Annotated in this window: 167 protein-coding genes, 1 rRNA gene and 5 pseudogenes; 74 read left to right on the top strand and 99 right to left on the bottom strand. The window is 74.7% G+C overall.

The window, feature by feature from the left end; translation table 11 throughout:
* Window positions 1-79 precede the first annotated feature (79 nt).
* Complete coding sequence (locus ABZ573_RS20830) at window positions 80-1,354, bottom strand: SGNH/GDSL hydrolase family protein (protein ID WP_327031228.1); 1,275 nt, start codon at window positions 1,352-1,354, stop codon at window positions 80-82.
* A 299-nt stretch (window positions 1,355-1,653) separates the two neighbouring features.
* Here ABZ573_RS20830 and ABZ573_RS20825 point away from each other — a divergent pair, with 299 nt between their 5' ends.
* Together ABZ573_RS20825 and ABZ573_RS20820 are read left to right on the top strand one after the other, a co-directional pair.
* The gene (locus ABZ573_RS20825; RefSeq protein WP_327028634.1) at window positions 1,654-3,249 is read left to right on the top strand and encodes an AMP-binding protein; all 1,596 of its coding nucleotides are present in this window, start codon (window positions 1,654-1,656) and stop codon (window positions 3,247-3,249) included.
* A complete protein-coding gene (locus ABZ573_RS20820; RefSeq protein ID WP_327028635.1) occupies window positions 3,246-4,481 on the top strand; it encodes an MFS transporter in 1,236 nt (411 codons plus the stop codon). The genes ABZ573_RS20825 and ABZ573_RS20820 overlap by 4 nt, the downstream gene beginning before the upstream one ends.
* A 73-nt stretch (window positions 4,482-4,554) precedes the next feature.
* On the opposite strand, the gene ABZ573_RS20815 is transcribed toward ABZ573_RS20820, so the two are convergent.
* Together ABZ573_RS20815 and ABZ573_RS20810 are read right to left on the bottom strand one after the other, a co-directional pair.
* Window positions 4,555-5,778, bottom strand: coding sequence for an MFS transporter (locus ABZ573_RS20815; RefSeq protein ID WP_327028636.1), 1,224 nt, complete (start codon window positions 5,776-5,778; stop codon window positions 4,555-4,557).
* Between the two features lie 76 nt (window positions 5,779-5,854).
* Entirely contained in the window at window positions 5,855-6,346 is a 492-nt protein-coding gene (locus ABZ573_RS20810) for a hypothetical protein (protein ID WP_327028637.1), read from the bottom strand.
* Window positions 6,347-6,478: 132 nt separating this feature from the next.
* Here ABZ573_RS20810 and ABZ573_RS20805 point away from each other — a divergent pair, with 132 nt between their 5' ends.
* Complete coding sequence (locus ABZ573_RS20805; protein WP_151455049.1) at window positions 6,479-7,156, top strand: SGNH/GDSL hydrolase family protein; 678 nt, start codon at window positions 6,479-6,481, stop codon at window positions 7,154-7,156.
* A gap of 28 nt (window positions 7,157-7,184) precedes the next feature.
* Here the strand turns inward: ABZ573_RS20805 and ABZ573_RS20800 are convergent, their stop codons facing one another.
* The 3 genes from ABZ573_RS20800 to ABZ573_RS20790 form a co-directional block, all read right to left on the bottom strand.
* Window positions 7,185-7,922 (bottom strand): hypothetical protein, encoded by a 738-nt coding sequence (locus ABZ573_RS20800; protein WP_327028638.1) that lies wholly within the window; start codon window positions 7,920-7,922, stop codon window positions 7,185-7,187.
* 107 nt (window positions 7,923-8,029) lie between these two features.
* The gene (locus ABZ573_RS20795) at window positions 8,030-8,623 is read right to left on the bottom strand and encodes a TetR family transcriptional regulator (protein WP_327028639.1); all 594 of its coding nucleotides are present in this window, start codon (window positions 8,621-8,623) and stop codon (window positions 8,030-8,032) included.
* A gap of 36 nt (window positions 8,624-8,659) precedes the next feature.
* Window positions 8,660-10,162, bottom strand: a complete 1,503-nt coding sequence (locus tag ABZ573_RS20790; protein ID WP_327028640.1) for an MFS transporter — start codon at window positions 10,160-10,162, stop codon at window positions 8,660-8,662.
* A gap of 79 nt (window positions 10,163-10,241) precedes the next feature.
* Between ABZ573_RS20790 and ABZ573_RS20785 the strand changes: the two genes are divergently transcribed.
* Window positions 10,242-10,400, top strand: a complete 159-nt coding sequence (locus ABZ573_RS20785; RefSeq protein ID WP_327028641.1) for a hypothetical protein — start codon at window positions 10,242-10,244, stop codon at window positions 10,398-10,400.
* Between the two features lie 90 nt (window positions 10,401-10,490).
* On the opposite strand, the gene ABZ573_RS20780 is transcribed toward ABZ573_RS20785, so the two are convergent.
* Complete coding sequence (locus ABZ573_RS20780; protein ID WP_151455052.1) at window positions 10,491-11,234, bottom strand: ABC transporter permease; 744 nt, start codon at window positions 11,232-11,234, stop codon at window positions 10,491-10,493.
* Complete coding sequence (locus ABZ573_RS20775) at window positions 11,234-11,965, bottom strand: ABC transporter ATP-binding protein (protein WP_151455053.1); 732 nt, start codon at window positions 11,963-11,965, stop codon at window positions 11,234-11,236. The genes ABZ573_RS20780 and ABZ573_RS20775 overlap by 1 nt, the downstream gene beginning before the upstream one ends.
* Before the next feature lie 131 nt (window positions 11,966-12,096).
* On the opposite strand from ABZ573_RS20775, the gene ABZ573_RS20770 reads away from it, so the two are divergent.
* From ABZ573_RS20770 to ABZ573_RS20755, 4 genes are all read left to right on the top strand, one after another.
* Window positions 12,097-14,022 (top strand): histidine kinase, encoded by a 1,926-nt coding sequence (locus tag ABZ573_RS20770; RefSeq protein WP_327028642.1) that lies wholly within the window; start codon window positions 12,097-12,099, stop codon window positions 14,020-14,022.
* Window positions 13,986-14,633 (top strand): response regulator transcription factor, encoded by a 648-nt coding sequence (locus ABZ573_RS20765; protein ID WP_151455055.1) that lies wholly within the window; start codon window positions 13,986-13,988, stop codon window positions 14,631-14,633. Before ABZ573_RS20770 ends, ABZ573_RS20765 begins: the two co-directional genes overlap by 37 nt.
* Window positions 14,634-14,791: 158 nt before the next feature.
* Window positions 14,792-16,267, top strand: coding sequence for an NB-ARC domain-containing protein (locus ABZ573_RS20760; RefSeq protein WP_358120015.1), 1,476 nt, complete (start codon window positions 14,792-14,794; stop codon window positions 16,265-16,267).
* Complete coding sequence (locus ABZ573_RS20755; protein ID WP_358120042.1) at window positions 16,207-17,427, top strand: tetratricopeptide repeat protein; 1,221 nt, start codon at window positions 16,207-16,209, stop codon at window positions 17,425-17,427. The genes ABZ573_RS20760 and ABZ573_RS20755 overlap by 61 nt, the downstream gene beginning before the upstream one ends.
* A gap of 94 nt (window positions 17,428-17,521) precedes the next feature.
* Here ABZ573_RS20755 and ABZ573_RS20750 read toward each other — a convergent pair whose 3' ends face one another.
* The 14 genes from ABZ573_RS20750 to ABZ573_RS20685 all read right to left on the bottom strand — a co-directional run bounded on the left by ABZ573_RS20750 (window position 17,522) and on the right by ABZ573_RS20685 (window position 31,181).
* Window positions 17,522-18,496 (bottom strand): phosphotransferase, encoded by a 975-nt coding sequence (locus tag ABZ573_RS20750; protein ID WP_358120012.1) that lies wholly within the window; start codon window positions 18,494-18,496, stop codon window positions 17,522-17,524.
* A 37-nt stretch (window positions 18,497-18,533) separates the two neighbouring features.
* Complete coding sequence (locus ABZ573_RS20745; RefSeq protein WP_358120009.1) at window positions 18,534-19,790, bottom strand: hypothetical protein; 1,257 nt, start codon at window positions 19,788-19,790, stop codon at window positions 18,534-18,536.
* Between the two features lie 164 nt (window positions 19,791-19,954).
* Window positions 19,955-21,313, bottom strand: coding sequence for a hypothetical protein (locus tag ABZ573_RS20740; RefSeq protein WP_358120006.1), 1,359 nt, complete (start codon window positions 21,311-21,313; stop codon window positions 19,955-19,957).
* Window positions 21,314-22,285 carry a transketolase C-terminal domain-containing protein gene (locus ABZ573_RS20735; protein ID WP_151455916.1) on the bottom strand — a complete coding sequence of 324 codons (972 nt, stop codon included), beginning with the start codon at window positions 22,283-22,285 and terminating at the stop codon, window positions 21,314-21,316.
* Window positions 22,286-23,257, bottom strand: a complete 972-nt coding sequence (locus ABZ573_RS20730; RefSeq protein WP_327028648.1) for a thiamine pyrophosphate-dependent dehydrogenase E1 component subunit alpha — start codon at window positions 23,255-23,257, stop codon at window positions 22,286-22,288. It abuts the gene before it with no gap.
* On the bottom strand, window positions 23,254-24,051 hold the full coding sequence (locus ABZ573_RS20725; protein WP_358120002.1) for a DUF3050 domain-containing protein: 798 nt from the start codon (window positions 24,049-24,051) through the stop codon (window positions 23,254-23,256). The genes ABZ573_RS20730 and ABZ573_RS20725 overlap by 4 nt, the downstream gene beginning before the upstream one ends.
* A gap of 1 nt (window position 24,052) precedes the next feature.
* The gene (locus tag ABZ573_RS20720; protein WP_358119999.1) at window positions 24,053-24,982 is read right to left on the bottom strand and encodes a phytanoyl-CoA dioxygenase family protein; all 930 of its coding nucleotides are present in this window, start codon (window positions 24,980-24,982) and stop codon (window positions 24,053-24,055) included.
* The gene (gene hppD, locus ABZ573_RS20715; RefSeq protein WP_358119996.1) at window positions 24,979-26,082 is read right to left on the bottom strand and encodes a 4-hydroxyphenylpyruvate dioxygenase; all 1,104 of its coding nucleotides are present in this window, start codon (window positions 26,080-26,082) and stop codon (window positions 24,979-24,981) included. Before hppD ends, ABZ573_RS20720 begins: the two co-directional genes overlap by 4 nt.
* 71 nt (window positions 26,083-26,153) lie before the next feature.
* A complete protein-coding gene (locus ABZ573_RS20710) occupies window positions 26,154-27,392 on the bottom strand; it encodes a beta-ketoacyl-[acyl-carrier-protein] synthase family protein (RefSeq protein WP_327028652.1) in 1,239 nt (412 codons plus the stop codon).
* On the bottom strand, window positions 27,389-29,005 hold the full coding sequence (locus tag ABZ573_RS20705; protein WP_358119993.1) for a class I adenylate-forming enzyme family protein: 1,617 nt from the start codon (window positions 29,003-29,005) through the stop codon (window positions 27,389-27,391). The genes ABZ573_RS20710 and ABZ573_RS20705 overlap by 4 nt, the downstream gene beginning before the upstream one ends.
* A complete protein-coding gene (locus ABZ573_RS20700; RefSeq protein ID WP_151455924.1) occupies window positions 29,002-29,559 on the bottom strand; it encodes a beta-ketoacyl synthase chain length factor in 558 nt (185 codons plus the stop codon). Before ABZ573_RS20700 ends, ABZ573_RS20705 begins: the two co-directional genes overlap by 4 nt.
* On the bottom strand, window positions 29,556-30,638 hold the full coding sequence (locus ABZ573_RS20695; RefSeq protein WP_358119989.1) for a beta-ketoacyl synthase N-terminal-like domain-containing protein: 1,083 nt from the start codon (window positions 30,636-30,638) through the stop codon (window positions 29,556-29,558). Before ABZ573_RS20695 ends, ABZ573_RS20700 begins: the two co-directional genes overlap by 4 nt.
* The gene (locus ABZ573_RS20690) at window positions 30,631-30,915 is read right to left on the bottom strand and encodes an acyl carrier protein (protein WP_358119986.1); all 285 of its coding nucleotides are present in this window, start codon (window positions 30,913-30,915) and stop codon (window positions 30,631-30,633) included. Before ABZ573_RS20690 ends, ABZ573_RS20695 begins: the two co-directional genes overlap by 8 nt.
* On the bottom strand, window positions 30,915-31,181 hold the full coding sequence (locus ABZ573_RS20685) for an acyl carrier protein (RefSeq protein ID WP_132234722.1): 267 nt from the start codon (window positions 31,179-31,181) through the stop codon (window positions 30,915-30,917). Before ABZ573_RS20685 ends, ABZ573_RS20690 begins: the two co-directional genes overlap by 1 nt.
* Window positions 31,182-31,196: 15 nt before the next feature.
* Between ABZ573_RS20685 and ABZ573_RS20680 the strand changes: the two genes are divergently transcribed.
* The gene (locus ABZ573_RS20680) at window positions 31,197-31,982 is read left to right on the top strand and encodes a 4'-phosphopantetheinyl transferase superfamily protein (RefSeq protein ID WP_358119983.1); all 786 of its coding nucleotides are present in this window, start codon (window positions 31,197-31,199) and stop codon (window positions 31,980-31,982) included.
* Here the strand turns inward: ABZ573_RS20680 and ABZ573_RS20675 are convergent.
* The 10 genes and pseudogenes from ABZ573_RS20675 to ABZ573_RS20630 form a co-directional block, all read right to left on the bottom strand.
* Complete coding sequence (locus tag ABZ573_RS20675; RefSeq protein WP_358119980.1) at window positions 31,913-33,298, bottom strand: class I adenylate-forming enzyme family protein; 1,386 nt, start codon at window positions 33,296-33,298, stop codon at window positions 31,913-31,915. The genes ABZ573_RS20680 and ABZ573_RS20675 overlap by 70 nt on opposite strands.
* A gap of 677 nt (window positions 33,299-33,975) precedes the next feature.
* Window positions 33,976-34,278 carry an antibiotic biosynthesis monooxygenase family protein gene (locus tag ABZ573_RS20670; protein ID WP_151456463.1) on the bottom strand — a complete coding sequence of 101 codons (303 nt, stop codon included), beginning with the start codon at window positions 34,276-34,278 and terminating at the stop codon, window positions 33,976-33,978.
* An 83-nt stretch (window positions 34,279-34,361) separates the two neighbouring features.
* Window positions 34,362-35,609 (bottom strand): beta-ketoacyl synthase N-terminal-like domain-containing protein, encoded by a 1,248-nt coding sequence (locus ABZ573_RS20665; protein ID WP_151456461.1) that lies wholly within the window; start codon window positions 35,607-35,609, stop codon window positions 34,362-34,364.
* Complete coding sequence (locus ABZ573_RS20660) at window positions 35,606-36,880, bottom strand: beta-ketoacyl-[acyl-carrier-protein] synthase family protein (RefSeq protein WP_327028661.1); 1,275 nt, start codon at window positions 36,878-36,880, stop codon at window positions 35,606-35,608. The genes ABZ573_RS20665 and ABZ573_RS20660 overlap by 4 nt, the downstream gene beginning before the upstream one ends.
* Before the next feature lie 55 nt (window positions 36,881-36,935).
* Window positions 36,936-37,340 (bottom strand): cupin domain-containing protein, encoded by a 405-nt coding sequence (locus ABZ573_RS20655; protein WP_151456459.1) that lies wholly within the window; start codon window positions 37,338-37,340, stop codon window positions 36,936-36,938.
* Window positions 37,333-38,058 carry an SRPBCC family protein gene (locus ABZ573_RS20650; protein ID WP_358119975.1) on the bottom strand — a complete coding sequence of 242 codons (726 nt, stop codon included), beginning with the start codon at window positions 38,056-38,058 and terminating at the stop codon, window positions 37,333-37,335. The genes ABZ573_RS20655 and ABZ573_RS20650 overlap by 8 nt, the downstream gene beginning before the upstream one ends.
* Window positions 38,055-39,434 (bottom strand): acetyl-CoA carboxylase biotin carboxylase subunit, encoded by a 1,380-nt coding sequence (locus ABZ573_RS20645; RefSeq protein ID WP_358119972.1) that lies wholly within the window; start codon window positions 39,432-39,434, stop codon window positions 38,055-38,057. The genes ABZ573_RS20650 and ABZ573_RS20645 overlap by 4 nt, the downstream gene beginning before the upstream one ends.
* A gap of 13 nt (window positions 39,435-39,447) precedes the next feature.
* Window positions 39,448-39,870: pseudogene (accB, locus tag ABZ573_RS20640) on the bottom strand (acetyl-CoA carboxylase biotin carboxyl carrier protein); the annotation flags it as partial.
* Between the two features lie 374 nt (window positions 39,871-40,244).
* Window positions 40,245-41,966 carry an acetyl-CoA carboxylase carboxyltransferase subunit alpha gene (locus ABZ573_RS20635; RefSeq protein ID WP_327028664.1) on the bottom strand — a complete coding sequence of 574 codons (1,722 nt, stop codon included), beginning with the start codon at window positions 41,964-41,966 and terminating at the stop codon, window positions 40,245-40,247.
* A complete protein-coding gene (locus tag ABZ573_RS20630; RefSeq protein WP_151456455.1) occupies window positions 41,963-42,301 on the bottom strand; it encodes a TcmI family type II polyketide cyclase in 339 nt (112 codons plus the stop codon). Before ABZ573_RS20630 ends, ABZ573_RS20635 begins: the two co-directional genes overlap by 4 nt.
* A 413-nt stretch (window positions 42,302-42,714) precedes the next feature.
* Between ABZ573_RS20630 and ABZ573_RS20625 the strand changes: the two genes are divergently transcribed.
* From ABZ573_RS20625 to ABZ573_RS20600, 6 genes are all read left to right on the top strand, one after another.
* Entirely contained in the window at window positions 42,715-43,524 is an 810-nt protein-coding gene (locus ABZ573_RS20625; protein WP_151456454.1) for a BTAD domain-containing putative transcriptional regulator, read from the top strand.
* A gap of 123 nt (window positions 43,525-43,647) precedes the next feature.
* Complete coding sequence (locus ABZ573_RS20620) at window positions 43,648-43,998, top strand: TcmI family type II polyketide cyclase (RefSeq protein ID WP_151456453.1); 351 nt, start codon at window positions 43,648-43,650, stop codon at window positions 43,996-43,998.
* 15 nt (window positions 43,999-44,013) lie between these two features.
* On the top strand, window positions 44,014-45,363 hold the full coding sequence (locus ABZ573_RS20615; protein WP_327028665.1) for an NAD(P)/FAD-dependent oxidoreductase: 1,350 nt from the start codon (window positions 44,014-44,016) through the stop codon (window positions 45,361-45,363).
* 268 nt (window positions 45,364-45,631) lie between these two features.
* Window positions 45,632-46,819 carry a helix-hairpin-helix domain-containing protein gene (locus ABZ573_RS20610; RefSeq protein ID WP_358119966.1) on the top strand — a complete coding sequence of 396 codons (1,188 nt, stop codon included), beginning with the start codon at window positions 45,632-45,634 and terminating at the stop codon, window positions 46,817-46,819.
* 349 nt (window positions 46,820-47,168) lie between these two features.
* Window positions 47,169-47,375 (top strand): hypothetical protein, encoded by a 207-nt coding sequence (locus ABZ573_RS20605; RefSeq protein WP_091630565.1) that lies wholly within the window; start codon window positions 47,169-47,171, stop codon window positions 47,373-47,375.
* Between the two features lie 459 nt (window positions 47,376-47,834).
* Window positions 47,835-48,794, top strand: a complete 960-nt coding sequence (locus tag ABZ573_RS20600; protein ID WP_357576306.1) for a TIGR03557 family F420-dependent LLM class oxidoreductase — start codon at window positions 47,835-47,837, stop codon at window positions 48,792-48,794.
* 117 nt (window positions 48,795-48,911) lie between these two features.
* Here ABZ573_RS20600 and ABZ573_RS20595 read toward each other — a convergent pair whose 3' ends face one another.
* The 5 genes from ABZ573_RS20595 to ABZ573_RS20575 form a co-directional block, all read right to left on the bottom strand.
* Complete coding sequence (locus ABZ573_RS20595) at window positions 48,912-50,468, bottom strand: hypothetical protein (RefSeq protein WP_358119961.1); 1,557 nt, start codon at window positions 50,466-50,468, stop codon at window positions 48,912-48,914.
* A 172-nt stretch (window positions 50,469-50,640) separates the two neighbouring features.
* The gene (locus ABZ573_RS20590; RefSeq protein WP_327028668.1) at window positions 50,641-52,734 is read right to left on the bottom strand and encodes an amino acid transporter; all 2,094 of its coding nucleotides are present in this window, start codon (window positions 52,732-52,734) and stop codon (window positions 50,641-50,643) included.
* Between the two features lie 85 nt (window positions 52,735-52,819).
* The gene (locus ABZ573_RS20585) at window positions 52,820-53,221 is read right to left on the bottom strand and encodes a hypothetical protein (RefSeq protein ID WP_151457883.1); all 402 of its coding nucleotides are present in this window, start codon (window positions 53,219-53,221) and stop codon (window positions 52,820-52,822) included.
* 327 nt (window positions 53,222-53,548) lie between these two features.
* The gene (locus tag ABZ573_RS20580) at window positions 53,549-54,319 is read right to left on the bottom strand and encodes a DUF5995 family protein (RefSeq protein ID WP_358119957.1); all 771 of its coding nucleotides are present in this window, start codon (window positions 54,317-54,319) and stop codon (window positions 53,549-53,551) included.
* Window positions 54,320-54,430: 111 nt separating this feature from the next.
* The gene (locus tag ABZ573_RS20575) at window positions 54,431-57,325 is read right to left on the bottom strand and encodes an AAA family ATPase (RefSeq protein ID WP_327028669.1); all 2,895 of its coding nucleotides are present in this window, start codon (window positions 57,323-57,325) and stop codon (window positions 54,431-54,433) included.
* 183 nt (window positions 57,326-57,508) lie between these two features.
* Here ABZ573_RS20575 and ABZ573_RS20570 point away from each other — a divergent pair, with 183 nt between their 5' ends.
* The gene (locus ABZ573_RS20570) at window positions 57,509-59,788 is read left to right on the top strand and encodes an AAA family ATPase (RefSeq protein ID WP_358119953.1); all 2,280 of its coding nucleotides are present in this window, start codon (window positions 57,509-57,511) and stop codon (window positions 59,786-59,788) included.
* Between the two features lie 140 nt (window positions 59,789-59,928).
* Window positions 59,929-60,822, top strand: a complete 894-nt coding sequence (locus ABZ573_RS20565) for an aldo/keto reductase (protein ID WP_151457122.1) — start codon at window positions 59,929-59,931, stop codon at window positions 60,820-60,822.
* Between the two features lie 35 nt (window positions 60,823-60,857).
* Here the strand turns inward: ABZ573_RS20565 and ABZ573_RS20560 are convergent, their stop codons facing one another.
* The 4 genes from ABZ573_RS20560 to ABZ573_RS20545 all read right to left on the bottom strand — a co-directional run bounded on the left by ABZ573_RS20560 (window position 60,858) and on the right by ABZ573_RS20545 (window position 63,643).
* Complete coding sequence (locus tag ABZ573_RS20560) at window positions 60,858-61,424, bottom strand: dienelactone hydrolase family protein (protein ID WP_151457123.1); 567 nt, start codon at window positions 61,422-61,424, stop codon at window positions 60,858-60,860.
* A 71-nt stretch (window positions 61,425-61,495) separates the two neighbouring features.
* The gene (locus ABZ573_RS20555; protein WP_358119948.1) at window positions 61,496-62,602 is read right to left on the bottom strand and encodes a nucleotide disphospho-sugar-binding domain-containing protein; all 1,107 of its coding nucleotides are present in this window, start codon (window positions 62,600-62,602) and stop codon (window positions 61,496-61,498) included.
* Window positions 62,603-62,671: 69 nt separating this feature from the next.
* A complete protein-coding gene (paaI, locus tag ABZ573_RS20550) occupies window positions 62,672-63,124 on the bottom strand; it encodes a hydroxyphenylacetyl-CoA thioesterase PaaI (RefSeq protein ID WP_358119945.1) in 453 nt (150 codons plus the stop codon).
* Between the two features lie 90 nt (window positions 63,125-63,214).
* A complete protein-coding gene (locus ABZ573_RS20545) occupies window positions 63,215-63,643 on the bottom strand; it encodes a DUF6766 family protein (RefSeq protein WP_225852477.1) in 429 nt (142 codons plus the stop codon).
* Window positions 63,644-63,950: 307 nt separating this feature from the next.
* Between ABZ573_RS20545 and ABZ573_RS20540 the strand changes: the two genes are divergently transcribed.
* Window positions 63,951-64,448 (top strand): CrcB family protein, encoded by a 498-nt coding sequence (locus ABZ573_RS20540; protein ID WP_151457126.1) that lies wholly within the window; start codon window positions 63,951-63,953, stop codon window positions 64,446-64,448.
* On the top strand, window positions 64,445-64,807 hold the full coding sequence (gene crcB / locus ABZ573_RS20535) for a fluoride efflux transporter CrcB (RefSeq protein ID WP_151457127.1): 363 nt from the start codon (window positions 64,445-64,447) through the stop codon (window positions 64,805-64,807). Before ABZ573_RS20540 ends, crcB begins: the two co-directional genes overlap by 4 nt.
* Before the next feature lie 174 nt (window positions 64,808-64,981).
* Here the strand turns inward: crcB and ABZ573_RS20530 are convergent, their stop codons facing one another.
* The 3 genes from ABZ573_RS20530 to ABZ573_RS20520 all read right to left on the bottom strand — a co-directional run bounded on the left by ABZ573_RS20530 (window position 64,982) and on the right by ABZ573_RS20520 (window position 68,118).
* Window positions 64,982-66,235, bottom strand: coding sequence for an MFS transporter (locus ABZ573_RS20530; RefSeq protein WP_358119940.1), 1,254 nt, complete (start codon window positions 66,233-66,235; stop codon window positions 64,982-64,984).
* A 142-nt stretch (window positions 66,236-66,377) separates the two neighbouring features.
* Entirely contained in the window at window positions 66,378-66,713 is a 336-nt protein-coding gene (locus ABZ573_RS20525; protein ID WP_358119938.1) for a hypothetical protein, read from the bottom strand.
* A gap of 184 nt (window positions 66,714-66,897) precedes the next feature.
* A complete protein-coding gene (locus ABZ573_RS20520; RefSeq protein ID WP_327028676.1) occupies window positions 66,898-68,118 on the bottom strand; it encodes an MFS transporter in 1,221 nt (406 codons plus the stop codon).
* Window positions 68,119-68,275: 157 nt separating this feature from the next.
* Here ABZ573_RS20520 and ABZ573_RS20515 point away from each other — a divergent pair, with 157 nt between their 5' ends.
* From ABZ573_RS20515 to ABZ573_RS20500, 4 genes are all read left to right on the top strand, one after another.
* Window positions 68,276-69,262: a LacI family DNA-binding transcriptional regulator gene (locus tag ABZ573_RS20515; RefSeq protein ID WP_327028677.1), complete on the top strand. Its 987-nt coding sequence runs from the start codon at window positions 68,276-68,278 to the stop codon at window positions 69,260-69,262.
* 220 nt (window positions 69,263-69,482) lie between these two features.
* Entirely contained in the window at window positions 69,483-70,184 is a 702-nt protein-coding gene (locus ABZ573_RS20510) for a phospholipase (RefSeq protein WP_358119934.1), read from the top strand.
* Between the two features lie 419 nt (window positions 70,185-70,603).
* Complete coding sequence (locus tag ABZ573_RS20505; protein WP_358119931.1) at window positions 70,604-74,767, top strand: SpoIIE family protein phosphatase; 4,164 nt, start codon at window positions 70,604-70,606, stop codon at window positions 74,765-74,767.
* A 110-nt stretch (window positions 74,768-74,877) separates the two neighbouring features.
* On the top strand, window positions 74,878-75,630 hold the full coding sequence (locus ABZ573_RS20500) for an HD domain-containing protein (RefSeq protein ID WP_358119928.1): 753 nt from the start codon (window positions 74,878-74,880) through the stop codon (window positions 75,628-75,630).
* Window positions 75,631-75,672: 42 nt separating this feature from the next.
* Here the strand turns inward: ABZ573_RS20500 and ABZ573_RS20495 are convergent, their stop codons facing one another.
* Together ABZ573_RS20495 and ABZ573_RS20490 are read right to left on the bottom strand one after the other, a co-directional pair.
* A complete protein-coding gene (locus ABZ573_RS20495) occupies window positions 75,673-76,605 on the bottom strand; it encodes an HNH endonuclease (protein ID WP_358119925.1) in 933 nt (310 codons plus the stop codon).
* A gap of 212 nt (window positions 76,606-76,817) precedes the next feature.
* Window positions 76,818-77,453 carry a DUF559 domain-containing protein gene (locus ABZ573_RS20490; RefSeq protein WP_358119922.1) on the bottom strand — a complete coding sequence of 212 codons (636 nt, stop codon included), beginning with the start codon at window positions 77,451-77,453 and terminating at the stop codon, window positions 76,818-76,820.
* 883 nt (window positions 77,454-78,336) lie between these two features.
* On the opposite strand from ABZ573_RS20490, the gene ABZ573_RS20485 reads away from it, so the two are divergent.
* The gene (locus tag ABZ573_RS20485) at window positions 78,337-78,798 is read left to right on the top strand and encodes a hypothetical protein (protein ID WP_358120038.1); all 462 of its coding nucleotides are present in this window, start codon (window positions 78,337-78,339) and stop codon (window positions 78,796-78,798) included.
* A 247-nt stretch (window positions 78,799-79,045) separates the two neighbouring features.
* Here ABZ573_RS20485 and ABZ573_RS20480 read toward each other — a convergent pair whose 3' ends face one another.
* Entirely contained in the window at window positions 79,046-79,492 is a 447-nt protein-coding gene (locus ABZ573_RS20480) for a hypothetical protein (protein WP_327028682.1), read from the bottom strand.
* Window positions 79,493-79,563: 71 nt separating this feature from the next.
* Window positions 79,564-79,803, bottom strand: a complete 240-nt coding sequence (locus ABZ573_RS20475; protein WP_151452952.1) for a winged helix-turn-helix domain-containing protein — start codon at window positions 79,801-79,803, stop codon at window positions 79,564-79,566.
* A 320-nt stretch (window positions 79,804-80,123) separates the two neighbouring features.
* On the opposite strand from ABZ573_RS20475, the gene ABZ573_RS20470 reads away from it, so the two are divergent.
* Both ABZ573_RS20470 and ABZ573_RS20465 read left to right on the top strand, forming a co-directional pair.
* Window positions 80,124-80,417: a DivIVA domain-containing protein gene (locus ABZ573_RS20470; RefSeq protein ID WP_358119919.1), complete on the top strand. Its 294-nt coding sequence runs from the start codon at window positions 80,124-80,126 to the stop codon at window positions 80,415-80,417.
* Window positions 80,414-80,758 carry a hypothetical protein gene (locus tag ABZ573_RS20465; RefSeq protein WP_358119916.1) on the top strand — a complete coding sequence of 115 codons (345 nt, stop codon included), beginning with the start codon at window positions 80,414-80,416 and terminating at the stop codon, window positions 80,756-80,758. The genes ABZ573_RS20470 and ABZ573_RS20465 overlap by 4 nt, the downstream gene beginning before the upstream one ends.
* A 36-nt stretch (window positions 80,759-80,794) precedes the next feature.
* Here the strand turns inward: ABZ573_RS20465 and ABZ573_RS20460 are convergent, their stop codons facing one another.
* Complete coding sequence (locus ABZ573_RS20460) at window positions 80,795-80,974, bottom strand: hypothetical protein (protein ID WP_358119913.1); 180 nt, start codon at window positions 80,972-80,974, stop codon at window positions 80,795-80,797.
* Between the two features lie 137 nt (window positions 80,975-81,111).
* On the opposite strand from ABZ573_RS20460, the gene ABZ573_RS20455 reads away from it, so the two are divergent.
* From ABZ573_RS20455 to ABZ573_RS20430, 6 genes are all read left to right on the top strand, one after another.
* Entirely contained in the window at window positions 81,112-81,639 is a 528-nt protein-coding gene (locus ABZ573_RS20455; protein WP_358119910.1) for a hypothetical protein, read from the top strand.
* 288 nt (window positions 81,640-81,927) lie between these two features.
* Window positions 81,928-82,356: a hypothetical protein gene (locus ABZ573_RS20450; protein WP_358119907.1), complete on the top strand. Its 429-nt coding sequence runs from the start codon at window positions 81,928-81,930 to the stop codon at window positions 82,354-82,356.
* A 7-nt stretch (window positions 82,357-82,363) separates the two neighbouring features.
* Complete coding sequence (locus ABZ573_RS20445) at window positions 82,364-83,536, top strand: hypothetical protein (protein WP_358119904.1); 1,173 nt, start codon at window positions 82,364-82,366, stop codon at window positions 83,534-83,536.
* Entirely contained in the window at window positions 83,533-84,138 is a 606-nt protein-coding gene (locus ABZ573_RS20440; protein WP_358119901.1) for a hypothetical protein, read from the top strand. Before ABZ573_RS20445 ends, ABZ573_RS20440 begins: the two co-directional genes overlap by 4 nt.
* Window positions 84,135-85,151 carry a hypothetical protein gene (locus ABZ573_RS20435; protein WP_358119898.1) on the top strand — a complete coding sequence of 339 codons (1,017 nt, stop codon included), beginning with the start codon at window positions 84,135-84,137 and terminating at the stop codon, window positions 85,149-85,151. Before ABZ573_RS20440 ends, ABZ573_RS20435 begins: the two co-directional genes overlap by 4 nt.
* A gap of 267 nt (window positions 85,152-85,418) precedes the next feature.
* Entirely contained in the window at window positions 85,419-86,735 is a 1,317-nt protein-coding gene (locus tag ABZ573_RS20430; RefSeq protein ID WP_358119895.1) for a hypothetical protein, read from the top strand.
* Between the two features lie 98 nt (window positions 86,736-86,833).
* On the opposite strand, the gene ABZ573_RS20425 is transcribed toward ABZ573_RS20430, so the two are convergent.
* Complete coding sequence (locus ABZ573_RS20425; protein ID WP_358119892.1) at window positions 86,834-88,459, bottom strand: anibiotic ABC transporter; 1,626 nt, start codon at window positions 88,457-88,459, stop codon at window positions 86,834-86,836.
* On the bottom strand, window positions 88,456-89,427 hold the full coding sequence (locus tag ABZ573_RS20420; protein ID WP_358119889.1) for an ABC transporter ATP-binding protein: 972 nt from the start codon (window positions 89,425-89,427) through the stop codon (window positions 88,456-88,458). The genes ABZ573_RS20425 and ABZ573_RS20420 overlap by 4 nt, the downstream gene beginning before the upstream one ends.
* 107 nt (window positions 89,428-89,534) lie before the next feature.
* Between ABZ573_RS20420 and ABZ573_RS20415 the strand changes: the two genes are divergently transcribed.
* Complete coding sequence (locus ABZ573_RS20415) at window positions 89,535-90,416, top strand: TetR family transcriptional regulator (protein WP_358119886.1); 882 nt, start codon at window positions 89,535-89,537, stop codon at window positions 90,414-90,416.
* 238 nt (window positions 90,417-90,654) lie between these two features.
* Here the strand turns inward: ABZ573_RS20415 and ABZ573_RS20410 are convergent, their stop codons facing one another.
* Window positions 90,655-92,208, bottom strand: coding sequence for an aminotransferase class I/II-fold pyridoxal phosphate-dependent enzyme (locus tag ABZ573_RS20410; RefSeq protein WP_225851953.1), 1,554 nt, complete (start codon window positions 92,206-92,208; stop codon window positions 90,655-90,657).
* 23 nt (window positions 92,209-92,231) lie between these two features.
* Entirely contained in the window at window positions 92,232-93,560 is a 1,329-nt protein-coding gene (locus tag ABZ573_RS20405) for an NAD(P)/FAD-dependent oxidoreductase (RefSeq protein ID WP_151452923.1), read from the bottom strand.
* 393 nt (window positions 93,561-93,953) lie between these two features.
* Here ABZ573_RS20405 and ABZ573_RS20400 point away from each other — a divergent pair, with 393 nt between their 5' ends.
* Window positions 93,954-94,940, top strand: a complete 987-nt coding sequence (locus ABZ573_RS20400) for a serine hydrolase (protein WP_358119883.1) — start codon at window positions 93,954-93,956, stop codon at window positions 94,938-94,940.
* A 73-nt stretch (window positions 94,941-95,013) separates the two neighbouring features.
* Here ABZ573_RS20400 and ABZ573_RS20395 read toward each other — a convergent pair whose 3' ends face one another.
* On the bottom strand, window positions 95,014-96,807 hold the full coding sequence (locus tag ABZ573_RS20395) for an ABC transporter ATP-binding protein (protein WP_151452954.1): 1,794 nt from the start codon (window positions 96,805-96,807) through the stop codon (window positions 95,014-95,016).
* Window positions 96,808-96,886: 79 nt separating this feature from the next.
* On the opposite strand from ABZ573_RS20395, the gene ABZ573_RS20390 reads away from it, so the two are divergent.
* Window positions 96,887-97,312, top strand: a complete 426-nt coding sequence (locus tag ABZ573_RS20390; protein ID WP_358119880.1) for a MarR family winged helix-turn-helix transcriptional regulator — start codon at window positions 96,887-96,889, stop codon at window positions 97,310-97,312.
* Window positions 97,313-97,558: 246 nt separating this feature from the next.
* Window positions 97,559-99,343 carry an N-acetylglutaminylglutamine amidotransferase gene (locus ABZ573_RS20385; protein ID WP_358119877.1) on the top strand — a complete coding sequence of 595 codons (1,785 nt, stop codon included), beginning with the start codon at window positions 97,559-97,561 and terminating at the stop codon, window positions 99,341-99,343.
* Window positions 99,344-99,603: 260 nt separating this feature from the next.
* On the opposite strand, the gene ABZ573_RS20380 is transcribed toward ABZ573_RS20385, so the two are convergent.
* The 9 genes and pseudogenes from ABZ573_RS20380 to ABZ573_RS20340 form a co-directional block, all read right to left on the bottom strand.
* Window positions 99,604-100,737, bottom strand: coding sequence for a glutamate--cysteine ligase (locus tag ABZ573_RS20380; RefSeq protein ID WP_151452927.1), 1,134 nt, complete (start codon window positions 100,735-100,737; stop codon window positions 99,604-99,606).
* 101 nt (window positions 100,738-100,838) lie between these two features.
* On the bottom strand, window positions 100,839-102,050 hold the full coding sequence (locus ABZ573_RS20375; protein WP_358119874.1) for a sigma-70 family RNA polymerase sigma factor: 1,212 nt from the start codon (window positions 102,048-102,050) through the stop codon (window positions 100,839-100,841).
* A gap of 2 nt (window positions 102,051-102,052) precedes the next feature.
* Complete coding sequence (locus ABZ573_RS20370; RefSeq protein WP_151452929.1) at window positions 102,053-102,403, bottom strand: YciI family protein; 351 nt, start codon at window positions 102,401-102,403, stop codon at window positions 102,053-102,055.
* A 116-nt stretch (window positions 102,404-102,519) separates the two neighbouring features.
* Entirely contained in the window at window positions 102,520-105,357 is a 2,838-nt protein-coding gene (locus tag ABZ573_RS20365) for a DUF5682 family protein (protein WP_151452930.1), read from the bottom strand.
* Window positions 105,354-106,463, bottom strand: coding sequence for an AAA family ATPase (locus tag ABZ573_RS20360; protein ID WP_151452931.1), 1,110 nt, complete (start codon window positions 106,461-106,463; stop codon window positions 105,354-105,356). Before ABZ573_RS20360 ends, ABZ573_RS20365 begins: the two co-directional genes overlap by 4 nt.
* Window positions 106,464-106,477: 14 nt before the next feature.
* Window positions 106,478-107,548, bottom strand: a pseudogene (locus tag ABZ573_RS20355) (VWA domain-containing protein); the annotation flags it as partial.
* A 234-nt stretch (window positions 107,549-107,782) separates the two neighbouring features.
* Window positions 107,783-108,016, bottom strand: a pseudogene (locus tag ABZ573_RS20350) (VWA containing CoxE family protein); the annotation flags it as partial.
* Window positions 108,013-109,419 (bottom strand): hypothetical protein, encoded by a 1,407-nt coding sequence (locus ABZ573_RS20345; RefSeq protein ID WP_358119869.1) that lies wholly within the window; start codon window positions 109,417-109,419, stop codon window positions 108,013-108,015. The pseudogene ABZ573_RS20350 and the gene ABZ573_RS20345, both read right to left, overlap by 4 nt.
* On the bottom strand, window positions 109,419-109,925 hold the full coding sequence (locus ABZ573_RS20340) for a hypothetical protein (RefSeq protein ID WP_358119866.1): 507 nt from the start codon (window positions 109,923-109,925) through the stop codon (window positions 109,419-109,421). The genes ABZ573_RS20345 and ABZ573_RS20340 overlap by 1 nt, the downstream gene beginning before the upstream one ends.
* Window positions 109,926-110,375: 450 nt before the next feature.
* Here ABZ573_RS20340 and fxsA point away from each other — a divergent pair, with 450 nt between their 5' ends.
* The 3 genes from fxsA to ABZ573_RS20325 all read left to right on the top strand — a co-directional run bounded on the left by fxsA (window position 110,376) and on the right by ABZ573_RS20325 (window position 113,647).
* Window positions 110,376-110,567, top strand: a complete 192-nt coding sequence (gene fxsA / locus ABZ573_RS20335) for an FxSxx-COOH cyclophane-containing RiPP peptide (RefSeq protein WP_358119863.1) — start codon at window positions 110,376-110,378, stop codon at window positions 110,565-110,567.
* A gap of 112 nt (window positions 110,568-110,679) precedes the next feature.
* Window positions 110,680-111,888 carry an FxsB family cyclophane-forming radical SAM/SPASM peptide maturase gene (locus tag ABZ573_RS20330; protein WP_358119860.1) on the top strand — a complete coding sequence of 403 codons (1,209 nt, stop codon included), beginning with the start codon at window positions 110,680-110,682 and terminating at the stop codon, window positions 111,886-111,888.
* Between the two features lie 4 nt (window positions 111,889-111,892).
* A complete protein-coding gene (locus tag ABZ573_RS20325; RefSeq protein ID WP_358119857.1) occupies window positions 111,893-113,647 on the top strand; it encodes an HEXXH motif-containing putative peptide modification protein in 1,755 nt (584 codons plus the stop codon).
* 107 nt (window positions 113,648-113,754) lie between these two features.
* Here ABZ573_RS20325 and fxsT read toward each other — a convergent pair whose 3' ends face one another.
* Together fxsT and ABZ573_RS20315 are read right to left on the bottom strand one after the other, a co-directional pair.
* Window positions 113,755-117,666 (bottom strand): FxSxx-COOH system tetratricopeptide repeat protein, encoded by a 3,912-nt coding sequence (gene fxsT, locus ABZ573_RS20320; protein WP_358119854.1) that lies wholly within the window; start codon window positions 117,664-117,666, stop codon window positions 113,755-113,757.
* Window positions 117,667-117,682: 16 nt separating this feature from the next.
* Window positions 117,683-118,915, bottom strand: a complete 1,233-nt coding sequence (locus ABZ573_RS20315; RefSeq protein WP_358119851.1) for a TIR-like protein FxsC — start codon at window positions 118,913-118,915, stop codon at window positions 117,683-117,685.
* Window positions 118,916-119,103: 188 nt separating this feature from the next.
* Between ABZ573_RS20315 and ABZ573_RS20310 the strand changes: the two genes are divergently transcribed.
* The 4 genes from ABZ573_RS20310 to ABZ573_RS20295 all read left to right on the top strand — a co-directional run bounded on the left by ABZ573_RS20310 (window position 119,104) and on the right by ABZ573_RS20295 (window position 121,438).
* Entirely contained in the window at window positions 119,104-119,484 is a 381-nt protein-coding gene (locus tag ABZ573_RS20310) for a metalloregulator ArsR/SmtB family transcription factor (RefSeq protein WP_132234872.1), read from the top strand.
* On the top strand, window positions 119,481-120,122 hold the full coding sequence (locus ABZ573_RS20305) for an SRPBCC family protein (RefSeq protein ID WP_358119848.1): 642 nt from the start codon (window positions 119,481-119,483) through the stop codon (window positions 120,120-120,122). Before ABZ573_RS20310 ends, ABZ573_RS20305 begins: the two co-directional genes overlap by 4 nt.
* A gap of 166 nt (window positions 120,123-120,288) precedes the next feature.
* Window positions 120,289-120,849, top strand: coding sequence for an NADAR family protein (locus ABZ573_RS20300; RefSeq protein WP_358119845.1), 561 nt, complete (start codon window positions 120,289-120,291; stop codon window positions 120,847-120,849).
* A 76-nt stretch (window positions 120,850-120,925) separates the two neighbouring features.
* Window positions 120,926-121,438 carry an NUDIX domain-containing protein gene (locus tag ABZ573_RS20295; RefSeq protein ID WP_311412605.1) on the top strand — a complete coding sequence of 171 codons (513 nt, stop codon included), beginning with the start codon at window positions 120,926-120,928 and terminating at the stop codon, window positions 121,436-121,438.
* A 7-nt stretch (window positions 121,439-121,445) separates the two neighbouring features.
* Here ABZ573_RS20295 and ABZ573_RS20290 read toward each other — a convergent pair whose 3' ends face one another.
* Window positions 121,446-121,985 carry an RNA 2'-phosphotransferase gene (locus tag ABZ573_RS20290; protein ID WP_358119841.1) on the bottom strand — a complete coding sequence of 180 codons (540 nt, stop codon included), beginning with the start codon at window positions 121,983-121,985 and terminating at the stop codon, window positions 121,446-121,448.
* Window positions 121,986-122,098: 113 nt separating this feature from the next.
* Here ABZ573_RS20290 and smpB point away from each other — a divergent pair, with 113 nt between their 5' ends.
* Both smpB and ABZ573_RS20280 read left to right on the top strand, forming a co-directional pair.
* Window positions 122,099-122,593, top strand: coding sequence for an SsrA-binding protein SmpB (gene smpB / locus ABZ573_RS20285; protein ID WP_132234882.1), 495 nt, complete (start codon window positions 122,099-122,101; stop codon window positions 122,591-122,593).
* A 234-nt stretch (window positions 122,594-122,827) separates the two neighbouring features.
* Window positions 122,828-123,220, top strand: coding sequence for an SCO5389 family protein (locus ABZ573_RS20280; RefSeq protein ID WP_151452943.1), 393 nt, complete (start codon window positions 122,828-122,830; stop codon window positions 123,218-123,220).
* A gap of 61 nt (window positions 123,221-123,281) precedes the next feature.
* On the opposite strand, the gene ABZ573_RS20275 is transcribed toward ABZ573_RS20280, so the two are convergent.
* Window positions 123,282-124,406 carry a hypothetical protein gene (locus ABZ573_RS20275; protein WP_358120034.1) on the bottom strand — a complete coding sequence of 375 codons (1,125 nt, stop codon included), beginning with the start codon at window positions 124,404-124,406 and terminating at the stop codon, window positions 123,282-123,284.
* On the bottom strand, window positions 124,313-125,497 hold the full coding sequence (locus ABZ573_RS20270) for a transporter substrate-binding domain-containing protein (RefSeq protein WP_151452944.1): 1,185 nt from the start codon (window positions 125,495-125,497) through the stop codon (window positions 124,313-124,315). Before ABZ573_RS20270 ends, ABZ573_RS20275 begins: the two co-directional genes overlap by 94 nt.
* A gap of 146 nt (window positions 125,498-125,643) precedes the next feature.
* Between ABZ573_RS20270 and ABZ573_RS20265 the strand changes: the two genes are divergently transcribed.
* The 4 genes from ABZ573_RS20265 to ABZ573_RS20250 are packed head-to-tail and all read left to right on the top strand — an operon-like array spanning window position 125,644 to window position 128,724.
* Window positions 125,644-126,069, top strand: a complete 426-nt coding sequence (locus tag ABZ573_RS20265) for a TOBE domain-containing protein (protein ID WP_151452945.1) — start codon at window positions 125,644-125,646, stop codon at window positions 126,067-126,069.
* Complete coding sequence (modA, locus tag ABZ573_RS20260; RefSeq protein WP_358119835.1) at window positions 126,066-126,851, top strand: molybdate ABC transporter substrate-binding protein; 786 nt, start codon at window positions 126,066-126,068, stop codon at window positions 126,849-126,851. Before ABZ573_RS20265 ends, modA begins: the two co-directional genes overlap by 4 nt.
* On the top strand, window positions 126,848-127,663 hold the full coding sequence (locus ABZ573_RS20255) for an ABC transporter permease (protein WP_151452947.1): 816 nt from the start codon (window positions 126,848-126,850) through the stop codon (window positions 127,661-127,663). The genes modA and ABZ573_RS20255 overlap by 4 nt, the downstream gene beginning before the upstream one ends.
* Complete coding sequence (locus ABZ573_RS20250) at window positions 127,660-128,724, top strand: ABC transporter ATP-binding protein (RefSeq protein WP_358119831.1); 1,065 nt, start codon at window positions 127,660-127,662, stop codon at window positions 128,722-128,724. The genes ABZ573_RS20255 and ABZ573_RS20250 overlap by 4 nt, the downstream gene beginning before the upstream one ends.
* A gap of 210 nt (window positions 128,725-128,934) precedes the next feature.
* Here the strand turns inward: ABZ573_RS20250 and ABZ573_RS20245 are convergent, their stop codons facing one another.
* The gene (locus ABZ573_RS20245) at window positions 128,935-129,360 is read right to left on the bottom strand and encodes a type II toxin-antitoxin system Phd/YefM family antitoxin (protein ID WP_151452949.1); all 426 of its coding nucleotides are present in this window, start codon (window positions 129,358-129,360) and stop codon (window positions 128,935-128,937) included.
* Window positions 129,361-129,526: 166 nt separating this feature from the next.
* Between ABZ573_RS20245 and ABZ573_RS20240 the strand changes: the two genes are divergently transcribed.
* The 3 genes from ABZ573_RS20240 (at window position 129,527) to ABZ573_RS20230 (ending at window position 132,992) form a co-directional block, all read left to right on the top strand.
* The gene (locus ABZ573_RS20240) at window positions 129,527-130,312 is read left to right on the top strand and encodes an RNA ligase family protein (RefSeq protein WP_358119827.1); all 786 of its coding nucleotides are present in this window, start codon (window positions 129,527-129,529) and stop codon (window positions 130,310-130,312) included.
* A 286-nt stretch (window positions 130,313-130,598) separates the two neighbouring features.
* Complete coding sequence (locus ABZ573_RS20235) at window positions 130,599-132,161, top strand: cellulose binding domain-containing protein (RefSeq protein WP_327028705.1); 1,563 nt, start codon at window positions 130,599-130,601, stop codon at window positions 132,159-132,161.
* A gap of 243 nt (window positions 132,162-132,404) precedes the next feature.
* Window positions 132,405-132,992, top strand: a complete 588-nt coding sequence (locus tag ABZ573_RS20230; RefSeq protein ID WP_151453155.1) for a TOPRIM nucleotidyl transferase/hydrolase domain-containing protein — start codon at window positions 132,405-132,407, stop codon at window positions 132,990-132,992.
* On the opposite strand, the gene ABZ573_RS20225 is transcribed toward ABZ573_RS20230, so the two are convergent.
* The gene (locus ABZ573_RS20225) at window positions 132,963-133,538 is read right to left on the bottom strand and encodes a GNAT family protein (protein WP_327028706.1); all 576 of its coding nucleotides are present in this window, start codon (window positions 133,536-133,538) and stop codon (window positions 132,963-132,965) included. The genes ABZ573_RS20230 and ABZ573_RS20225 overlap by 30 nt on opposite strands.
* 80 nt (window positions 133,539-133,618) lie before the next feature.
* On the opposite strand from ABZ573_RS20225, the gene ABZ573_RS20220 reads away from it, so the two are divergent.
* From ABZ573_RS20220 to ABZ573_RS20210, 3 genes are read left to right on the top strand one after another with little or no spacing between them, the layout of a single operon-like run.
* The gene (locus ABZ573_RS20220; protein WP_151453153.1) at window positions 133,619-134,143 is read left to right on the top strand and encodes a PadR family transcriptional regulator; all 525 of its coding nucleotides are present in this window, start codon (window positions 133,619-133,621) and stop codon (window positions 134,141-134,143) included.
* Entirely contained in the window at window positions 134,140-134,820 is a 681-nt protein-coding gene (locus tag ABZ573_RS20215) for an ABC transporter ATP-binding protein (protein WP_358119822.1), read from the top strand. The genes ABZ573_RS20220 and ABZ573_RS20215 overlap by 4 nt, the downstream gene beginning before the upstream one ends.
* Window positions 134,817-137,093, top strand: a complete 2,277-nt coding sequence (locus tag ABZ573_RS20210; protein ID WP_358119819.1) for an ABC transporter permease — start codon at window positions 134,817-134,819, stop codon at window positions 137,091-137,093. Before ABZ573_RS20215 ends, ABZ573_RS20210 begins: the two co-directional genes overlap by 4 nt.
* Before the next feature lie 51 nt (window positions 137,094-137,144).
* On the opposite strand, the gene ABZ573_RS20205 is transcribed toward ABZ573_RS20210, so the two are convergent.
* The 6 genes from ABZ573_RS20205 to ABZ573_RS20180 form a co-directional block, all read right to left on the bottom strand.
* On the bottom strand, window positions 137,145-138,305 hold the full coding sequence (locus ABZ573_RS20205; protein ID WP_358119816.1) for a (Fe-S)-binding protein: 1,161 nt from the start codon (window positions 138,303-138,305) through the stop codon (window positions 137,145-137,147).
* Complete coding sequence (locus tag ABZ573_RS20200; RefSeq protein ID WP_358119813.1) at window positions 138,302-139,687, bottom strand: FAD-linked oxidase C-terminal domain-containing protein; 1,386 nt, start codon at window positions 139,685-139,687, stop codon at window positions 138,302-138,304. The genes ABZ573_RS20205 and ABZ573_RS20200 overlap by 4 nt, the downstream gene beginning before the upstream one ends.
* Before the next feature lie 205 nt (window positions 139,688-139,892).
* Window positions 139,893-140,336, bottom strand: coding sequence for a hypothetical protein (locus tag ABZ573_RS20195; RefSeq protein ID WP_151453150.1), 444 nt, complete (start codon window positions 140,334-140,336; stop codon window positions 139,893-139,895).
* A 54-nt stretch (window positions 140,337-140,390) separates the two neighbouring features.
* Window positions 140,391-141,188: a sugar phosphate isomerase/epimerase family protein gene (locus tag ABZ573_RS20190; RefSeq protein ID WP_151453159.1), complete on the bottom strand. Its 798-nt coding sequence runs from the start codon at window positions 141,186-141,188 to the stop codon at window positions 140,391-140,393.
* A 123-nt stretch (window positions 141,189-141,311) separates the two neighbouring features.
* A complete protein-coding gene (locus ABZ573_RS20185) occupies window positions 141,312-142,466 on the bottom strand; it encodes a dihydrodipicolinate synthase family protein (RefSeq protein WP_151453149.1) in 1,155 nt (384 codons plus the stop codon).
* 55 nt (window positions 142,467-142,521) lie between these two features.
* Complete coding sequence (locus ABZ573_RS20180) at window positions 142,522-143,673, bottom strand: Gfo/Idh/MocA family oxidoreductase (protein WP_151453148.1); 1,152 nt, start codon at window positions 143,671-143,673, stop codon at window positions 142,522-142,524.
* A 294-nt stretch (window positions 143,674-143,967) separates the two neighbouring features.
* Between ABZ573_RS20180 and ABZ573_RS20175 the strand changes: the two genes are divergently transcribed.
* Both ABZ573_RS20175 and ABZ573_RS20170 read left to right on the top strand, forming a co-directional pair.
* Window positions 143,968-145,032, top strand: a complete 1,065-nt coding sequence (locus tag ABZ573_RS20175; RefSeq protein ID WP_151453147.1) for a LacI family DNA-binding transcriptional regulator — start codon at window positions 143,968-143,970, stop codon at window positions 145,030-145,032.
* 440 nt (window positions 145,033-145,472) lie between these two features.
* The gene (locus ABZ573_RS20170) at window positions 145,473-145,877 is read left to right on the top strand and encodes a helix-turn-helix domain-containing protein (RefSeq protein ID WP_327028712.1); all 405 of its coding nucleotides are present in this window, start codon (window positions 145,473-145,475) and stop codon (window positions 145,875-145,877) included.
* An 18-nt stretch (window positions 145,878-145,895) separates the two neighbouring features.
* On the opposite strand, the gene ABZ573_RS20165 is transcribed toward ABZ573_RS20170, so the two are convergent.
* A complete protein-coding gene (locus ABZ573_RS20165; RefSeq protein WP_151453145.1) occupies window positions 145,896-146,504 on the bottom strand; it encodes a phosphoesterase PA-phosphatase in 609 nt (202 codons plus the stop codon).
* 258 nt (window positions 146,505-146,762) lie between these two features.
* On the opposite strand from ABZ573_RS20165, the gene ABZ573_RS20160 reads away from it, so the two are divergent.
* A complete protein-coding gene (locus tag ABZ573_RS20160; RefSeq protein ID WP_358119806.1) occupies window positions 146,763-147,236 on the top strand; it encodes a hypothetical protein in 474 nt (157 codons plus the stop codon).
* A 12-nt stretch (window positions 147,237-147,248) separates the two neighbouring features.
* Entirely contained in the window at window positions 147,249-148,481 is a 1,233-nt protein-coding gene (locus ABZ573_RS20155; protein ID WP_358119803.1) for an MAB_1171c family putative transporter, read from the top strand.
* Between the two features lie 6 nt (window positions 148,482-148,487).
* Here the strand turns inward: ABZ573_RS20155 and ABZ573_RS20150 are convergent, their stop codons facing one another.
* Window positions 148,488-149,741 carry a hypothetical protein gene (locus ABZ573_RS20150; protein ID WP_327028714.1) on the bottom strand — a complete coding sequence of 418 codons (1,254 nt, stop codon included), beginning with the start codon at window positions 149,739-149,741 and terminating at the stop codon, window positions 148,488-148,490.
* Window positions 149,742-149,968: 227 nt separating this feature from the next.
* Between ABZ573_RS20150 and ABZ573_RS20145 the strand changes: the two genes are divergently transcribed.
* Window positions 149,969-151,558 carry an NAD(P)/FAD-dependent oxidoreductase gene (locus tag ABZ573_RS20145; RefSeq protein WP_358119799.1) on the top strand — a complete coding sequence of 530 codons (1,590 nt, stop codon included), beginning with the start codon at window positions 149,969-149,971 and terminating at the stop codon, window positions 151,556-151,558.
* 141 nt (window positions 151,559-151,699) lie between these two features.
* Here the strand turns inward: ABZ573_RS20145 and ABZ573_RS20140 are convergent, their stop codons facing one another.
* The 4 genes from ABZ573_RS20140 to ABZ573_RS20125 all read right to left on the bottom strand — a co-directional run bounded on the left by ABZ573_RS20140 (window position 151,700) and on the right by ABZ573_RS20125 (window position 154,534).
* Window positions 151,700-152,398 carry a class I SAM-dependent methyltransferase gene (locus ABZ573_RS20140; RefSeq protein WP_151453140.1) on the bottom strand — a complete coding sequence of 233 codons (699 nt, stop codon included), beginning with the start codon at window positions 152,396-152,398 and terminating at the stop codon, window positions 151,700-151,702.
* A 121-nt stretch (window positions 152,399-152,519) separates the two neighbouring features.
* Window positions 152,520-153,764 (bottom strand): sigma-70 family RNA polymerase sigma factor, encoded by a 1,245-nt coding sequence (locus tag ABZ573_RS20135; RefSeq protein WP_151453139.1) that lies wholly within the window; start codon window positions 153,762-153,764, stop codon window positions 152,520-152,522.
* Window positions 153,761-154,156, bottom strand: a complete 396-nt coding sequence (locus tag ABZ573_RS20130; RefSeq protein WP_358119794.1) for a YciI family protein — start codon at window positions 154,154-154,156, stop codon at window positions 153,761-153,763. Before ABZ573_RS20130 ends, ABZ573_RS20135 begins: the two co-directional genes overlap by 4 nt.
* Before the next feature lie 15 nt (window positions 154,157-154,171).
* Window positions 154,172-154,534 (bottom strand): YciI family protein, encoded by a 363-nt coding sequence (locus tag ABZ573_RS20125; RefSeq protein ID WP_151453137.1) that lies wholly within the window; start codon window positions 154,532-154,534, stop codon window positions 154,172-154,174.
* Between the two features lie 243 nt (window positions 154,535-154,777).
* Between ABZ573_RS20125 and ABZ573_RS20120 the strand changes: the two genes are divergently transcribed.
* Window positions 154,778-155,065 carry a hypothetical protein gene (locus ABZ573_RS20120; RefSeq protein WP_225851988.1) on the top strand — a complete coding sequence of 96 codons (288 nt, stop codon included), beginning with the start codon at window positions 154,778-154,780 and terminating at the stop codon, window positions 155,063-155,065.
* 145 nt (window positions 155,066-155,210) lie between these two features.
* Here the strand turns inward: ABZ573_RS20120 and ABZ573_RS20115 are convergent, their stop codons facing one another.
* On the bottom strand, window positions 155,211-155,651 hold the full coding sequence (locus ABZ573_RS20115; protein WP_151453136.1) for a hypothetical protein: 441 nt from the start codon (window positions 155,649-155,651) through the stop codon (window positions 155,211-155,213).
* Between the two features lie 121 nt (window positions 155,652-155,772).
* Between ABZ573_RS20115 and ABZ573_RS20110 the strand changes: the two genes are divergently transcribed.
* Together ABZ573_RS20110 and ABZ573_RS20105 are read left to right on the top strand one after the other, a co-directional pair.
* On the top strand, window positions 155,773-156,270 hold the full coding sequence (locus ABZ573_RS20110; protein WP_358119789.1) for a DinB family protein: 498 nt from the start codon (window positions 155,773-155,775) through the stop codon (window positions 156,268-156,270).
* A gap of 92 nt (window positions 156,271-156,362) precedes the next feature.
* A complete protein-coding gene (locus ABZ573_RS20105) occupies window positions 156,363-156,848 on the top strand; it encodes a GNAT family N-acetyltransferase (RefSeq protein ID WP_327028717.1) in 486 nt (161 codons plus the stop codon).
* Between the two features lie 64 nt (window positions 156,849-156,912).
* Here ABZ573_RS20105 and ABZ573_RS20100 read toward each other — a convergent pair whose 3' ends face one another.
* Window positions 156,913-157,758 (bottom strand): siderophore-interacting protein, encoded by an 846-nt coding sequence (locus ABZ573_RS20100; RefSeq protein WP_327028718.1) that lies wholly within the window; start codon window positions 157,756-157,758, stop codon window positions 156,913-156,915.
* On the bottom strand, window positions 157,755-158,792 hold the full coding sequence (locus ABZ573_RS20095; protein WP_327028719.1) for an ABC transporter substrate-binding protein: 1,038 nt from the start codon (window positions 158,790-158,792) through the stop codon (window positions 157,755-157,757). Before ABZ573_RS20095 ends, ABZ573_RS20100 begins: the two co-directional genes overlap by 4 nt.
* Before the next feature lie 189 nt (window positions 158,793-158,981).
* On the opposite strand from ABZ573_RS20095, the gene ABZ573_RS20090 reads away from it, so the two are divergent.
* The 4 genes from ABZ573_RS20090 (at window position 158,982) to ABZ573_RS20075 (ending at window position 162,535) form a co-directional block, all read left to right on the top strand.
* A complete protein-coding gene (locus ABZ573_RS20090; protein ID WP_327031234.1) occupies window positions 158,982-159,959 on the top strand; it encodes an iron chelate uptake ABC transporter family permease subunit in 978 nt (325 codons plus the stop codon).
* Window positions 159,956-160,981, top strand: coding sequence for an iron chelate uptake ABC transporter family permease subunit (locus ABZ573_RS20085; RefSeq protein ID WP_327028720.1), 1,026 nt, complete (start codon window positions 159,956-159,958; stop codon window positions 160,979-160,981). The genes ABZ573_RS20090 and ABZ573_RS20085 overlap by 4 nt, the downstream gene beginning before the upstream one ends.
* Before the next feature lie 47 nt (window positions 160,982-161,028).
* Window positions 161,029-161,868 carry an ABC transporter ATP-binding protein gene (locus tag ABZ573_RS20080; RefSeq protein ID WP_358119784.1) on the top strand — a complete coding sequence of 280 codons (840 nt, stop codon included), beginning with the start codon at window positions 161,029-161,031 and terminating at the stop codon, window positions 161,866-161,868.
* A gap of 100 nt (window positions 161,869-161,968) precedes the next feature.
* The gene (locus ABZ573_RS20075) at window positions 161,969-162,535 is read left to right on the top strand and encodes a GNAT family N-acetyltransferase (protein ID WP_327028722.1); all 567 of its coding nucleotides are present in this window, start codon (window positions 161,969-161,971) and stop codon (window positions 162,533-162,535) included.
* Between the two features lie 49 nt (window positions 162,536-162,584).
* On the opposite strand, the gene ABZ573_RS20070 is transcribed toward ABZ573_RS20075, so the two are convergent.
* Together ABZ573_RS20070 and ABZ573_RS20065 are read right to left on the bottom strand one after the other, a co-directional pair.
* Window positions 162,585-164,195, bottom strand: coding sequence for a hypothetical protein (locus tag ABZ573_RS20070; protein WP_358119780.1), 1,611 nt, complete (start codon window positions 164,193-164,195; stop codon window positions 162,585-162,587).
* A 221-nt stretch (window positions 164,196-164,416) separates the two neighbouring features.
* Complete coding sequence (locus ABZ573_RS20065) at window positions 164,417-168,946, bottom strand: HAMP domain-containing protein (RefSeq protein ID WP_358120030.1); 4,530 nt, start codon at window positions 168,944-168,946, stop codon at window positions 164,417-164,419.
* Window positions 168,947-169,281: 335 nt separating this feature from the next.
* Between ABZ573_RS20065 and ABZ573_RS20060 the strand changes: the two genes are divergently transcribed.
* Window positions 169,282-170,418 carry an FUSC family protein gene (locus ABZ573_RS20060; RefSeq protein WP_358119777.1) on the top strand — a complete coding sequence of 379 codons (1,137 nt, stop codon included), beginning with the start codon at window positions 169,282-169,284 and terminating at the stop codon, window positions 170,416-170,418.
* Here ABZ573_RS20060 and ABZ573_RS20055 read toward each other — a convergent pair.
* From ABZ573_RS20055 to ABZ573_RS20025, 7 genes are read right to left on the bottom strand one after another with little or no spacing between them, the layout of a single operon-like run.
* Window positions 170,385-171,077, bottom strand: coding sequence for a dihydrofolate reductase family protein (locus tag ABZ573_RS20055; RefSeq protein ID WP_151453125.1), 693 nt, complete (start codon window positions 171,075-171,077; stop codon window positions 170,385-170,387). The two genes, ABZ573_RS20060 and ABZ573_RS20055, sit on opposite strands and share 34 nt — an antisense overlap.
* Window positions 171,070-171,726 (bottom strand): GTP cyclohydrolase II, encoded by a 657-nt coding sequence (gene ribA, locus ABZ573_RS20050; protein ID WP_327028726.1) that lies wholly within the window; start codon window positions 171,724-171,726, stop codon window positions 171,070-171,072. The genes ABZ573_RS20055 and ribA overlap by 8 nt, the downstream gene beginning before the upstream one ends.
* A gap of 11 nt (window positions 171,727-171,737) precedes the next feature.
* Window positions 171,738-172,664 carry a lysylphosphatidylglycerol synthase domain-containing protein gene (locus ABZ573_RS20045; RefSeq protein WP_358120027.1) on the bottom strand — a complete coding sequence of 309 codons (927 nt, stop codon included), beginning with the start codon at window positions 172,662-172,664 and terminating at the stop codon, window positions 171,738-171,740.
* Window positions 172,665-172,722: 58 nt separating this feature from the next.
* Window positions 172,723-173,544 (bottom strand): methyltransferase domain-containing protein, encoded by an 822-nt coding sequence (locus tag ABZ573_RS20040; protein ID WP_358119773.1) that lies wholly within the window; start codon window positions 173,542-173,544, stop codon window positions 172,723-172,725.
* Entirely contained in the window at window positions 173,541-174,578 is a 1,038-nt protein-coding gene (locus ABZ573_RS20035; RefSeq protein WP_358119770.1) for a glycosyltransferase family 4 protein, read from the bottom strand. Before ABZ573_RS20035 ends, ABZ573_RS20040 begins: the two co-directional genes overlap by 4 nt.
* The gene (locus ABZ573_RS20030; RefSeq protein WP_151453121.1) at window positions 174,579-174,977 is read right to left on the bottom strand and encodes a 6-carboxytetrahydropterin synthase; all 399 of its coding nucleotides are present in this window, start codon (window positions 174,975-174,977) and stop codon (window positions 174,579-174,581) included.
* Between the two features lie 3 nt (window positions 174,978-174,980).
* A complete protein-coding gene (locus ABZ573_RS20025; RefSeq protein ID WP_358119767.1) occupies window positions 174,981-175,961 on the bottom strand; it encodes a zinc-binding alcohol dehydrogenase in 981 nt (326 codons plus the stop codon).
* Between the two features lie 92 nt (window positions 175,962-176,053).
* Here ABZ573_RS20025 and ABZ573_RS20020 point away from each other — a divergent pair.
* Window positions 176,054-176,767, top strand: a pseudogene (locus ABZ573_RS20020) (CDP-alcohol phosphatidyltransferase family protein); the annotation flags it as partial.
* Window positions 176,768-176,966: 199 nt separating this feature from the next.
* Window positions 176,967-178,535 (top strand): annotated as a pseudogene (locus ABZ573_RS20015) (sulfatase-like hydrolase/transferase); the annotation flags it as partial.
* Window positions 178,536-178,767: 232 nt separating this feature from the next.
* Here ABZ573_RS20015 and ABZ573_RS20010 read toward each other — a convergent pair.
* The 3 genes from ABZ573_RS20010 to ABZ573_RS20000 form a co-directional block, all read right to left on the bottom strand.
* Window positions 178,768-179,313: a GerMN domain-containing protein gene (locus ABZ573_RS20010; protein WP_327031236.1), complete on the bottom strand. Its 546-nt coding sequence runs from the start codon at window positions 179,311-179,313 to the stop codon at window positions 178,768-178,770.
* Window positions 179,314-179,510: 197 nt separating this feature from the next.
* Window positions 179,511-180,866 (bottom strand): HAMP domain-containing sensor histidine kinase, encoded by a 1,356-nt coding sequence (locus tag ABZ573_RS20005; protein WP_327028730.1) that lies wholly within the window; start codon window positions 180,864-180,866, stop codon window positions 179,511-179,513.
* Complete coding sequence (locus ABZ573_RS20000) at window positions 180,863-181,537, bottom strand: response regulator transcription factor (RefSeq protein ID WP_151457378.1); 675 nt, start codon at window positions 181,535-181,537, stop codon at window positions 180,863-180,865. Before ABZ573_RS20000 ends, ABZ573_RS20005 begins: the two co-directional genes overlap by 4 nt.
* A gap of 173 nt (window positions 181,538-181,710) precedes the next feature.
* Here ABZ573_RS20000 and ABZ573_RS19995 point away from each other — a divergent pair, with 173 nt between their 5' ends.
* Genes ABZ573_RS19995 through ABZ573_RS19985 form a run of 3 tightly spaced genes read left to right on the top strand, consistent with a single transcriptional unit; the run spans window position 181,711 to window position 183,093 of the window.
* Entirely contained in the window at window positions 181,711-182,082 is a 372-nt protein-coding gene (locus ABZ573_RS19995) for a GlsB/YeaQ/YmgE family stress response membrane protein (RefSeq protein ID WP_192581595.1), read from the top strand.
* Entirely contained in the window at window positions 182,079-182,738 is a 660-nt protein-coding gene (locus ABZ573_RS19990) for an STAS domain-containing protein (protein ID WP_358119763.1), read from the top strand. Before ABZ573_RS19995 ends, ABZ573_RS19990 begins: the two co-directional genes overlap by 4 nt.
* Window positions 182,739-182,793: 55 nt before the next feature.
* On the top strand, window positions 182,794-183,093 hold the full coding sequence (locus ABZ573_RS19985) for a BON domain-containing protein (protein WP_358119760.1): 300 nt from the start codon (window positions 182,794-182,796) through the stop codon (window positions 183,091-183,093).
* Window positions 183,094-183,216: 123 nt separating this feature from the next.
* Here the strand turns inward: ABZ573_RS19985 and ABZ573_RS19980 are convergent, their stop codons facing one another.
* Window positions 183,217-183,966, bottom strand: coding sequence for a DNA-formamidopyrimidine glycosylase family protein (locus ABZ573_RS19980; RefSeq protein ID WP_358119757.1), 750 nt, complete (start codon window positions 183,964-183,966; stop codon window positions 183,217-183,219).
* A gap of 86 nt (window positions 183,967-184,052) precedes the next feature.
* On the opposite strand from ABZ573_RS19980, the gene ABZ573_RS19975 reads away from it, so the two are divergent.
* Window positions 184,053-185,129, top strand: coding sequence for a spore photoproduct lyase family protein (locus ABZ573_RS19975; RefSeq protein WP_358119754.1), 1,077 nt, complete (start codon window positions 184,053-184,055; stop codon window positions 185,127-185,129).
* A 67-nt stretch (window positions 185,130-185,196) separates the two neighbouring features.
* Here ABZ573_RS19975 and rrf read toward each other — a convergent pair.
* Window positions 185,197-185,289 (bottom strand): 5S ribosomal RNA (gene rrf, locus ABZ573_RS19970); the annotation flags it as partial.

The following is a 185,289-nucleotide window of genomic DNA, read 5'->3' as shown; positions in this document are numbered from 1 at the left end:
GGGCGGATGGCCGCACGCGCGGCCCCCCCTGGTGTCCGGGGGGGGGGGGGGGGGGGGGCCCCCGCCCCCCGCGCCGGTGTCACAGGCCGAGCAGTCGCAGCGGTACGGCGTTCGCCAGCGCCTGGTTGCCGGCGTCGTTCGGGTGGATGTGGTCGCCCGAGTCGTACGCGGGCAGCAGCCGGCCCGGCTGCGCCGGATCGCGCAGCACCCGGTCGAAGTCGAGCAGCCCGTCGAACTCGCTGCTGCCGCGCAGCCACGCGTTCACCGCCTGCCGGGTGGCCTCCTTCTCCGGCGTCCACACCCCCGGGTTGCCGTGCCCCTCGTACGGGGTGAGCGTGGCGACGAGGCTGCGTAGGCCGCGCGCCTTCACCTGCTGGTTGACCTGCCGCAGCGAGGCGATGATCTGCTCGGCGGAGTCGCCCGACATCCAGACGTCGTTGATGCCCAGGTGGGTGATCACGGTCCGGGCGTCGGTCTGTGCGAAGACGTCCTCGTCGAGCCGGGCCAGGGCGTTGGGGCCGAGTTCGTGGTAGCCGGGGAAGCCGCCCGCCCCGGGCTCGGGGCCCTCGTGGTTGAGCCGGTTGCCGGCGAGGCTGAGGTTGAGCACCCCCGGGGTGCGTACGTCCGGGCGGGCGTCGATGAGCCGGTCGGCGAGCAGGTCGGGCCAGCGCTTGTTGGCGTTGACGGTGCTGCCGTTGCCGTCGGCGATGGAGTCGCCGAAGACCACCACCGAGCCGGGGCTGTGCCGGCGCTGCACGTCGATGCCCGACAGGAAGAACCAGCAGCAGTTCGGTCGGATCGTGAACCCGGCCCCGCCGGCGGCGGAGGTCAGATCGCTGGCGCCGATGAAGTTGGTCTGCCGGGACTGGCCGTGGAAGGTCACCGGCCCGGTGGGGGTCGGGAAGTGCACCGTCAGCACGAGGTCCTGCTGGTCGCCGACGGGCAGCGCGACGGGGTCGCTGACCAGCTCGGCGCCCCGGTTCATGGTGGCCGAGGTGGCGCCGCCGAAGGTCAGCGTCCGCAAGGTCGAGGGATCTATGTCGGACAGGTCGTCGGGGGTCGCGGTGTTCGGCTTCGCGACGGTGGCGCGGCCGACCCGGACGGCCTGCTCGCCGTAGGAGTTGCTGAGCCGGACCCGGAACCGCTCTCCGCCGACGGTGGCGTGCACGACCATCCGTACGCTCTGGTCGTTGAGGCCCGTGTTGGTCAGGCCGGTCGCGTTTCCCCTGGTGACCGCAGCGGCCCAGCTGCCCGCCCAGACCGTGCGCCGGTGGGACGCCCCGGTGTCCGCCGGACCGGCGCTGGCCACCATCGCCGGGGCGCCGGCGACGAGCAGGGTGGCCGCGGCCGTGATGACATGCCATCTCTTCGGAGTCGACATTGAACCTCCATCGTTGGCAGCCCAGGGCCGTCCGCTGACGGCACCGCCTGGACGATGGTCCAGAAACCTAGCCGTCCCGTTTCACGACCGTCAATCAACCTGATCGACGCGATCAAATGTCCTCCGGTCCGCCCGGAGCGCCGTTCAGGCTCTGTCCGGTGACAGTCGGTGGTACCTACGCTCACGGACGGCGGCGGTGCGCCCGCCCGGCCGCCGCGCCGTGCCGGGCCGCCCGGCACACGGCCACACTTCTGCGGCGAGGGGGCTGTCGGATGACCGACCGAGCGGAACGACGGGCCGGCTACGTGCACCGGGCGCTGGAGCTCTTCGCGGGCTTCGGCGACCGGGAGGCGCTGATCGGAAACGGACACCGGCTCAGCTACGCCGAGGTCGCCGCGCAGGTGCGTGGGCTGGCCGCGACGCTGCTCGGGCACGGCGTACGGCCGGGGCAGGCGGTGCTGCTCGCGCTCGGCAACCCCGTGGAGGGGCCGCTGGTGCAGCTCGCCCTGCACCTGCTGGGCTGCCGGACGATGTGGGTCGCCCCGGTGACGTCCCGCCGGGAGGTCGACGAGTTCGTCCGGCTGGCCCGTCCCGACGCGTTCGTCTTCGACGCCCGGGACCCGGCCGGGCAGGGCCCGGAGCTGGCCGCCGGGCTGTCCGGCGTACCCGTGCTCTGCCTCGGCCCGGGCGGCGCGGGCCCGGACCTCCTCGCCGCGGCGGAGCGCGCCGGGGCGGTCGAGCTGCCGGCCGACGTGCCGGCGCCGGAGTCGTTCCTGCAGACCAGCGGCACCACCGGCACGCCGAAGCTGGTGCACCACCGGGAGAGCTTCTACGCGCAGATCCTCGCCCTGGCCGCCGACTTCCGCGCCGCCGGGCACCGGCCGCTGCGACACCTGTCGCACTCGCCGATGTGGCTCGCCAGCGGCCAGATCACCACGCTGTTCAACCTCTTCACCGGCGGGGTGCTGTTCCCGCGCGACGGCTGGGACCCGGCGCGGTTCATCGGGACCGTCGACCGGGAGCGGATCAACTCGACCTTCGTCACGCCGCCGATGCTCTACGAGGTGCTCGACCACCCGGCCCTCGACGGCGCGGACTTCTCCGCCATGTCCATGTTCAACGTGGGCGCCGGGCCCGCCGCGCCCGCCCGGCTGCGCCAGGCGATCGCGCGCTTCGGCCCGGTGCTGCGGATCGTGTACGGCCTCAGCGAGGCCGTCGTCGTCACCGCCCTGCCGGGGCTGACCGACGACCCGGCGCGCCCGCAGCGGCTGCGCTCCTGCGGGCGCCCCTACGGCGACGTGCGCGTCGATATCCGCGCCGAGGACGGCACGGTGCTGCCGCCCGGTGAGAACGGCGAGGTGTGGGTGCACACCGGCCTGCGCTTCGCCGGCTACCACGGCCAGCCCGAACTGACCGCCGAGACGCTTGTCGACGGCTGGGTCCGCACCCGCGACGTCGGGCACCTCGACGCCGACGGCTACCTCTACCTCGTCGACCGGTTGCAGGACCGGATCCTCACCCGGCGGCGCAGCTGGCCGATCCACTGCCGCCCGATCGAGGACGTCCTGGCGGGACACCCGCAGGTGCGGGCGGCGGCGGTGATCGGCGTACCGGACGAGGCGGCCGGCGAACTGCCGTATGCCTACGTGGTGCCGGCGCCCGGCGCGACGGTGACCGCCGGGGAGCTGATCGACCTGGTGACCGCCGAACTCAGCGACACCTGGGCGCCGGGCGGGGTGGAGTTCGTCGACCGGCTGCCGCTCAACCGCTCGGCCAAGGTGGACAAGCGCGCGCTGCGGACCCGGTACGCCGCGGGCCACCCGTCGTCGGTCGAGCACCCGGAGGCGTCGATCGGCAGCCTGGCGTGACCCCCCGGCGGGAACTGACCGTCCTGGTCGCCGCCGACCTGATCTCCAACCTGGGCAGCCGGATATCGGTGGTGGCCCTGCCCTGGCTGGTGCTGGAGACCACCGGCAGCCCGGCGAAGATGGGCGCGGTGGCCGCCGCCGAGACGCTGCCCTACCTGCTCTCCAGCGCCCTCGGCACGCCCTGGGCGGACCGGATCGGCCTGCGCCGGACCGCCATCCTGGCCGACGCCGGCAGCGCGGGGCTGATGGTGGCGGTGGCCCTCACCCCGCGGCTCGGCTTCGGCGCGCTGCTCGCGCTGGTCGCCCTGGTGGGCGCGCTGCGCGGCGTCGGCGACCGGGTCAAGCAGGCGATGTTCCGCCCGGTCGCCGAGGCCGCCGGGGTGCGGCTGATCCGGCTGACCTCCGTCTACGACGGGCTGGGCCGGCTGGTCACCCTGCTCGGCGCGGGGCTTGGCGGCCTGCTCGTCTGGTGGTTCGGGGTGACGCAGGCGCTGCTCATCGACGCCGCCAGCTTCGCCGCCTGCGCCCTGCTGGTCGGCCTGCTGGTCCGGCCGCCGGCCGCTGCGACGGGACCGGCGGCGCCGGAGGGCTACCTGCGCGCGCTCGCGGGCGGGTTCCGCCACCTGGGCCGCGACCGGATGCTGCTGACCATGCTGCTGGTGATCTCGGCGCTGAACATGGCGGTCAACGCGAGCATCGCGGTCTACATCCCGCTCTGGGTGGCCGACGTGCTGCGCGGCCCCGCCGGGCTGGGCCTGCTGCTCGGGGCGTTCTCGGCCGGCGCGCTGCTGGGCAACCTGCTGTTCACGGCGTACGCTCCCCGGCTGCCCCGGTACCTGACCTTCGTGGTCGGCGCGGCGCTCGGCGGCGCCCCGCGCCTGCTGGTCCTGGCGCTGAGCGAGGAGCTGGCGGTGGTGCTGGCGGTGACGTTCGCCTCCGGCATCGGCATCGCGGCGGTGAACCCGCTGCTCGGGGTGGCGATCTACGAGCGGGTGCCGGCCGCCTTGCAGACCCGGGTGATCGGGCTGGCCGGGTCGCTGGCGTTCGCGGGCCTGCCGCTGGGCGCGCTGCTGGGCGGCTGGTCGGCCACCGCGCTCGGCCTCGCCCCCGCCCTGCTGGTCATGGCGGCGTTCTCCCTCGTGGTCACCCTGCTGCCGCTGGTGCCCGGCCTGCGGCCACGGTCGACGGCGGCGCCGGCCGAGCGGGCGCCGGGTGTCGTGGGCCGGGCGTAGGGTCGGGCCACGGCCACCTGGGAGGACGTACGCCGGAACGCGTGGGTCTGCCGGAGACGGGCGAGCACCCGGCCTACCAGGGGGCGCCGGCGTGGAGGCGGTCACTCCGCCGGGGAGGCACCGCCGAGGCCCGCTCGGCCTGTCGCCACGTCCGGTGCCGGTGGCCCGCGCCGGCTACGCAAGCCAGGCAGATCGCGGCGGCTGCGACGAGCGTGAGGCGTTCGCCGAAGTGGACGATGGCGGAGCCGAGCGGGATCGCCAGCGCGACGGGGCCGAACATCGCGGTGTTGGCAGTGCCGGACACCCGGCCGAGCATCGCTGTCGGCGTGTGCGTCTGCACCGCGGTCACCGCGGCGACGAGGGCCCAGGGCAGGCCGATGCCGGCGACGACGGAGGCGGTAACCGTGCCGGGCCACCAGGGCAGGCAGCGCACCAGGCAACTCACGGCGAAGAGCGTCGTGCCGGCCACGCCCACGGTGACCGGGCTCGACCGCGCGAGGAGCCGGCCGACGACGAGGCCGCCGACGACGGACCCGGCCCCCTGCGCGCTGAGCAGCACGCCGAGGAACGTCGTCGGTAGGCCCAACCCGGTGGTGACGATCGCGTAGTTGGCAGCGGTGGTGAAGCCGGACATGGCGATCGACACGGCGGCGAGCACGACGGTGACACGCAGCGCCCGATGCGCGAAGAGGACGGCGAGTCCCGCGCGTACGCCGCGAGGCCGGTCGGCCGGCCGGACGGGTGGCAGCCGCTTCAGCCGTACGGCCGCGTACAGGACGGCGACCAGGACCGGCGCCGCCGCGCTGAGCAGGACGACGGCGTGGCCCCCGCGCCACGCGTAGAGGCCCGCGCCGACCAGGGGCGCCACGAGCTTCATGCCCTCCTGGGCGCTCGAACGCCAGCCGTTGACGTTTCCGAGTTCCGTGGGCGACAGCGCGGAGGGCAGCAGCGCCGACTCGCCCGCGTCGATCAGCACATAGCTGAGGCCGTAGGCGCAGGACACCAGGAAGATGAGCCACGTCTGGTCCGGCCCTCGTACCGCGAGGAGACTGAGCAGTACGGCGGACAACGCGAGGTTGACGGCCATGACCAGCGGTCGCCTCGGCGCCCGGTCGAGCAGAGCTCCCAGCCAGGGGCCGCCGAGGACCGGGGCGTACACGCAGAGGCCGGCGAGGGCCGCGAGACTGACGGAGCCTGTGAGGTCCAGGATCCAGATCCCGGCGACCAGTGACATGGCGCTGCTGCCGAAGCCCGACAGCAGCGAGATCGCGATGAACAGCGTGGCGTTGCGGCGCACGGGTCCTCCAAGGTTGAGTCATGTCGGCTCAAATCCTCAACCTTGAGTGAGACCCAGGCAATACTGCCGCAACTCGTCAATATGTCGTTGACAGCAGGTCGTCCAGAGTCGACGCGGCGGCCCGCACCGGTGCCGGCAACCGTCCACCTTCCATGTCGGGCAGGTCGGCCAGGTCGGCCGCGAGGAGCGACGCCAGCGCGTACAGCGAGCCCGGACCGGCGTCCAGGGCCGCCTCGGCGGTCCTCCTCACGAGAGCCGCGCGCCGGAACCGCGCATCCCACCGCCGGTCCGCGTCGATCCAGCGCTGGAGGTCGAAGACCGCGCCCCGGATCGCCGCGATCCGGGCCGAGTATCCGAGATCCCGTTCCTGCCGCCGCGACCGCCGCGCGGCCACCAGGCGCTGCCGGCGCTGCTCCGCGGCCTGCCGACTGCCCAAGCCGAGCGCGGCGGCGATCTGAGCCCACGTCGCACCCAGGTGACGCGCGCGGTCGATCAGCTCCAGCTCCCGCTCGTCCAGCCGCGCGCGGTCGGCCGTGACGGTGGACAGCTCGCTCAGCTCGGGGGTCACATGTCAACGCTACATTGACACGCGGACCGCGCGTCGTCCGTGGCAGCCGGGCACCGGAAGCCGACCGACTGTAGCGTCGCATCAGTCCGCCCGGCCCTTCTCCGGCTCCTGGACGTCGGCTAGCGTGCCGGCATGCCATCGACGTTGGCCGAGGCGACGGATCCGTGGTGCCTGCGCGACGGGGAGAGCGCGGCGCTGCTGCGCGACCACCCGTGGCGGCGCTTCGCGGTGCTGGGCGACAGCGTGGCCGAGGGGCTCTGCGAGCCCGTCGACGGCTATCCCGACGTGCAGTGGGCGGACCGGATCGCCGCCGAGCTGCGCGCCGTCCGGCCGGAGCTGGCGTACCTCAATCTGGGCCTGCGGGGGTTGCGGGCGCACGAGGTGCGCGCCGCCCAGCTCGCCCCGGCGCTGGCGTTCCGCCCCGACCTGGCGCTGGTGGTCTGCGGCGGCAACGACGCCTTCACGCGGGGGTACGACGCCGACGCGGTCGACGCCGAACTGACCGCCATGATCGAGGCGCTACAGGCCGCCGGGGCGGACGTGATCACCGTCGGGATGTTCGACGTCTCGCTCAGCCCCGCCGTGCCCGAGCGGCACCGCGCCGGCCTCGGCGAGCGGATGCGGCGGCTCTCGGCGCACACCGGGGCCCTCGCGGAACGGCACGGCACCCTGCACGTGCGGCTCACCGACCACCCGCTCACCGCCGACCCGACGATGTACAGCAGCGACGGCCGGCACGGCAGCGCCCGCAGCGACGCGGTCGCCGCCGCCGAGACCGTCCGCCGCCTCGGCGCCCACCTCGCGCCCTGACCCGGCGTCGACCAGCCGGTGACGCGGCTCAGCGGTGCTGGACCCACACGTTCGGCTCGATGTAGGTGCCCTGGTCGCGGTCGAGGTCCACGCGCAGCAGGCTGAGACCGTCGGGGATGACGTAGTCCCCGCTGTCGGGGAAGACCAGGCCGGTCCACTGCTGCCACTCGGCGACGGTGCCGGTCATCGTCTGCGACCGGGGCGCCATGGCGATCAGCCCGGCCCCGAGCCGCCAGTGGGTGCGCAGCCAGGGATCGAGCGGGGAGCCGTCCTCCCGGGTCCAGGTGGCGAACCGCTCGATCGGGGTCAGCGGGTAACGCGCCTTGAGGGTGGGCCGCACCGGGGCGATCACCCGCGACCAACCGCGCTGCTCGGCCACCGACCGCAGCGCCGTGAGCAGGTCGCCGGCCAGGCCCTGGCCACGCAGGTCGGAACGCACCTGGGCGGCCATCACCACGAGGGTGTCGGGGGCCTCGTCGCGGTCGTGGCCGGTGACCGCGCGGCGCAGGGAGTCGGTGTAGCCCTCGGGCAGGTGCGCCGGGTCGCCGTCCCAGCGGAGCGGCACCGCCCACCCTGCGGCGACGAGGTCGCCGTCGCCGTCGAGCAGCACGAGTTCCAGGTCGGCGAACACCTCCCGCACCCGGCCGAGGTACCGGCCGACCTGCCGGTCGGCCGTGATGAACGCCGGCCAGCCGCCCGCGAACAGCCGGTCCATCTGGTCACCCGGGCGCGGCCGTGCCCGCAGCGGCTCCACGACGGTACGCATGGACGCCTTCCTACCAGGACGGTCTCCGGTCGCACCACGTCAATAAGTCGGCGCGGCGATCGGCAGCCCGACGCTGCCGGCATCGACGCGGAACCGTCGGCGGGCCATCAGATGTCGGTCTTCCGCGAGCCGACCTGGACGTAGTCGCGGTAGGTGAGGGCGATCAGGTCCGCTTCCAGGTGGTCGCGGTCGGCGTCGTCGAGGATGGCGCCCCACAGGGGTGCGCTGTTGCTGCCGTCGGCGGCGGCGATGACCATGCGGACGATCGTGGGTTCGAGGCCGTCGTCGAGGAGAGCCTCCCGCCACTGTTGCGCGTCCTGCTGTGCGAGCGCATCCAGGCCGGGTTCGAACATGAGATGCGCGGCGAGGGCGATGTGGTCACGTAGCCCGGTGAGGTCGCCGGCGTGGGCGAAGCTCACGCGGATGTACGCCCTCGTGAGCCTGCCCGGCATTCCTTCCTCCTCCTCGGTCGCGGCCTGTTCGACGTCGTGTCGGAACTGGCCCATCAGATGGTTGGCCAGACCGCTGAGGAGTTCTTCCTTGTTCGGGAAGTGGTAGAGCAGACCGCCCTTGGACACGCCGGCTGCCTCGGCGATGTCCGAGACGGGCACCGCGGTGCCATGCCTGCTGATGAGACGCGCGGCAGCGTCCAGGATGAGCCGTCTTGTCTCGGCTGCGCTACGCCCAGCGGTCCGTGCCACGATGACGTCCTTCCTCCCCGGTACGAACCCGGGGTGTCAGTGCTCCGCTGGCGCAGCGTCCCTGTCGTTCGGGATGAGCGTGAAGGCCACGATCGCGGCGATCACCATGACCGCGCTCGCGATCAGGGTAGTTGCCTGCATGGCGGACACGAACGCCTCCTGCGCGGCCTCCAGCGCCGCGCTGCCGGGCTCCAGGACCGTGTCGGCCGCCGCCAACGAGTCCTCGGCCCGGATCGCAACCCCGTCGGCGACACCTGCGGGGAGGGTGAGGTGGAAGCGGTAGAGCACGGTGATGACGGAGCCCAGGATGGCGATGCCGAGGGCGACGCCGAGCTCGTAGGCGGTCTCCGCGACCGACGCCGCCGCGCCGGCCTTGGCCGGGCGGACCGCGGACACCACGGCGTCGACGCTGAGGGTCTCGGCCACGCCGATCCCCAGGCCCAGCGGGACCACGGCGAGCAGCACCCAGCCCAGTTGCTCACTGCCTTCCAGCGCGGCCAGGATCGCCAGTCCGACAGCCCCGGTCAGCAGGGCGACGGCGATGGCTCGTCCCCGCCCGAGCCTGGTGAGAAGGAACCCGACGGCCGCGACCGCAGCCATCGCCGCTACCGCCGCGGGCAGTTGCGCCAGTCCCGCCCGCAGGGGACTGAGTTCGCGGGCGAGTTGGAGGTACTGGGAGAAGAAGAACAGGACGCCGCTGAGGGCGAACACGGAGATGAAGTTCACCAGCACCGCCCCGCTGAACGCCGGATTGCGGAACAGGTCCACCTCGATCATCGGCGAGTCGACCCGCCGCTGACGGCGCAGAAACAGCACCCCGCCGACCACGCTCGCCACGATCGCGACGGCGGCGGTGACGCCGAACGTGCCTCCGGTGAGCTTCTTGACCGTGTACACGAACGGGATGATCGTCAGCATCGACAACCCGCTGGAGATCAGGTCGAACCGGCCGGGGGCAGGGTTGCGGGACTCGGGCAGGAGCCATCCGCCGACGATCAGCACGAGCAGCATCACCGGGAGGTTGATCAGGAACACCGAGCCCCACCAGAAGTGCTCCAGCAGCGCCCCGCCCACCAGCGGGCCGAGCGCGATGCCACTCGCCGCCGCGGCCGACCAGATCGCGATCGCCCGCGTCCGCTCGATCTGATCGGTGAAGATGTTCCGGATCAACGACAGCGTCGAGGGCATGATCGTCGCACCCGCCACGCCCAACAGCAGACGAGCCGCGATCAACGCCTCCGCCGAGGGAGCGAACGCCGCCAGCGCCGAGGCGAGTCCGAAAGCGGCCGCACCGACGAGCAACAACCGCTTCCGCCCGATCCGGTCGGCCAGGTTCCCCATCGTCACCAGCAGACCGGCCAGGGCCAGGGAGTAGATGTCCCCGATCCACAGCACCTGCGTCGCCGTCGGCGACAACTCCGCGGTCAGCGACGGCACCGCCAGGTAGAGCACCGTGGCATCGATCGCCAGCAACGACACGGCGCCAACCAGCACGGCCAGCGACGCCCAGCGACGCGTGGGGCTCAACGCCGCACTCATCCGCATCTCCCTAGAACTAAACCGTCCCGCCGGTACAGTTTTACCAGGGAGGAGACCGGAACGACGAACCGCCCGGCTGGTGCAGGCGTACCGGATCACCGCGTCGGTGCTGGTGAGACTCGCCGAGTCCGACGTGGCGCGGCTGGCCGCCGACCGGGCCGTGGCGGTGACTCCGAGGTGGCGCGCGGCGGCCCGGCGCCGGCCGGCGTGGCGCACCTGGCCGCCCTGGCGGGCCTGACCCGGTGACCGCGCCGACCGGGACCGTCCGACGACGCCGTCCCCCGTTGCGTCGACGTCGTCGACGGGCGGTGCCGCTCGCGACGGCGGATCACTCCCAGCGGAAGTAGCGGGCCGCGAACCCGCCAAGCACCACGGTGAACGCCGCCATCACGGCCAGGTGCAGCAGCGTGGGCCAGGAGCCCGCCCAGGCGTCCTGCACGGCCTGGGACGCGGCGCCCAGCGGGGTGAAGTCGGCGATCTTCCGCACCAGGTCGGGCATCAGCGGCCCCGGCGTCCACACCCCGGCGAAGAACATCATCGGGAAGTAGATCAGCTGGCCGACCCCCGACGAGGCCCGGGCGCTCGGCGTGACCGCCGCCACGAGCAGCGCGACGGCGCACATCGCGCTCGACCCGAGCGTGAACGCCAGCACGAAGCCGACCACGTTGCCGGGCGGGGAGACGTCGAAGACGGTCGCCGCCACCAGCCAGGCCAGGCCGCAGGCGACGAGCAGTGCGGCGACGTTCACGGCCACCTGCGCGACGAGCAACGCCATCGGCGAGACCGGGGTGGTCGACAGCCGGCGCAGGACGCCCCGCTCGCGGTAGCTGGCCACCACGGCCACCAGCGTCACCATCGTCACCGTCGCGATGGCCAACGTCATGGTGATCGGCAGGTAGATCTCCACGGGACGCCGGCCGCCCAGTTCCTCCGACGGGTCGCGGGTCCCCGGCATGGCCAGGCCGAGCACCAGGATCAGCAGGGCCGGGAACGCGATGGCGAAGAACGTACCGACCGGATCCCGGAGGAACAGCTTCGCCTCGACGCGGACGATCTTGGCAAGGGCGGTCATCAGAGGCTCCTGGCAGAGGTGAGGGAGAGGATCGCGTCCTCGAGGGTGGGCCGTTCGACGCCGGGCACCTGGGCACCCGCGATCAGGTTGCGGGGAGTGTCGACGGCGACGACCCGGCCGGCCACGACCACCGCCAACCGGTCACAGAGGCGCTCCGCCTCGTCCATGAAGTGGGTCACCAGCACGACCGTGACGCCACGGTCCCGGACCTGCCGGACCAGCTCCCACGTGTCCCGCCGCGCCTGCGGGTCCAGGCCCGTGGTCAGCTCGTCCAGGATCGCCACCGACGGGTTGCCGACCAGGGCGAGCGCGATCGACAGCCGCTGCTTCTGGCCGCCGGAGAGCTTCGCGAACACCGTGTTCCGTTTGGCGGCCAGGCCCAGCTCGTCCATCAGCTCCCGCCAGTCGGCCGGGTGCGGATAGAACGAGCTGTAGAGGTCGAGCGCCTCCCACACCTTGATCCGGTCCGGCAGCTGGCTCTCCTGGAGTTGGATGCCCAGCTTCCGCCGCACCGCCGCGCGGTCCCGGTACGGGTCCAGCCCCAGCACCCGTACCGTCCCCGAATCCGGGGTCCGGAGCCCCTCGACGCACTCCACGGTGGTGGTCTTACCGGCGCCGTTCGGGCCGACCAGCCCGAAGATCTCACCCTCCTCCACGCTCAACGACACGTCGGCGACGGCCACCTGGTCGCCGTACTGCTTGCGGAGGTTGCGCACCTCGATGACTGACATGCCGGCAACGCTAGGAATCTCCTCGGCCGCGGATAATGGGTCCAGCCGCCCGATGGGGGTGTACCCAGCCCCACCCCTGGTCGGTAGCCTGCCCCGATGCGGTGGCGGTCGGTGCGGCGAAGACTCGACCCGTGACCCGCTTCGTGCTCGCCGTACCGCGCTGCGTCGCCCTGGTCGTCCTGGTCGCGGCCGGGTTCGCCTACGGGTACCTCCTCGTGGTCGCCGCCACCCTGGTGATCCCCTACCCGCTCGTCCTCTCCGGCCAGTTCCGGCTGACCGCGCTGGCCCGCCGGCTCGCCCGCGCCTGGGCCGGAGCGGACCTCCCCGAGCCCGTACGGTCGCCACCACCCGCACCGCACCGGCGCGCGGACGGCTGGTACGTCCACGGGGACACGGTGTTCAGGTCGCCCCGGGTGCCGGCGTTCCTGCTCACGCTGGACCACCACGCGAAGGACCCGACGCTCGGCCGGGAATGGGCGTGGCTGATGCTCACCCCGGTCACCGGCGCGGTCCCGATCCTGGTGCCACCCGCGCTGATCGCGGCCGGCGGGTTCCTGCTCGCGTCGCCCCCCTGGCCGCCCGCGTGGTCGGTGCCGGTGGCCGCCGTGGCCGTCGTGGCCGCGTTCCTGCTCGCGCCGGGCGCGCTGCGGGCGTACGGGCTGTGGGCCGGCGTGCTGCTGGGGAGCGGCGAGCCGCCGCGGACGGCGGTCGGACGCTGGGTCACCCGGGCGTCGGCCGCGACCTGGCGGACGGCCGGCCTGGCCGGGCTGTCCCTCGCCGCGTTCGGCGGCCTGCTGCTCAACCTGCTCACCGCCGCCGTGTCGTGGGGTGGGCTGCTGCCGTACACCCTGCCGGCCACACGGTCGGTGGTGGAGCTCTACCGACGCCACGTCCGCCGGTGGACGGGCGCCGACCTACCCGCGCCGTACCGGCCGTACCCGCCGCCGCCCAGCCCCGGCGAGGACGGCAACTACCGGGTCGGGCGGGTCCTCTACACCGATGTCGTGGCGGCCGTCCAGGGTCAGCGGCCGGGGTGGCTGCTCGGCGACCCGGCCACCTGGCGGGACCAGCTGTGGGCACTGGGCTCGCTCGTCCTGGCCCCGCTCTCGTTCGTTCCGGCGGTCCTGGTCGGCTTCGGGTTCTACGCCCTGTTCTGCCAGCCGCTGACCTGGGCGAGCTGGGCGGTGCCGATCGGCCTGTCCACCGGCTACTGGGTCACCCCGTTCTACCTGTGGTTCGGCTTCGAGCACGTCGGCCTCGTCGGGTCGTGGTTACCGGACTGGGCGAGCATGCCCCTCGGGCTGGCCATGGCGTTGCTCGGGCTCGGCCTGGCCGGGCCGCTGATGAGGCTGCGACTGGCGTGGGACCGGCTCCTGCTCACCCCCACGGCGGCCGCTGTGCTCGCCTCGCGGGTCGCGCACCTCGCCACCACCCGGGCCGACGCCGTCGACGTGCAGGCGGCCGAGCTGCGCCGCATCGAACGCGACCTGCACGACGGCGCCCAGGCTCGGCTCATCGCCGTCGGGCTCGGCCTGGCCGCCGTCGCGCGGCTCATGGAGACCGACCCGGCGCGGGCGCGGCTGGTGCTGGCGCAGGCGCAGGAGACGTCCGCCGCCGCGCTGGCAGAGCTGCGCGACCTGGTACGCGGCATCCATCCGCCGGTGCTGGCCGAACGCGGACTCGGTGACGCGATCCGGGCGATCGCGCTCGACACCCCGCTGCCGGTGGACGTGGACGTCGACCTGCCCGGCCGGCTCGACGCGCCGGTCGAGTCGGCGGCCTACTTCGTCACCTGCGAGGCCCTCACCAACGCGGCCCGCTGCGCGGCCCACATCTCCGTCTCGCTGTCGTACCGCGACGGGGTGCTCCGGGTGGTGGTGGCCGACGACGGTCCCGGCGGGGCCGACCCGGCCGCGGGGACCGGGCTGCGCGGCGTCCGACGGCGGCTCGCTACATTCGACGGAACCCTGACCCTGCACAGTCCGCCCGGCGGACCCACCGTCGTCACCATGGAGATCCCGTGCGCGTCGTCCTCGCCGAAGACCTCCACATCCTGAGAGACGGGCTGGTCCTGCTCCTCGAGAGCCACGGCTTCACCATCGCCGAGGCCGTCGGCGACGGGCCGTCCCTACGCACCGCCCTGGCCCGGCACCGGCCCGACGTGGCCATCGTCGACGTGCGGCTGCCGCCGACCTTCACCGACGAGGGCCTCCAGGCGGCGCTGGCCGCCCGGCGGGACGTCCCCGGCCTGCCGGTGCTGGTGCTGTCCCAGCACGTCGAGCAGCTCTACGCCCGGGAGCTGCTGGCCGACGGGGCCGGCGCGGTCGGCTACCTGCTCAAGGACCGCGTCCTGAACGCCGACCAGTTCATCGACGCCGTGCGCCGCGTCGCGGCGGGCGGCACCGCGATGGACCCCGAGGTGATCGCCAAGCTGCTGGCGGCCAGCGGCACCGCCTCGCCCCTGGCCCGCCTCACGCCGCGCGAGCGGGACGTCCTCGAACTCATGGCCCAGGGGCGTTCCAACGCCGCCATCTCGCAACGGCTGTTCCTCAGCGAGAGCGCCGTGGGCAAGCACACCGCGAGCATCTTCGGCAAGCTGCGCCTCCCCCCGTCGTCCGACGACAACCGCCGCGTCCTCGCCGTCCTCGCGTACCTCAACGACGCCTGACCTCCGCGCTCCCCGGCGTGGAGCCGCCACCGAGACAGTCGCGGCCGGCGCCACCGCACGCCCGCGCGGCCCGCGCCACCGCCGACGCTGGCGGCACGGCTCCGGCGGGCCGACCATGCGGATGGCCCGGCATGACAGGCGTCGATAGGATGCTCTCCGTGACGACGCCGCTACCTCGCCCCGGCACGGCACGGACGGCAGCAGAGTTCGTCGCCCGGCTGCGCGGCGTCAAGGCGTGGTCCCGGCTCTCCTACCGGGCGCTGGAGCGGCGGGCGCGCAGGACCGGGGACCAGCTGCCGGCGAGCACCGTCGCGACCTCGCTCAACCGGGTCTCGCTGCCGTCGGAGGAGGTGGTCGCCGCCCTGGTGCGGGCCTGCGGCGGCGATCCGGCGGCGGTACGGGAGTGGGTGGAAGCCCGCCGCGCGTTGACCCTGCCCGACCACTTCGTGTCGGCCGTGGGCACACCGGGACAGAATCCCGACCCGTCCGCCGAGCCGGGAGCCGCGTCCCCGGCGGCACCCGCCGGGGACGAGCCGGACAGGCACGCCGGCCTCCGCCCGGACGGGCCGGCCGCGCGGCAGGTGGCCCCCTGTCTCCTGCCACCGGACCTGCCGTTGTTCGTCGGTCGGGACAGCGAGCTGTCCGAGACGCGTCGGCTGCTGGACCTGGCCGCCTCCGGGCCGGTGACCATGCTGGTCAGCGGGCCGGCCGGCGTCGGCAAGACCGCCTTCGCGGTACGCCTCGGGCACCTGCTCGCCGCGCAGTTTCCGGACGGCCAGCTCTACATCGACCTGGGCGGGTTCGGCGACGAGCCGCTGGAGCCGAGCACGGTCCTCGGCGCCTTCCTGCGCGCGCTCGGCGTGCGCGGAGGCACGGTGCCGTCGGACCTGATGAGCCGGATCCACCTCTACCGCACCCTGCTTGCACAGCGGCGGATGCTCATCATCCTGGACAACGCGGCGAGCACCCGGCAGGTCACCGACCTGCTGCCGAACGGCGGTCGGTGCGCCGCCATCGTCACCAGCCGCACCACGCTGGCGGACCTCGGCAGCCGCCGGCTGTCCCTGGGCACCCTCGACCAGGCCGCAGGGCTTGCGCTGCTGGGTGAGATGTTGGGTCGCGAGCGGGCCGCCGCGGAGCCCGCCGCGGCCCGGTTCATCGTGCAGACCTGCGGCGGTCTGCCCCTCGCGGTGTGGGTGGCCGGGGCGCGCCTGGCCGCCCGACCGCATTGGCCGCTGACCAGGGTCGCCCAGGCGCTCGCCGACGAGCAGCGCAGGCTCGACGAACTGGCCGTCGGTGACGTCGCCGTACGGGCCAGCCTCGAACTCACCTACCGGGGAATGACCCCGACGGCGCAGCGGGCCCTGCTGATGCTCAGCCTGTCGCCCGGGCCGGACTTCGCCACGTGGACGCTGGCCGCACTGCTCGACACCACCCTCTCCGACGCGGAAGCCATCCTCGACGACTGGTGGAGGTGCACCTGGTCGAGATCGGGGCGGTCGGTGCCAGCGGATTCCGCTACCGCCTGCACGACCTCGTACGCCTGCTCGGCCGGGAACTGCTGGAGCGGGAGGTGCCACGGCAGAGCCGGACGGAGGCGCTCACCCGGCTGCTCAGCGCGAGCCTGCAGCTGACCGACCTGACCGCGGACGCCCTGAAGGCGGACTTCCAGGGCAGTCCACCGGCCCACCTGGTGTCCTGGCGGCTCCCGGCGGCGGACACCGACCAGTTCGTCGCCGATCCGGTGGCCTGGTTCGACGACGAGCGCCGCTTCCTCACCGCCCTGGTCGACCAGGCGCTCGACGACGCCGGGAGCGGACCGGCCGCCGGGCCAACCGCCGGACTCGCCGCCGGGCTGGCCGCCGGGCTGACCACGTTCTTCCAGGTCCGCAGCCACTTCGACGAGTGGGAACGGCTCCAGGGCCGGGCGCTCAAGGTCGCGCTGCACGCCGCGGACCAGCGCAGCGCCGCCGCGCTCCACCGCTGCCTCGGCGAGCTCACCACCGTCCTGGACCGGTACCCGGAGGCGCTGGGCCACTTCGAACAGGCCCTGCTGCTCGCCCACGGTGAGGACCCCGCCTTCCTGGCCAGCGCCACCGCCGGCCTGGCGTACGTGCACCGGCTGCTCGGCCAGTACGACCCGGCGGTGCGTCACTTCGAGGAGGCCGTCGAGCTGGCTCGGGCCACCGGGAACGTGAACTGCCTCGTCTACGCCACCAACGGCATCGGCGTCATCGACCTGGAACAGGGACGGGTCGACGCCGCCCGGCAACGGTTCGAGGAGTGTCTGGGGGTGAGCCGGGCCGCCGGCTACCGGCCCGGTGAGGCCCAGGCGTTGCGGTGCCTGGGGCAGAGCCACCGCGCCCTCGGCGCGTACCCGGTCGCCGCCGACTGCTTCCGACGGGCCGCCGCGATCAGCGAGGACCTCGGCGACCGGCTCTCCGCGACCCACGCCAACTGCTGGCTCGGCGACGTCCTCGTCCGCCAGGGCGAGCACGGCGAGGGACGTCGACTGCTGGCGCGGAGCCTGTGGACCTACCGCGAGTTCGGCAACCTGTGGGGCGAGGCGGCGGCGGCGTACGCGCTGGCGGAGGCGCAGCTCGCCGCCGGCCGCCCGGTGCAGGCCCGCCGGCGAGCGGAGGCCGCCGTGGACCTGTGGCGGCGGGTGGGCTCGCGGAGTTGGCTGGCCATCGGCCTCGACACCCTTGCCGAGGCGCACCGCCTGGCGGGGGACCCGGCCGCCTCGTCCCGGATCCGCGCCGAGGCGTCGGCCGTCCGGGCCGCCCGGACGTAGCCGGGACGGCTCGGCCCGGACGGCTCAGACGTAGCCCGGCCGGCTCGGCCCGGACCGGCTCAGACGTAGCCCGGTCGGCTCGGACCAGGACGGCTCAGGCGAGCTGGTCCAGCGCCCGGGTGGTGTTGTGCGCGACGATGTCGAGCATGCCGGCCCGGTCGGGGAAGTCGCCGTCGAGCAGGCGCAGCGGGCCCGCCACCAACGAGAGGTAGGTCGCGAGCCGGTAGAGGCGCAGCCGGTCCTCGTCGAGACCGGGCACGGCCAGCGCCGGATAGTCGTCGCCGAAGCGCAGCTCGAGGAAGGCGTGCTCCCACTCGACGTCGAAAAACATGGTGCCCTCGATGTCGACGAGCACCGGGCGGTCCCGGTCGTCGACCAGCACGTGGTCCGGGCCCAGTTCGCCGTGGATCAGTCCATGGCGGGAGCGGGGCGCCACGGCGGCGTACCGCTCGGCCAGGGCGTCGGCGAGGCGGTCCCGCACGGCCGCGACCCGCTCGACCCGGGCGGCGGCCTCGGTCAGGTCGCGCAGCGCCCGGTCGAGGACGAGCCGCTCCACCGGCCGCCCCGCCGTCGGAGCGTCGAACCCCGGGCGGCCGTACCGGTCGCGATGCCGGGCGTGCATGTTCCGGACGGCGTCGCCCAGCCGAGCCAGCACCGACCCGGCGCGGCGCGGGTCGCGCCGGCGCAGGTCGTGCAGGGTGCCGCCCCGGACGTGCTCCACCACGGCCACCTCGCCCGGCAGCAGAGTCGCGGTGGGGTGCAGCAGGAGCCGGGGCACCCGCACCCCGGCGGCGGTGAGCTCCCGGTGCGCCGCGGTGAACAGGCCGGCCCCGGTGGCGTGCCCGAACGGGTCGTCGGGTGCCGCTGCCGCCGCCGGCCAGTAGTCCTCCCCCGGGTGCCAGACGTAGGCGACGCCGGTGGACCCGTCGTCTAGGGTCAGCCGGTAGACGCCCTTCTTCGTGCCGCCGGTCAGCCGCCGCACCGAGACCAGCGCCCGCCCCCGCCCGAACGCCGCCCGCGCCACCGGCAGCAGCTCGTCGACCGTCAGCCCCACCCGCGCGCCACCCACCCGGCTATCCTGCCCGGCGGGCTCCCGCGGCGGGAGATCAGGCGGCAGGCGTCCCGCCCCCGCCGCGCACCGCGACCACGCGGCGGCGCCGGGCGAGGAGCAACAAGACTCCGCCGCCCACCACCAGGGCGAGACCGGTTCCCGCGACCAGTCCGACCCGTGGCCCGGTGATCGGCAGGTCGCCCCCGCCGCCGCCATCGCCATCGCCGCCGCCATCGCCGCCGTCGTCCCCGGCACCGCCCTTTGCCGCGACCAGGACCGCGAACCCGTCCCGGTTGTCGCTGTCGTCCACATCCGCCGCCGGCACGGCGACGGCGTTCGCCGGCAGCTCGGTGCGCGGCAGACCGGAGCGGCCGTCCGTCCGCGCCGTCAGGCCCTCGACCTGCACCGTCCCGCCCGCCAACGTGACGGGTGCCTTCGTGGCGGCCGCCACCGTCACCAGATCGTGCAACTCGACGGCGGAGTGACTGCCGTCGGTCGGGTCGGTGTCCTGGCCGGCCGGAATCAGCGCGAGCGTGTCGTAGGTGCAGACGGCGGACCGCCGGTCGCGAGCGACGACGCACTCCTTCGGCGGTCGGGTGAACGTCACCGCCTCGGGCAGGCGCAGCGTGACCTTGATGCCACCGACCGCCTTGCGGCCCTGGTTCACGATGCGGTACCGCACCGCGCCCATCTCACCCGGCTGCAACGTCCCGGTGGGTTCGAGCCGGCCGCCCGCACCGATGCGTACCGACTGCTTCACGTCCGGCGCCACCACCGACAGATCGGCCTCGGGGTCGTCGACCAACCTGAGCGTGAACCACTTGGGGGCAGCGGTCTGCGTCGGCTCGTCGCCCCAGGCCATGCCGGCCTCGACGGAGAACCTGCCTTCGTAGGGCTGCTGGTTCTCCTGCACGTTGACGTCGAAGGGAAGATCCACCGTCTCGCCGGCTGCCGGCAGCAGCTCCGGAAGCGCGTTCGGACCGATCCGGCAGTACCAACCCGCGGCATCGCCGTCGCACTCGCCGGAGCCACCGCCCTCCGGCCACATCAATGAGATCCCGTCCGGCCAGTCCTGCTCGCCAGGGCGGACGTAGAAGATCGCCTCTCTCGGCGTCCTGTCGGTCAGATTGGTGAGCCTGAGGTGGATCCGCTTCTTCCCGACCCCCGACGGGACCGTCGTACCGGTCACGTCGAACGTGAACTTCGGATCCGCGTTCGCCGCCGCAGCGGGACCGCCGGGGACGGCCAGCCCGGCGAGGACGAGCAGCGTCACCGCCGCCGTGCGCGACAGCCATCGATGACCAAGACCCATGGCGGGCTCCTTTCAGGCAGGCGGCGATCGTCGTCGACGACCCCCAGTCAAACCGCTCACATCGACTCTTGCAAACGTCTGCGCGGCGCGGCGTGCGGGATCCGCCGGAACTCCGCACCCGGTCACCGGGGCGGGGCGGGGGCGAGCCGCCGCGCCGCGCGGCGTCAGTCGACCACCAGCAGGCCGGAGAGGAGGACGCCTCGGGCCAGGTTGAGCACGCCGTCGCAGCCGGGGAAGCCGGTACGGATGCAGGCGCCGGCGGCCCGGCGGCCGAACAGGTACGGGGCGATGCTGTACGGCACCTCGGCGGCGACCGTCTCGCCGGTCCCGATGTGCACGAAGTCCAGCCCGACGTCGTCGGCCTTCACGTACTCCTGAAGGATGAAGCCGCCCCGGTCGACGGCGCGGGTCAGCCCGTCGCGCCACGCGTCGGCGTCGGTCTCCCGGCCGATCAGCACGTCCATCCCCGCGGAGCCGTCGGCCGGCTTCGCCACCAGGCCGGCCCGGTCGGCGACCGCCCGGTCGAGCAGTTCCGCCGTCAGCGACCAGGTACGCGGCACGTACCGGTGGACGAGGTCCCGGTCGGCGGCCGGCAGCGTGTCGGCGTCCTCCCACAGCCAGGCGAAGGCCCGCTTGTTGGCGACCAGCCACGCCGCCGTCGACACCCACATCGGCACCGTGCCCGCCGCCAGCGCCGCCGCCAGGGCGTCGACCCCGGCGCTCGGGGTGACCCGGTTGGGCACGAAGAGCCGGAACACCCCGTCGACCGGGGCCCCGCCGGCGACGAGCCGTTTCCGGCCGTCCAGTGTGACCTCAGAGACCGGTGCGACGACCAGGTCCATGCCGCACGCGGCGGCCCGCTCGACGACCGGCGACAGCAGCCGGATGAACCGCTGCGGGTCGTCGAGCCCCGGGTAGTCGGCGTCGAAGTCGATCAGCATGGCGACCCGGGCGCCCTCGGGCAGGCCGAGGCCGGTGCGGATCGCGGCGAACCGCCGGTCCACGGCCGAGGGTGCCGCCGCGAGGCGGACCCGGTCGGTGAGGCCGCGCCGCCGGTAGACGTCGACGAAGCGGCGCACGGTGGTGTCGGCGTCGAACGCGCCGCCGAGGCTGCTGTCGATGTTGTACTCGACGAACCGGGGCACCCCGTCGCTGAGCAGCACGTCCGGCCGGAACGCGTCGAGCAGCGCCTCGGTCAGCGGCTCGTCGTCGTCGAGCAGCCGGGTCTCGCCGTCGGACACGTTCAGCAGCCGGCGCAGCTCCCCCGCCGTGCCGGCCCGCCGCCGGCACGCCTCGAAGATGAGCTGGGCGAGGCGGTCGGAGACGGCGTTGAGCACACCGAGCGACGTCTCGTCCATCACCGGCGGGCGGGCCAGCCGCCACTGCTCGTTGTACGTGGCCCGGCCGTCGAAGACCTCCCGCCAGGACTCGGCCCCGGCGGCCACCATCTCGGCGCGCACCGGCGCGGGCAGGTCGAGCCACGCCCGCGCGGCGGAGGGCCAGCGGTAGTCGACGTCGTCCATTCATCCCTCCTTCATGACGTGTCCGATGGCGGCCCGGAGCTGCTCACGGCTGGGCTGCACGGCCCGGTCCAGCGCCGGGGCGAACGGCAGCACCGCGCCGTCGGGGCGGGTGACGCGGCGCGGCGGCGCGACCAGCCGCACCCGCTCGACCATCGTCGCGATGATCTCCCCGGCGATGCCGCAGGAGCGGTTGGCGTCGTCCACCACCACCAGCCGCCCGGTGCGCCGCAGCGACTCGGCGAGGGCGTCCCAGTCGAACGGGTACAGCGTGCGCGGGTCGAACACCTCCACCGACACCTGGTCGGTGAGTTCCTCGGCGACCGCGAGGGCGTCGTGCACCAGGTGCCCGACCGCGACCACGGTCACGTCGTCGCCGGGCCGGTGCACCCGGGCGCGGCCCAGCGGCACCGGGGCGAGCGCGGCGAGGTCCACGTCGGCGCGGACGTCCAGCGCCCCGGCGGGGGCGAAGACCACCACCGGGTCGTCGCAGCGCACCGCCGACACCAGCAGCCCGTACGCGTCGGCCGGGGTGGCCGGCACGACGGTGGTCACCCCGACGTGGGCGAAGAGGCTGTACGGGTGGTCGGAGTGCTGACCCGCCCAGCCCGTCCGGGAGCCGGAGCCCGGCACCAGGTACGTGACCGGCACCGCGCACTGCCCGCCGGTCATCAGCGGGAACTTGTGCGCGTGGTTGACGATCTGCTCGAAGACCAGGAACAGCAGCGACGGGATCTGGAACTCCACCACCGGTCGCATCCCGGCCAGGGCCGCCCCGGTGGCGAAGCTGGTGAACGCCTGCTCCGACAGCGGCGTGTCGCGCACCCGGTCCGGGCCGAACCGCTTGGCCAGCCCGGCGGTGACGTTCGAGGCGGCCACCCGGATGTCCTCGCCGAGCAGGAACACCGACTCGTCGCGGGCCAGCTCGTCGGCGAGCGCCCGGGTGAGCGCCCTGCGGTAGGAGAGCCTGGGCATCTAGCCACCTCCGGTGCGCGCGGTCAGGCCGCTGGCGTACAGGTGCGCGAGGGCGTCGGCCGGGTCCGGCTCCGCGCTGGCGAGCGCGAACTCGACGGCCCGCGTCAACACCTCCTCCACCTCGGCGTCCACCCCGGCGCGGGCCTCGACGGGCAGCCGCGCGCCCTGGATGTCCACCGGGTCGCGGGACCGGCCCCGGGTCACCTCGTCGGGCGGGCGGTAGTCGAGGCGTACCGCGTGTTCGAAGGTGTGGTGGGCGTCGAAGCGGTAGGTGCGGGCCTCGATCAGCTCGGGGCCACCGCAGGCGCGCATCCGGTCGATGGCGGCGCTCGCGGCGTCGCGTACCGCCTCGGGGTCCTGGCCGTCGACGACGGCGGCCGGGATGCCGAACGCGGCGGCCCGGCCGGGGATGCTGCCGGCGACCGCGCCCGCGACGGGCATCGTGGTGGCGTAGCCGTTGTTCTCGCAGACGAACAGCACCGGCACCCGCCACAGCGCGGCCAGGTTGAAGGCCTCCAGCAGCATCCCCTCGTTGACCGCGCCGTCGCCGAAGAAGCTCACCCCGACGATGTCGTCGCCCCGGCGGCGGCGCGCCCAGACCGCCCCGGTGACGATCGCCCCGGACGCGCCGACGATCGCGTTGGCGCCGAGCACGCCGACCGCGAAGTCGGCGGCGTGCATCGAGCCGCCCCGGCCGGCGTTGAGGCCGGTGACCCGGCCGCACAGCTCGGCCATCATCCGGGCCGGGTCGGCGCCCTTGGCGAGCACGTGCCCGTGCCCCCGGTGCGTGCCGGCGACCACGTCGTCGGCCCGCAGCGCGGCGCACACCCCGGCGGCGATCCCCTCCTGCCCGAGGTACGGGTGGATGCCGCCGACGACGTGCCCGGACCGGACCAGCTCGATCGCCCGTTCCTCGAAGCGGCGGATCAGCCGGACCGCCCGGTAGAGCCGGACCGGGTCGGCGTCGGTCACCGGCCGCGCCTCTGCTTGACGGCGGCGAGGATGTCGTCCCAGAGCCGGGCGCGGGCGGCGAGCGCGGTGTTGACGGTGTCCGCGCACTCCTGCCACCTGGCGTCGTCGTCGCCGCACAGGTCGGCCAGCATCTGCATGGCCATCGGGGTGTGCTGCTCGCCGTCGACCTCGATGTGCCGCTCCAGGTAGTCGACGAACGTGTGCAGCCGCCGGCTGCGCTCGTTGACCGCGACGACCTGGGTGAACATGTCGGGAATCAGGTCCTCCCGGCCGAAGGCGAAGGCCGCGGCCTGGCAGTGCACCGGGGTGCTCTCGATGATCCGCCAGGTGGTCGCGGCGAACGCCGCCGACGGCGCGGGCACCCGGGCCGCCACCAGCGACTCGGCCACCGGTCGGCCGGCCCGCAGCAGGTCGATCAGCGTGTCCACGGCGGTGGTGTCGGCGCCGGCCTCGCGCATGCCCCGCACGTACAGCTCGAAGTGGCTGATGTGGCCCTCGCCCAGCTCGTCGCTCTCCTCCACCATGACGATGTCGTTGATCAGGCGGCGGCTGCCCGTCGGCCCGGTGGGGATCCACGGCACGGTGACGCAGGTGAGCTGCCGCTGCAACGACGTCAGCAGGGACATGAAGTCCCAGACGGCGAAGACGTGGTGCTCCATGAAGGTCACCAGCGCCTCGTGGGTGTCGAGAGCGGCGTAGAGGGGGTGCCGCACGACCGCCTCGCGGCGCTCGCCCACCGCCTTCTCCAGCCGTTCGATCCCCGGGTGCGTCCTACCCCAGTCGTACCGTGACATGTCAGCCTCCCTGCGGGGCGCGGTCGCGCCAGATGACCGGGCAGTACTCGGGGTCCGCGTAGTCCGGCCGCCCGTCGTCGGTGCGGCGGACCAGCACGTCGTGGTTGTACGCGGCGAGGGTGCCGTCGGAGAGCCGATACTCCCGCCAGGCGTTGTCGCCGTCCTGCAGGTGCAGCGAGATCGCCCGGCGCGGGCGGCCGCTGACGTTGGCGCCGCTGCCGTGGTAGGTGCGGCAGTGGTGGAAGCTCATGTGTCCCCTGGGGATCACCATCGGCACCTTGCGGATCTCCACGCCGTTGTGGGCCGCGTTCTCGGCGAGCATCTCCTCCAGCTGGCTGCGGTCGCGGTCGGCGAAGTGGCGCACCACCGTGTCGTCGGCGCCGATCTCCGCCCAGCGGTGCGAGCCGTCGACCATGGTGATGGTGCCCATCTCCTCGCCGCAGTCGTGGAACGGGATGAACGCGGTGAGCATGTCCTCCGACGAGGAGGACGCCCAGTAGTGCTTGTCGAAGTGCCAGGGCACGATGTTCGACGGCTCGCCCGAGACCGGCGGCTTCTGGATCAGCGTGGACTGGAAGACGCGGATCTCGGTGGCCCGCGCGAGGCGGGCGGCGACCGCGCCGACCAGCGGCTTGCGCAGGAGCGCCCCGAGCACGTCGTGCTCGTGGTGGACGTAGTCGTTGTGCCGCTGCACCGGGCCCTTCGACGGCTCCCAGTAGGCGAGCCGCGCCGGGCGCGCCGGCAGGCGGCGGTCCCGCTCGCCGGCGTAGTAGCGGTCGGCGGCGGCCGTGAGGGCGTCCACCTCGTCGTCGGTGAGCAGCTTCTTCGACAGGTACCAGCCGTGCGCGGCGTAGAACGCCACGTCGTCGTCGGAGGGCAGCAGCGCCTCCTCCTCGGCGGTCAGTGCCGGCTCGAACTCGGTCGCGGTCACGTCCGCACCTCCTGCGGTGTCGGGGCCGCGACGGTGGTGCCCGCCGCGGCCAGCTCCCGTTCCTTGGCCTCGTAGAGCGCCTTGATGTTGCCGCTGCCGAAGGTCTGCGCCCCGCGCCGCTCGATCAGTTCCAGGAAGAGCGTGCGGCGTACGTGCATGGACTCGGTGAAGATCTGCAGCAGCTGACCGGCGTGGTCGCGGTCGACGAGCACGCCGAGGTCGCGCAGCCGGTCCAGCGGCGCGTCCACCGGGCCGACCCGCGCCTCCAGCGCGTCGTAGTAGCTGGCCGGGGTGCCGGCGAAGCGCACGCCCCGCTCGGCGAGGGTGGCGACCGCGGTGACGATGTCGTCGGTGCGCAGCCCCAGGTGCTGCACCCCGGCGCCAGCGTGCTGGTCGAGGAAGGCGTCGAGCTGCCCGCGCCGGCGCGAACGGTCGGGTTCCAGCAGCACCAGGGTCACCCGGCCCGACGGGCTCTGCACCACCGTGGAGTTCATCGCCTGCCCGGCGACCTCCACGTGCTCGGCGAAGACCTCCGCGAACCCGAACACGTCCCGGTAGTGCCGGACCGTCTCGCCGAGCTGCCCGGTCGGCACGCAGACCGCCAGGTGGTCGATCTCGACGAGCAGCTTGCCGCCGCCGTCGTCGGGGGGCGTCATCTCGACCGCCCCGGGCAGGAACTCGCCCCGGTCGCCGTGGCGGGACACGAGGCGGTGCAGCACGTCGCCGAAGCCCCCCACCTCGGCGGTCACCACCTCGGCGTCCGCGCCGGTGAAGGTGGTCGGCGGCGTCACCCCCACCGCTCCCCGGCGCACCAGTTCGGCGTACGCGCCCGCGGCGTCGTCGACCTCCAACGCGACCACGGCCACGCCGTCGCCGTGGCGCTGCACGTACCGCGACGTTGGGTGTTCGGCGGTGAGCCCGGTGGTGAGCACCATCCGGACGTCGCCCTGACTCAGCAGCAGCGACCGCTGGTCGGCCAGCCCGGTCTCGGGACCGCCCTGGCCGCGCAGCTGGAAGCCGACCGCCCGGTCGAAGTAGAAGGCCGCCTGCCGGGCGTCCCCCACGAAGAGTTCGATGTGGTCGATTGCTCGGATGTCCAATGTCCTCAGCCCTTTCCACGGTCTCCGCCGTGGTTGCCGTCCGGGCGCGGTCCGCCCGGGATGGTGCGGGGTCAGTCCCTCGGCCGGGCGGCCCGCGCGAGCAGCAGACTCACGTTCTGCCCGCCGAAGCCGAAGGAGTTGGTCAGCGCGTATCCGGTGTCCGTCCTGCGCGGCTCGGCGCGGATGTGGTCCGCCGGGCAGGCCGGGTCCGGGTCGTCGAGGTTGTGCGTGGGCGGCAGCAGGCCCCGGCCGAGCGCCAGCGCGGTGGCCGCCGCCTCCAGCACCCCGGAAGCGCCGAGCAGGTGGCCGGTGAGCGCCTTGGTGGAGCTGACCGGCACCCCGCCGGCACCGAACACGTCGGCCAGCGCGGTGGTCTCGGCGATGTCGCCGAGCTTCGTGCCGGTGCCGTGGGCGTTGACGTAGCCGACCCGCGCGGCGGGCACGCCGCCGCTGGCCAGCGCGCGCCGCATGCACTCCGCCGCCCCCGCGCCGTCGGGCCTCGGGGCGGTCGGGTGGTACGCGTCGGTGGTGGCCCCGTACCCGGCGACCTCGGCGTAGCCGGTGACGCCCCGGGCCGCGGCGTGCTCGGCGCGTTCCAGCACCAGCAGGGCCGCGCCCTCGGCGAGGACGAACCCGTTGCGGCGGGCGTCGAACGGACGGCTCGCCGCCGTCGGGTCGGCCCAGCCCCGGGCGAGCGCCCGGGCGTTGCCGAAGGTGTCGGCGAAGGTCGGGAAGAGGGGCGCCTCGCTGGCGCCGCAGAGCACCACGTCGGCCTCCCCGGCCCGGATCAGCCGCAGCGCGTCGGCGATCGACTGGGCGCCGGAGGCGCAGGCGGTGCCGACCGACGAGGTGTAGCCGCGGATGCCGTGGCGGATGGCGATGCGGGCCGACGGCATGTTCGGCAGGATCCCGGTCAGCAGGTACGGGCTGACCGCCGACCGGCCGCGCGCGGCGCGGGCGAGCACCTGCGCCTCCAGCGTGGCCATCCCGCCGACGCCGCCGACGATCACCCCGATCCGGCCCGGGTCCACGTCCCGCCCCACCTCGATGCCGGCGTCGGCGAGCGCGTCGGCGGCGGCGAGCAGGGCGAGCACCACGACCCGGTCCAGGACCCTGGTCTCCGGCCCGGTGGCGACCGTACGCGGGTCGACGTCCGGCAGCACGCCGGCCACCTCCAGCGACCCGGCCGCCGGGTGCCCGGCCGGCGGCCGGCTCAGCCCGGAGCGGCCGGAGCAGAGCGCGTCGAAGGTGGCGTCGACGCCCCGCCCGGCGGGGGTGAACAGCCCCATCCCGGTAATGACGGCCGTCATGACGGCGCCTCGGTGAGGTAGCGCTCCCGCAGGACCACCTTGCGCACCTTGCCGGTGACGGTGACCGGGATGTCGGCGGAGCGGACCGGCACCACCCGGCGCAGCGTCGCGCCGACGTCCGGGCCGAGCGCGGCCCGGACCCGTTCGGTGCGGTCCTCGGCGGGATCGACGCCGGCGGCGAGTTCCAGCAGCACGTCGGTGACCACCCCGTCGGCCCCCGAGGTGATCACCACCGTGCAGTCGGTGACGTCCGGGCAGGCGGCGAGGACGCGCTCCTCGGACAGTGCCGTGTAGAACCACCGCCCGTCCCCCGCGTCGACCGCGTCGACGGCCCGGTCCAGGTGGTGGTAGCGGCCCTCGGCGTCGGCGTACACCAGGTCGCCGGTGAGGTACCAGCCCTGCTGCCGGGACCGGTACGTGGTGGCCGAGTCGTTCCAGTAGCCCCGGAACAGCGACGGCGAGTCGACGCCGAGCCAGCCCACCTCGCCGGCCGGCACCTGGTCGCCCCCGGCGTCGAGCACGGCGACCTTCGCGAACCGGTAGGGCCGGCCGACGCAGCGGCCGTACCGGTCGGTGTCGGCGCGGTGGGTGATGTGGAACATCGAGTGGCCCATCTCGCTGGAGCCGAGCCCGTCGATGAAGACCGAGCCGGGAACCCGGGTGACCCCCTCGCGGGTCAGCACGTCGCGGGAGCCGACCGCGACGAGTCGACGCACGTGCGGCTCGTGCGAGCAGTCGCCGGTGTTGAACCACAGCGACACCGAGTCCAGGTCGTACGCGGACAGGTCGAAGCGGGCCAGCTCCGCCCACGTCACGGAGAACCCGAACACCCCGTCGGGACGCCAGCGCTGGATCGCCTCCAGCACCCGCTCCCCGCCCTGGTCGGAGAGCAGGAGCATCTCGGCGCGGTTGCCGAGGGCCTGGTTGACCATGAGCACGGTGGCGGTGTGCGGGGCGGGCAGCGCGTTGAGGATGCGGCCGGTGCCCTGCGCCTGCGGCATGGCGAGCAGGTGCCGGGTGGCGGCGAAGAGGCTGGCGTGCGAGTGCAGCACCGCCTTGGGCACCCCGGTGGTGCCCGAGGTGTGGGTGATGACGACCGGGTCGTCGCCGTGGTGCCGGTAGTGCTGCGGCGCGGCGGCCGGATCGCCGGTGCCCGCCTCGGCCGGGGTGCCGAGCACCGGCACGCCGAGGTCGTGGCCGGCCAGCAGGGCGCGGTGCGCGTCGTCGGCGAGCACCCCGACGCCGCGCAGCCGACGCACGTACTCGGCGGCGATCTCGGGGCGCAGCCCGCCGTTCATCAGCGCCGGGATCGCGCCGAGCCGGGTCAGCGCGAGGAAGCTGAGCACCATGTCGGCGGCGGCGGTGGCCCACACGGCGACCGGGTCGCGGGGCTTGATCCCCCGCTCGTGCAGCCAGGCGGCGCGGGCGGCGACCCGCTCGTCGAGCCGGCCCAGCGTGAGCGCCCGCCCGGCCGGGTGGCCGTCCACGGCGGTGTCGAAGGTGAGGCCCGGCCCGTCCGGGTCGGCGCCGTGCGCCAGCACCCGGGCCAGCACGTTGCCGGCGCCGATCCGCTCGTCGGCGGCCAGCGCCCCGCGCAGTCCCCTCTTCCTCATGGTGCGTCTCCTCCCCCCAGCAGCACCGCGACGGCTCGGGCTCCGGGCTGTCCGCCCGCGTCCCGCGCACCGCCGTCGACGGGTGCCTGTTCGATCAGGACCAGCAACGCCCGGTCGGCGTCGCCGTCGTGCAGCAGCAGCTCGGCCTCGGCGGTGCCCTCGGCCCGCGGGTCGCCGGTCGGCGCGAGGCAGAGCACCGGTCCGCCGAGGCCCCACCGGGCGGCCACGTGCCCGGCCACGCTGTTGGGCACCGACTGGAAGAAGAACAGCGGCCCGGGCCGGCCGCCGGCGGCGACCGTGGCGCGCACGTGCGCCGCGCTGGCCCGGTCCCCGGCCGCGCTGACCAGCACGACCGCGGTCCGTTCGCCGTCGGGGGCCGGCCGCCGGCCGTACGCCCGGGTCAGGCAGCGCTCGGCGACGGCCGCGACGAGGGGCGGGAAGCTGGAGTGCACGTACCCGGGCACCGGCGGCGGCGCACCGTCGCCCGGCTCGGGCCAGGCCGCCTCGGCCAGCACGGTCAGTCGGCCGGCGGGGTGCTGCGCGGTGCCGCTCATGCCGCACCCACAAGCAGCGCCGTGTTGGCGCCACCGAAGGCGGCGTTGAGGCTCAGCGCGTACCCGGTGGCGGCCGGCCGGGGCGCGTCGCGGACGACGTCCAGCGGGCAGGCCGGGTCGGGGCCGAGCCAGCCGGCGTTGACGGGCAGTTTCCCGTGCCGCAGGGCGAGCACGGTCACCACCAGTTCCAGCAGGCCGGAGGCCTCCAGGGCGTGCCCGTGCAGCGCCTTGGTGGAGCTGACCGGGACGCGTGCCGCCGCCGCGCCGAGCGCGGTGCGCAGGGCCGCCGCCTCGGCGGCGTCGCTGTGGCCGGTGCCGGTGGCGTTGGCGTTGACGTACCCGATCGCCTCCGCCGGGAGTCCGGCCCGGCGCAGCGCCGCGGTGACCGCCCGGGCCAGGCCCCGCCCGCCCGGCTCCGGCTGGCACGGGTGGAACGCGTCCCCGGCCCGGCCCCAGCCGAGCAGGTCGGCGACCGCGCCCCGGGCGGCGGCCCGCGACTCCAGCACCACCGCGGCGATGCCGTCACCGAGCAGCAGGCCGGTGCGGCCGGCGCTGAACGGGCGCACCGCGCCGTCGGTGGCGAGGGCGCGACCGGCGTCGAAGAGCGCGTACTGGTCCGGCTCGACCAGGTAGCCGGCGGCCACCACCGCCCGGGTGACGTCGCCCCGGCGGATCAGGGCGGCGGCGTCGGCGACCGCGCTGCTGGCCGAGACGCAGGCGGTGGTGTACGCCCGGGCCGGGCCGGTGAGCCCCGTCCGGGCGGCCAGCGCGGTGGTGAGCGCCGGCACGTGCGCGCCGCCGTGCACCGCCAGCAGCAGGGCCGTGCCGGCCCGGCGACCGGCGTCGAGCCCGGCGTCCCGGCAGGCCGCGTCGACCGCCTCGGCGAGCTCGGCGGCCAGGTCACCGGCGTCGGGCAGGACGGCGGCGGCGTCCACCCGGCGGGGTGCGGTGTCGAAGCGGTCCACCGGCCGGAACGCCGGGACGCCGGCCAGCACGCCGGCGAGCTGCGCGTCGGGTCCCCTGCCGAGCGCGCTGGTCGCGTGGACGCCGGTGAGCTGGACGGCCGCCGGTTCAGCCATCGGCGGCGGTGGTCATCGGACCGGGCGGGGTGTGCGGCGGGGTCGCAGCCGCCAGGCACGCCCGGAAGACCGCCAGGGCGTCGTCGACGGTACGGATCCCGGCGAGCTGGTCGTCGGTGAGGTCGAGGCGCCGGTCGAGGCGCTGCTCGACGAGGTGCACCAGCCAGGCCAGCTCCATGGAGCCGATCCGGTCACCGACCTCGGCGGCGGGCTTGCCAGCGAGATCGGCGAGCATGGTCACCAGGTCGGCCCGTTCCAGGTCGGGCTGACCGGCCATCAGGAGTCGTCGCTCGGCGCCCCGGCGACCCGGTCGGCGACCATCGTGGTGAACTCGCCGACCGTCATCAGGGCCAGCTTCTCGGACTCGTCGTCGGCGAACTTCAGGCCGTAGCGGTCCTCGACGCGCACGGCGAGGTCGGCGAGGGCCAACGACTCCAGGTCCACCCCGGACGGGCCGAGGGTCGTCTCGTCGTCGAGGCCCTCGACGTCGTAGTTCATGTCCTCGAGCTGCTCGACGACGAAGGCGCGGATCTCGGGTCGCATGGTTAACCTCTTTCCGTGAGCCAGTTACCGGTGCCCGGTCGGGACACCGCGTACGTGTGGATCGGCCGGGGCGTCGGCGGTCGGCCGCTCCCGGCCGGGCGGCTGTTGCGGCGCGCGGGTGCCGCGCTGCTCGGCCGCACGGAGGCGGAGATCGTGGTGGAGCACGGCCGCGACGGGCGTCCGCTGGTCACGGTGCCCGGCGCGGGGGCCCGGGTGGAGCTTCCGGTCAGCGTCAGCCGGGCCGATGGCGTGGTCGCGGTCGCTGCCAGGGCGGCCGGCCCGGTGGGGATCGACGTGGAGTGGTGCCGTCCGCTGCCCGCGCTGGCGCTGGCCGGGCGATGGTTCGCGCCGGCCGAGGCGGCGTGGCTGGCGGGGCGTGACGCCGACGGGCGGGCCCGCGACTTCCTGCGGCTGTGGACGGCGAAGGAGGCCGTGGGCAAGGCGCTCGGGACGGGGCTGCGCGGCGGCGGTCTGCGGCGGCTCATGCCGGTGCCGGATGACCTCGACGGGGCGCTGCGGTCGGTGCCTCGCGGCGGGCGCCTGCGCGTCGGGCATCCCCGCGTGGGTGGGGGCCTGGTCCTGGCGGTCGCGGTGGTCGCCGGCGAGGCGGTGCCGGTCCACGTGGTGTCGGTCGGGGCGGTGTTGGTCCAGGCGGTACCGGTCGGGGCGGCGCGGGTCGGCACGGTGCCGGTCGGATCGGACGGGGCGGTCGGGGCCGCGCGGTGCAGCGCTCACGTGGCGGCTGCCCGCAGCGCGTCGGTCGAGCGGACCAGCTTGCCGGTGGTGGTACGCGGCAGCTGATCCACCAGACGCAGGGTGCGGGGGCGCTTGTAGCCGGCCAGCCGCTCGGCGATCAGCTTGTCGAGCACCTCCTCCGACAGCGGCCCGTCCGGCTGCACGTAGGCGGTGATGCCGCCGTCGAAGACGACCACGGCGGCGGCGACGCCGGCCAGCTCGGCGACGGTCGCCTCCACCTCCGTCAGGTCGACCTTCAGACCGCCGACGGAGACCTGCGAGTCGAGCCGCCCGCGAATGGTGACCAGGCCGGTGTCCGGGTGCACGACGCCCGCGTCGCGGGTGCGCAGCCAGCCGTCGGCCCAGCGGGTGGGGTCGCTCAGTCCGACGTACGGCGACGCGGGGCAGCTCACCCACAGCTCGCCGTCGACCTCGCGGACCTCGATTCCGGGCGCCGGGGCGATGGACGGGCGGTGCCGGCCGTGCAGGTCGGTGCCGATGACGCCGACCTCGGTCATCCCGTACATGTTGCCCAGCGGCACGCCGTGACGGTCGGTGAAGGCGCGGGCCACGGCGGCCGGCACCAGCTCGCCGCCGGTGGTCATCCGCTTGAACTGCGGCAGCGGCCCGGTGGGACGGGTGGAGGCGAGCAGTCCGATGTGGAACGGCACGCCGAGCACCGTGGCCGGCGAGTCGTCGCCCGCGATCGCGGCCAGCACCGCGTCGCCGGCGAGCCGCTCCGGCGGCACCAGCTCGACGCCGGCGTGCAGGCCGTAGAGCAGGCCACCGACGAGGCCGAGCACGTGCACCATCGAGGGCAGCAGGACGATCCGCTCGCCGGGCAGCGCCACGCCGTCGATGCGGGTGTAGCGGCGCACCTCGGCGACCAGGTCGGCGGCGGTACGGCCGATCACCTTGGACGGTCCGGTGGAGCCGGAACTGAGCTGGATCACCGCGTGCCCGCTGACCGCCGGGCGGTCGGCGTACGCGGTGACGCCCTCCGTCACGTCGACGAAGATCCGCAGTCCGCCGCCGCCGGTGCGGACCGGGGCCACCACCACCTGCGGGGTGAGCCGCGCGAGTGCCCGGTCGACCTCGTGGTCGGTGAGCCGGTGGTCGAGCAGGATCGCCTGTGCCCCGCTGCGCCAGGTGGCCAGCAGGTTCACCACGTACGCCAGCGAGGGCGGCATCCGCAGCGCGGCGGCGCCCCCGGGGCGCAGTCCGGCGGCGCCGAGGCGAGCCTGCGCGTCGGTCACCAGCCGCCGCAGGGTGCCCCGGTCGACCGGTTCGGGAAGTCGGAGACAAATGTCGGTCGAACGGCCTTCGAGCAGGATTTCGTCAACCCAGAGCGGGTCTGTCGCCGCAGGATTTCCCGTCGCCACTACCGTTCACCGCCCAGCCTCAATAAGGGCGGAACCGCCCATAAGGTGTGCCTGTCGGGGTGCTGCGGGGAACCTTACGACGCCGTCCGGATGCATAGCTAGATGCAAATGGCTAGATCAGAAAGGGCGGCCGGCCGGATTGCCCACGACCGGTTCGGCGGGCAGGATCGGGCGTGTACGTCGACTGAGGGTATCCGCCGGATGACCCGTCGTATTTACGGCGCGGCACGCCCACCGGACGGCCGATGGTGGTCTTCAGACGCGCCGGTACGGCCACACGAGCGGGCCGGCACGGAACGGCCGCACGGGCCGGAGTGGGACGGCCGACGGGCCGGTGCGCGACGGCCGACGGGCCGGGGCGGACGGTGCGGCTGCGCGGGGCGGTGGGCGGATCGCACGTCCACGGGGCGACACGCCCGCGTGCCACCGCACGAGTGGAACACCAGGGGTGTCACCGGCTGTCGTTGACACCCCTGGTGTTCCACTCGTCCCGTGCGGCCAGCAGGTGAACAGCCCACCGCGTCGCTGCCCCTCACTGGCGGGCGAGACAGCCAGCGAAGGGGCAGTGCAGCCGAGAGACGGTGCGACGGGACCGCGGGCCAGCCCGGATGGCGGGGACAGTCGGGAGGGTAGGACAGCCGAGGCGGTGTGGCGCGGGGCTCGCGCCGGAGACGGGCTCAGGTGCGGGACGTGGCGGAGGTCTGGGCGTGGATGAGGAAGCGCAGCGACCGGGCGTCGGTGAAGCACTGCCGCATCGGCCGGACCAGGTCCCGGTGCTCCGGGCTGCGTTCCCACGCCTCGAAGTCGGCCAGGCTCGCCCACTCGCTGGTGATCAGCCACTGCTCCGGGTCGGCCGACGACCGGCAGACCTGGTCGACGAGGTGCCCCGCAACGCCCCCGGCCACCAGGTGCCGGACCTCCTCGTACGCGGCCAGGAACGCCTCCGTACGCTCCTGCGGTACCCGTACCAGGAACACCACCCGAGCCCGCTGCCCGTTCGCGTCGGCTGTCCGCTGCGCCCCGACCCGGGACCCGACGGGCGTCGTACCGGTGACCTGCTCGCTCACGGCGTCACTCCTCTCTGCGGCGCGGCCCCACGCAGGACCAGCGCGCTGTTGAAACCGTCGAAGCCGCGGGCGCAGACCAGCGCCAGGCGGCTGCGCGGTCGCCGGTGCTCCCGCAGGAAGTCCAGCTCACAGCCCTCGGCCACCTCGTCGGGCCCGGCGGAGGCCGGCAGCGTGTCGTGGCCGAACGCGAGCAGCGCGGTGGCCACGTCCAGTGCCGAGCCGCCCTGGTGCGCGCGGCCGGTCAGCGGCTTCTGGGTGCTGACCGGGGGCGGCCGGTCGCCGAAGACGGCGCGTAGCGCCACGGCCTCGCTGCGGTCGTAGCGGGGGACGCCGAGCGCGTCGGGCAGCACCACGTCGACCGTCTCCGCCCCGACGCCGGCACGGTCCAGGGCCAGCCGCATGGCGCGGGCGTACTGCCCGGGGTCGCCGGCGGTGTCCGGTCCGGTGTGGACGGCGTCGTGGGTGGCGCCCCAGCCGGTCACCTCGCCGTACACGCGGGCGCCCCGGGACAGCGCGTGGCCCAACTCCTCGACCACGAACACCGCGCCGCCCTCGGCGGGCAGGTAGCCGCTGGCGGCGGCGTCGAACGGCCGGTAGGCCCGCTCCGGGTCGGCCACGTCGCTGAGCAGGCCGGAACGCAGCTGGCAGGCCAGGGCGTACGGGCTCAGCGGGCACTCGGTCGCCCCGGCGATCACCACGGGCGTGCCCCGGCGGACGGCCCGCGCGGCGTGCGCCAGGCTGTCCAGCCCGCCAGCGCTCTCGGCGACCAGCACCCCGCACGGCCCCTTGAACTGGTGGTGGATGGAGAGCTGCCCGACGCTGGCCGCGTAGAACCAGGCGATCGACTGGTACGCCCCGACGGTGCGCGACGGCCCGCCCCAGAGCCGTTGCAGCTCCCGCTGCCCGAACAGGTTCCCGCCCGACGAACTGGCCAGCGTCACGGCATAGCCGTACGGGTCGGGGGCCCGCTCGGGCAGGCCGGCGTCGGCCAGTGCCAGCCCGGTGGCGGCGAAGCCGAGGTGCGTCCACCGGTCCGTCTGCACCAGCCGGCGGTTGTCGGCGTACGCGGCGGCGTCGAAGCCGGGCACCTCCCCGCCGTGGCGGGTGGGATAGCCGGCGGGATCGAAGAGGGTGATCGGCCCGGTGCGGCGGGTGCCGGCGAGCACGGTACGCCAGTGCGCGTCCACGCCGATCCCGCTGGGTGCGACGACGCCGATGCCGGTCACCACGGCCCGCGCGGTCACGGCAGCACCCGCCCGGGCAGCCGGCGGAACACCATCGCCGACTGGAAGCCGCCGAACCCGCTGCCCACCGAGAGCGCCACGTCGACCGGCAGCTCCCGCGCCTCGTTCGGGACGTAGTCCAGGTCGCACTCCGGGTCGCGGGTGCTCCAGTTGGCCGTCGGCGGCACCACGCCGTACTCCACGGCCAGCGCGCACGCGGCCATCTCGATCGAGCCGATCGCGCCGAGCGAGTGCCCGACCATCGACTTGATCGAGCTGATCGGCACCCCGTACGCGGCCTGACCCAGCGCCCGCTTGAACGCGGCGGTCTCGTGCCGGTCGTTCTGCCGGGTGCCCGAGCCGTGGGCGCTGATGTAAGAGACCTGCTCGGGGGCGATGCGGCCCTGCTTCAGCGCGGCCGAGATGGCCAGGCCCATCTCCAGCCCGTCGGGCCGCAGCCCCGTCATGTGGTAGCCGTTGCTGCGGCTGGCGTAGCCGGCCACCTCGCAGTAGACGTGCGCGCCGCGGCGCGCGGCGTGTCCGGCCTCCTCCAGCACCAGCACCGCCGCCCCCTCGGCGAGGACGAAGCCGTGCCGGTCGGCGTCGAACGGGCGGGAGGCGTGCGCCGGGTCGTCGTTGTCCGGGCTGGTCGCCTTGATCGCGTCGAACGAGGCGACGGTGACCGGGGAGATCGGCGAGTCGGCGGCCCCGGCCAGCACGACGTCGGCCTCGCCGTCGGCGATGAGCTGGTGGGCGTACCCGATCGCGTCGATGCCGGAGGTGCAGCCGGTGGAGACCACCTGCGCGGGGCCGTGCAGCCCGTGCCGGCACGCCACGTCCGCGGCGAGGCTGCTGGGCACGAGCGCCTGATAGAGGTACGGGCCGCCGCGCCCGGCGTCGACCAGCCACCGGCGGCCGGTGTCGCTGACCGTGACGTACTCCTGCTCCAGGGCGGTGGTGCCGCCGACGGCGGTGCCGAGCACCACGCCGGTGCGGTCCCGCTCGGCGTCGGTGAGCTCCAGGCCGGCGTCGGCGAGGGCTTCGGCGGCGCAGGCGAGGGCGAACTGCACGTACCGGTCGGCGCGCCGCAGCTCTTCTGCGGTGAGGCCGGCGGCGACGGGGTCGAAGTCGCACTCGGCGGCGATCTGGGAGCGGAAGGCCGACGGGTCGAAGAAGGTGATCCGTCGGGTCGCCGTACGCCCCTCGGTGATGGTCTTCCAGAACCGGTCCCGGCTGGCGCCGCCGGGGGCGACCACCCCGACGCCGGTCACCACCGTACGGCGCCCGCTCACGGCGTCACCTCTGTTCGCGACTGCGGGGCTCGCAACCCCGGCTCACTCCTCACGCTCACGATCCGCCTCGCTGTTCGACCAGCTCGGTGTCCACGTGACCGAGTTCGGGGCGGGGCGCCAGCGGTCCGAGGTGGAAGACCACCTCGGCCGGCTCGTCGCCGGTGTTGCGCAGCCGGTGCCGGACGTTGCGCGGCACGAACAGCGCCTCTCCGGCGGCCAGCGGCACCGGCTCGTCGTCCAGGTCGACGGTGATCGTGCCCCGGGCGACGTAGAGGAACTCCTCGCTGTACGGGTGGTAGTGCTCCGCGATCCGCTCCCCCGGGCGCAGCGTCGCCACCCCCATGAAACCCGACGTGCTGCCGACGGTCTTGGGGCCGAGCAGCACCCGCAGCTCGCCGCCGCGGCGGCCGTCGGGCGCGACGTCGGCGGCGGCGACCAGCCGCAGGGTCCGCTCACTCATCGCCGGCTCCCGTCGCCCGGCCGGCGCCGGCGAGCCGCTCGATCTTCTCCCTGATGACGGCGAGCTGCACCGCGCTGTTGGCGTTGATCCGGTCGGTCATGCCCGCGTCGTCCACCGGCGCGGTGGGCTTCATCGCGAAGTCCTGCACCCAGGTCATCCGGGTTCCGCCGGGCTCCTCTGTGTAGCGCCAGTGGATGCGCATGTACTCGAACGGCCCGGTCTCCACCCGCCGGGCGTCGACCTGCCGGGTGACCGGGTCGGCGGTACGTTCGCTGACCCAGCTCCACACCGTGCCGTTCTCGTCGGGGTGCATGGTGAGCCGGAACCGCACCGTGTCGCCGTCGCGGTGCAGGATGTCCGCGCGGGCGTACTCGGTGAACAGCTGCGGCCAGTTGGCGACGTCGTTGGTGACGTCCCACACCAGCGGCAGCGGTGCGGCGATGAACACGCTGTTCTCGGTGTGCCCGGGCTGGTCGGCCTGGCGGGCGACCAGCTCGGCGACGCCCGTGATGCTGAGCTGCCCGGCCTGTTCGGGGATCTGCACCTGCCACCGGTCGGCGACCACGGCGGAGAGTTCGAGCAGCGCCAGGGAGTCCATGCCGAGTTCCTCCAGGGAGGCGGCCGGGGCGCGGGCGGCGGCGTCGGCGTCCAGCCCGCAGTTGGCCACCAGGATGTCGGTGATCTCGGCGGTCAGCGGACGGCCATGGGTGACGGTCATCGGAGCCTCCTGTGGTGTGCGTCGGGCGGGCCGGCGAGCAACTGCTCGACCAGGCCGGTGGAGTAGCGGCCCTTGCGGAACCCGGCGTCGTCGAGCACCCGCCGGACGAACGGGATGGTGGTGCGGACCCCGGGGCCGGCGATGTCGAACTCGTCGAGGGCGCGCTCCAGCCGGTTGAGCGCGAGCTCCCGGTCCGGCGCCCAGACCGCCACCTTGGCCAGCAGGGAGTCGTAGTGCGGGCCGAACAGGTAGCCGGCGTGGCCGTGCGTGTCGACCCGGGTGAACGGGCCGCCGGGCGGGACGAAGCGCTCCAGCCGGCCGGGCGTCGGCGCGAAGCCACGGTCCGGGTCCTCCACGTTGACCCGGCACTCGATGGCCACCCCGTGGAACCGGACGTCCTCCTGCCGCAGGCGCAGCGGCACCCCCGCGGCGATGTGCAGCTGCTCGTGCACCAGGTCGATCCCGGTGATCATCTCGGTGACGGGATGCTCGACCTGGATCCGACAGTTGATCTCCAGGAAGTGGAACCGTTCGTCGGGGTCGACGAGGAACTCCACGGTGCCGGCGCCGGTGAAGCCGGCGTGCAGGGCACCGCGCAGGGCGCACTCCGCGATGGCCTCTCCGATGCCGGCCGACAGTGCCGGGGCGGGCGCCTCCTCGACCAGCTTCTGGTGGCGGCGCTGCACCGAACAGTCCCGGGTGCCCAGGTGCACGCCGTTGCCGTGGGAGTCGCACAACAGTTGCACCTCGACGTGCCGGGCACCGGTCAGGTACCGCTCCACGTACACCCGGTCGTCGCCGAAGGCGGCCTGGGCGGCGGCCCGGGTCCGCGCGTACGCCCGGGGCAGCTCGGCCGGGGTGGCGACCACCGTCATGCCCCGGCCCCCACCGCCGGCCGCCGCCTTGACGATCACCGGGTAGCCCACCTCGGCGGCCACCTCCGCCGCCGCGGCGGCGGTGGGCACCGGCGCGACGCTGCCCGGCGGCAGGGGCAGCCCGGCCCGGCGCATCAGCGCCCGCGCCGAGGACTTGTCGGCCAGCACGGACATCACCTCCGGCGGCGGGCCGATGAAGACCAGGCCGTTGTCGGCGCAGATCTCCGCGAAGTCGGCGTCCTCCGAGAGGAACCCGTAGCCGGGGTGCACCGCCTGCGCCCCCACCTGCCGGGCCGCCTCCACGATCGCGGCGGCGTTGAGGTAGCTGCGCCGGCTGGCCGCCGGCCCGATCCGTACGGCCTGGTCGGCCAGGCGCACGGCGGCGGAGTCGGCGTCCGCGGTGGAGTAGACCACCGCCGTACGCACGCCCAGCTCGCGGCAGGCGCGCAGGACCCGCAGGGCGATCTCCCCCCGGTTGGCGATCAGGACCTTCTCGAACATCGCGTCCTGCCCCTCACGCCGGGTCCAGCGCGACCAGCGGCTGGTCGTACTCGACCGGCTGGCCGTCGGCGGCGAGGACCTCGACGACCCGGCCACCTCGGTCGGCGGTCACCTCGTTCATCAGCTTCATCGCCTCGACGATGCCGATGACCTGCCCGGGACGGACCAGGTCGCCGACGGCGACGAAGGGCGCGGCGCCCGGCTCCGGCGCGCGGTAGAACGTGCCGACGATGGGCGACCGCACGGCGTACCCCTGCGGTGGCGCGGCGGCCGGCGGGGATGCCGGGCTCGCCGTGGCGGCGGCGGGGGCGGTCCCGGCCGGGACGGCGTGCCACTCCACCTCCAGCACCGTGTCGCCGCCGCACAGCCTGATCCGCCGCAGCGGGCCGGGCAGCTCGGCCACCAGGTGCCGGGCGTGCCGCCGCAGCCCGGCGAGCACTGTGTCCACCCGCTGCCCCGCCTCCGCGCCCGAGGCCGCCTCCACGCCGGAGGCCCGCGCGACGCCGGGCGACGGATGCGGAGGAGGTGCCGGCACCGGGCCGGCGGCCCGCTCGACGTCGGACGGCCGCGCCGCGTCGGACGACCGCGCCGCGTCGGACGACCGCGCCGCGTCGGACGACCGCGCCGCGTCGGACGACCGCGCCGCGTCGGACGACCGGCCCGCGTCGGGCGTGGGATGCGGGCCGGGCGTGGGGTACGCCTGCGACGTCAGGTGGGCGTCGGGGGCCGTCCGGGTGCCGGGTGTCGGCACCGTGAAGACCGCTTCCAGGCCGGATGCCGGCGGCACGGCGGCCCGGATCCCGCCGGCGCTCACCGGGCACCCGCCCGGGCGCCGAGGCGGGCGGCGCCGAAACGCCGGAAGCGCTGCCGCCGGCGGCGGACCAGCGTCGCGGGCGGCACGTCGAGCAGCGGCAGCAGGTGCGCCAGCACCGCCTCGCGCAGCGCCCGGGCGGCGGCCTGCGGGTCGTGGTGGGCGGCCGGGGCCGGCTCGGGAACGAGGTCATCGACGATCCCGAGCCGGCACAGGTCGGGGGCGGTGAGCCGCAGCGCGCGGGCCGCCTGCGGCGCGGCGCCCCGGTCCGGCCAGAGGATCGCCGCGCAGCCCTCCGGGCTGATCACGGAGTAGACGGCGTGCTGGAGCATGAGCACCGAGTCGGCCACCGCGAGCGCCAGCGCACCACCGCTGCCGCCCTCGCCGGTGATCACGGCGACGACGGGGGTGGGCAGCACGGTCAGGGCGAGGATGGTCTCCGCGATGGCCGCCGCCTGGCCCTGTTCCTCGGCCCGCACGCCGGGATCCGCCCCGGGGGTGTCGACCAGGGTGACCACCGGCAGGCCGAGGCGGGCGGCGAGACGCATCAGCCGCAGCGCCTTGCGGTGCCCCGCCGGGCTGGCCATGCCGAAGTTGCGCCCGACCAGCTCGGCGGTGGTGTGCCCCTTCTGGTGGCCGATGACCATGACGGGCCGGCCGTCGAGCCGGGCCAGCCCGCCCACCACGGCGGGGCAGTCCGCGCCGAGCCGGTCGCCGTGCAGCTCGACGAAGCCGTCGAACGCCGTCTCCAGGTAGTCCAGCGTGGTCGGACGACCCGGGTGCCGGGCCAGCCGTACCGTCTCCCAGGCGTCGCCGCCCGGGCCCGGCGCCGTCGTCGCGGCGGCGCCGCCGGCCGGCCACGCCACGAGCGGCGACGGCTCCTGCCGGGGTACGCCGGGACGCGCCGCCGGCCGCCGCCCGGCCCGCGCGGCGGCGAGCAGCGCCACCAGCCGGCCCCGCAGGGCGTGCCGGGGCACCACCATGTCGACCTGGCCGTGCCGCAGCAGGAAGTCGGCGGTCTGGAAGCCCTCCGGCAGGTCCCGGCCGGTGACCTGCCGGATCACCCGGGGGCCGGCGAAGCCCATCCGCGCGCCGCTCTCGGCGAGCACCACGTCGGTGTTGGTGGCGAACGAGGCGGCCACGCCCCCGTACGTCGGGTCGGTGAGCACGCTGACGGTGAGCAGGCCGGCCTCCCGCAGCGCGGCGATCGCCTGGCTGACCGTGGCCATCTGCATCAGCGACAGGGCGCCCTCCTGCATCCGCGCCCCACCGGAGGCGGTGACGAGGACCAGCGGGACCCCGTCGGTCAGGGCCCGCTCCGCCGCCAGGGTGATCAGCTCCCCCACGACGCAGCCCAGGCTGCCGCCGAGGAACCGGAAGTCCATCACGGCGAGCACGCACGGCTGCCGCCCGACGGTGGCGGTGCCGCAGACGACCGCCTCGGCCAGCCCGGTGCCGGCCCGCGCCGCGGTGAGCCGGTGCGGGTACGGCAGCAGGTCGACGAAGCCGATCGGGTCGACCTCGGCCGGCCGCTCCGGCAGGGCGGTGAACGACCCCGGGTCGACGAGCTGGAGCAGCCGCTCGGGCGCGTCGACCCGGGCGTGCGCCCCGCACTCGGGGCAGACGTCGAGGTTGCGCCGCAGCCGCTTGCGGTAGAGCAGGGTGGCGCAGCCACCGCAGCGGGACCAGAGCTGCCCCTCGCGGGGCGCGGTGGCGGTCACGACGACCGCCCGACGGGCGCGGCGTCGAAGCGGTAGAAGCAGCGGGCCATCGCGTCGCGAGGCTCCCGCCACGTCGGCAGGTACGGCGACACGTACGGCTGCAGCCGGGCGCTCACCCTGGCGAACTCGGGGTGTCCCCGGGCCGCCTCGACCGCTGTCCCGCCCGGCGACTCCGTCTCCAGCAGGTGCACGTACAGGTCACCGAGTCGGTAGAGCGACCGGTGCCGGACCCCGACCAGGCGCGGCAGTTCGGTCGCGTCGGAGTCGGCGAAGATCTCGGCGACGCGCGCCTCGGCGCTCGGCACCACCTTCGCGACGATCAGCGAACGGTCCATGGACGGGCCTCCCTCCACGGCATCGGGCGTCGGTGACGACGGCGCCTAGCCGGACGACTGGCGACACGATCCGGCCCCGGGCGTCACGACGGCGTCACCAGCGACCGCCGAGCGGCGACGCAGCTTTCGTGACGCTGCGTTGACGCCAGCTGTGCACCCGCTGTGCGGCACCGATCATCCGGTGTGGACTATCCGCAGTTCGGAAGGGTTCTCGTGGACGCCGACAGGCAAGCGCCATCCTGGACAAGACATTGACCGAGAGTGACCACTATTGATAATCTTCGTCACGGTCAGCCCGGCGGCCGCGGTGTGCGACGCCGTGCCGCGGCGGAGCGATCCGACAGTGGGGTCATGGGCAGCCGCGCCGGGGACAGCAGACGAGTCGGGACGAGCGTTCCGCAGGGGGTGCCGCCGTGGCCGCTGATCGATCGACGCCGACCACCGTTTGCCGGGCCGACGCCGAGATCTCCCTGCACCTGCTCGGCGGGTTCCGGCTGCTGCACGGCGACGCCCCGGTCGTGGTGCCGCGCGGCCTGCAACGCGTCATCGCGCTGATCGGGCTGCGCCCCGGCGCCACCCGCAGCAACCTGGCCGGCCTGCTCTGGCCGGACGCGCCCGAGGACCGTGCGCTGTCGTCCCTGCGGACCGCGCTGTGGCGGCTGCGCCAGGACCCCTGCTGCCCGATCACCACCTCCGGTGACACGGTCGCCCTCGCCCCGGCCGTCCGGATCGACGTCGACGCGCTCGTCGGCACGGCCGCGCGGGTACGCGACGGCGACGATCCCTGCGCCGCCGCCGCGCTCGCCGCCGGCCGCCACGACCTGCTCCCCGGCTGGTACGACGACTGGGTGCTGGCCGACCGGGAACGGCTGCGCCAACTGCGCCTGCACATGCTGGAGGAACTGGCCGGCCAGCACCTGTCGGCGGGCCGCCACGGGGCGGCACTGGAAGCCGCGTTGGAGGCGATGGCCGCCGAACCCCTGCGCGAGACGCCGCACCGGCTGGTGGTCCGCATCCACCTCGCCGAGGGCAACGCCTTCGAGGCCGTGCACGCCTTCTACGTCTACCGCGACCTGCTGCTGCGGGAACTGCGGCTGGAGCCCTCGGCGGCGATGACCGCCCTGCTCGACGAGACCCTCGCGCCGATCCGCGAGGCCACCCGTACCGCCCCGGCCGGGCCCCGCCGGCCGCCGGCCAACCGGATCGCGCCCCGCGCGCGCTGAGGCGGCGTCACCGGCGCGGCGGGGCGAGTGACGGACAGGTGACAGTCGCCGGGGCACGGTGGGCCGCACAACAGTCCGTGGTCTGCGACATGGTCGCGGAGCGCCACCGGCGAGAGGGGTCCCATGAGCCGTCTACTGATCGTCAGCAGGATCATCCCGGGCGCGGAGGGTCGGGTGGCGCAGATCTTCGCCGAGTCCGACGCGACCGAACTACCCGCCCTCACCGGGGTCCGTCACCGGTCCCTGTACTGCCTGCACGACCTGTGCGTACACCTGATGGAGACCGCCGACGTGGCCCCGGACGCCTTGGCCGAGGCCCGCAACCACCCGCTCTACCGCCAGGTCAACGAGCGGCTCTCCGCGCACACCACGCCGTACCTGCCGACCTGGCGCTCGCCGCGCGACGCCATCGCGGGCTGCTTCTACCGGTGGGACGCCGCGGACGCGGCGGCGTCGTCGCACCCGGCCGGCTGAACGGGGGCGGTCGCCATGTCGTCCAGACCACCCCACGTCCTGATCATCGGGGCCGGCACGGGCGGGCTGTGCCTGGCGCACGGCCTGCGCCGTGCCGGCATCAGCGTCGCCGTCTACGAGCGGTACCGCACCCGCGGCGAAGGGCTGCTCGGCTACCGGGTCGGCATCGGGCCGACCGGCAGCCGCGCGCTGCGCGAGTGCCTGCCGCCCGCCCTGTTCGACGTCTACCTCGCCACCTGCGCCCGCTCCCCCCGCTACTTCAACGTCATCACCCAGGGCATGCGGCGCACGGCCTCGTTCACGCTCCGGCCGGACACCGACCCGGTGAACACCGAACGGTCCGTCGCCCGGATGACCCTGCGCCAGGTCCTGCTCACGGGCATGGAGGACGTCGTCCACTTCGACAAGGCCTTCACCCGGTACGACCAACGCGACGACGGGACCGTGACCGCGCACTTCGCCGACGGCAGCACCGCCACCGGCGACCTGCTGGTCGCCGCGGACGGCACGCACTCGGCGGTACGCCGCCAGTACCTGCCGCACGCGGTCACCCGCGACGCCGGCACCATCAACATCGCCACCCGCATCCCCCTGACCCCGCACACCCGGGGGCTGCTGCCCGAGCGGATCGAACAGGGCATCTCGCTGATCTTCGGCACCGGCGGGATGATGGGCGTGCTGCACGTGATGGAGTTCAAGTGGGACCGCGACGGCGCGCTCAAGCCCGGCGTCGATCCCGCCGACGCCGAGCTGCTGCGCGGCTGGCCGGGGCTGCGCCACGACAACACCCGCGACAACATCAACCTGGTCGTCTGGAGCACGGCCCGCCGCTTCCCGAGCGACGTCATGCAGCTGCGCGGCGAGGACCTGGTCCTGCTCGCCCTGCGACTCACCCGAAACTGGCACCCCCATCTGCGCGAACTGCTCGCCCGCAGCGACCCGGGCAGCGCCCTGCCCATCAGGGTGTCCACCAGCGAGCCGGTGCCGCCCTGGAAGAGCAGCACCGTCACCCTGCTCGGCGACGCCATCCACACGATGACGCCGGGACGCGGGGTGGGCGCCAACACGGCCCTGCGCGACGCCGCCCTGCTCTGCCGCCAGCTGCGGCTGGCCGCCACCGGAGACAAGACGCTGCTCCAGGCGGTGGCCGACTACGAGGCCGCGATGGTGCCGTACGGGTTCGCCCGGGTCGCCGACTCGCTCAACCGCAGCGGCACCAGCGGGGACGACCGGATGTACAAGCCGGTCGTGGGCCGGCTCGCGCTGCTCGGCGCGCGTGGCTACTTCGGCGTCACCAGCCGGGTACCCCGGCTGGCGCGGCGGTTCGTCGACGATTTCTACAGCTACCGGGGCGAGGAGGACTGACCGTCCGACCGGGACCCCGGCGCCGCCAGCGGGCGCCGGGGTCCCCGCCTGCCCGCCCACGCCCACCGCCCACCGCCCACCGCCCACGGGCGCGGACGCGGACGCCGACGCGGCGACCCTCCGTCGCCCCGGCGAACACCGCCCGTCGCGACCCGTCCCGCCGCCACGGCGGGCACCCGGTCCTGCCTGTCGGCCTCGTCGGGCGTGTGCGAAGCTGCGGCGAGTTTTTCTCGCGGGTTTCCGGACATGAACGATAGGGAGGTTTGCCGTGGCGTGGTCTTTCGGGCACTGGCTGATACTGATCGTGGCTCTGTTGGTGGGTCTGGCGGGCGGCTGGTTCGGGCGCGGCCGGCGGGACGCGGCGGTCGCCACCCACGGCTCGCCCATGGTGGACGGTGACCCGGTCGCCGGCATGACCGCCGTGGTGGTCGACCCCCCGCCCGTCGCCACCCTGGACGAAGCGCGCCCCGAGGTGACCGTGGACCCCGCGCCGGAGGCGGTCGCCGACCGCGTCCCCACCGCGCCCGGGGTCGACGCCCCGACCGACGCCGACCCGGGCAGCACCGACACCCCGAAGGCCACGGTCGTCACGGCCGACGCGTCCCGGGCCGACGACGTCGACCCGGCCGACATGGCGCTGACCGGCGACCCGGTGCCGGCGCCCGACGCCGAACCCGTCCCGGCCGCCACCACCACCGACGTACGGCCGGGGCACGAGGTCGTGCTGCCGGTGGCCGCCGAGGTGACCGGCCCGGTCGACCGCCGACCGGCGGAGGAGCCCGCCCCGAGCACCGACGCACAGCCCCTCCCGGCCGCCGCGACGGAAGCCCTTCCCGCCGCCGACGCGGAGCCCGTCCCGGCCGCCGCCACCTCGGCGCCGACGAGCGTGACCCCGGCCGAGCCGGAGACCGCACCCGTCCCCACCGCCGTCGGTCCGGCCGAGCCCGCTGTCGTGGCCGCCTCCGCCGTCGAGCCGGAGCCGGCCGACGCACCCGCCGAGCCGGAGCCGACCCGCGCCACGCCGATCGAGCCGGCCCCGGTCGCCGCCACCACGGTCGAGCCGGCCACGGCCGCCGCCACCACGGACGAGCCGGAGTCGACGCCGGCCGACGCGCCGGCCGAGCCGGTGGTCGTTCCGGCCGGACCGGTGGTCGTGCCGGCGCCGCGCGGCGAGGTTGACGCCCCGGTCGCGACCGACTCCGACGCCGCCGACGACTTCCGCCGGATCCAGGGCGTGGGCCCGAAGATGGCCGCGGCGTTGCAGGCGGCCGGCATCCGGACGTACCGGCAGCTGGCGGAGCTCGACGAGGCCGCCCTGCGGGAGACGATCCGGGCGGCCGGGCTGCGGGCCGCGCCGAGCCTGGCGACCTGGCCGCAGCAGGCGAAGGTGCTCGCCGGCGCCCCGCAGGAGGCGGCCGCCGCCCTGCCGACCCCGGTGGGCGGCGCGGACGCCTGACCGGCGTCGCCTGCCGCGTTCCCCCGTCGGCGCCGGACGGCGGTACCCGAACGGATCGGGCACCGCCGCACGACCGATCCGCCGTCGCCGACATCGCGGCGCCCCGACCACGGGGCGCCGCGATGTCGGCGTTCGGGGCCGAAACGCGAGGAGATGACGGCGCAAAGGCCCGCGCCGGCGCCGGCCAGCCGCCCGGCCCCGCACGCACGCCACCACCGCCCCCTGCGGCCCGTCCGCCCACTGTCGGACGTCCGCGCGCCGGTTCCTCGGCGGCGGCACCGTTAGCCGTTCATCGCGATTGGGTACAACGCCCAGCACCTCGATCCACCACACCCTTGCGGAGGCAGCGATGCGCGGCACGTCGATATTCGGAGTCCTGGTCGTCATCTGGCTGATCATCGGCGCGGTCGCCGCCGGACAGCGCGGCTACTACAGCGGCGACGACACGAACTGCGCCGAGGCCGGCACGATCCTGGTGACCATCGTGGCCGGGCCGCTGAACTACATCGGGGCCAACCCGAAGGTCGACTGCGAACTGCCCCAGCCGTCCAAGTAGGACGTACTCCTCCGGCCCGCGCCCACTCCGGGCGCGGGCCGAGCCGTGTCCGGGGTACGCCACGCCGGCTCCCCGACTCCGCTCCTCGTGCCGACGCCGGTCCGGGCCTGCCGGGGCCTCTCGGCCGCCGCCTGTCCCGCTCGTCAGCCCCGAATCTGCCGGGCCGGGGACGGCGATACGGATGGGCTCGCCCAAAGGCCGGGTCCGCCCCACGCCCCGCTCACCGCGCCCGCCCCGACGCCGGCACGGCCGCCCGGCCGTCGGGGGCCGCCTTTGCCGGCCGGCGGGTGGTTCGCCTTCCACGCCCATCCAGGACGGCGCGCGGTACGCCACGCCGCGTAGGGCGTCCTAGGAGGCTGGGTCATCGGGGGTAGCGTCCCGCGCCGCCCGACGTTTGTCGACCCCCGCCACGGGAACCGGCGTTGCGCCACCAGCGCCGCACGGGACGGGAGCACCGGCATGAGGATCGGCTACAAGCTCGCCTCGGAGGGGTACGGACCGCAGGAGATCATCCGCCAGGCCGTCCGGGCCGAGCAGGCTGGTTTCGACTTCGTCGAGATGAGCGACCACTTCCACCCGTGGCTCGACACGCAGGGGCACTCGTCGTTCACCTGGAGCGTGCTCGGCGCGGTCGCGGCGAAGACCGAACGGATCGGCCTCGCGACGGGGGTGACCTGCCCGACCGTCCGGTACCACCCGGCGATCATCGCGCAGGCCGCGGCGACCCTGGCGCTGATCTCCGACGGCCGGTTCACCCTCGGCGTCGGGGCCGGGGAACGGCTCAACGAGCACGTCGTGGGGCAGGGCTTTCCCAGCGTACGGGGCCGGCACGAGCGGCTCCGCGAGGCGCTGGAGATCATCCGGCTGCTCTGGCAGGGCGGCTACCACTCATTCGAGGGCAAGCACCTGCACCTGGAGGACGCCCGGATCTTCGACCTGCCGGAGACCCCACCGGTGATCGCGGTCGCCGCGAGCGGCCGGTCCTCGGCCACGATGGCGGCGGAACTCGGCGACGGCCTGTTCGTCACCGAGCCGAAGGCGTCGATCGTCGAGCACTACCGGCAGGCCGGTGGCGACGGTCCCCGCTACGCCGAGGTGCCGATGGCCTGGGCCACCGACGACCAGCAGGCCGTGCGGGCGGTGCTGGAGACCAGCCGGTGGATGGTGACCGGCTGGAAGGTGATGAGCGAGTTGCCGAACCCGGTCAACTTCGACGCCGCCAGCGCGTACGTCGAGGAGCGGCACGTCCGGGAACTGTTCTCCGTCGGGCCGGACCCGGAGGCGCACGTGGCGGCCGTCCGCCCGTACGTCGAGGCCGGCTACGACCACGTGGTGCTGCAGAACGCCGGCCCCGACCCGGACGGCTTCCTCGACTTCTTCGCCGGCGACCTCGCCGCCCGGCTGCGCGCCCTCGGCTGAGCCGTACGCCGCGCGGGGCGCGTCCGGCACCCTCCGCCGCGATCGCGATGATCGCCGGCGATGCCAGACGCGCCCCGGGCGGGGCGGGCCGGCCCGGCCGGGACGGCCCGCGGCGGGTCACCGGAAACAGTTCGCGACCGGCACCCGGCTGCCCTCGCAGTTGGTCGGCTCGTTGTCGATGATGTCGGTCTCGTCGTCGACCTTGACCTGCGCCTTGTCGACGAGGAGGCCGCTCGGCTTCACGGTGGCGACGTTGCCGGCCACCCTGCTGGAGTACAGGGCGAGCCGGCCCTGCGACGCGAAGACGCCGCCGCCCGTGGACTTCGCACCGACGGCGTGGTTGCGGTGGATCTCGCTGTGGCGCAGCAGGACGTTCGACTTCTGGGCGTGGATGCCGCCGCCGGAGCCGCGCGCCGTGTTGCCCGACACGATGCTGTCGTCGAGCGGGAGCAGGCCCTGGACGGTGGAGATGCCGCCGCCGTTGCCCGTGGCGGTGTTGTCGCGTACCTCCAGGCCGCGCAGGAAGATCAGCGCGTCCGAGTTGGCGATGCCGCCGCCGGTCTGGGCGGTGTTGCCCACCACCTTCGTGTCGGCGACCCGGGTACGGGCCGAGAAGCTGGCGAGGCCGCCGCCCTGCGCCGCGTTGTTGCGCGCGAAGGTGCTCGAGTGCACCTCTGCCGCGCCCCGGTAGTTGGCGAAGCCGCCGCCGTACGCGACGGCGCTGTTGCCCCGGAACTGCGAGTTCTCCAGGCTCAGCACGCCACCGTTGAGCAGGCCCCCGCCCTTGCCCGCGGTGCCGGCGGCGTGGTTGTCGACGAACGTGCTCCCGGTGACCACCAGGTGCCCGTCGTTGAAGATCCCGCCCCCGCCCCCCTCCGCCGAGAGGGAGGTGCTGTCGACGATCGTGGTGCGCTCGACCACGGCGGACGCGCCGTGCACGATGTGGATGCTGCCACCCTCGGCGGCGGAGAGGCCGTTGCGGAGTACGACGTCGGAGAGCGTCAGTTCCCCGCCGTCGCGGACGGTGAAGAACCGGAACGCCTCGGCGTGCCCGTTCCGGACGATGGTGGCCCCCTCGCCCCGGACGGAGATCGGGTGGTAGATGACGGGCAGCCCGGCCCGGTCGTGCTTCGGGTTGCGCGGGGGCGCCTCGGCGTCGCCGGGGTTCTCGGCGCTGTCGGCGGTCTCCCGGGCGTCGCGGATCCCGCCGTCGTACTCGTCGGGCTGCTGGAAGGCGTGGGTCAGCTCGTACGTGCACTTCGACGCCAGCCGCAGGTCGGCGCCGCCCTCGGCGTTGGCCCGGACCAGCGCCGAGATCAGCTTCGTCGAGTCGCACGGCACCGCGACCTCCGCGCGGTTCCCCTGGCCCGGCCGTCCGGGGCGGTCGTCCCGCTGCCCGCCGCGCCGCTCCTCGCGCGCCTGGTCACGGTCCTCGACGGCGTCGCCGCGGGGCTCACCGGAGTGGTCGCCGGCCCACCGCGACGGCGACGACGACGGCGTCGGCGACGGCGTCGGCGAGGCGGTCGGCATGTCCCGGTCGGCGGCGAAGGCGGCGCCATCCGTGAGCCCGGCCGCCCCCGCCACCAGGCTGCCCGCCACGAGGCCGCCGGCTAAGAACCACCTCGACCGCCGCCTGAGTGGTGCTGCCCGCCGGCCCCCTTGATACGTCGTCATCAGGCTTCCCTGCCTCTCGTGCATGCGTGCCACGGCCGCGTCGAACGGGACGCGGGGCGGCTGACGTCGCGACAGCCACCGGAGGTCACGATACGGACGAGAATCGGGCAGGTCCGTCAAACGTGAATAAGCGGACTATTCACCTCGACCGGGGCGAGGGAGCGCAGCGCGGTCAGCCGCCGACGTGGATGCCGGGCCGGCGGGCGGGGTCCGGCTCGGACTTGCGGATGATCTCCCGTACGACGGGCGGGGTGTCGCCGCGGCCGAGGATCAGATAGCGCAGCAGGTGCGCGAGCGGGTTCCCCTCCGACCACTCGAAGTGGGCGTGCGGGCGTACGCCGGTGGCGTCGCGCAGCGCCAGCAGGATCGCCGCGATGGCGTTGGGGACGGCCGGGCTGCCGGCCCGCAGCACCCGGAAGCCACCCACCTCCACGCCGCGCACCCGCAGCACCTGGCTGAAGTCCGACGGGTCGACCACGTCGATCTCCAGGAAGAGAATGTCGCCCTCGCCGGGCACGGGATTCATCGACCGCTGCGCCCGTTCCTTGACCGTGTACTCCTTGACCGCGCCGCCCGCCCGCTTGTGCGCGATGAGGTGCAGTCGGCCGTCGTGCGCCACCGACTCGGCGATGAACCGGCGGGCCGGCTCGTCGAACTCGATCCGGTCCGTGCGCAGCTCGGTGGTCCGGGTCACCCGCGAGACCAGCGAGACGGCCACGATGCCGAGGACGAACAGCGCGGAGATGGCGATGCCGTCCGGCTTCGCGACGACGTTCTCGGCGAGGGCGTACAGCAGGACCAGGGTGAGCACGGCGAAGCCGCCGGCCGCGACGCGTTCCCGGCGGCGGGCCGCGGAGATCGTGACCGCCACGGCGGCGGAGACCATCATCGCGAGGATGCCGGTGGCGTACGCCCCGGCCTGGTCGTTGACGTCGGCCCGGAAGATCAGGGTGATGGCGACGCTGACCACGGTGTAGACGATCACGACCGGCCGCACGGCCCGGGCCCACTCCGGCGCCATCCCGTAGGTGGGCAGGTAGCGGGGCACGATGTTGATCAGGCCGGCCATCGCGGAGGCGCCCGCGAACCAGAGGATCAGCGCACTGCTGACGTCGTAGACGGTGCCGAAGGTCTCGCCGAGGCGCTCGTGGGCGAGGTACGCCAGCGCCCGGCCGTTCGCGGCCCCGCCCGGCCCGAACTCCCGGGCGGGGATCAGCACGGTGGTCACGAGGGTGGTCGAGACCAGGTACACCGACATGACCAGCGCGGCGGTGGTGAGCAGCCGACGGGTGTTGCGGATCCGCGCCGCCAGCCGCGCCTCGCGGTCCGCGCCCCCGCCCGCCACCAGCGGCATCATGCTCACCCCCGTCTCGAAGCCGGACAGCCCCAGCACCAGCAGCGGGAACGCCAGCACGGCGGTCACCGCAACCTCCCCCGGGCCACCACCGACCGTCAGCGCGGCGGTCCAGTCGGACAGCAGCCGCGGGTCCGCCGCGATCCCGGCCAGCCCGTCCGCCACGATCAGCGCGTTCAGGGCCAGGAAGACCGCCACCAGCGGGACGGCCACCGTGACCGCCTCCCGGAAGCCGAGCAGGAACACCCCGCCGAGGACGAGCAGCAGTACGACGGTGACGCCGACGGCCACGCCGGTGCCGCCGACGCTCTCGGGCATGTGCGGGTTCTCCAGCAGGTGCACGGTCGCGTCGGCCGAGGAGAGAGTGATCGTGATGATCCAGGAGGTGGCCACGAAGCCGAGCAGGACCAGCACGAAGATCTTGCCGCGCCAGAACGGCAGCAGCCGCTCCAGCATCGCCACCGAGCCCTGCCCGTGCGGACTCTCCCGGGCCACCCTGCGGTACATGGGCAGCATGCCGAACAGTGTCAGCGCGACGATGAGCAGGGTGGCCAGTGGGGAGAGCGCCCCGGCGGCCACCGCCGCGATCCCGGGCAGGTACGACAGGGTGGAGAAGTAGTCCACCCCGGTCAGGCACATGACCTGCCACCACGCCCGCGAGCGGGCCTGCCCCTCCGCCGCCTCGGGGCCGACCGGCTGCACCTGGTGCGCGAACAGCCACCGGCGCAGCGGGCTCAGCGGCGCGGCGGGCCGGGCGGGGCTGGCCTGCGCCTCGGGGACGGCGACCGGGCGCCCGGCGCGGTCGCCGGGGCGGGTGGGGTCCCGGGCGGCGCGCAGGTCCCGTGGCGGGCCGGCGGGCGGCGGCCGGCGACCACGCGTGCGCCGCGACCTCGGCCCGTGCTCGTCACGCATGCCCCCTCCCCACCCTCGGCCGTCCTGACCCGACCGTAGGCGGTCGCCGGCCGGCCGCCCGCCCGAACGGTGAAGCCGGGACGGCTCAGTCGCCGTCGCGGGCGGCCAGCACCCGGGCCAGGGCGTCGGGATCGGCCACGGTGACCGTCGCCCCCGGGTGCCGCAGCCACCCGCCGGGCAGCAGGGCGGGCACCGGCTCGGCGAAGCGCAGGCAGAGCCCGGCGGCGGTGCTGCTGGCGAAGGTGACGCCGGCGTCGGCCAGCGAGAGGCGCACGCCGATCCCCCGCCACCAGCGGTACGGCCCGGTGGGCGCGACGCCGACGACGTTGTCCCGGGCGGTGCGCAGTTGCCACGGGCCGAACCGGACCACCAGCTCGGCCCGGTCGACGCCGACCCAGGCGGTTGCCGGCCGGACGCCCACCAGCGCGAGCGCCGGCCGGAAGACCGGGTCGAAGCGGAACGCGAACCGGTGCGCCTCGGCGGTCATCGCGCGCCGCCCCGGGTGGTGGGGCGGGCGTCGCCCGGTCGGGCGGGACGGGGCGGGGCGACGGGCCGGGGACGGGGTCGGGCGGCGGGCCGACGGGCCGGGTGACTCATGGCGCGGGCGTACCCCGTGCGGGCCGGCCGACACCCCCCGGGCCGGCCGACCCGCGAACCCCTCGTCCCCGCCCCGGGCCGCGCGGACCCCCCGGGCCGCGCGGACCGTTCCCCGACCCGGGCCCGCCGCCCCCGACGACGAGCCCTGGTCCGGCGGGGACGTGTCCCCGCGCTCCGCCGGGTGGCGGGTGCGGAGCGCGGGGACCCCCCGTCACGGCTACTGCAGGAACGCCCCGAGGGGCGAGAGCAGCAACCGACCGAGCGCCGCGGCGGTGTCGTCCAGCCGCGCGCGCTCGCACTCGTGGGCGGCCGGGTCGTGCCGGCACCGCCAGATCTTCTGCGCGTTGCGCCAGGCGACGTCGCGGGTGTACTCGACCAGTTCCCCCTGGTACCAGTCGTCGATGTCGCCGTTGAGCATGTCGATGAGCAGCTGCCACCGCTCCAGGTAGCCGCGCCGCAGACCGGGGATCTTGTCCGCGAAGATCTTGTTGATCTCCAGGTAGTCGCGGTGCTGGTCGGTACCGTCAACCGGCTCCGACTCCAGGCTGTCGAACGTGGTCACCAACGCGAACGGCAGGTCGAAGTTGATGTGCGCGTTCACCCCGGCGGCCGCCGACGGCAGCGGGCGGGCGTCCGGCCCGCGCATCCGCTGGAACAGGCAGGCCCAGGCCTTCGGCGTACCCGGGCTGGAGTCGGTCCACAGCCGCATCGCGTCGAAGTAGCGGGCCGCGAACTCCACGTCGAGCCGGGACAGGAACACCGGGTCGGAGAACCGGTCGTCGTAGAGCCCGTTCAGCACGCTCTCGGTGATCGTCAGGTACAGCCGGTTGAAGTCGGCCAGCGGGCAGCTCGCCTCCAGCGGAGGCAGCCGGACCAGCATGTCCTGGAGCTTGGTGAGGTGGTCGACCACCGCCGGCACGTCGGCCGGATGGTCGGCGAGCAGATCGACGATGTCCCGATGCACGGGCCCCCACACCGGTTCCCTCATCTCTCCTCCACAGTGGTTCCCCCGGCACCCCCGTGCCGTCGGCGACGCAGCACAGCCTGCCAGCCGGCGATGGCCGGCCGGATCAGTAGAACGACGTATCCGCGCCGCGCGTCAGCCGGGCCGGTTGCGTAGGAAGATCGCGCTGGCCTGCACCCGGGTACGGACCTGGAGCTTGTCGAAGATGTGCGAGACGTGCACGCCGATGGTGCGCTCGCTGATGAACAGCCGCTGGCCGATCTCCCGGTTGGTGAGCCCCTCGGCGACGGCGGCGAGGACCTCCCGCTCCCGGGCCGTCAGCGCCGCCAGCTCGTCGCCGTCCGCCCCGGCGGCCGGAGCGCCGGTGGCCGGACGTTCCTCCAGCGACACCCGCGCCCGGCCGGCGAGGGTACGGATCTCCGAGGTCAGCGGCACCGCGCCGAGCCCCTGCGCCACCTCGTACGCCTGGCGCAGCAGCTTGCCCGCGGTGGCGCTGCGGCTGCGCCGGGCCAGCAGCGCCTCCGCCTGCCGCAGCCGCGAGTAGGCCGCCGGGTAGGGGTGGTGACGGCGGTCCCACTGCGCCACCGAGCGGGCCCACAGCTCCGGGTCGCTGCTCTCCAGGCGGCTCACCTCGGCGGCGCACAGCGCCAGGAAGCCGTCCACCACGTCGCGCACCGGGCGGGCGGCGTGCTCGCTCTTGCGGGCGACCCGGTCGGCCACCTCCCGCAGCCGCCGCACCGCCGTCGGGTCGACGGCCACGGCGCGGCCGGCGTGCGCCTCGGCCTCGGCCCGCAGGCCGTGCCACACCAGCGCGGCGAGGATCCCCACGTCGTCGGAGCGGCTCTCGGTCAGGCCGCGCTGCACCGCCTGCCGGGCCAGGTCGTGCCGGCCCTGCCACATGGCCAGCCCCGCCCGCAGGGTGAGCAGCGGGATCACGTGCCGCGCCCCGCCGCCGGCCAGCATCGTGGCCACCGCGTCCAGGTCGCGGTCGGCGGCCTCGACGTCGCCGTAGCCCACCGACAGCCGGCAGCGTGCCAACAGCAGCTCCACCGCGTCCGCGCCGGAGGGGCGGTGCCGCAACGCCGCCGCGACCACCTTCTCCGCCTCGGCCCACTGCCCGACGCGGAACAGCCCGTTGGTGGCGATGGCCAGCAGCCGGGTCTCGTACGTGCGGCCCAGGCCGAGCTCGGCCATCCGCTCGGCGCCCCGGCGGGCCACCACGACGCCCTCCTCCAGGACGTTCAGCGGGCCGGTCAACAGCTCGGCCAGGTGCAGGTACGCGCACGCCACGTCCTCCGGGCGGCCGGAACGCTCGGCGGTCTCCAGCGCGCGGCGCATCACCGCCAGCCCGGCGTCCGGGTCCTCCAGGTACGCCTCCGAGAAGCCGAGCGCGGCGCTGGCCAGCACCACCTCCGACGTGGAGCCCGGCACCTCGGCGGCCAGCTCCAGCGCCTCCCGGGCCCGCCGGCCGGCGTCGGCGTACCGGCCGAGGTGCAGCAGCAGCTCGGCCAGGTGCGCCGCGGCCGTGGCCCGCTCTCGGGGCGTGCAGTCGGCGGCCTCCAGGGCCAGCTGGTACTCCGCCTCGGCCGGCGCCGAGCGGCCGGCGGCGGCCAGGTAGCGGGCCCGGCGGATGCGCAGCGCGCAGGCCGACGGGTCGGCGTCGGCGGCGGCCAGCTCCTCGATCAGCGTCAGCGCCCGGGCGTGCTCGCCGCAGTGATGGGCGGCCTCGGCGGCGTGCCTGAGCAGCGTGACCCGGTCCACCTCCGGCGGTGCGACGCCCGGCGCGGCGGCCAGCTGCAACGCGACCGACCAGTGCCGGTGCGCCTCGGCCCAGCCGTGCAGCCGCTCGGCCTCCCGGGCCGCGGCCATCGCCGCCGGCAATGCCCGCGCCGGCTCGCCGGCCAGCCGCCAGTGGTGCGCCAGGCGCGCCTGGTGCAGCTCCGCCGGGGCCGCGGTGAGCGCCTCGGCGTAGCGGCGGTGCAGGGCGGCCCGCTCGGCCGTCAGCAGCTCGTGCTCCAGCACCTCGGCGACCAGCCGGTGCCGCAGCCGGTAGCCGTCGTCCGCGCTCACCAGCAGCCGGTGGGCGACCGCCGCCCGGGCCGCCTCGATCAGCTCGTCCTCGGGCAGCCGCACCACCCGGGCCAGCAGCCAGTGCCCCACCGGCTCGACGCCGGCCGCCACCGCGTGCACCACGGCGTGCGCGTGCTGCGGCAGCGCGTCCACCCGGGCCAGGAATATCTCGCGCAGCGTGTCGGAGAGCTCGTCCCGCCCGTCGCGCAGGTCGCGGGCCAGCTCCTCCACCACGAACGGGTTGCCGCCGCTGCGCCGCCACACCAGCTCCGCCGCCTCCGGAGTGAGCGCCCGGCCGACCACGGCGGTGGCGAGCCGGTCGGTGCCGGCCCGGTCCAGCGGGGCCAGGTCGAGCACCCGCACCGTACGCAGCCGGCGCAGCTCGGTGAGCACCCGGCGCAGCGGGTGCGCGCCCTGCAACGACTCCGCCCGCACCGCCGCGAGCACCGACAACTGGAGGTCGCCCAATCCGGCCAGCAGGTAGAGCAGCAGCTGGCGGGTGCTGCGGTCGACCCACTGGAGGTCGTCCAGGACGAGCACCAGCGGGCGCCCCTCGGCGATCAGGTGCAGCCCCCGCGAGACCCGCTCCAGCAGCGCCCCGGCGCCGTCCGGGCCGGCGGTCTCCTCGGCGAACACCCCGAGGAGGTCACGGACCGCCGAGGAGGTCCGGGCCTGGGCACCGGTCAGTTCGGCGTCGAGGCGGCGCAGCGCCTGGAGCAGCGGGTGCAGGGGCGAGGCGTCGCCGATGTCCAGACAGGAGCCGGTGAGCACCAGGGCCCCGGCGTCGCGCAGCCGGGTGCCCACCTCGCGCAGCAGCCGGGTCTTGCCGACGCCGCTCTCGCCGGTGAGGAAGACGGCGGCGGTGTTCCCCTGCGTGACGTCGTCGAGCAGCACGGATCGTACCGTCGTCACCAGGTCGGCCCGGCCGACGAGTGGTGCGGTGTCCACGTCGCTGGCCATGGCACGCAGCCTAGTCAAGTGCCCCGCACCGTTCTACGGGTCTTTCACGCCTGTGGTACTCCTCGCGTCGAGATCGCGACCGACGGTTGCGCAGGGTGGACATACGTCGTTCGGCAGATCCCCCGTCGGCCCATCGGTGACAGTGTCCGAGGCGTCGTCAGCACCGTGGGGAAGGCGGGTGCGATGCCCATGGCCACCATCGTCGCCGGTTCGCAGCGGTCCACCTCGGCAGGCTGGCCGGTACCGGAGGAGAAACGCCTCGTCACCGTGCTGTTCGTCGACATCGTCGGGTCGACCGCGCTCGTCGAGCGGCTCGACCCCGAGGACGTGCGGATCCTGCAACGGGCCTACTTCGACACCGTGGGCGGGGTGCTGCGCCGGTGGCACGGGGTGGTCGAGAAGTACGTCGGCGACGCGGTGATGGCCCTGTTCGGGGCCCGCCGGTCCGACGGCTTCGACGCGTACCGGGCGGTGCGGGCGGCGCTGGAGATCCAGGGGGCCCTCGACCGGCGACCGCCGCCCGGCGCGCCGCGCCTCCGGGTCCGGGCCGGGGTGGCCACCGGTGAGGCGCTGGTGGACCTCGCCGCGGCGCGCGACGGCGGGCACGGCGTCGCCAGCGGCGCGGTGATCACCACCGCCGCGCGGTTGCAGGAGTACGCCCCGCCGGGCGGGGTGGCGCTCTGCGCGGCCACCCACCGCGCCACCGTGGGACTGGTCGACCAGCGCCGCGTACCGCCGGTGGCCCTGGCCGGCAAGGCGCTGCCGGTCGACGTGTGGCACGCCACCGGCACCACCCGACAGGCCCCGACCCGGCACGAGGGGCCGCTGGTCGGGCGGCGACGGGAACTGGCCGCCGCCCGGGACCTGATCGTCCGGGCCGTGCGGGGCCGCGACCCGCGCTGGCTGTCGCTGGTCGGTCCCGCCGGCAGCGGGCGCAGCCGGCTGCTGCACGAGCTGACCCGGGCGGTACGGACCGTGGACGGGGTGCCGGTGCGCTGGTGCGTCGCGCACTGCCCGCCGTACCCGCAGCCCCTGGCGCCCGTCGCGGACCTGGTGCGCGGGCTCGCCGGCCTCCGCGCCGGCGAGCCGCCCGCGACGGTACGGCGACGACTCACCGCCGCCCTCACGGACCTGGTGCCGCCCGCCGGCCTGACCGAGGCGGTGTACGCGCTGGAGGCGCTGCTGGGCACGCCGGACGGCTCCGGCGACGCGGCGCGGGGCGCCGAGGTGGCGCGGGAGGCGCTGCTGGGGCTCGCCGCCCGGCAGCCGGTGATGGTGGCGGTGGACGACCTCGACCGGGCCACCGCGACGCTGCACCGCTTCCTGCACCGGCTCTTCGCGGCGGCCACCGCGCGGTCGCTGCCGCTGGTGGTGGTGACCCTGCACCGTGCCGAGTGGACGGGCGCGCTGCCCGGCCCGCGGGACCGTCGGCACCGGTTGGCGGTGCCGCCGCTGCGCCCGGTGGAGACCGGACGGCTGCTGCGGCACCTGCTCGGCCGGGCCGACCGGCCGACGGCGGCGGCGATCACCCGGCTCCTGCCGCTGGTCGGCGGCAACCCGGGGCGGGCCGTCGCGTACGTGGCGTCGCCGGACGCGGCGCGGTCCGTGCCGGAGGCGGTGCGCCGGGAGGTCGACGCCCGGCTGGACCGCCTGGACGGGGCGCGGCGGGCCGTGCTGATGGCCGTCGCGACCGTCGGCGCGGGGATCACCGCCGCGACGGTGGCGCGCCTGCTCGACTGGGCTCCCGGGCGGGCCGCCCCGGTGCTGCGCGCCCTGGCCGCGACGGGTCTGCTGGTCACCCGCCCCGACGGCCGGTACGCCGTCGCCGACGCGGTGGTCCGCGAGGTCGCGTACGCCCGGCTGCCGAGGGCGGCGCGGGCCGCGTTCGCCCGCCGGGCCGGGCGGCCGGCGGAGTCGGACGCCCCTTCGGTGCCCGTGGTCGTGCACGCCCCCACCGCCCAGGTGCCGGCGCGCGCCGACGCCGACCGCCCGGCGGCCCGGAACGCTCGCGGGTCGCACCCGGCACCACTGCGGCGGCCCGCCGCCGCGCCCCGTCTCGCTGCCCCGCCCCGGCCCGCCCGCGCGTTCCGGGTCGCCGACGTGCCCCTGGTCGCCGACGTGCCCCGGATCGCGGTGCTGCCGGGGGCGCGTTCCGCGCCCGGTCCGCTGGTCGCCGTCCCCGCGGAACGTGTCGGGGGCGGCCGGGTGGTGGAGCTGCGCGGCTGGGTCGCGGCCCGCAATCGCCGCCCCTCGGCCGGCCCCGCTCCGTCGACCGCGCGCGACCGCCTCGTCATCGACCTGAAGACCGGCAAGTCCACCGCCGGCACGGCCGACGACCTCGCCGAGCACCCGGCCGGCCCCGCTGCGACGGCAGCCCTCGGGGCGGGCGGTTCGGCGCGGCGGCAGCGGCGCGGGCAGCGGCCGAGGTGGGTCCTGCCGCGCGGCAGGCCGGTCGCGGCGTGAGCGGGCGGTGTGTTGGACGCGGGGATCGTGGGGCGGCCAGGGGATCTCCCCCACGATCCAAACTAACGGGAATTCGATCCGGGCGGTATCGGGCGACCGACCGAGTGCGCGCCTCGGGGTCGGCTGGCTAGGTTCGCCCGATGCCTGTCGAAGAGATCACCGCCTCCGCCGCCGGTACCTGGACGCTCGGCGACCGCACCGTGCACCGGATGGGGTTCGGCTCCATGCGGCTCACCGTCGACCCGGACCGGGCGCGCGCCGTCCGCGTCCTGCGCCGGGCCGTCGAGCTGGGCGTCAACCACATCGACACCGCCGCCTTCTACGTCTCGCCGGGCGGGCCGCTCGGCGTCGGCACCGGCTCGCCCCGGTACGCGACCGACCTGATCCGCGAGGCCCTCGCGCCGTACCCGGACGACCTGGTCGTCACCACCAAGGTCGGGCCGTCCTTCGACGAGGCGACCGGGCACCGGGAACTGGGCCCGGCGGAGCTGCGCCGGGAGGTGGAGGAGAACCTGCGCCGCCTGGGCCGGGACCACCTGGACGTGGTGAACCTGCGGATCGTCCGGCGACCCGGGCGGGACTCGGTGGCGGAGCGGTTCGCCGCCCTGGCCGAGCTGCGCGACGCCGGGCTGATCCGGCATCTCGGCCTGTCCAACGTGCGGGTGGATCACCTGGACGAGGTGCGGGACATCGCGCCGGTGGTGTGCGTGCAGAACGCGTACGCCCTCGACGTGAACCGGTGGGCCGACGAGCTGCTGCGGGTCTGCGGCGAGCGGGGGATCGCCTTCGTGCCGTTCTTCGCGATCGCGGGCGCCGGGCGGGAGGCGGGCGCGGGCGACGACCACGACGAGGCCGTACGGGCGGTGGCGCGCGCGCACGGCGCGACCCCGCACCAGATCCGCCTGGCCTGGACGCTGCACCAGGGGCCGCACGTGCTGGCCATCCCCGGCACCGGCGACCCGGCGCACCTGGCGCAGAACGTGGCGGCCGGGGCGATCCGGCTCACCCCCGAGGACCTGGCCCGCCTCCGCTGACCGCCGGCGCCCCGCCCGCGCGGCGTGGTGGCGCGTCAGCGACCGTCGAGGAAGGCGACCGCCCGCTCCCACGTCCGGCTGGCGGCCGCCGGGTCGTGGTCGGGCAGGTCGGGATCGGTGTAGAGGTGACCGACGCCGGGATAGCGGTGGACGCTCAGCTCCGCGCCCGCGCCGGTGATCGCCCGCTGCCACCGGCCGAGCTCGGGCTCCGGGGGGTATTCGTCCGGGTCGGCCATGTGCAGCTGCACCGGCAGGCCCGGACGGACCGCCTCCGGCGCACCGCCGGCGCCGTGCAACAGCAACAGCGCGGCGGCGGCGGGGCGCTCGGCCAGCAGCGCGCCGGCCACCGCGGCCCCCATGGAGAACCCCGCCAGCACCGCCTCGGGCGGCGCCTCGTGCAGCGCCGCCCTGGCCCGGCCCATCACGGCCACCTCGCCGACCTCGCCGAGCAGGGCGAAGCCCGCCTCGATCGTGTCGACGGCCGGCGCGCCGTAGAGGTCGGGGGTGACGACGTGGTGGCCGGCGGCGCGCAGCCGGTCGGCGGCCGTCAACACGGCGGGTCGCAGCCCGTAGGCGGAATGAAACAGCACGACGTGTCCCATCGGGACATTCTGTCTGACGAATGCGACGGGGCCGGGCCGCCGCGCTGACCCGCCGCCGACGCGAGGCCGGGTCAGCCCAGCGATTCCAGTCGCCGCACCAGCTCGCCCGGCGCCGGCATGGCGGCGATCTCGGCGCTGACCTGCCGCGCCGCGTCGCGCAGCGCGGTGTCGGTGACGAGCCGGGTCAGGGTGTCGGCGGTGATGTCGCGGGTGCGGGCGGCGATGCCGGCCCCGCGCGCGGCCACCAGCTCGGCGTTGTGCCGCCGGTCGCCCGCCCCGACGGTGGCCAGCTGCGGCACCCCGGCGATCAGCGCGCTCAGGACGCTGCCCGCGCCGCCGTGGTGGACCAGCGCCGCGCTCGCCGGCAGGGCTGCGGGGACCGGGATCCAGTCGACCGTACGCACGTTGCCGGGCAGCGCCCGGCGGGCCAGCCGCGCCTCCGGGCGGACCAGCACGAACTCGGCGTCGACCTGGTCGGCGACGGCGACGACGGCCGGCATCGGTCCGGCGCTGCCCGGGCCGGCGATGGTGCTGCGGCTGACCAGCACCCGGGGCCGCTCCCCCGGCTCGCGAAGCCACTCCGGCAGCTCGCCGCCCGCCTCGGTGGCGTAGCGCATCGGCCAGCCGTCCTGACGCAGCACGCTGGGCGGGGCGACGGCGATCGCGGCGGCCGGCGGCGGCAGCTCGGTCAGGCCGTGCCGGCGCAGCGCCGGCCCCAGCCGCGCCAGGGTCGCCCGGGCCAGCTCGCGGCCGTCGAAGAGGGCGTTCTCCTGGCGTACGGCGGGCACGCCGAGCGTCGCGGCGGCGAGGGCGCCGGCCACCGCGAACGGCTCGTGGACCACCAGGTCGGGTCTCCACTGCCCGGCGAGGGCGACCACCCCGTCGGCGAGCTGGTCGTTGACCGCGCCGAAGAGCAGCCCCGCGCCCCGGGTGCCGGCGGTCCCGGCCAGTTCGGCCCGTGCGGTCAGCGGGTGGCGCAGCAGCACGCGGCGGGCGATGCGCCCGAAGTCGAAAGCGGGCGCGACGTCGCGCGCCGGCAGTCCGGGGCGCACCGCCCGCAGCCCGTCGGCGGCGGTGGCGACGAGCACCTCGTGGCCGGCGTCGCGCAGTGCGGCGGCCAGCGGCAGCAGCGGAGCGACGTGCCCGATCAACGGCGCGGAGACCACCAGTACTCGCACCGCGCCGATGCTAGCCGCGGCGGAGCCCGTCGTGGGGGCACCGGGAGACGCGGCCCGGACGGCGGCGGGTCAGCCGGCGGTCGGGGGCAGGGTGCGGCTGCGGCCCCGGAACTCGGCCACCACCGCGCCGTCGTCCCGGGTCACGGTGACGTCGTAGATGCCGCTGCGGCCGTACCGGGTGCGCTCGGTGGCGTGCGCCGTCAGCAGGTCACCCTCGTGGGCGGGACGGACGAAGCTGATCTCGCCGCCGGCGGCGACGGTGGCCGGGCCGTGGCTGTTGCAGGCCAGCGCGAAGGCGGTGTCGGCGAGCAGGAACACGAACCCGCCGTGGGCGATGGCGTGGCCGTTGACCATCGCGCCGGTCACCCGCATCCGGGCCACCGCCGCTCCGCCGGCGGCCTCCACCAGCTCGATGCCGAGCCCCCGGCTGGCGACGTCGGCGGCGAACATGGCGTACGCGGCGTCGCGCCCGGCCCCCTCAGCCGTCCCGCCGTCGCTCGACGACCGCCCCGTCCCGCCCATCGACCGCTCCACGCCTGTTTCGGGGCGGCCCCCTCGACCGCCGGTCCCGGTACCGTACGCCGTCTGCCCGCACCGCACCGACGGCACCCGTCACGGGTCCTGCGGGTCCAGGTCGCGCTCGCGCAGCAGCGCGTCCAGCTTCGCCTCGATCCGCTCGTCGGACTCGCGGGACTGGGAGGAACCCCAGTGGTAGAACAGGGCCAGCCCCGCCGCCTGCCAGATCAACTGGAGGAACTCGGACTGCCAGTTCTCGAAGGTGGAGGCGAGGAACTGCGGCAGGAAGTCGGCCCAGGCGAAGGACCGGCCGTGCTGGCTCGCCTCGTCGCTCGCCACGGAGGCCTGGAAGACGAACTGCGCGATCCAGGAGAGCAGGAACAGCGCCCCGGTCACCAGCGCGAAGGCGTACGCCCTGGGCCACCTCGGCCTGCGGAACGGCGGCCCCTGTGCCCGGCGGTGTGACCGCCCGCCCCGGGACGGTGCCCCGGCCGGCCGCGCGCCGGAGGTCGTCGTGTCGGACATCGCGCTCCCCTTTCGACGCATCCCCAGGTAGGTGGCCTGTGCCCCGGGACAGGCGCGACAAAACGGCGCACCGGCGTGGCGCGGCCCGCCACGCCCGCGCCCCGCTCGGGGACCGGATCACCGTCGTCACCGCCGACCTGAACCGGCCCGACTGGCACGCCGCGCTCCCCACCGCGAGTACGACGCCGTCCTCACCGCCAGCGCGCTGCACCGGCTGCCGGGCGAGCGGCTCGAACGGCTCCACGCCGGACGCTAGGCTGGCGGGCGCGCCGAGGTCCCGCCCCGTGGCACCGGCGGGGAGGGCGAGGTGACCGGACCGGATCCGCGGGTCGACCCGGACGTCGACCTGCGCGTACCCGCCGACCGGGGCGAGCTGGCCGCCCGTCCCGGCGGGGTGCTCGGCTCCGTCGCGGCCGGCGGCGCGCTCGGCGCCCTGGCCAGGGCCGGCCTCCAGCACGCCGTCCCGCACGGCCCGACGGGCTTCCCGTGGGCGACCTTCGCCGTCAACCTGACCGGGTGCCTGCTGATCGGTGTCCTGATGGCGGCGCTGGAGCGCTCCGGTGGCCGCCGACCGCTGCTGCGCCCGTTCCTCGGCGTGGGCGTCCTCGGCGGCTACACCACCTTCGCCACGTACGCCGTGGACGTCCGCCTGGCGCTCGACGCCGGCGCGCCGGAGGTGGCCCTGGGCTACCTGGCCGCGACCCTGCTCGGCGCGCTGGTCGCGGTCTGGCTCGGCGACGCCGTCACCGGTCGGCTGCTCGACGCCCCCCGCCACGGCCGGCCGGAGCGCGGGGCCGGCCGGTGACCGTGCTGCTGATCGCGCTCGGCGCGGCCGTCGGCGCGCCCCTGCGTTACCTCACCGACCGGGCGGTGCAGGCCCGGCTCGGCGGCGTCTACCCGTGGGGCACGCTGACCGTCAACGTGGCCGGGTCGCTGCTGCTCGGTCTCCTAGCGGGGCTGCCCGTCGGCCCGGCCGTCAGCGCGCTGCTCGGCACCGGCTTCTGCGGCGCGCTGACCACGTACTCGACCTTCGGGTACGAGACGCTGCGGCTGGCACGCCGGGGCCGGCGGTTCCTCGCACTCGTCAACGTGCTCGCCAGCGTGGCCGCCGGCCTCGGCGCCGCCACCGCCGGCTTCGCCCTGGCCCGGGCCGCCACCGGCTGAGCGGGCGGCTCAGCGACGCGGGTCCGTCGGCCCGTCGGGCAGGCGCAGGTCGACCAGGGCCGCCGCAGCGACCGAGCCGCTCACCCGCGTCCTGCCCCGTCGCGGACCGTCGACCGTCTCCACACCCCCGGGCGCAGCCCGGCGAAGCGCGCCTGACGGCGGACGGCCTCCCCGTCAGGCCAAGTCGGGCGGCGCGGTGGGGCGGGACGCGACGCACCAGGCGGCGGTCGCGGCGACCGCCACCGTCGCGCTGAACAGGAAGGGTGCCCGCATGCCCAGGCCGGCGGCCAGCGCCCCACCGGCGAGTGCCCCGAGCGCGGTGCAGCCGTAGGAGAGCATCCGGGAGGCGGCGACCACCCGACCGAGGAGGTCGCCGGGCACGAGGCGTTGCCGGACCGACAGCGCGGCCACGTTGAGGACCGCGAACGACGCGCTGGTGACGACGACGACGACCACCGCGGCGATCCGGTGCGGCGCGACGGCCAGGAGGGCCGGTGTCCCGGCCGTGACCGCCATTGACCAGGCCAGCACGCGACGGTGCCGGAACCGGCCGATCAGCCGGTCGGCGACGAGTGAGCCGGCGAGCCCGCCGGCCGCGCCGGTCGCCAGCAGCAGGCCGAAGCCGAGCGCGCCGAGACCGAGGCTCTGCCGCGCGTACAGCACGAAGATCGCGAACCAGGCGCTGTCCGCGGCGGCGACTGCCGCGCCGACGACCACGAGCGTACGGAGCACGGGTTGCCGTACCAGCCAGCGCAGCCCGGCGAGCGCCCCGCGCCTGGCCGGGGCGGCGGTGACGCTCCGCCCGTCCGCGTCGGCGCCGGACCGTCCCGGGCCAGGGCCAGGGCGGGCCAGGCTCAGCGGCAGGGACAGCACGAGCATGACGGCCAGCGCGAGCGAGGCGCCGTTGACGGCGAAGGGCAGCGCCGCGCCGACGACGAACAGCATCGCCCCGACCGGCGGGCCGACGAACTCGTTGCCCACGATCTCACCCGCCACCAGGCGGCCGTTGGCCCGCTCCAGCTGCGCGTCGTCCACCAGACGGGGGATCGCGGTCTGGGCGGCGGTGTCGCGCAGGGTCTCGCCGACACCGAGCAGGAAGGCGGCGGCGACCACGAGCGCGACCGAGGCCAGGCCCGTTGCCACGGCCACGGCCACCGCCGCCAGCACCACGACGCGGCTGGCGTCGGCGGCGGCGATCAGTGCACGGGCCGCCCGACGGTCCGCCAGCACGCCAGCCAGCAGGCCGGTGACCAGCCACGGCAGGAACTGCGCCGCAGCCACTGCGGCCACCGCCACCGGGTTGTCGCTCAGCGCGGCGGCGAGCAGCGGGAAGGCGGCCACCCGGATGCCGTCGCCCAGGTTGGCCAGCGCCGCGGCGGTCCAGAACGTCCAGAAGGGACGTCCTAGCGACCGGGACCGATCAGCCATCAGGGCACCTTACCGCGCCGGATCCGACGGAGCGGCCCCGTGCCTGCCGGCGAGCAGCGGGCAGCGGGCCGGAGTGGTCCCGGGCGCACCGGTCGAGGGGGCGTGGCGTCCCGGCGGGTCAGCGGCGTGACGTCCCGGCCGGTCAGCGGGCGTGACGCTCCGGGTGGGCCCGGTTCCACGCCCGCATCCGCTCCGGGTAGCCGGTGCGGGCGGCCTCGTACAGCGGCACCGCGTGCTTGCGGGCGATGGAGCCGGCGGCGCGCGGCGAGCCGGTGCGACGGCGGATCCACTCGCCGTCGTGGGCGATGGCGACCACGGTGGTGTCGGTCGCCGTGGTCTCCGGTTCCAGGTAGAACTCCACGCCCCGGCGGCTGGCCACGAACGCCTCCAGCGCGGTCAGGTCCTCCCGGGTCGCCTCGCGGTCGAGCTTCGTCGGGGTCGCGTCGGCGGCGCGCGGCCGCCGGTTGAACCAGCCCATGCCCGGCTCCTCTCCTCGGCGTCCTCCCAGTGCAGCACCGTCACCTGGCAACCGCCTGCGCACTACCTGGGAGCCACCTGCGCGCGCCCGGTCGTCGCCCCGGGCGCGCCCTCTGTGGGACGACGGACGAGCACGGGCCGGCGGGCGGGTGGCCGCTCAGCGGGCCGGCAAGGGGGGTGGCGGCTCAGCGGGCCGGAGGGCGGGTGGCCGGCACCAGGGCGAGGGTGGGCAGCAGCAACAGTGGCACGACGAGCAGGGCCCGCAGGGTGCCGACCCGGTCGCCGAGCAGGCCGAGCAGCGGGGGGCCGGCGAGGAACGCCGTGTAGCCGATCACGGCGACCACGCTGACCCGGGCCGGCGCCCGCCGCTCGTCGTCGGCCGCCGCGCTCATCCCCACCGGGAAGCCCAGCGACGCGCCGAGCCCCCAGAGCGCGACGCCGGCGATCGCCACCGGCCCGGAGTCGGCAAGCACCGCGACGCCCGCGCCGAGCGTGGCGAGCAGGATCGTGGTGGACAGGACGGGCACCCGACCCCACCGGTCCAGTGCGACGGTGCCTGCCGTGCGGCCCAGGGTCATGCCGACGACGAAGACGCCGAAGACCGCGGCCCCGGCCGCCTCACTGAGGCCGTGGCCGTCGATGAAGGCGACCGCCAGCCAGTCGCTGGCGCTGCCCTCGGCGAACGCCGACACCAGCACCAGCAGGCCGACGAGCAGGGTGCGGGGCTCCCGCCAGGCGGCGAGCAGTTCGCGACGACGCTCGGCCGGAGCCGCCGACGCGGAGGCGGTGCCGCTCTCGGCCACCGGCAGGAACGACCGGACGGCCAGCAGCGTGCCGAGCAGCACCACCGCGGCCAGCGCGGCGAGGTGCACGGCGACCGGCACGCCGAGGCGGGCCGCCCCGGCGCCGAGCCCGGCCCCGGCCACGGACCCGAGGCTCCACGCCGCGTGGAAGCGGGGCATGACCGTACGCCCCAGCCGCCGCTCGACCGCCGCGCCCTCGACGTTCATCGCCACGTCGCAGAGGCCGGAGCCGTAGCCGAGGGCGCACAGGCCCACCGCGACCCCGGCCAGGGAGCCGGCCACGGCGGCGACCCCGGTCACCGTCAGCCCGGCCGCGAGGAGCGTGGTGGAGAGCGCGACCGTGCGGGCCGCCCCGAGCCGCTGGGCCACCAGGCCGGCGGTGGGCATCGCGAGCAGCGCGCCGACGGACATGGCCAGCAGCAGCAGCCCGAGCCGGCCCGCGCTGAGCCCGAGCGCGTCCCGGGCGGCGGGCACCCGGGAGAACCAGGTGGCCACGGCCAGGCCGTTGAGCGCGAAGACCACGGCCACGCCGGTACGGGCGGCCAGCACCGCCCGGGGCACGGCCGGGCGCGGCACGACGGGCGGGGCGACGGTGCGGCTCACGTGGCGGTCCTCTCGCCTCGGGTGGTCTACCGCCCCGATCCCACACCTGAGAGCGCTCTCAGGACAACCCGGTCCCACCCCTTACCGTGGAAGCGCCGGAGGGGGATGATTCGGTCGACCGTCCACGCCGCGACGGCCGACGACGGGGAGGACCGGAATGGCGACGACACACCGACCACCGACCCTGGAGGACGTCGCCCGGGCGGCGGGCGTCTCCCGGGCCACCGCCTCGCGGGTGATCGCCGGCACCGGCTACGCCTCCCCCGCCGCCCGCGAGCGGGTGAACGTCGCCGCCGACCGGCTCGGCTACGCGCCGAACCCGGCCGCCCGCGCGCTCGTCCAGGGCACCGGGTTCCGGCTGGTGGTGGCGGTGACCGGCACCGCCGCGACGGTCCTCGACGACCCGTACGTCCACCGGGTGCTCGGCGCGTGCGCCCGGGTCTGCGCGCCGCACGGACTCGGGGTGGCGCTGCACTGGCTGCCCACCCGGTCGCCGGGCGAGGTGCGCCGGCTGGCCGGGGACCGCAGCGTCGGCGGGGTCGTCCTGATCAACACCACCGAGGGGGTGCTGGACGCGATCCCGGCGCGGCTGCGCGGTCGGGTGGCCTCGATCGGCATCGGCTCCCCCCTCGTCCCGGCCTTCGACGTGGACAACGGCGGCGGCACCGAGGCCGTCGTCCGGCACCTGTACGCCACCGGGCGCCGCCGCATCGCCATGGTGACCGGGCCTCGCTGGCTGTCCTGCGCCGGCCGGTCGGTCGGCGCGTACCGGCGGATCGTGCGCGACGCCGCCCTGCCGGAGCGGCTGGTGCCGGGCGACTTCAGCGCGGACCGCGGCCGGGCGGCGGCCCGGGAGGTGCTGGAGCGCTGGCCGGACACGGACGCGATCGTCGGCAGCAGCGACGCGACCGCGCTCGGGGTGATCGACCGGCTGCGCGGCGACGGCGTCCAGGTGCCCGGGGACGTCGCGGTCACCGGCTTCGACGACATCCCGCTCGCCGCGATGACCACCCCCGCACTGACCACGGCGACGCATCCGGTGACGCAGATCGCCACGGCGGCGGCGACGGCCGTGCTGGGCGGGCGACCGGTGCCGCCGGCGACGATGTTCCCGTCCCGGCTGGTCCGCCGCGTCAGCGGATGAGCCGGCCCCCGGCCGCAACCGCGCCGGCGGGACCCGCCGATGGACGACCGCGCCCCTCGCCGACCGCCCGGTGGCGGGCCGCACCGCTCGCCGAGCACGCCCGCGGCCGGTCGCGCCGCTCGCTGATCACGCCCATGACGGGACGCGCCGGTGGGATTGCGCGTCGGGCTGGCGGGTAACCGCCGGCGCATGCCCGCCCAGGACGAGGAGCGGTGATCCGGTGACCGAGCCCGCGCCCCCGCACCGGCAGCCGGCGGAGAACCCCCGGCACGGCCGGCTCGCCGCACGTCCGGCGCCGCCGACCGCCCTGGCCGCCGCCGGGCTGGCGTCGCTGACCGACCCGCGGGGCGCCGCGCTGGCGATGGTGTACGCCCCCGAGCCGGTCGACGGGCCGCCGTACCGACTGGTGCTGCTCCTGCACGGGGCCGGCGGCTCGGCCCGGCAGGGGCTGGACCTGCTGCTACCGGAAGCCGACGCGCACCGGCTGCTGCTGGTCGCCCCGCAGTCGGTGGCGAGCAGCTGGGACCTGATCGGCGGCGAGGGCTTCGGCACGGACGTACGGCGCATCGACGGCCTGCTGGCCATGGCCTTCGCCGGCTACCCCGTGGCGCGGGTGGCGTTCGGCGGGTTCTCCGACGGCGCCTCGTACGCCCTCTCCCTGGGCCTGACCAACGGCGACCTGGTCGACGCGGTGCTGGCCTTCTCCCCCGGCTTCGCCGCGCCGCTGGTGACCCACGGCCGGCCCCGGGTCTACGTCTCGCACGGCACGCGGGACCCCGTCCTGCCGGTGGACGTGTGCAGCCGTCGCCTGGTCCCCAGCCTGCGCTCGCTCGGCTACGACGTCACCTACGACGAGTTCCCGGGCCCCCACGAGATCCCCGCCCCCATCCGCACCCGCGCCACCACCTGGCTGACCACCTGACCCCACCCCGCCCGCTGCCGCTGCCGCCCCCGCTCCCGCTCCCGCTGCCGCTGCCACTGCCGCTGCCGCTGCCGCTGCCGCTGCCGATCATGCAGTTCTGGTGGGCAATGTGGGGTGTTATGCGGCATTCGCGGGGCACCACGACTGCATGATCGACGATGGGGCGGCGGCGGGGCGATGGGGCGACGGCGGGCGACGGGGCGACGGCGGGGATCGGGCGTGGAGTCGCTCGGCGGGCCGCCGATTGGGGTGCCGGTCGGGGTGGGGGTCGGGCCGCGGGTCGGGGTGCGGGTCGGGTCACGTCGATTAACGGTTCGGGCGTGACCGGTTGGGGAAAGTGACTCCGGCGGGACGATGAGGGGCAGGACACGGCGGCTGCTTGCGACCCGGGGACCAGCGCGGGGACAGGGGGCCGGGACGTGGATTCGAAGCAGCGCGTCGGACCGGCGGGCGCCGGGGCGTCCGTCGACGACCTCTTCGCCGGCGACGACCCGACCAGCGTCGCGCACCGGGCCACCGACTGGGCCGCCACCGCCCTGGGCCCGGTGGAGACCTGGCCGTCAGAGCTGTGCGCGGCGGTGCGCACGGTGTTGCCGTCGAAGATCCCGATGCTGCTGTGGTGGGGCACCGAGCTGGTGCAGATCTTCAACCACGCGTACACCCCGGTGCTCGGTGACAAGTACCCGGCCGCGATCGGTCAGCCGGGCGCGCGGTGCTGGGCGGAGGTCTGGGACGAACTGGGCCCGCTCACCGACCACGTGCTCGCCGGCCGCGGCGCCACCTACGCGCAGAACCAGTTGCTCCTGCTCAACCGGCACGGCTACCTGGAGGAGACGTACTGGACCTTCTCCTACAGCCCCGTACGCGCCGGGCACGGCCGGGTTCCCGGCGTCTTCGTGGCCACCACGGACGTCACGGCCCGGGTGCTGGGTGACCGGCGGCTGGAGACGCTGCGCGAGCTGGGCTCGATCTCGATCGCGGCGGCGGACACCACCCGCGACGCCGTCCGGGCGGCGGCCCGGGTCCTCACCGGCAGCCCGGCCGACCTGCCCGCCGCGATGATCTACCTACGTCCCGGGGGTGTGACGCCGGACGACGGCAGCCACCTCACCGGCCCCGGGCCGGGCGGCAGCCGGGAGTCCGACGACGAACTGGTCCTGGCCGCCTCGGTCGGCGTGGCCGACGACACCGCCGCGGGGACCGGGTGGCTGCCGCAGATCGACGAGGTGGCGCGCACCGGCCGCCCCGCGCGGGTCCGGGGAGTGGCCCTGCCCGGCGACCCCCGCGCCGGGGCCGGGGAGGTCGTCGGGGTGCCCGTGGACGAGGTCGTGGTGCTGCCCCTGCTGGCCACCGGGCAGACCCACCCGGCCGGCGTGCTGGTCGTCGGCATCAGCCCCTTCCGCGAGCTGGACGAGGCGTACCGCGGCTTCCTCGACCTGGTGGCCAACCGGGTCTCGACGGCGCTGGGCGACGTGCTGGCGTACGAGGCACAGCGGCGTCGCGCCGCCGCGCTGGCCGAGCTGGACGCGGCGAAGACGGAGTTCTTCACCGACGTCAGCCACGAGCTGCGCACCCCGCTGACGCTGATCGCCGGACCGGTCCGGGAGAGCCTCGCCGACCGGCACGAGCCGCTTCCTGCGGGCCAGCGCGAGCGCCTGGAGCTGGTGCACCGCAACACCGGCCGGCTGCGCAAGCTGGTCGACGACATGCTCGACTTCGCCCGCCTGGAGGGCGGCCGGCTGGACCCCGAACGGGTGGAGACCGACCTGCCGGCACTCACCGCCGGGGTCGCCGAGTCGTTCGCGTACGCGATGCGCCAGGCCGAGCTGAGCTACCGCGTCGACGTCGAGGCGCTGCCACGCACCGCGTACGTGGACCGCGACATGTGGGAGAAGGTGGTCGTCAACCTGCTCTCCAACGCCCTGAAGTACACCCTGGCCGGCGCGGTGCGGCTGCGGCTGCGGGGCGACGACGCGCACGTCACGCTGACCGTCGACGACACCGGCGTCGGCGTCCCCGCCGACCAGCAGCCGCTGCTGTTCCACCGCTTCCACCGCGTACGCGGCGCCGGCGGCCGGTCGCACGAGGGCACCGGTATCGGGTTGGCGCTGGTGCAGGAGATGGTCCACCTGCACGGCGGCGAGGTCAGCGTGCGCTCGGTCGAGGGCGAGGGCTCGACGTTCACCGTCCGCCTGCCGTACGGCCGGCCCACCGCCACGGCCACGCGCCGCGAGCGGGCCCACGAGACGTACGTCGCCGAGGCCCTGCACTGGCTGCCGGAGGCCGCGCCCACCCAGGCGGACGCCACCGACGACGACGCCCGGGACGCCGCGACGGTGCTGGTGGTGGACGACAACGCCGACCTGCGCGCGTTCCTCGCGAGCCTGCTCGCACCCCGCCACCGGGTGGTCGTCGCGGCCGACGGCCAAGAGGCGCTCGACCGGATCGCCGAGCGGGTGCCCGATCTGGTGCTGACCGACGTGATGATGCCCCGCCTGGACGGCTTCGGGCTGGTCCGGGCGCTGCGCGCCGACCGGCGTACCGCCGGGCTGCCGATCATCGTGCTCTCCGCCCGCGCCGGCGGGGAGGCCGCGGTGGAGGGGTTGCGGACCGGGGCCGACGACTACCTGGCCAAGCCCTTCTCGTCGGAGGAGCTGCTGGCCCGGGTCGGCGCGCACCTGGAGCTGGCCCGGTTGCGCAACGAGGAGGCGACCTGGCGGGCGGCCCTGATCGAGTCGTTGCAGGACGCGTTCGCCGTGGTCGACGCCGACGGCGCGCTGGTCGAGGCGAACGAGGCGTTCTGCCGCCTGGTCGGCGCCGCCCAGCTGGCGGCGCCGGTCGCGCCGCCGCACCCGTGGTGGCCGGAGGCCGACGCCGCGCCCGCCGACCGGCGCCTGCTGATCGACGTGCTGCGCACCGCGCGGGGCTCCGGCCGGGGCCGGGTCACCCTGCCGCTGCGGCACGCCGACGGGCACCGGATCTGGGCCGAGGCGGTCTACAACTCGCTGCGGGAGCCGCGTACCGGCCGCCGCCTCTGGGTCGCCACCCTGCGCGACGTGACCGCCGACGTCCGCGCCGCCGCCCGGCAGTCCGCCCTGGCCGCGCTCTCCGGCCGGCTCGCCCGCGCCACCGACGTAGCCGAGGTGCTCGACGCCGGCCTGTCCGAGCTGTGCACCCTGCTGGACGGCACCCGCGGCCTGGCGGTCTGCGCCGACGCCGCCGGCACGCCGTTGGTGGTGACCCAGGGCCTGACGTTGACCCCGCAGGTGCAGCGGGCGCTCGACGGGCTGCCCACCGAGGGCGAGCCGCAGCTGGTCGTCGACGACGCGGGCCGGGTGACCGCGCTCGGGGCACGTGTCGAGCCGGGCGGGGCACCCGGCGGGGTGTGGCTGGAGCTGGACCCGCCCCGGTCGGTGCAGACGGTGGACCTGCCGCTCGTACGACAGCTCTGCGCGGCGCTGGCCCAGGCGCTGGTTCGCGCACGGGCCTTCGAGACGCAGCGGACGGTGGCCCTGGCCATGCAGCGGGCGATGCTCGGCCCGGTCGACCTGCCGGCCGGGTTCGCGACCCGCTACCAGCCGGCGGTGGCGCCGCTCGAGGTGGGCGGCGACTGGTACGACGTGGTCCAGCTTCCCGGCGACCTCGTCGGCGTGGTGGTGGGCGACGTGGTGGGGCGGGGCCTGCCCGCCGCCACCGTGATGGGGCAGCTGCGCAGCGCCTCGCGTGCCCTGCTCCTGCAGGCCAAGAGCCCCGCCGAGGTGCTGTCCGCGCTGGACGACTTCGCCCGGATGGTGCCCGGCGGCGCCTGCACCACCGTCTTCTGCGCCATCATCGACCGCTCGCTGGGCGTGCTCCGCTACTCCTCGGCGGGCCACCCGCCGGGCATCCTGGTGCACCCGGACGGCTCCGCCGACCTGCTGACCCGCGCCGGCTCGGTGCCGCTGGCCAGCGTCGCGGTGCCCGGCCGGCCCGAGGCCGGGGCGCAGCTGCGACCCGGTTCGACGCTGCTGCTCTACACGGACGGGCTGATCGAGCGACGGCGGGAACTGATCGACGCCGGCATCTCCCGGGCGGTCGCCGCGCTCACCCAGGGCCGCGAACTGCCCGAGGGCGCGCTGGCCGACCGGATGGTCCGGGACCTGCTGCCCGACACCCGCAACGACGACGTGGCGGTGCTGGTCTACCGGCATCGGGAGCCGGCGGTCTTCGCTGCGGCGCTGACCGCCGACCCGGGGCAGCTCGCGCCGACGCGGGAGGCGCTGCGGGAGTGGCTGACTGGCCTCGGCATCGGCGAGACCGACGTCGACGCGGTGCTGATCGCGGCCGGCGAGGCGTGCGCCAACGCGATCGAGCACGGCTACCGCTTCGCCCCGGACGCGTCCGTCACCGTCCGGGGGCGGCTGCGCGCCGACCGGCTGGAGATGGTGGTCAGCGACACGGGCGGGTGGCGGGACGCGAGCCCCGACGACAGCGAGCGCGGCCGGGGCCGGCTGATCATGACCCGGTTGATGGACGAGGCCACCGTCGCCGGCAGCGCCGACGGCACCACCGTACGCCTGGTCAAGCGCGTCTCCGGCACCTGACGGGCTGCCACCCTGACCGGACGCCGCGGTGGCGTTCGGCCGAGGTTGCCGGCGTCGGGTGGGCGACGGCAGGGACCCCCGGAAGGGTGAAGATCGGCTATAAGTGGCGGATGGAGTTTCCCGCCTACCTGGCCACCATGCCGATGCACGCGATCACCGAGATCCACGGCGAGCCCGGCCTGCTGGCCCGGTTCCGGCTGGAGCTGCGCGCGTTCGACGAGGCCGCCCGGGAACGGCTCACCGAGGCCCTGGACCTGGCCGCCGAGCTGCACCGCGACGACCGGCGGGTACGCGAGCCCTACCTGAACCACCTGCTGCGGGTGGCGATCCGGATGATGCACCACTACCAGGTCCACGACGTCGACGTGATCGTCGCCGGCCTGCTGCACGACGCGGTGGAGGACCACCCCGACGAGCTGGCCGCCGCGTCCGGCGGCGAACGTGCCGGGGCGCACGACGGCGAGGACGCCACCGCCGCCGCCCTGGCGGTGCTCGCGGAGCGGTTCGGGCCGCGGGTGGCCCGCCTGGTCGGCGCGGTCACCAATCCGGCGTACGACCCGGGGCGGGACAAGCACGTCCAGTACCGGGAGCACGTGGCGGCCAGCCTGGACCGGGAGCCGTGGGCGCGGGTCATCAAGATCTCCGACTTCACGGACAACGGGGTGGGCGTCATCCACACCGTCGGCCCGAAGGTGACCTCGTCGGCCCGCAAGTACCGGCCGCTCGTGCCGGTCTACCGCGACCTCGTCACCCGGCCGGACACTCCCCTGTCGGCGCCGGTGAAGGAGCACATCCTCGGTCAGCTCGACCTGGCCGAGGAACGCTTCAGCGCCATCCTCGACGAACCACCCCACCCGAACTGACGACGTCAGCCTCGTCGACTGACGCTCAACCCCGGCTATGGGTCAGGCCGCCTTGTAGACGGTGTCGAGGTGCCATTCCAGGAACTCCGCGTTCGGTCGGTCGGGCCGGCGATCTGGAACAGCGATCTGCTCGCCCGCCTTGGCATAGAACTGGTCACCGTTGCCGAACTCGCTGCGAAGCCGAGGGCTGACCACGAGTCGATACTTGGGATCCACGCCCAGGTAGCCCTTGTCGAAGAGGATGTGCACGTCCGACTTCAGGAGCAGGCCGTTGTCCAGGCGATGCTCACCACCCCTCGGCAACGGTCGGATGTGCGCGGCCTGCAACACCGGCTGGACCCTGTTGCCGGTGATCGCGCAGCGTCGGCCGTACGCCCCGAGCACCACGGCCTTGAACGACTGCTGACCCAGCCGCTGTGGCACCAGCCGTGGATCTCCGTAGACCGGGCCGGGCCGAGGCCAGGGTTCACTCAGGTCGAGTTCGACAGTCGTGCCGATCAGGCGATGGATCAGCAGTTCGAAGTAGTCGCCCCAGGCGGCGTCCGCAAGGTCGTACGTCTTGCCCTGCACCACGTTCGACTTGAACTCCGGCGGCGGGCCGACGGTGGACTCGTCCGGGAAGAAGTTGGCGTCACGCACGAAGATGCAGCCGATGACGGGGTCCTCGTCGGGTGCGATCGGCTGCCTGCGGTAGCGGCCGACGCTGCGGCGCATCTCGTCGATGCTCGCCGCGCCGTTGGCCTCCCCGAAAAGCTCCCATGCCTCCGAGATTCGCAGCTGAGTGAAGCCGCTGAAGAAGCCACCACCGATGACGCGGTTGAGAGGATGGTGGGCTTTGAAGAAGAACGGCTCGCCCGCTGTGAGCGCGCGGAAACCGCCGCCCGAAGGCCGCCAGAAGTTGACCTCGTTCAGCTCGGGACGGGCGGCCAGGAAGCGGTACCACTTCTCGTCCGTGACCCCCACGAAGGCCTTCACGCCGACAAGCGTGCCGTCACGTCGATCTCCACGCCACCCCCCGAACAGCCGACGCCTCCACAGTGGCACAGCTCAGCTGTCTCAATCACTGTCGTGATCAGGTGATGGCCAACCGGGGCGTGGGGATGGATTCCACCGGTTTCCCATCAAACGATCATGGTCGGCATAGCCGTGCCGAGACGGCCGCCCGATGCCCCTCATTCGACTTGAGGTCATCCCAGTCCGGCGTCGGGGCGTGGAGTCCTGCGGCGGTTCGCGAGGATGGCGCGGGTCTCGCGACGCACCTCGTCGGGCTCGTGCAGCAGCCGGCGGTGGCTGAAGCGGACCACGAGAACGCCCCGGGCCGCCAACAGTGCGTCGCGTCGCAGGTCGATCTCCCGTTCCCGCAGGTCGCCATGGGTCGTCGCGCCGTCCAGCTCGATGTCGACCAGCTCGGCCTCGGCGAACAGGTCGAGGTAGACCACCCGTCCGCCCAGCCGCGCCCGCACCTGTCGTCGGAACGCCGGCATTCCCGGCCCGACGAAGACGCGGTCGTGCCCCCAGATCTCCAACGGACTGCGACAGCCGGCGTCGAGCCGGTCCAGCAGAACTCGAAGTGCGGCACGATCCGCCAGCTTCGGCGCGGTCGCCAACGCTGCGGCGATCCGTCGCGGGGTGGTCAGCCGGTCGTTGACCGCCTTGATGATGGCCGCCGGCCGGTCCGCCGGATGCAGCAACGGCCAGGCGTCGACGAGCGCGATCCAACCGGGTGACCGGCTCGCCGTCGCGTACCAGCACATGAGGTGGCTCCGGGGCGAAGGACCGCCGATGGTGTACGACCAGGTGCGGTCCGCTGCGCAGCCCGGCACGGGTCGGCACATCCAGGTGTACCGGCTCGCCGGGCATCTGACGGCGCAGCTTCCACACCTCGAGTGCGGTGAGATGACTCAGCGCGCCACGCCCACCCGTGTAGGCCACGGCCGCCCGCCGGGCCAGGACCGGGGTGACCCGGGCCAGTGGAGGCGCGCTCCCCCTACCGTCGGCCAGGGCTGCGTCCACGTAGACCCCTGGCAGGACCCGGAGCAGGCGTCCGGAACGCGACGCGTCCTCCAGCACCCAGCGCGGGAGCACCTGCGAGGTGGCGTGTCGGGTGACGAGCCCGCCGTTGCGGTCGAGCATGGCCCGCAGCACAGGGTTCACGCCGCCGACCGTGCCGGACACGGCCACCGCCCGCCATACGCCACACGAGCGCTGTGGACAACGGCCCCCCTGTGGACGACCTCCACTCGCGTTCGGTGTTGTGCTAGAGCACCGGTGATCGTTTGTCGCTCACCCGGAAGCCACCTACCAATGTGGCCGGCTCGAACTCACACGATCATGAGCCCAAGCAGGCCACCCGCCGAGACACCGAAATCCGCCGGTCACCCGGGCCGGTTGACCCCGCACGAAGTGCGGACCCGCGAGTTCGCGCGCGCTGCGCTCGCCGCTGAAGAGCGTGGCGTCGGATCCCGGGGACTTCTCCGAGGCCTCGCATCGTTCGGTGGTTCCGGCCCTCGCCGCGGCCAGGTCATCCGCTACCCCCAGCTGGCGCACCCGTCGGACGGCCTGGTCCCACCTCCAGAGATGCAGTCGGCGACGAGCGCTTGACCCTCGAGCGGGTCGAGCCCCGAGCATGTGCCGCCAAGACCCGACGGCCGGCGGCCCGGCCCCACCGCGAGGAGCACAGTGGACACCGACGACGCCGACGACGTCATGACGCGCATCGGCCGCGCCCTGGACCTGGGTGCGGCGGGCGACCGTACCGCCGCACGCGCGGCCCTCACCGAGGTCTGGGAGCAGGTCGGCGACACCGGGGACTCGTTGCACCGCTGCACCATCGCGCACCACCTGGCCGACCTTCAGGATTCGGTCACGGACGAGGTGGCGTGGGACCGCCGTGCGCTCGCCGCCGTCGCCGACCTCAGCGACGAGCGCGTCCAGCGCGACCACGCGTCGTTGCGGGTCCGCGCCCTGCTGCCGTCGCTGCACCTCAACCTCGCCGACGGGTACCGCCGTGCCGGCGACGTCGCCCGCGCCCGGGACCACCTGACGATCGCGGCGCCCCTCGTTGCCGAGCTGCCGGACGACGGGTACGGCACGATGATCCGCGAGGCGATCGCACGGGTAGGCGCACTGCTCGACGCCGGGTCCCGGGAAGCCCTCGCCGCACCGTGACAAGCTTCGCGCGCCCCCGTCAGCTCGGCACGTCGCGGCCGGCGGCCGGGGTCGCCACCGCCAGCCGTTCGGGCGGGGCGCTGCTGAACCTGAGGCCAGCGAGGGCCTCCTCGCTGACGTCAGGCAGGTAGACCGGTCGGCGGCATCGACCAAGGTGGCCCGCACCATGTGCCGGTCGAGATCGGGCCGCAGCCGGATCGAGGCATCGTCGTACCGCTGCGTCGGGTCGGCGATCTCGTCGAGAGGCTCACGACCCGACAGTTGGCCGCGCATGGTCATCCCCAACGCTCGACGGCGGCCAGTCGGTCACGCCTTCGTCTTGCGGCCCCGGTGGCTCTCGGCGGGCACCACGACGTGAGCGCCTCGTCGGTGAGGTGGAGCGGTTGGTGGTCTCGGCGAGGAAGCCGACGTAGATGTCCGCCGGCGAGGCGCCCCACTCGGGGTCGACCCACACGTGCTCCCAGTCGGCGCGCTCGGCCAGCCCGGAGTCCATGCACAACCGCGCGGCCAGGTGCGACACGTGTTCGTCGGCCGCCACCTTGCCGAAATCCTGGCCGGGCGCATACAGGTCGGCGACGGTGAGCACGTCGTCGCGACTCGACTCGTCGGCGAGCTGAGCGACGGCCAGGCGGGCGCGGCTGCCCGATTCGGCCTGTTCCCGCAGGTCGGACGAGAGCAGCTGCCGATCGATCACCGACGACCCTGGCCGTCCCGCCAACGGGACGAGGGTACCCGTCGGGCCTGTTCCCGTCGTCGACCCGCTACCTACGGCTCCCGCATCCAGAGCTTCGGGTCGTTGACGAAGACACCTTTGCCCTGGTGCCGCCAGATCACTCGCAGCGCTTCGAGCCGCACGTAGACCTGTTTGACGGTGGACGGGCTGACCTTGTACGTCGCAGCAAGCTGCGTGATTGAAGGCAGCTTGTCCCCCGGCTTGATCTTCTTCGCTCTGATATCGGCGACGAGCGCGTCGGCGATCCGGATGTAGTCGGCGATGATCGGCATGGCTCCCCCTGCGTGGCACGCCAATTCGATCACGCAATGACACCTCGCAACAACTCATCGTTTGACTCAGATGACTGGGACAGCTAAGTTGAAGACGCGCCTCTTCCCCTGCGTGGCAACAAGGAGCAGAGGCACCCCCTGGTCGGGGCCGGGTGTCCGTGCCCGTCCCGGCCCCGCCCGGCTGCTCTGCTGTCGTACCGCTGATCGGGCTGCGGCGGCCGAGCGGGCGGGTCGTCCGCGGCCCCCACGCGGACGACCCGCCCTTCCGGACCCACCGTGCGGAGCCTCCGCGCTCCCGCCTGCCCGCAGAGAGGATCGTCGTGGCTCAGGTGTACCGAGGTGCTCAGCCCCACCCCGCCGGCTACCCGGGCCGGTTGACGCCACACGAGGTGCGGACCCGCGAGTTCGCCGCGCGCCGGCGCGGTGTCGACCAGGTGGAGGTACGCGAGTTCCAGGCCCGGATCGCCGACGAGCTCGCCATGCTCAACGAGACGGTACGGCTGCTCACCCAGGAGAACGACCGGATCAGGCGGGCACTGCGCGACTGGCAGACCATGCACGCGCGGGAGTGCCGGCCGCCGGAGGAGCACCACCGCAACTCCGGCCGCTGGTGACCGCGCGCCCCTCCCCCGGTGATCTGCTCGTCGTCGACGGCCAGGCCTCGGTGCAGTTCGCCGGGGACCGCGCCCTGACCTTCCGCGTCGTCTCGGTCTCCGACCAACCGACGTACGCCGGCTGGATCTGGCTGACCGGCTACGTCCTGAACCGGCGCGGTGAGGCGACCGACAAGCGCGAGATATACGTCCAGCTCGACGGCCTGCGTCCCATCGCCGGCCCGCCGACCCCGCAACGCCCTCGTGCCTCCCGCTCCCCGGCCTCCCGATTTGATCAGGGTGACGGCAGCACAACTCGCAACCGCTCGGGAACGCGCGCTCGGGTTGGTGCTCAGCGGTAGCGCGTCAATTTTCCTGTAGCCATCGGCGTGCGGTTCTCATCGTCGGCACAACCGCTCCGTGCAGGTACGGCACGCGGTCAGCCGCCCCCAGTGGTCGGTCAACCGCATGGCGGATGGGTGGTTGAAGGCGGCCACGAGCGTGTCGACGCCTGCGATTCTCGTCCGCTCAAGGTGCGGTGCGATCTGACGACAGCCCATGATCGCGATCAGCGACATTCGATCTTCCCCGTTTCAGCCAGGATTCGATGTGAGAATCCCAGAAGGCCGCGACGCGCTGCCGCGCAAAGGTCGTAAGACAAAAGTTTGCGACGCGTGACTGGTCAGACCAGCGCGCAGCGCGAAGAATCAACCTCGTGACCGAAACCTTGCGCCAATTGGCCACGTTGCTACGGGATCGCGACGAGCTGGACGCCCGGATGGCGGCGCTTACCAGGCGATCGGCGCGGACGGGAGACATCGGCGAGTTCATCGCGGCCCAGGTCTTCGACATCACGTTGGCCGACACGACGATCCAGCCCGGCTACGACGGTACGTTCCGAACAGGCTCGCTCGCCGGCCGGACGGTCAACGTCAAGACATACGGCGACGCCTTCACCGGCCTCGACATCAGCCCACACCACTGCGACTTCTACCTGATCCTCAGCGGCCCGGCCCGGCCCCCTGCCGCAGTGCGGCACCACAGGTGGCGAATCTCTGCGGCGTACCTTCTCGACAGTCGCCGCCTGCTCGAGACACTCAAGGCCAGGGGTGTGAAGATCGGGATCGCGACGAGCATCCGCAGAGGCGACCTCGAGCGGGCCCAGGTTTTTCCCACTTCGGGGGCGGACGCCCCGATACGCCTCACGCCAGAGCAGACCGCGCTGTTGTCGCTGTTCACGTAGGCATTTTCCTGCCCGCTGCCACCGTTCTTCGGCCCGACAGCCACAGGCAGCGCCGGCAAGAGATCGTGTCGGCCGGAGCGGACTGTCGTGATGTCGACAATGCGGCGCGCACAGCGATCAGCTTCGACACCCCCACTGCACAGCAATAGACGTTCTCCCATTGGAAACGACGGCTTCCAGAGGTAATGGACCAATATCGAGATGGCGGAGCCTGTCCTTGACAGGCATATTCTCGTTGGCATACTAGGCGTTTCCCGGTGCGCGGCATCACGACAGATGCGGTGATCCATGGACGACCTGTCGACAGCAGGCCTGGCCGCCGCAGCGAGCGCGGCTCTGATCCAGGCCATGGCTTCGGACGTGTGGCTCAACGTGAAGGAACACGCGGCACGCATTCTCGGTCGCGACGGGACGGAGTCGGTGGCCCGCGCGGACCGGGTCCTGGAGGATTCGCGCGAACGGGTGCTGGCCGCATCACCAGACCGCAGGGATACGGCGTCCGCCCTGGAGGCGGCCCGTTGGGAGGGCCGGTTGCAGGCCCGGCTGGAGGAGGATCCGGGCTTCGCCGTCGCGGTACGGGACCTGGTCGCCGCGGTTCGGGCGGCCGGCGAAGGCGTCGACCTGTCGACCACCGTGCAGCAGAACGTGACCGCCGGCCGGGATTCGTACACCGCAGGCCGCGATCTCACCGTGGGCCGCCCCGAGCAGGCGCCATGAGTGACGCGTGACCGTGCCCCAGCAGGATGTCAGCGCACGGCGCGACGGCTATGTCGCAGGCCGGGACCTGCACCTGCACGTGACGGGGCAGCAGCTCAGCCTCTATCCGGAAGAACGCTTCGCCACGCCGCTGTCCTACGATCGCGAACGGCCGATCTTCCTCCAGTACCTGAATCCGGAGATCCGGTCGTGTTACGGCCGCCCACCGACGACCCGTTTCACCGAGTCGGACCTGTCCCAGGCGCTGCACGCGACGCGGCTGGCCGTGCTCGCCACCGACGAGGAACTGATCCTTCCCGCGTCGTACCTGTTCGAGGTGCCCAGCCTGTCGATCTTCCTCACCCGGATCAGGCCGCTCGTGGTTCGGGGCGTGGTCCACTACTCCTCGCACATCGCCGACCTCGACTCCTACGTGGAGCACAAGGCCGTCGAATACCGCCGCGATGCCCGCAACCCCTACGAGCTGACCCCGCACCGCAGTCTCACCGACGGTCTCGTCTGGCGGCCCCGCTACGCGCAGAACACCGCCACGGACATCAGCCAGAGCTGGGGCACCGCCCTACAGCCGGACGGCGAGCTGGCCACGACGCTCGCCAGCATCGCCGGTCGCTGGCCCTCGACGGCCGGCGACGTCGAGACGCACCTGCATGAGGTGCCCGATCGACTCGACGGGCAGGCCTTCATCAGCCGGTTCGTCCGGGCCACAGTGCCGGTGACACTGGGAGCCGAGGAAGGGGCCAGGATCGACATGTTCCTGTCCCGCGAATACCTCGCCAGCTACCTGTGCGACCTCGACGCCGCCATCGTCGCCGACTTCGACTTCGGCGATTTCTCCTGCGGCATCCGCCAGATGCGGACGTCGCTCGCGGACCGCGTGCTGTCCGCCCGCTCGTTCGACCTCGGCCTGCGATGGCTCGGCATCCACGACTTCGTCCACCGCAGCGCCCGCTGGCCCGATCTACTCTCCCTGCGCTCGACTCCCGAATTCGGCACAGTCGCCACCGCCACACAGCATCCGGTGCTCCGCGCCCGGCTCCGCGAGGCGGTGATCCGGGGGCGGAAGCGCATCAGGTTCCAGAACGCGACAACCATCCAGGAGGCGTTGACCGTGGTGGCCGTCGTCGCCAACAGGCTCGATGTCACGTTGAACCACACAGATCCCGACCGAAGGGCACGATGATGCTGATCTCCGTCTACTGTTCCGGATCGATCGTCAAAGGCGCTGGTGATCAGCAGCGTCTCTGCTGGACGGATGTGGAGCGGGAGGAGGTCGCGGGCGGGGCGGCTCCCTGCGGCGTCGTCTTCCTCAATCCGGACGACCCGATTCCGGACGCGGGCAACACGTTGGGCCAGTTCGGCCGGGACATGTACCAGGTGATGGTGGCGACGGCGGTCGTCGTCGACGCGCGGGTACGCCGCGGCATCGGCATCGGCGTCGAGATGGCGGCAGCGGTCACGCTGGGAACGCCCGTGATCGTGGTTGCTCCCCGCAATTCGCAGTACCGCAGTGACGTCCTGGAATATCGCGGGGTGCGGGTGACCGACTACGTGCACCCGCACGTGGCGGCGCTCGCCACCAAGGTGGTCGACGATTTCGCCGCCGCCGGTCGTGCCCTCGTGGCGCTGGCCGACCGACCCAGGGCGGCCCAACCACGCCCTGCCTGGCTGTCCGCCGCACTGGACGAGTACGAGAACAACGTGCTCGACATCGACGCACCGATGCTCGACGCGCTCCGAAGGATCAGGGCCGGCGCCGCGCGAGTGCCCAGCACGACGGCATGATCGCCGACACGGGGTCCAGTATCGTCGAGCCGATCGGCGCCAGGACGGGGGTGACGGGACTCCACCTGGTGCACAACCGCCACCTGGAAACGCTGCTGTTCAACCGCAACCTGACGGACCTGCCGTTCCGGCGCGCGTGCCTCGCCAGCAGCCGCGAGTTCCTCCGGCACATCCGGGACGAACTCGACGGCGCCGATCTCGCCGAGCTGATCATCCTGAGTAAGGGCCTGGTCTACCAACTCGCGGATGCGGTCGCCACCGAGGCCGGCCGGAACCTGCCGGCGAACCTGGTCTCCACGAGCAGGGTGGCCGTCGCCTCCGACGACGCCACGGTCGAGGTGCCCTACGCGCGATTCGACGCCGGCGGCTCGACGCTGCTGATTGGCGACACCGTCGCCTCCGGTGCGACGATCGTGGCGGCGCTGCGGGAGTACCGGCGATTCCACCCGGTCCGCCGCCTGTACGTGCTGTCGTACGCCGGTGCCCTGCACGGTGCGGCCCGCATTGCCGACTACTGCGCCGGCAGCGGGATCGAATGCACCATGCTCTTCGGCCTGGCCGCGTTCGGGCTCGCCGAGAACGGGTTCGACCTGTCCTTCCTGCACCCCGCGACGGTCACCAGGGACGCCTATCGCGAGCGGGCCCGACGGCAGTTCGCTGGCAGACCCGTGTCGGCCGTCGGGTGGGACTTCGGCTCGCAGGCCATGGCACCGGAGAAGTACCGCGAACTCTGCTGGGTCGAAGCCGGCCTGTGGGACCTGCGCGGCTCACCGGCCCTCGCCGTCGCCCGTGAGCCGGAGAATATGGCAGCCCTCGCGCACGAGGCACCCGCGTACGCAGGCACGACGTACCAGGCTCCGGGCGACGACGCGGTCCGAGATGCCGAGGCCATGGCGGACGCTCGTGCGTCAAGCGGTGACTGCGCTGCGGTGGGCGTTGACGACCCAGGCGTCCGGCAGGACGATCCACTCGTTGTCGCCCACCCGCAGCAGGTTGCAACGGGAATGCGATGAACGGCTGGGCGCGATTGAGCGCGCCCGAACTGGGCTGGGAAAACGCCGAAGTTAACGGGTCGGATCCGCGGTTGGGCTACTGATGCTCGGGCATCCGTACCCCTGCCCGCCGACCATTACCCGCAAGCCCCACCCACCAAATGTCCGAAGAGCCCGATAATGGATAGCGGTGACAGCGTGGGCAAGGACTATGGTCTGTGGCCCGAGGTTGTTGTCGGTGTCGTCACCACCACCTAGGGTGGACGTCGGTTTGGGAGGGGACGAGACGTGACCGCTGACGACAAGGCACCCGTGCCAGTATGGACACTTGCCACGGAAGCCGTGGCCGTGCCGGACGTGCTAGGCGACGAGGGCATGACACCGGCCCGACTCGCAGAGCTGAGAACAGCCCTGGCAACACTTGCGGATTCTCCCATCGCCACGCTTGAGGCGCACCCGGCATCCGCCAAGCGCGACCGTGACGGCGGGATTCCGCTTCATGCAGCCAGCCCGCTCGCCCGGCAGTTGTCGCACCTCGTGACTCAGACAGCGAAATCAGCATCACCGACACTGAACTCCGCCGCTACCGGTGACGTGCTATATCGGATGGTCATACCGGCAAAGGTAGCCGCACAGGTCAGCAAGGGGCTTGTCAAGCCCATGGTCGTGAAGGCGTCTGCCGAAGGTATTCGCGGCGTGCTGGTCAACTCCACCGGCAGCATCGTAGCCATGCCGAGGTTCGTGCCCGTCACAGGCAAGGCCGCCGTCGCCGGTGCCGCAACCGGCTCGGCTACCACAGCCGGTGTGGCTGCGGCCAGTGCCGGAGCGTTGACAGTGGCGGCGCCGCTTGTGCTGATGGCCGTCGCGGTCGGCGTCAGCGCGTATGCCGATCAGCAACGCCAGAAAGCAATCGAGCGGATCACCGACCTCCTGGAGCAGTTGCACGAGGACAGCCTCGAGAACGAACGCAGCGAGTTGGACGGCTGCCGCGACGCGATCGACAAGGCGACGTCGGTTCTCCTGGACCAGGGCAGGATCGGCCTGTCATTGGGACTCGATTCCTCGTCGTACGCGATCAGCACGGCGATCGAACGGACCAAGCGCCGGCTCCTCAAATGGCAAAACGCGCTAGCTGCGCTTCCCGACGGCCAGGTTGAAATCGGCGCCTTGACGAAGTCGTTCCCCGGCATCAACGAGGAAGGCGGCGCGTTCCGCGCGCACCTGGAGCTCGCACGACTCGCCATTGCTCTCAAACGCCGAGTGCTCGTCCTCCAAGCAGTCGAACACGCTCAACTGGCAGGGACGGACAATGCGTTCAAGAGCTTCATCGAGGCATTGCGTGACGACGAGCGCCGCGTCGACGAACTGGAATCAGGCATCAACTCGGTCCTACTTCGGCTGTCGACCCTCGAGTTGAAGCGGAGCGGCGGTTTCCGAAGCATCATGCTCACCCAGGGCGAGGTCGACGACCTACTCAAGACCGTGTACCGACTCCGCGCCTTGGGTGATGGCGTCAATGTGGAAACCCACCGGGCTGACGTGGCGATTGAAATCGAACGAAACAGCGACGGATCGCTCGTGGTGTTCCCTGCAGTCGCTGCCTGACCAGAGCCGCGCACGAACGACCCGGCAGCTCGGTCGGGTGTGCCCGACCGAGCTGCCCCCCCGTCCCTTGACGACGGTGCGCGTCGGCGCGCCCCCCGTCAGCTCGGGACGTCGCGGCGGCGGAAGCCGGCCGTCCCGGCCACCAGCAGCGCGGCTCCCACCCCTGTCAGCACGACCAGCGGCAGTGCCGCCGCCTCGACCGCCGGGGCCGACGGCACGTGGGTGTACGGCGACAGGTTCAGCGCCGCCTGCGGCAGGTCGAGCACCGCGCCGAGCTGCCCGAGCAGCAGGAACACGATCAGTGCCGCCCAGGACAGCGCCACCGACCAGCGGGGCAGCAGGCCGAACAGCGCCGTGACCACCCCGGCGACCACCAGCAGGGCCGGCAGTCGCACCAGCGCCGCTCCGCCCAGCCCGAAGGCCCGGCCGAGGGGGTCGCCGGCGACCAGGCCGTAGCCGAGGCCGGTGGTGAGCCCGCCCAGCAGCACCAGGGCGAGCGCGCCGAGCGTCGCCGCGGCCACCTGGGTGACGAGCCAGCGGGTACGGCTGACCGCCGTGGCCAGCACGGCCTCCAGCAGCCCGTCGGCCTCGTCGTTGCGTGTGCGTAGCAGCGCCTGCACGACGTACGCCCCGATGGTCAGCGCGAACAGTCCCAGCATCGCCGCCAGGTACGCGTCGATGAGTTTCGCGCCGCCGCCCATCGCGCTGATGGCCTCGGCGGCGGCCGGGTTCTCCTCGATCATGGCGTTGAACTCGTCGCCGGCGATGCCCATCGAGAACCCGAGCACCGCCACCCCGACCGCCCAGCCGAGCAGCGCGCCGCGCTGCAACCGCCAGGCCAGCCCGGCGGGGCTGAGCAGCCCGGGTGCGGCCGTGGCCGGCCCGCGTCGGGGCGCGACGAGCCCGGCGCCGATGTCCCGCCGCTCGGCGAGGGCGTAGGCCGCCGCCACCCCGGCGACCAGCAGCGCCACGGGCAGCGCCAGCGTCCACCAGCGTTCGCCGCCGAAGGCGCGGACCTGGTTGCCCCAGCCGAGCGGCGAGAGCCAGGACGGCCAGGCGCTGACCACCCGCAGCCCGCCGTCGGTCTGCTCGCCCAGCACGTCACCGGCCGCGCGGAGCAGGAAGGAGATCCCGACTGCGGCGGCGGCGAGCGCGTTGGCGCCCCGGGACGTGACGGACAGTTGGGCGGCGACGGCGGCGACACCGGTGAACGCCAGGCCGACGCCGCCGATGGCGGCGGCCGCGGCGACCGACCCGGCGAGCGGCAGGCCGGCTCCGGACAGTGCGGCGGCGAGCAGGGCGGTGGCGGCCACGTTCGCGGCGGCGACCACCAGCAGCGCGGCGGTGAGCAGGGCGTACCGGCCGACAACGGAGGCGCCCAGCAGTTCCGCCCTGCCGGTTTCCTCGTTCTGCCGGGTGTGCCGGATGACCGCGAAGGTGCTCAGCAGCGCGGCGAGCAGGGCCAGCGTCACGTACGTCTCGGCGGTCACCACCGCGCCGAGGTCGGTGCCGGCGATCGGCCCGTTGAACGCACGGGCGACCAGGCTGGACGCCGACGTGGTGGCGTAGCCGACCCGGGACGCCTCGTCCGGGTAGAACTCCTTGACGCTGCCGGCGAGGGCGTAGCCGAGCAGGGGCGTGCCGAGCACCCAGATCGCCAGCCGGAGCCGGTCGCGGCGCAGCACTAGGCGGGCGAGCCGCCCGGTGCCGGTGAACGCGCTCACCGGGCACCCGCCGGCCGGTCGGCGTCGGGGCGGTCACCGTCGGTCGAACCCGCCGCCGGGGCGGAGGCGCCAGCGGCGACGGCGGCGCGCTCGTCGCCGTAGTGACGCAGGAACAGCTCCTCCAGGGTGGGCGGGGCGCTGGTCAGCGCGCGTACGCCGAAGCGCACCAGGTGCCCGAGCAACTCGTCGAGGTGGGCGGGCTCGACCTCCAGGTGGGTGCGACCGTCGACCTCGCGCACGTCGTGCACGCCGGGCAGGGCCGCCAGGCCGGTCGCCGGCCGCGCGGTCTCGACCGTCACGGCCGTACGGGTGAGGTGGCGCAGCTCGGTGAGGGTGCCAGACTCGACGGTGCGGCCCTCGCGGATGATGCTGACCCGGTCGCAGAGCGCCTCGACCTCGGCCAGCACGTGGCTGGAGAGCAGCACGGTGGCGCCGTCGCGCTTGAGTTGGCGGACCTCGTCCTGGAACACGGCCTCCATGAGTGGGTCGAGCCCGGAGGTCGGCTCGTCGAGCACGTAGAGCTCGACGGCCGAGGCGAAGGCGGCGACGATGGCGACCTTCTGCCGGTTGCCCTTGGAGTAGGTGCGGCACTTGCGCGTCGGGTCGAGGTCGAAGCGCTCCAGCAGCTCGTCGCGGCGGCGCCGGTCGAGGCCGCCGCGCAGCTGGCCGAAGAGGTCGATCGCCTCGCCGCCGGAGAGGTTCGGCCACAGGTTCACGTCGCCGGGCACGTACGCGAGGCGGCGGTGCAGGGCGACCGCGTCGCGCCACGGGTCGGCGTCGAAGACCCGCACGTCGCCCGCGTCGCGGCGCAGCAGGCCGAGCAGGACGCGGATGGTGGTGGACTTGCCGGAGCCGTTGGGCCCGAGGAAGCCGTGCACCTCCCCCGCCGCGACCGTCAGGTCCAGCCCGTCGAGCGCGCGGACGCTGCCGAACGTCTTGACCAGGTTGCCGATGGAGATGACGGGCATGGGCCCTCCTGTCGCTGGCGGTGCCGACGACCACACTGTACTAACCGGCGGTCAGTCGAATCAACAGGGTTGCCTGCCATCGGTCAGACGCCGCTAGGCTTGCCGCCATGACCGCCGAGGCGCCCGACGACACGCGTACCCGGATCCTGCGCGCCGCGCTCGACCTGTTCGCCGAGCACGGCTACCAGCGCACCCCGCTGCGCCAGATCGCCGAGCGGCTGCGGCTGACCAAGGCCGCGATCCTCTACCACTTCCCGACCAAGGAGCACCTGCTCACCGCCCTGATCGAGCCGATGGTGGCCGATTTCGAGGCGCTGCTCGACGCAGCCGAGGAGGGGCCGGCCGAGCGGGCCCGGTGGACGGTGCTGGAAGGCTGGGTGGACATCATCCTGGGCCACCGCCGACCACTCGGCATGCTCTTCCACGACATCGCGCTCGTCGGCCGGGGCGACACCTACCACCGCCTGATACGGATCGCGATGCGCGCCAACGACCTGATCGCCGGGCCCGACGCGGGGCGCCGGGAGCGGGTTCGAGCGGTGCAGGCGGTCGCCGCGTGCAGCGATCCGGTCGTCTTCTTCGTCGACGTGCCGGACGCGGTGCTGCGGGCGGACATGCTGGACGGCGTGCGCCGGCTGCTCGGCGACCCGACCGGCTCCGGCTCCGACCAAGCCGGCGGCGCGGGCACGGCGGGCGGCTCCGACCAAGTTGGCGGGGCGGGCACGGCCGGCGGCGCGAGCACCCGCACGGCGGCGACCAGCGGCGGCACAGGCACGGCGGCCGACGGCGGTGCGGGCACCCCGGCGGCCGGCGGCGCGGCGAGGGGCCGGCGCCGGCCCGGCCGACCACGGGCGATGAGCCCGGAGCAGGTCGAGGCGGCCCGGCGGATGCACGCCGGGGGCGACCACTCGGCGGACGAGATCGCCGCCGCGCTCGGGGTCTCGCGGGCCACCGTCTACCGCCACCTCGACCCGGCCGCCGCGAAATAATGAGACTGTTTCTGCGACAGTTTTGAGAACGGGGCCGGCCCGTCAGGTGTCGAAGTCCAAGGTCGTCCGCACGGCTGCTCGACAACGCATGAGCTGATCCACCCGGGCCGCTCCGAACCAGATTTCGGGAGTGCCGTCTTCGGCGGACGAGAAGCGATCAGCAGGAGGCACCCTCATCCGAGGGTGCCTCCACTGCGTTGATCCGGTGCTGGGCGGTACCGGGATCCAGAGACGTCTCTCAGCGGGGAGCGCTGCCGAAGGCGCTGGAGAGGTACGCCCGGGAGTCGGCGATGGCGCCCTCGATGATCCGGGCCGCCTCGCGGGCCTCCTCGGGCCGGTGCCCGGCCTGCACCTGAAGCCGGAACCGGGACGATCCGGTCGGAGTCACCGGGAACTCGACCATGAATGCCAGCACCCCCCGGTCGAAGAGCAGGCGGTTCGCCGTCCGCGCCAGCTTCTCGTTGCCGATCAGTAGCGGCACGATCGGTGACGGCTCACCCATGCAGGTCAGACCCCGGCCGGTCAGCTCGTCGCGCAGGGCGTGGATCGCGGTGAAGAGCCGGGCCCGCAGCACGTCCCCCTCGGCCGACCGGATGATCCTGGTGGCCTCCCGCACCACCGCGGTCTGCACCGGCGACAACGCGTTGGAGAAGAAGTGCGAGCCACCGAACATCTTGATGTACTGCTTCAACGCCGGCGAGTGGGAAGCCACGAAGCCACCGTTGGAGCAGAACGTCTTGGAAAAGGCGCCCATCACGATGTCGACGCTGCCGAGCAGATCCTGCATCCCCAGCACACCCGTGCCGCCGGGCCCCATCGAGCCGAGGTCGTGCGCCACGTCGACCAGCAGCGTGGCGTCGTGTTCCCGGCAGACGCGTTGCAGGGTGACGAGGTCCGGCCAGTCCGCGTCCACCGAGAAGAGCCCATCGGTGACCACCAGGATGCCGTTGCGGGTGTCCGTGGCCCGAATCTCGGTCAGGTGCCGGCGTACCGCCTCGACGTTGAGGTGCTCGTAGCGGACCACGTTCCGGGTGGCCGCCCGTGCCCCCTGCTGAAGGCAGGAGTGGGCCAGCCGGTCGATCAGGATGTGGTCGGACTGCCGGACCAGACCGACGACCGCGCCGAAGCCGGCCGCCCAGCCGGTCGGAAAGAGCGTCACGTGGTCGAGCCCGACCAGGTCGCCGAGGGCAGCCTCCAGATCGTCGGAGATGCGGGTGTTGCCGAGCACCATCGGCGAGCCGGCGCTGTGCGGCCCGTAGTCGTGCATCGCCTTGGCCGCCGCCTCCCGGATCGCCGGGTGGGTGTTGAACGACAGGTAGTCCTGCGAGTTGAAGTTGATGCCGCGGGCCCGCCGGCCCAGGTCGTTGGTGATCTGGGCGACGCTGTCCGGTGCCGCCTCCAGCACCCGCGAGTACTGCCACGTCTCCGTGCGTCGACGGGCCTGCACCCAGCCGTAGAAGTCCCCGGTGCGGGTCAGCAGGTTGCGGCCGGCGGGCCGGTAGAAGTCGTACGCGTTCTTGTCCAGGGCGTACTCCTCGTCGGGGTCGACGGGGTTGCGCAGGTGGGCCGGCTCCCACATCTCGGTGAGGTCGGCGACCACCTGGGCCAGCTCGTCGTCGGCGCCTTCGAGCGACGCGAGGTCGTCCCACGGGATGTGGGTGGCCCAGTTACGGGTCATCTCGGAGACCTCGGTCGCGGTACGCGCCATGGTCTCGAAGTCCCGGCAGTGTGCCGCCTTGAGGATGATTCCGATCAGTTCGCCGTCTTCACGCTGGTCCAGCTCGGTGGTCACGGTGTCGTCTCCCTGGTGGATCATCAGGCGAAGAGGTTCTGCTGGTAGCTGCGGGAGGTCTCCGCGAAGTCCTCGAAGACCGCGTGGTCTGCGGAGGACTCCTTCGCGGCATCGTTGAGCAGGAAGAGGTTGGAGGCCTGGAAGAACTCCGACACCGGCGCGACGTCGGCGTGGGTGGCGATGAACCGGTCGGTCTCCTGCTGGTTGCCCCGCAACGCGACGAACAGTTGCAACTCGTCGTGCCGGTACGGACGCATCTCGGCGAGGGTGCAGACGTAGTCGTGGTAGGCGGCGGCGTTCTGGCTCCGGCGGCGGTCCCCGTAGGCGGTCATCGCCTCGTCGATCGACGCGTCACCGCGGAGCCACCGGTCGAGGGCGGCGCTGACCAGCTCGGCGTCGCGGAAGGCGTGGGTGATGCCGATGGCGGTGCACTGGTCCTTGGCCGACTCGGCGTCACCGACGAGCACCCACCCGGGCCCGTGCAGTGGCCGGAGAAAGGCCGACTGGTCCAGGGTGCCGTAGATGCGTTCCTCCCTGGTCCCCTTGCTGCGCACCACGTCGCCCAGCTCCGGACTGACGAAGTCCAACGCCTTCTGGTAGTTGCCCGGCACGTCACCGCGAAACTCCCGCGACCACTCACTCGGCCCCCAGACCAGGACCATGTTCTGGTCGAAGTTGGTCGGCGCCACCGCGCAGGCCAACCGGCCGCGCCGGTGCAGTTGTGCCGGGCCCAGGTCGAAGCCGGACCAGTAGCTCCAGTAGGCGAACGTGCAGCGGGGCCGCTCGTCGTACTTCGGCAACGCGAGGGTGCGGGCGACGAACGAGTTCCGCCCGTCGGCACCGACCACGATCCGGGCCCGCTCTTCGACCAGCTCTCCGTCGACCGCACGCCCCCGGACACCGACGACCTGCCCGTTCTCGACGATCAGCTCACGAACGGTGAAGTTGGTCCGCACCTCGGCGCCGGCCTTGGCGGCCGCACCGACCAGGATCTCGTCGAGCACCCGGCGCCGCACGGACGCATAGCTCTGCACCACGCCCGAGTCGTCGCCGTGCAGGTCCCGGAAGTACTCGCGCAGCAGTTCGGTGGGCACCGAGCCGGTCAGCGAGATGCCGTCGTTGACCACCTCGACCGTGGTGTGCGCCGGAGTGACCGCCAGGACCTCGTCGAGCAGTCCCCACCGGTTCAGGTAGGACATCCCGTGCGGCCAGAGGAAGTGCGTCGAGATGACGTCGCTGGGAAACGAGGAGCGGTCCACCACGAGCACCCGGTGTCCACGCTGGGCGAGCAACAGGGCGGTGGACGCACCCGAACAGCGGGCGCCGATGACGATCGCGTCGTACAACTGAATCGATCCTTCGTTGATGTGGCGGTGGCGGCGCAGGTAGCGGCGGCGGAAAACCCACCCAAGAGCGGCCCCGGGGTCCGCGGATCGCGCAGGTCACCCGGGTTGCGTGCGGCGTCGGCCACCGTTGCCGGTGGCTGCCTCTGCCACACCTACCGATCGAGTCGGCAGGCCCGGCGGAGAGCGTAGCGTATGTCCACAGTGGATCGAAACCGCTCGGAGTGGGCGTCCGAGGTCACTTCAGTGGACTGGCGCCACGAACAAATCGAGCGGCTCACGGCGGCTGAGGACGCGCGGCGGGCCGGGCTTGGCCCTCCCAGCCGGGTCGCCTGAAGAGCGGAAACTCCGGTATAACGAGCATGCTGTTCCGCTGGCCGGCATCGCCCCCTCGGAGTGCCCATGACGACGCAGTTGCGTGACCGTCTCGACGACATACTTCGAGCTGGCCAGGTCGGCGGTCTGCACACCGTCGCGGCGGTTCGCGGTGGTCACACCGTGCTGGAGTACTACGGGGCTGGTGAGGACTTCGCCTGGGGCGACTCGCTGGGCGTCGTCGAGTTCGGGCCCGGGGTCCTGCACGACATCCGGTCCGTCACCAAGAGCGTGACCGTCCTGTTGTACGGCATCGCGCTCGGCGAAGGGCTGGTCCCGCCGCCGGCGGAGCCGCTCCTGCACCGGTTCCCGCAGTACCCCGACCTGGCGGCCGACCCCTGGCGCGCCCGGCTCACCGTCGAGCACGCACTGACGATGTCGTTGGGCGTGGAATGGTGCGAAGATCTCCCGTACAACAGCCCGGCCAACGCCGAGATCGCGATGGAGCTGGCGCCGGACCGGTACAGGTACGTCCTGGAGCGGCCGATCCTCGAGCCGCCCGGCACCCGGTGGACCTACTGCGGCGGTGCCACGGCTCTGCTCGGCCGGCTGATCGCCGACGGCACCGGGCAGTCGCTGCCGCAGTACGCGCAGGCCGTGCTGTTCGGGCCGCTGGGCATCGGCAGCTTCGACTGGATGACCGGCGCGGACGCAGTGGCCTCCGCCGCGTCCGGGCTGCGACTCACGCCCCGCGACCTGGCCCGGATCGGCGAGCTGGTGCTGGCCGAGGGAACCTGGGACGGTCAGCGGATCGTCCCCGCCGACTGGATCCACACGATGCTCCAGCCACGCCTGCAGACCAGCTGGGGCGCGCGGTACGGCTACCAGTGGTACATCGAATCCATCGAGGGCCATCGGCTGGTGGCGGGCATGGGCAACGGCGGCCAACGCCTGTTCGTCCTGCCCGACCTGGACCTCGCCGTGGCCATCACCGCCGGCAACTACGACGACCCCGACCAGTGGCGGACCCCGCTCACGGTGCTGGAACGGGTCATCCTTCCCGCACTGGCCTGACGGCGCCGCGCCCGCCGGTCAGCCATCGGCAGGGCACACCCCTGGCGTGCCCAGGAGTCCGGACCCTGACACGTCAGGCGGCCAGGGTGGCGTAGCGGCCGGCGCGCTCCAGCAGGCCGTCGTGGCTGCCGGACTCGACGATCCGGCCGTGGTCGAGCACGGCGATCCGGTCGGCGTTGCGCACCGTGGAGAGCCGGTGCGCGATGGTGATGGTGGTACGCCCCCGGGCCACCTCGTCGAACGCCCGCTGCACCGCGCGCTCGGTCTCGGTGTCCAGCGCGCTGGTGGCCTCGTCGAGGATCAGGATGCGCGGGTCGCGCAGCAGCGTACGGGCGATCGCGAGACGCTGCTTCTCGCCGCCGGAGAAGCGGTGTCCCCGCGAGCCGACCATGGTGTCGTACCCGTCGGGCAGCCCGGCGATCAGGTCGTGGATCTGGGCGGCGCGGGCGGCGGCCTCGATCTCGGCGTCGGTGGCGTCCGGGCGGGCGTAGCGCAGGTTCTCCCGCACGGTGGTGTGCAGCAGGTACGTCTCCTGGCTGACCACGCCGACGATCGCGGCCAGATCGGCCAGGCGCAGGTCGCGCAGGTCCACGCCGTCGACGGTGATCCGGCCGCTCGTCGGGTCGTGCAGGCGGCTGATCAGCGCGGCCAGGGTGCTCTTGCCGGAGCCGGTCTCGCCGACCAGCGCCAGGCCGCTGCCGGCCGGCACGTCGAGGGTGATCCCGGCGACGGCGGCGGTGTCGCTGCCCGGGTAGCGGAAGGTGACGTCGCTCAGGCGCAACTCGCCCCGGATCCGGCGCGGGTCGACGTCGACCGGCTCGGCGGGGTCGTCCACCTCGACCGGCAGGTCCAGGTACTCGAAGATCCGGGCGAACAGCGCCAACGAGGCGGTCACGGAGACGCCGACGTTGAGCAGGCCCATCAGGGGGCGGAACAGCCCGCCCTGCAACGCGGTGAAGGCGACCAGGGTGCCGATGCTGAGCGTGCCGGCGGCGCCGGGCAGCCCGGCGCTGAGGTAGATGACCGCCGGGATGGCGGCGAAGACGACGCTCATGGTGGCCATCCGCCAGCGGCCGGCGAGTTCGGAGCGCAGTTCCAGGTCGACCAGGCGGTCCGACGAGGCGGCGAAGCGGGCGGCCAGGGCGGGACCGGTGCCCAGCGTCTTGGCCAGGTGCACGCCGCTGACGGACAGCCCCTCCTCGACGGTGACGTTGAGGTCGGCGAGTTCGCGCTGGCGCTGCGCGGTGATCTCGCGGCGCAGGTGGGCGACGCGTCGGGTCAGCCAGATGGCCGGCGGCAGCACGACGAGCGAGACCAGCGAGAGCCGCCAGGAGAGCGCGACCATCGCCGCCGCCGTGGCGACGACGGTGGTCAGGTTGGCCGCGATCGAGGTGGCGGTCGAGGTGACCACGCTCTGCATGCCGCCGATGTCGTTGGTGATGCGGGACTGCACCTCGCCGGTGCGGGTGCGGGTGAAGAACGCCAGGGACTGCCGTTGCAGGTGGGTGAAGACGTCGGTGCGCAGCCGGTGCATGACCTGCTGGCCGACCCGGGTGGAGATCCAGGTCTGGAGCACGCCGAGCACCGAGGTCACGGCGGCGACGGCGACCATGCCGGCCACCAGCCAGGCCAGCAGCGGCAGGTCGCGCTCGGGCAGGGCCCGGTCGATCACGGCGCGGAGCAGGAAGGGCGAGGCCATGGCGAGCACCGAGGAGACCACGATGATCGCGGTGACGGTGGCCAGCGCCGCCCGGTGTCGGGCGAACAGGACGCCGATGCGCCGCAGGGACACCTGGCGGGCCTGCGCCTTCTCGGCGGCGCTGACCTTGCGGGGGCCGCGGTCGCGGCCGGAGGGGACGGGTTCCAAGGGATACTTCCTCACGTCGGATATGCTGAGGTTACCTCAACATGAGGGACCAACAGCTTCCGCTGCTACGGTATTCCCCGTGACGGCAGACACCGACAGCACCGAGGACGGCCTGGCCGAGGCGTTCCGGGCGGTGACCCGGCGGCTGCGCCACCGCACCGGCGAGGCGCTCGCGCCCTGGGACGTGACGCCCGGCCAGTCCCGGGCCCTCGGCGTGCTGATCCGGCACGGCGCGTTGCGGCTCAGCGCGCTCGCCGAGCACCTGCGCATCGCCCCGCGCTCCGCCACCGAGGTCGTGGACGACCTCGAGACGCGGGGGCTCGTGCGGCGCCGGCCCGATCCGGCGGACCGGCGTGCCACCCTGGTCGCGCCGACCGAGGAGGGCACGCGCGCCGGCGCCGCCATCCACGCCGCCCGCCGGGCCGCCGCCGAGGAACTGTTCGGCCGCCTCGCACCCGCCGACCGGGTCCAGCTCGCCCGCATCCTGCGTACGCTGCGCGACTGACCGCCCGCCCACCGCCCGGCGCCGTCCCCGCGCCCCTGCCCGGCCTTCCGCCCGCTCACCGCCCGGCGCCCGCCGGGGCGCGCTACCGGGCACCGCCGGGGTTTGCCGCTCCCGGCGGCGGGTAGCCCAGCCACCCGTCCTGCCGACGGGACCGGGTCCCCCGAGCGGGCGGCCCGGCACACCTGCGACGCCGACAGGAGTGATCACGGTGGGTCGGATGCCCGGCAAGCCCGGTGACCGCTGACGATGTGCGGCATCAGTGGCGAGGCGAGGTTCGACGGATCGACGCCGGACGCCGGCGCGGTGACCCGGATGACCGAGGCGATGCGCTCCCGGGGCCCCGACGGGGAGGGCCTCTTCGACGACGGCTGGGTGATCCTCGGGCACCGCCGGCTCACCATCATCGACCTCACCGAGGCCGGCTCCCAGCCGATGGTCCGCGACGACCTGGGGCTGGCGCTGGTCTTCAACGGCTGCGTCTACAACTACCCCCAGCTGCGCGAGGAGCTTCGCGGCGCCGGGCACACGTTCCACTCCACCAGCGACACCGAGGTCGTCCTGGTGGCGTACGCGCAGTGGGGCGAGCAGTTCGTCGACCACCTGGTCGGCATGTTCGCCGTCGTGCTGGTGGACCGCCGGCGGCGCCGGCTCGTGCTGGCCCGCGACCGGCTCGGCATCAAGCCCCTCTACCTCGCCGAGTCACCCGGCCGGCTGCGGTTCGCCTCCACCCTGCCGGCGCTGCTGCGCGCCGGCGACGTGGACACCTCGATCGACCCGGTGGCGCTGCACCACTACCTCTCCTGGCACTCCATCGTCCCGGCGCCCCGCACCGTCCTGCGCGGCATCCGCAAGCTACCCCCGGCCACCGTGCGCGTCGTCGAGGCCGACGGGCGCAGCCGCCAGCACGTCTACTGGCGGCCCGACTACGCCCGGGACCCCGCCCACACCGGCATGGACGCCGGGGACTGGCGGGCCGCCGTCGGGGAGGCGCTGCGCGAAGCGGTACGGCGGCGGCTCGTCGCCGACGTCCCCGTCGGCGTGCTGCTCTCCGGCGGCCTGGACTCCAGCATGATCGTGGCGCTGCTGGCCGAGGCCGGGCAGCAGCATCTGCAGACCTTCAGCATCGGCTTCGACAGCCGCGGCGGCGAGGCCGGCGACGAGTTCCACTACTCCAACCTGGTCGCCCGCACGTTCGGTACCGACCACCACCGCATCCGGCTCGCCGACGGCGACCTGGTCCCGGCGGTACGGCGGACCGTGCACGCGATGACCGAGCCGATGGGCAGCCACGACGTGGTCGCCTTCCACCTGCTCTCCGAACAGGTCGCCCAACACGTCAAGGTGGCCCAGTCCGGCCAGGGCGCCGACGAGGTCTTCGCCGGCTACGGCTACCACCAGCCCCTCACGCGGGTGCTCCGCGACGACGCGGCGGCCACCTTCGCCGACGCGTTCTTCGACCGGGACCACGCTGAGCTGAGCCGGGTGGTGGACCCGGCGTACGCCTGCAACCGCGACGCCAGCCGCGAGCTGCTCGCGGCGGACCTGGCCGCGCCGGGCGCGCAGACGGCGCTGGACGCGGTGCTGCGCCTGGACACCCACCTGATGCTCCCCGACGACCCGGTCAAGCGGGTGGACAGCATGAGCATGGCCTGGGGGCTGGAGGTGCGCACCCCGTTCCTGGACCAGGACCTGGTGGCGCTGGCTGCGGCCTGCCCACCCGAGCACAAGGTGGCCGACGGCGGCAAGGGCGTGCTCAAGGAGGTGGCTCGCCAGGTGCTGCCCGCCGAGGTGGTCGACCGGCCGAAGGGCTACTTCCCGGTGCCGGCGCTGCGCAACGTCGACGGGCCGGTGCGGCAACTCGTCGCCGAGGCCCTCGCCGCGCCCGCCGCCCGCGAGCGCGGCCTGTTCCGCCGCGAGTACGTCGCCGAGCTGCTCGCCGAGCCGGACCGGGCGCAGGCCGCCGCCGGCAGCAACAAGCTGTGGCAACTCGGCCTGCTGGAACTCTGGCTCCAGTCCCACGACGTCCGCTGACCGCCTCCCGTCCGCTGACCGCCTCCCGTCCGACGCCCGCACCCCGGTCGCCGGGCTGCGGCGACGCCGTCGAGCCCACGAGTGGAACACCACGGGTCCCTCCACCGCCGGGTGAGACCCGTGGTGTTCCACCGGCCAGCTGACGCCACCGGCCCGCGGCCGCCACCGGCCCGCGGCTCGCCGCCGGGCGGGACGGGTCAGACGGCGCGCGGGTCAGACGGCGCGCGGGCAGACGGCGCGCGGGTCAGACGGCGCGCGGGTCAGGCGGCGCGGGTCTCGGCGGCCAGGTGGTCCAGGACGGCGCGCACGTCGTCGCCGGTACGGGCCATGACCCGGCGCTGCCGGGTGGCGCCGTTGCCGTCGCGCCGCAGCCGGACCAGCTGGTCGCGTACGTAGTCGAGGTCGCCGTGGCGGGCCAGGGCCGGCGCGACCGTGTCGACGAGCTCGCCGACCAGGTCCCAGGCGGGACGGGCGACGCCGGCGCGCAGGTCGATCAGGTCACCCTCCAGCCCGTCGTGCGCAGCCCGCCAGTGCGCGGCGGAGACCAGGCAGTCCCGGATCCGTCGGGCGGGGACCCCGGCGCGGGCGTCGTCGGCCATCGTCGCGACGAGTGCGCGGACCAGCCCGGCGACCAGCACGGTGTCGTCCACCGCCGGGCAGACGTCGCCCACCCGCACCTCCACCGTGGGGTACGCGGCCGACGGGCGCGCGTACCAGTAGACCATTGCCGCGTCGAGCATGATCCCGGCGTCGATCAGCTCCGCCACCGTCGCGTCGTAGTCGGCGACCGACTCGAAGTGCGGGGTCGGCCCGATGCTGGGCCAGCGTTCCAGCTGCATGGAGCGCCAACTGGCGTGCCCGGTGTCGCGTCCGTCGTGCAGCGGCGAGTTGGCGGTGATCGCCTGTACCACCGGCAGCCAGGGGCGCAGGTGGTTGCAGACCTGGATGGCCAGTTCGCGGTCGGGCATCCCGACGTGCACGTGGCAGCCGCAGACGGCGGGGTCGTGCGCCACCGGCCCGAACCGGCGGGACATGGCGTGGTAGCGCGGTTTGTCCGGCACCGTCCGGTGCGGCTCGTGCACGGGCGTGGCACCGACCGCGACGAGCCGCGCCCCGGCGGCCTCGGCCGCGTCGCCGACGGAGCGGCGCAGCGCCACCAGGTGCGCGCGCAGCTCGGCCAGGTCGGCGGTGACCGGCGTGACCATCTCCACCATGCTGTGCCGGAACTCCTGCCGGCTCTGGTCCCGCGCGCTGCCGGACAGGGCGGTGAGCACCCGGTCGGCGACCGGCAGGCTCTCCCCGGTCTGCGGGTCGAGCAGGAGGTACTCCTCCTCGACCCCGAGCGTCAGCGTGGTCTGGTCGGAAGCGGTGGCAAGTGCCGGACGGTACGTCATGGGCGCTCGCGTCCGTTCGTCGGGCGACGCGCCGGGCGCCGCGCTGCCGGACGACCCGAATTCCCGGCCCACTGCCTGGGCAAACGCCTGGGGCGAGGGCGTCATCCACCCGTCAGCACCGAGGTCGCCCGGCTGTCCAGGAAGGCGCGTTCGGCCGCGTTGTCCGTCCGCTCGGCGGCCGTCCGGTACGCCCGCGCCGCCTCCCCCGCCCGGCCGAGCCGCCGCAGCAGGTCCGCCCGGACGGCGTGGAACACGTGGTACCCGGCCAGGTCGAGCCGCTCGACGGCCGCCAGCCCCGCTGCCGGCCCGGCCACCTCGGCAAGCGCGACGGCCCGGTTCAACGCCACCACCGGCCCCGGGGCGCACGCGGTGAGCTGGTCGTACAGCCGGAGGATCTGCGCCCAGTCGGTGCCGGCGGCGTCGGGCGCGTCGCTGTGCACGGCGGCGATCGCGGCCTGGATCTGGTACGGCCCCGGCCGGTCGCGGCGCAGGCAGCGGCGCACCAGGGCCTGCCCCTCGCCGACGAGCCCGGCGTCCCACCGACGGCGGTCCTGCTCGGGCAGCGGCACCAGCGCGCCGTCGGCCGTGGTGCGGGCGGGGCGGCGCGCCTCGGTGAGCAACATCAGCGCCAGCAGCCCCAGCGCCTCGGGCTCGTCCGGCATGAGCCGCACCAGCAGCCGGCCGAGCCGGATCGCCTCGGCGCACAGGTCGTCGCGGACCAGCCGGTCGCCGGAGCTGGCGGTGTGCCCCTCGGTGAAGATCAGGTAGAGCACGGCCAGCACGGCCGGGAGCCGGTCCGGCAGGTCGGCGTCGCCGGGCACCCGGTACGGGATCCCGGCGTCGCGGATCTTGGCCTTGGCCCGGACGATCCGCTGTGCCATGGTCGCCTCCGGCACCAGGAACGCCCGGGCGATCTCGGCGGTGCCCAGCCCGCCCAGCAGCCGCAGGGTCAGCGCGACCCGGGCGGCGGGGCCGAGCGCCGGATGGCAGCAGGTGAAGATCAGGCGGAGCCGGTCGTCGCGCACGGGTCCCTCCTCGGCTGGTACGTCGCGGACGTGCAGCAGGGCGGCCTGGGCGTGCCGGTCGGCGCGGGAGGCCTCCCGCCGCAGCCGGTCGACGGCCCGGTTCCGGGCGGTGGTGTTGATCCAGCCGGCCGGGCTGGGCGGCGGCCCGGTCTCGGGCCACCGCGCCACCGCCACCGTGAACGCCTCCTGCACCGTCTCCTCGGCGAGGTCGATGTCGCCGAGGAGGCGGACCAGGACGGCGACCGCGCGGCCGTACTCCGCGCGGAACACCGCCTCCACGTCGGGCATGGTCAGCTCTCGCCCTGGAAGGGGCGCACCTCAATCGGCAGGGTGGTGGCCAGCGCGTACCGGCGCCCCCACGCCAGCGCGGCGTCGAGGTCGGGCGCCCGGAGGATGGTGATCCCGCCGAGGTGTTCCTTGCCCTCCACGAACGGCCCGTCGGTGACCAGCACCTCGCCGTCGGACGGCCGCAGCACGGTCGCCGTGTCGGGCGCGTGCAGCCCCTGGCCGAACACCCAGCAGCCGGACGCCTCCAGCTCCTCCCGGATGGCCCCCAGCTCGCGCATCACCCCGGCCAGGAACTCCGGGTCCGGCAGCCCGTCACCGTCGGGCTGGTGGATGCTGAGCAGGTACTGCTTCATGGCCCCTCCTCACGTCGGCGGCCGGCGGCGCCGCCGGCCTCTCATCCTTCACACGAACGGAGCGGGCCAGGATCGACAACCCGCCGGAAAATCGGTCCGCCAGCGGTCGGCGCCGGTCAGCGCGGGGTGGCCGCCAGCAGGTCGGCCACGGCGTCGACGGACTCCGGATGCGCTGCCAGCAGCGCGGTCAGGCCGGCGGGAACGGCGGTGGTGGCGGCGTCCACCTCGCGCCAGCCGCCGGCGCAACCGAGCAGCGCGGCGACGGCGTCCACGCTCTGCGGGTTGGCCGCCAGCAGGGCGGCGACCGGCCCGGACACGGCGGCGGGGACCGCCGGCGCCGGCGGTGACGTCGGCCTCGACCACGGCGGCACCCAGGCGTCCAGCGCCGCCAGCGAGCCGGGGAACGTACGCCCCGCCTCCCGCACCAGCAGCGGCACCAGCTCCGCGCCGTGCTCGCGCAGCGTGGTGATCAGGGTGGGCAGCCACGGCAGCAGGACCGGGTCGGGCAACCGGGCGAACGCGGACGACATCACCTCCACGACGAACGGCGCGAGCCCCGGCACCGGCTCCAGGGCCTGCACGAAGCCGCTGAGGTACTGCGGGAAGGCGGGCACCACCAGCGGGTTGGCGAGCAGCGCGGCGCACCGCTCGCGCAACTCGGCCAGGGGCAGCAGGCCCAACTGGTGCCGGGCGGCCCAGAGCAGCGCCACCTTGGCCGGCGTCTCCGGATGGGACTGCGCGACGGCGAGTTCAAGCTGGGACCGGTCGCAGCCCAGGGAGAGCGCCAGACTCTCCATGCCGAACAGGAAGCCCAGCATGGCGCCGACCTGACGCACGCCGCTCTCCTCGTCGAGGAACGCGGTGGGCAGCAGGGTGCAGTAGTGCGCGTACCCGGTGGTCACGAACGCCTCGCACCAGGCCGGCAGCGGCCCGGTGGCGCGGTGGTGGGCCAGCAGCCGCCGGATCCGGCGCAGCACCTCGGGGGCGTCGTCGACGGTGCGTTCGGCGGCGAGCAGCTCCACCGCCCGGTTGCCTAGCTCGTCGACCAGGCGCGGGCTGTCGAGCAGCCGGATGGCGTCCTCCACGGCCTCCAGCGCGACCGAGGCCGTCGCCGCCGGGCCCCGCACGGCGCGGCGCAGGCGCTGCTCCAGCACCTGCTCGACGGTCACCCCCTCGTAGCCCAGCTCGATCAGCGCCCGCTGGCTGCGGCCGAGGGCCAGGTCCCAGCTCTCCTGGATCGAGCGCTGCCCCAGCCGGCGCTCGCCCATGATGGGCCGGACCGCGTCGCGGGGCAGCAGGTGCCGCAGCCGCCACAGCAGATCCGAGCAGGGCACCAGCTCGGGATTGGCCCGCAGGTCCACCAGGGCCCGCTGGATCGTACGCTTCTCCAGGTCCAGCCCGAGCGGGGCGAGCCGGTCGTGGACGTCGCGGGCGAGCGGCGGAAGGGCCTCGTAGCCCACCTGGCCGACCCGGTCGCCGCCGAACAGGATCTCGCAGAGCCGGCGGACGTCCCGGCGGCCCGGGACGACGTCCTTCTCGATGCAGGTGACCGCCGCGTCGGCGAAGTCGTACGGCGTGGGACGCGCGCGGTTGCGCAGGCCGGCGAGGAGGATCGAGGTCTCGAAGACGGCGATCGCGTCGGCGGTGCTGGCCAGGTAGCCGTTGCGCCGGGCCAGCCGGACGATGTCGACGCACCAGCCGCGCAGCTCCGCCTCGTCCAGGCTCTGCGTCGCCGGCGGCTGCGCCAGGTAGCCGGAGAGCCGGTCGGCGACCCCGGCGGCGGGCACGGGCGCCGGGGTGGCGCGGCGGCGGCCACCGGTGCGGGTCCGGCCGCCCCGCTGCCCCTCCAGCCGGAACGGGCTCAGCTTGGTGCGGGCGACCGCCTTCGTCCAGGTGGCGGAGGCGATCGACACCGAGCCGGGCGCGAGGCCGAACTGCGCCTCGATGGCGGAGTGGCTGGACGGGATGAGCCCGTAGTGCCACCGGGTGCCGGTGCGCGGGCCGATCTCGAAGGGGGCGTCGGCCCGCAGCCCGAACTGCTCCACCCGGCTGGCGGCATGGAACGCGCCGCAGACGTAGAGGCAGTCGGCGGGGTCGGCCCCGGAGGCGGCGAGGTGCTGACGCATCCGGGTCCACATGTAGCGCTCGCGGTCCTCGTCGCGGTCCTGCCGGTCCGCCCCGGCCGGGCGCAGCCGCCGGAACAGGCTGCCGATCAGCACCATCACCTGCCGGTAGGTGTCGTGGTCGGCGTCGGCCAGCGGCTGCTCGACGTACTGGTCCCACCACTCCGACCAGTGCCGGACCTTGCCGTGGTGCAGCAGGTAGGCCTCCAGCTCCGCGAAGCGGGGCCGCAGGTCGCCGATCTCGACCCCGACCGCGTCGCCGTGCAGGGCAGCCTCCTCCCCCGCCGGCGCGGCGGCCTCGACGTCCCCGCCGGCCGGGGCCTCGTCGGCGGCGTCGGCGGGGCGGCGCGGCGACCACTGGAAGACGTGGTCGGTGGAGCGGTCCACCAGCACCAGCTCGACGCCCGGCGTCTCCAGCGCGTACGCGATGGCCTGGTATTCGGCGCTGGCCTCGGTGATCGGCGCGACCACGCTGAGCGGCCCCCAGTCGGCCGGGAAGCCGTCCAGCTCCGAGGCGAAGGCCTGCACGGCCACCGGGAGACTGCAGTTGCGCAGCTCGCCCAGCAGCGGCTGGAGGTCCTCGCAGAGCTCCAGGTAGATCACCTTCGGCTGCTTCGCGCGCAGCCTGCGGACCATGGCCAGCGCGGACGCCGGGGAGTGGTGGCAGACCGGGAAGATCTCCAGTTCCTCGCCGAGGGCGCGGTCGACGTCGTCGACGATGCCGGCGAGGATCTCCGCGACGGCGCCCGAGCTGCCGGCGAATGCGCCGGCGGCGGCCGTGAGCTGCTCGCGCAGCGCGCCGAAGGGCCCGGCGGTGGTGGGGGCGGTCACGACAGGGCGGCGATCGCCTGGCGGCCACCGTCGAGGAAGCCCTCCCAGCCGCCGTCCTGCTTGGCGCGCGGCTCGACCACCCCGTGCAGGTACTTGTTGAGGATCGCCAGGTCCTCGGGGCTGCGCCGGGCCAGCGAGCCGACCAGCGACCCGGCCAGCGTCGCGGCGCGCAGGGTGCGGTCGCCGAAGAACTGGCTGTGCAGGATGGCGTCCTCGAGGACGCCGATCTGTTCGGCAGTGGACAGCGCCGACTCCAGCTTCTCGTCGTCGCTGGTCGCCGAGGTGGCGGCGGCGCGCAGGTCGGCGAAGCTCTGCAACAGGATGTCGAGCAGGGTGGGCGGCACGTCCAGCGTGATCTGGTGGCGGCGCAGCAGTTCCTCGGTGCGGAAGCGGACGATCTCGGCCTCGCTGCGCTTGTTGGTCACCACGGGGATCCGGACGAAGTTGAACCGCCGCTTGAGCGCGGAGGAGAGGTCGTTCACGCCCCGGTCCCGGCTGTTCGCGGTGGCGATGATCGAGAAGCCGGGCTTGGCGAAGACGATGTTGTCGTGGTCCAGCTCCGGGATGGAGACGTACTTCTCCGACAGGATCGAGATCAGCGCGTCCTGCACGTCGCTGGTGGAGCGGGTCAGCTCCTCGAACCGGCCGACGGTGCCCTGCTCCATCGCCGTCATGATGGGCGAGGGAATCATCGACTCCCGGGACTGGCCCCGCGCGATGACCATGGAGACGTTCCACGAGTACTTGATGTGGTCCTCGGTGGTGCCGGCGGTGCCCTGGACCACCAGGGTCGAGTTGCGGCAGACGGCGGCGGACAGCAGCTCGGCCAGCCAGCTCTTGCCGGTGCCCGGGTCGCCGATCAGCAGCAGGCCCCGGTCCGACGCCAGGGTCACGATGCTGCGTTCGACGAACGTGCGGTCGCCGAACCACTTCTGCGCGATCTCCCGGTCGAGCCCGTCGGCCCGTTCCGAACCGAGGATGAACAGGCGGACCATCCGCGGGCTCAGCCGCCACGAGAACGGCTTCGGATCGGTGTCGACCGACTCCAGGAAGTCGAGTTCCTCGGCGTACTTGACCTCGGCGGGGGCACGGAGCATCTCGGACATGAGGGGTTGTTCTCCTAGGTGAGGAAGCTCTTGAGCTCGAAGACGAGTTTGCGGATGTGACCGGAGATGACCGGTGTGCCCAGGTCCTTGAAGCGTTGCCGGAACCAGGGGTTGACGCTCTGCTGGCCCGAGCTGTTGACCGAGCCGACCGGGATGAACCGCACCCCGGAGCGGTGCACCGCCTCGATGCCGTCGAACAGCGGCTGGGAGCGGTTGAACTCGTAGAAGTCCGAGATCCACACCATGACCGTGTTCTTCGGCTCGACGATCTTGGGGCGGGCCAGCGCCATCGCGACCGGGCCGTCGTTGCCGCCGCCCAGCTTGGTGCGCAGCAGCACCTCGAACGGGTCGTGCACCCACGGCGTGAGGTCGAGCGCCCGCGTGTCGTACGCGATCAGGTGCACGTCCACCTTGGGCAGGCCGGCGAAGATCGACGCGAGGATCGTGCAGTTGACCATCGAGTCGACCATCGAGCCCGACTGGTCCACCACCACGATCAGCCGGGCCGGCGTGACCCGGCGGGCCGTCTGCCGGTAGTAGAGCCGGTCGACGTAGAGGCGCTCGTCCTCCGGGCTCCAGTTGGTCAGGTTCTGCCAGATGGTGCGGTCGAGGTCGAGGTTGCGGTAGACCCGCTTCGGCGGCACGGACCGGTCGACGACGCCGACGCTGGTCTGCGCGACCTGGGTACGCAGCACCTCGGCGACCTCGTCGACGAACCGGCGGATGAGCGCCTTGGCGTTGGCCAGGGCCACCCCGGAGAGGTTGGCCTTGTCCCGCAGCAGCTGCTCGATCAGCGACATGCTGGGCGTCAGCCGGCTGGCCAGCACCGGGTCGGCCAACACCTCCCGCAGGTGCATCCGGCGGACGAGGTCGCCCTCGATGCCGGCCAGCACCCCGCCGAGACCGTCGCCGCCGCCCTGTCGGCGCAGCCCGCCGGGCTCCATCCCGAGGGCCTGCTCGAACCAGCCGGCGTCGGACTGCCACCGGGCCAACTGGCCGGCGTCGACCGCCCCGTGGCCGGTGGCGAACACGTTGAGCAGCAGCTTCGACACCAGCGCGGCGCGGCGTACCTCGGCGGTGCCGGGCGCACCCGGCGCACCCGGCGGCCCGTCGCCACCCGCCTCGACGGCAGGCGCGGTGGCAGGGTCGGCGTCCGGCGTGTCGGCCTCGCCGGACGCCGCAGTGCTGGCGACGCCGGGCGCGGGCCCGTCGGGCAGCTCGGGAGCCGACGCGGCGGCCCCGGGAGCCGGCTCGGCGGGCAGGCCGCCAGCCGGCGTGTCGGGAAGGTCGGCGGCCGCAGGGGCGTCGGGCGTCGGGGTGAGCAGGCCGCGCAGCTCGTCGGCGACGGCCGGGAAGCGCTGGACGACGGTGTCCACCGACACCGCCGGATCCAGCAGGGCGGCCGGCAGCCCGAGGTCCTCGACGACCGCCATGCTGGCCGACTCCAGGGTGGGCTGCTCGTCGGGGTCGAAGAGCCGGGCCAGCAGCCGCCAGTAGAGCACCTGGCGCCGGTTGGCGTCGGCGAGGTCCGCGGGGGTCGGGGAGTCGTTCATCGGCGCAGCAACCGTCCCGCGCGCTCGCGCAGCACCGCCACGGCGTCGCCCGCCTTGGCCTCGGCCTTGGCGATCTTCGGGTCGGTGACCCCTCCCGCCCAGTCGCCGGTGTGCGCCTCGACCGGCTGGCGTTTGACGGTGGCTTGCACCGCCAGGGGTTGCAGCGACCACCGCCCGTCGTCCCACCGGATCAGGCCGAGGCACGCGGACGAGGCGGCCACCAGCTCGGGGGTGAGCGGTCCGCAGGACGGCAGCCGGTCGACGGCGACGGCGATCGGCTGGCCGCCGATGTCGAAGGTCGTCGTGCCGTCGTCGTCACCCACGGTGTAGCCCTCCACCAGCACGGGCTCGGCGATCCCGACGGGGTGCCGCTCCAGGGGCGCCGGTGCTGCCGCGACGGCCGTCGGCAACAGGACCCGGGCGGTGGCGAACGGGTCGGCCGGCTCGCCGGGTCGCACCCGGTCGTCGTGCCAGAGCAGGTCCGCCCCGTGCAGCGGCAGACCGGTGACCGTGAGGCTGCGCCGCTCGGCCAGCGCGGCCAGCAGCACGGGATGGGCGTCCAGCAGCCGCCACAGCGCGGGCCCGACGATCGTCTCCACCTTGACCGCGCCGACCGCGCAGCGGACCAGCCGCGGCGGCCCGCCGTCTGCCGGTTCGAGGATCGCGTGCACCTGCGCCTGCACGGCGGTGTCGTGCTCGTGCACGTCGACGCCGAGCACGAGCAGCCGCCCGGAGACCTCCTCGACGGTGGACGGGACGGACGCAGCCGCCGGGTCCTGGGCGAGCAGCACGCCCCGGGCCCAGAGGTCGGCCCAGCGCCGCAGCGGCGGCTGCGCCATCGTGGCGACCGGCACGCAGGCGCGCAGCTCGGCGGCGAGCCCGTCGAGCAGCACCGCCAGCCTGCGCAGGCCGGGCTCGGCGAGGGCGGCCTCGACCGGCGCCCCTGCGGCGGCCACCAGCTCGTGGTCGACGCCGCCCCACCCGGTCACCGCCACCTCGTGCAACCAGGCGCGGGCGCCGACGCGGGCCCCGGACCCGGTGCCCGGGGCCTCGACCGGGCCGGGAGCCCAGGAGGCGCGGGCCCGACCCAGCGCGGTGTCGAGCTGCCCGAGCAGCGCGTCGTGGGCGGCGCCGAGCAGCGCGCACCGGGCGCCGGCAAGGGCGAGCAGGTGTTCCTCGGCCACCGAGCCGGCGGTCACCTTGGCCACCGCCTCGGCGAGCCGGTCGCCGAGCGGGGTTGCGGTCAGCGCGCCGGCCAGGGCTGCCAGCGCGGCGGCGTCGGCCTCACCCACCCGGGCGAGGCCGCGCAGCAGGGCGTCGTCGAGGCCGGCGACCAGGTCGAGGGCGTCGGTCAGGCCGGTCGGGGCGCCGTCGCGCAGGACGGCGAGCTGCGTGCCGAGCATCAGCGGCCCGCCCCGGTGGCCGGGAACCAGTGCAGCTCGGGCAGCGGGACCGCGCTGCCGGGCAGCTCCAGGTAGGACAAGTGGCGCAGGAAGCGACTGAACACGACGGCGGCGGGGGTCGGCTCGTGCCGCCCGTCGAGGGCGGCCAGCAGCTCCCGGGCCGTGTCCACCCCCGCGCCGACGTCGACCCGCAGGTAGCGGGCGACCCGGTCGGCGCCGTACTGGAGCAGTGCCTCGTCGGCCAGGGCGTGCAGGTGCTTGCACGGCACGCCGCGCAGCCCGCCGCAGGGGCGGTTGTTGTTGGTGCTGCAGTGGTAGGCGTGGGTGCCGGAGGCGATCGACGAGACGTAGACCCGGTCGACGTCCGACCCGCTGGAGACCACGCCCTGCAACCGCCCGTCGGCCAGCTCCAGGAAGGGCACCTTGGCCAGCTTGCGGGGCCGCGCGGGCGGCACCACCCGCACCGTGCTGCGCCGTCGCCACGCGGTCCGTTCCGCGTCAGCCACTGTCCGACCTCCCGTCCGCCGCTCCCGGCGCCGCCCATGACCATCCGCACGCCGGAGGGGTCGCCGGCGTCGCTGTGACGACAAGGATCATGGACCACGGGTACGACAGACCCTGAGTCGGGTTTACGGACGGTGGTCGCTGCGGAGGCCGCCGCGCCCCTATGCTTCGGACACCGACGCCGACGGGAGGCGGGATGTCACCGGTCATCGCGGTCCCGGGCAGTGCCGGTGCCACCCGGATCCACCACCTGTCACCGCGCGCCGCCGGACGCGTCCCTGTCGCCGGACACACCGGCGGCCAGTCGGTCGGCCGGGGCCGTCGTGGTGCCGCCGACGCGCGCCCCGGGGCGCGGTGTCGGGCCGTCGGGGCAGGCACCCGATGGTGTAGAAAAGGCGGGGTGAGCGCAGCGATGACGCGCAGCAGGACACACGGTCGCCGGACGGTCCACCGTGGCTGAGACCGAGCTGCCGCCACCGTCGGTGGACGCGGGGGCCGCCCTGGTACGGCTGGGGGACATACCGCTGGCCGACCTCCTCGCCGGCGCCGGCGACGGCGTGCTGGCCCACGTGCTGGCCACGCTCGTGGCCGGCGACGAGCCGGGCCGGCAGCTCGACGTGTCGGCGTTCGAGTCGAGCTTCTGACGTGTCCGCCGACGCCCCGACGTCGGCCGCCCCACCCCACCCTGACCACGCCCGTCCGCCGATCGGGCACGACCTTTCGGGCCCGGCGGCGGGGTCCTGCGGGTCCGCCCCGGTGGCCGGCGCGGCGCCGCCGGCCCGGGTCCGGCAGCTCGTGCTCAAGGTGCACAGCCGCTGCAACCTGGCGTGCGACCACTGCTACGTCTACCGCAGCGCCGACCAGCGGTGGCGGGAGCGGCCCCGGGTGATCGCGCCGGGCACCGTGGCCCAGGTCGCGCGGCGCCTCGGCGAGCACCTGGCACGGCACGGCCCCGACCGGGTACGCGTCGTGCTGCACGGCGGCGAGCCGCTGCTGGCCGGTCCGGCGACCCTCGACCGGACCGTACGCACCCTGCGGGCGGCACTGCCCCCCGGCGCGGCGCTCGACGTCGGCGTGCAGACCAACGGCGTGCTGCTGGACGAGGAGTTCCTGGCGCTGTGCCACCGCCACGACATCGACGTCGGGGTGAGCCTCGACGGCGGCCGGGCCGCCAACGACCTGCACCGCCGCTACCCCGACGGACGGGGCAGTTTCGCCGACGTGGCCGCCGCGCTGCGGCTGCTCGGCGGCCCACGGCACCGGTCCCGCTGGGCGGGACTGCTCTGCACGGTCGACCTGGCCAACGACCCGGTGGGCGTCTACGAGTCGCTGCTCGCGTTCGACCCGCCCCGCCTGGACCTGCTGCTGCCGCACGGCAACTGGAGCACTCCCCCGCCCGGGCGCCAGCCGGGCGGCACCGACACCCCGTACGGCGACTGGCTGGTGGCCGTCTTCGACCGCTGGTACGCCACGACGCCCCGCCGCACCGGGATCCGGTTGTTCGAGTCGCTGATCGCGCTGGTGCTCGGCGGCCGCAGCGGCACCCGGGCGGTGGGCTTCGCCGAGCCGGACGTCATGACGATCGAGACCGACGGCACCATCGAGGGCACCGACACCCTGAAGACGACCGACGACGCGTCGATGCGTACCGGCCTCGACGTCTTCCGTCACTCCTTCGACGAGGCGCTGCGGCACCCGTCGCTGGCGGGCCGGCCGACCGGTCCGGCCGCCCTGGCCGCCGCCTGCCGGGCCTGCCCGGTGCTCAGCGCCTGCGGTGGCGGCCTGTACGCGCACCGCTTCCGCGCCGGCGCCGGATTCGCGCACCCGTCGGTCTACTGCCCCGACCTCTACCGGCTGATCGAGCACGTACGACGGGTGGTGGCCGCGGACGTCGACGCCCTGCGCCGCCGCGCCCTGGCCGCTCCGCCCGACGCCCCGGCCCGGCGGCCTGCCCTGGGGCGGTGAGTCGGTGGTGCTCTCCCCCGCCCAGCTCGCCGGCCTCGCCGCGGGGCACGGCGACGACGCCACGCTCGAGGTGCTGCGCGCCGGTCAGCTCGGGCGGCGGCGGCTGCTGACCGTCGCCGCCGCCCGCGCGGGTGGGACCGGTTCGCCGGCCGCGCAGTGCCTCGCCCTGCTCACCCTCGCCGAGCGGGCGGATCCGGCGGCCGTCGCCCACGTCCTGGCCCACCCGCCGGTCACCGGCTGGGCCACGGACGCCCTGCACGGACGCCCCGACGCGGCCTACCTGGCCGGGCTGGCGGGGGCCGCCGCCCTGCGCGCGGGCCTTGCCTTCACGCTCGCTGTGCCCTGCCCGCAGGGTGCGCTGCTGCTGCCCACGGTGGGCGGCGCGGTCGGGCTCGGCGCCGGCACCGCGCTCGTCCGCGGCACGGGACGGCGCTACGACCCCCGGTCGGCCGGCGACGGGCGACCGCCGCCGGGGTTGTCGGTGCGCGGGCCGGTTGGTGCCGTGCACGCCACCGACGGGTCGGGCGACGGGCACGCCCCGGCACGCGGGTGGCTGCCGAGCCGCCGGCTCACCCCGGGCCCCGACGCGCCCCCGACCGGGGTGCTCGTCGACGACCAGGATCCGCACCGGAGCCGCTACCACCGGCCGCCGACGCTCCGCCTGGACGACGCTACGGCGGAGCGGCTCGACCGGCTGACCGGGCAGGCGTGGCACTGGCTGACCGAACGGCTGCCTGCGCACGCCCGGGGGCTGGCCACGCTGCTGCGTACGCTGGTGCCGCTCACGCCGCCGCCGTCCGGGCACCCGGTCAGCGCCACCAGCCGGGCCGCACTGGGTGCGATCGCGCTCTCCGTGCCGGCCGACCCGCAGACGCTCGCGCTGCTGCTGGTGCACGAGTTGCAGCACACCAAGCTGGGCGCGCTGCTGGATCTGCTGCCGCTGCACTCGCCGGGCGGCCCGGCCCGCTACCGGGCGCCGTGGCGGTCAGACCCCCGCCCCGTCGGCGCGCTGTTGCAGGGCGCGTACGCCCACCTCGGGGTGGCCGAGGTGTGGCGCTGCCGACGACACGAGGACGTCCGCTGCGCGTTCGAGTACGCGTACTGGCGGGTGCAGACCGCGCGGGCCGTCGCGCAGCTCGCCGGCAGCGCGGAGCTGACCGACGACGGGCGGGCCTTCGTGGCGGGGATGGCCGGCACCCTGCGCGGCTGGCAGCCCACCGGCGACGCGCGGGTCGAGGCGGCGGCGCGCGACGTCGCGGACGGCGGGGCGGTGCGCTGGGCGCTGGCCAACCTGGTCCCCGACGACGACGGCGTGGCGGAGGTGGCGTACGCGTGGCGGCGGGGTCGGCGCCCGCCGCCGATCGCCGCACCCGCCGTCGTGCCCGGCCCGGCCCGGCCCGCGTCGACCGGCGACACCGGCGCGGAGGCGGCGGTGCGGCGGCGGCTGCTGGCGACGACGGAGCACAGCGGTACGGGCAGCGGCGAGGCGGACGCGACGGGGCGGGTGGACCACGCCGACCGGGCGTACGCGGCGGGGGACGCCGGCGGCGCCCTGGCGGGATACCGCCGCCGGCTCGCCGGGGACCCCGGGGACGCCGACGCGCTGGTCGGCGTCGCGCTGGCCGCCGGGCGGCTGGGGCGTACCGCCGCCGCGCGGGTGCTGACCACCCGCCCCGACCTGGTCCGGGCGCTGTGCCGGCGGCTGCCCGGCGCCGACCCGCTGGCGGTCGCGACCTGGCTGGCCGACGGCCCCGACTAGCGCGCCGCCGGCCGGGCCCGGCGCAGGGCGGGCGCTCGGACCAGCCCGGGCGCTCGGAGCAGGGCGGGCGCTCAGAGCAGGGCGGGCGCTCAGAGCAGGGCGGGCGCTCAGAGCAGGGCGGGCTCGATGTAGCCGTTGAACCGGTCGCGCTGGCGGGCCTGGACCACCCGCGGGTTGTCGCCACCGAACAGCTGCACCAGCTGGCCGAACGCGTCGTCGTAGAGGGCGCGGCCGGCGTCGGCCTCGCTCTCCGTGGCGATCCTGCTGACCGCGAGGTTGAGCGCCGCCGAGACGCTGTCCGGGTGCTCGGCGCCGAGGGCCCGGATCAGCTCGACGTACGCGGTGGTGTCCAGCAGCAGGGCGGCGTCGCGCTCGCCGAGCGCGAACAGGTCGTTGGCGAGGTTGAGCGTGGCGAGCAGGGTGTGCGGGTGCCGCTCGCCGAGGCTGGCGAGAAGCTGGTCGCGGACCCGCTGGGCGAGGTCGAGCGCCTGGGGGTGTTCGCCGCCCTTGCGCAGGAACACGCCGAGGTTGTTGAGGCAGGCCAGGGTGATGGCGTGGTCGGCGCCGAGGACCTCGGTGTACGCGTCGCGCAGCCGCCGCGCCATCCGCAGCGCGGTCGGGTTGTCGCCCACCGCCGACCAGGTGGTCGCCAGCGCCATCTCGCAGGAGAGGGTGTCGGCGTGCTCGCCGCCGAGGGTGCGCTGGTAGCGCACCACCGTGCGTTCCAGCACCCGGTGCGCTTCGGCGAAGCGGCCGAGCTGGCGCAGGGTCAGCGCCAGCTCCTTGGCGGTACGCAGGGTCTCCGGGTGGTCGGGGCCGATGATCTTCTGCTGGTTGACGGAGGTGCGTTGCAGGACGCTGTGCGAGCGCCACAGCTCCCCGGTGTCGCGCAGCCCCCGGCCGTAGTTGCTGGCGGAGGCGAGGGTGGACGGGTCCTCGTCGCCGAAGCGTTCCCGGCGCCGCTCGTAGATGTGCTGGTCGAGCTGGGCCGCCTCCCGGAAGTGGCCGACGAGCCGCAGCGAGACGGCGAGGTTGTTCTCGGCGGTCAGCGTACGGCCGCTGTCCTCGCCGAAGCTGCGGACGCTCAGCTCCAGGGTGCGCCGGTCGCGCTGCTCGGCGTCGTGGTAGCGGCCCTGGGCGCGCAGGTCGGCCCCGAGGCTGCGGGCCGTCATCAGGGTGTAGAGGTGGTGCTCGCCGAAGATCCGCCGCTGCCGGTCGTAGACGTCCTGGTCGATCTCGAAGGCCCGGTCGAAGAGGCTCTGCGCGCGCAGCACGTTGGCCAGGTGGAACCGCATCCGCAGCTTGGTGGGGTCGTCGTCGTCGGTGTCGCGCCAGCGGTCCAACGCGTCCTCGGCCAGCGAGCGCGCGGACTCGTAGTCCCCGCGCCGGTAGAGGTAACGCACCGTGTCGGCGACGAGCTGGCGGGCCTCCTCGGCCGTCGACTCGTGCAGCGCCGAGGGACGTACGTGCGGCCACAGCTCGGCGTAGCGCGGCCAGTTGGCCGGCTTGTCCGGATCGCGGGGGCTGGCGGCCGCGAGCAGCGACTGGGCCTGGCGGCGGGTCTCGGCGGGGTCGTCGAGCTGGTCCTTGATCACCAGCTGCACCAGCCGGTGGATGCGCACGGTGTTGTTCTCCGCGTCGACCTGGGCGAGGCCGTAGCGGCCCAGCTCGGCGGTGACCAGCCCCTGCAGGATCGGGTCGGTGAGGGTGGGGTCGAACGGGGCCATGAAGACGGCGAACCGCTCGCCGGTGAGCATCGCGACCGGGATCGGCTCCGGCGCGTAGTACGAGCACAGCTCCAGCAGGCGCGCGGCGGCGGGCTTCTCCTGCCGCAGCTGGCGCAGGGTCACCAGCCAGGTCGCGGCGAGCGTCTTGGAGTATCCGGCCGACTGCCGGCCCTCCAGGATGCGCAGCAGGCCGGGGGTGTCCAGCGAGGCGAGGTACTGCTGCACCGGCAGCGCCGTGGCCCGCAGGTAGGCCGCGCCCTGTTCCACCGCCAGCGGCAGGTCGCCGAGCTTCTCCGCGACCTGGGTCGCCTCCTCCTCGGTGAGGCCGCGGACGCGGTCGCGCAGCAGCTGGACGCTCTCCAGCCGGTCGAAGACCGTCAGCTCGGTGGCGCCCGCGTACTCGCTCCAGGTCTGGTCGCGCGTGGTGAGCAGGACGTGCCCGGGGCCCTGCGGCAGCAGCGCCCGGGTGGCCCGTGACGGCTCGTCGGCGTTGTCCATGACGATCAGCCAGCGCCGGCCGGGGCCGCCCCGGCGCAGCGCGTCGAGCACCCGCCGGACCGCCTCGCCACCGCCGCCGGTGCCGAGCCCCATCGCCTCGGCGAGGTCGGCCAGCCCGCCCCGGATCCGTTCCTCGCTGTCGGCGGGGATCCACCAGACCACGTCGTAGTCGCGGGCGAAGCGGAGCGCGTACTCGGCGGCGAGCTGGGTCTTGCCGACCCCGCCGAGGCCGTGGATCACCTGCACGCCGGAGGCGGGCGAGGCGGTCAGCCGGTCGCGCAGCGCCTCCAGCTGCGCCGCCCGGCCGACGAAGGTGGTGCCGTGCTGGCGCACGTTCCACACCGCCGGGAACGTGCCGGGGAACCGGCCGACCGCCCGCCCGGTCACCGTGTGCGCGGGTGCGCCCACCTCCTCGAGCAGCAGGGTCCGGGCGGTGCCGGCGTCGACGTCGCTGAGGTCGACCGGGGTGCGGTCGGTGTAGGGCAGGGCGAGGCGGGACTCGTCGACCCGCAGCGGCACCAGCACGCCGGTGCCGGCGACCTGGTCCCGGCTGGCGGCGGCCTTCCACGCCTCCCCCGCCAGCGGCGTGGCCGCGAAGTGCCGGGTCAGCACGACCAGCACCCGGCTGGCGGCGGCGAGCGCCCGGTCGAACTCGGTGCGGCCACCCGCGCGGACCGGCACGTCGACCGCGCGGCGGTCCACCCGCAGCCCGGCCTCCTCGAGCTGGTCGCTGATCCACTCCGCCCAGAGCCGGTCCATCGAGGCGTAGCCGACCAGCACGGTCTGCTCGGCGGTGAGCCGGGACCGCTCGAACGCGGTCAGCGAGCGGCGCCGTTCCTCCTCCGGCATCGGCTCCAGCCGGGTGACCCGGCCACCGGTCACCACCGAGGCGAGCTGCTCGTACGCCGCCAGCAGGGTGCCCGCCTGCTCTGGACGGTCGCCGAACGCGGCGAGGATCTCCTCGTAGGCGTAGAACGCGCGGTAGGGCACCTCGATGGTGTTCCAGTAGCGGGCCCGCGCGGCGTCGGAGAGGTGGTCGAGGAACGACGCGAACTCGGCCCGGACCAGGTCCCGGCCGGTCTCCAGCTTGCGCAGCTCGGCGTCCTCCACCCGGGTCGGCACGGGCACCAGCAGCGGCGGGTCGTCCGGGCGCTGGGCGCGGATCGAGCGGGCCACGGCCGACGCGCCCCGGATGCTCTGCGTCGACATGGTGAAGCAGTTGACGACGGTGTCGGGCAGTTGCACGGTGCAGATGCCGGCGACGTCGCTCAGGCCCGTACGGCTGTCGATCAGCACGATGTCGTACTCGGCGCGCATCTGCGCGCGGACCGCGTCGAAGAAGGCCGCCCCGCCCTGGCGTTCGTAGAAGTTCGACCAGTCGAAGGTGCTCACCAACCGCGAGTACGCCGAGTCCTGCTGGCCGGCCGCCACGAAGTCGATCACGCCGCCGTGCGGGAAGTCCCAGTTCAGCGAGACCGCCCGCCGCTGGATCTTGGCGTGCCCGGCGAGCAGTTCCTGCGGGTCGTCGCCGGGATTGCGCTGCATCGTGGCCATCGAGTAATCCCAGATCATCTCGATGACCCCGGGGGTGGCGCGCAACTCGGAGTCGCGCAGGAACGGGTGGAAGTAGCGGTGCAGGCCGGGCGACTCCAGGTCCCAGTCCACCACGAGCACCTGGAGCCCCTGGCTGGCCAGGATCCAGGCCACGTTGGCCAGCGCCATCGTGCGTCCCGTGCCGCCCTTGTACGAGTAGAACGTGACGATCTGCCCGCGTGCCGCGTCGTTCACCACCATCGGCTGCCCGCCTCCATCAGGGACCTTCGAGGATCGGGCGGTGCACCGGGCCGTCCGACGGCGGCTCCTGGTAGACCGTGCCCGTACGGTAGATGCGGCTCTGGGCCACGACCAGCGCGTCCTCCAGCTCGGCGTGGAAGCGGCCGGCGGTGGCGATCTCCGGTCGCCACATCGCGGGATCGTTGCGCACCACGTGGTGCGACAGGACGCGCGCCAGGGTCTCCCACAGCCGCTGGTTGCCGTCGGCCGCCGCGTCGTCGGCGGCCGTCCAGGGCACCAGCACCGGGGTGGTGGTGTCGGGGTCGCGGTCGTAGCCGACGAGGCTCAGCTCGTAGCGCGGCAGGCCGGCCGACCAGACGTCCACGACGAGCACGACGATCTGGTTGTGCGCCCGGGCCCACTCCCGCACCTCGGCGAGGTCGACGGCGTCCTCGACCGTCCAGCCGTAGCTCTTGGTGGTGGCGACCGCCCCGGCGTAGCTGCCGATCGGCGCCTCCAGCTCGGGGCGGTACGGCCGCCAATCCCGGGCCAGCGCGCCGTAGCGCTCCTCCGCCCCGCTGCGGGTGCCGGCCAGCTCCGCCGCGCTGCCGGCGGCCAGGACGAACCAGACGTGCCGGGCGCTTGTCGAGCGGGGCGACCGGGCGGCGGACGACCCGGGCGCCGGCCGCCGGCGGGTGGTCTCGAAGGCGCTGGTGACCTGGGCGAGCACCGGCCGTCGGGCGGGCCGGAGCAGGCGGTGGTCGCGGTCGGTCTGCACGATGTGCTTGGCCAGCGCGTCGACGAAGTCCTGGTATTCGTCGTGGTGCCGGCGGCGCTGCTTGAGGGTGAGCAGCCCGTCCTGGGCGTACACGGCGCCGGCCGGGAAGTTCTTGTGCTGGAAGCCGGTCAGCGCCTCGGGCACGCGGTCGCAGGGGATCCAGCGGATCGGCAGCACGGCGGGGGGACGGCGACGGAACTCCCGCTCGTGCGCGTCGACCCGGTCGGCGAAGACCCGGAACTCGCGCCCGCAGTAGTCACTGACCACGTAGCGGGGGGAGGTCAGCGCCACCAGGCAGGAACTGGTGGCGAGGGCGTCGGCCAGCTCCTGCGACCAGGTCGCGCCGAGCGGCAGCTGCCCGTCGACGAATCCCGCCTGGTCCCAGCCCACGCCGGCCAGCCGGGCCACCGCCTCGCTGAGATCGCCGAAGAACTCCTGCACCTGGCCGTTGCGGTTGTCCTCATGGGCGTAGCTCAGGAAGAAGAGTGGCACGCCCGCCTCCGCTCACGGGTTCCACGATCGTACGGAAAGTATATGTCCGTCGATGCCAGGGTAGCGTCGTGCGGATCTTCGCACCGACCCGTGGAGAGTCGTATCCCCGACGCTTCCGCGACGGCGTCGGCGACACGCCGACCCATCATGGGTCGCTTAAATAAGGGGTGACTGATATAAAGGGTTCCGTGCACGCCTTCGACGTACTCGGTGACCCGGTGCGGCGCCGCATCCTCGAACTGCTCACCGACGGCGAGACGACCGCCGGCGGGCTGTGCGACGTGATCCGGCGGGAGTTCGGGATCTCCCAGCCGGCCGTCTCCCAGCACCTGAAGGTGCTGCGGGACAACGGCTTCGCCACCGTGCGGGCGGAGGGGACCCGACGTCTCTACGCGGTCGATCCCCGGCCGCTGCGGGAGGTCGACCGCTGGCTCGACAACTTCCGCCGGTTCTGGACGCCGCCCCTGCACGCCCTCGCCACCGAGCTGGCCCGAGGCAAGCGCGAACGGCGGCTGCGCGAGCAGCCGCCCACGACAGACGACACGACCGACCACGGGAGAGACCGATGATCGACGCGACCGAGCAGATCAACGCCGTACGCCGCCAGCTCGGCCGGCGGGTGCTGGAGGCCGGCGAGGCCCGGGTGATGACCATCAGCCAGACGTACGACGCGCCGCTGGAGGACCTCTGGGACGCCTGCACCAACGCGGAACGGATCCCCCGCTGGTTCATGCCGATCTCCGGTGACCTGCGGCTGGACGGCCGCTACCAGCTGGAGGGCAACGCCGGCGGCACGATCGAGCGCTGCGACCCGCCGAAGGCCTTCGCCGCCACCTGGGAGTTCGGCGGCGAGGTGAGCTGGATCGAGGTGCGGCTGACGCCGGTCGGGGACGACCGGACGCGGTTCGAGCTGGAACACGTCGCGCACGTCGACCAGGAGCGCTGGGACCAGTTCGGCCCGGGCGCGGTCGGCGTCGGCTGGGACCTGGCGCTGCTCGGCCTGGCGTCGTACCTGGCCGCCGACGGCAGCGGGGTCACGCCGGAGGAGGGCGAGGCCTGGTCGGTGTCCGAGCAGGGCCGGCGGTTCGTCACGGCGAGCAGCGAGCGGTGGGGCGAGGCGAGCGTCGCCGACGGCACCGACGCCGAGGCCGCCCGGGGCGCCGCAGAGCGCACCACGGCCTTCTACACCGGGGCGCCGCCGGCCTGACCGCCCCGCCCGGCGCGGCGACCGCCCGTGCACCCGACCGCCCGGCGCGGCGGCACCGCCCGCCCCGCGCACCCGACCGCGCGGCGCGGCGGCACCGACGCCCGCGCCGGCGGCCGGCCGGAAAAGCGCGCGCGTTCCGTCGGACCCCTCGGGCAGACTCGCCGCCATGTCGCCGCGATCCGTCACCGAGCTCGTCGCCGCCGTCAACGCCGGCGAGAAGATCCGCTACCTGCACTTCTGGGGTCACCGGCCGCAGCGTGACGGCAGCGTCGGGCCCGGCTGCCTGAGCCAGTGGTGGCCGGCCCCGTTCACCGACGGCGAGCGGACGTACGCCACCGCCGAGCACTGGATGATGTGGCACAAGGCGATGCTGTTCGGCGACGCGGCGGTCGCCGAACGGATCCTGGCGGCCGGGCACCCCCAACGCGCCAAGTCGCTCGGCCGCGAGGTGCGGGGCTTCGACCAGGCGACCTGGGAGGCCCGGCGCGACGACATCGTGGTGGCGGGCAGCGTCGCGAAGTTCGGCCAACACGACGACCTGCGGGCGTACCTGCTCGGCACCGGCGAACGGGTGCTCGTGGAGGCCAGCCCGGTCGACCGCGTCTGGGGCATCGGCCTGGCCGCCGACGACCCGCGCGCGGACGATCCGGCGCGCTGGCAGGGCGCGAACCTGCTCGGCTTCGCCCTCATGGCGGCCCGGGACGCACTTCGCGCGGGCCGCCCGTGACCGCCGGGAGCCGCCGCCGCACGCCCCGGGCGGCAGGTCGCGGCGGCCCCCGGCGTGCCGGGTAACGTGCTGCGGCATGACCGCCGTGGCGTACTCCCACTGCTCCTTCTGCGGCGCCGCCTATCCGGCGGCGGCCGGTTGGCCGCGGGTCTGCGCGGCCTGCGGCGCGACGGTCTGGCGCAACCCGCTGCCCGTCGCGGTGGCGGTGCTGCCGGTCCGCACGGCCCGGGGCCTCGGGGTGGTGGTCGTCCGCCGCGACATCGAGCCCGCCCGCGGCCAGCTCGCGCTGCCGGGTGGCTTCATCGAGTACGGCGAGGAGTGGCAGGAGGCGCTGGTCCGGGAGTTGTGGGAGGAGACCGGCCTGCGTGCCGACGCCGCCGACGCCCGGCTCCTCGCGGTGCACGGCGCCCCGGCCGGCGGCACGATCATGGTCTTCGGCGAGCTGCCCGAGCGGCGGGCCGAGGCGCTGCCGCCGTCGGCGCCGACCGAGGAGGCCACCGAGTGGCTGGTGCTCACCGAGCCGACGGAGCTGGCCTTCTCCACCCACACCCGGGTGCTCGCCGAATTCCTCGCCCGGCGCGCGGGCTGAGCCCCGCTTAGTCGGCCAGGTACCGGGCGGGCACCGCGTCGGTGAGCCAGACGCCGTTGGCGCTGCGATAGAAGGCGTGCCCGTCGCGGGCCATCGCCGCCGCGTCCACGGTCAGCACCACCAGCTCGCCCGGCCGGCGGGCACCGACCCGTCGGGCGGTCGCCAGGTCCGGCGACAGGTGGACGTGGTGCCGGCCGGCCCGGTGCAGGCCGCTGGCCCGGATCGAGTCGAGCGCGACGCGGCTGGTGCCGTGATAGAGCCGCGCCGGCGGCGGGCTGGGCGCCAGCTCCAGGTCGACCGGGATCGAGTGCCCCTGGTTGGCCCGGATCCGCTCGACGCCGTCGGCACCGCGTTCCATGGCGAAGCGCTGCTTGTCGTTGCCGGCCACCACGGCGTCCAGGTCGGCGCGGTCGATCCCGAGCGCGGCGAGCAGGTCGTCGACCGACACCCAGCCGCCCCGGTCGGGCGCGAGGCCGAACCGGGCGGGCTCGTGCCGCAACGCCAGGGACATCCGCTTGCTCAGCCGCACCATCGCCCGATGATCCATTGGCGGAGTCTCCCCCGCCGGGCACCGCCGGCGCCATCGGATTCGGCCGGACCCGGCCACCGCATCGGCGCCGGGCCGGCCAGCCCTGGCCGGCAGCCGATATCCTCGGCCGGGTGAACGCGGCCCGGCAGAACGAGCGCAGGCTGATCGCCTCCAACAAGAAGGCGCGGCACGACTACTCGATCCTCAAGACCTACGAGGCGGGCATCGTGCTGGCCGGCACCGAGGTCAAGTCGCTGCGCGAGGGTCGGGCGTCGCTGGTCGACGCCTTCGCCCAGGAGCGTGACGGCGAGCTGATGCTCTACGGGCTGCACATCGCCGAGTACGGCTTCGGCAGCTGGACCAACCACGCGCCCCGGCGCACCCGCAAGCTGCTGCTGCGCCGGGTGGAGATCGCCCGGATCCTGGAACGGACCCGCGAGGGCGGCCTGACCCTGGTGCCCCTGTCGATGTACTTCTCGGGCGGCTGGGCGAAGGTCGAGCTGGCCCTGGCCAAGGGCAGGAAGTCGTACGACAAGCGGCAGGCGCTCGCCGAACGCGACGCCGAGCGGGAGATCGCCCGGGAACTGGGCCGCCACCTCAAGGGCCGCACCGCGCGACGGGGCTGACCGCTCCCGTCGCCTCCCCCGCACGCCGGCCACGGACCGACCGACGCGTCGGCCGTCTCCGTCACCCGCCGGTGGCGCCGGTCCGGCCCGTCGTCGTTCGCCGCGTGCCACCGCCGTCACGGTGGGTCGACGCGGCACGCCGGACGGTCGTTGACGCGCCGTCCGCATCGTGGTGTGCTCACTCGGCCACGGTAATGAAAACCGTAGTCATTACCAGTGAACCGGAGGAGAAGCATGTCTCTCACCGTCCCGCCCGCCCTGCTCGACGCCGCCGAGCGCGGCCCCGTCGACGACGCCGAGTTCGTCGCCTGCGTCCGCGACTCGCTGCCGTACGCCTGGCAGACCGTCAGCCGGGTGGCCGCCGAACTCGCGTCCACCGGCGCGGACCACGCCGACAACGTCGTCCCGCCGCCCACCGAGGCCGAACGCGGCCAGTTGCTGCGGGCGCTCGCCAGCGACGCCATCCGCGCCGGCCTGGAGCGGCACTTCCACGTCAAGCTCGCCTTCCAGAACTGCCACCGGGTCGCCGCGTTCCGCCCGGCGGCGGTCGGCTCCGACGCGTACCGGCGGTTCGTCTCCGCCCGGGGCCAGCTGCTCAACCAGTCCCCCGAGCTGCGCAACTGCTGACCCGACGGATGCGGCCGGCGGGCGGGACGGGGCGTCGAGGGCCCGCCCCGCCCGCCGGCCGTCAGCGGGGGCCGGCGGGCGGAGGCGCGGACGACCCGGCCGGCCCGGGCGACGGCGGCGCGGACGGTTCGGCGGGCTCCCCTGCCGGCACCCGGCCCAGGCAGCGCGGGTCCGCCCGCCCCACCGGTTGCCGGGGGATCATCCAGTCCAGCGCCGTCTCCTCCACGTGCCAGCCGTACACGTCCACGCGGGTGACCGGGATCCGCCCCGGGTCGGGGCAGAGGAGCTGCCCGCGTACCTGGTCGTTGGGCAGGAAGCGCACCTCGCCCCGCCCGTCGAGCACGATCGTCATCCGGTCGGTCACCGTGACCGCCTGGCCGCGTACCACCTCCCGCACCGGGCCCGCCTCCGGGCCGACCTCGACGGCGACCGCGGGCAGCAGCGGCACCCGCAGGAAGACCACCCCCGTCACCAGCGGCAACACCGCCGCCACCGCGTAGGCGAGGCTGTGGGTCAGCGCCGGGGCGACCGGGCGCGGCACCGGGCCGGTGAGCACCACGGCTCCCAGCGGGGGCACGACCAGCAGCAGGGCCGTGGCCAGTTCGCCGTCGCTGATCGCGGCCGGCACGGCGGGCGCCAGCCAGGCGTAGCTCGCGGTCGCCGCCACGACCGGCAGCACCAGGGTGGCGACCAGGAGCAGGCGGGGTCGGTCCGGGTAGCGGAGCCGGGTCCGCAGCGCCAGCAGCCAGAGGGCGAGCATCATCAGCAGCGGCAGGAACCGCAACTGCCAGGTGAGCGCCGCCAGCGCGGTCGCCGCCACCAGCACCCAACCGGGGGTACGCACGGTGCCGTAGGCGAGCAGCGAGCGATCCGGGTCGAACCGGTCAGGCGCGCTGACCTGGAGCAGCCGGCCGAGGACGGTCAGCACCAGCACCACCAGCGGGAACGCCCACACCAGCGCGATCAGCAGGGCGCTGAGCAGCCCGAGCGGGCTGACGTACTGCACCAGCAGCAGCATCGTCGGCATGTCCTGCCGGCTGAGCCGCCAGAGCCGCAGCACCAGCAGCAGCACCGGGAACGCGGGCAGCAGCGTCAGCAGCCACTGCTGCGCCTGTTGCGCCTGCTTGGTGCCCGGGCGACGGTCGGCGCGCCCGATCGCGGCCGACTCGGAGACGGCAGGGCCCATCTCTCCCACGGCCACTGCCGCACCTCCACCTTCTCCTCGGGCTCCGGCTGCCGGCCGACCGCCACCTGCTGCAGGTTGCTGTACTGCTGCTCCGAGGCCAGGTACCGGTCGAACGCCGCCTTCCACCGGTAGCCGTCGGGCCCCTCCGCCGACTGCTGCAGGGAGAGGTTGACCAGGTCCCGCATCGCCGGATTGGGGCCGGTGTTCACGCCCCACTTCTCCGCCGCCTCCTCGCCGATGTCCCAGTGCTGCAACTCCTGGCGCCCTCGCAGCTTCACCGCCGGCGGCAGCTCGCCCGGCGGGCGGGGGCCCACGAAGCCGGCCAGGATCGCCGCGTCGGTGGTGACCGCGTCGACATCACCGTCGTAGAGCGCCTGGATGCACTCGCTGATCCGGTTGCGGCCGATCGGGCTCGCGCCCGCGTCCCGCAGGCGCCGCTCCGAGGTGGACGTGCCCAGCGTGCAGACCTTCGCCCGGTCGAGGTCACGCAGGCTGGCGACCTTGCGGCTGTCGGACGCGAGCGTCACCACCGACTGCTCCGTCTCCAGGTAGGGGAAGGAGAAGACCACGCCCTGCCCCTGGCGCTGCTCGGTGATGCTGTAGGAGGCGACCACCAAATCGACGGTGACGAAGCTGCCGCTGGCGTCGCGCGCCTGCCGGCGGGCCCGGTCCTCGCTCTCGATCGCCAGCAGCGTCACCTCCGGGGCGTCGAACCCCAGGTCCTCGGCGATCATGTACGCGATCTCGATGTCGAAGCCCTCGAACGCGCCGTTCTCCAGCTTCTGCGCCACGCCCGGCTGGTCGTCCTTGACCCCGATGACCAGCCTGTCCCGGTTGGTCAGCCCCGCCCGCTCGCGCAGCTCGTCCCAGGTGGGCGGGCCGGTCGCCACGATCACCCGTACCGTGGCCGCCACGATCACCACCAGCAGGAGCAGCAGGGCCGCCAGGCGCACCTGCCGGGACCTCGACCGGCGCGCGGTGGGGGCCTCCACGGATTCCGGCGCCGGTGGGTTGCCGCTGCCCTCGTCGTCCTGACCCAACTCGGCCCTCCCGGTCGCCGTCCCCCGCCCGAGCCCTCCATTGTGGTCCATCCCGCCAGGTCACGACAGCATCCGGACGGTCGGCCGTGTCGCGGCTGCGCCGGCCGCGGACACGAGGAAAATGGGCTCTTCCGGGCCGCATCCGCGACGAGCTGCCCGCCCTTCTCCTCGCATCTGCCGGACGCTAGGCTGGGCCGGTGACGACGTTCCGCATCGGGGAGGCCGCCGAACTGCTCGGCGTCAGCGCCGACACCGTGCGCCGGTGGGTCGACGCCGGGCGGCTCGCCGCCGGCCGCGACGAGCACGGGCACCGGGCCATCGACGGGGTCGAGCTGGCCGCGTTCGCCCGGGGGCAGGCCGCCGAGCCCGACGACCGGTCGGACGCCTCCTCGGCCCGCAACCGGCTGCGCGGAATCGTGGTCAACGTCGTCAAGGACACCGTGATGGCGCAGGTCGACATCCAGGCCGGGCCGTTCCGGATCGTCTCGCTGATGAGCCGGGAGGCGGTCGACGAGCTGGACCTGCGCGTCGGTTCGCTGGCCGTCGCGGTGATCAAGTCGACCACGGTGGTGGTGGAACGCGCCTCCCCGTCCGGGGCCTCCCGGGGGAGGCAGGGGTCGTGAGAGCGGCGGGGCGCTCGCGGACGGTCGCGGCGGCGGCGGCGGTGATCACCGCCCTGGTGGCCCTGGCCGGGTGCGGCGCGGGCACCACCGCCGGTGGCGGGTCGACGGACGGCACGGTGACCGTGTTCGCCGCGGCCTCGCTGACCGAGTCGTTCACCCGGATCGGCCGGGACTTCGAGGCGACCCACCCGGGCACGAGCGTGATCCTCAACTTCGCCGGCAGCGCCGCGCTGGCCGCCCAGATCAACCAGGGCGCCCCGGCCGACGTGTTCGCCTCGGCGGCGACGCGCAACATGACCACCGTCGCCGAGGCCGGCAACGCCGACGGCGATCCGGTGGTCTTCGTCCGCAACCAGCTCGTCGTCGCCGTGCCGAGGGGCAACCCGCGGGGCGTCGCCGGGCTGGCCGACCTGGCCCGGCCGGGCGTGAAGGTCGCCCTCTGCGCGGAGCAGGTGCCCTGCGGGGCGGCGGCGCGGACGGCGCTCGACGCCGCCTCGGTCGCGCTCACCCCGGTCACCCTGGAGCAGGACGTGCGGGGCGCGCTGTCCAAGGTGCGGCTCGGCGAGGTCGACGCGGCCCTCGTCTACCGCACGGACGCCCTGGCCGCCACGGCCGACGTGACGGCCGTCGAGTTCCCCGAGTCCGCCCGCGCCGTCAACGACTACCCGATCGTCGCGCTGCGGGACCCGCCCAACCCCGACGGCGCGCGGGCCTTCGTCGCGTACGTCCGCTCGGAGCGGGGACGCGCGGTGCTCACCGGGGCCGGGTTCCAGGCCCCGTGACGCGTACCCACGGCGGGCGCCTGCGCCGGCGGGGCCCCGGGGTGCCCGTCGCGCTGCTGCTGCCGGCCGTGCTGGGCCTGGTCTTCCTCGTCCTGCCGCTGGTCGGGCTGGTGGCCCGTACGCCGTGGGCCGACCTGCCGCAGCGGCTCGCCGCGCCGGGCGTGCTCACCGCGCTGCGGCTGTCCCTGCTGTCCGCCACGCTGGCCACGCTGCTCTGCCTGCTGCTCGGGGTGCCGCTGGCCTGGCTGCTGGCCCGCGTCGAGTTTCCCGGCCGGCGCCTGGTGCGCGCCCTCGTCACCGTGCCGCTGGTGCTGCCACCCGTCGTCGGCGGGGTGGCGCTGCTGCTGGTCTTCGGCCGGCGTGGCCTGCTCGGCGGCTGGCTCGACGCGACCTTCGGAATCACCCTGCCGTTCACCACCGCCGGCGTGGTGCTGGCGGAGGCGTTCGTGGCGATGCCGTTCCTGGTGATCGCCGTGGAGGGGGCGCTGCGCGGCGCCGACGGCCGGTACGAGGAGGCGGCGGCGACCCTCGGGGCGGGCCGCTGGACGACCTTCACCCACGTCACCCTGCCCCTGGTGGCGCCCGGCCTGGCGGCCGGGGCGGTGCTGTGCTGGGCCCGGGCGCTCGGCGAGTTCGGCGCCACCATCACCTTCGCCGGCAACTATCCGGGGCGGACGCAGACCATGCCGCTGGCGGTCTACCTGGCGCTGGAGACGGACGTGCAGGCCGCCGTGGTGCTCAGCCTCGTGCTGCTCACCGTCTCGGTGGCCATCCTCGCCGGGCTGCGCGACCGCTGGATCACCAGCCCGTGAGCGCGCCCCTGCTCGACGCGCACCTCGTGGTGCAGCGGGACGGCTTCCGCCTCGACGTCGCGCTGCGGGTCGCCGCCGGCGAGGTGGTCGCGCTGCTCGGCCCCAACGGGGCGGGCAAGACCACCGCGCTGCGCGCGCTCGCCGGCCTGCTCCCGCTGACCGCCGGGCACCTCACCCTCGACGGCGTCGACCTGGACCGGCCGCAGCGCCGCGCCTGGACGCCGACCGAACGCCGGCCGATCGGCGTGGTCTTCCAGGACTACCTGCTCTTCCCGCACCTGAGCGCGCTGGAGAACGTGGCGTTCGGGCCCCGGCGGCACGGCGCCGACCGGCGTACCGCCCGCCGGACCGCCCACGACTGGCTCGCGCGGGTCGGCCTGGCCGAGCACGCCGACCGCCGTCCCCGGCAGCTCTCCGGCGGGCAGGCGCAGCGGGTCGCGCTGGCCCGCGCGCTCGCCGTCGAGCCGGCGCTGCTGCTGCTGGACGAGCCGCTCGCCGCGCTCGACGCCCGCACCCGGCTGGACACCCGGGCCGAGCTGCACCGGCACCTCGCCGCGCACCCGGGTGCCACCCTGCTGGTCACCCACGATCCGCTGGACGCGTTGGTGCTGGCCGACCGGCTCGTGGTCGTCGAGGAGGGCCGGGTGGTGCAGGAGGGGGACGCCGCCACCGTCACGGCGCGGCCACGCACCGACTACGTGGCCCGGCTCGTCGGGCTGAACCTGCACCGGGGCCACGCCGACGGGCACCGGGTCCGGGTCGCCGACGGGCTGACCCTCACCGTCGCCGACCGGCTCGACGGGGAGGTCTTCGTCGCCTTCCGGCCCTCGGCGGTGGCCCTGCACCCGTCGCGCCCTGAGGGCAGCCCGCGCAACACCTGGGCGGCGACGGTGGCCGGCGTGCAGCGGCACGGCGACGACCTGCGGGTGCAGCTCGACGGGCCGATCGGGGTGTCGGCGGACGTCACGCCGTCCGCCGCCGCGCAGCTGCGGCTGGCCCCCGGCCAGCCGGTCTGGGCCGCGGTGAAGGCGGCGCAGACCCACGCGTACCCCGCCGGCTGACGCCCTGCGGCCCCAGGGCCGGCGGCACGCGCGAGCGCTGCCCTCGGCGGCGTCGGGGCGCGGTCGACGGCGGCACACCGGATCCCGGCCAGGCAACCGCGCGGCACTGAGCCCGGGGGTGGCGCGGAGCCCGGGACGGCGCGGACGCGAGCGACGCCGGACGCGGCGCGGACGCGAGCGACGCCGGACGCGGCGCGGACCCCGGGCGGGTCAGGCGGCGGGGTCGGCGGCCAGCAGGTCGGCGTGGGCGGCCCGGAGCCGGGCGAGACCGGGGTCGCTGCCCGGGGTGACCCGGCGGTCGAGTTCGGCCCAGACCTCGGCGAGGGCGGCGGTGACCGCGCGCAGCTCGGCGGCGTGCCGGTGGGCGCTGCGCCGGTGCGCCTCGTCGAGGCGCCGGGCCCAGCCGGCGGTGACGGCGGCGAGGCGGTCCCCGTCGGCACGCGCCTGGGCGGCGCTGCGGGCGGCGGCCGCCGGGACGATCGCGGCCACCGGGCGGGGATCGCCGTCGCGGGTGACGACGGTGACGGTGTCGGTCAACTCGGCCAGCGCGACGAGCTGGGTGAGCCGGGTGCGCGCCTCGCGAAGCGGCACCGAGCGCGGCTGGTCGGTGTGCGGGGTGAGAGCGGGGACAGCCATGGATGGATGGTCGCGCCCGGGTACGACATTTCCGCACGCCGACGGTCCAGGGTGGACGCGCGGACCGGAAACTGGCGCGAGCCGGGGCCCTCGCGGCGGATACGCTGCCGGCCCGGCGCCGCACCGCGAACCGGCGCGGCGCACCCCGTCACGTGAAGGAGCTGCCGTGTCCCGCCTCGACGTCCGGACGGTCGACCTGCGGACGATCAACTCGCTGACCAAGTACCCGTCGATCCCCACCTACCACGCCCTGGACCCCCGCGACGGCGGGCTGCTGGCGGAGTGCGTGGCGTTCACCGGGCCGGTCACCCTCACCGAGAAGGTCGACGGAACGAACGCCCGGATCGTCGTGCTGCCCGGCGGCGCGTACCTGATCGGCAGCCGCGAGGAACTGCTGTACGCGCGCGGCGACCTGATCGGCAACCCCGCGCTGGGCATCGTGGACGCCCTGCGCGACGTGGCCGAGCGGCTGACGGTCGCGGCGGCGGAGGACCGGATCACGGTCTTCTACCTGGAGGTGTACGGCGGCAAGGTCACCGCCGCCTCCCGGCACTACACGGCCGAGCGCCGGGTCGGACACCGGCTCTTCGACGTGGCCGTGCTGGACGACCCCGCGCCGATGCTCGACTGGCCGACGCAGCGGATCTCGGCCTGGCGCGACGGCGGCGGCCAGCGGTTCCTCGGGGAGGCCGACCTCGTCGGGCGGGCCGAATCGCTGGGCCTGCCGACGGTGCCCCGGCTGGCCACCATCCCCGCCGAGGAGCTGCCCCGCGACATCGACGGGACGCACACGTTCCTGACCGCGCACCTGCCCCGGACCCTGGTGGCCCTGGACGGTCCGGCCGGCCGGTCCGAGGGCCTGGTGCTCCGCGCGGCGGACCGCTCGGCCATCGCCAAGGCGCGGTTCCAGGACTACGAGCGCACCCTGAAGCGTCGCGAGGCCAGGCGCTGACGACGGTTCGGCGGCGCGCCGGTCGGGCGCGCCGCCGAACGGGCGGGCGGCGGACGGGCGGGCGGCGGACGGGCGGGCGGCGGACGGGCGGGCGGCGGACGGGCGGGCGGCGGACGGACGGGCGGGCGGCGGGGGCGTCGACGATCGGGCACCGACCCGCCACCCGGCGTCACGGGCGCCGGGACGCGACGGGGAAGTCCGGCCCGAACGCCTGGACAATTACAGTTAACAATCCTAATAATTGTGCATCCGTCGATCCGACGGCCCTCGTACCCGGGAGGTCCGGATGCGTCGCCCTGCCCGAAACCTGCTGCTGGCCGCCGTCGCGGCCCTCGCCACCGTCACCGCCACCACGCTGACCCTCGCCGCGCCGGCCCAGGCCGCCGGCCCGACCGCCACCTTCGTCAAGACCGCCGACTGGGGCACCGGATGGGAGGGCCGCTACACCGTCACCAACGGCGGCCCGGCCACCATCACCGGCTGGCAGGTGGCCTTCACCCTGCCCGCGGGCACCACGCTCGGCTCCTACTGGGACGCCACCGTCAGCAGCGTCGGCCAGCGGCACACCTTCACCAACCGCTCCTGGAACGGCACCGTGGCCCCCGGCGCCTCGGTGTCGTTCGGCTTCCTGGCCACCGGCTCCGGTTCCCCCACCAACTGCACGCTCAACGGCGCGCCCTGCTCGGGCGGCACGCCCACCACCCCGCCGACCACGGCACCGCCCACGACCGCTCCGCCGACCACGGCGCCGCCGACCACCCCACCGCCCACCACGCCTCCGCCGACCACGCCGCCACCGACCACGCCGCCGCCGACGGGTGGGCTGCCCCGGCACGCGCTGATCGGCTACCTGCACGCCAGCTTCGCCAACGGCTCGGGCTACCTGCGGATGGCCGACGTGCCCGCCGACTGGGACATCATCAACCTCGCCTTCGGCGAACCCACCACCGTCACCTCGGGCGACATCCGGTTCCAGCTCTGCCCGGCGGCCGAGTGCCCGGGCGTCGAGACCGAGGCCGAGTTCATCGCCGCGATCCGCGCCAAGCAGGCACAGGGCAAGAAGGTGCTGCTCTCCATCGGCGGGCAGAACGGCCAGGTCCAGCTCACCACGACCGCAGCCCGGGACACCTTCGTCCGGTCGGTGGCGGCCATCATCGACCGGTACGGCCTGAACGGGCTCGACATCGACTTCGAGGGCCACTCGCTCTACCTGAACACCGGGGACACCGACTTCCGCAACCCGACCACGCCGGTGATCGTCAACCTGATCTCCGCGATCCGCACCCTCAAGCAGCGGTACGGGGCGGGCTTCGTGCTCACGATGGCGCCGGAGACGTTCTTCGTCCAGCTCGGCTACCAGTACTACGGTTCGGGCCCGTGGGGCGGGCAGGACCCGCGCGCCGGGTCGTACCTGCCGGTGATCCACGCGCTGCGCAACGACATCACCGTGCTGCACGTGCAGGACTACAACTCGGGGCCGATCATGGGGCTCGACAACCAGTACCACACCATGGGCAGCGCGGACTTCCACATCGCGATGACCGACATGCTGCTCGCCGGCTTCCCCGTCGCCGGCAACGCCGACCGCGTCTTCCCGCCGCTGCGTGAGGACCAGGTGGCCTTCGGCGCCCCCTCCTCCCCCAGCGCCGGCAACGGCTACCTCGCCCCGGCCGGGGTGCAGGCCGCGGTGACCTGCCTGGTGAAGGGGCAGGGCTGCGGCCCGTACACCCCCCGCAGCGGCACCAACCCCGCCCTCCGGGGCCTGATGACCTGGTCGATCAACTGGGACCGGTTCTACGCCTGGGAGTTCCGCCTGAGCCACGGCCCGTTCCTGCGGTCGCTGCCCTGAGCCGGTGCCGCCGCCCGGGTCACCCGGCCCGGGCGGCGGCACGGCCACCGACTCCGGCGGTTGCCTGCCGCCCGCAATCCGGTTACGCCGGGGGCCGGCCCGGTCCACGCTGCCCTCGCGGGGCGACGGGCCGCACTGGCCGCCCGACACAGGTCGTCCCCGGTGGTACGTCCCGCACATCGGGGCCGGACCGCCGGGCCGCCCCCCGGGCGGGCGCTGCGGCATCGGGGACGGGGAGGCGGAGTGCGGAGCATCGGTGACCTGGCGCCCGGGACCGACGCGCGGACGGTGGTGCTCGTCGAGGGGCCGAGCGACCGAGTCGCCCTGGAGACCCTCGCCGCGCGCCGCGGCCGGGACCTCGGCGCCGAGGGCGTACGGGTGGTGGCCATGGGCGGCGCGACGAACGTCGGCCACTTCCTCGACCAGCTCGGCCCGGCGGGACGCGGCCTGCGGTTGGCGGGCCTCTACGACGAAGCCGAGGAGGGCTACTTCCGGCGCGGGCTGGAACGCTGCGGCTTCGGCGTCGACCTGTCCCGGGCCGACCTGACGGCCCTCGGGTTCCACGTCTGCGTGGCCGACCTGGAGGACGAACTGATCCGGGCGGTCGGCGTCGCCGGGGTGCGGGCGGTGCTCGCCGCCGAGGGCGAGCTGCGCTCGTTCGACCTGTTCCAGCGGCAGCCGGCGCAGCGGGGTCGGGCCGTCGAGGCGCAGTTGCGCCGGTTCCTCGGCACCCGGTCCGGCCGCAAGAGCGCGTACGCGCGGCTGCTGGTGCAGGCGTTGGAGCCGGACCGGGTGCCCCGCTCACTCGACGCGGTGCTCGCCGGCGTCTGACCGGAAGCCGCGCCACTCGGGCGCCAGCACCGACCACACCTCGATGTCGATCCGCCCGGCCGGCCCTGGATAGACCTGGCGCAGCGTCCCGTCGTGACGCATGCCGAGCCGCCGGGCGGTGGCGATGCTGCGGGTGTTGTCCGGCTTGGTGCGCCACTCGACGCGGTGGATGCCGCGTTCCCGTACCGCCCAGTCGACGAGCCGGCCGACCGCCCGGCTGACCAGCCCGTGTCCCTCGCCGGCGGGCTCCAGCCAGCAGCCCGCCTCGCAGCCGCCCGACGCCACGTCGAACGAGACGAACATGACCCCGCCGACCAGGGTGCCTCGCCGCCAGATGCCCCAGATGCCGCCGGCGTCGCGCGCCCACAGGTCCGCGTAGCGCTGAAGCACGGCCCGGGCACCGGCCAGGTCGTCGACCAGGAACGAGGGCGACACCCAGGGCGCGATGTGCGTACGGGCCCGGTCGAGGTGGGCGAGGAACTCCTCGGCCCGCCAGGGCTCCAGGGGACGCAGCTCCACGTCCTCGGTCAGGGACAGGGCGAACACGGTGACCTCCGATGCAGACGGTTGAGCGGGCAATGTACCGCTATACACTCCGGGTATACGCGGTGTGTATAGTCGCCGGCATGTCGATCGGACAGACCTTCCTGGGCCTCCTCGAGGCCACCCCCCGCCACGGCTACGACATCAAACGCCTCTACGACGAGCGCTTCGGTCACGCCCGCCCGCTCGCGTACGGGCAGGTCTACGCCACCCTGTCCCGGCTGCTGCGCGGCGGCCTCGTCGAGGTGGAGGCGGTGGAGCCGGGCGAGGGCCCGGAACGCAAGCGGTACGCGATCACCGAGGCGGGCGTCACCGACGTGGCGCAGTGGCTGGCCCGGGCCGAGAAACCCGAGCCGTACCTGCAGAGCACCCTCTACACCAAGGTGGTGCTGGCCCTGCTCACCGGCCGCCCCGCCGCCGACGTGCTCGACGTACAGCGCGCCGAGCACCTGCGGATGATGCGCGAGCTGACCCGCCGCAAGCGCGACGGCGACCTCGCCGAGCAGCTGGTCTGCGACCACGCGCTGTTCCACCTGGAGGCCGACCTGCGCTGGCTGGAGCTGACCGCCGCCCGCCTCGACGAGCTGGCTGCGACGGTGCGGTCGTGAGCGCCCCGCTGCTGCTCGCCGAGGACCTGCACCGCTCGTTCGGCCCGACCCGGGCGCTCGCCGGGGCGAGCATGCGCGTCCACCCGGGCGAGGTGCTGGCCGTGATGGGCTCGTCGGGCTCCGGCAAGTCCACGCTGCTGCACTGCCTCGCCGGCATCGCCCGGCCCGACTCCGGCCGGGTCCGCTACGCCGGCCGTGACCTCGCCGCCCTGAGCGACGCCGAGCGCAGCGCGCTGCGCCGCGAGGAGTTCGGCTTCGTCTTCCAGTTCGGCCAGCTCGTACCGGAGCTGACCTGCCTGGAGAACGTCGCGCTGCCGCTGCGGCTGGGCCGAATCGGTCGGCGCGAGGCGGAGCGGCGGGCCGCCGAGTGGCTGGACCGCCTGGAGGTCGCCGAGGTGGCCGGCAAGCGGCCCGGCGAGGTCTCGGGCGGGCAGGGACAGCGGGTGGCGGTCGCCCGGGCACTGGTCACCCGGCCACGGGTGGTCTTCGCCGACGAGCCGACCGGCGCGCTCGACTCGCTCAACGGGGAGCGGGTCATGCGGCTGCTCACCGCCGCCGCCCGGGACACCGGGGCGGCCGTGGTGCTCGTGACGCACGAGGCGCGGGTCGCCGCGTACTCCGATCGGGAGATCGTGGTCCGCGACGGCCGCACCCGGGACCTGGAGGTCGCGGCGTGACGCGGCTGCGCGACCGCGCGGCCGACCTGAGCATGGGCGCGCGGATGGCGTTCACGGGCGGCCGGGACGGCTGGCTGCGGGCGGTGCTCACGGCGGTCGGCGTCGGGGTGGGGGTGGCGATGCTGCTGCTCGCCGCCGCGGTGCCCGGCGCGCTGGACGCCCGGCAGGCGCGCGGCGACGCCCGCGACGACCTGCGGATGGGCGAGAAGATCCCGGCCGCCGCGAACACCGTGCTGATCCGCCAGACCGACACCGAGTTCCGGGGGCAACCGGTGCGTGGCCGGGTGCTGCGGCCCGAAGGGCCGGCCGCGCCGGCGCCGCCCGGGGTGGCCGCGCTGCCCCGCGCTGGCGAGGTGCTGGTCTCCCCCGCCCTGCGCGACCTGCTCGGCTCCGCCGACGGCGCGCTGTTCGCCCCCCGCCTCGGCGGGGCCACGGTCACCGGCGTCATCGCCGACGAGGGGCTGGCCGGTCCCCGCGAGCTGGCCTACTACCTGGGCAGCGACACCCTCGCCGCCGACGACGCGACCCGGCTGGACGCGTTCGGCGGCGGGCTGCCCGGCGAGGCCTTCGACCCGGTGCTGGTGGTGCTGGTGGTCGTCATCTTCGTGGTCCTCCTGCTACCCATCGCCGTGTTCCTGGGCGCGGCCGTGCGGTTCGGCGGTGAGCGGCGCGACCGGCGGCTGGCCGCGCTGCGGCTGGTCGGCGCCGACGCCGCGGTGGTCCGCCGGATCGCCGCCGGGGAGGCCGCCGCCGGCGCCCTGCTCGGCGTCGCGGCCGGCGGCGTGCTCTTCGCGCTCGGCCGGCAGGTGGTGCCGCTGGTCACCCTCATGGACCTCAGCGTGTACGCCGCCGACGTGCGCCCGCCGCTGCCGCTGGTGGCCGCCGTCGCGCTGGCGGTGCCGGCGCTCGCCGTCGTGGTGACGCTGGTGTCGATGCGCGCCGTGCTGGTCGAGCCGCTCGGTGTGACCCGGCGGGCCACGCCGGTGCGCCGGCGGCTGGTGTGGCGGCTGCTGCTGCCGGCCGCCGGGCTCGGGCTGCTGCTGGCCGGCGCGGCCGGGGTCGCGCCGCTGGGCGGCGAGCGGCAGACCGCCGCCGGCGCCGTGCTCCTGCTGGCCGGCGTGGTCACCCTGCTCCCCTGGCTCACCGACCTGCTCGTACGCCGGCTGCGCGGCGGCCCGGTCGCGTGGCAGCTCGCGGTGCGCCGCCTCCAGCTCGACAGCGCCGCCTCCGCGCGGCTGGTCAACGGCATCGCGGTCGCCGTGGCGGGCACCATCGGATTGCAGATGCTCTTCGCCGGCGTCGCCGGCCGGTTCACCTTCGACACCGGCCAGGACACCTCCCGGGCCCAGGTGCAGGTGCAGTTCTTCCCGCGGTCGGACGCGGCGGCGGGGCTGGACCGGCTGGCCGACGCGCCCGGGGTCACCGCCAGCCACGCCACCCTGACCACCCAGGTCACTGCGGCTAGTGGGGGGTACGGCACGCTGCGGATCGGCGACTGCGCGGCGCTGGCCGAGTTCGCCCGGCTCGACCGGTGCGCCGACGGCGACGTGTTCCTGGTCCGGGACGCCGAGGGCCAGCCGGCCGGCATCGGGCCGGGCGCGACGGTCGCGGTCGCGGGCGTCGACGGGGTGACCTGGCAGGTCCCCCGCACCACCCGGGAGGCCCCCGTCCGCGCCGACCCGTCCGGCTACCAGCAGGCCGGCCTGCTGGTCACCCCCGGTGCGGTCGACGCCGCCCGGCTGGGCCCGCTGGGCGCGGACGCGTACCTGCGGCTCGCGGCCGACCAGCCGGACGCGGTGGAGCACGTCCGCAACGCCGCCGCCGGCGTCGACCCGTACGCCTCGGTGCTCACGCTGACCGAGAACCGCCAGGCCAGCCAGTTCGTCAACGTCCAACGCGGCCTGTACGTCGGCGCGGTGGTCACCCTGCTGCTGATCGGGGCCAGCATGCTGGTCGGCGTGCTGGAGCAGCTGCGGGAGCGCCGCCGGCTGCTGGCGATGCTGGTCGCGGTGGGCACCCGGCGCTCCACGCTGAGCTGGTCGGTGCTGTGGCAGAGCGCCGTTCCGGTGGTGATCGGGCTCGCCCTGGCGGTGGTGTTCGGCCTCGCCCTCGGCGCGGTGCTGCTGCGCATGGTGCAGACGCCGGTCACGGTCGCCTGGCCGGCGCTGGGCATCTCCACCGGCCTCGGGGCGGCGGTCGTGCTGCTGGTCACCGGGCTCAGCCTGCCGGTGCTGTGGCGGCTCACCCGACCCGACGGCATCCGCACGGAGTGATCCTCCGCCGGGTGCACCGCGGTGCGCCCGGCGGCGGCGCCGGCCGGCCGGCTACGGCGACTCGACGCGGGCGAGCAGCTCGGCGAGGTGCACGGCCCGTACGGCCGACCGGCGCCGGCGCAGCCCCGTGCGCAACTGGCGCAGGCAGCCCGGGTTGACGGCCACCACCAGGTCGACGCCGGCGGCCTCGATCTCGTCGAGCTTCGCGTCCAGGATCCGCCTGGAGTCCTTCGGCCGCAGCAGGGAGTACGTGCCGGCGGCGCCGCAGCATGCGGCCGCCGAGGGCAGCTCGACGTAGTCGGCGACCTGGCGCAGCAGCGTCCGGGGCTCGGCGAAGACGCCGAGGCCGTTGCGCAGGTGGCAGGAGTCCTGGAGGGTGACCCGGGCGCGTCGGCCGCCCACTCGCAGTTCCGCCCCGGCGGGCCGGTCGGCGAGCCAGGTGGACAGCTCGCGCACCCGGTCCCGGCCGAGCACGGAGGCGAGGTGCGCGGCGCAGCCGCCGGAGGTGGTGACGATGGTGCCCGGCAGGTCCGCGCCGAGCCGCTCGGCCAGCCGCTCGCCCCCGGCCAGGTCGCCGTTGTGCGCGTGCAGCGCGCCGCAGCAGCCCTGCGCGGTGGGGACGGCCAGCTCGGGGGCGAGCGCGCGCGCCGCCCGGCTGACCGCCGGGTAGAGGCCCCGCTCGACGCAGCCCAGCATGAGCTGCGCGCCCGCCCCGCCTGCGGCGGCGGATCCGGGGGCCGCCGCCGGCGCGGGTGCCGCACCCGAGGCCGGCGCGCTCAGGGCCGACGCGGCCGGGGCCGACGGGGGCGGGGCCGGGGTGACGGCGCGGCCGCGGGCGGCGCGGCGGACGAGGCCGGACAGCCGCAGCAGCCACCGCTGCTCGACCAGCAGCATCAGCGCCCGGGCCACCAGCGGTCGCCGCCAGCCCCGCCACTGGTGCACCCGCCACTGCTCCAGCAGGCTGCCGTACTCCACCCCGGCCGGGCAGACCGGCTCGCAGGCCCGGCAGCCCAGGCAGAACGAGGACTGCTCGGCGAGGGTGCCGTCGTCCGGGGGCAGGGTGCCGTCCTGCAACGCCCGCATCAGCGTGATCCGGCCGCGCGGCGAGGACGCCTCGTCGCCGGTCATCGCGTACGTCGGGCAGGCCGGCAGACAGAACCCGCAGGAGATGCAGCGGGACAGCTGCTCCGGGTCGAACACGTCGCCGGTCATGATCCCAGCTTTCCGGGGTTGAGGATGCCCGCCGGGTCGAAGGCGCTCTTGATCCGGCGCAGCAGGGCGAGCTGGTCCTCGCCGAGGCGGGCTGCGAGGAACGGCAGTTTCGCCGCCCCCACCCCGTGCTCGCCGGTGATCGTGCCGCCGAGGTCGATGGCGGCGGCGAAGACGTCGGCGAAGGCCGCCTCGGCCCGGCGTACCGCGTCGTGGTCCTCGGCCGAGTCGAGCACGCAGGTGGGGTGCAGGTTGCCGTCGCCGGCGTGGCCGAAGGTGGCGATGGCGACGTCGTGCCGGGCGGCGATGGCGTCGATCCGGTCGACCATCTCGGCGATGCGCGGCCGGGGCACGGTCGCGTCCTCCAGGATGGTCACCCCGCCCCGGCGGGACAGCGCTGGCAGCGCGCAGCGCCGGGCGGCCAGCAGCGCCTCGGCCTGGGCGACCTCGCGGGCCGTGGTGACCTCCACCGCGCCGGCCTCGACGCAGGCGGCGCCGATCCGGTCCAGGTGGGCGGCGACGAGGTCGGGCGGGCCGTCGTCGCCGAAGAGCAGCAGGGCGCCGGCGTCGGTACGCAGCCCCAGGTGGGCGAAGTCCTCCACGGCGTCGATGCAGGCCCGATCGAGGAACTCCAGCGTCGCCGGCACCACCCCGGCCCGGATCACCCGGGCGACCGCCTCCCCCGCGTCGGCCAGCGTCGGGAAGTACGCGACCCCGGTGTTCGCCGACGCCGGTGCGGGCAGCAGCGCCACGGTCGCCTCGGTGATCACGGCGAGGGTGCCCTCGGAGCCGGTGAGCAGCCGGGTCAGGTCGTAGCCGGCGACGTCCTTCCACAGCCGGCCGCCGGTGCGGATCACCTCGCCGGTGGGCAGCACCGCCTCCAGTCCCAGCACGTAGTTGCGGGTCACGCCGTACTTCAGGCCGCGCAGCCCGCCCGCGCAGGTGGCGATGGTGCCGCCGACCGTGGCGACGGTCCGGCTGCCGGGGTCGGGCGCCCAGAGCAGGCCCTGTGCGGCGGCGGCGTCGGCGAGGGCGGCGCTGGTCACGCCCGGTTGCGTCCGGGCGAGCAGCTCGTCCCCGCTGACCTCCAGGATGGCGTTGAGCCGGGTCAGCACCAGCACGATCCCGCCGCGCAGCGGCACGGTTGCGGCGCACAGGTTGGAGCCCGCGCCGCGGGGCACCACGGGCACCCGGTGCCGGGTGGCGAGTGCCAGCACCGCGGCGACCTCGGCGGTGTCGGCCGGGAAGACCACCGCGTCCGGGCGGTGCGAGAACAGCGGCGTCGCGTCCCGCGCGTACGCCACGAGGTCGCCGGCCGCGTCGTGCACGTGCGACGGACCGACGATCCCGCGCAGCTCGGCGAGGACGGTCGCGGACAGCGCCATGCCCACCCTTCCCGGCGCCGGTCGCGCCTGTAGCTTTTTGCCGGCTCGCGACCGGCTGTCTGGCGACAGTTTTCACCGATCATAGAGAGCCGGAGGGGCCGGGTGAAGACGGCGGGCCGCCCGGCCCACGTCCGGGTCACCGCACTCGCCGCCCGCTGCGCACCCGGCGCCGACGGTCCGGATCGGGCCGGCCGGGTCCTGGCCGTCAGCGCGGCGGCAGGTGCTCGCGCAGCGCGGCGAACTCGGCCACCGTGAGGAAGGACGGATTGGCTCCCTGCGGCTGCCGGAGCACCTCCGCGCCGGCCAGCCGCGCGTCGCCCCGGAAGGACTCCCGGGGCACCCGGTGCGCCTCGGCGAGGACCGTCAGGTCCAACGGCACCGTCCAGGCCGCGCCCGGCTCCCCCGGCACGGCGGCGGCGGCCACCAACCCCACGCCCCAGACGCCGTACGCGAGCCGGCCGCGGCTGCCACTGGCCCAGAGGACCACCGGCTGACCGGGACGCATCAGCCGGGCCCGGTAGCCGGGGCGTACGCACCAGGCCGTCACCCGCGGATCACGGGCGAAGCGGCCGGCCAGGTCGACCCGGTCCGCGTTGCCCTTGATCAGCCACGCGCCGAGGTCGTCGAGGTGCACCCGTCGGTCGGTCACCCCCTCATCCTCGCCCGGATCCCGGCCGGCCGCCCGACCGGCCGGGACCCGTCGTCAGGCGACGTGGCGCAGGTAACCCGCGACCGACGCGTCGAGGACCTCCCGGCCGGGCCGGGCCCACACCTCGGCCGAGAAGACCTCCACCTCGACCGGCCCGGTGTAGCCGGCCTCGTCCACGGCCTCCCGCAGCCGGCGCAGCTCGATGCAGCCGTCACCGGGCAGGGCCCGGCCGAGCAGCACCCCCTCGGGCAGCGGGGTGATCCAGTCGCACACCTGGAACGCGGCGATCCGCGCCCCCGCCCGGGCGATCTGCGCGTACACCGTGTCGTCCCACCACACGTGGTACGCGTCGACGACGACCCCGACCACGCCCGGGTCGAACCGCTCGGCGATGTCGAGCGCCTGGCCGAGGGTGGACACCACGCAGCGGTCGGCGCTGAACATCGGGTGCAGCGGCTCGATCGCCAGCGTCACCCCGGCCGCGGCGGCGTGCGGGGCCAGCTCGGCGATGGCGTCGGCGACCTGCCGGCGGGCGCCGTCGATGTCCCGGCTGCCCACCGGCAGCCCGCCGGAGACCAGCACCAGGACCGAGGTGCCGAGGGTGGCGGCCTCCTCGATGGCGCGCAGGTTCTCCTCCCGCCAGCCGTCGGCGGTGAAGAAGCCGCCCCGGCACAGGGACGTGACCTCGAGGCCGGCGTCGCGGACCAGCTTCGCGGCGCGGGCCAACCCGTACTCGGCCACCGGCTCCCGCCAGAGCCCGATCCCCGGCACGCCGGCCGCGACGCAGCCGTCGACCACCTCGGGCAACGGCCAGTGCTGCGACGTGGCCTGGTTGAACGAGAACCGTTCCAGCCCACTCACTGCGTCACCTCCGTTCGCGACTGCGGGGCTCGCAAACCCGGCTCACTCCTCGCACTCACAGGGCCACCTCCGTTCGCGACTGCGGGGCTCGCAAACCCGGCTCACTCCTCGCACTCACTGGTCAACCCCCGCCACTGTGAACAGCGCCCGGGCGCGGGCGGCCGCCAGGTCCGCGTCGGGCAGCAGCCCGGCGGCGTCGGCGAGGGTGAGCAGGGTGGCCAGGTGCTCCGGCGAGCGGCCGGACTGCGCCCCGCCGACCATCGTGAAGTGGTCCTGGTGCCCGGTCAGCCAGGCCAGGAAGACGATGCCTGTCTTGTAGTGCCAGGTGGGGGCCGCGAAGATGTGCCGGGCCAGGGGCACGGTCGGCGCGAAGATCCGGTCGTACGTCGCCAGCTCCCCCCGGTCCAGTGCGGCGAACGCCGCGGCGGCGGCCGGTGCGATCGCGGCGAACACCCCGAGCAGCGCGTCGGAGTAGCCGCTCGCGTCGCCCCGGATCAGCTCTGGGTAGTGGAAGTCGTCGCCCGTGTAGAGGCGTACCCCGGCGGGCAGCCGGCGGCGCAACGCCACCTCGCGGTCGGCGTCCAGCAGGGAGACCTTGATCCCGTCCACCCGGGCGTCGTGGGCCTTGATCAGCTCGACCACGGCGTCGGCGGCCTCGTCGAGATCGGCCGACCCCCAGTAGCCCGCGAGCGCCGGATCGAACATCGGGCCGAGCCAGTGCAGCACCACCGGCTCGTCGGCGACGGAGAGCAGCTCGTCGTACACCCGCAGGTAGTCCTCCGGGTTGCGGGCGGCGGCGGCCAGGTGGCGGCTGCACATCAGCACCGGGCGGGCCCCAGCGGCCCGCACGTCGTCGAGCTGCTCGCGGTAGGCGCGGGCGACCTCGGCCAGGGTGGCCGGGCCGGGCGGGAGCTGGTCCGTGCCGACCCCGGCGACGATCCGCCCGCCGACCGCGCGGGCCTCGGCGGCGCTGCGCCGGATCAGCTCGCGGGTGGCCGGATAGTCCAGGCCCATGCCGCGCTGCGCGGTGTCCATCGCCTCGGCCACCCCGAAGCCGTACGACCACAGGTGGTGCCGGAAGGCCAGGGTGCGGTCCCAGTCCAGCACGGCCGGGGCGCCGGGGACGTTCTCGGCCGTCGGATCGGCCACCACGTGCGCGGCGGCGTACGCGATCCGGCTGCTCGGCGGCCCGGCGGGGCGCGGGAAGCCTTCGCCTCCGGTCAGCCGGTACCGCCGCCCGCCGGGCAGCACCACGTCGGCCCCGCTCACAGCGCCACCTCCGTTCGCGACTGCGGGGCTCGCAGACCCGGCTCACTCCTCGCGCTCACAGGTCCAGCTCCGGGATGTCCAGGCGGGCGCCCTCACGCGCCGACCGCAGGCCCAGCTCGGCGAGCTGCACGCCGCGCGCGCCGGCCAGGAAGTCCCACGGGAACGGCTCGTTGGCGACGACGTGCCGCAGGAACGCCTCCCACTGCACCTTGAAGCCGTTGTCGAACTCCTCGTTGTCCGGCACCTCCGTCCACTGCGAGCGGAAGGGCTCGGTGACCGGCAGGTCGGGGTTCCACACCGGCTTCGGGGTGACCGCCCGGTGCTGCACCCGGCAGCTGCGCAACCCGGCCACGGCGCTGCCCTCGGTGCCGTCGACCTGGAACTCGACCAGCTCGTCGCGGTGCACCCGGACGCACCACGAGGAGTTGAGCTGCGCGACCACGCCGCCGTCGAGCTCGAAGATGCCGTACGCGGCGTCGTCGGCGGTAGCCGGGTAGGTGCGGCCCGCCTCGTCGACCCGCTGCGGCACGTGCGTGGCGGTGACGCAGGAAACGGTACGCACCCGGCCGAAGAGCTCCTCCAGCACGTACTGCCAGTGCGGGAACATGTCCACGACGATGCCGCCGCCGTCCTCGCTGCGGTAGTTCCAGGACGGGCGCTGGGCCGGCTGCCAGTCGCCCTCGAACACCCAGTAGCCGAACTCCCCGCGCACCGACAGGATCCGGCCGAAGAAGCCGCCGTCGATGAGCCGCTTGAGCTTGCGCAGCCCGGGCAGGAAGAGCTTGTCCTGCACCACCCCGGTACGCACGCCGGCGGCGCGCGCCGCCCGGGCCAGGTCGAGGGCGCCCTCGGTGTCCTCAGCCAGCGGCTTCTCGGTGTAGATGTGTTTGCCGGCGTCCAGCGCCCGGCGGATCGCCTTCTCCCGCTGCTGGGTGACCTGGGCGTCGAAGTAGATCTCGACGTCGTCGCGGGCCAGCGCCGCGCTCAGGTCGGTGGTCCAGTCGGTCAGCCCGTGCCGCTCGGCGATCTCGCGGAGCTTGGTCTCGCTGCGCCCGACCAGGACGGGCTCGGGCCAGATCGACGTGCCGTCGGCCAGGGGCACGCCGCCCTGCTCGCGGATGGCGAGCAGGGAGCGCACCAGGTGCTGCCGGTAGCCCATCCGGCCGGTGACGCCGTTGACGATGATGCCTATCGACCTGCGGGTCATGGTGTTCCTTCCCTCCGCGGGCGCCTCCGACCGGGACCGGCGGCGGGCGACCTGTTCCACGCCTGCGCCGCCGCCGGGAGGCCCCCGGCGGCGATTCTCAGGCAAGCGCTTTCCCGGGCAGCGTAGGGAACGCCTCCCTCCTCAGGCAAGGGGCTGTCCGACCCGTCTCGCGGCCTGCGCCGCCCGCCGGGCCACGCGGGCGGGCGCCGGGGCGGGGAAGCGCTTTCGCTGCGGTACGGTGACGGATGGCCGGCACCGGGGCGCGGCCGTCGAGAAACGACCGAGGGGGCGGCAGTGGCGACCCTGTCCGACGTGGCCCGGCGGGCGGGGGTCTCGCCCGCGACCGCCTCCCGGGTGATCAACGGCAGCAGCAAGCCCGTCACCGAGGAGCTCCGCGAGCGCGTGCTGCGCGCCGTCGCCGAGCTCCAGTACGTGCCGAACGCGCACGCTCAACTGCTGGCCCGCTCGCACCGCGTGGCGGTGGGCGTCATCGTGCACGACGTCTCCGACCCGTACTTCGCCGAGATCACCCGTGGCCTGCAACGGGTCGCCACCGACCAGGGCCGGCTGCTGATGATCTGCAACAGCTACCGCGACCCGGACCGCGAGCTGGAGTACGTCGAGCTGCTGCGCGGCCAGCAGGTCGCCGCGATCATCCTGGCCGGCTCGGGCTACCACGACGCCACCTTCACCCGGCTGCTCAACGAGAAGCTCGCCGCGTACGAGGCGACCGGCGGACGGGTCGCGGTCATCGGCCGGCACGAGCACTCCGGCGACGCGGTGATGCCGGACAACCGCGCCGGCGGCCGGTTGATCGGCGAGGAGCTCTACGAACTCGGCCACCGGGCGATCGGGGTGGTGGCCGGGCCGGCCGTGCTCACCACCACCACCGACCGGCTCACCGGCCTGCGGGAGTCCCTCGCCGCGCACGGGCTGAGCCTGCCCGAGCACCGCGTCCGGCACGCCGAGTTCGACCGCGACGGCGGCGTCGCCGCCACGGCCGCGCTGCTCGACGCCGACCCCGAGCTGACCGCCGTCGTGGCGCTCAACGACTCGATGGCGATCGGCGCGCTGGCGCTGCTGCGCTCCCGGTCGGTGGCGGTGCCCCGGCAGATGTCGGTCATCGGCTTCGACGACATGCCGATCGCCCGGGACGTCACCCCGGCGCTGACCACCGTCCGGCTGCCCCTGGTCGAGATGGGGGCCCGAGCGATGTCGCTGGCACTCGACCCGGGGGCCGCGGCGCCCCGCGTCGAGGTGCTGCCCGCCGAGGTGGTGCGCCGGGACAGCACCGGGCCGGCCCCCGAGGTCACCCCGGTCCGCCCACGGGCGGCGGGATCGGGCGCGTCAGCCGGCTGACGACCCTCCGGTCACCGGGACGGCCGGCCACGTGGACACCGTCGTCGGTGGCCCCGGGCATGGCGCCCGGGGCCACCTGGCGCCAGGTCGCGCGGAGGACGGCCCCCCAGATGCGCGCGGCCGTACCGGCTGCGGTCCCCCCTGCCGGCTGCTTCTCGGCGTGCGGTGCGGTGCGCGCCCTGAGCGGCTTGCGCATCCCCCGTTTCCGTCCCCCCTGTGCCGCGCCTGGCGGTCGTCGGCCGACGCGCCGACGCGGAGTCGACACACGCTGGTGCGGGTGTCCTGGAACACACTATGGTTGTCCGCTACGGTGTCACTGCCACAACAGTGGTCGGCGTGGCCAGTCAAGCACGGTCCGCCACGGCCCGCAACCATTGTGGCGGCGCAGCCCGGCCCAACCACTATGGTGGGCGTCCTCGGGTCGGATCGGGAGGGGTGTCATGGCCGACGGCGGCGAGGCCAGCGGATCGACGTCCTTCGCCGACCGGCTGCGGCACCTGTTCGAGACGCATCGCCGGCCCGGCAGCGACAGGCCCTTCTCGCCAGAGGAGGTCGCCAGGGCCACGGGGCTCTCGACGAGCTACGTCAACTACCTGCTGAGCGGCGAGCGGGACAATCCCACCCGGTCGGCGATCCAGCAGCTCGCCAACTTCTTCCGGGTGCCCCCGGGCTATTTCTTCGACACCGTGGCCGCAGACGGCGAGGGCGACCCCGACCTGGAGACGATCACCGTCCTGGCCCGCCGGATGCCGCCGGGGGCGCCCAGGGCGAGCCTACGCGCCATCGTGGAGCAGGTCGCGGCGCTGGAGGCACGCAACAAGACCTCGGGGCGCGGCCGAACGTGAGCGGGCTCCCGCCTCCGTTCACCGCAGCAGCAGGAACGTGGGGGCGGCGATGAGCGTCCCCACGACGGTGCCGGCAGCCACCTGACCGACGGTGTGGTCGCGCAGGCGTACCCGCGACCAGCCGACCAGCGCCACCACGGGCGCCGAGGCGAGCAGCGCCGGTCCGAACTCGATCACGAGCACGGCCGCCGCGCCGGCCGCCACGGCCGCGTGGATGCTGAGCTTCCACGCCAGGTTGACCACGGTCACGGCGAGGCCGAGGGCGAACATGACGACGACCATCGCCAGGACGGGGCGCGGGGCGCCGAACCCGATCATCACTGCGAGGCCCACCAGCACGGACAGCAGCCCGTACGCCAGTGGCCGCCGGCGCTGTTCCCGTCGCCTGATGTGGTGGTCGGTCAGCCGGCCCCGGCGTACGCCCCACCAGATCAGGCTGTTGGGGATGATCGAGCAGAACAGGGAGCCGACCAGGGCCCAGGCGAGGCCCACCTCGACGGGCGACGCGGCGTGCAGGCCCACGACGACGGGCATCAGCGCGGCCAGCAGCGCCGGGGCGAAGACCTCGGTGGCGGCGCGGGCGAGCAGCCTGCTGATGCGGTCGGGGCGGTCGATGACGTCGTGCACGGTCCACATTCTGCCGACCGCCCCGGGCGGCGGGCGCACCGCGGGCGTGAGCTGTCACGTTCCGCCCCGCTCGGGCGTCACAGTGTCGTCGCGCTTGGCTATGCTGCCCGCACCCGCGCCGTCGCGGCCGGCACGGGCGTGGACCGTCCGGGGTGGACGCGACGGTCGGGTGACACGACACGGGGGTCTCTCGGGCTGGCGGCCCGGCGGGGAGAGTGATGGCGGACGATGTGGCACCGACGGCGTCGGAGACAGCGGTTGTTGCGCCAGCTCGACGTGGACCTGCCGTCGCCCCTGACGGTGCGGGGCCTGGTGTCCGCGCTCGAGACCACGCGCGGTCGGCGCATCCAACTCGCCGCGATGAGCGTCGACGGGCAGGCCGGTCCCTGCGGGCTGTGGGTGGCGACCGCCGGGACCGACTACGTCCTGTTCAGTCGCGACGCGCCGCCCGTGCTGCGCGTCCAGACGATCCTGCACGAGCTGATGCACATCGCCCTGCGGCACACCGCGCGGACGGTGCCCTCCGGCGGAACGGGTGAGCCGGCGGCGGCGCACGGGGTGCTCGCCCGCTCCCCCGCCACGTTCGACGAGCAGCAGGAGCACGACGCGGAGCTGCTGGCGACGTACCTGGGGGCACGGCTCGACGGCGGCGGCGAGGACGTGGCCTTCGACGAGCTGGGCGGCGTCACGGCCGCCGTCATGCACCGCATCGCCGCGACGTTGACGGACTAGGCGGGAGATCCGGTGCTCGTCACGGTCGGTCATCTGGTCGCCGCCAGCGTCGCCGCGGTGGCGTTCCTGGTGAAGCTCAGGGCGCTGGGTCGGGATCCGGCCAACCCGAGGATCCTGGCGAGCGCGGGGATCTGCCTGGGGATGGGGGTGGCCGTCACCGCCGGGTGGGCGCCGGTGCACAGCCTGCTCGACCGCGTGTCGGGCGTGGCCAATCTCGCCAAGCTGGTGGAGCACGGCTCGGCGCTGCTCGCCGCGGCGGCGATCCAGTTCCTCTTCCTGCACCTGGGCGACCCGGGGCGGGCACGCCGGCTGATGGCGCGGCGGGGCGTGTTCCTCGCCGTCGCGTTCGGCGTGATGGTCGCGGCGTTCTCGCGGGCCGACTTCCCCGAGTCCGAGCCCCTGCACTTCGCCGAGCGGTACGGCGACCTGCCACCGGTCGGCGTCTACATGCTCGCGTTCCTGACCTGCCTCGGGGTGACGGTCGTGGACATCCTGCGGGTGTCCGCCGGCTACGCGCGCTACGCCGGCGCCCGGCTGAGGACCAGCATGCGGCTGCTCAGTGCCGGCGCGGCCTTCGGTGCGGGATTCGTCGCGCACAAGGCCCTGTTCATCTGCCTCAAGCTGGCCGGGGTGGCGCCGCCGTGGCCCGAGCCGGCCGCGACGCAGACGCTGATCACGCTGTCGGTGTCGCTGATCGGGGCCAGCTTCGTGCTGGCGACGGCCCGCAAGGCGGTCGACGGCGTCCGCGCCTGGCCGCGCCGGTACGCCACGCACCGCGACCTGCACGCGTTGTGGTACCTGCTGTACCGGGCGATGCCGACCATCGCCCTGCATCCCCCACGCCGGCCGGAGGTCGACCCCCGGTGGGCGTGGCGCCTGAGCGAACAGCTCTACCGCCGCTGCGTCGAGATCAGCGACGGCCTGCGTGCGTTGGGCCCGCTCGACGAGTCCGTGGCGGGCGCCGCCCGGCAGCGGGCGGTGGCGGCCGGCTGGAGCATCGAGCGTGCCGACGCCGCCGGTGAGGCCGCGGCGGTCCTGGTGGCGCTCCGGCGCTTCACCTCGGGGGCGACGGCGACGCGGGAGGTCGATCCGGCCCTGGAGTCGCAGAGCATGGCGGTCGCGCAGGCCGACGTGCAGGCCGACGCGAGTCGGCTGGCGCTGGTCTCGACGGCGCTCTCCGAGGAGCTGGTGCGCGCGGTCGCCGCCCGTACGCCGGACGCCCCGGCGCGCGGGCGGGAGGCGTAGGCGGGCTCAGATGATGAAGTGGGTCCAGTAGGCGAGCCAGGTGACGAAGAGCGCGCCCTGGAGCAGGGCCAGGGCGGCGGTCAGCCAGGCGTCGGCGCCCGCGTGGCGGGCCCAGCGGGCCAGCACGAGGCCGACCGGGAAGACGGCCAGCAGATAGCGCAGCAGGCTCTTGTACACCGGCGGCCCCATCGACAGCGGCACCAGGACCATGGTCAGCCCGTACACGAGATAGGGCAGCCCGAGTCGGCGGGCGCCCGCGAGCAGGACCGCCAGCACCAGCACGGCGACCCACACCCGCAGGGCGTCGCGGGGCGGGCTGCCGGTCAGGCCGTGCCACAGCACCGCCAACGGGTTCTGCACCCGGATGCCCCAACCCGTCTCCTGGGCGTGCTTGTAGGCGAACCAGTCGCCGCTCTGCCACCGGCAGAACGCCATGAACGCCAGCCAGCCGGCGGGCACCAGCGCCAGCGGCCAGCCGACGCGCACGTACGCCCACCACGCGCGCGGGCCCAGCCGGTAGCCGTGCTGCCGTAGCAGCACCAGGGCCAGCGGGAGCACGACGAGGAACCCGACCGAGCGGCTCGTCGCCAGGAAGAAGCCGACGACGCCCACGAGCAGCCAGCGCCGCCGCTCGGCGTAGTGGAAGGCGGCGAGCGCGAGGCAGAGGAACAGCGACTCGGTCAGCGCCGCCTGGAACAGGAACCCGGCCGGCAGCAGCACGAGGTAGCGGACGAACCGGCGGGCGGAGGCGTCGTCGCCGAGCAGCCGCTCGCCCAGCCGGTGGGCGTAGAAGAGCATCAGCAGGAACGCGACGTTCGCGACGAGCAGCAACGCCAGCGCGGTGTCCCCGCCCAGCAGCGGGGCCAGCGGACGGGCCAGGAACGGATAGAGCAGGGGAAAGCCGAAGTCGGGCCACGGCTCGTCGAGCGGGAGCTGCGCCAGGCGGTCGTAGAGGAAAGAGTCCCAGGCGAACCAGAGCGCGACCGCGCGGTGCCCCGAGACTGCCCGCTGCTGCTCGCGCATCATCGTCTCGTCCGGCGGCGGGGCCCAGGGCACGTCGTCGAAGGCGCTCAGCGCGAGCACCCCGAGGGCGCTGAGCACGATCTTCGTACCGAGGAAGACGGCGAGGACGAACAGCCACGGCGTCGGCATCCGGCCGGCGGCCCGCGACGCCGCCCGCCGCAGGTCGTGCCCGCGCCCGGCCAGCCGGGCCGGCAGCGTGCGCCACCGCCGGCCCGAGACGGCCCGCCCACTGTCCATCACGCGTCTCCCGGTCCGGCGGCCCGACCGGTGCCACATCCCCGTTCCGGGGCCGTTGACACGTCGGCGCGATCCCGGCGCGGAGCCGGGCGCCAGGCGCGTCGCGGGGCGTCCCGGGCGCTCCGCCCGTCGGGGTGTCCCGGGAGCGGACGGGGATCCGGGGTGAGTTCGGGCCGGTGCCGGGTAAGCGGGCCGCCTCCGGGAGGCGGAAGCAGGGGGCGACGGGCATGGGCGAAGAGCACGGCACGGTGGTCATCGGCGCGGGACCGGCGGGCCTGACCGCGGCGTACGAGTTGCTCCGGCGCGACAGCGCGGTCCGGGTGTTCGAGGCCGACGAGGTGGTGGGCGGGATCAGCCGCACCGTCGAGCGGGACGGGTGGCGCTTCGACATCGGCGGGCACCGGTTCTTCACGAAGGTGGCCCGGGTCGAGGAGTTCTGGCACGAGATCCTGCCCGACGAGGACTTCCTGCTGCGGCCCCGGATGAGCCGGATCTACTACCGGGGCGCCCTGTTCGACTACCCGCTGAGCGCGGCGAACGCCCTGCGCAACCTCGGCGTGCGGGAGGCCGCGCTGTGCATGGGCTCGTACGCGCGGGCCCGGCTGCGCCCGCCGAAGGACCAGTCGCACTTCGAGGGGTGGGTCTCGGCCCGGTTCGGCTGGCGGCTCTACTCGATGTTCTTCAAGACGTACACCGAGAAGGTCTGGGGGATGCCGGCCGACCGGTTGCAGGCCGACTGGGCCGCGCAGCGGATCAAGAACCTGTCGCTGGCCAAGGCGGTCCGCAACGCGGTGCTGCCCAGACGCAACCGCAAGGACGTGACCAGCCTGATCGAGGAGTTCCAGTACCCGAAGCTCGGCCCGGGCATGATGTGGGAACGCTGCGCCGAGGAGGTGCGCCGACGCGGGGGCCGGGTGGACACCGGCACCTGGGTGACCGCCGTGCACCGGGACCCGGAGCGCCGCCGGGCCGTCGCCGTGACCGTCAACGGGGCCGGCGGGCAGCGTACCGAGCCGGCGGAGCACGTCGTCTCCTCGATGCCCATCTCCGAGCTGGTCGCCGCGCTGCGCCCGGCGGCCCCGCCGGAGGTGCTGGCCGCCGCGGCCGACCTGCGGTACCGGGACTTCCTGACCGTCGCGCTGGTGGTGCCGGAGGAGTTCTCGTTCCCGGACAACTGGATCTACGTGCACGACCCGGCGGTGAAGGTCGGCCGGATCCAGAACTTCGGCTCCTGGTCGCCGCACCTGGTCAAGGACGGCCGCACCTGCCTCGGCCTGGAGTACTTCGTGTTCGAGGACGACGAGACCTGGCGTACGCCGGACGCCGAGCTGGTCGCCGCCGCGACGGCCGAGCTGGAGCGGCTCGGTCTGGTCCGGCCGGGGGTGGTCGAGGCCGGGTACGTGGTGCGGATGCCGAAGGCGTACCCGGTCTACGACGAGCGCTACCAGCACAACGTCGACGTGATCCGGGACTGGCTGGCGCGCGAGGTGCCCAACGTCCACCCGGTGGGCCGCAACGGCATGCACCGCTACAACAACCAGGACCACTCGATGCTGACGGCGATGCTCACCGCCGAGAACATCGCCTGCGGCACCCGGCACGACGTGTGGTCGGTCAACGTGGAGCAGGACTACCACGAGGAGTCGAGCCACGACGGGGACGGCCACCGGGGCACCGGCCGGGACGCGCCCGTCGTACCCGCCCGGCCCGCCGTTCCGGTCGGCACGACGCTCGACGGCACCGGCACCGGCACCGGCACCGGCAGCGGCACCGGCACCGCCCGGCCCGAACGGCCGGCTCACGTGCGCCTCGGCTGAGCCGCCGGCTGCGCGTTCGGCACCATCGGCGCAGGCCCGGCAGGGTTCGGCACCATCGGCGGATGCTCGGGAGGGTTCGGCACCGTCGGCGCAGGCCCGGGAGGGAAGGCCGGTGGCGTACGGCGGCGGACCGGCCCGGGCTCAGTGCGCTTCGAGGACGAAGAAGATGAAGCAGATGAACGTGGTGCGGTCCACGAGATGTGGAGGCAGGATCTCGCGCGGAGTCTCGGGAGACATGGGGGGTTCGCTGACGACCGAGAGACGGAAGCCCGCGTCGGTGAACGCAGCCGTCATCGCGTGCAGCGGCCGGTGCCAGTAGGTCAGCTCCGCGGTGTGCCCGTCGAAGGTGTACTCCTCCGACCACCGTGCGAGGGCGAAGTAGTCGGCGCCCGGGTTCACCGCCGGGTAGACCATCGGGTGGTTCACGGACAGGATGAGGCGACCCCCTGGCCTCAGGACTCGTCGCAGCTCGGCCAGGGGCGCGGTCCAGTCCTCCAGGTAGTGCAGGACCAGGGACGCGACGACGTCGTCGAACGCGCCGTCGGCGAAGGGAAGCGGCTCGCTGAGGTCGGCCACCAGCAGCGTGGCGTCCCCGCCCAGCCGCCGTCGGGCCAGCTCGACCATCGCCCGGCTGGAGTCGAAGCCGGTCACGACGGCCCCTCGCTCGCGAAGCGCCGCGGACAAGGGACCCGAACCGCAGCCGGCGTCGAGGATCCGCCGGCCGTCCACGTCCCCGGCGAGCCCGACCATCGCGGGCCGCTCGTAGTAGCCGTTGATCAGGTTGGATTCGTTGTCCGCGCTGTAGCGCTCGGCGAAGCTGTCGTAGTGGTCGGCCTTCACCAGGCTGTCTCCTCGGCATCGCGGCCGGGTCGAAAGCGCGATCCTGCCACGGTCGTCGAGCCGCCACTGCCCCTGCCGCGCTCCGGTCGACACCAGTCAACGGGCTGGCTCCAGGTGGCGGTCAGCCGGCGAGCTGGTCGCGGCGGCGGGTGAGGTAGGCCCGCTCCGCGGGGTTGCCGGCGAGACCGATGGCCCGGTCGTACGCCGTCCGCGACTCGCCGCCGCGCCCGAGTCGCCGCAGCAGGTCGGCGCGCGCGGCGTGGAAGGCGTGGTAGCCGTCGAGGGCGTCGGCAAGTCGGTCGATCTCGGCGAGCCCGACCCCGGGGCCGTCGACCTCGGCGACCGCGACCGCCCGGTTGAGCCGCACGATCGGTGAGGGGTCGAGCAGCGACATGCGCCCGTAGAGGGCGACGATGGTGGACCAGTCGGTGTCCCGGGCGGACGGGGCGTCGGTGTGGACCGCGTTGATCGCGGCCTGCAGTTGGTAGCGCCCGGGTGGGTCGCCGCCGGTCACCATCGCCTCGATCCGCTCGCGGAGAAGGGCGTTGCCCTCGGCGATGAGGGTGCGGTCCCAGGCGCCGCGGTCCTGCTCGGCGAGGGTCACCAGCTCCCCGGTGCGGGACACGCGCGCCGGGCGCCGGGCGTCGGTGAGGAGCATCAGGGCGAGCAGGCCGGCCACCTCGCCGTCGTCCGGGAGGAGGGTCCGGAGCAGGCGGCCGAGGCGGATCGCCTCGTCGGTGAGGTCGACGCGCACCGGGGCGTCCCCCTCGCTGGCGAGATAGCCCTCGTTGAAGACGAGGTAGACGACCGCGAGCACGCCGGCGAGCCGCTCGCGGATGTCGTCGGCCGAGGGCACCCGGTAGGGGATGTGCGCCGCCTTGATCTTCGTCTTGGCGCGGGTGATCCGTTGCGCCATGGTGGTCTCCCGCACCAGGAAGGCGCGGGCGATCTCGGGCACGGTGAGGCCGCCGAGCAGGCGCAGGGTGAGCGCCACCCGGGCCTCCGACGCGAGCGCGGGGTGGCAGCAGGTGAAGATCAGTCTGAGCCGGTCGTCCTCGACCGGGCCGGTCGGCTCAGCAGGGGTGTCGTCGTACATGATCCGGGCCGCCTGGTGTTTGGCGTCGCGCTGTGACTCGCGACGGAGCCGGTCGATCGCCTTGCGGGTCGCGGTGGTGGCGAGCCAACCGCCGGGATTGGACGGTACGCCCTCGCGCGGCCACCGCTCCGCGGCCGCCACGAACGCCTCGGCCGTCGCCTCCTCGGCGACGTCGAGATCGCCGAAACGGCGCGCGAGGCCCGCGACCACCCGCGCCCACTCCTCGTGGTGGACACGGGTGATCGCCTGCTCGACGGTGGGATCGGTCATGGCTCCGGCAGCGCTCGGACGGATGCCCCGGTTCGGAAGGGACGCACCTCGACCGTACCGCGACACGCTCTCGACCCCTCGGCGGCGAGGGCCAGGGCCACGTCGAGGTCGGCCGCCTCGATGACCCAGAAGCCGTCGAGGTGCTCCCTCGTCTCCAGGTAGGGCCCGTCGGTGAGAACGGGCCGCTCGCCCTGCCCGTCGACGGTGGTGGCGGTCGTCGCGGGCGCCAGGCCGCCGGTGAAGACGAGGTGACCGTCCCGCCGGAGCCTCTCGCCGAAGGCGCCGGTGTCGGCGAACGCCTGCGGCACGGCCTCCTGGGAGGGGTGGGTGCCGAGCTCGGTGGGCTCGGCCGGTCCGTGGACGGACAGCAGGTATCTGGGCACCACGCTCACTTCTCCCCGGCGCCGTTACGCCGGGCGCGCCCCGGGGCCTCTGAACCGGTGCACCTCCTGCGGCCAGTCGAGCGCGGTCGCGAGCCTGCCGGCCCAGTGTCGCGCCGCCTCGTCGTCGGGCACGTCCACGACGGCGAAGCCGCCGAGGTGCTCCTTGGTCTCGACGTACGGGCCGTCGGTGAAGACGGGCCTACCGTCGACTGATTCGACGCTGCACACCGCGGTGGACCGGTCGAGCCCCCCGTTGCTGAAGAGCAGGACGCCCTCGGCCTGCATGTCCGCCATCACGGCCCAGCCGGCCCTGCTCTTCTCGCGAAGCTGCTCCGCCGTGTGTTCGGGCACCCACTCGTCGTTGAAGGTGATCAGGTACTCCGTCATGGTTGTCTCCTCTCGGTCCCGGACGAGGGCCCTGCCGGCTCCTCGTGTCCGACGGCCCAGCCGGCCGCCGCACACTGGTTCCACGAACGGCCACGCCCCGATACGACACCATCATCGGAGAATCGAGGTCCAGGATGCGGCACGAGGGGTGAGACGAGGTCACCGTCGTTCGCCGAAACCGTTCGCGTCACCCGGCAGTTGTGGTGGCGCGAACGGGCACAGTCCGGGATAGCCTTGGCGCATATGGCTACCTATCGCAGCGCCTCAGTGCTCCTCTCCTCCGACGGCACCCGGACCCCCGGCACCGCCGCGCTCTTCGCCGAGCCCGCCCGCAAGGGTGGGACCCCGCCGTGGGCGGGCGATTTCCGACCCGCCAACAGCGCCGGCAACGGCCCCAAGAACGCGGTCGGGAAGACCTTCACGTTGGAGTTGCCCGACGGCAGCACCGGCAAGGTCGTGGTCCAGGGCCTCAAGAGCGGGAAGGGAGGCGTCGTGCTGGCGTTGATGGGCGAGGACGCTCCCCCCTTCTGATCGGGGAACTGATCGCCCACCGACGCCACCGGCTGGAGACGGCCGGTGAGCGCGGTGTGCCGCAGCGCCGGGGCGGCTCGGTCCCGGGCTGCCGGACGCTCACGGATCGGACCCTGGTCGGCGACGCGCCGACCAGGGCCACCGGTCAGCGGCGGCCGGCGGCCAGGGCGACGAGGTACTGTCCGCCGCCCGCGTCGACGCTCGCGGTCACCGGCAGTCCGGGCACAAGCCGGGAGAACCGGTCGACCAGCCAGTCCGCCGCCGCCTGGGCGTCCTTCCTGCTCGGACAGCGGGCGACCAGCTCGCGACCGCCCTTGCGTTCGAGTCGCTCGGCGACGGTGATCAGTGGCGCGGGCTCCACCACGTGCAGGTGGTCCGGCCAGGCGATGACCACCTTGACCGCGCCCTTGCGGGTGTTGCAGGCACGGTGCGCGAGTCGCTCGGCGACCTTGGCCTTCCTGTCGGCGGTGCGGCTGTCGACGCTGGGACCACGCGGGTCGTTCACCGACATGCCGGCGTCGACCGGCTCGTCGCACACCCAGCACCGCCAGCCGTCACGCCTCGCGACGTCATCGAGGGAACTCATCCGAGCAAACTAGCCTGTCGACCGCCGGCCGACGACAACCCGCCACGACCTCCGGTCCATGACGAGCGACTCCGCCGATGTCCGCCGGCCGTTCCTGGCGACGGTCTGGAATGCTCCTCCCATGCCCTCCTACCCGCCCACCTTCGCCGACCAGGTCGTCGCTCAGCCGGCCCGGGCCCAGTTCGAGGCGTTCCTCGACGAGCACCGCGGCGCGCTCAACGGCTGCCTGGACGGGCTGACGGAGGAACAGGCGCGCCGGTCGTTGGTGGCCTCGCGGACCACGCTGCTGGGCCTCGTGAAGCACGTGACCTTCGTCGAGAAGGTCTGGTTCGACGAAGCCGTCACGTGCCGGTCGCGCGCTGAGATCGGCATCCCCGCGACGCCGGACGAGTCGTTCATCCTCGATGACGACGACACGATCGCCACCGTCCAGCACGCACACCGCGAAGCCTGCGAAGCGTCACGCCGCGCGACGTCGTCCCTGGGGCTGGACGACATCCTGCACGGGAACCGGCGGGGCCCGCTTCCGCTGCGGTGGGTGTATCTCCACGTGCTGCGCGAGCTCGCCCAGCACTGTGGGCACGCGGACATTCTCCGGGAGCAGCTCGTCGACGGTTAGTGCGCCCAACGTCCGCCCCGCCGACCCGGGCCGCACCCTCCCCGCCGGTAAACGCCTTGCCGCCGCACCCGGGCCGTCCCTAGCATCCGCCGATGCGGATCCGCGAGTTCCACGAGTCCGACTGGGCCCAGGTGTGGCCGATCGTCCAGGAGGTGGTCCGGGCGCGGGAGACCTTCCCCTACGACCCGGAGCTGACCGCCGAGCAGGCGTACGACATGTGGGTGGAGGCCGCGCCCGGCCGGACGGTGGTCGCGGTCGACGGCGACGCGGTGCTGGGCACCGCGAAGATGGGCACCAACCGCCCCGGGCCGGGCGCGCACGTCGCCACCGCCAGCTTCATGGTGGCCCGCGCGGCGCGCGGGCGTGGCGTGGGCACCGCGCTGTGCCGGCACGCGGTCGACTGGGCCCGCGAGCGGGGGTACGCCGGCATGCAGTTCAACGCCGTGGTGGCGAGCAACGCCACCGCCGTGGAGCTGTACCGGCGGGAGGGGTTCGACGTGGTGGGCACGGTGCCCGGCGCGTTCCGGCATCCCACCCTCGGCCGGGTGGGCCTGCACGTGATGTACCGGGAGTTCTGAGCGACCGGCCGGACGCCGCGCGCCGCGTCCCATCGGGGCGGGACGCGGCGCGCGGCGGGCATCGTCAGACGGCGGCCTTGGCGACGGCCTCGGCGCGCAGGTTGTCCTCGGAGGCGCCCCGGCGCCAGTAGCCGGAGAAGGTGACGTGGCGGCGGTCCAGGCCGCGCTCCCCGACGAGGTGCCGGCGCACCGAGCGCACCATCGAGGACTCGCCGGCGATCCAGGCGTACGGGGTGCCGGCCGGCAGCCGGGCGGCGCGCACCGCGTCCGCCAGCAGGGTGCTGCCGGGGGCGGTGGCGCCGCGCACGATCCAGCGCACCTCGGCCCGCGCCTCGGTGGGCAGTTCCTGGATGTCTCCCGCGTCGGGGACCTCGATCCAGGCCCGCACCGGGGTGCCGGGCGGCAGCCAGGCCAGGATCCCGGCGGCGGCCGGCAGCCCGGTCTCGTCGGCCACCAGCAGGACCGAGTCCGTGCCGACCGGGGGCCGGAAGCAGACACTGCGGTTGTCGTGCACGGCCGGGCCGAGCAGCACCACCCGGTCGCCCGGCAGGGCGTGCCGGGCCCAGCGGGAGGCGGGGCCGGTGTCGCCGTGGCTGACGAAGTCGATGTCCACCTCGGCCGCCTCGGGGCGCTGCTCCCGGATGGTGTACGAGCGCATCACCGCGCGCACGTCGGGGTCCATGGCCCGGTAGGCGCCGAACCAGTCCTCCCCGGCCCCGACGGGGAGCACCGGCTCGGGCTGACCGGGGTGCGGCAGGAACAGCGAGACGCTCTGGTCCCGGCCGCCACCGGCGAAGTCGGCCAGTTCCGGCCCGCCGAAGGTGACCCGGACCAGGGAGGCGCCGACGCGGCGGGCGCCGACGACCTGCGCGGCGAAGAGGCGGTACTGCACGGCGACGGCGGTGGTCACGACGTGACCTTCTTCGCGCCCTTGATGGCGGCGGCCAGGTTCTCCAGCAGCGGCGCGGCGCCGGCGTACGAGAAGCGGGGCACCGCGTCCCAGGCGGCGACCTGGTTGGCCTTGACCGCCGGCAGCTGCTGCCAGGTCGGCTTCGCGGCCATGTCCTTGGGTTGCAGGGCCGAGGCGCGGTTGTCGAGCAGGAGCAGGTCGGCCGGGAACTTGCCCGCGTTCTCCCAGCTCAGCGCCTCGAAGTAGTCGCCGGCCTCCAGCTTGGTGGGGACGACGATGTCGACGCCCAGCTCGGCGAAGTACATCAGGTCGGTGCTGACCTTGGGGTTGGAGGCGTAGAACAGGTCGGGGCTGCCGGAGCAGGCGAGCACCTTGATGCCCGGGTTGGCCTTGACCGCCTGGCGGACCGACTCGGCGGCGGCCTCGAAGCGGGCCTTGGCGTCGGTGACCTTCTTGGCGGACAGGTCGGCGCCGAGGGACTCGGCGAGCTGCGCGTACCGCTCGATCGGCTTGGTCATCGGCACCCGCGCGGTGGTCACGGTGACGGTGGGGGCGAGCGGGAGGATCTTGCCCTTGCTCTCGTCCGGCACGTACCAGAAGGCGCCCGGGTCGTACATGTGGGTGACGAGCAGTTCGGGCCGCAGGGCGGCGTACTTCTCCAGGTTGAACTCGCCCCAGACGTTGCCGAGGATCTCCACGGACTCGACGTCGAGGTCGCCGGCCTGCGGGTCCTTGCTGCCGTCGGAGCGCTTGGTCTCGCCGAACACCCCGACGATCTGCTTGTCGAGCCCGAAGTCGACAAGCGCGGCGGCGACCCCCGTGAAGGCGACCACCCGGGTCGGCCGGGCGGGGGCGCTCACCTTCTCGTTGCGGTCGTCCGTGAACGACCACGGCCCGCCGGAGTCCTTGGCGGCCGGGGCGGCGGATTCCTCGTCCCCGCCGCAGCCGGCGAGCAGGGCTGCCAGGGTGGCGGCGCCACCGGCGGCGAGCAGGCCCCGGCGGGAGAGGCGGCGGGCGGACACGGGATGCGGCATGGCGGTGTCTTTCGATCAGGGTCGGGCGAATGACCATGGACAGCGGGGTTAGGTTAACCTAACCTAAACGGCTGTCAAGTCCCGTTCGGAATTCCGCACCAATCGGAGCCCACACTGTCCGCCACCCTCTCCCCCCGCGTCGGCGCGCCGCCGGCACCGCCGGCCGTACGCCGGCCCGGCCGGGCCGCCCTGCGGGCCGCCGGGCTCGCGGCGTCGGTGCTGCTGCTCGCGGCCGTCGCGGTGCTCAGCATCGCCGTGGGCGCCAAACAACTTCCCCTCACCGACGTGTGGCAGGGCCTGCTGGACCGCGACGCCGCCGAGTACGCCGTCGTGCACCGCATGCGGCTGCCGCGTACGCTGCTCGGCCTGCTCGCCGGGGCGGCGCTCGGCGTCGCCGGCGCGGTCATGCAGGCGCTGACCCGCAACCCGCTCGCCGACCCCGGCCTGCTCGGCATCAACGCCGGCGCGGCGGCGGCGGTGGCCACCGGGGCGCTGCTGTTCGGCGTCGGTGGCGTCGGCGGGCAGGTGTGGTTCGCGCTGCTCGGCGCGGCCGCCGTCACCGCCGCCGTGTACGCCGTCGGCGGCGGGCGCGGGGCCACCCCCGCCCGGCTGGCGCTGGCCGGCGCGGCGCTCAACGCCACCCTCTACTCGTACGTCAGCGCGGTGATGCTGGTGGACACGGCCTCGCTGGAACGGCTGCGGTTCTGGACGGTCGGCTCGCTGGCCAGCGCCGAGCCGTCGACCGTCCGCACGGTCGCGCCGTTCATGGCGGCGGGCCTGCTGGTCGCCCTGGCCGTCGCCCGCCCGCTCAACGCCCTCGCCCTCGGCGACGACGCGGCGCGCGCGCTCGGCGCCCGCCCGGCCCTGGTCCGGGGCGCGGTCATCCTGGCGATCACGCTGCTCTGCGGCGCCGCCACCGCCGCCTGCGGGCCGATCGTCTTCGTCGGGCTGCTGGTGCCGCACCTGGTGCGTGCGCTCACCGGGCCGGACCTGCGCTGGCTGCTGCCGTACTGCGCGGTGCTGGCACCGGTGCTGCTGCTCGGCGCCGACGTGCTCGGGCGGGTGCTGAGCCGCCCCGGCGAGCTCCAGGTCGGGCTCGTGACCGCCGTGGCGGGCGGGCCGCTCTTCCTCTGGCTGGTGCAGCGCGGACGGGTGGCCCACCCGTGATCACCCTGCGTACCGGCGGCCTGTCCCTGCGGCTGCGTCCCCGCGCCGTCGCCGTCGGCGTCACCTGCGTGCTGCTGGCCCTGGCGCTGGGCGTGCTCGCCATCGGCAGCGGCGACTACCCGATGAGCCCCGCCGACGTGCTGCGCGCCCTCACCGGCCGGGGCACCCCGGCCGAGGAGTTCATCGTCACCGAGCTACGGCTCCCCCGGGTGGTCACCGCCCTCTGCGTCGGCGCCGCGCTGGCGTTGGCCGGCGCGGTCTTCCAGTCCCTCGTACGCAACCCGCTCGGCAGCCCCGACATGCTCGGCTTCACCCAGGGCGCGGCCACCGGGGCGCTCGTCGTGGTGGTGCTCGGCGGCAGCAGCGTGGCGCTGGCCTCGTCGGCGGTGGTCGGCGGGCTGGTCACCGGCGCGCTGGTCTACGCGCTGTCCTGGCGGCGCGGCGTGCACGGGTACCGGCTGATCCTGGTCGGCATCGGCACCATGGCGATCCTCACCGGCGTCAACGGCTGGCTGCTCACCCGGGCCCCGCTGATGGACGCCGCCCGCGCCGTGCTCTGGCTCACCGGCAGCCTCGACGGTCGCGGCTGGTCGAACGCGCTGCCGCTGCTGATCGCGCTGGGCGTGCTGGTGCCCCTCATGCTGGCCGGCTACGGGCCGGCGATGCGGCTGGTCGAGATGGGCGACGACACCGCCGCCGCCCTCGGCGTACGCGTGGAGCGGCTGCGCCTCGTCGTGCTCGCGGCGGCGGTGCTGCTGGTCTCCCTCGCGGCGGCCGCCGCCGGGCCGGTGAACTTCGTGGCCCTCACCGCGCCACACCTCGCGCGGCGGCTGACCCGGGCCCCCGGGCCGAACCTGCTGCCCTCGGCGGCCGTCGGCGCGGTTCTCCTGGTCGCCGCCGACCAGCTCGCGCTGCGGGCCTTCCCCGGGCACCAACTGCCGGTCGGCGTCGTCACCGGCGTGCTCGGCGGCGCCTACCTGGTCTGGCTGCTGGCCACCGAGCGCCGGGCCGGCCGACTGTGACCGGACGCGGCCGGCGGGCCACCCACGACGAGAACGGAGCACCGAGCATGCAGTCCCGGCTGAGCGGCACCGCGATGACCCTCGCCTACGAGCGGCGGACCATCGCGCAGGACCTGAGCGTCGCCGTGCCCGACCGGTCCTTCACGGTCATCATCGGCCCCAACGCCTGCGGCAAGTCCACCCTGCTGCGGGCCCTGTCCCGGCTGCTGAAGCCGGCCGCCGGGGCGGTCCTGCTCGACGGCGAGGACATCCACCGGCAGCCGGCCCGCAGCGTGGCACGCACTCTCGGCCTGCTGCCGCAGACGTCCATCGCGCCGGACGGCATCGGCGTGGCCGAACTCGTCGCCCGCGGCCGGTACCCGCACCAGGGGCTGCTGCGGCAGTGGTCGCGCGAGGACGAACGGGTGGTCACCGAGTCGATGGCCGCCACCGGGGTCGCCGACCTGGCCGACCGGGCCGTCGACGAGCTCTCCGGCGGGCAACGGCAGCGGGTGTGGATCGCGATGGCGCTGGCCCAGCAGACCCCCCTGCTGCTGCTCGACGAGCCGACCACCTACCTGGACATCGCCCACCAGATCGAGATCCTCGACCTCTGCGCCCGGCTGCACGAGGAGCAGGGCCGCACGCTGGTGGCGGTGCTGCACGACCTCAACCACGCCGCCCGCTACGCGACGCACCTGATCGCGATGCGCGAGGGGGAGGTGGTCGCCGCCGGCGCGCCCCGGGAGGTGGTCACCGCCGAGCTGGTCGAGGAGGTCTTCGGGCTGCCCTGCCGCGTGATCGACGACCCGGAGACCGGTACCCCGCTGGTGGTCCCCGCCGCCCGCCGCCGGGCCGCCGCGAGCGCCCCGGCGGTCACCGCCGGCGGAGGCAAGGTGGGCGGGTGACGGGCGTTCGCGCCGCCGGCGCCGGCCGCCTGCCGGCCCGCGCCGCGCCACGGGTCGACCTACTCGCGCATCGACCGGAATCACCGTACGGTGGCACACGATGCGTGATCTCGCCAGCACCTACCGACAGGACGTCGACGGCTTCGGCCGGGTGACGATCCGACCCGTCGACCCCGACACCGACACCGACCTGATCCACGCCTGGGTCAGCCAGGAACGCGCCCGGTTCTGGGGCATGCGCGACGCCGGCCGCGACCGGGTCGAGGAAATCTACCGCTACCTCGACTCGCTGCCCACCCACCACGCCTGGCTGACCCACCGCGACGGCACACCGGTGGCGCTGTTCCAGACCTACGAGCCGGCCGCCGACCCGGTCGGCGAGTGCTACCCGGTCCAGCCCGGCGACCACGGGGCCCACCTGCTGATCGGCCCGCCCGGCGCGGTCGAGCGGGGCTTCACCGGCACCCTGTTGCGCGTGTTCCTCGACTTCGTCTTCGCCGACCCGCGACACCGGCGCGTCGTGATGGAGCCGGACGCGCGCAACGACAAGGCGGTCGAGCGGCTCCGGCGCACCGGCTTCGTCGCCGGCCCGCTGATCGACGTGAACGGCAAGCGGGCCCGGCTGCTCTTCCTCGACCGGGAGACCTTCGAGGCCGGCCGGCCCTGAGACGCGGGACGCTCCCCGGGCGGTCGCCCACCCGGGGAGCGTCGGGGGCTCAGCCGCCCGGCCGCAGCACCCGGCCCGGGCCGGCGACGTTGTCCGCCGCGGCCTGACTGCGCTGGGTGCCGGTGACGCAGACGTCGTCACCGAGAAAAGCGTCGCGCCACACGTAGCCGGCGACGCAGGTGTGCGGGCCGTACGGGCCGTTGACCCAGCGGCTCGTGGCGACGGCGTTGTCCGCGAGCACCTGGGAGCGGGTCGTCCCGGTGACGCAGACGTAGTCGGACTGGTCGGCGTCGCGCCAGACGTACCCGCTGACGCAGGTGTTCGGCCCGGCGACCAGGCGCGCCGGGTTGCGGCGGCTCGCCGCGGCGGCGTTGTCCGTGGCCGCCTGGGTGCGCTGAGCGCCGGTCACGCAGACGTCGTCACCGGCGTACGCCTCCCGCCACACGTAGCCGGAGATGCAGGTGTGCGGGCCGTACGCGCCGTTGGTCCAGCGGCTCGGGGCCGCCGCGTTGTCCGCCCACACCTGGCTGCGGGTCGCCCCGGTGACGCAGACCATGTCGCCCGGCCGGGCCTCCCGCCAGACGTACCCCTGCAGGCAGCGGTTCACCACGTCGGTGGTGACGGTGACCGACGCGGAGTTGCCCGAGATCCAGTTCACGCCGATCTGGACCCCGTTGGCGTTGAGCGACTGGGCCGGACCGCCGCCGGGCCCGGTACGCAGCAGCGTGGGCGTGCCGTTGCGGACCTCGTGCAGCAGGACCGTGTCGGCTGGGATGCCGGCGCTCCAGCCGGTCTTGCGGCGGAACTCCACGGTGTAGTAGTGGAATGTGTCGGCGGGGTCGAACGGGATCCGGACCAGTTGCGGGCCGCTCGCCGAGGGCACCTCCAGCGGCGCCAACGTGATGCTCCGCGAGCCCACCCCGTCGGCGGCCATGGTGAACACCCGGTTCTTCGGCAGCCAGCCCAGCTCGTCGCGGTGGAACGCGTTGAGCCCGACCGCGCTCGTGCCGTAGTTCGCCGTGGCGAAGGCGTGGATGTGCATCGCGCTCATCTCGTCCCACGGGTCGTCGTACTCCCCCGGCTGGGACCACGGCGCGTTCTGGTAGGTGGTGTCGTTGGAGAACGAGTGCCCCAGGTTGTAGCCGTGCAGCATCTCGTGGGCGGCGAAGCCGACGTTCCAGGCGCCCGGGTCGAGCAGCACCCGCCCGCCGGCGGCCCCGGAGTCGACCCAGTCGTTGAGCATGACGGCGGTGCGGTGCCCGGCGGGGACGGTGTAGCCGTTGGCCGCGGCGGTGTCGACGCAGCGCTGGATGCGGGTGCCGCGGTCGATCGACTGGTACTGCGCCAGGGTGTACGGCATCGTGTACCAGCCCCGGACGGCCGAGCCGGCCAGCGAGACCCGGCCACCGGACTGGTCGGCCAGGTAGTCCGCCACCCCGGAGGTGCCGAGGCCGGCGTCGGTGAGGAAGTTGGCGAAGAACGACGGCGCCCGGGGCTCCGCCGGCTTGTCGCTGAACTTGCAGAGCAGCACCGACCAGGGGGTGCTGTTGCGGATCGGGCTGGCCACCGCCGGCCCCGTCGCCGCCACCACCGTCCCGATGACGGCGCAGCTGAGCGCCACGGTCGCCGTGGCGACGCGGCGCAGCAGGTTGGGTCCCACTCGCACTCTCCGTTTCCGTCGGCCCGCCCGGTGCGGACCAGTGGGAGACATGGGAGCACCCGGCGTCACCACGCGGATGCGGCAAGTCGCATTGGCGACGGGCCGAAATCCGACTCGCCCCCGCCGCCGGGACCGGCGACGGGGGCGGAGCCGCCCGGGCGGAAGGGCGGCAGCGGGCGGATGCCAGCCGGCGGTACGCCCTCGGGGCCCGGCGGGAGGCCTCAGCCGTGCAGCCAGCGGTGGATGCACTGCAACAGGTCGGCGGCGTCGACCGGCTTCGTGACGTAGTCGCTGGCGCCGGAGGAGATGCTCTTCTCCCGATCGCCGTGCATGGCCTTCGCGGTCACCGCGATGATCGGCAGGTCGGCGTAGCGGGGCATGGCGCGGATGGCCGCCGTCGCCGCGTAGCCGTCCATCTCCGGCATCATCACGTCCATCAGCACGAGGTCGATGTCGTCGTGGCGCATCAGCGTCTCGACGCCCTGCCGGCCGTTCTCCGCGTACACCACGTCGAGCCCGTGCAGCTCCAGGATGTTGGTCAGCGCGAAGACGTTGCGCGCGTCGTCGTCCACCACCAGCACCTTGCGCCCGGCCAGGTCGCCGGGCAGGGCGTCGACGACGGGACGGACGTCGGGCAGCACCGGGGCGAACGGCAGCACCCGCTCCGGCGTCACCGCCGTGAGGTGCAGGGCGATCCGCTCGCGCAGGTCGTCCAGGCTGCGCAGGACCTCCAGCGGCCGCTCGTGGGTCAACGCCTGCAACAGGGCCTGCGAGCCCGACGGCAGCGGGTGTCCGTGGTACGCCAGCACGGGCACCCCGCGCAGCGCCGGATCGTCGTGCAGCGCCTTCAGCAGGTTCGTACCGCCGTCGTCGGGCAGGTCGAGCTGGAGCACCAGGACGTGGTGCCGCCCGGCGGCGAGCGCCTCGACCGCCGAGGCCACGTCCACCGCGGTGGAGATCTCCACCGGCGGGTGGGCGTCGCCCAGGTCCGCCGCGACGCCCTGGGCGAGCAGCGTCAGCAGCCCCTTGTCGTGACGCTCCAACACCAGCATCCGGCGGACCTCGCCGGGCTGGAGGGTCACGGCCGGCGGCAGCGTGGCCGGCGGCGTCCAGGGCAGGGTGGCCGGCGACGTCCAGGGCAGCGCGCCGGCACGGCCCGCGGCCGGCAGCGCGCCGGTCGGGCGGTCGTGCGGGACCGCCGCGTCGCCGGTCCCGGCGGGCACCGGCCCGACGGGCAGGTAGAGGGTGAACGTGCTGCCCCGGCCGAGCACGCTGCGCGCCTGGATCCGGCCGCCGAGCAGGTGGGCGATCTCCCGGCTGATGGACAGCCCGAGGCCCGTGCCCCCGTACCGCCGGCTGGTCGTGCCGTCGGCCTGCTGGAAGGCGTCGAAGATCGCGGTCAGGTGCTGCTCGGCGATGCCGATGCCGGTGTCGATCACCCGGAACGCGAGGAAGACGTCCGTCTGGGCGAGCCCCTCGGGCAACTCACCCGGCGCGGCCCGCTCGATGCGCAGCCGTACCCGCCCCTTCTCGGTGAACTTGACCGCGTTGGAGACCAGGTTGCGCAGCACCTGCCGCAGCCGCTGCTCGTCGGTGTGCAGCTCGGTCGGCACGCCCGGCCCGGTGCTGATCTCCAGCTCCAGGCCCCGGGGCGTGGTCAGCGGCCGGAAGGTGGCGTCGACGTAGTCGCGCAGCGCGGCCAGCTCGAACGTCTCCGGGTTGATGTCCATCTTCCCGGCCTCCACCTTGGACAGGTCGAGGATGTCGTTGATCAGCTGGAGCAGGTCCGTGCCGGCCGAGTGGATGACCGTCGCGTACTCCACCTGCTTGGCGGTCAGGTTGCGGTTCGGGTTCTGCGCGAGCAGCTGGGCGAGGATGAGCAGCGAGTTCAGCGGCGTACGCAGCTCGTGGCTCATGTTCGCGAGGAACTCCGACTTGTACTTGGAGGCGAGGGCGAGCTGCTGGGCGCGGGCCTCCAGCTCCTGCCGGGCCTGCTCGATCTCGGAGTTCTTCGTCTCGATGTCGTGGTTCTGCCGGGCCAGCAGGGCCGCCTTGTCCTCCAGCTCGGCGTTGGAGCGCTGGAGCTCCTCGGAGCGGGCCTGCAACTCCTCCGAGCGGGCCTGCAACTCCGCGGCGAGGCGCTGCGACTCGGTGAGCAGCACGTCGGTACGGGCGTTGGCGACGATGGTGTTGACGTTGACGCCGATGGTCTCGGTCAGCTGGTCGAGGAAGTCGCGTTGCACCTCGGTGAAGCGGCTCATGCTGGCCAGCTCGATGACGCCGAGCACCTGGTCCTCGAAGAGGATCGGCAGCACCACCAGGTGCAGCGGGGCGGCGGCGCCGAGGCTGGAGGAGACGGTGACGTAGTCGGCCGGCACGGTGTCCACCACGATGGCCCGCTTGCTCACCGCGGCCTGCCCGACGAGCGAGTCGCCGAGGGCGTACCGGCGGCCGGAGGTGTCGTGCCCGTACCCGCCGACGACCCGCAGGCCGGTCCCGCCGGGGCCGTCGTCCACCAGCAGGAACGTGCCGAGCTGCGCGGAGACCAGCGGGGCCAGCTCGTTCATCACCAGACCGGCGACCACGTCCAGGTCGCGGTGGCCCTGCATCAGGCCGGCGATGCGGGCCAGGTTGGTCTTGAGCCAGTCCTGTTCCTGGTTGGTGCGGGTGGTCTCGCGCAGCGACTCCACCATCGAGTTGATGTTGTCCTTCAGCTCGCCGACCTCGCCGGGGGCGTCCACGGTGATGGAGCGGGTCAGGTCGCCGGTGGCCACCGCGCTGGTCACCTCGGCGATGGCGCGCACCTGGCGGGTGAGGTTCCCGGCCAGCTCGTTGACGTTCTCGGTGAGCCGCTTCCAGGTGCCGGAGACGCCCTCGACCTCGGCCTGGCCGCCGAGGCGGCCCTCGCTGCCGACCTCCCGGGCCACCCGGGTCACCTCCGCCGCGAACGACGACAGCTGGTCCACCATCGTGTTGATGGTGGTCTTCAGCTCCAGGATCTCGCCGCGCGCGTCGACGTCGATCTTCTTGGTCAGGTCGCCCTGGGCCACGGCGGTGGTGACCTGGGCGATGTTGCGGACCTGGCCGGTGAGGTTGTTCGCCATCGAGTTGACGTTGTCGGTGAGGTCCTTCCAGGTGCCGGCCACGTTCGGCACCCGCGCCTGCCCGCCGAGGCGGCCCTCGGTGCCGACCTCCCGGGCCACCCGGGTCACCTCGTCGGCGAAGGCGCCGAGCGTGCCGACCATCGTGTTGATGGTCTGGGCGAGCACGGCCACCTCGCCCTTGGCCTCCACGGTGATCTGCCGACTCAGGTCGCCCTGGGCGACGGCCGTGGCGACCAGCGCGATCGAGCGCACCTGGTTGGTGAGGTTGTTGGCCATCTCGTTGACGTTGTCGGTGAGGTCCTTCCAGGTGCCGGCCACGTTGGACACCCGGGCCTGGCCGCCGAGGCGGCCCTCGGTGCCCACCTCCCGGGCCACCCGCGTCACCTCGTCGGCGAACGCGGAGAGCTGGTCGACCATCGTGTTGATGGTCTCCTTCAGCGCCAGGATCTCGCCGCGCGCGTCGACCCGGATCTTCTGCGTCAGGTCGCCCTTCGCCACGGCGGTGGTCACCTCGGCGATGCTGCGCACCTGGGCGGTGAGGTTGTCCGCCATGACGTTGACCGACTCGGTGAGGTCCTTCCAGGTGCCGGAGACGCCCTTGACGTCCGCCTGGCCGCCGAGGCGCCCCTCGGTGCCCACCTCGCGGGCGACCCGCGTCACCTCGTCGGCGAACGACGACAGTTGGTCCACCATCGTGTTGATGGTGTTCTTCAGCTCCAGGATCTCGCCGTGCGCGGTGACGGTGATCTTCTGCGACAGGTCGCCCCGGGCCACCGCCGTGGCCACCTGCGCGATGCTGCGCACCTGGTCGGTGAGGTTGACCGCCATCGAGTTCACCGAGTCGGTGAGGTCGCGCCAGGTGCCGGCCACGCCGCTGACCTGGGCCTGACCGCCGAGCCGCCCGTCGGTGCCGACCTCGCGGGCCACCCGGGTCACCTCGTCGGCGAACGACGACAGCTGGTCCACCATCGTGTTGATGGTGCTCTTGAGCTCCAGGATCTCGCCCCGGGCGTCGACGGTGATCTTCTGCGACAGGTCGCCCCGGGCCACCGCCGTGGTGACCTGGGCGATGTTGCGGACCTGGCTGGTCAGGTTGCCGGCCATGAAGTTCACCGAGTCGGTGAGGTCGCGCCAGGTGCCGGCCACGCCGGGCACCTCGGCCTGGCCGCCGAGGCGGCCCTCGCTGCCGACCTCCCGGGCCACCCGCGTCACCTCGTCGGCGAACGACGACAACTGGTCCACCATCGTGTTGATGGTGATCTTCAGCTCCAGGATCTCGCCGCGCACGTCCACGGTGATCTTCTGCGACAGGTCGCCCCGGGCCACCGCCGTGGCCACCTCGGCGATGTCACGGACCTGGTCGGTGAGGTTGCCCGCCATGGCGTTGACGGAGTCGGTGAGGTCCTTCCAGGTGCCCGACACCCCGGGCACCTCGGCCTGGCCGCCCAGCTGCCCCTCGGTGCCCACCTCCCGGGCCACCCGGGTCACCTCGGAGGTGAACAGCGACAACTGGTCGACCATGCCGTTGAAGACGGTGGCGATCTCCCCGAGCAGGCCGTCGGCGTCCTCCGGCAGCCGGGTGCCGAAGTCACCGTCGCGTACCGCCGTCAGGCCGGCCAGCAGCTGCCGGAGCCCCGGATCGGCCATCGCCGCGGCCCCTCCGGTCGCCGGGTTGCGCCGCGACGCCGTCTTCTCGACCACCACAACCACCTCGCGCAGCAGCCGGGGGCCTGCCCGCCGGCACAACATCGACCGCGCAAGTATGCACAGCCCGGTCGCCGCACGCGCGCCGGCCGGCACCCCGCGGCGCCGGCCGTCCGGCGGCTGCGCACCAGCACGGTTACCAGGGGCGCGGCGCGGGTAGAGGCGACGCTCGAACCGGTCCGACCGGAACGGGGGACTCGCCGGGGCGGTCCTCGACGCCGGCCCGGCGAGCGGGTCCGGTGTGGAGCGCGCGCCCCGCCGGAAAAGGAGTGCCGACGGTGCGACAGTGGTGGCGGGGCGCGCGCGGGCGGATCCGCGCCGACGGCATGACCGTGGTCGAGCTGACCCTTGCCGCGACCGTCGCCTGGATGCTCGCCGCGCGGGTGATCGGCCACCCGGACCCGTTCTTCGCGCCCACGGCCGCGCTGGTCGTCCTCGGCGAGGCACGGGGGCGGCGGGTCCGGCAGACGGTGGAGATCCTGCTCGGGGTCGCGGCCGGGGTGCTCGTCGCCGAGCTGCTGGTGTACACGCTCGGCCCCGGCACCGGCACCGTCTTCCTGGTGCTGCTGCTGACCACCGGCCTGATGGTGGCGATCGGGGCGCGCACCACCCTCGTGGTGCAGGCGGCGGTCTCCGCGATGTACCTGGTGGCGGTCGCCGCGCCCAGCGGCACGCTGATGCCCTTCCGATTCGTCGACGCGCTGATCGGCGGCGTGGTCGCGCTGGCCGCGAGCCAACTCCTGGCGGCCCGCGACCCCCTCGCCCCGCTGGTGCAGGAGGCCCGGCAGAGCTTCGCCGACCTCGCCGAGGTGCTCGACGCGCTCGACGACGCGCTCGCCCGCTGCGACGAGACCGTCGCCCGGACCGCGCTGGACCGGGCCCGGGAACTGGACGACTGCGTGGACCGGCTGCGCACGGCGGTCCGGGCCACCGGGGAGACGCTGCGGTTCCGGGTCCGCCGGCGGCGGCACGTCGGGCAGGTACGGGAGGTGGAGGCGACCGCCCGGCAGCTGGACTACGCCGTGCGCAACGTCCGGGTCCTGGCCCGCGCCGGGGTGACGCTGACCCGGCTGTGCACCGACACGCCGCCGGAACTGGGCGACGCGATCCCCGCCCTGGCCGCCGCCGTACGCGCCGCTGGCGAGGCCGTCGCGACGGACCTGACCGGCGAGGACGCCGCCCGGCACGCCGCCCGGGCCGACGAGGCGGCCATGACCGCGGTCCGGGTCGCCGGCCGGCTGCTCGCGTCCGACCCGGCGCTGCCCGTCACGATGATCGTCGGCCAGATCCGGGCGACCGCCATCGACCTGCTGCGCGGGGTCGGCCACGACGACGTCGCCGTGCTGGAGCGGGTGGACGAGGCGCTCGGGGTGGTGCCCGCTCAGGTGGCGTCGCAGCGCTCCGAGAGCGCGTAGCGGACCAGCACGACGTCGCCGATCTGGCGGGTCTCCGCCACCCGCGCCCGGCGACCGGGATGCCAGGGGAAGCTCCCGTCGCCGACGAACCGGGGCGCCCGCCCGTCACCGACGAAGAACGGGGCCAGGACCAGGTGCAGCTCGTCGGCGAGGCCCGCGGTGAGGAACTGCCCGAGCACGCTCGCCCCGCCCTCCACCATCAGCCGGTCCACGCCCCGGCCGGCCAGGTCCGCCAGCAGCCACGCCGGGTCCACCGGCTCGCCCGCGTCCACCACGGTGGCCCGGCCCGCCAGCCGCTCCCCCGTCTTCGCCACGGCCGGGGTGGCACAGTAGACGATCCGGTCGGCGTCGCCGGTGGTGAAGAAGCGGGCCGTCGGGTCCAGGTCGCCGCAGCCGGTCACCGTCACCTTGGTCGGGGAGGCGGGCAGGCCCCGCGCGACCCGTTCGGCGCGCCGCCGCGCGGAACGGACCAGCAGACGCGGGTCGTCGCGGCGGACCGTGCCCGCGCCGACCAGGATCGCGTCGCAGCCCGCCCGGACCGCGTCGACCCGGTCCAGGTCGGCCTCGTTGGACAGCAGCAGCCGCTGCCCGCTCGCGTCGTCGAGGTAGCCGTCCATCGACGTGGCGCAGCTGAGCAGGACGTACGGGCGGTCAGTCACGGACGAAGGGCAGGTCGAGGGCGTGCCCGCCACGCCCGGCCTTCGCCGCCAGGTAGCCGGCGTTCGCCGGGGACAGGTGCACCCCGGTGGGTACGCGCGCGGTGACCGTCACCCCGAGCCGCTGAAGCTGTGCCGCCTTGTCCGGGTTGTTGCTCAGCAGGGCGGCCCGGTCCACGCCCAAAGCGGCGAGCATCTGCGCGGCCACGGTGTAGTCCCGCTCGTCGGGCTGGTGGCCCAGCGCCAGGTTCGCCTCGTAGGTGTCCAGCCCGGCGTCCTGCAACGCGTACGCGTCGAGCTTGGCGTACAGGCCGATGCCGCGTCCCTCCTGCCGCAGGTAGAGCAGGTAGCCGCCGGCGTCGGCGATGCGTTCGACCGCCTCGCGCAGTTGGGGGCCGCAGTCGCAGCGCCGGCTGCCGAACACGTCCCCGGTCAGGCACTCGCTGTGCGGGCGGACCAGCGGCGGCGACGGGCGCGCCGTGGCCCTGTCGACGGGGCCGGCCCGGTCACCCAGGCCGAACGCGAGGTGCTCCCGGCCGTCGACGAGACCGTCGAAGGAGAACACCCGGGCGGTGGTGAGGTATCCGTCGGGGAACCGCAGCGGCACGGTGACCTGCGTACGGACCGTGGCGGCGGGCGGGGATTCGGACATCGGGCTCCTCGTCAGACGGTGCCGGCGGGCACGCGGGCACGGCGGACCAGCAGGACGGCGGCGCCGGGCAGGCTGGCGGCGAGCACCAGGACCCCGTACACCGTGGCGGTGGCGACGCCCTCGGCGGCGCTCAGGCCGGCGGCGCCGAACGCCCACGCGGCCACGCCCTCGCGGGGGCCGAAGCCGGCGACGTTCACCGGCACCCCCATGGCCAGCAGCGCCAGCAGGGTCAGCGGCACCAGCAGGGTCAGCGGCGCGGTGGAGCCGGCGGTACGCGCAGCCAGCACGAACGTCGCGAGGTGGCCGGCGACGGCCACGGTGGAGGCCACGAGCACACCCAGCCAGGCGCGGCGGCCGAGCAGCCCGGCGCGCACGTCGGCCACCGCCGCACGCGCCGCGCGCGCCCACCGCGACGGCCCGGCGGTGGGCAGCGCGCGGGCCAGCAGGACGACGCCCAGCCCGGCGGCGGCCAGCAGCGCCGCCACCGCCGGCAGGTGGGGCCGCACCGGCGACGGGAACGCGGCGAGCACGACCACCGCCACGGCGGCCAGCACGACCTGCCCGGCGACGCGTTCCCACACCACCGCGCGCACCCCCCGGCCGACGTCGCCGACGTCGCGGCCGTGCCGCACCGCCCGGTGCACGTCGCCGAGCACACCGCCGGGGAGAGTCGAGTTCAGGAACACCGCCCGGTAGCAGTGCGCGAGCGCCGTCGGCAGCGGCAGCCGCACCCCCAGCCCGTTGGCGACGAGGCTCCACCGCCAGGCGCAGCAGCCCGTCGTCAGCGCTCCGATGGCGACGGCGGCGGCCAGCGCCGGGCCGTCGACCAGGCGGAGCCCGGCGAGGAACGGGCCGGTGCCCAGCCAGCCCAGCAGCACGGCCAGCACGCCCCCGCCGCCGAGCGTCCGCACCCACGGCCAGCACCGGCGCGCCACCAGCCGGGCCCGTCCCGGACGCTCGCCTCGCCGGTGGGCGCGCACCGGCGGGGCGCCCGGTTCAGCCACAGCCGGCCAGCAGGTCGAGGTGCTCGACCAGCACGTCGAGCCGGCCGGCGGCGATCTCGGCGCGGCGCCGGCGGGCGTACGCCCGGGTCGGGCCCGTCAGCTCTGGCCGCTGCTCGCAGGCGGCGTCGAGCCAGCCGGTGAACCACTCGCCAACCAGCTCCGCCCGCTGCGGGCCGAGCCGCCACGGGCTGGGCCGCAGGACCACGTCGACGCCGTGCCGGGCGAACGCCGCCGCGCAGGCGTGCACGGCGTCCGGCCCGAGCAGGCGCCCGTCGACCGTGCGTCGCTGGTGGTCGTTGAACGCGTCGGCGATCCGCCCGTCCCACGGATCCGCCGGGGTGAGCCGCACCCGACCGGTCACCGACAGGGCCAGCAGGGCCGGGCGGCCCGCCCCGGCGCAGGCCGCGACGAGCCGCTCGACCTCCTGCGCGGTGAGCATGTCCAGCAGCGCGGACGCGGTGACCAACGACGCGTCGGCGAGGTCGGCGGCCGTCAGCCGGGTGAGGTCGCCGCAGCGCACCTCGACGGTGACCGGGCCGCCGTCACCCGCGGCGGCGGGCATCCCGGCGGCCGCGCGGGCGAGCAGGTCGGCGTCCCGGTCGTGCAGGATCCAGTGCTGCGGGCCGGGCAGTCGCGGCGCGAGCCACCGGGCCATCGCGCCGGTGCCGGCGCCGAGGTCGTGCACGACGAGCGGTCCGGCGCCGGCCAGCCGGGGGCGGACCAGGTCCACCAGGTCCTCGGCACGGGCCGCCGCGTCGGCGGGCTCCCGCAGCGCCAGCCAGTGCGCGAAGCGCGGCGGCAGGTGCCCGGTCATGCCGCGGCCGTCCCGGCCAGCACCGCGCCCGCGACGGTCGCGGGAACCGTCCAGTCGTCGAGCGTGCGCCGCCGCCCGCGCGCCGCCCGCCGCAGCGCCCGACGCAGGTCGGGCTCGCCGAGCCAGCGCCGCAGCGCGCCGGCCAGGGCCGCCGGGTCGTCGGGCGGCACGAGCAGTCCCGGCGCCGCGCCGTCGGGCGCGCGGCCCAGGGCCTCGGGCAGCCCGCCGGCCGCCGTGGCGAGCACCGGCACGCCCCGCGCGAGGGCCTCGGTGACCACCATCCCGTACGTCTCCCGGCGCGAGGCCAGCACCAGCAGGTCGGCGGCGGCGTATGCGGCGTGCAGGGCCGCCCCGGTGCGCGGGCCGACCAGGCGCACCCGGTCGGCGAGACCGTGCCCGGTCACCCGCCGCCGCAGGGCCGCCACGAACCCCGGGTCCCGGGTCAGCGGCCCCACGCAGACACAGCCCCAGGGCAGGTCGGCGACCGCCGCCAGTGCCTCCACCAGCACGTCGTGCCCCTTGTGCGGGGCGAGGGCGGCGACGCAGAGCAGGTTTCCGCCGGCCGGTGACCCGGGCGCGGGCGGGGCCGGGTCCACGCCGGGCCGGGCGACGTGCACCCGGTCGGCCGGCAGCGCGTACCGGTCGAGCAGCCGCCGCCGGGTCCACTCGCTGGTGGTGACGACCGCGCCGGCGGCGGCCAGGGCGGCGGCCTCGGCGTCGTGCTCCAGCGGCAGGTGCACGAGGACGACGAGGCGCAGCCGCCGGGCGTGCGTGGCGAGCACCTCCGGCACGCAGGAGGCGACCAGCCCGTCGAGCAGGACCGGCGACCCGTCGGGCAGCGCCGCGAGCACCGTGGCGAGCCCGGCGCGGGCAGCCCGGTCGGGGCGGGGCCAGTCGCCGGGCACGGCGTGTTCGCGGACCGTCCAGCCGGCCGCCGCGAGGCCCCGGCAGAGCCGGCGGTCGTAGCCGTTGCCGCCGCTCGGCTCGGCCGGGTCGTCGATGTCGTTCGGCAGCACGACGTGCACCGTCGCCATTCAGAGCGACCGTTCGTAGCTGGCCCAGGCGACGTGCGACTCGTGCAGCGTGACGGTGATGCCGGCCAGGGCGCGCGCGCCCGCGCCGAGGTCGCCGGCGCGTACCCGCTCGGCGAGACGGTCGGCGACCGCGCGGGCCAGCACCTCGGTGGTCGTGTTCACCCCGGCGAAGGCCGGGTCGTCGTCGAGGTTGCGGTAGGTCAGTTCCCCGAGCACCGCCTTGAGCTGGTCGGTGGCGAGCCCGATGTCGACCACCACGCCGTCGGCGTCGAGGTCGGGGCGGCGGAAGGTGGCGTCCACGACGAAGGTCGCCCCGTGCAGGCGCTGCGCCGGACCGAACACCTCCCCCCGGAAGCTGTGGGCGATCATCATGTGGTCTCGTACGGTCACGCTGAACACGGGTCACTCTCCGTCGTAGGTGATGAGGTGGCACAGTGCGGGGAGACTGCCGGCGGTCAGCCGGGCCAGCACGTCGGGCAGCTCCGCGAAGCGGGACTCGCCGGTGAGCAGCGCGTCGAAGGCGGGATCGGCGAGCAGCTCCAGGGCGAGCCCCAGCCGGTCGGCGAAGCTGCGGCTGCCCCGTCGGGCCGGCGCGACGGCGCCCACCTGGCTGCCGCGCACGCTCAGCCGTCCGGAGTGGAACGCCCCGCCCAGCGCCAGCGCGACGGTGCGGTCGCCGTACCAGCTCAGCTCGACGACGGTGCCCTCCGGCCGGAGCAGCTCCAGCGAGCGTTGCAGGCCGGCGGCGGTGGCGCTGGCGTGCACCACGAGGTCCCGCCCGCCGGCGGCCTCCTCCGGCGGGGCGAAGCCGACGCCGAGTGCGGCGGCGACGGTCGCCCGGGCCGGGTCGGTGTCGACCAGCTCCACCCGCACGCCCGGGAAGCGGGCGAGCAGCGCCGCCACGCAGCAGCCGACCATGCCGCCGCCGACCACGCTCACCCGGTCGCCGACCAGGGGCGCGGCGTCCCAGAGCGCGTTCACCGCCGTCTCCACCGTCCCGGCGAGCACCGCGCGGGCGGGCGGCACCGCGTCCGGCACGGGCACCACCGCGCCGGCCGGGACCACGTACGCGGTCTGGTGCGGGTGCAGGCAGAACACGGTCCGGCCCCGCAGCTCGTCCGGGCCCCCCTCGACCACCCCCACGTTGAGGTAGCCGTACTTCACCGGCGCCGGGAAGTCCCCCTCCTGGAACGGGGCGCGCATCGCCGCGTGCTGGTCGGCGGGGACGCGGCCGGCGAAGACCAGCGTCTCCGTGCCCCGGCTGACGCCCGAGTACCGGCTGCGGACGAGCACCTCGTCCGGGCCGGGGTCGGCGAGCGGTGCCGACCGGATCTCACCCTCGCCGGGCGTACGCAGCCAGAAGGCGCGCGCCTCACCGGTCACCGGCTCCTCCTCACCCGCATCCGGGGCGAACCGAACGGCGGTATTTCCCGTAGTTCCTGTCGGATGTCGTCGACGATAGACACGGAGGCACGGTGCCCACGGTTCGAAAAGACCCGGCGATCGGGCTGATCGTCCAGATTGTCCTGCTGGCGGGGCTGGCCGCGACGGTCGGTCTCGGCCCGGCGGGCTGGCTCGCCGGGGCCGCGTACGGGGCGGCGCTGTGCCTGATCCTCGACCGGGGGCTGCGCCGGTCGGGCTCGCACGCCCTCGGGCCGGCCGACCGGGTGACGCTGGCCCGGGCACTCCTCGTCGGCGGCGTGACGGCGCTGACCGGCGACGCGCTCGCCCCGACCGCCGTCGACCGGGCCGCGTCGGTCGGGGTGCTGGTCGCCCTCACCGCCGTGGCGCTGGTCCTCGACGCCGTCGACGGGTACGTGGCCCGGCGCACCGGCACCGCCAGCGCGCTGGGGGCCCGCTTCGACATGGAGGTCGACGCGTTCCTCATCCTCGTCCTCGGGGCGGCCGTCGCGCCCGCCGTGGGTGCCTGGGTGCTCGCCCTCGGCGCCATGCGGTACGCGTTCGTCGCCGCCGGATGGGTGCTGCCCTGGCTGCGCCGGCCGCTGCCCCCGAGGTACTGGCGCAAGGTCGTCGCGGCGGCGCAGGGCGTGCTGCTGCTGGTCGCGGCTGCCGGGGTGCTGCCCGGACCGGGCGACGCGCTGGTGCTGGCGGTCGCGCTGGCCCTGCTCGTCGAGTCGTTCGGCCGCGACGTCGGGTGGCTGTGGCGGCGCCGCTCGGCCCGGGCGGTGCCACCGGGCGCCCCGCGCCGCCGGATCCGGCCCGCGGCGGTACGCCCCGACCTCGTCACCGCCCGTGACTGACCGCCCCCCGTCGCCGCCCGCGACCGAGCCGCCCTCGTCGCCGCCCGCGAACGACCGGCCCTCGTCGCCGCCCGGGACCGGACGGTCGGCTGTCGGGGCGCGCGGCCGTACCTCCGAAGGAGCGGGCGGGAGGCGGCGGGGCGCGGCGCGGGTGACGACCGCGCTGGCCGCCCTGCTCGTGCTGGTCGCCCTGACCGCGCCGCACCAGCCCGCCCGGCTCACGCCCGGCGCGTTCGTGCGGGTGCCCCTCGAAGGTCTGCTCGTGGTCGCCGTGCTGCTCGCCCTGCCGGCCCGCGCGCGGCGGCCGGTGGCGGCGCTCGCGGGCGCGCTGCTCGGGTTGCTGGCCCTGCTGAAGGTCGCCGACCTGGGCTTCCTCGCGACCCTCGGCCGCCCCTTCGACCTGGTGCTCGACTGGGCCCTGCTCGACGACGCGCTCGGGTTCCTCACCGATTCGGCCGGGCGGGCGGGCGCCGCCGGGGCGGTCGTCGCGGCCGTGCTGCTGCTCGCCGCCGTGCTCCTCGCGACGACGCGGTCCGTGCTGCGGCTGACCCCCCTGCTGGTGCGGCACCGCGCCGCCACCCGGCGCATGGTCGCCGCACTGGTGGTGATCTGGCTGGCCTGCGCCACGTTCGGCGTGCGCGTGTCCCCCGGCGTGCCGGTGGCCGACGCCGCCGCGACCGAGCTGGTCGGCGACCACGCCCGCCAGGTACGCGCCCGGCTGCGCGACCGGGAGGTCTTCGCGGCCCAGGTCGGCGTCGACGCGTTCCGGGACGCCCCCGGCGACCGCCTGCTGACCGCGCTGCGCGGCAAGGACGTGGTGGTCGCCTTCGTGGAGAGCTACGGGCGCGACGCGGTGGAAAACCCGGAGTACGCCCCGGGCGTGGGCGCCGTGCTGGCCGACGGGGACCGCCGGCTGCGGGCCGCCGGCTTCGCCTCGCGCAGCGGGTTCCTCACCTCGCCGACCACCGGCGGCGGCAGCTGGCTGGCCCACGCCACGCTGCTGTCCGGCATGTGGGTGGACAACGACCAGCGGCACCGCAGCCTGCTGGCCAGCGACCGGTTGACGCTGGGCGGCGCCTTCCGGCGGGCCGGCTGGCGCACGGTGGGTGTGATGCCGGCCGCCACCCGACCCTGGCCGGAGGGGGCCTTCTTCGGCTACGAGGCCTTCTACGACGCCCGCAGCCTCGGCTACCGGGGGCCGAAGTTCAGCTACGCCCCGATGCCCGACCAGTACACCCTGGCGACCTTCGAGCGCCTGGAACGCTCCCGGGCGGATCGCGCCCCGGTGATGGCCGAGATCGCGCTCGTGTCCAGCCACTCCCCCTGGACGAGGATCCCGCGCCTCGTCGACTGGTCGCGGGTCGGCGACGGGACCGTCTTCCAAGGCGAGACCACCGGCAACCCGTCGTCGCAGCCCCGCGCCGGCTACCGCCGGTCCGTCGAGTACTCCCTGGGCACCCTCGTGTCCTACCTGGAGGCCCACGGCGACGACGACCTGGTGCTGGTCTTCCTCGGCGACCACCAGCCCGCCCCGGTCGTCACCGGCGCCCGGGCGAGCCGGGACGTGCCGGTCACCGTCGTCGCCCGGGACCCGGCCGTGCTCGACCGGATCTCGGGATGGGGCTGGGACGACGGACTCCGGCCCGGGCCACGCGCGCCGGTATGGCCGATGGACGCCTTCCGCGACCGGTTCCTCACCGCCTTCGGCGGCTGACCCCGCCCGCGCGACACCGTGGGCGGCCCGCCCCCGGGACGCCCGGCGGAGCGCCTTCGGGAGCCGAACGGGCCGGCGCCGGAGCGCGGGCAGGCCGCGTCGGGACACCGCCGGCCCGCCTCCGGGGCACCGGACAAGGCCGCCTCCGGGGCACCGGACGGAGGCCGCCGTCGGGCAGGTCCCGGCGGGGCGTCCGCGGCACGGGCCGGTTCCGTCAGCGGGGTGCCACGAGGCCGGCGTAGTCGTCGGCGGCCAGGGGTCGCCGGGACAGCGACCCGTCGGCGCGCGGCACCCCCAGCGGGGCCCCGCCCCGGAAGAAGGCCACGGTGTCGACGTCGGAACGGGCGGTCAGGGTGCAGACGATCTGCCCGAAGGCGAGGACCTCGTCGCTGCGGCCCGTCTCGTCGCCGGCCCCGCCGAGGTCCACGTCGACCTCGTTGCCCCGCGGCCGGGCAGCGGCGACCGGCACGGCCCCGGGCAGCGCCGTCGTCAGGCCCCGGTCGCGCTCGGCGGTGGTCGGGCCGGCCAGCAGGTGCTGGAGCTGGGCGTCGACGGTGGGCGTGCCGTCGACCCGACGCTCGACGCGGACCAGCCGGTCGTCGCTGACGAAGCAGAGCACCTCCGTCGTCCGCCCCGCCGTCAGGGTGGGGGTCGGTGTCGCCACGATCGCCCCCGGCGAGGGGAACGGCCCGGGCGGGGGTGCCACGGCGCGCGGGGCGCGCTCGGTCGGGACGCCGCAGCCGCCCAGCAGCCCCAGCACGACGAGCGCGCCGCCGACGGCGCGCCACCGGCCCGGGCGGCGCGCGGGTGGGGGGTTCGCGGGCGGGGGGTTCGCGGGCGCGCGGCCGGTCGCGGCGGGCGGAGGGCTCGCGGGGGCACGACCGGTCGCGGCGAGCGGGGAGTTCGCGGGCGGGGAGCCGGGCGCGGCGGGCGACGGCTGCACGGGCGCGCGGCGGGTCACGGCAGCACCCCGGGCAGCTCGACCCGGAAGCGGGCACCCCCGCCGGGGCGGTCGCCCGCGCCGGCCCGCCCCCGGTGCGCGGCGGCGTGCTGCGCGACGATGGCCAGCCCGAGCCCGGTGCCGTCGCCGTCGCCACGCGAGTGCGCGGCCCGGCCACGGACGAAGCGGTCGAAGATGGGGTCACGGTCCTCCGGCGGCACGCCCGGCCCCTCGTCGTCGACCTCGACGATCCCCGTCCCGTTCCGCTGCGACAGCCGCACGGCCACCGGCCCGCCGCCGTGGCGCAGCGCGTTGTCGACCAGGTTGGCCAGGATCTGCTCGACCCGACGCTCGTCGACCAGCCAGGTGGGCGGGACACCCGCGCCGACCCGGACGAGCGTGGCCGGCAGCCCACGGACCTGACAGGCGCGGCGGGCCAGCGCCGCCACGTCCACCGGCGCCCGGTCCACCGGCTGGTCGCTGCGGGCCAGCTGGATGAGGTCGTCGACCAACTGCTGGAACCGGGTGATCTCGTCGGCCACGAGGCCGGCGGCGGTGGCGGTGCGCTCGTCGAGATGGGCCCGGCGACGGGCCAGGACGCTGGCCGCGGCCGAGAGGGTCTGCAACGGCGAGCGCAGCTCGTGGCTGACGTCCGCGGCGAAGCGCCGGTCCCGCTCGATACGCCGGGAGAGCTGGTCGACCATGTGGTTGAAGGACGTGGAGAGCCGGGTGAGGTCGGGGTCGGTGGTCGCGGCGAGCCGGGCGGAGAAGTTGCCCGCCGCGATCTCCTGCGCGGCGTCGGCCACCGCCGTCAGCGGCCGCAAACTGTGTCGGGTGGCGTACCAGCCCAGGGCGGCGCCGGACCCGGCGACCACGATGGCCACGGCGGTCAGTGCCAGCGCCAGGACCCGCAGGGTCTGGTCCAGCTCGCGCAGCGACGTCAGCTCGTAGTAGCTGGTGGACGGGGCCAGCGGCAGGCCGACGAGCAGGGTGGGCTGGCCGTTGACCCGGACCCGCTGCACTGCCGGTTCCCCGGCGTGGACGAGCTGTTGCAGGTCGACCGGGATGGCGGCGGTCAGGCCGGCGTCGGCCGTACGGGCGTACCAGTCGTCGCCGCGGTGCAGCAGCGGCCGGCGGTTGCCGCCGGTGTCGAGGGACCGCAGCACCTCCACCACGTCGAGGGCCTCCGTGTCCAGGCCGGTACGCACCACCGCCGCGTCGAAGTACGCCGCCCGCACGGCGGTGCGCTCCCGCTCGTCCAGCAGGGATCGCCTGGTCAGTTCGTACGAGACCAGCGCCATCGAGGCCGACAGCAGCAGCGCGCCGACCGCGAAACCGGCGGACACCCGGGCCCGCAGTCCGAGGCGCCTCACCGGGTCAGCTTGTAGCCGAGGCCGCGCAGGGTGACCAGGTGCCGGGGGTTGCCCGGATCGTCCTCGATCTTCTGCCGCAGCCGACCCACGTGCACGTCGACGAGCCGCTCGTCACCGGTGTCGTAGCCCCAGACCCGTTGCAGCAGCTGGTGGCGCGACAGCACCCGGCCGGCGTGCTCGGCCAGCTCGCACAGCAGCCGGAACTCGGTGCGGGTGACCGGCACCGGCTGCCCCGCCAGGCGTACCTCCCCGGCGTCCGGGCTGATCTCCAGCTGCCCGAAGGTGAGCACCGGTACGGGGTCGGGCGCCGCCCGGGCCCGGCGCCGCAGGGCGCGCAGCCGCGCCGACAGTTCCTTGATCGCCACCGGCTTGACCACGTAGTCGTCGGCCCCCGCCTCCAGTGCCGCGACGATGTCGTGGGTGTCGTCGCGGGCGCTGACCACCACGATCGGCACGTCGTCGTCGCGGCGCAGCCGCCGGATGCACTCGAAGCCGTCGAGGCCCGGCAGCATCAGGTCGACCAGTACGGTGTCGGCCGGCTCCCGGCGCTGCCGCAGCAGTCCCTCCTCGGCGGTGGCCACGCCCCGGACGCGGTAGCCCTCGTCCTCGAGCGCGAGCAGCAACGCCAGACGGATCCGGTCGTCGTCCTCGATCACCAGCACGTCCGTCATACCGGCATCATCCCCAAGGCGGCGACGGGCGCCCAACCGTGTCCGGCGTTCGACGGTTTTGTCACGCAACTGTCATACAACCGCGTGACCCGCGCCACGGGCGGCGCCGAGGGTGGTGAGGAACACCCGTGGGCCGGCTGCCGTCGGCCGACCGGCCCGGCAGGAGGGACCAGATGACCGTCGCCGGTCTCCTCACCGCGCTCGCCGTCGGTCTCCTCGTCGCCGGGGCGGGCTGGTGGGTGACCCCGCGCCGGCGGGAGGTGCCGGCCTGGCTGGCCCTGGTGGCGGGGATCGTCACCGCGCTGCTCGGCGTCATCCTGGCCCGCATCGTCGGCCTCGACACCGACCGGTCGGGCGCGTGGCGCGTCGGCGTGCCGGCCGCCTCGGCCGTCGTCGGCGTCGCCCTCGTGGCGGCCACGGCCGGTCCCCGGCGCGCCGCCGCCCCGCCGCGCGGGACGGGGCCGGACCTCGACACCGCCCAGACGCCGCCGGTCGCGGGCCGGCGCGTGGCACGGCCCGACCTCCCGTGGAGGAAGACACGATGACCGTCGTACCGGACGAGCACCTGATGACGTTGATCTGCGACAGCTGCGGGGACACGACCACGGGCACCGCCTGCGTCCTGCCCGACGCCGAGGTCGTCTGGACCCTGGTGGCCGAACACGGCTGGAGCGGCTCGCCGTTCGCCACGGGCCCGCACCGCTGTCCCCGGTGCAGCCTGCCGGGTCTCGGGGGCGACGCCACGGGTCAGGGCGGGCCGCCGGGCGGCGGTGCGCCGGGCGTGGACCATCTCGACGACGTCGCGGCGGTGACGGCCGCCGGGAACGTCGACGTCGACACCGCCGACGAGCTGCGGGCCGCCCTGCGGCAGGCGGTGGACGTCGGCGGGCACGTGGTGGTCGACCTGACCCGGGTGCGCCTCATCGACGCCGGCGGGCTCGCGCTGCTCGTCCGGGCCCACCGCGACGCCCGGGAGCGTGGCGCCGTGCTCTGCCTGGCCGCTCCGTCCCGTTTCATCCGCACCGTGCTGCACACCATGCGGCTCGACGGGCTGTTCCCGGTCTTCGCGAGCCCGCAGGAGGCGCTCCGGCGGCTCTCCCCGGGCGGGGCAGGTGACACCGCGGGGCTGGCGGCCGTCGCCGCCGGGCCGGGTCCGCGCGGCCGCCGTGCGGCGGCGGCGACCGAGGCGTCGTCCCGCTGACCCGACCGCCGGGCCCGGGCGGCCCGGCCCGCAGACCATCGAGAGGAAGCACGCCATGCTCATCCCCTGGCCGTACCCGGACGAGGGCGGGTTCCGCCCCGAGCCGCCGGGCCCCTCGCCGGACGACGAGGACGGCCGGTTGGCGGCGCTGGTCGCCCAGCGGCTGAGCAGCGACTGGACCACCCGCCGCCAGCAGATCGTGGTGACCGTACAGAACCGCGTCGTCATTCTCGCGGGCATCGTGACCGGGCCTGAGACCCGGCGGGTGGCCGGCGAGATCGCCTGGGACGTCCGGGGCGTCGCCGACGTCTGCAACGCCCTGCGGCTCGCCGCCTCGCGCCGGTCCCGCCACTGAGCGCCGGCCCCTTCACCGAACGCCCGCCCCTTCACTGAGCGCCCGCTCCCGACGACCGCCGCGGCGTCCGACCGGGTGGACCGGTCCTCCCGGCCGAGGGCGGTCCCGGCGTCCCGGGGACGGTCAGGCCGCGGGCTGGTCAACCGGGCAGGCGTACGCCGTGCGACCGCCCAGCTGCCACGTGCGCACCCGGGCGCCGCAGCGCCGGCAGGTCGGCCGCTTGTAGACCCACCGCTCGTCGGGTGCCGCCGGGTCGCTGACCACCTGGCCGGCGTCGCGACCCAGCGTGAGGTACGCGACGGCGAGCTCCCACAGCCGGCTGGCCGGCGCCGTCCCGACCGCCCGGGCGTCGGGGTCGAGGCCGGCGAGGAAGAGCAGCTCCGCCCGCCAGGCGTTGCCGAGGCCCGCCCACACCGCCTGGTCGAGCAGCGCCGCGCCGACCGCGCCCCTGGCGGCGCCGAGCCGGCGTACGGCGTCCTCGCCGTCGGCGTCGGCGCGCAGCGGGTCCGGGCCGAGCGAGGCCCGCAGCGCGCGCTCGCCGTCGTCCGGGAGCGGTTCGCAGCGGATGGGCGCGATCAGGTCGTACGCGACGCCGGCGCGGGCCAGGCGCAGCCGGACGCCCTTGCGGGGCGGGACGGCCGGGTCGTCGTGGCGCAGGAACAGCCCGCGCATGCCGAGGTGCACGTGCAGGGCCGGCGCGTCGTCGACGTGGTAGAGCAGGTGCTTGCCGTACGCCTCCACCGCCCGCAACCGCCGCCCGTCGTACGGGCCGGCGTCGAGACGCCCCTGCGGGCTGGACACGGCGAGGACCTGCCCGGCGAGGGCGGCGTGCTGCTCGCGCGCGTACCGGTGGACGAGGTGGCCCTCGGGCATGCGGCCCGGGTACCCGAGGCACGGGCGCGAAAACGGCGCGTCCGGGGCGCGGGAACACCGGCGATCGGTCCGCAGTTGTCCCTTTCGTGACCGACGTTGTCCCGCACCCGCGGCTGTTCGACATCCGGCGGATCTACGTAGAGCCGGAGGCCGCCGGGCTGCCCCGCGGGCGGGCCGTGCTGGAGCGCTTTCCCGATGCGGAGCGCGTCGAGGTCGAGAGCCACTCCCGCATCCCGGAGTTGTACGGGGACGAGACGAACGTGGCCCGGTGGGTGCGGATCAAGACGGAGGCCCTGGTGCTGGGGGTCAAGAAGTCCCTGACCGCCCGCCCGAACGGCCGCTCGGCCGACTTCATCGCCCCGTCCACGGCGAACGGCTGCGCGATGGCGTGCGCCTACTGCTACGTGCCGCGCCGCAAGGGCTACAGCAACCCGGTGACGGTCTTCGCCAACATCGACCGGATCGCCGGCTACCTGGGTCGGCACGTGGGCCGGCAGGGCGTCAAAAGTGAGCCGAACCAGTGCGACCCCGCCGCCTGGGTCTACGACATCGGCGAGAACTCCGACTGCTCGGTGGACGCCCGCATCTCCGACAACGTCCGGGACCTGGTGACCCTGTTCCGGGGCCTGCCCACGGCGAAGGCCACGTTCGCCACGAAGCACGTCAACCGTGACCTGCTCGACTGGGATCCCCGGGGCCGGACCCGCATCCGGTTCTCGCTGATGCCGGCCCGCGACGCCAAGCTGCTCGACATCCGGACCTCCCCGGTCGCGGAGCGGTTGGCCGCCGTCGACGACTTCGTCGCGGCCGGCTACGAGGTGCACGTCAACTTCAGCCCGGTGGTGGTCCGCGACGGGTGGCTGGACGACTGGGCGGAGCTGCTCGACCAGCTCGACGACGCGCTCGGGCCCGCCGCCAAGGCGCAGCTCGCCGCCGAGGTCATCTTCCTGACCCACAACGACCGGCTGCACGAGGTGAACCTCGGCTGGCACCCGAAGGCCGAGGAGATCCTCTGGCGGCCGGATCTCCAGCAGCCGAAGCGGTCGCAGACCGGCGGCTGGAACGTGCGGTACCGCACCGGCAGCAAGGGCGCCTACGTGGCGGCGTTGACGGACCTGATCGCCGCGAAGGCGCCGTACTGCCGGGTCCGCTACGCGTTCTGACGGGCTCCGGTGCACGGAACGCAGTTCAGGGCCACCCCCGAAAGGGGTGGCCCTGAACTGAAAGATTGTCCGGCGGTGTCCTACTCTCCCACACCCTCCCGAGTGCAGTACCATCGGCGCTGGAGGGCTTAGCTTCCGGGTTCGGAATGTAACCGGGCGT

Source organism: Micromonospora sp. NPDC007220 (assembly GCF_040634035.1).
GTDB lineage: Bacteria > Actinomycetota > Actinomycetes > Mycobacteriales > Micromonosporaceae > Micromonospora > Micromonospora reichwaldensis.
This window is presented reverse-complemented; position numbering and strand designations above follow the sequence as displayed.

Bases quoted from the DNA above. Each gene is read 5' to 3' on its own strand.
- ABZ573_RS20580 (WP_358119957.1), bottom strand. From the start codon at position 54,319: ATGAGGGAACCGGTGTGGGGGCCCGTGCATCGGGACATCGTCGATCTG.
- ABZ573_RS20475 (WP_151452952.1), bottom strand. From the start codon at position 79,803: ATGCCGATCATCGCCGACTACATCCGGATCGCCGACGCGCTCGTCGCC.
- ABZ573_RS20605 (WP_091630565.1), top strand. From the start codon at position 47,169: ATGCGCGGCACGTCGATATTCGGAGTCCTGGTCGTCATCTGGCTGATC.
- ABZ573_RS20120 (WP_225851988.1), top strand. From the start codon at position 154,778: ATGGCTACCTATCGCAGCGCCTCAGTGCTCCTCTCCTCCGACGGCACC.
- ABZ573_RS20400 (WP_358119883.1), top strand. From the start codon at position 93,954: ATGACGACGCAGTTGCGTGACCGTCTCGACGACATACTTCGAGCTGGC.
- ABZ573_RS20595 (WP_358119961.1), bottom strand. From the start codon at position 50,468: ATGACGACGTATCAAGGGGGCCGGCGGGCAGCACCACTCAGGCGGCGG.
- ABZ573_RS20375 (WP_358119874.1), bottom strand. From the start codon at position 102,050: ATGCCCGACGTGGAGGCGGTGTTCCGCGCGGAGTACGGCCGCGCGGTC.
- ABZ573_RS20065 (WP_358120030.1), bottom strand. From the start codon at position 168,946: ATGGCCGATCCGGGGCTCCGGCAGCTGCTGGCCGGCCTGACGGCGGTA.
- ABZ573_RS20105 (WP_327028717.1), top strand. From the start codon at position 156,363: ATGCGGATCCGCGAGTTCCACGAGTCCGACTGGGCCCAGGTGTGGCCG.
- ABZ573_RS20280 (WP_151452943.1), top strand. From the start codon at position 122,828: ATGTCTCTCACCGTCCCGCCCGCCCTGCTCGACGCCGCCGAGCGCGGC.
- ABZ573_RS20690 (WP_358119986.1), bottom strand. From the start codon at position 30,915: ATGGCCGGTCAGCCCGACCTGGAACGGGCCGACCTGGTGACCATGCTC.
- ABZ573_RS20530 (WP_358119940.1), bottom strand. From the start codon at position 66,235: ATGGCTGATCGGTCCCGGTCGCTAGGACGTCCCTTCTGGACGTTCTGG.
- ABZ573_RS20000 (WP_151457378.1), bottom strand. From the start codon at position 181,537: ATGACGGACGTGCTGGTGATCGAGGACGACGACCGGATCCGTCTGGCG.
- ABZ573_RS20125 (WP_151453137.1), bottom strand. From the start codon at position 154,534: ATGACGGAGTACCTGATCACCTTCAACGACGAGTGGGTGCCCGAACAC.
- ABZ573_RS20300 (WP_358119845.1), top strand. From the start codon at position 120,289: ATGTCGCCGCGATCCGTCACCGAGCTCGTCGCCGCCGTCAACGCCGGC.
- ABZ573_RS20110 (WP_358119789.1), top strand. From the start codon at position 155,773: ATGCCCTCCTACCCGCCCACCTTCGCCGACCAGGTCGTCGCTCAGCCG.
- ABZ573_RS20370 (WP_151452929.1), bottom strand. From the start codon at position 102,403: ATGAAGCAGTACCTGCTCAGCATCCACCAGCCCGACGGTGACGGGCTG.
- ABZ573_RS20620 (WP_151456453.1), top strand. From the start codon at position 43,648: ATGAGCCGTCTACTGATCGTCAGCAGGATCATCCCGGGCGCGGAGGGT.
- ABZ573_RS19980 (WP_358119757.1), bottom strand. From the start codon at position 183,966: ATGCCCGAGGGCCACCTCGTCCACCGGTACGCGCGCGAGCAGCACGCC.
- ABZ573_RS20385 (WP_358119877.1), top strand. From the start codon at position 97,559: ATGTGCGGCATCAGTGGCGAGGCGAGGTTCGACGGATCGACGCCGGAC.
- ABZ573_RS20080 (WP_358119784.1), top strand. From the start codon at position 161,029: ATGCAGTCCCGGCTGAGCGGCACCGCGATGACCCTCGCCTACGAGCGG.
- ABZ573_RS20200 (WP_358119813.1), bottom strand. From the start codon at position 139,687: ATGGCGCTGTCCGCGACCGTCCTCGCCGAGCTGCGCGGGATCGTCGGT.
- ABZ573_RS20735 (WP_151455916.1), bottom strand. From the start codon at position 22,285: ATGCCCAGGCTCTCCTACCGCAGGGCGCTCACCCGGGCGCTCGCCGAC.
- ABZ573_RS20145 (WP_358119799.1), top strand. From the start codon at position 149,969: ATGGGCGAAGAGCACGGCACGGTGGTCATCGGCGCGGGACCGGCGGGC.
- ABZ573_RS20775 (WP_151455053.1), bottom strand. From the start codon at position 11,965: ATGTCAGTCATCGAGGTGCGCAACCTCCGCAAGCAGTACGGCGACCAG.
- ABZ573_RS20645 (WP_358119972.1), bottom strand. From the start codon at position 39,434: ATGTTCGAGAAGGTCCTGATCGCCAACCGGGGGGAGATCGCCCTGCGG.
- ABZ573_RS20655 (WP_151456459.1), bottom strand. From the start codon at position 37,340: ATGAGTGAGCGGACCCTGCGGCTGGTCGCCGCCGCCGACGTCGCGCCC.
- ABZ573_RS20700 (WP_151455924.1), bottom strand. From the start codon at position 29,559: ATGAGCGGCACCGCGCAGCACCCCGCCGGCCGACTGACCGTGCTGGCC.
- ABZ573_RS20135 (WP_151453139.1), bottom strand. From the start codon at position 153,764: ATGACCGATCCCACCGTCGAGCAGGCGATCACCCGTGTCCACCACGAG.
- ABZ573_RS20650 (WP_358119975.1), bottom strand. From the start codon at position 38,058: ATGACCGTCACCCATGGCCGTCCGCTGACCGCCGAGATCACCGACATC.
- ABZ573_RS20585 (WP_151457883.1), bottom strand. From the start codon at position 53,221: ATGACCGCCGAGGCGCACCGGTTCGCGTTCCGCTTCGACCCGGTCTTC.
- ABZ573_RS20745 (WP_358120009.1), bottom strand. From the start codon at position 19,790: ATGGGTCTTGGTCATCGATGGCTGTCGCGCACGGCGGCGGTGACGCTG.
- ABZ573_RS20615 (WP_327028665.1), top strand. From the start codon at position 44,014: ATGTCGTCCAGACCACCCCACGTCCTGATCATCGGGGCCGGCACGGGC.
- ABZ573_RS20435 (WP_358119898.1), top strand. From the start codon at position 84,135: ATGATCGCCGACACGGGGTCCAGTATCGTCGAGCCGATCGGCGCCAGG.
- ABZ573_RS20515 (WP_327028677.1), top strand. From the start codon at position 68,276: ATGGCGACGACACACCGACCACCGACCCTGGAGGACGTCGCCCGGGCG.
- ABZ573_RS20095 (WP_327028719.1), bottom strand. From the start codon at position 158,792: ATGCCGCATCCCGTGTCCGCCCGCCGCCTCTCCCGCCGGGGCCTGCTC.
- ABZ573_RS20290 (WP_358119841.1), bottom strand. From the start codon at position 121,985: ATGGATCATCGGGCGATGGTGCGGCTGAGCAAGCGGATGTCCCTGGCG.
- ABZ573_RS20560 (WP_151457123.1), bottom strand. From the start codon at position 61,424: ATGGGACACGTCGTGCTGTTTCATTCCGCCTACGGGCTGCGACCCGCC.
- ABZ573_RS20825 (WP_327028634.1), top strand. From the start codon at position 1,654: ATGACCGACCGAGCGGAACGACGGGCCGGCTACGTGCACCGGGCGCTG.
- fxsT (WP_358119854.1), bottom strand. From the start codon at position 117,666: ATGGTGGTGAACGACGCGGCACGCGGGCAGATCGTCACGTTCTACTCG.
- ABZ573_RS20180 (WP_151453148.1), bottom strand. From the start codon at position 143,673: ATGACCCGCAGGTCGATAGGCATCATCGTCAACGGCGTCACCGGCCGG.
- ABZ573_RS20790 (WP_327028640.1), bottom strand. From the start codon at position 10,162: ATGAGTGCGGCGTTGAGCCCCACGCGTCGCTGGGCGTCGCTGGCCGTG.
- ABZ573_RS20305 (WP_358119848.1), top strand. From the start codon at position 119,481: ATGATCGACGCGACCGAGCAGATCAACGCCGTACGCCGCCAGCTCGGC.
- ABZ573_RS20710 (WP_327028652.1), bottom strand. From the start codon at position 27,392: ATGACGGCCGTCATTACCGGGATGGGGCTGTTCACCCCCGCCGGGCGG.
- paaI (WP_358119945.1), bottom strand. From the start codon at position 63,124: ATGGGCGGGACGGGGCGGTCGTCGAGCGACGGCGGGACGGCTGAGGGG.
- ABZ573_RS20075 (WP_327028722.1), top strand. From the start codon at position 161,969: ATGCGTGATCTCGCCAGCACCTACCGACAGGACGTCGACGGCTTCGGC.
- ABZ573_RS20570 (WP_358119953.1), top strand. From the start codon at position 57,509: ATGCCCATGGCCACCATCGTCGCCGGTTCGCAGCGGTCCACCTCGGCA.
- ABZ573_RS20565 (WP_151457122.1), top strand. From the start codon at position 59,929: ATGCCTGTCGAAGAGATCACCGCCTCCGCCGCCGGTACCTGGACGCTC.
- ABZ573_RS20040 (WP_358119773.1), bottom strand. From the start codon at position 173,544: ATGACCGGGCACCTGCCGCCGCGCTTCGCGCACTGGCTGGCGCTGCGG.
- ABZ573_RS20705 (WP_358119993.1), bottom strand. From the start codon at position 29,005: ATGAGGAAGAGGGGACTGCGCGGGGCGCTGGCCGCCGACGAGCGGATC.
- ABZ573_RS20525 (WP_358119938.1), bottom strand. From the start codon at position 66,713: ATGGGCTGGTTCAACCGGCGGCCGCGCGCCGCCGACGCGACCCCGACG.
- ABZ573_RS20170 (WP_327028712.1), top strand. From the start codon at position 145,473: ATGGCCGACGGCGGCGAGGCCAGCGGATCGACGTCCTTCGCCGACCGG.
- ABZ573_RS20360 (WP_151452931.1), bottom strand. From the start codon at position 106,463: ATGTCCGAGATGCTCCGTGCCCCCGCCGAGGTCAAGTACGCCGAGGAA.
- ABZ573_RS20590 (WP_327028668.1), bottom strand. From the start codon at position 52,734: ATGCGTGACGAGCACGGGCCGAGGTCGCGGCGCACGCGTGGTCGCCGG.
- ABZ573_RS20245 (WP_151452949.1), bottom strand. From the start codon at position 129,360: ATGGCTGTCCCCGCTCTCACCCCGCACACCGACCAGCCGCGCTCGGTG.
- ABZ573_RS20275 (WP_358120034.1), bottom strand. From the start codon at position 124,406: ATGGGCCCTGCCGTCTCCGAGTCGGCCGCGATCGGGCGCGCCGACCGT.
- ABZ573_RS20740 (WP_358120006.1), bottom strand. From the start codon at position 21,313: ATGGACGACGTCGACTACCGCTGGCCCTCCGCCGCGCGGGCGTGGCTC.
- ABZ573_RS20440 (WP_358119901.1), top strand. From the start codon at position 83,533: ATGATGCTGATCTCCGTCTACTGTTCCGGATCGATCGTCAAAGGCGCT.
- ABZ573_RS20500 (WP_358119928.1), top strand. From the start codon at position 74,878: ATGGAGTTTCCCGCCTACCTGGCCACCATGCCGATGCACGCGATCACC.
- ABZ573_RS20805 (WP_151455049.1), top strand. From the start codon at position 6,479: ATGCCATCGACGTTGGCCGAGGCGACGGATCCGTGGTGCCTGCGCGAC.
- ABZ573_RS20205 (WP_358119816.1), bottom strand. From the start codon at position 138,305: ATGACCGGCGACGTGTTCGACCCGGAGCAGCTGTCCCGCTGCATCTCC.
- ABZ573_RS20150 (WP_327028714.1), bottom strand. From the start codon at position 149,741: ATGGACAGTGGGCGGGCCGTCTCGGGCCGGCGGTGGCGCACGCTGCCG.
- ABZ573_RS20450 (WP_358119907.1), top strand. From the start codon at position 81,928: ATGGACGACCTGTCGACAGCAGGCCTGGCCGCCGCAGCGAGCGCGGCT.
- ABZ573_RS20460 (WP_358119913.1), bottom strand. From the start codon at position 80,974: ATGTCGCTGATCGCGATCATGGGCTGTCGTCAGATCGCACCGCACCTT.
- ABZ573_RS20600 (WP_357576306.1), top strand. From the start codon at position 47,835: ATGAGGATCGGCTACAAGCTCGCCTCGGAGGGGTACGGACCGCAGGAG.
- ABZ573_RS20630 (WP_151456455.1), bottom strand. From the start codon at position 42,301: ATGGACCGTTCGCTGATCGTCGCGAAGGTGGTGCCGAGCGCCGAGGCG.
- ABZ573_RS20725 (WP_358120002.1), bottom strand. From the start codon at position 24,051: ATGTCACGGTACGACTGGGGTAGGACGCACCCGGGGATCGAACGGCTG.
- ABZ573_RS19990 (WP_358119763.1), top strand. From the start codon at position 182,079: ATGACCGTCGTACCGGACGAGCACCTGATGACGTTGATCTGCGACAGC.
- ABZ573_RS20685 (WP_132234722.1), bottom strand. From the start codon at position 31,181: ATGCGACCCGAGATCCGCGCCTTCGTCGTCGAGCAGCTCGAGGACATG.
- ABZ573_RS20235 (WP_327028705.1), top strand. From the start codon at position 130,599: ATGCGTCGCCCTGCCCGAAACCTGCTGCTGGCCGCCGTCGCGGCCCTC.
- ABZ573_RS20485 (WP_358120038.1), top strand. From the start codon at position 78,337: ATGACGCGCATCGGCCGCGCCCTGGACCTGGGTGCGGCGGGCGACCGT.
- ABZ573_RS20695 (WP_358119989.1), bottom strand. From the start codon at position 30,638: ATGGCTGAACCGGCGGCCGTCCAGCTCACCGGCGTCCACGCGACCAGC.
- ABZ573_RS20035 (WP_358119770.1), bottom strand. From the start codon at position 174,578: ATGGCGACGGTGCACGTCGTGCTGCCGAACGACATCGACGACCCGGCC.
- ABZ573_RS20345 (WP_358119869.1), bottom strand. From the start codon at position 109,419: ATGCTCGGCACGCAGCTCGCCGTCCTGCGCGACGGCGCCCCGACCGGC.
- ABZ573_RS20415 (WP_358119886.1), top strand. From the start codon at position 89,535: ATGACCGCCGAGGCGCCCGACGACACGCGTACCCGGATCCTGCGCGCC.
- ABZ573_RS20270 (WP_151452944.1), bottom strand. From the start codon at position 125,497: ATGGACCACAATGGAGGGCTCGGGCGGGGGACGGCGACCGGGAGGGCC.
- ABZ573_RS19985 (WP_358119760.1), top strand. From the start codon at position 182,794: ATGCTCATCCCCTGGCCGTACCCGGACGAGGGCGGGTTCCGCCCCGAG.
- ABZ573_RS20545 (WP_225852477.1), bottom strand. From the start codon at position 63,643: ATGTCCGACACGACGACCTCCGGCGCGCGGCCGGCCGGGGCACCGTCC.
- ribA (WP_327028726.1), bottom strand. From the start codon at position 171,726: ATGTCCGAATCCCCGCCCGCCGCCACGGTCCGTACGCAGGTCACCGTG.
- ABZ573_RS20420 (WP_358119889.1), bottom strand. From the start codon at position 89,427: ATGCCCGTCATCTCCATCGGCAACCTGGTCAAGACGTTCGGCAGCGTC.
- ABZ573_RS20575 (WP_327028669.1), bottom strand. From the start codon at position 57,325: ATGGCCAGCGACGTGGACACCGCACCACTCGTCGGCCGGGCCGACCTG.
- ABZ573_RS20295 (WP_311412605.1), top strand. From the start codon at position 120,926: ATGACCGCCGTGGCGTACTCCCACTGCTCCTTCTGCGGCGCCGCCTAT.
- ABZ573_RS20380 (WP_151452927.1), bottom strand. From the start codon at position 100,737: ATGACGTACCGTCCGGCACTTGCCACCGCTTCCGACCAGACCACGCTG.
- ABZ573_RS19995 (WP_192581595.1), top strand. From the start codon at position 181,711: ATGACCGTCGCCGGTCTCCTCACCGCGCTCGCCGTCGGTCTCCTCGTC.
- ABZ573_RS20220 (WP_151453153.1), top strand. From the start codon at position 133,619: ATGTCGATCGGACAGACCTTCCTGGGCCTCCTCGAGGCCACCCCCCGC.
- ABZ573_RS20115 (WP_151453136.1), bottom strand. From the start codon at position 155,651: ATGAGTTCCCTCGATGACGTCGCGAGGCGTGACGGCTGGCGGTGCTGG.
- ABZ573_RS20780 (WP_151455052.1), bottom strand. From the start codon at position 11,234: ATGACCGCCCTTGCCAAGATCGTCCGCGTCGAGGCGAAGCTGTTCCTC.
- ABZ573_RS20800 (WP_327028638.1), bottom strand. From the start codon at position 7,922: ATGCGTACCGTCGTGGAGCCGCTGCGGGCACGGCCGCGCCCGGGTGAC.